Below are 225,929 nucleotides of genomic sequence, written 5' to 3'. Positions count from 1 at the left end.
GGCGGGCATCGGCGTCATCATCGACTGGGTGCCGGCCCACTTCCCCAAGGACGAGTGGGCGCTGGCCCGGTTCGACGGCACCGCCCTGTACGAGCACGACGATCCGACGCGCGGCGAACACCCCGACTGGGGGACGCTCGTGTTCAACTACGGGCGCGCCGAAGTCCGCAACTTCCTGGTGGCGAACGCGTCGTTCTGGCTGGAGGAGTTCCACATCGACGGCCTGCGCGTGGACGCCGTGGCCTCGATGCTGTACCTCGACTACTCGCGCAACGAGGGCGAGTGGTCGCCCAACATCTACGGCGGGCGCGAGAACCTGGAGGCCATCTCCTTCCTCCAGGAGATGAACGCGACGGTCTACAAGCGCAACCCGGGCGTCGTGACGATCGCGGAGGAGTCGACGGCGTGGCCGGGCGTGTCCCGTCCGACCCATCTCGGCGGGCTCGGGTTCGGGTTCAAGTGGAACATGGGCTGGATGCACGACACGCTCGAATACCTGCGCCACGAGCCCGTGTTCCGGCACTACCACCACAACGAGATCACGTTCTCGCTGGTGTACGCGTTCTCGGAGAACTACGTCCTGCCGCTGTCGCACGACGAGGTCGTCCACGGCAAGGGGTCGCTGCTGAGCAAGATGCCGGGCGACGCCTGGCAGCAGTTCGCCGGGCTGCGCGCCCTGCTCGCCTACATGTGGTCGCACCCCGGCAAGCACCTGCTGTTCATGGGGCAGGAGTTCGGGCAGGGCGCCGAATGGGCGGAGGAGCGCCCGCTCGACTGGTGGCTGCTCGACAACGCGGCCGAGGGCGCCAACCACCTCGGGCTCCAGCGGCTCGTCCGCGACCTGAACCTCGCCTACCGGGCCGAGCCCGCGCTGTGGACGCGCGACAGCGACCACGAGGGCTTCCGCTGGATCGACGGCAACGACGCGGGCGGCAACACCCTGTCCTACCTGCGCTACGGGACGTCCCCGGACGGCGGCGAGCCGCCGGTCGCCGCGTGCGTCGTCAACTTCGCCGGGAACCCGCACGAGGACTACCGGCTCGGCCTGCCCCGCGCGGGCGGCTGGCGCGAGGTCGTCAACACCGACTCCTACGACTACGGCGGCAGCGGCGTCGGCAACATGGGGCGCGTCGAGGCGTCCGGCGGGCCGTGCCACGGCCTGCCCGCGTCCGCGGTGCTGCGCGTCCCGCCGCTGGGCGCGGTCTGGCTCGTACCCGAATAGGGCTCGTACACGAATAGGACTGGTACCTGAATGGGGCCGGTACCTGAATAGGGTGGGCGCATGCAGCGCCTGCACATCGTTCCCGGGTCGTTCACGGTCGAGCACCTCCCGCACGCGACGTTCCCCGAGACCGACGAGTGGATCGCGCTGGTGCGGGCCCCCGAGGGCCTCACCGTCGTGCGGGACGCGTCGCCGTTCACCGAGGCCGACCGCTGGGTCGGCTTCTACAGCGAGGCGGGCCACGGCCTCGACGTGCCCGGCATGCTCGCCGCGCTCGTGGGGCCGCTCGCGGAGGCCGGGGTGTCGGTCTTCGTCGCGTCCACGTACCACGCCGACCTCGTCCTCGTCCCCGAGCACCGGCTGGAGGACGCGACGGCCGCACTGCGCGACGCGGGCCACCGCGTCGAGGTGTAGGTAGGCGTCCGCCCGCGGGCGGGGTCTAGAGGCGTTCGAGGAGCCAGCGCGGGCCGGTGACGGCGGCGCCGGCGGCCTCGCAGCGGGCGCGCAGCTCGCGGTCGGCGGTGACCACCAGGTGCTCGGTGTCGGGCCCGGCCCGCTCGACGAGGTCGACGATCCGGTCGTCGCCGCTGCCGGGCGCCGCCACGACCTTCACCCCGTCGGACGGCTCGTCGGCGACCGGCCGCGCCGCGCCCTCCACGACCATGACGACCTCGGGGAAGCAGCGGTCGAACGGGACGACGCCGCCGGGCAGGCCCCGCACGCCGCCGCCCAGGGCCTTCAGGTCGTCGCGGAGCCGCGCGTTCGCCCCGGCGCGGTCCTTCCACCAGCCGTCGGCTCGGGCGCCCACGACGTTCGCCGCGTCCACGACGAGGACGAGCCCCTTCATCGCGTCCCGCAGGCGGGGCCACGACCGGGCGAACGGCTCGAACAGCTTGCGGCCGGTGACCTCCTCCAGCCGCACCCATTCGGCCCTGCGCGTCTCCCTGGACGCGGGGTCGACGGGGACGAGTTCGGACAGCGACCCCATCACCGACGTGAACGACCAGCCGCCGTGGTCCTCGACGCTGGTGCCGTGCACGGTGACCACTCCGGTGTCGAGCGTGCACTCCTCGGAGGTCTCGCGGAGCGCGCCCGTGACGGCGTCCTCGTGGCTGTGCAGCGCGCCGCCGAACATGCCCCACGTCCCGCCGCCGATCCCCCACCAGGCGCGCTGCTGGAGCAGGATCCACGCCTGGCCGGCGGGGTCGCGGTGGTAGGCCAGCAGGCCCGCGGCGCCGAACCGCCCCCAGTGCGTGTGGCCCTGCCCGCAGCCGGCCCAGCCGTCGCCATCTCCCATGCGTCCGACGATAGCGCCGAACGCCCGTGATGAACGGCACAGTGCCGTCACCCCGATCTCCGAATAGCATTCGGAGATCACCATGACCAGGGAGTGCGAGTTGAGCGTCGACGCGAGCGCGGACGCCGTGCGGGAGGCCGTCGACCTGCTGGGCGTCGACGCGGGCACGGACGCCGTACGGGAGGCCGCCGACCTGTGGAACACGCTGTCCGGCGCGGCGTTCATCCAGGCGATGGTCGACAAGCGGATCCCGGAGTTCTCCGACATCAGCGACTACATCGGACAGGCCGTCACGGCCGCCGAGCCCGGCCGGGTGGACATCGCCTGGACGCCCGGGGACAAGCTCTGCAACCCCGGCGGCACCGTCCACGGCGGCTACATCGCGATGATCCTCGACAACGCCGTCTGCATGGCGGCGAGCAGCACGTGCGAGCACTTCATGCCGATGCTCACGCTGAACCTGAACGTCGACTACCTGCGCGGCGTCCGGTCCGGGCACACCTACACGGTGACCGGGACGTGCCTGCACCCCGGCGGCACCCGCATGGTCTCCAACGCGCTGATCACCGACGCGCGCGGCCGCCCGGTGGCCCAGGCGTCCGCGAGCGTCATCCCGAACAAGGCGTTCGCGCGCTGACCGCCGCCCCGCCGCCCGGGTGCCGGAAGGGCCGCGGGGGGAGCGCATAGGCTGGTGCCATGGTGGATCCCGGCACAGTCGTCAATGTGATCAAGCAGGCCCGCGACCGGCGGACGGCTCCGCTGATCCTCGAACTGGACCTCACCGAGGGCATCGTGGAGACCGCGCCGTCCGACCCGATCTCGGCGATCCTGTCCATGCGCCGGACGAACCTGCGGGACGTCCTGGACGGGCTGCGCCGCGCCCGCTCCGACAGCCGGGTGCGCGCCCTCGTCGTGAAGGTCACCGGCGGCGTCGGGCTGGCGCTCGCCCAGGAGCTGCGCGAGGCCGTCCGGGAGCTGCGGGACGCCGGCAAGTTCACCGTCGCGTGGGCCGAGACGTACGGCGAGGGCGGCCGCGGCACCGTGCCGTACTACCTGGCCACCGCCTTCGACAAGGTCTACCTCCAGCCCACGGGCGAGGTGGGGCTGACCGGCGTCGCGATCGAGGAGCCGTTCTTCGCGGGCGCGCTGGAGAAGGCCGGCGTCCAGCCGCGGTTCGCCAAGCGGCACGAGTACAAGACCATGGCGAACACGTTCATGGAGAAGGGCTACACGCCCGAGCACGAGGAGTCGTCCCGGCGCCTCGTCGCCTCGCTCGGCGAGCAGATCACCGCCGGGATCGCCGCCGCCCGCGGCCTGCCCCGCGACAAGGTGCGCGAGCTGGTCGACCGCGGCCCGTTCCTCGCCGACGAGGCCCTGGCGGAGAACCTCGTCGACCGCCTCGCCTACCGCGACGAGGTCTACGCCGACCTCCGCGAGCGGTTCGGGGCGGAGGCGCAGCTCCGCTACGTGTCCCGCTACAACCGCGCGCACGGCATCGCCGGGCGGCTGCCGCAGCCCGGCAGGCAGGACGTCGTCGCGCTCATCAACGGGCACGGCCCGATCCGGCTCGGCCGCAGCGGGCGCGGCGGCCCGCTGCCGAACTCCGGGCCCGCGATGGGCTCCGACACGATCGGCGCCGCGTTCCGCGCCGCGGTGAAGGACGACCGCGTCAAGGCCATCGTGTTCCGGGTGAACAGCCCCGGCGGCTCCGCCGTCGCGTCCGACGCGATCTGGCGCGAGGTCGTCCTCGCCCGCCGCGCCGGCAAGCCCGTGATCGTCACGATGGGCAACGTCGCCGCGTCCGGCGGCTACTACGTGGCGATGGCCGCGGACACGATCGTCGCGCAGCCCGGCACCCTCACCGGCTCGATCGGCGTCGTCGTCGGCAAGGCCGTGGTGAGCGGCCTGCTGGACCGCGTCGGCATCGGCCTCGGCGCCGTCGCCGACGGCGACCACGCCCGCATGCTGAGCGCCACCAAGGACTTCAGCGACTCCGAGTGGGAGCGCGTCAACGCGTCCCTCGACCGGATCTACGACGACTTCACCGCGAAGGTCGCCGAGGGCCGCGACCTGTCCCGCGAACGCGTCCACGAGCTGGCCCGGGGCCGCGTCTGGACGGGCGCGGACGCCCGCGAGCGCGGCCTCGTCGACGAACTGGGCGGCATCGACACGGCGCTCGGCCTGGCGCGCAAGAAGGCCGGCCTCGCGTCGGACGCGCCGGTCCGCGTCTACCCGCACTCCTCGCCGCTGGAGCGGCTCCGCCCGCCGGAGTCCAGCGAGGACCGCACCGCCGCGTCCGCGCGGTTCGACGGCTGGGGCTCCCTCGGCGGCCTCGCCGCCCGCCTGGGCCTGCCCGCCGCGGGCCCGCTCACCCTTCCGGGCGCCTGGGAGATCCGCTGAACCCCGACTTCGCCGAGGCCGTCGCGGGCTTCGCCACGGGCGTGGTCGTGCTGACCGTCCGCGACGGCCGCGACGACCTCGGCACCACGGTGACCTCGTTCATGTCCGTCTCCCTGGACCCGCCCATGGTCCTCGCGAGCGTGTCGACGTCGTCGTACCTGTCGGAGGTCCTGAACCGGCGTCCGCGCTGGGCCGCGACGGTCCTGTCCTCGGCCCAGCGCGCCCTGGCCGGCCGCTTCGCCGCCGAGGGCCGTCCGAGCGCCCGCATCCTCCTGGCCGCCGAGCCCCACCACCGCGGCGAACTCTCGGACGCCCTCATTCCCGATACCGGCGCCTCCGCGCTGGAGTGCGAGACCCGCCAGACCATCGAGGCGGGCGACCACACCCTCTTCGTGGCCGAGGCCCTGTCCGCCGACTACATCGACCGCGACCGGAAGCCGCTGATCAGGGTCAACCGCCGCTACCTGCCGGTCTAGCCTTCGGGGAGGCGTACCTCGGCTACTGCGGGGCGTCCACCCGGCGGCCCGCCTTCCACACGGCGCGGGTCTGGGGGACGCCGGGACGGTAGGCCAGGTGGATGTGGGACGGGGAGTCCAGGACGTGGACGTCGGCGCGGGCCCCTGCGGCGAGGTGGCCCACGTCGGTGCGGCGGAGGGCGCGGGCGCCGCCCGCCGTGGCGGACCAGACGGCCTCGGCCGGGGTCATGCGCATGTCGCGGACGGCCACGGCGATGCAGAACGCCATGCTGGAGCTGTAGCAGGAGCCCGGGTTGCAGTCGGTGGCGAGGGCGACGGTGGCGCCGGCGTCCAGGAGGCGGCGGGCGTCGGGGTACGGCTGGCGGGTGGAGAACTCGACGCCGGGCAGCAGGGTCGCGACCGTCCGGGACGAGGCCAGGGCGTCGATGTCGGCGTCGCTTAGGAACGTGCAGTGGTCGGCTGAGGCGGCGTCCAGTTCGACGGCGAGTCGCACGGCCGGGCCTTGGGTGAGCTGGTTCGCGTGGAGGCGGGGGCTCAGGCCCGCTTTCACGCCCGCTTGCAGGATCTCCCGGGCCTGGTCCGCGTCGAACGCGCCTTCCTCGCAGAAGACGTCCACCCAGCGGGCGTGCGGGGCGCAGGCCGAGAGCATGTCCGTCGCGGCGAGGCGGGCGTAGGCGGCGGGGTCGTCCCTGTACTCGGGGGGGACGACGTGGGCGCCGAGGTAGGTGACCTCGTCCGCGAGTTCGGCGGCGATGCGGACGGCGCGTTCCTCTTGGTCGACCGTGAGTCCGTAGCCGGATTTGCACTCGACGGTCGTCGTCCCTTGGCGCGCCATCTCGTCGATGAGGCGGCGCAGGTTCGCGCGGAGGTCGTCGTCGGACGCGGCGCGGGTGCGTTCGACGGTGGTCCGGATGCCGCCCGCCGCGTACGGCCGGCCGCTCATCCGGGCGGCGAACTCCTCGGCGCGCTCGCCCGCGAAGACCAGGTGGGCGTGGGAGTCCACGAAGCCGGGGAGGACGGCGCGGCCGGCGGCGTCGAAGGACTCGTCGGCGGCGGGCGCGCCGGCGGCCGGGCCCGTCCAGACGACCCGGCCGTCCTCGATCACCAGCGCGGCGTCGCGGACGATGCCGAGCCCGCCGCCCGCGGCGGGGTCGTTGGTGACCAGTTCCCCGATGTTCGTGATGACCGTGCTCAAGCGGGCTCCTCCTGGGTGACGGCGGTGACGGCTGTGACGGCCTCGGTGAGGGCGGCGGCGACGTCGTCGACGAGGAGGTGGCGGCCGTCGTGGACGATCGGGCGGCCGGAGACGACGACGTGCCGGACGTCGGCGGAGGCGGCGGCGAAGACCGCGGCCTCGGCGGCGCAGCCGGGCCCGGCGCCGGCGGTGCGGACGGAGCCGAGGTCGACGGTGACCAGGTCGGCGTACGCGCCGGGCTCCAGGCGCCCCGCCTCGGGCCAGCCGAGCCCGTAGTGGCCGTTGGACGTGGCGGCGGCGAGCAGTTCCCCGGCCGTCCAGTGGCCGCGGACGCGGGTGCGGAGCCGCTCGTCCAGCTCGACGGCGCGGGCCTCCTCGAACATGTCGATGACGGCGTGCTGGTCGGAGCCGAGGCAGATCGGGACGCCCGCGTCGGCCAAAGCGCGCGCGGGCCCGATGCCGTCGGCAAGGTCCCGTTCGGTCGTCGGGCACATGCACACGCCGGTCATCGTCGTCCCGAGGAGGCCGATGTCCTCGTCGGTGAGGTGCGTGGCGTGGACGGCGGTGGTGAGCGCGCCGAGCGCGCCCGACTCGGCGAGCAGGCGGGTCGGGGTCATGCCGTAGGCGTCCAGGCACGCCTCGTTCTCGGCGGGCTGCTCGGACAGGTGGACGTGCAGCGGCGCGCGGTGCTCCTTCGCCCAGGCCGCGACGGCGCGGAGCTGCTCGCGCGGCACCGCGCGGACGGAGTGGACGGCGGCGCCGACGCGGGCGTGCAGCCGGCCCGCCTTGTCCGTCTGCTCGTAGAGGGTGTCGACGCGGCGCGCCCAGTTGCCCGCGCTGCCGTCGCCGAAGCGCAGCTGGGGGCCCGTGAGCGGGCGGCCGATGCCGCCGGCGAGGTAGCAGGTGTCGAGGAGCGTGATCCGGATGCCGGCGTCGGCCGCGGCGGCGATCAGCGCCTCGCCCATCGCGTTCGGGTCGGCGTAGGGGGCGCCGCCCGGCCGGTGGTGCAGGTAGTGGAACTCGCCGACGCAGCTGATCCCGGCGAGGGCCATCTCGGCGAAGACGGCGGTGGCGAGGGCGCGGTAGGACGCCGGGTCGAGCCGGTCGGCGACCTTGTACATCTGCTCCCGCCACGTCCAGAAGGTGCCCGTACGGGCCTGGACGCGGGAGCGGAGCGCGCGGTGGAAGGCGTGGGAGTGGGCGTTGGCGAGGCCCGGGAGGGTGAGTCCGGGCAGCCGCTGGGCGTGGGGGGCGGACGGGACGCCGGCCGCGACGCTGGTGATCCGCTCGCCGTCGGCCTCGATGAGCACGTCGGCCGCCACACCGTCGCCGAGCCAGGCGTACTGGGCATGCCACTGCATACCGGGACCCTTACCCGCGCGCCAGGTCGTCCAGTACCGCGGTGAGGGCCTCCACACCGGCCAGGCAGTCCGCCGGTTCGGCGAACTCGGCGGGCGCGTGCGAGACCCCGGTCGGGTTCCGGACGAACAGCATCGCGGCGGGCACCCGGGCGGACAGCACGCCCGCGTCGTGCCCGGCGCCGGTCGGCAGGACGGGCACGCCGCCCAGCCGCGCGCCGACGCGGTCGCGCAGCGCGAGGTTGAAGTCGACGACCTCCGTGTAGGACTCCTCGGCGACCTCGACGCTCACCCGGTGCGGGCGGGCGGCGGCGCGGGCGGCCTCGCCGACCTCCCGCACGGTGCGGCGGACGGCGTCGTCGGCCGGCCCGCGGGCGTCCAGCCAGGCCGTGACGGACGAGGCGATCGCGTTCACCCCGCCCGGCACGACGCCGACCTTCCCGACCGTCGCGACGGTGCCGTTGCGCTCGGCGGCCTCGCGGGCGGCGATGACCATGCGGGCGAACGGCAGCATGGGGTCGCGGCGGTCGGCGAGGGCGGTCGTCCCGGCGTGGTCGCCCTCGCCCCCGAACCCGAACCGCCACCTGCCGTGCGGGACGATCGAGCCGGCGACGCCGACCGGCCGGTCCAGGGCCCTCCCCTGCTCGACGTGGAGTTCGACGTAGCAGGCGATGCGCCCGAGGAGGCCGTCGTCGGGGCCGATGGCCTCGGGGTCGAGGCCCGCGTTGTGCATGACCTCGGCGAACGTGCGGCCGTCGCCGTCGGCCAGCGCCCGCGCCCGCGCCGGGTCGATCGCTCCGCAGAGCAGGCGCGACCCCAGGCAGGCCACACCGAACCGGGCGCCCTCCTCCTCGGCGAAGGCCGCGACGCCGATGGGCCGGTCCGGCCGGACGCCGCGTTCCCTGAGTCCGTCGATCGCCGCGAACGCGGACACGATGCCGAGCGGCCCGTCGAACGCTCCCCCGCCGGGGACGGAGTCGAGGTGGCTGCCGGTCAGGACGGCGTCGCCGCGCGTCCCGTCCTCGGGGAGCCACCAGGCGAACAGGTTGCCGTTGGCGTCGTGCTCCACGTCGAGGTCGCGGCGGCGCGCCTCGTCCAGGAACCAGGCGCGGCACTCCAGCTCGGGCGGCGTCCACGCGAACCGGTGGTAGCCGCCGGTCGCCTCGTCCCGCCCGACGGGCAGCAGCGCCGCCCACATCTCCTCGAAGCTCACGCCAATCCTCCGTTCACTTGCGGCGTGTCGTTGTTATGAACGCCCGCATAAGAACAACACGCCGCAGCTCAACGCATCGGGATGCGGACGCCGCGCTCCTCGGCGACCTCCTCCGCGCGGTCGTATCCGGCGTCGACGTGCCGCATGACGCCGGTGCCGGGGTCGTTGGTCAGGACGCGCCGGAGCTTCTCGCCGGCGAGGGCCGTCCCGTCCGCGACGCACACCTGGCCCGCGTGGATCGACCGGCCGATCCCGACGCCGCCGCCGTGGTGGATGGACACCCACGTCGCGCCGGACGCGGTGTTGAGCATGGCGTTGAGCAGCGGCCAGTCGGCGATCGCGTCCGAACCGTCCTTCATGCCCTCGGTCTCCCGGTACGGGCTGGCGACGGAGCCGCAGTCGAGGTGGTCGCGGCCGAGCACGATCGGCGCGCTGATCTCGCCGCGCGCGACCAGCTCGTTGAACGCCTCGCCGGCCTTGTCGCGCTCGCCGTAGCCGAGCCAGCAGATGCGGGACGGCAGGCCCTGGAAGCGGACCTTCTCCCGCGCCATCCTGATCCAGCGGGTCAGCGGCTCGTTGTCGGGGAACAGGTCGAGGATCGCCTGGTCGGTGCGGGCGATGTCCTTCGGGTCGCCGGAGAGCGCCGCCCACCGGAACGGCCCCTTGCCCTCGCAGAACAGCGGCCGGATGTAGGCGGGCACGAACCCGGGGAACTCGAACGCGCGGGCGTAGCCCGCGAGCTGCGCCTCGCCGCGGATGGAGTTCCCGTAGTCGAAGACCTCGGCGCCCGCGTCCTGGAACCCGACCATCGCCTCGACGTGCGCGGCCATCGACGCGCGGGCCTTGGCGATGAAGCCGTCCCGGTCCTTGTCGCGTTCGGCGGCCATGTCCGCGAACGCGACGCCGCTCGGCAGGTACATGAGGGGGTCGTGCGCGCTGGTCTGGTCGGTGACGATGTCGATCGGCGCGCCGCGCCGCAGCAGCTCGGGGACGAGGTCGGCGGCGTTGCCGAGCACCGCGACCGACAGCGGGCGCCGCGCCGCCCTCGCCTCCTCGGCGAGGCGCAGCGCCTCGTCCAGCGAGTCGGCCGCCACGTCGCAGTATCGGTGCGCGACGCGCCGCTCGATGCGGGACGGGTCGCACTCGACGCAGATCGCGACGCCGCCGTTCATCGTGACGGCGAGGGGCTGCGCGCCGCCCATCCCGCCGAGCCCGGCGGTCAGCGTGACCGTCCCGGCGAGGGTGCCGCCGAACCGCTTCTCCGCGACCGCCGCGAACGTCTCGTACGTGCCCTGGAGGATGCCCTGCGTGCCGATGTAGATCCACGACCCGGCGGTCATCTGGCCGAACATCGTCAGGCCGAGCGACTCCAGCCGGCGGAACTCCTCCCAGGTCGCCCACTGCGGGACGAGGTTCGAGTTGGCGATCAGCACGCGGGGCGCCCACTCGTGCGTGCGGAAGATCCCGACCGGCTTGCCGGACTGGACGAGCAGCGTCTCGTCCCCCGCCAGGTCCGACAGGGACCGGACGATGCCGTCGAAGGCGTCCCAGTTCCGGGCCGCCTTCCCGGAGCCGCCGTAGACGACCAGCTCGTCGGGGTGCTCGGCGACCTCGGGGTCGAGGTTGTTCTGGATCATGCGCAGGGCGGCCTCCTGGGGCCAGCCCTTGGCGGCGGTCAGCGCGGCGCCGCGCGGCGCGCGGACGGGACGGGGGCCTGGCATGTCGGGCTCCTTACGACAGGGGGCCGGTGACGGCTTCGGCGGCGGCGATGAGGGAGCCGTCCCGCACCATCGCGGTGGCGGCGGCGATCTCGGGGGCGAGGTAGCGGTCCGGTCCGGGCGGCGGGACGGCCTCGCGCAGCCTCGCGACGACGGCGCCGGTCGCCGGTCCGGGACGCAGCGGGGTGCGCAGGTCCAGCGCCCGCGCGGCGGTGAGGATCTCGATGGCGACGACCTGGGCCAGCCCGTCCACCGCCCGGCGCAGTTTCCGGGCCGCGCTCCACCCCATCGAGACGTGGTCCTCCTGCATGGCCGAGCTCGGGATGGAGTCGGCGCTCGCCGGGGCCGCGAGCCGCTTCAGCTCCGACACGATCCCGGCCTGCGTGTACTGGGCGATCATGTGCCCGGAGTCGACGCCGGGGTCGTCGGCGAGGAAGGCGGGCAGGCCGTAGGAGCGTCCCTTGTCGAGCATCCGGTCGGTGCGCCGCTCGGACATGGACGCGACGTCCGCCGCGGGCACCGCCAGGAAGTCGAGCACGTAGGCGACGGGCGCCCCGTGGAAGTTGCCGTTCGACTCGACCCGCCCGTCCGGCAGCACCACGGGGTTGTCGATCGCGGACGCCATCTCCCGGTGCGCGACCAGTTCCGCGTGCTGGAGGGTGTCCCTCGCCGCGCCGTTCACCTGCGGGGCGCACCGCAGCGAGTAGGCGTCCTGGACGCGGGTGCAGTCGGGGCCGCGATGCGACTCCATGATCTCGGACGCGGCGAGCAGCGCCCGCAGGTTGGCGGCGGACGCGGCCTGCCCCGGGTGCGGCCGGAGCGCCTGGAGGTCGGCGGCGAAGACCCGGTCCGTGCCGAGCAGGGCCTCGACGGTCATCGCGGCGGCGACGTCCGCGGCCGTGAGGAGTCTCCGCAGGTCGTCGATGGCGAGGACGAGCATGCCGAGCATCCCGTCCGTCCCGTTCAGCAGGGCCAGGCCCTCCTTGGCGGCAAGCTCGGCCGGCGCGATCCCGGCCTCGCCGAGCGCCTCCGCGGCCGGTCTCAGCGCACCGCCCGCGTCCCGGACCGACCCCTCGCCGATCAGCGCGAGGGCGACGTGGGCGAGCGGCGCGAGGTCCCCGGAGCAGCCGAGGCTGCCGTACTCGAAGACCTGCGGGGTGATGCCGGCGTTGAGCAGCGCGGCCAGCGTCAGCGCCGTCGACGGCTGGACGCCGGTGCGCCCGGTGGCGAGCGTCCGCAGCCTCAGCAGCATCAGGGCCCGGACGACCTCCCGCTCGACCTCGGGCCCCGACCCGGCCGCGTGCGACCGGACGATGTTGAGCTGGAGCCGATCGCGCATCTCCGGGGCGATGTGCCGGGTCGCGAGCGCCCCGAACCCGGTCGACACCCCGTAGACCGGCGTGGGGCGGGCCGACAGCTCCTCGATGTGCGCCCGCGCCTCGCCGATCAGCTTCAGCGCCCCGTCGGTCAGCACGACCCGGGCGCCGTCCCGCGCGACGGCGACGACCTGCGGGAACGTCAGCGCCTCGGGCCCGACCTCAACCATAGGAACACCCATACCCACCATTGGACCCGGCCGGCGGCGCCCGTCCCACCCCCGTCCGGCGCGTTGTGTCTCGGATACGAGACAATGGGCGGGTGCCCCAGGTCCCCGCCGCCCGCCGCGCCCTGGCGGTGCTGCGCCTCCTGGCGGCCGCGCCGGGCCCGCTCCCCGCGTCGTCCATCGCCCGCGCCCTGGAACTGCCCCGCTCCAGCACGTACCACCTGCTCACCGCGATGTCGGACGACGGCTTCGTCGCCTACGTCCCGGAGGAGCGCCGCTGGGGCCTCGGCGTGGCGGCCTTCGAGATCGGCTCCGCCTACCTGCGCCACGAACCCCTGGAGCGCCTCGCCCGCCCCCTCCTCCGCCGCCTCGTCGACCAGGCCGGCGAGACGGCCCAGCTCGGCGTCCTGCACGGCGCCGAGACCCTCTACCTGCTCAAGGAGCAGCCGCCCCGGCACGCCACCCTCGTCACCGACGTGGGCGTCCGCATGCCCGCCCACCTGACCGCCAGCGGCCGCTCCCTCCTCGCGCACCTGCCGCCCGCGCAGGTCCGCGCCCTGTTCCCGGGCCGCTTCGTGGACCGGACGGGCCGGGGGCCCGCGTCCCTGCGCGAGCTGCGCCGCGTCCTCGCCGGCGACGCCCGCCGGGGCTGGGCGGTCGAAGACGGCCACGTCACCGAGGACTTCGCGAGCATCGCCGCCTGCGCCTTCGACCACACCGGCCACCCCACCGCCGCGATCACCGTCACGTTCCGCCGCGCGGACCGCCCGCCCGAGACGTGGCCGCGCCTCGCCGCCCTCGTCCGCAGGACCGCCGAGACGCTGACGACCCGGCTGACCGGCCGCCCGCCGTCGCCCTGACGCGCCCGGCCGGGCGCGCTGCTCTGGGCGGATCCGCCGTGGGCGGATACGGCTCCGCCCGGTCCCCGCGCCGCCGCAGAGTGGAGGGCATGAGCGAGGAACAGAAGATCCCGTTGTTCAACGAACGAGTGCGGCGCGAGCTCTACCACGAGCGCGTGCTCGTCCTCGACGGCACGCTCGACGACGACAACGGCACCCTGCTGGCGACGCAGCTGATCACGCTGGCGCGGGAGGACGCGTCGGCCGACATCGCGCTGTGGATCCACTCCCACGGCGGGTCGGTGCCGTCGATGCTCGCGATCCGCGACGTCATGCGGCTCGTCCCGTGCGACGTGTCCACGATGGTGCTCGGCGTCGCCTACAGCGCCGGCCAGTTCCTGCTGTCGTCGGGGACCCCCGGCAAGCGCCGCGCCATGCCGCACTCCCGCGTGCTGATGCACCAGGGCTCCGCCGGAATCGCCGGCGCCGCCGTCGACATCGAGCTGCAGGCCAACGACCTGCGCCACACCCGCGACACCGTCCTCGGGCTCATCGCCGAGGACACCGGCCAGCCCCTGGAGCGGGTCTTCGAGGACTCCCTGCACGACCGCTGGTACACGGCCCGGGAGGCGCTCGACTACGGGTTCATCGACTCGATCGTCAGCACGATGGACGAGATCATGCCCGCCGCCCGCCGGCCCGCCGGGCTCGGCGTCCCCTCCGAAGGAGCCTCCCGATGAGCAGCTACACGATCCCGAACGTGATCGCGCGGCACCCGCGCGGTGAACGGATCATGGACGTCTACTCGCACCTGCTCACCGAGCGGATCATCTACCTCGGCACCGCCATCGACGCGGGCGTCGCCAACGCCCTCGTCGCGCAGCTGCTGCACCTGGAGGCCGACGCGCCCGACGTCGACGTCCAGCTCTACATCAACTGCGAGGGCGGAGACCCGAGCGCGATGCTCGCCGTGTACGACACGCTGCGCTTCATCCGCCCGCAGGTGGCGACCACGTGCGTGGGGCAGGCGGTCGCCGTCGGCGCCGTGCTCCTGGCCGCCGGCGCGCCCGGCAAACGCGCCGCGCTGCCGCACACCCGCGTGGTCCTGCACCAGCCGACGGGGCAGAGCCGCGGGACGATCCCCGACCTGATCCTCCAGGCCGACGAGGTCGTCCGCGTCCGCGCGGACATCGAGGCCATCCTGTCCCGGCACACCGGGCAGGACACCGCGACGCTGCGCGCCGACACCGACCGCGACCGCGTGTTCACCGCGCACGCGGCGCTGGACTACGGGCTCATCGACCACGTGATCGAGGAGCGCGAGCCGCTTCCCGGCAGCGCCTACGCGGCCAGCGCGTAGGCGGTCGGGCCCGCCGGGCGGGCCGCGGGCCGGGCGGTCAGCAGACGCGTCGCGACCGCGAGCGCCAGGTCGCCGAGCGTCACGTCCAGGGCGCCGGCGACCGCGGCGATCATCTCGCTGGACGGCTCCTTGACGCCGCGTTCCATCTCGGAGAGGTACTGGGGCGAGACCCCCGCGCGGCGGGCGGTCTCGGTCAGGATCTCGCCGCGTTCGTTGCGCAGGCCGCGCAGGCATTCGCCGAGCGCCTCGCGCCACAGCGGCTCCTGGTCGGGCCCGCCCGGGGGGCGCTTCCCGGCCGGTTCGCGCGGCGTCTGCTCGGCGGGCGTGATCGGTCGGACGGTCTCAGCCATACCTCATCGTAAGCCGGTCCGGAGGGCGCGCACCGCCGGGCGCGGGGCCGGGTGTCCGGAATCGGCCCGGCCGCCCCTGTCGAAAGGCAGGGGTGGCCGGTGGCGTTCGGGTGCTGCGGCGCGGGCCCGCGGGTTCCTAGGTTCGGACGCGGCAGGTCGGACGAGCCGGGAGACCCTTTTGATCACATTGCGGGACCTGACGAAACGGTACGGGGACAAGACGGCGGTGGACGGGCTGACGCTCCAGGTGGCGGCCGGCAAGGTCACCGGCTTCCTCGGCCCGAACGGGGCGGGGAAGTCCACGACGATGCGGATGATCGTCGGGCTGGACCGGCCGACCGCCGGCGAGGCGCTGGTCGGCGGGCGGCGGTACGCGGGCCTGCCGCGTCCGCTGCGCGAGGTCGGGGCGCTGCTGGACGCGGCCTTCGTGCATCCCGGGCGGCCCGCGCGGGCGCACCTGCTGGCGATGGCCCGCAGCAACGGCATCGACCGGGCGCGGGTCGACGAGGTCATCGGCCTGGTCGGGCTGGAGGCGGTCGCGGGCAAGCGGGTCGGGTCGTACTCGCTCGGGATGCGGCAGCGGCTCGGCATCGCGGGCGCGCTGCTGGGCGACCCGCCGGTGCTGATGTTCGACGAGCCGGTGAACGGCCTCGACCCGGACGGGGTGCTGTGGGTGCGCGGGCTGATGCGCGGCCTGGCGGCGGAGGGCCGCACGGTGTTCGTGTCGTCGCATCTGATGAGCGAGATGCAGCTGACCGCGGACCGCCTGGTCGTGATCGGCCGGGGACGGCTGCTCGCGGACGCCCCGATGGCCGAGGTCATCGCGGGCGGTTCCGGCAACGCGGTCCGGGTGCGCACGCCGGGCGCGGACGACCTGGCGGCGCGGCTCGCCGCCGTCCGGGCGGAGGTCAGGCGGGTGGGCGAGGACGAACTGGAGGTGCGGGGCGTGCCCGTGGAGCGGGTCGGGCTCATCGCCTACGAGGCGGGGGCGCCGGTGCTGGAGTTGCGCGCCGTCGAGGCGTCGCTGGAAGAGGCGTACATGGAACTGACCGGGGCGAGCGTGGAGTACGGGGTGGGACGGTGACGCGCGGCGGGCTGCCGGGGGCGCTGGCGGCGGAGTGGACGAAGCTGTGGTCGATCCGCTCCACCTGGTGGGGCCTGGCCGGCGCGGTGGTGCTGATGGCCCTGATGTCGATGATCCTGGCGACGGGGACGGTCGCGAACAACGCCCACCCGCCCGCGGGAGAGGAACCTCCCGGCGTGGTGTCGGTGAGCGGGACCGCCACCGGCTCGGTGGACATGGTGCAGTTCGTCGTCCTCGCCCTCGCCATCCTGATGATCACCGGCGAGTACGCGACGGGCAGCATCCGGGCGACCCTCCAGTGGGTGCCGCCGCGCACCCGGATGCTGTCGGCGAAGGCGGCCGTCGCGATGGCGGTCATGTTCCCCGTCGGCGTGCTCCTCGCGCTGACCGGCACGGCGGTCGCCTACCCGATGCTCGGGAAGTGGGGGCGCCTGGACGCCGGCGACGTCGTGCGCGACGCGCTGCTGACGGGCGTGTACCTGGCGGTGATGAGCGCGTTCATCCTGGGCGTCGCGGCGATGCTGCGCAGCACCGCCGCGACGATCACGACGGCGTTCCTGTTCCTCCTGGTGCTGCCGATCACGATGGTGAACTCGCGCTCCGACCTGCTGAAGGACGTCGCCGACGCGCTGCCGAGCACCGCGGGCCGGCACCTGCTCGCCGGGGACGGCCCCTACCCGGCGGCGGCCGCGCTCGCGATCATCGCGGTCTGGACGGCGGCGGCGATGTGGGGCGGCATCACCGTCCTGCGCCGCCGCGACGCCTGACGCGGCCCGCGCGCCGGTCCCGGTGATCGTGCGGTAGCCGGCCCGGCGGGGACGTTCCCCCGCCGGGCCGCACCCCCGAGAACACTCGTCGGCGCCCGCGAAAAGGTGGCCTGAGCGGCCACAACGTGCCATGTGGGGCCCGAATTGCGGACGTCGCCTACCCATTTGACGGTAAATCGCTATGATCTTCCGCAAATCCACGAGTTCGGGGGCTCCCTGTGCATCCACCACCACCGCCGCCGCACGGCGGCCCGCCGCCCGGCTTCATTCCTCCGCCCGGCCCGCCCGGCTCACGGCCGCCGGGCGGCGGCAACGCCATGGTGATCGTCATCATGGCCGTCACGGCCTTCCTCGTGGTGATCGGGGGCGGCGTCTTCCTGCTGTCGGGAGACGACTCCGACGACGACCCGCCGATCAGGCCGCTGGCCGTGACGCCCACGGACCCGGACCTGCCGACCCGGCAGCCCACCTACAGCCCGCCGAGCCTGCCCACTTCGGAGCCGACCACCCGGGAGCCCACGTACTCGCCGCCGCCCAGCAACTACGGCGCCATCGCCGTCGGAAGCAACGGCGCCATCGGCAAGGCTTGGGACTACGACTCGATGGCCACCGCCAGACGGCGGGCGCTGAACGAGTGTTCGGGCAGCTGCAAGGTCCTGACGACGTTCGTCAACGGCTGCGGCGCGGTCGCCTACAACTCCAGCACCAACAAGTACTGGGGCGGCCACGGCGACACGCGGGCCGCGGCCCAGCGGAACGCGCTGTCCAACGCGGGCGGCGGCCGGACGGTCACCTGGGTGTGCACCACGCGCTAGGACGAGTGGCTCTCAGCCGCGATGATCCGGGCTGAGGTCCGTTCGGGGGAACGTCGCGCGGATCGTCCGGCCTCGGGGGCCGCCGGTCCAAGACCAGGTGGCGGCGAGGGCGTCCACGGCCAGCAGGCCGCGCCCGCCTTCCGCAAGCCCGGCCAGGCTCCGCAGCCTGGGCTCCCCCGGACCGCCCCGATCGGTGACGTAGACGATGGCACCGGCCACGTCCAAGCTGATGTCCACGATGAACCGGCCCCCGTCCTCACCTGAACGGGTGTGCCGTATCGCGTTGACCGCCAACTCGTCCAAGACGAGAAGGACGTCGTCCAGAGCCGGAAAACCGGCCAGCAAGTGCGCGGCGAACGCCCGGACGGACCGGACCTCCTCCGGACGGCCCGGAAACTCCCGCCGCCAGTACATCGGAGCCTCGTGCTGAGCGGGGACGGGCACGGCGAGCAACATTGATCACCTCTCGGAACGGTGTGTCATCGGCCGTTCCATCTTCAGTAACGGCGAGGCCCCGGTACGGAAAAGGACCAGGCCGGCGACCCGCCGCGCTCCCCGGCACGCCCCCACCCCGAACGTTCGCCCCCTTTAACGTAAACGAACGGAACGTTCGCGATCCGAGCGTCCACCCCCCGAACGCCACCGAGGCGCACAGCGGTCTCTCCTTCCGGGTGTTCGAACGGCGTGGCAGTGAATGACACGTTCGGGTGTCGACTGGTAACACAGAGTGGAAACGTTGACTCCCCCGGTCAGCGCCCCCGCCGCACCGGCCCGACCCCAGGAGGTTCCCGGTGACCAGCCCGTTCGTCCGCCGACGCCGCCTCGCCACCGAACTGCGAACGCTCCGCGAGCAGAGCGGCATGACCGCCGACGACCTGGCCCGCCGCATCTACCGCTCCCGCATGACGGTGTCCAAACTGGAGAACGCCCGCTGCCGTCCCGACGTGGCGGACATCATCAAGATCCTCCAAGTCCTCGACGTCACCGGAGACAAGTGGCACGAGATCATCAAGATCGCCGGCGAGGCCGCCGAACGTGGATGGTGGGACACCTACGGCGACTCCATGGGCGTCCGCCAGCGCATGTACGCGAACATCGAGTCGGGCGCCGCCGCCATCCGCGGGTACAACCAGTTCACGCTTCCCGGCCTCCTCCAGTGCCCGGCGTTCACCCATGCGTTGATCGAGATCGACAGGTTGGAGGGGGCGCAGATCGAATACGACCCGGACCGCAGCCTGCAGGCTCGTCAGCGCAGGCAAGAGGTGATCTTCAGGTCCGGCGGCCCCTATTTCGAGAACATACTGGACGAGTTCGTCCTGAGACGGCTCGCCGTCCCCGCCAGCGTCCTAGTAGCCCAGCTCCGCCACATGGTCGACGTGCTCACTCGCGAGCCACGCTTCACCGTTCTCGTACTGCCGACGGATGCCCGGCTCTCTCCGGGACGCCTGCCGGAGTCGGGATACATGATCTACACGTTCACCGACCCAGAGGACCCGACGATCGCCGTTGCCGAGAGCGTGAGTTCATGCACTGTCCACGCTTCGCCTGAGGAAGTGGCAAAGTATGAGCGTCTCCACAATCGGCTCCGGGAGGCTACGCTGCCCGCCCTGGAGAGCATGTCGCTCCTGGCGGACACAGCCGACCGGCTAAGCGAACAGGCGGGCCACGGACGGTGAAAACCCAGTACAGCGGCTGGCGTAAGTCCAGTCACAGCACTCCAGACTCCGAATGCGTCGAAGTAGGCCGCTCCCCTCGGGGCACCATCGGCGTGCGCGACACCAAGCAGGACGGCACCGGCCCCATCCTCGACTTCTCGCCTCAAGAGTGGGCCACGTTGATAAAGACCATCCGCTCCGCCGACCACTAGAAGAAGTCGGCGGTCGGCAAGGGGGTGGCACTGCCACCATCGGTCTGCTGACGGATGCGGCCGACAGCCTTGAGAACGGGATCGGATCCTCCACATGACCACGCAGCACCTCAACTGGCGCAAGTCGAGCCACAGCGAGGCCAACGGCGCCTGTCTCGAAGTCGCGCGCTCCGCCGCTGGGACGATCAGCGTCCGGGACAGCAAGCAGGGTCACAGGGGCCCTGTCCTCGGTTTCTCTCCTCGCGAATGGGCAATGTTCACGCAAGCCATCCGCTCCGCCAACCCGTAGAAGGCGCCTCAGCGGAGCCCGTCCAGAACCGTCGCTGCGAGTCTCGGCCTGCTGGCGGATGCAGCCGACGATCTCGAGAAAAGGATCGATCCCTCCCATGACCTCCCAGTACGAGAGCTGGCAAAAGTCCAGCCACAGCGCCCCGAACGGTGACTGCGTCGAGGTCAGCCGCTCCCCTCAGGGCACCATCGGCGTGCGCGATACCAAGCAAGACGGCACCGGCCCCATCCTCGACTTCTCACCTCAAGAGTGGGCCACGTTGATAAAGACCCTCCGCGACGCCGACCACTAGAAGAAGTCGGCGGTCGGCAAGAGGGTGGCGCTGCCCGCGTCCCACAGAGCGTCCCAGGTATCACGCAGCGCGTGTGGAGCCGGTCGCCTTCGGCATGTCAGTCCGTTTGGAGCATGGACTTCAATTGCCTTGCGTGGTCCTCTATCGACGCCTTTAGAGCAGAGAGCTCGTCTGCCTGCTTCCGCATCGCGCCTTCATCGCCGATCAGACGTTTTTCGCTCATCGTCGCCTGCTGGTAGCGGTCCTCGACATTCTCAACCTCGCTCGCAAGCCGGGCGATCTGCTCGCGGACCTGCTCGGCAACGTCCAGCCTTCCGTCCCGGGCCGCCTTCTCCTCGTCCGCGGAAAGAGCCTCGCGTCGCGTCTCCAAATCCTTCATCTGCTCCTCGATCCGACGGCGGGCGGAACCGGCGTCGGCGACCTTCTGCTGCGTCTCTGCCAGCTCCGCGAGCAGATTCTCCTGCACCTTCTGGAGCTCCTGAAACTTCGCGTCCAGCACTCCCCCGGCGTCCGTGGACGGCTCGCCGCGCTTGGGGCGACCTCTACCGAAAATCACGCGACCTCCCATAACTGTGCCGCCGTCTTCGGGAAAAGGGCGGCCCGGTCCAGCACCCAGCCCAATTATCACAATTCACCTCACGGGGGAGCAACCGGACGACCGCGTTCCTGGCCGGTCAAGCCCTGGTGGAGCGCCGGTCATCGCCGCGTCGCTCGATGATCAAGGACGGCGTGTCGCGCGTCAGCCGACCGGCGGTCCGGCGAGGATGGCGCGGCCGCTGGACCGCCGCGAGCGGCGCACGTCCCGCCGCGCCCTTCGCGGGCGGCCTCGAAGCCGGGGGAAGCATGCGCATCTCCAGCACGAGAGCGGCCGCCCTCGGCGTCGCGATCCTGCTCGTCACACTCCCAGCACGGGGGTCCGCCGCGCGGGAGGCGGGGACGCCGCTCGGCAAGTCGAACTTCGCCGTCGCCCTCGGCGGGCTGGACGCGGCGTCCAGGAGCAACTGGGTCCGGCTCGGCCAGTACACCTTCACCGCCGACGGGGACGTCTCGGAGGAGTACTGGTCCTGGAGCCAGTCGGTCCGCGTCCGCCGCGCGTCCACCGGGAACCGCGCCTCGGGCTGCACGGGACGGGACTGCACGGTGCTCACCGCGGCCGGCTGGCAGTCGGCCCGCGCGGCGAGGACACAGACCGGCGGGTACCGCGTCCGCGGCGCGGAGCTGCGCATCACCTGGGACGACGGCCACTGGGAGACCTGGAACCTCGCCTCCCTCGCGGGGGGCGAACTCGCCGGAGTGGAACTCGCCGCCAACGACCTGGGAGCCACGCACGGCTTCGGCAACGGCAGCAACGCCGCCTGGAGCGCCCGCGTTCCGGCGGACGCCGTCGCCGCCGCGGACCACTCCGCCTTCGTCCACCGCTACTCCCTGTGGAAGACGGACTCGGGACAGGCGTACATCGACCACGGCGACGGTTCACCGTTCTGGGTCACCCGCTGGGACGTCTGCGGCGACCGCCGGTGCCTGGGCGCGCGGACGCATCCGCGCGGCGCGCCCGCCCACACCGTGTACTACATCGCTCCGGCCGGCACCGCGTCCGATGACCGGCGGGACACCCTGTGGCACTGGCGCACCACTCTCGCCGACGCGCGCCACGAGACCTGCTACACCGGGAACTCGCACGTCAAACCCATGATCCAGATCGTGGACGACGCCGCTGGATTCCGCGGCTGGGTGGGTGTCGAGGCGTCCCTGAACCAGTCGACCTCCGAGGGACCCGACGCCGACGACATCGGCGTCTTCCGGATCCTGCGAACCGGTTCCCGCTAGCGCGGCGGACGGGAGGCGGCTCGTCCGCGCCGTTTCGATCTATTCTGAAAGCGGCGGGAGGGGAAGAGCATGCTCCGACGACTCCTACGTCGCCGCTGGTTCTGGCCGGCGGTCGCGGGCGGGGCGGCAGTGCTCGTCTCCGGGTTCGTGCTGGGCGCGCCGCGGGCGGACGACGACGGGACGATCCGCGTCATGACCTACAACCTGCGCGGTGTGAACGATCCGCCGCCCAGGGACTGGAAGACCCGGCTGCCGCTCGTCCGGCACCTGCTGGACGAGCACGAGCCCGACCTGCTGGGCGTCCAGGAGGCGCGGTGGTACCAGGTGCGCGACCTGGCGCGGGCCCTGCCGGAGTACGGCTGGATCGGCCTCGGCACGCAGGGCGGCACCCGCGACCAGTTCCTGTCGATCTTCTACCGGAAGCAGCGGTTCGAGGTCCTGGACTTCGACCACTTCTGGCTCTCCGACACCCCGTCCGTCATCGGCTCGGCCAGCTGGGGCAACGGATACGTCCGGATGGTGACGTGGGCCGAGTTCCGCGACCGCCGCACCGGCGCGGTGATGTACCAGGCCAACACGCACCTCGACAACATGTCGGCGGAGTCGCGGGTGAAGAGCGCCCGGCTGATCCTCGACCGCGTCCGCGAATTCCAGGCGGGCGTCCCCGTGGTGCTGACCGGCGACTTCAACGCGGCCGCCGGGGCCTCGCCCGCCTACGCGATCCTCACCGGGGCCGGCGCGTTCCAGGACACCTGGACGACGGCCGCCCGGCACGGCCCGCAGTACCGCACCGAGAACCACTGGCTTCCGCCGCAGCGCGACGGCAGGCGGATCGACTGGATCCTGGCGCGCGGCGCGGTCCGCACGGTCTGGACCGGGATCGACCCGTACCGGGACGGCGACGTCTTCGCCTCCGACCACGATCCCGTCATCGCCCATCTGCGGCTCGCCGGGAGATGAGACCCGCGCACGGCGGCGCCCGGTCGGCCGGGGCCGCCGAGTGCAGGCTGCCGCATCTCGCGAAGAACCGGCATGAAACGGGGAGCGTTCCATGGGTGAGGGGGCGCTGGGACGGGCGACCGTGCGCGAGGCCGCCGGCGATCCGCTCGCGGGGCCGGACGCGCGGGTCGACGCGGCCGAGGGACGGCTGGCGGCGGGCGACCGGGTGCCGGTCGTGCGCGGCGGGCGGCCGGTCGCCGACGGGCCGGCCATCGGCGGCGTCGTCACGCGGGGCCTCATGGAGCAGGCGCTCCGCACCGGCCCCGACTCCAAGATGAGGATCTCCATCGGCTTCCCCGACCTGCGCGAAGGCGACTGGATCGAGCCCTACCAGGTCGTGCCCGCGCCGCAGGGACGGCAGCGGAGAAGCCCGCCGCGAACCGCGCGGCGGGCTTCTCCGGGAGTGCGCGTCAGGCCAGGCCCGACTTCTTCAGCCAGTCCTCGGCGACCTTCTCCTGGTCGTCCTTGTCGATGGCGATGCGCTTCATCATGTCCAGGAGGTCCTGGGTGGTGAGCTTGGCGGAGACGGCGTTCAGCGCCGCCTTCGCCTGGTCGTTCACGGCGGACTTGTTGACCAGCGGAATGACGTTCTGGGCGCTGAAGACGTTCTCCGGGTCTTCGAGGACGACCAGCTTGTTCTGCTGGATGGTCGGGTCGGTCGTGAACAGGTCGGCCGCCTGGATCTTGTTCTCGGTGAGCAGCTTCACCAGCGTGGCCTGGGCGCCCGCGTCGAACGGCTGGAACTTCTTGAACTCCAGCCCGTAGGTCTTCTTCAGGCCGACGAGCCCCTGCTGGCGGGTCTTGAACTCCGACGGCCCCGCGATGGTGAGGTCCTTGGCGACCGGCTTCAGGTCGGCGATGGACTTCAGGTTGTACTTGGCCGCCGTCTGCGGGTTGACGGTGACGGAGTCCTTGTCCTCCGCCTCGGCCGAGTTGAGGATCTCGACGGACGGCGGCAGCTTCGCCTTGAGGGCCGCGTTGATCTCCTCGGTCGTCGCGGCGGTGCTGCTCTCGTCGACCGACGTCGTCAGCAGGGCGCCGTTGTACTCGGGCATCACGCTGATGCCGCCCTTGACGACCTGGTCGTAGTAGATCTCGCGGGCGCCGATGTTGAACTTGCGGGTGACCTTGATGCTCTTGGCCTCAAGGGCCTGCGCGTAGAGCTCGCCGAGCAGGTTGCTCTCGGGGAAGTTGGCGCCGCCCACCGTGACGGTGCCGCTGTCGCCGCCGCCGGAGAGCGGGTTCTTGTCGTCGCCGGAGTCTCCGCCGCCGCAGGCGGACAGCGTCAGGGCGGCCGCGAGGCCCACGGCCGCGCCACGGATGAGTTTCTTCATTGTCCTAGTCCTTCGGTCAGGAGGAACGGGCGGAGCCGAGCAGCCCCGGCGAGATGACGACGCGGCGCAGCGCCGCGAAGACGAGCTGGACGATCAGGGCGAGCAGGACGACCAGCACCGTTCCTCCGACGACGAGCTGGTAGTCGTTGCGGGCCAGGCCGTCGATGATGTACCGGCCGAGGCCGCCGAAGCCGGGGTAGGCGGCGATGGTGGCGGTGGCGACGACCTGGATCGCGGACGTGCGCAGCCCGAGCAGGATCAGCGGCAGCGCCATCGGCAGCTCCGCGTGCCACAGCACGCCCCACCCGGTCATGCCCATGCCGCGCGCGGCGTCCTTCGCGTCGGCGTCGACCCCGCGCACGCCCTCGAACGTGTTCACCAGGATCGGCGGGACGGCCAGCGCCACGAGCGCGATCAGCACCGGCGTGATGCTGTACTCGATCACGACGACGAACAGGATGAGCCCGAAGGTGGGCACGGCGCGCGCGATGTTCGCGACGCTGATCGCGAGGAAGCCGCCGCGGCCGGTGTGCCCGACGAGGAGGCCGAGCGCCAGCCCGATCAGCGCGGCGAACAGCAGCGACACGCCGCTGTAGTAGAGGTGCTGGAGCAGCCGGTGCGGGATGCCGTCGCCGCCGTGCCACTGGGACGAGGCGGTCAGCCACGTCCAGAACAGGTCGAGCTGGTTCCACAGGTCGGTCACGCGGACGCCCCCCTGGCTCGGGCCCACGGGGTGAGCAGGCGCTGGACGGTGACGAGGATCGCGTCCGTGACCAGGGCCAGCAGGACGATCAGCACGGTGGCCGCGACGATCTGCGTCTGGAACTGGAGCTGGTAGCCGCGGATGATGTCGTAGCCGAGCCCGCCCTGCCCGATGAGCTGGCCGACGGCGACGAGGCTGATGGACGACACGGCGGCGACCCGCGTCCCGGCGATGACGATGGGCACCGCGATCGGCAGCTCGACCCGCATGAGGCGGCGCAGCGGCCCGAAGCCCATCGCGGTGGCCGCCTGCCGGACGGGCTCGGACACCGACGCCAGCCCGTCCACCACGTTCGGGACGAGCACCGACAGGCTGTACAGCGTCAGCGGGATCATGACCGTGGCCGGCGTCAGCCCGGTGTACTGGATGAAGATCATGAACAGCGCGAGCGACGGGATCGCGTACAGCACGTTCGAGATCGTCAGCGTGGGCGGGTAGAGCCAGCCCCAGCGGCGGCACAGCACGCCGAGCGGCAGCGAGATGACCAGCCCGAACAGCACCGGCAGCAGCGCGAGCCGCAGGTGCAGGAGGGCGTGCTCGCCGAGGGAGTCGGTGTGGTCGCCGATCCAGCCCCAGTCGATGTCCATCAGCCGCCCTCCTTGGCGAGGGAGGCCGCCCCGGGTTCGGCGCCGGAGCGGGCGATGGCGGCGCTCAGGTCGGCCTGGTCGGCGACGCCCACGAGCCGCCCGCCCGCGTCGACGCTCACGGCGCGGCCGGACGGCGACAGGATCGCGGCGTCGAGCGCGGCCCGGACGGAGTCGGTCTCGGTGTCGAACGTGTGCCCGATCGGCGCGAGCCGCGCGTCGCCCAGCGCCCCGGAGGACGGCAGGGCGCCGGCCGAGGCCCACCCCAGCGGGCGCCGGTCGCCGTCCACGACCAGGAGCCACCCCTCGGACGGCGCCTCCGCCACCGGCGTGCCGGCGGGGAGCACGTCCCGCTCGTTCAGCGGCACCGACGACGACGGGACGAACGACAGCCGCCGGATGCCGCGGTCGTGCCCGATGAACCCGGCGACGAAGTCGTCGGCGGGACGGGCGAGCAGGTCTTCGGGGCTGTCGAGCTGGACGAGCCTGCCGCCGGTCTGGAACACCGCGATCCGGTCGCCGAGCTTGATGGCCTCGTCGATGTCGTGGGTGACGAACACGATCGTCTTGTGCAGCTCGTCCTGGAGGCGGAGGAACTCGTCCTGCAGCTCGGCGCGGACGACGGGGTCGACGGCGCTGAACGGCTCGTCCATCAGCATGATCGGCGGGTCTGCGGCGAGGGCCCGCGCGACGCCGACGCGCTGCTGCTGGCCGCCGGACAGCTGGAAGGGGTAGCGCCTGGCCATCGACGGTTCGAGCCCGACGCGCTCCATCAGTTCGAGCGCCCGCTCCCGCGCCTTCTTCTTGTTCCAGCCGACCAGGTACGGGACGGTGGCGATGTTGTCCTGGACGGTGCGGTGCGGGAACAGCCCCGCGTGCTGGATGACGTAGCCGATGCCGCGCCGCAGCTCGGCCGGCTTGCGCTCGCGGACGTCCTGCCCGTCGATGAGGACCCGGCCGGACGTCGGGTCGACCATCCGGTTGATGGTCCGCAGCGCCGTGGTCTTGCCGCCGCCGGACGTGCCGACGAACACGGTGATGCGGCCCGTGGGGCATTCGAGGCTGACATCGTCCAGGGCGACGGTGCCGTCCGGGTAGCGCTTGGTGACGCCCTCAAAGGTGATCAACGATTCACGTCCTCGTTGGGCGCCCGCGACGCCGATGATCGATTTCGGCCTACCTGCCAACCGTAGCCAATGGGTACGGTCACCTCGATGTCCCGGCTTGTCCGGAACGTCGGTTGTCGAGCATAACTACCGGTAAACCGGGGAAAGTAGCGTTGCCCCTTGGAGAACAGCCGAATCGTTATCGACGGAACCTCGCTCACCTGCGCCCAGGTGGTCGGCGCGGCCCGCGAAGATGTGATGGTCGCCATAGCCCCCGGCGGGGTCGAGCGGGCGCGCGCCGCCTGGCTGGTCGCCCGCGAGGTCGCCGCGACCCAGCCGGTGTACGGTCGCACGACCGGCGTCGGCGCCAACCGCGTGGTGGACGTGGAGTGGGAGGACGCCGACGCGCACGGCCTTCGCCTCCTGCGCAGCCACGCGGCCGGGGCCGGGCCGCTGGTGGCGCCGGAGATCGTCCGGGCGATGCTGACGGTCCGGCTGAACCAGATCGCGGCGGGCGGGTCGGGCGTGGAGCCGGGCGCGCTGCAGGCCCTCGCGGACGCCCTCAACCTGGGCCTCCTTCCTCCGGTGCCGGTGTACGGGGCGATCGGCACGGGCGACCTGACGGCGCTCGCCTCGACGGCGCTGTGCCTGCTGGGCGAGCGGCCCTGGCTCCCCGGACCGGACGGCGGCCAGGAGCGCGGCCCCGGCTACCGGCTCCGCTCCGCCGACGCGCTCGCGTTCATCAGCTCCAACGCCGCCACGCTCGGCGAGGCGGCGCTCGCGACCGCGGACCTGCGCGAGATGCTCCGCGCGTCGACGGTCGTCGCGGCGCTGTCGCACTTCGCCGTCCGGGGCTCGGGCGAGCCGTACGCGCAGGCGGTGCAGGACGCGTGCCCGCACCCCGGCCAGCGGGACGCCGCGGCGGCGATGCGGGCGCTGCTCGCGTTCGACCAGCCCGCCCCCATGCGCATCCAGGACCCGTACGGGTACCGGGCGTTCCCGCAGGTCCACGGCCCGGCGCTGGAGGCGGCCGGCTACGCCGCGGACGTCGTCACCCGGGAGATCAACGCCGCCGCCGAGAACCCGCTGGTCGACGCGCCGGGCCGGACGGTGTGGCACAACGGCAACTTCCACACCGCCTACGTCGGCCTCGCCCTGGACTCGGCGCGCGCCGCGCTGTTCCAGACGATGGCGCTCGCCGCCGCCCGCCTCGGGACGCTCGCCGAGCCGTCGTTCACCGGCCTGTACCCGTTCCAGGGCGCCACGGAGGCGTCGTCGGGGATCATGATCCTGGAGTACGTGGCGCACTCGTGCCTCGCGGACGTCCGGCGCCTGGCGACCCCGGCGGCGCTCGGCAGCGCGGTGCTGTCGCGCGGCGTCGAGGAGCACGCGGGCTTCTCGACCCAGTCGGCGCGCGCGACGACCGACGCCGTCGCGGCCTACCGGCTCGGGCTCGGCTGCGAGCTGGTCGCGGCCGTCCGGGCGCTGCGGATGCAGGGGCGCGCGCCGTCCGGCGGGCCGCTCCGGGCGGCGACCGACCTGGCCGGCGCCGTCCTCGACCCGCGCGTCGAGGACCGCCCGCTCGACACCGACATCGCCGCCGCGGCGGACCTCCTCCCCCGGCTGGCCCGGCTGCATCCCTAGCGCCCCTTACCCGGCCGGGCCGCCGGTGGAGGCGCGGACGCGCAGCGACGGCTCGCGGACGACGCGGCGCTTGCGCGGCTTGCCGTCGATGACGTCCACGACGAGCCGGACGGCGGAGTGGACGATGCCGTCGATGTCCCAGTCGACGCTGGTGAGCGGCGGGGTGAGCAGCGCCGACATCGGATGGTTGTCGTACCCGCAGACCGCCACGTCGCCGGGGACGGCGAGCCCCAGCTCGCGGGTGGCGGCGTACACCCCGTAGGCGATCGAGTCGGCGAAGCAGAACACCGCGGACGGGCGGTCGGGCCCGCCGAGCACCCGCGTCGCGATCTCGGTGGCCTCGGCGAGGGCCTGCGGCACGACGACGACGTCGACCCGCAGGCCGAGCCGCTCGGCCTCGGCGTTGACGTGCACGTCGGCGGGACGGTCGGGGGTGCTGGCGCCGGTCGGGGTGAACACGGTGACGCGCTGGTGCCCGAGGCCGCGCAGGTGCTCCAGCGCGAGCGTGACGCCGCGCCGGTTGTCGAACACGACCTCGCCCTGCGCCTGCCCGCCGTGCAGCGCGTCGCCGATGGACACGACCGGGATCGTGCCCGCGAGCTCCGACCACAGCGCGGCGGACGGGTCGAGCGGCTGGACGATCAGGCCGTCCACCCGCTGGTCGCGGAGCCGGCGGGCGAGGGCCAGCTCGCGCTCGGGGTCGCCGCCCGCGTCCACGATGAGGGCGTAGCGGTCGCGGGCGAGCAGCGCCCGGCCGATGCCGACCGCGAGGGACTGCTGCCAGTAGTCCTCCAGGGAGCCGCACAGCAGGCCGACCTGGTCGGTGCGGCCGCTGGCCAGGGCGCGCGCGATCGGGTGCGCCTCGTAGCCGAGCTCGTCGGCCGCCGCGCGGACCCGCTCCTGCGTCTCCTCCGAGGTCTGTATGCCGCGCAGCGCGTACGACACGGCCGCAGGCGACAAACCGGTCGCCTGCGCCACTTCACGGATGGTCGCGCGCTTGCGCTTCTCCGACATCCCTCCAACCCTAGAGGCCGCCACCGACAGGGCAATGGACCCGCTCTTGACGGCATGGCTGCTGAAGCGGTTCACTGAAACGGTTAACTGATGCGGTTCAGTGATGCGGTTCAGTACGCCTGCGCAGCGGTTTCACCGCGCCCCGCGCGACCGCGCCCCCCGCGGCCGCACCCGACGAAAGAACCGCACCCGACGAAGGAACGGAAGGAGCGAACCCGTGTCCGCTGAGGTCCTGCCCCGCGCCGCCGGTTTCGAGAGCCTGCCCGGCCGCCCCCTCGACAAGCGCGAACTGCGGGAGCTGGTGGACGACCTGGCGAAGCGGCCCGCCCTCTGGCGGCAGCACGTCGCGTTCCCCGAGGGGCGGCGCCACTACGCGTCCCTCCACCGGGACGAGCACGTCGACGTCTGGCTCCTCTGCTGGACCCCCGAGAACGACACCGGGTGGCACGACCACGACGTCTCGTCGGGGGCCGTCCGCGTCGTCGCGGGCGCCATCGAGGAGAACAACCCGCGCATGGGCGGCGACCCGATGCGGACGGTGGTCGGCGAGGGCGAGTCGTTCTGCTTCGGCCCGGACCACATCCACCGGCTCACCGGCGTCCAGGACGCGAGCGTCTCGATCCACGCCTACTCGCCGCCCCTGTGGCGGCTCGGCCAGTACTCCGTCGACGAGTCCGGAGTGATGCGCCGCCTGTCGGTCGCCTACACCGACGAGCTGCGGCCGCCGGACGCCCCGGCCTGACGGACCGTTCCACGACCTGAAGCCTCCGGCGGGCCCGACCGGGGGACGCGGGCCCGCCGGAGGAGGGGCGTCCGGCCGAAGCCCGCTCACTCCGGCCGGACGCTCACACCTCCCTCAGCGCCCGCCGCCCCGGAAGCGTCACACCCGCGCATGGCCGGACCGTCCGCGAGGGCGAACCAGCCCTCCGGGAGGTGCCTCGCGACGAACGACGCGTCTCCACCGTGGACGCGCAACACGTACACGGCGAAGAGCACCTGGTTCAGGTGGACGAGGGCCACCACCAGGGCCGGGAACGTCTCGGGACGGGCCCAGCGGCGCGCTCCCGGTTCAGTTGCGCGACGCGTCGACCGGGGCGCGGCCGCGAGGCTCACCGCCGTCGAGAGCAGGACCGCCCCGTCCACCCCGACCGTCATGGCCGACAAACCTAGACGTCCCGGCCCGCGGCCGCATGGGCGCCAGAGACGCGCGCAGGCGGGCCCGCATCCAGGCCGCGCCGGGACGTTCGACCAGGCGGTGCACGGCGTACGCGCTCAGCAGGGACGCGGCGAGGACGACGCCCAGGGCCGTCCACCTGCCGAGGTCCGGGTACAGCGCGTCCAGCAGGGGGAGCGCCAGCTGCGCATGGACGAGGTACAGCGGATATGTGAGCGCCCCGAGGACGCTCAGCCGCGACCACCGCAGGGCGCGCAGCCGGCCGGTCGCGACGAGGATCATCACCGCGAAGATCCCGGTGACGACGGCGCCGACCGCGATCTCGTCCGCGCCCCGGAAGACGTGCTCCGCGCGCCAGGCGCCCCAGTGCAGCGCCATCAGGTAGCACACGGCCACGTACCCCCAGAGCAGCAGCGTGGGCCCGAACCGGTGGATCATGTAGAGCGCCATGCCGGCGATGAAGTAGCAGCTCCAGGTCGGGATCAGCATCACCTGGAGCAGGCCGTCGTCCGCCTCGTCGGCGAAGACGCCGGCGAGCAGCCACACCGCCATGAACACCAGGCAGGAGCGGTAGGTGATCCCGATGCCGGCGAGGACGGCGACGAGCACGTAGAAGTGGAGCTCGACCCAGAGCGTCCAGTAGACGGCGTCCACGTTCTTCAGGCCGAGCCCGCCCTGCAGCATCGTCAGGTTCGGCAGGACGAGGCCGGGGACGCCGTGCCCCTGCCGGAACACCGCGTACACGACGCCGCCCAGCAGCACGCTCACCCAGTACGCCGGCATCAGCCTGACCAGCCGCGACACCCCGAACTCGCCCGGTCCGCGTCCCCACGCGCTCATCAGGATCACGAACCCGCTGATCACGAAGAACAGGTCGACGCCGAGGTACCCGAACCGCGTGACCGCCGCGACCCCGGGGAACACGTCCCGCGCGGGCTCGGGCCAGGGCCCGGCGCCGCCGAAGCCCGTGAAGTGGTAGAGCACCACCGCCAGCGCCGCCGCGAAGCGCAGCAGGTCGAGTTCGCTCAGCCGTTCCCGTCCGGTCACCGCGGAACCGTCCCGCCCCGCGGTGGCCCCCCGCGATCCCCGGGGTGAGCCGGGGATGAACGCACGATGTCGAAACACGATGGAGAAACACGACGCCCGGAAACGAGGCGCCCGGTTGGCCGCGAGGCGCACCCGGCACGGGCGGCGGATCAGTAAGATGCCGGGTGCATCCCCTGGAACGTATGGGTGGTCCTCCATGACATCTCGCCGCGCCCGACGCGGCGCGGCGACGTTGATGCTGTGCCTCAGCCTGGTTGCGGTCCTGGCGGCCGCCGGCTGCTCCGTGCTCGCGGGCTCGGTGCACAAGCCGGCCGCCGCGGACGGGCCGCCGGAGGGCGAGCCGCGCAAGGCGCCGTCCGTCGTGATGTTCCTCGGCGACAGCTACACGGTCGGCGACCGGGGCGTCCGGCCGGAGTCGACGTACGCGTCCGCCACGGCGCGGCTGCTCGGCTGGCAGGTGATCGTCGGCGGGCGGGCCGGCACCGGGTTCGTCCGGGCGGGCCGGAGCGGGGAGCCGTTCCTCGGCCTGTTCGAGAGCCAGCTCGGCTGGCGCCCCGCGCCCGACCTGCTCATCGTGTCCGGCGGCCACAACGACTGGCGGTACCCGCCGGCGCAGGTCGCGGCGGCGGCGCACGTCCTGCTCGAACGCGTCCGGCAGCGCTGGCCCGGCACGCACATCGTGCTGATGGGGCCCCTGTGGGGGACGGATTCGCCGGTGCCGGGCGCGCTCCTCGTCCGGGACGCGCTGAAGAACCTCGCCCGGCAGCTCGGCGTCCCGTTCGTCGACCCGATCGGCGAGCAGTGGGTCACCGGCGACCGGCTGACCGGCGCGGGCAACGCGGCGCGGCTCATCAAGGCCGACCGCACCCATCCGAACCCGGCGGGCCACCGGTACGTGGCGACCCGCCTGGCCGCGGACGTCGAGCGGATGGGCCTGGCCCACCCCGTCCGGAAGGGCTGACCGTCAGGACGCCGGTCCGGCGAGGGTGAGGGAGAAGTCGCCGTCCCGGTCCGTCCAGAACTCGGCGATCTCCAGGCCGGCCGCGCCCAGCTCGGCCGCCAGCCGCTCCCGCCGGAACTTGGCGGAGACCTCCGTGCGCATCTCCTCCCCGGCCGCGAACGACACCTCCAGGTCGAGGCCGCCGACGCGGACGTCCTGGTCCCGGACGGACCGCAGCCGCATCTCGATCCACTCCTCCGCCCGGTTCCAGCGCGCGACGTGCTCGAACGCGTCCGGGTCGAAGTCGGCGTCCAGGTCCCGGTTGATGACGCGCAGGACGTTGCGGTTGAACTCGGCGGTGATCCCGGACGCGTCGTCGTAGGCGCGGACGAGGCGCCCCTCGTCCTTGACGAGGTCGGCGCCGAGCAGCAGGAAGTCGCCGTCGGCCATGGTGGCGCGGACGCCGCCGAGGAACCCGATCCGCTCGGCGGGCGGCATGTTGCCGATCGTCCCGCCGAGGAAGGCGATGAGCCGCCGCTCGCCGCCGGGCAGCAGCGCCAGGTGCTGCTCGTAGTCGGCGACGACGGCCCGGACGGTCAGGCCCGGATGGTCGGCGGCGATCCCGGCGGCGGCCTCGTCGAGGAAGTCGCCGCTCACGTCGACCGGCACGTAGGAGCGGAGCGTGCCGGACAGGGCGTCGAGCAGCAGCCGGGTCTTCTCCCCCGACCCGGCGCCGAGTTCGAGCAGCGTCCGGGCGCCGGTGGCGGCGGCTACGGCGGGCGCCCGCGCGGCGAGGATCTCCCGCTCGCGGCGGGTCGGGTAGTACTCCTCCAGCTTGGTGATCTCCTCGAAGAGCGCGCTGCCGCGCTCGTCGTAGAACCACTTGGGCGGCAGGGTCTTGGGCGTGCCGGTGAGCCCCTCCCGGACGTCCCGGCGGAGCGTCTTGGCGAGGTCGTCGGCGGTCAGGAACCGGTCCATGTGGTTCTCCTTCACAGGGTGGTCCTCCCTCACAGGGAGTCGATGCGGACGCCCGCGCCGGGGGCGGCGGTGACGAGCGAGCGGTCGGGGACGTGCCGCCAGCCGGGGGCGTCGTCGAGCGGCTCGGACGCGACCTGGACCGCGTCCCCCTCCTCCCGGACGAACAGGGAGTCGCCCCAGGTCGTGGCGGCGAGGGACGTCCCGTCGGAGGCGAGCAGGTTGTAGCGGCCGGGGGCGAGCGCGGTGACGGCGGCGACGGCGGCGGCGAGGCCGTCGCCGAGCGGGAGGCCGTCCCGCCAGTGCCGGACGGCGAGCGCGAACAGCGGCGCGGAGTCGACCGGCGCGCGGGCGTCGGGGATCTCGGCGATGTCCCCCGCCAGTTCGCGGAGCTTGGCCTCGACGCCGCCGTAGTCCTCGATCCTGCCGTTGTGGCTGAACAGCCACGTCCCGGCGCGGAACGGCTGGGCGCACGACTCGTCCACGGGGAACCCGGCCGTAGCCGACCGGATCGCCGCGACCGCGCAGGACGCCCGGACGGACCCGGCGACCTCGCGGAACGACTGGTCGGTCCAGAGCGGCTGCGCGCGGCGGAACCGGACGGGCGCCCGCGATCCGGCGCCGCCCTGGTACCAGCCGACGCCGAACCCGTCGGCGTTCAGCAGGTTCCCCTGCGTCATGCGCGGCGCGTACGCCTGGGTCTCCAGGGAGTGCTCGCCGTCGTAGACGAGCGAGTGCAGGGTCCGCTCAGGCCCGAGGTATCCGAGATGGCGGCACATTCAGCGTCCCTCCCGCGCCGACCGGGCGCAGCGGAATCCGGAGAAGATCTGCCTGCGGACGGGGTAGTCCCAGTTGCGGAACGATCCGCGTACGGCGAGCGGGTGCGTCGCCCAGGAACCGCCCCTCAGCACCTTGTACTCGGGGCCGAAGAAGACCTCCGAGTACTCCTTGTAGGGGAACGACCGGAAACCGGGGTAGCCGTGGAAGTCGGACGACGTCCACTCCCACACGTCCCCTAGGAGGCGCCTCACCCCGTAGGCGGACCCGCCCGACGCGTAGGAGCCGGTCTCGGCTGGACGCAGCGAGCGCTGCCCGAGGTTGGCGCGCCCCTCCTCGTACGCCTCGCCCCACGGGTAGCGCCGCGAGCGCTGCGCGGCGGGGTCCCAGCGGGCGGCCTTCTCCCATTCGGCCTCGGTCGGCAGCCGCTTGCCGGCCCACCGCGCGTAGGCGTCGGCCTCGTACCAGCACACGTGCTGGACGGGTTCGCCGGGCGGGACGGGTTCCGTCCGTCCGAACCGGCGCCGCATCCACTGTCCTGCTTCGCGGTGCCAGAAGGCGGGGGCGCGCTTGCCGCCGGCGTTCCGCCACTCCCATCCGGCGGGCTCCCACCAGCGCGGGTCGTCGTAGCCGCCTGCCTCGATGAAGGCGAGGTAGGCGGCGTTGGTGACCGGCTCCACGTCGATGTAGTAGGCGGGCAGGTCGACGAGGTGGACAGGACGTTCGTTGTCGTACGCCCACGGGTCGTCCGAGGTGCCCATCTGGAAGGGCCCCGCCTCGATGAGGACCTCGTCCGCCGCCGAGCCCTCGGCGGGCTTCTGCAGCGGCTCGGCCGGCGGGTCGAGCAGCGCGGGAGCGCCCTTCCGCAACTGGTGGGTGGCGAGCATGGTCTCGTCGTGCATGTGCTCGTGCTGCACGACCATTCCGTAGACGAACCCGCCCGAAGTCAGCGGATCCGCCGTGTCGAACCGCGCCGCCGGGAGCGAGTCGAGCACCTTGGCGCGGACCGTGCCGATGTAGGCGCGGGCCTCGTCCGGGGACAGGAGCGGCAGCGTCGGCCGTTCGGCGCGCGGATGCTCGAACGCGTCGTACAGGTCGTCGATCTCCGGACGCATCGCCTCCCGGCCGGCCGCCTGGCGGAGCAGCCACAGTTCCTCGTAGTTGCCGACGTGGGCGAGGTCCCACACGAGCGGCGACATCAGCGGCGACACCTGGCCGGTGAGGTCGTCCTCCGCGAGGACCTCGGTGGTGAGGCCGAGACTGCGGTCCCGGACCGCGCCGAGCTCGCCGGCTATCAGTTCCTTGAGCGCCCCCTCGTCGAGCGTGTCGATCGGGCCCTGGGGGTTCATCGGGGCCATGTCGGTTCCTCCTCGGACGGAGCGGTGAACGGGGCCGCGGACGCGGGGTCGTCGGCGGGGCTGCGCCCCCGCCGGACGTACCGGCGGTCGTACTCCTCGACCAGCGGGACGAGCCGGGACGCGCCGAGCCGCGGCAGCGCGTCGAGGGCCGCCGTGAAGCACGCCCGCGCGGCGGCGGCGAGCGGCGCGTCCGACAGCCCGCGGCGGGCCGCCTCCGCCCACCGGTCCGCGACCGGTTCGGCGGCGGCCTCGGCGGCCCGGGACGCGGCGGGGTCGTCCAGCAGCGCGGTCGCGACGGCGACGGGGACGGGCCAGTACCGGCCCGGCGGCGCGTCGATCATGCGCAGCTCCAGCCAGCCGCGCGGCCGGACCGGCGGGAACAGCGTGGACAGGTGGTAGGCGAGGTCCTCCTCGCCGGGCTCGCCCTTGTCGAGCCACTCCAGGAACGACATGCCGGGGTCGGACACCCACTCGCCGTCGGCAGTGTGGACGAGCATGACCTGGGCGTCGAGCGCGTACCGCGTCCACGCCTCGGCGGGGTCGCCGTCCTCGCCGTCCCGCAGGACGGGCAGGGTGCGGCACGGGTCGAGCTCGGTCCAGATGCCCTGCCGGGACGAGTGCATCCCGGTGCGGCGGCCGGCCCGCAGCGGCGAGTTGGCGAACGCGGCGACGAGCACCGGCCCGAGCGCGTGCGCGAGCCGCCAGCGGCGGGACGCGTCCGGCTCGTCGGCGCCGATGTCCAGGTTCACCTGGACGGACGCGGTCGAGCACATCATCGCCAGGCCCGCGTCGGGGAAGCCGCCGGCGCGGAAGTAGTCGCGCATGCACGCGTAGCGGGGGTGGTCGGCCTGGAACCGGGGGCGCCGGACGGGGTCGACGCCGTGGCCGGCGAGCGACAGCCCGTCCCGGGCGAGCGCGTCCCGGATGCGCGCGATGTCCGCGCCGAGCGCGGCGTGCAGCACGCCCAGCCCGCGGAACGGCGCGGAGCTGAGCTCCAGCTGGCCGCCCGGCTCATAGGTGATCTTGCTTCCGCCGGCCGGCGGCCCGGCGTCCGCGACGAGCGCGCGCACCCGCTCGGCGGGGACGTGGGCGGCGGGTTCGGCGGTGTCGACCACGAACCACTCGGTCTCCGCGCCGACCGTCCCGGGCGGGCCGGTCTTGAAGCAGACACCGCGAATGTGCTGGTAGACACCATCAACCGTCAGGCGGGTCACCGTTGACTCCTCGCGTAAATCGATAACGAGTTCGAATCCTTCCCTGCTGAACCGCATCAGGAATCCGCCGATTTCCGGGAAGTTGCCTAAATCTCCATGAACATCACCGTCCGCAGGCGGCGCGACTACCTTCCGTGCTATTCGACGTGCCGTCCGATCTCGGACTTCTCAGCCGCGGACACGAGGCGCTAGAGTCCCGTTGATCAGCTATGCACCATTTGTCGGACAGTTGGACCAGCCGGACGGGAACGGGAGGGCACATGCGCGGGGACCTGGGCTCGCTCTACGACGCGCACGCCGACCGCCTGTACGCGTACTGCTGGTCGCTCGTCGGCGACCAGCTCGCGGCGGCGGCCGTCGGCGACACGTTCAACGCGGCCGTGCACCAGCCGCCGCGCGGCGACAGCGTGCTCTGGCTGTACTCGCTCTCCCGGACGGCCTGCGCCGAGCGGGGCGCCTTCACCGGCGACCTCGCCGTCCAGGGCGGCATGCTGTTCGCCGACCCCGACCCGCTGCTGCGCGCCGCCGCCGGGCTGCGCGCCGACCACCGCGAGGTCCTGCTGCTGTGGGCGGGCGAATGGCTCGAACCCCATGACATCGCCCGCGTCCTCGGCCTCGCCCCCGACACCGTCCTGCAGCTGCTCGCCGCCGCGCGCACGCGGCTGGAGCGGAGCGTCCTCGACATCCTGATGCGCGGTACGGCCGGGCCGCGGCTCGACCTGATCTCCGCGTTCGAGAAGGGCCGGCTGCCGCGGCTGCTCGCCGGCCGCGCGCCCGCGGGCGCGCCCGGCTGGCTGCGCGACCGGGTCCTCGCCGCCTGCGAGCAGGAGGCCGCGCGGCCGCTGCCGAGCGTCATCTCGCCGAGCCCGCTCGTCGTGATCGGGGCGGAGCGCAAGGACCGGCGCAAGCGCGGGCTCTCCGGCGGCGTCTCCCGGGGCCTCGGCGCCGCCGCGGGCGTCGCCGCGTCGGCGGCCGCCGTCATCGGCCTGCTCATCTCCTGGCCGGCGGCCAAGGGCGGCGGCGGTGAGGCCGCCTCGATGGTCCCGTCGTCGAGCGAGGGCCAGACGAGCCCGGCGTCGGCGAAGACCAGCGGCGTGCCGCAGAACCCGCTGCCCGGCCTCACCGGTTCGGAGCGGGCCACGGGCGGCGCACCGTCCGGGAACCCGGTCACCAGCGCCTTCGACGGCCCGCCGCAGCAGGCGGGCGGGGCTCCGGCGCCGCCCGCGACGTCCCCCGCGGACACGCCGTCCCCGGAGAAGAAGCCGGTGACGGACACGCCGTCGAGGCCGGACGAGCCGTCCACCCCGCCGGAGGAGCCGCCGACCACTCCCCCGGCGACCCCGCCGGCCGACCCGACGACCCCGCCCGACGACGGGTCGACGCCGCCGACCACGCCGCCGACGGACACGCCGACCGACCCGCCCACGGACGGTTCCGGGACGCCGAGCCCGAACCCCACCGCCAACCCGACCCCGGAGCCGGGGCAGGGCTGACCACGGGTCAGGCCCCGGCGGCCGCCCCGGGCACCGGAGTCCCCGGGACGGCGGAGCGGCGGCGTTCCAGCAGCAGGAGCAGCCCGCCGATCAGCCCGCCCGCGAGCATCGCCACCAGGTGCCCGACGGCGGCGATCTCCAGCGCGGGCAGGCCGTCCAGCAGGACGGGCGCGAGCGCGCACCAGCCCGCGAGCGCGAGCAGCCGCCGCACCCGCCCGTGCCCGTACAGGAACGCCGCGACGAGCGCCGCGCACAGCACGTAGGACGGCCCGACGTCGGGGATCGTGCGGATGGAGTCCGACAGGAGGCCGGCCTCCAGCCGCACGAGCGCGATGCCCTGGCTGACGAGGGTGCCGAGGACGTGCGAGGCGGCGACGAGCACCACGGCCCGCAGGTTGCCGAACCGCCGGGTGAGCGGGAACAGGCCGATCGCGGCGGCGACCAGCAGCACGCCCTGCGCGCCTTCGGCGACGAACGCCGACGCGATCATCGTCCCGACCGGGTTCACCGCGAGGTTCGCCAGGTTGGTGCTGGCCCAGGCGATCACCGCGTGCCGCGCGTCCGGCGGCAGGACGAGCGCCTGCACCATCCAGACGGCCGCGAACAGCCCGAGGAACGTCAGCGGCATCGCGTACCGCTTCACGAACGCGCCCATCACACCGGCAGCCTAACGCCGTCCGCTCAGACGGCCGCGGCGCCGTCGACCGGGCTGTTCCCGCGCCGCACGAGCAGGGCCGCGAGGACGGCGGCGAGCGCGACCGCCGCCGCGACGCTCAGCGACTCCTGGAAGCCGTCCATGAACGCGAGGTGGCTCCCGGTGGTGATGGCGTCCGCGGCCCCGTCCGGCGTGCCGGGCGGGACGGGCGCGACGCCCTGCGACACGAGCCCTCCCGCGCCCTCCAGCTGCTGGGCCGCCGGCGCGGGGACGCCCGCGTCGGTCAGCCGCCCGAACAGCACGTCGCCGACCCTGGTGGACAGCAGCACGCCCAGCACGGACGTGCCGAGGACGCCGCCGACCTGCGAGGCGGTCTGCTGGAGGCCGCCCGCGACGCCCGCGAGGTGGGCGGGCGCGTTGCCGACGACGGCCTCGGTCCCGGCGACGAGGACCATCCCGAACGCCAGGCCGATGAGGACGAACCACGGCCAGAGCTGCACGTAGGCGGCGTCCACTCCGATGCGGGACAGGCCGAACATCGCGGCCGCGGTGAACGCCATCCCGAGGGCGAGCGGCAGCCGCGGCCCGAACCTGCTGGTCAGCGCGCCCGCGATCGGGGACGCGACGATGAACACGGCGGTCATCGGCAGCAGCCGGACGCCGGCGTCCACCGGGCTCATGCCGTGCACCTGCTGCAGGTAGAGGGTGAGGAAGAAGATCGTCCCGAACATCGCGAAGAAGCCGAGGACGATGAGCCCGGTCGCCGCCGACAGCGACACCGAGCGGAACAGGCCGAGCGGCAGCAGCGGGCTCTCCACCCGCTGCTCGTTCCAGGCGAACACGGCGAACAGCACGGCGGACGCGGCGAAGGAGACCAGCGGGACGGCGTCGCCGAACCCGTTCTCACCGGCCTTGATCAGGCCCCAGACCAGGGCGAACAGGGCACCGCTGAGCAGCGCGACGCCGCGCAGGTCGAACGAGCCGGCGGCCTGCTCGTCCCGCGACTCGCGGATCACCCAGAAGCCGACCAGCAGCGCGACCAGCCCGAGCGGGGCGTTGAGGAAGAACACCGACTCCCAGTTGACGTTCTCGACCAGCAGGCCGGCGACGATCGGGCCGCCCGCGATGGAGAAGCCGAGCGTGCCGCCCCAGACGCCGATCGCGGTGTTGAGCCGCTCGGCGGGGAAGGTGTTGCGCAGGATGGCGAGGCTGGCGGGCTGCAGGAGCGCCCCCGCGAAGCCCTGCACGACCCGCCAGAAGATCACCATCCCGAGCCCGCCGGACAGCCCGATCAGCACCGAGGAGACGGCGAACCCGAGGACGCCGGCGAGGAACGTCCGCTTGCGCCCGAACCGGTCGGCGATCTTCCCGGCGGGGATCAGCGTGACGGCGAGCGCCAGCAGGTAGGCGTTGGTCACCCACTGCAGGCCGGACAGGCTCGCGTCCAGGTCCTTGGCGATCGCGGGGTTGGCGATGGACACGACGGTCGCGTCCAGGCCGACCATCATCACGCCGAGCGCGACGGCGGCGAGGGTGAGCCATGGATGCCCGTGCCCGCGCCGCGCCGGCCGGGCGCGGGACCGTTCTCGCGGCGGGACGTCGGCGGCGCCGCTCTCGAGGATGTCGGCGCCTTGCGAATGAGTCATCTGCGACCTCCGGCTTGGGTAGGGGTTCAAAGTGTCACGGCATGACACTTGTCGTCAAATGCCGAAGGTCACATGAGGACAGGATTCAGCTTACGACAGAATTCGCCGTCCGCCACTTGGCGCGCGTTCACCCGCTGGCTACACTTCGCCCATGACCGCGACCGCCCGCGAGACCGTCCCCGAGACCGGTCCGTCCTGTCTCGGATCCGAGCCCCCGGGCAGGCGCGAGCGCAAGAAGCAGCGCACCCGCGAGGCGCTCATCAACGCCGCGTTCACCCTCTTCGCCGAGAAGGGGTTCGACGCCACCACCGTCGAGGAGATCGCCGACGCCGTCGACGTCTCGTCCCGCACGTTCTTCCGCTACTTCGCCTCGAAGGAGGACGTCGCGCTCACCTTCCAGGAGGAGCAGGTCCGCGCCGTGGCGTCGGTGCTGGCCGCGCGCCCCGCGGACGAGCCGATCATGACCGCGCTGCGGCGCACCGTGGTGGAGATCGCCCGCGCCTGCGAAGGGGGCGAGCTGGGCTTCGACCCGGGCCGCTTCGAGTGCATGCTGTCGATGATGAACGACAGCCCCGCCCTGATGGCGGGCAGCCTTGAGCACGCGCAGCGCAAGCAGGCGCTGCTGACCGAGATCGTCGCGCGGCGGATGGGCCTCGACCCCGGCGCCGACCTGCGCCCGCACGTCGTCGCCGCCGCCGCCCACTGCGGCTTCCAGGCCGCCGCCGACGCCATCCGCCGCAAGGGCGGGACGTTCGCCACGCTCTCCGAGGTGGTCGACCAGACGTTCGCCATCCTGGAGAGCGGCCTCAACGAACCGCCGCCCCCGGGCGAGTAGCCCCCGGGCGTCCGCCGCCCCGGTGTGGAGCCGGGCGGCCGGGGTAGTGCGGCGACATGGCCCTGAAGCATCCCCGCGCCGCCGGCGGCGGCCGCGACCTGCGGATCAATCCGGTCTTCAGCCGCGAGCCGCTGACCGTCCCCCGGTACGCGCTGCCCGCCGGCGAGATGGAGCCCGGCACCGCGTACCAGATCGTCCACGACGAGCTGATGCTGGACGGCAACGCGCGGCTGAACCTGGCGACGTTCGTGTCGACGTGGGCGGAGCCGGAGGCGCTGCGGCTGATGGCCGAGTGCGCCGAGAAGAACATGATCGACAAGGACGAGTACCCGCGCACCGCCGAGCTGGAGATGCGCTGCGTCCACATGCTCGCGCGGCTGTGGCACGCCGAGGACCCGCACCGCGCCGTGGGCTGCTCGACGACCGGGTCCAGCGAGGCGGCGATGCTCGGCGGCCTCGCGCTCAAGCGGCGCTGGGCGGCGCGGCGCCGGGCGGCCGGCAAGCCGGCCGACCGGCCCAACCTCGTCATGGGCGTGAACGTGCAGATCTGCTGGGAGAAGTTCGCGAACTACTTCGAGGTCGAACCCCGGTACGTGCCGATGGAGGGCGACCGCCACCACCTCGGCGCGCGGGAGGCGGTCGAGCTGTGCGACGAGAACACCATCGGCGTCGTCGCCGTGCTCGGCTCCACGTTCGACGGCGGCTACGAGCCCGTCGCCGACATCGCGGCGGCGCTCGACGACCTGGAGCGGCGGACGGGCCTCGACGTGCCGGTGCACGTGGACGGCGCGTCCGGCGCCATGATCGCGCCGTTCCTCGACCCGGACCTGCGGTGGGACTTCCGGCTGCCGCGCGTCGCGTCGATCAACACGTCCGGGCACAAGTACGGCCTGGTCATGCCGGGCCTCGGCTGGGCGCTGTGGCGGGACGAGGAGGCGCTGCCGGACGACCTCGTCTTCCACGTCAACTACCTCGGCGGCGACATGCCGACGTTCGCGCTGAACTTCTCCCGCCCCGGGGCGCAGGTCGTCGCGCAGTACTACACCTTCCTGCGGCTGGGCTTCGACGGGTACCGCCGCGTCCAGCGGACCTGCCGGGACGTCGCGACCCGGCTGTCCGCCGAGATCGGGCGGCTCGGCCCGTTCGAGACGCTCACCGACGGCGGCGAACTGCCGGTGTTCGCGTTCCGGGTGCGCGACGACGTCCGCGACTTCACGGTGTTCGACGTGTCGGCGGCGCTGCGCGAGTCGGGATGGCTCGTGCCCGCCTACACCTTCCCGGAGAACCGCACGGACCTCGCCGTGCTGCGGATCGTGGTCCGCAACGGGTTCGGCCACGACCTCGCCGACCTGTTCCTGGACGACCTGCGCCGCGTCCTCCCGCGGCTGTCGGCCCAGCCGGCCCCGCGGCGCACCGCCGAGGACGCCGGCGGCTTCGCGCACGGCGCCGAGCCCAAGCACCTGAGGTCCCCCGGCCGCGGCTGACCAGGCCCCCGGGGTCACCAGGCGACGGGGAGCTCCCGCGGGCGGTTCACGAACCGGGCGGTGTGCCAGGGCACCTGGTCGGCCGGCACGGCGAGGCGCAGCCCGGGGAGCCGCACGGCCAGCGCGGACAGCGCGACCTGGAGCTCCATCCTCGCCAGGGACGCGCCCAGGCAGCGGTGCAGGCCGTGCCCGAAGGCGATGTGCGGGTTGCTGCGGCGGGCGATGTCGAGGGTCTCGGGCTCGGGGAAGGCGTCCCCGTCGCGGTTGGCCGCGGACAGCTCGACCAGGACCTGCTCCCCGGGCCGCAGCAGGACCCCGCCGACCTCGATCTCCGTCAGCACGAAGCGCGTCAACGACCCCTGGGCGATCAGCGGCACGAAGCGCAGGAGCTCCTCCACGGCCGCGGGGACCAGCCCCGGATCCGCGGCCAGCCGCGCGTAGTCGCCGCCGCGCAGCAGCAGGAACACGAAATTGGGGATCTGCGACGCGGTCGTCTCGAATCCCGCGGCGAGGACCGCGCGCACCAGGTTGTTCAGCTCGTCGCCGCTGAGGCGGTCGCCTTCGATCCGCTCGCGCACGAGCGCGCCGATGAGGTCGTCGGTCGGATGCTCCACCCGCATGGCGGCCAGTTCCGCCAGATAGCCGTTCATCTCGTCGATGGAGGACCGGATCTCGTCCCCGGTCAGGTCGCTGGTGCTGAGGAGGGCGTCGGTCCAGGCGGTGAAACGGCGCCGCTCGGCGACCGGGACGCCGAGCAGGTCGCAGATGACCTGGATGGGCAGCGGCAGCCCGAACGCCTCGACGAGATCGGCCGGTCCGCCCGCCTCGGTCATCGCGTCGAGGAGCCGCCCGGCGATCCGCTCGGTGCCGGGCCGCAGCGCCTCGACGCGGCGCGGCGTGAACGTCCGGTACACGAAGCGGCGCAGCCGGGTGTGGTCGGGCGGATCCTCGGTGAGGAGCGTGTCGCTGGTCGGGTCGATCGGCGTCATGCCGGCGACGCGGTCGGCCGGGATCCCGGCGCGTTCGCGGTCGCGCCCGAACGCCGGGTCGCTGAGCACGGTGCGGGCGTCCTCGTACCGGGTGACGAGCCAGGCGGGCGCCCCGTAGCCGAGCTGGACGCGCACGGGCGCCGACCCGGCGCGCGCCTCGGCGAGCAGCGGCGACACCTGGAGGGCGTGGTCGGCCGGGAACGGAAAAGTCGGAATATCCACCACAGATCCGATAATTGCCTTATATCACGCTTTGCGATATCGCCGGGCCTGCCACTCCACCCTGGCCGCGACCGCAGCCTCTCCTATCTCCACCACGAATTACGCCATCGAGAAGCCCATATCGGGAACGCCGCTTAATGCCCTTCCCGCCAATTACCGGGCCGCCGGCCGCGCCGACTCACGATACGGCGGGCGGACCCGGGAACGCTCTCCGATCGGAGGTCAGCGGGGCGCGCGGGGCAGGCCGAGGCCGATCATGGCGATCAGCTCGCGCTGGATCTCGTTGACGCCGCCGCCGAAGGTCAGCACGAGCGCGCCCTTGGCCAGCCGGTCGACCGACGCCGTGAAGTCCGCCGTCTCCGGGTCGCCGGGGTCGCCGTAGCGGGCGAGGACGTCGCCGACGATCCGGCCGACGTCCTGCATCCGCTCCGAGGAGTAGATCTTCGTGGCGGACGCGTCGGCGGCGCCGAGCCAGCCGAGGTCCTGGTTCGCGGCGACCTGCCAGTTGAGGATCTCGTTGACGCGCAGGTAGGCGTGCACCTGGGCGAGCGCGCGGCGGACGGCGGGCTCCTCGATGAGCGGGCGCCCGTCCCGTCCCGCGGTGGCGCGGGCCCAGCGCTCGAACCGGATGCGGGTGTGCCCGATGTTGCCCGCCGGGCCGAGCGTGACCCGCTCGTGGTTGAGCTGGTTGACGATGAGGTCCCAGCCCTTGTTCTCCTCGCCGATCAGCATGTCCGCCGGGACGCGGATGTCCTGGAAGTACGTCGAGTTGGTGTGGTGGGCGCCGTCCATCGTGATGATCGGCGTCCAGGAGAAGCCCGGGTCCTTGCAGTCGACGATGAGCATCGAGATGCCCTTGTGCTTCTTCGCGGACGGGTCGGTGCGCGCCGCGAGCCACACGTAGTCGGAATGGTGCGCGCCGGACGTGAAGATCTTCTGGCCGTTCACGACGTAGTGGTCGCCGTCCCGGACGGCGGTGGTGCGCAGGGCGGCGAGGTCGGTCCCGGCGCCCGGCTCGCTGTAGCCGATCGCGAAATGGCACTCCCCCGCGAGGATCCGCGGGATGAAGAACTCCTTGTGCGCGTCCGACCCGTACTGCAGGATCGTCGGCGCGACCGAGTTCAGCGTGATCAGCGGGTAGGTGACCTCGGCGCGGGCGATCTCGTTGGCGAAGATCGTCTGCTCGACCGGGCCGAAGCCGCGGCCGCCGTACTCCGTCGGCAGCGCGACGCCGAGCATGCCGTCGCGGCCGAGCCGCTTGCAGTGCTCCATGTAGGCGGCGCCGAACGGGTCGGCCGAGATCGCGGCGCGCTGCTCGGCGGTCAGGCAGTTCTCGAAGTACTCGCGCAGCTCGGCGCGGAGCTTCTTCTGCTCGCCGGTCAGGTCGATGAACATTCAGGCCTCCTGGGCGATGAGCGCGCCGAGCGCGTCGAGCCGGTCTTCCGCGCCGCCGAGCAGGTGCCCGCAGTGCTTGCCCCAGGCGAAGTAGCGGTGCAGCGGGTAGGTGACGTCCAGGCCGATGCCGCCGTGCAGGTGCTGGCAGGTGTAGAGGGCCTTGATGACGGGATCGCACGCGTTGTAGGACGCGATCGTCAGCAGCTCCTCGGCGTCGTCGGCGCCCTCGGCCAGCCGCCAGACGCCCGACCAGACGGCCACGTCCAGCGCCCGCTTCGCGATGTAGACGTCGCTGACCTGCATCGTGACGGCCTGGAACTGCGCGAGGGCGCGGTCGAACTGCTCGCGGGTCTTGGTGTACTCCTTGGTCAGCTCCAGCGCGCCCTCGATGACGCCGGACGAGATCGCGACGGCGCCGGCGACGGCGGACCGGCGGAGGGTGTCCCAGGCGGCGCCGTCGGCCGTCCCGCCGAGCAGGGCGCCGGGGCCGACGCGGACGCCGTTCAGCGCGACCCGCGACAGCGGCTCGCTCGTCGCCGACGGCTGCGGGGTGATCGTCGCGGCGGCCGGCTCGACCAGGAAGACGCCGACGCCCTCCCCCTCGACGCGGGCGGGCACGAGGATCCGCGCGGCCTCCCGCGCGTACGGGACGAACGTCTTCACGCCGTCGAGGACGTAGCCGTCGCCGTCCTTCCGGGCCGTCGCGGCGATCTCGCCGGCCGGGCCGACCTCGCGGTAGGCGCCCGTCAGGACCGTGGCGGCGTCGGTCAGCGGGGCCAGCAGGGCGCGCTGGTCCGCCGTGCCGTGCGCGGCGATCGGGACGGCCGCGAGCGCGAGCGACGCGTACGCCGGGACGGGCGCCACATGGAGGCCGACCTCGCGCAGGACCACCGCCAGCTCGACCGGGCCGAGCCCGGCGCCGCCGGCGTCCTCGGGCAGGACGAGGCCGAGCAGGCCCGCCCGGCCGAGCGCCGTCCAGGCCGCCTCGTCGTAGGGGGCGCCGCTCTTCTCGAACGCCTCCAGCCGCTCCGGCGCGGCCTCGCGCGCGAGCACTCCGGCGGCGAGACCCTTGATCTCTTGCTGGGTCTCATCGAGGTTGAAGTCCACTCATCCGCTCCCTTCCAGGAGGTGCAGCCGGCCGCGCCGCTCGAACTCGGCCCGCGGGCCGGCCGCGCCCGCCGCGGTCATCCGGCGGTAGGCGAGGTCGCGTCCGGGACGCCACCACACCGGGTCGTCGGTCCGCCGGCCGTCCTTCACGAGCCGGCGCTTGAGGATCTTGTCGGACGCGGTCGCGGGCGGCTCCCGCATCACCCGCACGTAGCACGGCGGCCACTTCGGGCCCAGGTCGGCGCGCCCGCGCAGGTAGCCGGCCAACGCGTCCGGGAGCGCAGCCCCGGGCGGTCGTCGTCCGCCCTCGCCTCCAGCAGTGCGGCGACGTTCGTCATGCCCACCTCCCGGACGCGCCCACGGCGAAAAAGTAGAACAGATTCTAGTCTGTGTCCAGAGGTCCGATCGTTCCCGTTCACGGGGCGGTTAGCCTGGCGCGGCAAGGCCGCAGGGCGGAACCGGGGAGCACGTCCGAGCGGCCGCCATCGGACGATCAGATAACACGTTCTCGTGATGGCTGTACGCTGGAGGGGAAACGTCGGGCGGCCGAGCCCGCGCAGAAGGGATGACGACCGTGACCGCAGAGCCGACAGTGACCGGGGACGAGACCCGGGGTCAGCCGGCGGGACAGGCGGCAGGCCCCGCGGCCGGACAGGGCGTGCGCTCCCGCAGCCAGCACCAGCGGCGCAAGCGTATCGTGCAGGCCGCGGCGGCGCTCGCGTCGCGCGGCGGCATCGAGGCGATGCAGATGCGCACCGTCTCCGAGCGGGCCGGGGTCGCGCTCGGCACCCTCTACCGCTACTTCCCGTCCAAGATGGATCTGGTCGTCGCCGTCGTCAGCGAGGAGATCCTGCTCCTCGAAGGCAGCATCGAGCGCCGCCCGCCCCGCGCCGGCGGGGCGCCCGAGCGCGCGGTCGAGGTGCTCATGCGCGCCACCCGCGGCCTGATGCGCGAGCCCGAGCTGGCCGAGGCGCTGATCCGCTCGCTGCTGCTGTCCGACGTCAAGACCGACTTCGGCGAGCGGATGAGCGAGCTGCTGCTGCGCGCCGCGTCCGGCCCGCCGGAGGACATCTCCGCCGAGGACCCGCGCCGCCTCGTGGCCCGCGCGCTGTCCGGCATCTGGACCATGGAGATGATCGAGATGCTGCGCGGGAACGCCACCGCCGAGGAGATCCAGTCCCGGCTGGAGATCACCGCTTCGCGCCTGCTCATCGACCCCTGACCGCGAGGGCGTTCCGGCGTCTCCCGGCCCGCTTCCCCACTAGCCTGGGGGCTCCCACAGGAGCCAGGAGAAGAAGGTGTGCCAGTGACCGAGCAGGAACCGATCCTCAGCGACGGGGTCATCATCGAGTTCGTCGATGGCAAGGACGTCCCCGTCCAGCACAAGGACTTCGGTGAGCGGGCCGTCGTCATGCGCGACGCCAAGAACCCCGAGGGTCCGATCCTCTACTTCACCGAGGCCGAGTGGGACGCGTTCATCGCGGGCGTCAAGGACGGCGAGTTCGACGACCTCCTCGAAGAGGACCCCACCGAGGCGACCTGACCGTGAACGACGTACGCCCCCGGCGCTCCGCCGGGGGCGTACTCATGCGGACGTCCGTCCACTACGGATGTGATGGCTGCGCGGCGGTTCGGGCGGCAGGCGAGGAATGCCGAGGAGTCCAGGGAGAGGGCTTCCGCGGCCCTGTTGAGGGAGCCGGCGCTGGTACCTGGCCAGTGGCCGGTCGAAAATGGCGCGGAAGGCCAGGTTCGTTGTCGATGGTGGCCAGGGCGGCGTGGGTGATCTCAACGGACTCCTCGGTAGGGGCCGTGACGTTGGCCAGGGCGCTCAAGATGGTCAGTTCGGGCATCCGCGCTGCCTGGTCGGTGGTGGTGATGAGCGGCTGGGCGCCCGGACCCGTGCCAGGCCCACCACCAGCGGCCTGAGGTCGAAGTCGGGATGCCCGAGCGTGATCGGCAGGGTGGTCTGCCTAATGTCTTGTGAGGGCGTCCCAGCGGGCGGCGAGTTCCCGCGTCCCGTCCGGGGTGATGTCGCCGAGCAGGCGGAGCCGGGCGATGCCGCCGTCCGGGTGGATGTCGAGCCGGACGTGCGTCACCTCGGGCGACGTGAGGCGGAACCGGTGCCGGGTGTCCGGCAGGAGGCCGGTGCGCGGCAGGAGGGGGCGCCAGGCGTCCGGCGCGGCGGTGCGGGCGTCGAGGCCCTGCAGCGCGGCGGCGCCGGGCGCGTTGAACTTCAGGTTCGCGGTGTCGATCTCGGCGAGCCTGACGACGCCGGGCGCGGCGAGCCGGATCACCGCCCAGTCGTGGCCGCCGTCGCGGCGGCGGGCCGTCTCCCAGCCCTCCGCCTGGTTGCGGGCCAGGCCGGGGAACAGCATGTTGTCCGGCGCGGAGTAGAACATGTCCGAGCAGTCGATGACGCGGGCGCCGTTCTCCAGCGCCGCGAGGTCGACGGTCAGCCCCCTCAGCAGCCGCGGATCGGGGACCACCTCGCCGTGGACGCGGAGCCGGGCGATGCCGCCGTCCGGGAGCATGTTCAGCCGGACGTGCGTGAACAGGCGCTCCGCCCGCACCGGGAAGGGGTGCGCCGCGTCGCCCCGCAGCGGGCTCTCCGGGACGATCTCCACCCACTCGGCGCCGGAGAGGTCGGGCGGGTAGCCGTCCACGGCGCACGCCTCGACGGACGCGCGCGGCGGGTAGTTGCCCTCGAACCAGGCGGTGTCGATCACGACGCCGCGGACGACGCCGGGCAGCCCCAGCCGGACCACCGCCCAGTCGTGGCCGCCGGCGCGGCGGCGCGCGGTCTCCCAGCCGTCGTAGAGCTGCCCCTTCGGGCCGAAGGTCTCCGGGGCGAACGCCGGCGCCCACGGGTTGACCAGGTTCTCCTTCTCGGCGAAGGACTCGTCGCTCGCCGCGATGACCGACCCGCCGAGGGTGCGGACGGCCAGGTCCGGCAGCGACGCGAAGGCGGCCGTCTCCGGATCGTTCATCGTGCCTCCCGGGCGAGCAGGCGCCCCGCCGGCCGCTCGCCGGCGGGGACGCCCCGCAGCCACGTCCGCCGGACGGCGCCGGTCAGCGTCCTGCCCTCGTACGGCGTGACGGGATGCCGGTGGTGAAGCGCCGCCGGGTCGACGGTGAGCGTCTCGCCGGGGGCGAAGGCGACGAGGTCGGCGTCGTTGCCGACGGCGATGCCGCCCTTCCGGGGGACGCCGGCCAGGGCGGCGGGCGCCTCGGACATCCAGCGGACGACCTCGTCCAGGCGGTGCCCGCGCTCGCGTGCGGCCGTCCACACCACGGGCAGCCCCAGTTGGAGGGACGAGACGCCGCCCCACGCGGTCGCGAAGTCGCCGCGCTTCAACTCGGGCGTGCAGGGCGAGTGGTCGCTGACGACGCACGAGATCAGGCCGTCCGCGAGCCCCTGCCAGAGCCGTTCGCGGTTGGCGGCGCCGCGGATGGGCGGGCAGCATTTGAAGGCGGTCCCGGCGGCCTCTTGGGCGGTGAGCGCCAGGTAGTGGGGGCAGGTCTCGGCCGTGACGGGGACGCCCTGGGCGCGGGCCTCGGCGAGGACGTCCAGGCAGTCGGCGGCGGACAGGTGCAGGATGTGGGCGCGCACGCCCGTCTCCGCCGCCAGCCGGACGACCCGCTCGACGGCCCGGCGTTCGGCGGACGCGGGCCGCGACGCGAGGAACTCGGCGTACCCGCCGCCGGACGGCGCGCTGAGCGCGGCCGGGTCCTCCGCGTGGACGATGACCAGCCCGCCGAACGAGGCGATCTCCCGGAACGCCGCACGCGTCTGCTCGTGGGAGAGCGGCGGAAACTCCGGCACCCCCGAGTCGGACGTGAAGCACTTGAACCCGAAGACGCCGAGTCGGTGGAGCGGGCGCAGCGACGCGAGGTTGCCGGGGACCGCTCCGCCCCAGAATCCGACGTCCACGGCGCACGCGCCCTCGGCGGCCGCGCGCTTGGCTTCGAGCGCCTCCGGGTCGACGGTCGGCGGAAGCGAGTTGAGCGGCATGTCGATGAGCGTGGTGACACCGCCCGCGGCGGCGGCGCGGGTCGCGGTGGCGAACCCCTCCCACTCCGTCCGGCCGGGCTCGTTGATGTGGACGTGCGTGTCGACGAGGCCGGGCAGCAGCGCGACGTCGCCGAGGTCGACCGCGGCCTTGGCCGGCGCGCCACCCGCATGGTCCGAGATCGCGGCGATGCGGCCGTCCCGGACGGAGACGTCGGCAGGGCGCTCGCCGTCCGGGAGCACGGCCCGGCGCGATCGGATCAGGAGGTCGTCCACGCGGTTCACCACGAACCGCCGGTCACGGTCGCCCTTGGACGATGTGCTCGGGGCGGACCGGGACGCGGGTGAGGGGGCGGCCCGTCGCGTCGCGGATGGCGGCGACGATGGCCGGGGTCGAGGACAGGGTCGGCGGTTCGCCCGCGCCGCGCAGGCCGTACGGCGCCTCCGGGTCGGGGTTCTCCAGGATGTCCAGGCGCATGGGCGGCATGTCGAGGATGGTGGGGATCAGGTAGTCGGTGAACGAGGGGTTCCGGACGAGGCCGTCCGACACGACGATCTCCTCCATCAGGGCGAGGCCGAGTCCCTGCGCGGAGCCGCCGTGGATCTGGCCCTCCAGCGACAGCCGGTTGATGATCTTGCCGACGTCCTGGACGGCGGCCATCTCGACGACCTTGACGAGGCCGAGCTCCACGTCCACGTCGACCACCGCCCGGTGCACGCACAGCGCGAGCTGGGTGTGGCTGCGGCCCTGCCCGGTGAGCGGGTCCATCCGGGCGGTGGGCCGGTGGTGGTACTCGCGGGTCTCCTCGATCGCGTCGCCGCCGAGGACGTCCTCGATGGCGCCGAGCACGCCGTCCGCCCGCGAGACGATCTTGCCGCCGGCGACGTTCAGGTCGGCGCGCCCGAACCGGCGCTCTGCGAGCGCGAGCAGTCCGGCCCGCACCGCCTCGCACGCCGCCTTCACCGCGCCGCCCGACATGTACGACTGGCGGGACGCGCTGGACGAGCCCGCGTCGCCGACGCCGTCGTCCGTCGGGGCGATCGTGACCCTCTGGACGCCCAGCTCCGTCCGCGCGATCTGCGCCTGGATCGTGACGAGCCCCTGCCCGACCTCGGCCGCCGCCGTGTGCACGAGCGCGGTCGCCTCGCCGCCGATGACCTCCAGCCGGACGCGGGCCGTGGACAGGTCGTCGAAGCCCTCGGAGAAGCAGATGTTCTTGATGCCGACGCCGTAGCCGACCCCGCGCACGACGCCCTCGCCGTGCGTCGTCTGCGACACCCCGCCCGGCAGGTTCCGGACGTCGGACGCGTCCGCGCCCGCGGGCATCGGCATCGCCTCCAGCCGCGTCAGCATCTCGGCGAGCGGCGCCGGAGAGTCGATGACCTGGCCCGTCGCCAGCCTCGACCCCTGTGAGACCGCGTTGCGCCGGCGGATCTCGACGGGCCCCAAGCCGCAGGCGTCGCCGAGCTTGTCCATCATCGACTCGTAGGCGAAGCACGCCTGCACTGCGCCGAACCCGCGCATCGCCCCGCAGGGCGGATTGTTCGTGTAGACGCCGTATCCGTCGATCCTGATGTTGGGGATCTCGTAGGGGCCGACGCCGAGGGAGGCCGCGTTGCCGACGACGTTCATGGTGGACGACGTGTACGCGCCGCCGTCCAGGACGATCTCGACGTCCGCGTAGAGGAGCCTGCCGTCCGATGCGGCGCCGTACTCGTACCTCATGTGGGCGGGATGCCGGTGGACGTGCCCGAAGAACGACTCGTACCGGTTGTAGGACATCTTCACCGGTCTGCCGGTGTGCAGGGCGAGCATTCCGGCGTGGATCTGCATCGACAGGTCCTCGCGCCCGCCGAACGCGCCGCCGACGCCCGCGAGCGTCATGTGCACCTGATCTTCGGCGAGGCCCAGGCACGGCGCGATCTGCTTGAGGTCGTTGTGGATCCACTGCGTCGAGACGTACAGGTCGACGCCGCCGTCCTCGGACGGGATCGCCAGGCCCGACTCGGGGCCGAGGAACGCCTGGTCCTGGATGCCGACCTCGTACTCGCCCGCCACGACCACCTCGGCGGCCGCCCGCGCGGCGTCCACGTCCCCGACCCGGACGGGCTGGTACCGGGTGATGCCGCCCCGGTCCTGGACCTTCAGCCGCTCCGGGTCGGCGATCACGGCGCGCGGGTCGGTGATCGGCTCCAGCACCTCGTACCCGACGGCGATCTCGGCCATGGCCCGGCGGGCCGTCTCCGGATGGTCGGCGGCGACCAGCGCGACCGGCTCGCCCTCGTGCCGGACCCGGTCGATCGCGAGGACGGGCTGGTCCTCGGTGCCGTCGATGCCGAACATCGTGCGGCCCGGCACGTCCTCGTGGGTGAGGACGGCCCGCACGCCGGGCAGCGCGAGCGCCCGCCCGACGTCGATCGACCTGATCAGGGCCCGCGGGTGCGGGCTGCGGAGCGTCGCGCCCCACAGCATGCCCTCCATCCACAGGTCGGACGCGAAGGCGAACTCGCCCGCGACCTTCAGCGTGCCGTCCGGGCGGAGCGGGCTCTCCCCGACCCCGCCGATGCCCGGCGCGGCCACATGGCCGGGGCTCTTCACCGGGGACGCCATCAGAGCACCTCCTCCGCGAGCCGCATGAGCCGGCGGTGGGCGTCGGCGCCGCGCCGTCCGGCCTCGTCCTGCGGGACGGTCACGAGCGTGTCGCCGTCCACGACGGTGCGCCCGCCGACGAGCAGGCGCTGGAGCGGCGGCACCGGGCCGAACGCGAACGCGGCGACCGGGTCGTCGATCGCGGCCCGGAACCCGTCCACCCGCCACAGCGCGATGTCGGCGAGCTTGCCGGGTTCGAGGGAGCCGATCTCGTCCTCGCGGCCGAGGCAGCGGGCGCCGCCGAGCGTCGCCATCTCCAGGGCCTGCCGGGCGGTCAGCGCGGCCGGGCCGTAGCGGGCGCGCTGCATGTAGAGGGCCTGCCGCAGCTCCCCGGCGAGGGGGACGAGCTCCGCCGACGCCGAGCCGTCCACGCCGAGCCCGACCGCCGCGCCCGCCTCCAGCAGGTGCGACACGCGGGCGATCCCGGCGCCGAGCCGCGCGTTCGAGCTCGGGCAGTGCGCCGTGCCGGTGCGGGTCTCGGCGAGCCGCTTCACGTCGGTGTCGTGCAGGTGGACGCAGTGCGCGAGCCACACGTCGGGGCCGAGCCAGCCGATCGAGTCCATGTACTCGGCCGGCGTCATGCCGAACTGCTCCCGGGTGTGCTCCTCCTCGTCCACCGTCTCGGCGAGGTGGGTGTGCAGCCGGACGCCCTTGCCGCGCGCCAGCCGCGCCGACTCGGCCAGCAGCTCGCGGGTGACGGAGAACGGCGAGCAGGGCGCGACGGCGACGCGCAGCATCGAGCCGGGCGACGGGTCGTGGTACCGGTCGATCGCCGCCTCGGTCTCGGCGAGGATCGTGTCGAGGTCCTCGACGACCTCGTCCGGCGGCAGCCCGCCCTGCGACGCGCCGCGGTCCATCGACCCCCGGCACGGGTGGAAGCGGACGCCGATCTCGCGCGCCGCCTCGATCCCGGCCGCGAACAGGTCGCCGCGCCCGGCCGGGAACAGGTAGTGGTGGTCGGTGGACGTCGTGCAGCCCGACTTGGCGAGCCACGCCAGGCCCGCGGTCGCCGCGCCCGCCACGACCTCGGCGTCCATCTTCGACCAGGGCTTGTAGAGGGTGCTCAGCCACTCGAAGAGCGTGCCGTCGGTGACCATGCCCTGGCTCGCCCACTGGTAGAGGTGGTGGTGGGTGTTGACCAGGCCGGGGGTGGCGAGGCAGCCCGCGGCGTCGACGCGCTCGGGGTCGCCGCCCGGCGCCCTGCCGGGGCCGACCGCCGTGATGCGGTCGCCGTCGACGACGATGTGGCCGTCCGGGTACTCGTCCCCGGAGACGGTGACGACGTGCGCGTTCTCGATGATCATGTGTCGGCCCTCCGGCGGGCGGCCAGCCGCACCGCGTCCAGGATCTTCTCGTAGCCGGTGCAGCGGCACAGGTTCCCGGCGAGCGCCTCGCGGATCTCGGCGTCGGTCGGCGCCGGGTTCCGCGCGATCAGGTCGTGCGTCTGGACGATCAGGCCGGGCGTGCAGAACCCGCACTGGACCGCGCCCGCCTCCACGAACGCCTCCTGGACGGGATCGAGCCGCCCGCCGCCCGGCGGCCCCTCGGCCAGGCCCTCGACGGTGCCGACCTCCCGGCCCTCCGCCTGACCGGCGGCGACCAGGCACGCGCACACCGGCACGCCGTCCAGGTAGACGGTGCAGGAGCCGCATTCGCCCTGCTCGCAGGCGTTCTTCGAACCGGGGAGGCCCATCCGCTCGCGCAGCATGTAGAGGAGGCTCTCGCCCTCCCACACGTCGTCCACGGCCTCCGCGGACCCGTTGACCGTCAGGTTCACGCGCATCAGGAGACCTCCCTTCCCGCGCTCGCGGCGCGGTAGTCGTCCCAGGCCCAGGTGAGTGTGCGGCGCGCCATCACCGAGAGCGCGTGCCTGCGGTAGTCGCCCGTCCCCCGGACGTCGTCGATCGGGGACGCGGCGGCGCGCACCAGCTCGCCGAAGCGCCGGCCCGCGGATTCGGCGAGCGGGCCGCGGCCCTCCCAGTCCAGTTCGGCGGAGATGAACGCCTCCGCCTCGGCGGCGCGGCGCGGCGTCGGCGCCGCCGACCCGAGGCCCGTGCCGACGCGGTGCTCCCCGGGGTGGAGGGCGAGCGCGAACGAGCAGACCGCGATCACCATCGCGTTCCTGGTGCCGATCTTGGAGAAGTACTGCGGGCCGGACGCGGGCGCCGTCCAGAACGCGCGGATCAGCTCGTCCGGTGCGAGCGCGTTCTGCTTCACGCCGGTGAAGAAGCGGGGCGCCGGGATCATCCGGACGCCGCGCGCCGCCGACTCGGCCTCGATCACCGCGTCCCCGGCCAGCAGCGGCGGATGCGCGTCCCCGGCGGGCGACGCGGCGCCGAGGTTGCCGCCGACCGTGCCCCGGTTGCGGATCTGCGGCGACCCGACCGTCCGGGACGCCTGCGCCAGACCGGGCAGGCTCCCGCCCAGCTCGGTGATCAGCCGGGCGTAGGGGACGCCGGCGCCGACGCGGAGCCGCCCGTCCGCCCGGTCCCATTCGGCGAGCGCGCGGATCCGGGTCAGGTCGAGCAGCGCCTCCGGCCGGTCCGCGTCGAAGTTGATCTCCACCATGACGTCGGTGCCGCCCTGGACGGGCCGCGCGCCCGGCCGCGCCGCCTTGGCGGCGAGGGCGTCCTCCCAGGTCGGCGGTCGCAGGAAGTCCATATCTCCAGGGTTCCTCAGTTCCAGGCGGATGGGGCGCCGGGGACGTCGTCATCGAGGACCGTGCCCTCGATCAGCCCGTACGGGCGGTCCGCGGCGAAGTAGACCTCGTTGTCGTTCTCCATGCCGAACGGGGCCAGATCGACCAGGAAGTGGTGCTTGTTGGGCATCGACAGCCGGACCTCGCAGATCTCGTCCCGCTCGGCCAGGACGCGGCGCCCCATCTGGAAGAGCGTCTGCTGGAGGGACAGGCTGCGCGTCCCGGCGAAGGCGGCGAGCAGGGCGCCGCGGGCGGCCGCGTACGACTCGTCCCATCCGGCGGCGGTGCCGCGATGCCGCCACCGCGCGGTCACGGCCGTCGCGAGGACGCGGTCGCGGGCCGGTTCGAGCGTCGTGTACTCGTCCCGCGCGAACCCGTGGAACTCGCTGCCGGTCGAGTTGAGGACGACCAGGTCGGTCAGGCCGGACACGACCGTCTCCGACTCCGCGCCGCTGTGGACCAGCGCCGTCCTGACCTCGCCGCCGTCCCGGACGAACGAGTGCCCGCCCGTGATCCGGCTCCAGCCGTACTCGTGGATCTCGACGCGGGCGTGGGCGATCGCGGGCTGGGACGCGGTGAAGTGGCGGGCGAGCAGCAGCCCGAAGTCCTCGATGGCGCCGATGCCGTGCTTCTTGGCGAACGCGAACACGGTGTTCTTCTGGCTGTCGGTCGGCAGGACGGCCGCGTTGTCGCCGGTCAGATGCACGTCGTCCATCGCGCCGGAGAGGGAGACGCTGACGTTGACGTCCTTGAGCCGGTGCGTGCCGCCGTCCCGGGTCACGCGGACGACGCGGGTCTCCGCCTTCCCGTAGCGGTTGGGTCCGAGCACGATGGCCATCGCCGCTAGCTCCCCCGGTAGGTCGAGTACGCGAACGGGCTGATCAGCAGCGGGACGTGGTAGTGCCGCCCGGGGTCGTCGATAGTGAACGCCACCGTGACCTCCGGGTAGAACTCCGACAGGCCCGCGGTGTCGAACGTGAGCCGGTGCACGCCCTTCCCGGCCTCCGCGCCCCACTCTTTGACGCGGCCGTCGGCGTCGGTGCGCGCCTGCGCGAGGGGCGTCCAGCCGTCCCGGTCGCGGCGGTCGAGCCGGACGGCCACGCCCGCCGCCGGCCGTCCCTTCGCCGCGTCCAGCACGTGCGTCGACAGGCTCATGCGCTCTCCCCCGCCTCCTCCGCCAGCTTGACCAGCCGCAGATCGACGATCGCGGCCAGCTCCCTCCGGACGGTCTTCCGCTCGGTCTCGGCGTCGTTCCCCAGCCGCTCCCGGAGATCCGCGAGCATCTCCAGGGCCGTCCTGCCCGACGCGCAGATCAGGAACACATGCCCGAAACGCTCCTCATAAGCCCGGTTCCCCTCGACCAGCGCGTCCCTCAGCTCCTTCGCCGCGCCGTCCATCCCGGACTGCTCGCCCCGCGACCAGCCCGCCTCCCGCGCCCCGCCGCCCACCCGGTCCCCGATGCGGGGGTGCGCCGCGAGCGCCTCCTCGACGTCGGCCCACGCCAGTTCGTCCAGCACCCGCTTCGAGATCTCGCGCAGCGCACCGAGGTCCTGCTGCCCGGCGACCGCCGCGACCCACCGGCGGGACGCGCAGCACGCCGTCAGGTCCGCGTCGCTCAACTCCACGTCTGCCAGTACACACAGCCGCCCGCGAACGGGTCGAGGCACAGGACGTCCGAACTGCGGCGCGCGTCACGCGCCGGCTTTTGTAGGTTTCTCCATATGAAGCTGCGCTCCCTGCTCGCGATGCCGGAGCTGCGGTTGGAGGTCGTCACCGGGGCGGACGAGCTGGACCGCGCGATCAGGTGGGTCGTCACCACCGACCTCCTGGACCCCGGCCGCTACCTGCGCGGCCGCGAACTCGTGCTGACGGGCCTCGTCTGGCGGGCCTCCCCCGCCGACTCCGAGACGTTCGTGCGGGCCCTCGCCGGGGCGGGCGTCTCCGGGCTCGCCGCGTGGGACCTCACGCTCGGCGCCATCCCGGACGACCTCGTCGACGCCTGCCGGCGGCACCGCCTGCCGCTGTTCAAGGTTCCGGAGGACGTGGCGTTCGCGACCGTCACCGAGGAGGTCGTCCGGAACCTGTCCGGGGCCCGCGCCGCCGACCTCGCCGCCGTCCTGGACCGGCACCGCCGCCTGGTCGAAGGCACCGGCCTCGGCGCCGTCCTCGACCTGGTCGGCCACTGCCACGTCCTCACTCCGGCGGGCCGCGTCATCGCCGGCCCTCCGCCGCCCGACCCGGCCGCGCTGGCCCGCGCCTTCCTCACCGCGCCGGCCCTGCCGCTGCACGTCCCCGGCCTCGGCGCGTCCCTGTTCCCGGTCGCCGCCGGCACCCCCCGCGTCGCCGACTGGTTCATCGCCTTCGAGGGCGACTTCACCGACTGGCCCGCCGAACGCCGCGCCCTCACCGCCGAACTGGCCGCGATCGTCGCCCTCGAACGGGCCCGGCTGGACGTCCCCGCCGACCGGGAACTCGTCGCCTCCGCCGCGGCCGGGGACGTCTCCCGCCTGCCGGACGTCCCGCATGTCGCGGTCGTCGCCTCCGGCCGGGGCGGACTGGGCCCGGCCGAGCTGCGCGCCGTCCTTGCCGACCTCCTCGGCACCGAGCGCCCGGCGGCCGGCGTGCTGGACGACGCGGCCGTCGCACTCGTCCCCGCGCCGGACCGGAACGTCGCCGCCGCGCTCCAGGACGCGCTGGACCTCCTGGCCCCCGGGCTCGCCGGCGCCGCCGTCGCGGTCGGCGTCAGCGACGCCGCCCCGCCGTCCGGCCTGCGCGCCGCGATCGAGGAGGCCCGGCACGCGTGCCGGCTCGCCGCCGCCCGCGCGTCGCCGGTCTCGGTCGTCCGGCACGACGAACTGGCCACCCACGTGCTCTTGCTGGCGAGCGTCCCGGAGGACGTCCGCCGGATCTTCCAGGTGCGGCTCCTGGACCCGCTGCACGACTACGACAAGACCCACGGCGCCGACCTCGTCCGGACCCTGGAAACGTTCCTGCGGAACTCCGGCTCCTGGACGCGCTGCGCCGAGCAGCTCCACCTGCACGTCAACTCGGTCCGGTACAGGATCCAGCGCATAGAGGACCTGACCGGCCGCGACCTCTCCCGCCTGGAGGACCGGGTCGACTTCTTCCTGGCCCTGCGCCTGATGTGAGGGCGCCCTCCCCTCAGGTCGCGCGGGTCAGGACGTGTGGCGGATCAGGGCCGGGACGACCGTGGGCCAGGTGCGGCACGGGAGTTCGCTGCCCGTGCCGGGGAGGACCAGCAACTCGGCCTTGGGGATCTCGGCGGCCAGGGCCTCGGCGTTGCCGAGAGGGAAGAACGGGTCGTCCTCGCCGTGGACGACGAGGGTCGGGGCCGTCATGCCGGGGAGTCGCTCGCGCCAGCGGGGGGCGCAGTCCAGGGCGGCGAACTGGGTGCCCATCTGGTCGGCGCGGTGGGCGGCGCCGTGGTCGCCGCCGGGGCGGGTGCGGTCGTAGACGCGTTCGATGTTCGTGCGCGCCTCGTCCTCGTCGAAGTCGCCGCCGCCCGTGTGCCGGGCGTTCTCCAGCTGGAACTCGACGATGGAGGCGCGGTCCGTCCAGTCGACGCGGGGCGCGCTCATGAAGTGCTGCATGAGTTCGGGCGCGTGCTCGGGCAGGTCGGGGTCGGCGGGGCCGGGGGCGGTCGGTCTCGTGCCGATCAGCGTGAGGGTGGCGACCCGGGCGGGGTGGTCGAGGGCGAGGAGCTGGGCGATCCAGCCGCCGGGGCCCGCGCCGACGACGTGCGCCCGGGGGAGGCCGAGCGCGTCGAGCAGGGCGGCGGCGTCCGCCACCAGGTCGCGGAGGGTGTGGGACGGGGCCTCCGGGTCGTCGGTCGTCGAGTGGCCGGTGCCGCGCAGGTCGTAGCGGACGACGAAGCGGCGCAGCGCGGCGAGGCGTTCACAGAGGGCGTCGGGCCACGTGAGCATCGTGTTCCCGATCAGCAGGATCGGGACGTCGGCGGGGTCGCCGAAGGTCTCGGTGCAGAGGTCGACGCCGTTGGCGGTGATGAGCTTCTCCATACCCATTCGGACTCCGGCGGCGCCCGAAACTCATCGGGCGCCGCCGGTCGCCGTTCAGGAACTCTGCTCTTCGGTCAGCGCCGCCAGGGCCGCGGTGATGCTCGCTTCGGCGGCCGCCTTGTCGATGCCGGATTCGGAGAGGACGCCGGAGCCGTTCTCGTGTTCGAGGAGGGCGAGCAGGATGTGCTCGGTGCCGATGTAGTTGTGGCCGAGGCGGAGGGCCTCGCGGAAGGTCAGTTCGAGGGCCTTCTTCGTGTCCTGGTCGAAGGGGATGAGCGCCGGGACGTCGGCGGCCTCCGGGGGCAGCGCGGCGGTGGCGGCCTGGCGGACGGTGTCCAGCAGGACGTCCTGCCCGGTGATGGCCTTGGCGGCGAGCGCCTCGGGTTCCGAGAGCAGGCCGAGGACGAGGTGGGCGAGGGTGATCTGGTCGCTGCCGGCGGCGCGGGCCTCGTTCTGCGACGCGATGACGACGTTGCGGGCGCGGGCGGTGTACCGGGAGAAGCCCTGGGACGGGTCGAGGCCGGGCGTCGCGCCCTTGGGGACGAAGCGCTTCTGCGCGGCCTGCTTGCTGACGCCCATGCTCGTGCCGATGTCCGTCCAGGACGCGCCGGAGCGGCGGGCCTGGTCGACGAAGTGGCCGATGAGGTGGTCGGCGACCTCGCCGAGGTGCTCCGCGGCGATCATCGCGCTGCTGAGCTGCTCGAGGGCGTCGGTGTGGACCTTCTTGATGGCGTTGATCAGCTCGTCCAATCGGACCTGGCTGGTCACCTGGGTGGGTTCCGTCATGCGTCAACCATAGGTTGACGATCGCGAGGCGTCAACCTGTGGTTGACGATTACCAGTCGGCGGCTCCCGCGAAGGTCGTCTCGTGCGGGTCGAAGCCGAGGACCTTCCGGGCCGCCTCGATGTCGAGGGTGCGTTCCACGGCCAGATGGCTGATCGCATAGCGGGTGATGCGCGGGGGCTCGGGGCGGCGGGCCAGAAGGAACGCGCCCTCGGCCGCGGCCGCGAGCGGGCGGGCGACGGCGACCGGGACGTAGACGGGCCTCGCCCGGATGCGGCGCTCGCGGAGGATCTCCCGGAAGGCGCCGTCGATCGTGACCGGGGCCGCGTCGGCGATGTTGAAGACGCCCGAGGCCACCGGGCCGGCGGCGGCCAGCAGGCAGGCTTGCACGAGGTTGCCGATCGAGGTCAGGCTGACGCGCTGGCGGCCCGTCCCGACGGCGGGCAGGAGCGGGCCCCGGACGGCCGACAGGACGCGCGGCAGCAGGGTCGTGTCGCCCGGCCCGTAGACCGCGTGGGGGCGGAGGACGATCGCGCCGCCGTCCAGGGCCAGGCGCTCGGCGGCGGCCTTCGAGGCGCCGTAGGCGTTCATGTAGCGGGACACCGGGGCCTCGTCCTCGCGGGCCATGACGCTCGGCCGGAACGGGTCGTACACGCTGGCCGTGCTGACGTGGACGAACCGGGCGTCCGGGAACGCCGCCAGGGCGTTGCGGGTGCCGGTGAGGTTGGCGGCGAAGAGGGCGCGGGCCGGTCCCCAGTCGGTGACGCTCCCCGCGCAGTGGATGACCGCGTCAACGCGGGGGCCATCGGGGAGCGGGCCGCGGGTCAGATCCCATGAACGGTAGGGCGCGCCGCCTACCTGGGCCTCGGACGTGGTCGGACGGCGGCCGAACGCGTACGTCGTGATGCCTCGGGCCGTCAGTGCCCGGCACACCGCGCCGCCCACGAAGCCCGACGCCCCGGTTACGGCGATCCTCACGGTGTCACCATGGCGCGGAGCCGGTCGCGGTCGAGTTTGCGGGTCCGGCCGGCGCGCGGCAGTGCGTCCAGGACGACGATGCGGTCGGGGAGGGCGTCGTGGTCGATGACGTCGGGGAGGGTGCGGTGCAGCCGGGCGTCGAGTCCGGGTGGGCCGACCACCGCGAGGACGACCTCTTCGTCCCCGGTCTGCGGGTCGGGGACGCCCACGATGGCCGCTTCGGCGACGTCGGGGAGCGCGGCGACCGATGGTTCGTACAGGCCGGGGTACAGGTTGAACTTGCCCCGGATCAGCATGTCCTTCTTGCGGCCCATGAGGACGAGGCGTCCGTCGTCCAGGCGGGCCAGGTCGCCGGTCGGGAGTTCGGTGAGGGGGTCGGCGCCCAGGTAGCCGCGGCACAGGTTGGGGCCCGACAGCAGGAGTTCGCCGTCCCCCTCCAGACGCGCGCCCACCCCTGGCAGCGGCGCGCCCAGAAGGTCCCCTGCCCCTGAGTGGGCGTGAGCGAGTTTCTCCTGCGCCGAGGCGATCGCCACCGGCAGGATCTCCGTCATCGCGTACACCGACAGGACCTCGGCGGACGGCGCCGCCGCGATCGCCCGCCGCAGGATCGGCGCGGGCGCGGGGGCCGCCCCCAGCAGGACATAGCGGACGGACGGCGGCAGGTCCGGGGCGGCGTCCAGGATCTCCGCCAGGTGGACGGGGACGCAGAACGTGTGCGTTGCGCCCCGTTCGCGCATCAGCCGGGCGAAGTCGGCCGGTGCGCAGAACAGCGGCGGCATCGACCAGCGGGCGCCCGCGATCAGCGTCGGCAGGCCGAGCATGAGCTGGTCGGTGTGCACGACGTCGCCGGGGCCGAGGGGCAGCCGGGTTCTGAACAGGTCGAGCGCGGCGGCCAGCGACGCCTGGGTGTGGACCACCGCGCGGGGGTTCGCCGTCGTCCCGGACGTGAAGATCACGGCGGCGGGCGCGTCCGGGTCGGTGTCCCGGTCCGGTTCGGGCGCCTCGCCCCGGATCAGGCGCGCGAACGACAGCGCGCCGCGCGGCACGCCCGGCAGCCGGCGTCCGACGTGGACGTGCCGCATCGGCCCCTCGCCCGGGATCTGGAGGTCGGCGAGGTTCGGCAGGAGCAGCCCGCGGCGCCGTGCGTAGGCCCGGACGGGCCGCAGCCTGCTGCCCGCGTACAGCATCGACTCCGCCGCCGACCAGCGCGGGCGCGCCAGCCGCAGCCGCGCGGTGAACATCTCGGGACCGGCCCCCGGGTCGGCGAAGACGACCACTCCCCCGGCCGCGACCACCCCCAGCGCCAGGACGAGCGACTCCGGCGACGGCCGCACCGAGAACAGCACCCCGTCGCCGTCCGCGAGGCCCCCGGAGAGGAGGCCGTGCCGGACGGCCAGCACCTGCCGCCGCAGCTCGCCGTACGTCAGTTCCGCGCCCGCTCCGGAGACGAGCGCGACGGCGCCGGGCGTCCGGGCCGCCTGATCGAGCAGCCGCCTGACCAGCGTCATGCCGAACCCTCCTCGGTGCGAACGGCCAGGTACCGGTACGTCGGGATCAGCACGCCCCGCGCCGCCGCGCGGCGGGTGATCACGAGGGGCCCGGCGGCCAGCAGCGTCCGGGCCACCAGGCGGATCTGCGCCATGGCGAGCGGGTAGCCGATGCAGAAGTGCGGCCCGGCGCCGAACCACAGCCGGCGCAGCTCCGGCGGGTGCGGGCGGTCCAGGTCGAACGGGCCGTGCGCGCGGCAGCAGTTGTGCGTGGCGATCAGCACCCGCTCGCCGGGGCGGATCGCCACGCCGCCGACCGCGGCGGGACGGTGCACGCTGCGCAGCATCACCGGCGTCGGCGTCGCCACCCGCATCGCCTCCTCGACGGCCCGGTCGAGCAGCGCCGGATCGTCCGCGACGCGGCGCGACTGCCCGTGGTCGGCGAGCAGGGCGATCAGCCGGGGCAGCAGCGTCGCGACCGTCTCGGTGCCGGTGAGGAAGAACGCGCCGGCCGCGCCGCGCGCCTCGTCCTCGGACAGGCCGAGCGCCCGCATCCGCCCCATGACCGTCGACTCGTCCCCGGCCAGGTACGCCTTCGCGGCGATGTCGCCGAGCGGGCCGAGCACCCCGCGGGCGCGCCGCACCTGGGCCGGGGACAGGCGGCGGGTCCGCAGCGACACCATCGAGACGATCCGCTCGCCCTGCTCGAACAGCTCCCGGTAGGCCGCCTCGCTCCCGCCCTCCAGGCCGATGACCTCGCCGATCACCGTGCCGGCCATGACGCGGGCGGCGTCCACCAGGTCGAGGGTCGCGCCGCGCCCGAGGCGGCCGGCGAGCCGGTCCAGGGGCTCGGCCAGCACCCGCGCGCACAGCGCCTCGGTGTAGGACGGGACGAACAGGTCGGTGAGCCGGCGGCGGAGCGCCCGGTGCGCCTCGCCCTCCATGTTGAGCAGGACGGACGGGCCCAGCACCGGCGTCCACAGCTCGCCGGGCGAGCCGGGGCCGTCCTTGCGGAACGTCTCCCCGTCCATCAGGATCTCGCGGGCCGCCGCCGCGTCGTTCACGACGACGCCGACGCCGGGCACCCGGACGACCGGGCCGCGCCGCGCCACCCCGCGCAGCAGCGGGTACGCGAACGGGTGCGCGGCCAGGTAGAGCCGCTCCTCCCAGTTCACCGGATGTCCACGACGGGCGGGCGGTAGCGGTGGTCGGCGTACCAGCCGAGCGTCCTGACCAGGCCGAACGCGCGCAGCCTGCGCACCGACCCGTAGACGGTCACGTCCTTGCGCAGACCGTAGGCGCCGGTGACGTAGCGGACGCGGTTGACGAGCGCGCGGTCCTCGTGGACGTCCTCGATGCGGGTGCGCGGGAAGCCGCCCGACCGCTCGTACAGGTCGGCGGTGATGGCGAGGTTGCAGCCCGGCATCATCACGTAGGGGCCCAGGTAGAGCGGGTCCTGGTTGCCGGGGCGGAACCGTCCGAAGAGGGCGGCGACGTCGATGACGGCGGGCAGCAGGCGCCGCTCCCAGAACTTCAGCGCGAACTCGTCGGTGCGGGGCAGCAGCGGGCCGGACACCATCTCCAGCCCGTCGCCGAACGCGCGCTTCACCGCCGCGACCCAGCCGCGGTGCGGCAGGCAGTCGGCGTCGGTGCGGGCGACGTGCGTGGCGCCCGCGCCGATCGCGTGCCGGACGCCCGTGTCGGCGGCGGCCCCCGTCCCCTTCTCCGGTTCGCGGACGAGCCGGACGTCCAGCGCCGGGTGCCCGGCGGCGAACTCCTTGACGACCTGCGCCGTCCCGTCCGTGCTGGCGTTGTCGACGACGACCAGCGAGAACGCGGTGTCGGTCTGCTCGGCGAGGCGGCGCAGCGTCGCGCCGATCGACCGCTCCTCGTCGTAGGCGGGCACGACCACCCACAGCCGCATCTCGGAAGGATCCGGCACGGTCACAGCTCCGCGAACATGACGCCGAGGCTGACGCCGCCGGCGAGGCCGATGAGCGCGATGCGGTCGCCGGGGCCGCAGCGTCCGGCCGCGCGCGCGGTGGCGATCTGCAGCGGGAGGCTCGCGGAGGCGACGTTGCCGTGCTCGGGCAGCGTGACGACGAGCCGGCCGGCCGGGACGCCGAGGATCGAGCGCAGCACCTCCAGATACGGCAGCGTCACTTGGTGGACGGCGACGACCGCGAAGTCGTCCCAGGTCAGCCCGGTCTTCTCCAGGGCGGTGGTGAAGATCTCCGGGCCGCTGGCGAGGAACGCGTCCTTGAGTCGCCGCCCGTCCCCGCTGAAGTAGCCGAACTCGGGGTCGCGGGGGTGCATGGAGCCGCCGCCCGGCAGCGTCCCGACGCGCCAGGCGCTGGAGACGGCCGCGAAGTCGCGGTAGAAGATCCCGCCGTCCGGGGCGGCCTCGACGAGCATCGCGGCGCCGCCGTCGGAGAGGGTGTAGCCGGCGAACGCGTCCACGAACTGGGCCCGGTCGCGGACGTTCCAGCGGATCGCGCGGGACGGGCTCTCGCCGGTGCAGACCAGCACGCGCTCGTGCTGCCCGGTGCGGATCAGCGCGTCCGCCATCTGCAGTCCGTTGAGGAAGCTGTTGCAGGCGTTCTTCACGTCGAACACCGGGCAGGTCGCGCCGAGCTTGGCGGCGACGATGTGCGCGGTGGCGGGCTCGACGAGGTCCTGCGACGCCGAGCCGAAGATCAGCAGGTCGACGCCCGCCGGGTCGGCGCCGCGCTCGGCGAGGACGCGGCGGGCGGCGGCGACGGCCAGGTCGGACGCCTGCTCGCCGTCGCCCATGACGTGCCGGGCGCGGATGCCGGTCATCCGCTCGACGATCGTGGGGTGCGGCCGGTACCCCGCGCTCTCGGCCGCGACGCGGGCCTCGACCTCGGCGCTGGTGACGGTCCGCTCGGGCAGGTGCGCCGCGACGGCGGCGATGCGGGCTCTCATGGGCTGGGGTTCCCCCGGTTCCTCGTGCTCGGTGTCCGGCCAGACTCGCCGACCCGGGCGCCTGCGGTGAGGGAGACCCTACGGACCACGACCGGATCTTGTACCCGGTTCGCCGTGAGTATCGCCGCTCATCCGGATTGAGTAGTACCGCCTTTTCGTCCGGATTCTCAACCCGACACAATCGGCTGATGACCAGCACAAAGACACCCAGGCCGGTCCGCGAGGCGGCACGGCACGAGGCCCGGCTGCTGTGGGCGGCCAACCCCGGCCTGTTCGCGCTCCTGGAGGCCGCGCGGCACACGGGGCCGATCGCGCGCGTCCCCCGGCTCGGGTGGGTGGTCACCGATCCCGTGCTGGCCCGGCACGTCCTCAACGACCACGCCGCCTTCGGCATGAACGGCGAGGGCGGCGTCGGCCACCTGTGGACGCAGCTGTTCGGGGACGAGATGGCGCAGTTCTTCGGCGGCGCGCGGCACGCGGAGATCCGCACCCGGGCCCGCGACCTGTTCACCGAGGACGCCGCGCGCACCCTGATCGAGCGGTCCCAGGGCCCGTCGCACGCCGCGCTGGCCGGCCGGCTCGCCGCGGGCGGGACCGTGGACGTCGCGGACGCGGCCCGCGTCCTCGCCGGGCGGATGGTCGCCGACCTGCTCGGCCTGCCCGCCGGACGGACGGACGGCGCCTTCCGGGAGCTGTACGCGGCCGGGGAGAGGCTCGCCCGGCTGGCGCTCGGCACCACCGCGTCCACCGACCTCGATCCGGCGGTCGTCGCGCGGGCCCGGGACATCGTGGACGACATCACCTCCGGCGTGCCGCACGCCTACCGGACGGCCGGGCCGGACACCCTCCTCGGCCGCTGCCGCGAGCTGGACCTCGGCCTGCCGCTCGCCCGCGGCCTCGCGACCCTGCTGGTCATCGCCGGGACGGAGACGGGGGCGTCCGGGACCGTCCGCACGGTGGCGCTGCTGCACGACACCGGCCGGCAGCGGGCGCTGCTGGACGACCCGTCCCTCCTGGACAACGCGGTGCGGGAGGGGCTGCGCGTCGCCACCCCGGCCCCGGTGATCGGACGGCACGTGAACCGGGACGCGACGGTCGGCGGGCGGCGGCTCCGCGCGGGCGAGCGGGTCCTGCTGCTGACGTACCGGGCGACGAACGGCGCCGGGCCGTTCGACCTGCACCGCGAGTACGTGCCGGAGACGCGGCAGCTGTGGTTCGGCGGGGGCCGCCACCTGTGCCTGGGCGCGGCCGTCGCGCGCACGCAGGTGGCGCGGATGCTGGCGGCGCTGCTCGCGGACGGCGCGCCGTACCGGATCGTCGCGCGGCGCGCGGCACGCGGCGTCCTCGTCCCGGCGTACGCCGAACTGCGCGTGCGGCGGGCCGGCGGGCGGGGCTAGATCTCGGGGATCCCGGTGGGCGGCGCCTCCGGCGCGGGGGCCGTGGGGGTGGGGGCGGGCTCCGGGGAGTGCGTGATCGTCGGGCTGACCGGGCGCTGCGGCTCGGCGTCGCGGGGCGCGGAGTTCCACCACCAGAGCGCGAACGAGATCGCGAACAGCACCAGCACGCCGCCGAGGAGCTGGAACACCGCGCGCCGGTGGCTCGGCTCGCGCCGGCGGCGGCGCGCGAACCGGCCCCCGCCGGCGCGCCGCGCGGACCGGCGGGCACGGCGCCGCTCCCGGCGGCTCGGCGGCCGGGCGCGCTCGCGTGCGGACGGTTCGCGGAACACCGCGCTCCGGACGAATTCCTCGTCGAACGCGGGCTCGTCGAAATCTGCGGCCATGGGGGCTCTCCGGCGCGGGGGAGGTCGAGTTCCCCAGGCTAGTCGACCGCTCCGACGGTCCACGCAAGGCGATTTCTAGAACCTGTTCTACCTAAACCTTCAGGTCCGGGTGAGGAAGCTCACCGGGCGTCCCCTTGAGCTCGTTCCCGGCCTGTGTCATGAGCGGCCGCCCCATCGGTCACCCCCTGTTGGACACGAACATGACTACCCAGTCATCCATCAATCGAGTGATGGAGACGCAAGATTAGACTTGAGTCTCATTTGCTCTTGAACTTGCCGTGGAACGGGTTCTACGGTTGCCGGGAGAGCGCCGCCTTATCGGGAGGAACCGCGCATGACCACCACGACTTCCGGGACCGCCGCCGTCCCCGCCGGCTTCGACTTCTCCAACCCGGACCTGATGGCCGAGCGCATCCCGCTCGCCGAGTTCGCGCGGCTGCGCCGCACCGGCGCGCCCTGGTGGAACGAGCAGCCGCCCGGCCGCACCGGGTTCGACGACGGCGGCTTCTGGGTGATCAGCAAGCACGCCGACATCAAGGAGATCTCCCGGGACCACGAGCAGTGGTCGTCCAGCGCCAAGGGCGCCGTGATCCGGTTCAACGAGATGTTCACTCCCGAGGAGCTGGACGTCCAGTGGGAGCACCTGCTGCTGCACATGGACGCGCCGAAGCACTCCAAGCTGCGCCGGATCGTGTCCCGCGGCTTCACCCCGCGCGTCATCAACGGCCTGCACGACGCGCTGCAGGACCGCGCCGAGCGGATCGTCGCCGAGGCGCGCCGCCGCGGCGGCGCGGGCGACTTCGTCACCGAGGTCGCGGCCGAACTGCCGCTGCAGGCCATCGCCGAGCTGATGGGCGTCCCGCAGGAGGACCGGCGCCGGCTGTTCGACTGGTCCAACAAGATGCTCGGCTACGACGACCCCGAGTACAACGCGGACCCGACCGGCGCCGCCGCGGAGATCATCGGCTACTCGATGGGCCTGGCGGAGCAGCGCCGCGGCTGCCCCGCGCACGACATCGTCACCAAGCTCGTCTCGGCCGACGTGGACGGACACGGCCTGACCGACGACGAGTTCGGCTACCTCATGATCGTGATCGCCGTCGCCGGAAACGAGACGACCCGCAACGCGATCACCCACGGCATGATGGCGTTCCTGGACGACCCGGAGCAGTGGGAGCTGTTCAAGGCGGAGCGTCCCGAGACCATGGCGGACGAGGTGGTCCGGTGGTCGACGCCGGTCACCGCGTTCCAGCGCACGGCCGTCCGGGACGCCGAGCTCGGCGGCGTGGAGATCAGGGCCGGCGACCGCGTGGCGATGTACTACAGCTCCGCCAACTTCGACGAGGACGTCTTCGCCGACCCGATGACGTTCGACATCACCCGCTCCCCCAACCCGCACCTCGGGTTCGGCGGCACCGGCGCGCACTACTGCATCGGCGCGAACCTGGCGCGGCTGGAGATCGGGCTCATGTTCGACGCGATCGCCGACCAGATGCCGCACATCACCCGGGCGGGCGAGCCCCGCAGGCTGCGCTCCGCGTGGCTGAACGGCATCAAGGAGCTCCCCGTCCGGTACTGACGGCCGGGCCGCCGGGTCCCTCTCACCGGGACCCGGCCTCGCCCGGGAAACCTAGAACACGTTACATTCAAAGGCGAATCGTGTTCTAGAAGGAGACCGCATGGGTACCCCGGTGATCGTCGAGGCGGTGCGCACGCCGCTCGGTAAGCGCAACGGATGGCTCGCTGGCATGAAGCCGATGGCCGTCCTCGCGCACGCGCTGAACGCGCTGGTCGAGCGGTCCGGCATCGACGCCGCCGAGGTGGAGCAGGTCTTCGCCGGCTGCGTCACGCAGGCGGGCGAGCAGGGCGGGCACATCGGCCGCTACTCCTGGCTGTACGCGGGGCTGCCGTGGCAGACCGGCGTGACCACGCTGGACGCGCAGTGCGGCTCGTCGCAGCAGGGCGTCCACCTCGCCGCGTCGCAGATCGCCGCGGGCGTGGTGGACGTCGCGATCGGCTGCGGCGTCGAGGTGATGAGCCGCGCGCCGCTCGGCACCAACGTCATGCCCGCGAACCCGCGCCCCGACGACTGGTCGATCGACATGCCGAACCAGTTCGAGGCCGCGGAGCGGATCGCCGCCCGGCGCGGCATCACCCGCGCCGACCTGGACGCGTTCGGCGCCCGCTCGCAGCAGCTCGCCGCCAAGGCGTGGGCGGACGGCCGCTTCGACCGCGAGGTCGCGCCCGTCACCGCGCCCGTCCTGGACGCCGACGGCAACCCGACCGGCGAGACCCGCGAGGTCACCCGCGACCAGGGCCTGCGCGAGACGACCGCCGACGGCCTCGCGAACCTCCGGCCCGTCATGCCGGACGCCCTGCACACCGCGGGCACCTCGTCCCAGATCTCCGACGGCGCCGCCGCGGTGCTGCTGATGTCGGAGGAGAAGGCCAAGGCCCTCGGCCTGCGGCCCCGCGCCCGCATCAGGACGCAGGCGCTCGTCGGCGGCGAGCCGTACTACCACCTCGACGGCCCGGTGCAGGCGACCGAGCGCGTCCTCCAGCGGTCCGGCATGACGATGAACGACATCGACATCACCGAGATCAACGAGGCGTTCGCGTCGGTCGTCCTGTCGTGGGCGTCCGTCCACAAGCCGGACATGGACAAGGTCAACGTCAACGGCGGCGCCATCGCCATCGGCCACCCGGTCGGCGCCACCGGCGCCCGCCTGATCACCACCGCCCTGCACGAGCTGGAGCGCCGGGACGACCGGACGGCGCTCATCACCATGTGCGCGGGCGGCGCCCTCTCCACCGCCACCGTCCTAGAGCGAATCTGACCCGATCCACCGCCCCGGCTACCGTGGCCGGGGCATTCCCATGCTTCGACAGGCGCGAAAGGCGGTCTCGGTGCAGCCGGAACCTGAGGACCTCGGCGGCGGGTTGTGGAGCGTTCCCGTCCCCATCCCGGACAACCCGCTCGCGTACACCCTCGTGTACGCCGTGGAGAGCCCCGAGGGGCCCGTCCTGATCGACGCGGGCTGGCAGCACGAGGACGCGTGGGCCGCCCTCCGCGACGGCCTCGGCACGTTCGGGATCGACATGTCGGACGTCCGCGGCGTGGTCGTCACGCACTTCCACCCCGACCACTCGGGGCTCGCCGGGCGCGTCCGGGAGACGTCCGGCGCCTGGATCGCCATGCACCACGCGGACGCCGAGATCGTCCGCCGCTTCCACGCCGTCGGCCAGGGCGGCCGCCGCGAGTTCGAGCTGACCGCCCTGCGCCGCGCCGGCGCCGGAGAGTCCGAGCTGGCCGGGCCGAGCCGGCAGACGCAGGTGTCCCCGCCGGCGGTGCCCGACCGCGAGGTGTCCGACGGCGACCTGCTCGACGTCCCGGGCCGGCGGCTGCGCGCCATCTGGACGCCCGGCCACTCCCCCGGCCACATCTGCCTCCACCTGGAGGACGGCGACCGCATCTTCACCGGCGACCACGTCCTGCCGCGCATCACCCCGCACATCGGGCTCTACCCGTACGACACCCCCGACATCGACCCGCTGAGCGACTTCCTCGGCTCGCTCGACAAGGTGTCGGCCATGACGGTGGACGAGGTCCTCCCCGCGCACCAGTACCGCTTCAACGGCCTCTCCGGCCGCGCCCAGGAGATCATCGCGCACCACGAGGAGCGCCTCGCCGAGGTGACGGCCCTCCTGTCGGCCGCGCCCGTCACCCTCTGGGACCTCACGGCCGGCCTCCACTGGCGGCACGCGTGGGCCGACATGCCCCAGCAGGCGCGCCGGATGGCCGCCGCGGAGGCCGCCGCCCACCTCCGCACCCTCGAGACCCGCGGCGTCGCCCGCCGCGACGGCGCCGACGACCCCCTGCGCTACGTCCTCCGCTAGGCGTCCGGCCGGTGCGCCGCCGCCTGCACGTGGCGGCGGCGCACCAGCCGCGCCTGGCGGCGGCGCACCGGGGGCTCAGCTCAGGAGGCGGCCCCCTCGACGGGGAGGACCGGCCAGCCCTCGGCGTCCCGCAGCAGCTGCCGGTCGTGGCTCGCCGCGACGACCGCGGCCGCGGTGGCCTGGAGTGCCTCCGTCAGCTCGTCCACCAGGGCGATCGACAGGTGGTTCGTCGGCTCGTCCAGCAGGAGGACGTGCGGGCGCGCCGCCAGCGCCATCGCCAGGTCGAGCCTGCGCCGCCGCCCCATCGACAGCTCCCGCACCGGCCTGCCCGCGTCCGCGGACGAGAGCAGTCCGAGCGCGGAGAGCGAGACCGCCTCGTCCTCGGCGAGCGCCCCCGTGGTGATCAGGCGCCCGACGTGGGCGGCGAACACCTCGTGGGCGCGCCCGGCCGCCGCGTCCGGCGACTCCTGGGCGAGCAGGCGCACGCGCACCCCCGGGGCCCGCCGGACCGTGCCCCGGGTCGGCTCCAGCCGTCCCGCCAGCACGGCCAGGAGCGTCGACTTGCCCGCGCCGTTGGGGCCGGTGACGACGAGACGCGCCCCCGACTCCAGGGAGAGCGACACCGGGTGCGCCATGCGCGGCGCCACGCGCACGCCTTCGGCCGCCAGCAGCACCGCGCCCGGACGGGCGGGCAGGTCCGGCATCCGGAACCGCAGCGGCGGCGCGGGCGCGGTCACCGCGTGCCGCTCCAGGTCGTCCCGGCGCCGGTGGACGGACCGGACGAGCGCCGGCGCGCGGGTGGCGCGCTGGTGCTTGCCGGTGCCCTTGTCCGGCCGCCACCCGGTGACCAGGCGGTTGCGCGCCTCCGCGAGGTCCCGGGTCAGCCGGGCGTGCTCGCTCCGCTGGAGCTCGTACTCCTCCTCCCAGCGGCGGCGGTCCGCCTCGCGGCCCTCCAGGTAGCCGGCGAACCCGTCCCCGTAGACGGAGGGGCTCCCGTCCCGGCTCGGGTCGAGGTCGAGGATCGTCGTCGCGACGTCGGACAGCAGCGCGCGGTCATGGCTGACGACGACGACCCCGCCGGGGTGCCCGCGCAGCCGCGCGGTGAGGAAGTCGAGGCCGGCCGCGTCCAGGTGGTTCGTCGGCTCGTCCAGGAGCAGGAAGTCGTGCTCGGCGCCGAGCAGGCACGCGAGCCGGACCCGGTAGCGCTGCCCGACGGACAGCTCCGCCAGCCGCCGGCCCCGGTCGGCGACCGCGCCGAGGCTTTCCAGCGCCAGCTCGACGCGCCGGTCGGCGTCCCAGGCGTCGAGCGCTTCCGCCGCGTCCAGCGCGGCCGCGTAGGACTCGTCCGCGCCGGGGCGTCCCTCGCCCATGGCCAGGGCCGCCTCGTCGAACGCCTCCAGGGCCGCGCGGACGCCCGCGAGCTCCCGGTCGACGGCGTCGCCGACCGTGGCATCGCCGCCGAGGGCCATGGCCTGCTCGGCGATCCCGAACGTGCCGACGCGCTGGACGATCCCCTCGTCGGGGGCGAGGGCCCCGCTCAGCACATGCAGCAGGGTGGTCTTCCCGCGCCCGTTCTCGCCGACGACGCCCCAGCGGGCGCCCGGCGAGACCGACAGGCGCACGTCCCGCAGGACGGCCCGCCCGCCGCGGACGACGCGGATCCCCTCGGCGACGAGCTGGGCCCGCGCACGCGCGGGCAGGGTGATGGAGATGGTCATGCTTCCTCCGGACGGAGGCACACCTGTCCCACGGAAGGGAGAAACGGAGTGCCTTCGGCTGATGGCCCCCTGTCGCGGGGGCCGATGACAGCGTCAGACCGCCTGCGGCTCGCTCAGCGGCGAGCGGCGGGCCGTCCGGAGACCTCTCAGAGGTAGAGGAGCTGCTGAAGCATGAACCGAGGCTATCAGCCCGTCCGGCGCGGGAGAGGAGGGTGCGACCCAGGTCACTGTTGTCCGCCGGGCTCTTGATGAGACTCCAGTCTCATGTTAGAACGTGTTCTAGGTCTGTGGCCAAGCAAGCGCTCAGTCGAGCGCCTGACTCCGTCCCGGCACGAAGGATCCTCCATGGCACTTGCGACGTCCATCGCCTCCGCATCCCGGGCCTTCCGCGCCCCAGAGATCGACATCATCGATCCGGGGGTGTACGAGCGCGGGGGCATCCCGCACCGGCAGTTCCAGTGGCTGCGCGACAACGATCCCGTGCACTGGCACCAGGACCCGAACGAGGGCGTCCCCGGGTTCTGGGCCGTGACGCGCCACGAGGACGTGGTCTCGGTGTCGCGGCGCGCCAACCCCTACTCCTCGCACGAGCGGACGGCGATGTTCGAGGAGTTCACCGACGACGACATCGCCATGTACGGGCAGATGATGCTGTTCCAGGACCCGCCGGACCACACCCGGCTGCGGTCCATGGTGAACAAGGGCTTCACGCCGCGGATGATCGGCCGGCTGGAAGAGCACATCCGCAAGATCTGCAACGAGCTGATCGACGAGGCCGCGCCGCTCGGCGAGTGCGACTTCGTGGAGCGGTTCGCCGCGCCGCTGCCGCTGTACACGATCTGCGAGCTGCTCGGCGCCCCCATGGAGGACCGGGAGAAGATCTTCCACTGGTCGAACAAGCTGGTCGCCTTCAACGACCCCGAGTTCATCGGCGGGCGCGAGGAGTCGGCGCTGTGCGCCGCCGAGTTCGCCGAGTGGGGCGGGCAGCTCGCCGCCGCGCGCGAGTCCACGCCGCGCGACGACATCGTGACCAAGCTGCTCACGCCGGACGCGGACGGCTCCCGGGTCAGCCTGGAGGAGTTCCAGCTGTTCGTGATCATGCTGTCGATCGCCGGCAACGAGACCACCCGGACGGCGACCGCGGGCGGCATGCTGGCCTTCTTCGAGCGGCCCGACCAGTGGGAGCGGCTGCGCGCCGACCGGAGCCTGCTGCCGACGGCCGTCGAGGAGATCGTCCGCTGGGTGAGCCCGCTCAACCAGTTCCGCCGGACCGCCCTCGTCGACACCGAGCTGGGCGGCAAGGAGATCAAGGCCGGGGACAAGCTCGTGCTGTTCTACGGGTCGGCCAACCGCGACGAGCGGGTGTTCGAGAACCCGTTCGCGTTCGACGTCGGCCGCGACCCGAACCCGCACATCGGCTTCGGCGGCGGCGGCCCGCACTACTGCCTCGGAACCCACCTCGCGCGGATGAACCTGCGGATCATCTTTGAGACGATCCTGGAGCGGATGCCCGACATCCGGCTCGCCGGCGAGCCGCGCCGGCTCCGGTCCAACTTCGTCAACGGCTACAAGGACATCCCGGTGAGCTTCACACCGTCGGCCCCCCTGGGAGGCTGACGGCGCCCATCACTCCGGACGAGGAGGTTCGAGGCGATGACCCCCGAGACAGCGAGCCCCGACATCGAGCTGGTCGACCCCGGCGCGTACGAGCGCGGCGGCATCCCGCACGAGCAGCTGGCGTGGCTGCGCGAGCACGATCCCGTCCACCGCCACCGCGGCGACCCCGAGCGGGACTACCCGCCGTTCTGGGCCGTGACCAGGCACGAGGACGTCGTGCACGTGTCGCGCCACCCGGAGGTGTTCTCGTCGTGGCAGCGGCTCGCGCTGTTCGACGAGCCGCCGGAGGAGCACCTCGTCCTGCAGCGGATGATGATGCTCAACCAGGACCCGCCCGAGCACACGCGCAAGCGGAGCATCGTCAACCGGGGCTTCACGCCGCGGGCGATCGGCGCCCTGGAGGAGCACATCCGGGACATCTGCCGGAAGCTCGTGGCGGAGACCGTCGAGCGGGGGGACGAGGCCGACTTCGTCCGCGACCTGGCGGCGCCGCTGCCGCTGTACGTGATCTGCGAGCTGCTGGGCGCCCCGCCGGAGGACCGGGAGAAGATCTTCACCTGGTCGAACACGCTCATCGGCGGGGACGACCCCGAGTTCCAGCGGACGCCGGAGGAGGGCCAGGCCGCGGCGGCGGAGCTGTACGCGTACGCCAACGTCCTGGCCGCCGACCGGCGGGAGAACCCGCGCGAGGACATCGTCACCAGGCTGCTCCAGCCCGGCGCGGACGGCGAGGTCCTGTCCGGGGACGAGTTCGAGCTGTTCGTGATGCTGCTGTCGGTCGCCGGCAACGAGACGACCCGGAACGCGGCGACCGGCGGCATGCTCGCGCTGCTGGAGCACCCCGGGCAGTGGGCGCGGCTGCGCGCCGACCGGTCCCTCGTCCGGACGGCGGTGGACGAGATCGTCCGCTGGGTCACCCCGGTCAACCTGTTCCGGCGGACCGCCGTCCGGGACGCCGAGCTCCGCGGCAAGAAGATCGCCGAGGGCGACAAGGTCGTGGTGTTCTACTCCTCCGCGAACCGCGACGAGGCCGTGTTCGCCGACCCGCACGCGTTCGACGTGGGCCGCGACCCGAACCCCCACCTGGGCTACGGCGGGGGCGGGCCCCACTTCTGCCTGGGGTCCCATCTGGCCCGACTCGAGCTGAGTGTGCTTTTCGAAACACTTTTGGACACCGTGCCCAATATTGAACTCAGCGGTAACGTTCGCAGGCTAAGGTCTAGTTTCATCAACGGCATAAAGGAGATGCCGGTGCGCGTGCGTCCGGCGTCCCTCGACTGACGGGAGTGGTGCGTGGTCAGGGGCTGGCGTGGGTGAGGCAGGTGAGGTGGGCGGTTCACCGTCCTCGGGGCCATTGCGTGTGGCCCTGCTCTCGTACCGGAGCAAGCCGCACTGCGGCGGCCAGGGGGTCTACCTCCGGCATCTGAGCCGGGAGCTGGTCGATCTCGGGCACACGGTCGAGGTGATCTCCGGCCAGCCCTACCCCGAGCTGGACCGGGCGGAGATCGTCCTCACCAAGCTCCCGAGCCTGGACCTGTACCGGGACGAGGACCCGTTCCGCACCCCGGCCCTCCGCGAGTTCCGCGACTGGGTCGACGTCCTGGAGTTCGCGCACATGAAGACGGGCGGCTTCCCCGAGCCGCTGACGTTCTCCCTGCGCGCCCTGCGGCTGCTCAAGCGGCGCCGCGGCGACTTCGACGTCGTGCACGACAACCAGGTCCTCGGGCTCGGCAACCTCGGCATCTCCCGGATCGGGGCGCCGCTGGTGACGAGCATCCACCACCCGATCAGCGTCGACCGGCGGATCGAGATCGAGGCCGCGCGCGGCATCAAGCAGAAGCTCGGCAAGCTCCGCTGGTACGGGTTCGTCGGGATGCAGGCGCAGGTGTCGCGGCGCATCGGCCCGGTGCTGACGGTGTCGGAGTCGTCCAAGGTCGACATCGTCAAGGACTTCAAGGTCGACCCGCGCGACATCGACATCCTGCCGCTCGGCGTCGACACCCGCATCTTCCATCCGCGCGGCGAGCGCGTCCCCGGCCGGATCGTGGCGATGGCCAGCGCCGACGCGCCGATCAAGGGCGTGGACGTGCTGCTGCGCGCGGTCGCCAAGCTCGCCACCGAGCGGGACGTCCACGTCATCGTCGTCAGCAAGCCGCAGAAGGACGGCCCCACCGACAAGCTCGTCCGGGAGCTGGCGCTCGGCGAGCGCGTGCGGTTCGTCAGCGGGATCAGCGACGACGAGCTGGGCGAGCTGCTGTCGTCCGCGGAGATCGCCGTCGTCCCGTCCCGCTACGAGGGGTTCTCGCTGCCCGCCGTGGAGCACATGGCGTCCGGGACGCCGCTGGTCGCGAGCCGCGCCGGCGCGCTGCCCGAGGTCGTCGGCGACGCCGGCGTCCTCGTCCAGCCCGGGGACGTCGAGGAACTCGCCGCCACCCTGCGCCGCCTGCACGACTCCGCCGAGGAGCGGGCAAGGACGGGCGCCGCGGGGCTCGCGCGCGTCCAGGCGCGGTTCGCCTGGCCGGCCGTGGCGAAGGCCACCGTCGAGCATTACCGGGCGGCCATCGCCCAGCAGCACTACCTGCGGCTGGCCGCCCGCGCCGATCAGGCGCGGGGCAAGTAGGGGCACGCCCGCCGGGCGCCCCAGTACGGAAGGAGCACCACCCTGCTGACCGTGGATTTCCAGCGGTTCCGCGTCACCCCCGGAGACCGCGTCCTCGACATGGGATGCGGCGCCGGACGGCACGCTTTCGAGCTGTACCGACGGGGTGCGCACGTCGTGGCCTTCGACATGGACGCCGAGGAGCTGGCCGGCGTCGAGACCATGTTCGGGGCGATGCGCCTCGAAGGCGAGGTGCCCGCGGACGCGACCGCCGAGACCGTGCAGGGTGACGCGCTCGAGATGCCGTTCCCCGACGACCACTTCGACGCGGTCATCGCGTCGGAGGTGCTGGAGCACATCCCCGACGACATGCGGGCGATGCGCGAGCTGCTGCGCGTCCTGAAGCCGGGCGGCAGGCTCGCGGTGACGGTGCCGAGCTGGCTGCCCGAGCGGGTGTGCTGGGCGCTGTCGGAGGACTACCACACCGCGCCCGGCGGGCACGTCCGCATCTACACGCGCGCCGAGCTCGAGGCCAAGCTGAAGTCGGTCGGCTTCAAGGTGGGCGGCCACCACCACGCGCACGGCCTGCACGCCCCCTACTGGTGGATCAAGTGCGCGGTGGGGGTGAACAACGACGGCAACCCGCTCGCAAGGGCCTACCACCAGATCCTCGTCTGGGACATCATGAAGCGGCCCCTGGCGACCCGGGCGGCCGAGCGGGTGATGAACCCGCTGATCGGCAAGAGCGTCGTCGTGTACTTCGGCAAGCCCGCGAAGCCGGGCACGCCCGCGACCCCGGCCAAGGAGACGGCGGATGCGGTCTGAGACCGCGCCTCCCGAAGTGCCCGGGGTCCTGGCGCCGGACGATGTCGTCGCGACGGCGCGCAGCATCGTGGCGCAGCAGGAGGAGTCGGGCGCGATCCCGTGGTTCTCGCCGACGGGCGGCGTGCCCGGACACGTGGACGCCTGGAACCACGTCGAGGCGGCGATGGCGCTGACCGTCGCCGGGTTCGGCGCGGAGGCGAGGCGCGCCTACGAGTGGCTGCGGAGCGTGCAGCGGCCGGACGGGTCGTGGCCCGCGAAGTGGGTGCTCGGCGAGGTCACCGAGCCGGGCGGCGAGTCCAACCACGCCGCCTACGCCGCGGTCGGCGTCTGGCACGAGCTGCTGATGACCGGGGACACCGGCTTCGCCCGGCACATGTGGCCGGCGGTGCGGCGGGCGATCGACTTCACGCTCGGGCTGCAGACCCGGCGCGGGGAGATCATCTGGATCCGGCACGAGAACGGCGAGCCGTCCGACCACGCGCTGCTCACCGGCTGCTCGTCGATCTACCAGTCGCTGCGCTGCGCGGTCGCGCTGGCCGAGCACCTCGGCGAGCCGCAGCCCGAGTGGGAGCTCGCCGCCGACCAGCTCGGCCACGTCGTGGCCGCGCATCCGGAGGCGTTCGCCGACAAGGGCCGCTGGTCGATGGACTGGTACTACCCGGTGCTCGGCGGCCCGGTGCGCGGCGCGGCCGCGCGGCGGCGGTTCGACGAGCAGTGGGACACGTTCGTGGTGCCCGGGCTCGGCTGCCGCTGCGTGTCGGACCAGCCGTGGGTGACGGCGGCGGAGAGCTGCGAGCTGGTGCTGGCCCTGGACGCGGCCGGCGAGCGCGACCGCGCGCTGGAGCTGTTCACGACCATCCAGCACCTCCGGCACGAGGACGGCTCGTACTGGACGGGCTGGCAGTTCGAGAACGAGCGGCACTTCCCCGGGGACCGGTCCACCTACACGGCGGCGGCGGTGGTCCTCGCGGCGGACGCGCTGTCGGACGCCTCCCCCGGCTCCCGGCTCTTCAAGGAGATCGCGGGACGGCCCCTCGGGCCCTCGGAGGCGTCCGATCCGCTGGCATGCGGCTGCGCGCTGGTCGCGGCCTCCCGTTGACCTGCGGCGTGTTGTTCTTAAGAGACCGCTCTTAAGAACAACACGCCGCAACTCAACGGTTATGTGGGGGTGTCGTTCACGCGTTCCAGGACGCGCAGCGACCCCTCCACCCGCCGCTCTTCGAAGGCGCCGCTCTCCAGGGCCCGCAGGTAGACGTGGTAGGGCGGCTGCCCGCCGTCCTGGGGGTCGGGGAAGACGTCGTGGATGACGAGGGCTCCGCCGACGGCGACGTGCGGGGCCCAGCCCTCGTAGTCGCCTTGCGCGTGCTCCTCGGCGTGCCCGCCGTCGACGAACAGCAGCGCCAGCGGCGTCCGCCAGAAGGCCGACACGGTGCGGGACTGCCCGACGATCGCGACGACCTCGTCCTCAAGGCCGGCGGCGCCGATCGTCTTGCGGAACGTGGGCAGCGTGTCCATCCGGCCCGTGCTCGGGTCGACCAGGGACGGGTCGTGGTACTCCCAGCCCGACTGGTTCTCCTCCGAGCCGTGGTGGTGGTCGACGGTGACGAGGATCGTCCCCGCCGCCCTGGCCGCGGCCCCCAGGTAGACGGCGGACTTGCCGCAGTAGGTGCCGACCTCCAGCATGGGGCCGGTCTCCGCCAGGAGCCCTCCGTAGTGCAGGGCCGTCTCGTACAGGGCGCGGCCCTCGTCGTCCGGCATGAAGCCCTTGGCCGTGCGCGCGGTGCGCAGCAGGTCCGCGGGCATGGGCGGGACGGGTGAGGCGGGGGCGGTCTGAGCGGTCGTCCCCGGCTCGGTGGACGCCTTGGTGTGGGTCATCGATCTCCTCCGTGCGGGCACCCTACTATCCGCGCTCCGGGGGGTGAGACGCGAGTCTTGCCGAGGCAGAATGGAACGTGTTCTACTTTCGGGGGCGAGCGCCCCGCGCCGAACCCTGTTCGGTAGGTTGGCGGCCACGGTGCATCCTTGAACGGAGAAGCGATGAGAGTACGAGTCGACCCGCTGGTGTGCGAGGCGAACGCCGTGTGCGTCGGGCTCGCACCCGAGGTCTTCGACCTCGATGACGACGACGAGCTCCGGATCCTCCAGCCGGACGTCCCCGCCGAGGAGCAGGACCGCGTCCGCCACGCGGTGCGGTCGTGCCCCAAGGCCGCGCTGTCGCTGGAGGAGTAGCCGGCCCCGGTCGCCCGCCGGTTGGCGCGGCCGGGGCCCCGCCGCCCGTATCATCCTTCGGGTGATCCACGGTTTGGGGACGGTCCTGGCCGCGGCGGCGCTCGCCGCGCCCCTCGCCGTCGCGCCTCCCGCCCATGCCGCGCCCCGGGCCGTCCGCATCCACGACGTCCAGGGCGCCGCGCACATCTCGCCGATGAACGGGGCCGAGGTCGCCCGGGTCCCGGGCGTCGTCACCGCGGCGGCCGTCAACGGCTTCTGGATGCAGGACCCCCGCCCCGACCACAACGCGGCGACGTCCGAGGGCGTCTTCGTCTTCACCCGGAACCGGCCGGGCACGGCCGCCGGCGACGCGGTCCGGGTGGCCGGCACCGTCCGCGAGTTCCGCCCGGACGGGCCGTCGTCCGGCGGGCTGACCCGCACGGAGATCGACGCCGCCGACGTGGCCGTCACCGCGCGCGGGACGGCCCTGCCGCCGCCGGTCGTCCTCGGCGGGCGGCACGGACTCAGGGCGCCCGCCGGCGTCGTCGACAGCGGGCACGGGAACGTCGAGCGCGGCGGCGCCTTCGACCCCCGCCGCGACGGCCTCGACTTCTACGAGGCCCTCGAAGGCATGCGGGTCGAGGTCCGCGACGCCGTCGCGGCCGGGCCGACCCGCTACGGCGAGCTGCCCGTGCTGCCCGCGAACGGCGCCGGCGCCGGGCCGCGCACCGGCCGCGGCGGCATCCTGCTCCGCGACGGCGACGCCAACCCCGAGCGCGTCGTCCTCGACGACGCGCTCGCCCCGCTGCCCGGCGCGGACGTCGGCGACAAGCTGCCCGGCGCGAACCGCGGCGTCCTCGACTACTCCTACGGCGACTACAAGCTGCTGCTCACCGCGTCCCCGCGGCGCGCCGCCGGCGGGCTGGCCCGGGAGTCGACCCGCCCGCAGCGGCCCGGCGAGATGGCCGTCGCCACCGCCGGGCTGGACGGGCTGAACCCCGACGCGCCGCCCGCCCGCTTCACCGCGCTCGCCGACGACATCGTGCACGGCCTCAGCTCCCCCGACCTCATCGCGGTCACCGGCGTCGGCGACAACAGCGGCCCGGACGACGACGGCACCGTCGCCACCGACCAGACCGTCGCACAGCTGATCACCGCGGTCAGCGCCGCGGGCGGGCCCGCCTACGACTGGCGCTCGGTCGACCCGCGCGACAACGCCGACGGCGGCGGGGACGGCGCCAACGAGCGGTCCGGGTTCCTGTTCCGCACCGACCGGGGGCTCGCGTTCGTCGACCGCCCCACCGCGGGCGAGCCGATCCCGGAGGAGCCGCCCGAGGGGCCCGACCCCGCCGTCACCGCCGTGCGGGCCGTCCGGCGGGGCGGCACCGCCGGGCTGTCGCTGAGCCCCGGCCGGATCGCGCCCCGGGGCGCCGCCTGGGCGGGCGCCCGCAAGCCGCTCGCCGGGGAGCTGACCTGGCGGGGCCGCCGCCTCATCGTCGTCGCGAACCAGTGGTACCCGCGCACCGGCGACGACCAGCCGCTGTTCGGCCGGTACCAGCCGCCGTCCCGGCCCACCGAGTGGCGCCGCGACGCGCAGGCCCGGGTGGTGGCGGGCTTCGTGAACTCGGTCCGGAAGGTGGACGCGAACGCCCGCGTGATCGTCGCGGGCGACCTCAACGGCGGCGGGACGTCCGTGCCCGTCCAGACCCTCGCCGCCGGAGCCGGGCTCACCGACCTGCCCGCGTCGCTGCCCCCGGCCGACCGCTACACCGCGGTGTCGGCGGGCAACGCCGAGGACCTCGACCACATCCTGCTCAGCCAGTCCCTCCGCAAGCGCAGGCACCAGTTCGACATCGTGCACCGCAACGCGGAGTTCGCCGCGCGCGCCGGCGAGCGCGACCCGACCGTCGTCCGCATCGACATGTCGGGGAAGTAGGCGGGCTCCCCGAATTTGGGCGCCACCGAAAAGATCGTCACGGCATGTCCCAGAACACCGCCGGTGTTTTCTCCCGATACGGCCGGGCAGCGACGGATCGTCACACCCCCCGACCCGGAGGAGACGCCTTCCATGGCGAGACGATATCGGCCGCACATCAGCCTGCTCGGCCTCATCTACATCATCATCGGCGTCTTCATCGCCTGGGACCGCGGCTACATCGACGAGAGCCTGGTCCAGCGCGTGGTCAGCGCGCTGCTGGCCGTCTTCCTGTGGGTCCTCGTCCTGCTCGGCGTCGACTTCCACATCGACTTCTGACCCCATGACCAGGCACGGGCCGTCCCACATCCCCGCCACGGGACGGCCCGTGTCTCCAACGACAGATGCACATCGCGCCCCGGTCATAGACCGCACAGTGCCGCAAACGTTACGTTCCGCTCATGACGAAAAAAGACTGTAGTTGCGGACACGGCGGCGGATGCTCCTGCCCGAAGGGCTGCTCCTGCGGCTGCAACGGCTGACCCGCCTCCCCGCCTCGGTCGCTCCCTCGCGAGTCGGCGGGCCCGGCCTCGCTACCTCGGGGCGGGGGCGCGCCAGAGTATCGGGGCCCCGTTCTCGGTCCCGGTCGCCAGGATGTCGGCGCCCAGGGCGGTCAGCGCGGTGAGCCGCTGCTCGCCGCGGCCGCTGAGACCGCCGACGTCGAGGCCGCGCCACGTGGTCCCGTCCGCGGACGTCAGGACGGCCGCGTCGTCGCCCGAGGCCGCCGTCACGACGAAGCCGTACGGGGTGGGCGCGACGGCCGCGGCGGTCAGACCGGGGCCCAGGTTGCGCTGCGTCCACGTCGCGCCCGCGTCGGTGGAGACGAGGGCGGTCGCGGTCGCGGAGAGGGCCACCAGCGTGCCGCCGCGGGCGGCGACCCGGGTGAGCGGTGCGGTGAAGCCGGACGGCAGCCGGGCCGCCGTCCACGTCGCGGCGTCGCGGGACGTCCAGACGGCGGGCGCCGCGCCGCGCGCGCCGACCGCCACGTACCCGCCGGCCGTCGCGGTCACGTCCGAGGGCGCGCCGTCGAGCGCGGCGTGCCGCCAGGTCCGCAGGTCGGCGGAGCGCCACGCCGCGCGCGGGCCGACGGCGGCGTAGCCGGACGGCCCCGCGGCGACGGCGACCGGCGGCGGTCCGGCCGGGAACGCGGTCTTCTGCCAGGCCAGGCCGTCCTGCGAGGTCATCGCCAGCGGTGCGGCCGGCGCGCCGCCCGCACCGGCCGCGCGGCCCACGGCCAGCCAGCCGCGGCTTCCGTGCGCGGCGTCCGACAGCCACCCGCGGGTGGCGCCGGGCAGCTGGGCCCGCGTCCACTGCAGGCCGTCGGGGGCCGTCCAGATCGCGGCGCCGCCGTTCGTGCCGCCCACCGCGACCGACAGGCCGGGGGCGGTGGCCAGGGACCTGACCGAGCGTTCCGCGTTGACGGCGCCCGGCACGGCGCGCAGGTCGACCCCGTGCAGGTAGGCGTCGTCGCCCCGCTGGCCGGAGAGGGAGAGCCGGCCGGCGCCGGCGACCGTCAGGCCGCTGCCCCGCACGCCCGCCGGGACGCTCCCGCCGGGCTGCCAGGTGCGGCCGTCGGCGCTCCGCAAAACAGTGCGGGCGCCCTTCGCGCCCGCCACGACGACGGCGAGGCCGGACGCGGTCCCGTCGAAGAGCTCGACGCCGGACCCGGCGAACCGGCTCGCCGCCCGCCACGTCCGGCCGTCCGGCGAGGTGAACAGCACGCCGAACCGCTTGGTCCGGCGGTGCTTCTTCGGCCCGGTCGTCTGCCTGCCCTCGCGGACGGTCGCGAAGCCGGTGGGACCGACCGCCAGGCCCTTCATGGGCCCGTAGGAGCCCTGCGCCTGGGGCACCTTCACGCCGGTCCACGTCCGACCGCCGTCGGGGGACAGCCAGAGGCCCTCGCTGCGCACCGTCCGCGTGACCTTCTTGCGGCCCTTCTTCGCCGTGACCTTCCTGGAGTACGTGCCGTGGGCGACGAGACCGCTCCCGGACGCCGCCACACGGTCGAGGCCGGTGATCCCCGCGATGCCGTCGATGCGCTGCCACACCCGGCCGTCCGCCGAGCTCCAGGCGACCGCGCGGCCCTTCGAGGCGCCCACGGCGACGAAGCCCCGGCCGGTGGGGGCCAGGTCGCTCACCCGGTCGGCCGGCGTGAAGGCGGCGCCGAGGGGACGGCGCGTCCAGGTCCTGGCGTTCTCGCTCGTCCACGCCACCGTCCCGCCTCCGGGCGCCCGGCCGAGGGCGACCCACTGCCCGGGCCGGCCGGAGACGAGCCGCGGCGTCTCGCCCAGCGGGGCCGAGCCGTCTTCGGCGCGGACCTCCGCGGTCTTCCAGGTGCTCCCCGCGTCGGTGGAGACGAGGAAGCGGGCCCGCTCCCGGCCGGGCGCGCCGTCGCCCTCGGCGCCCGCCGCGACGACCGTCGCGCCGGCGGAGCCGATCGCGGTGAGGTTCTGGACGAGGCCGTCGGACGCGGCGGCCGGGTCGAGGGCGAACAGCTCGCCCGCCGCGATCGGGCCGCGCACGCCCGGCTCGTCCGGCGCGTCCGCGCGCTGCGCCACGGCGAAGACCGTCCCGGCGGCGACCAGGACCAGCCCGGCCCCGACCGCCGCACGCGCGCGGAGCCGCCGGGCGAGCGGCGGCCTGCCGGACGCCTCCGGCGCCGGCTTCGGGGGCCCGGCGACGAGCACGTCGCCCGGTTCGGCCTTCGCCTTCGCCTGCTTCGGTCCGGCGGCCTTCGGCTTCGGTCCGGCGGCCTTCGGCTTGGTGCGTGCGGCCTTCGCGGCCTTCGGGGCCCTCGGCTCGGCGGGCGCGGGCGCGGGCTCCGGCTCGGCGGACGGGCCCCCCGCGCGGATCGCGTTGCGGCTGGCCGGGCGCGTCGCGCGCTCGCGGGGCGGGGCGCCGTGCCCCCAGCTCAGCCCGGCCGCGCGCCACGCCTCGTAGGCGCGCTGCCAGGGCGACAGGGCGGCGCGCAGGTCGGCGATATCGCCCGCGACGCCGAACGTCAGCCGCCGCCGGACCTGGCGGGAGCCCGCCGGCTCGTCCTCGGCCGTCCGCGGGGCCTCGTCCTGCTCCGGGGTCCTCGCCGTCACACGCGCTCCTTCACGGTCCTGTCGGACCACCATCAAATCGCGCCATGGGACGTCCTGTACCGACATCCGCATGAACGGCGGCCAATGGGGCCGCTGGAGCGTTCTATCACTTCAGGGGCGACGTATCAGACCTTTCACCCGGATACCCCCCTTGTACGCATAACCCCGGACATGGACGACCGGCGCCCCGGCGGGCGGGTCGCCGTGCACCTCCGCGGACACGCCCACACCGTCCGCTTCGACGCGTACGCCGGGCGGCACGATGATCTCCACCGCGGACTTGTAGGCGAGCACCCGGAGGGTCGCGACCGGGCCATCCAGCTCGGCGGAGCGGAGGTCGAGCGTGCCCGACCCCTTGTAGACGACGGCCGTGAAACGCTCGGGCAGCCGCCACCGCCCGGCGCGCGTCACCGAGCTCTTGTAGGCGACCTGGAACCGGCCCACCGGCCCGCCCCGGGGAGCCGGAGCCGCCGGGACGGCCCGGCCGGACGGCAGGTCGGCGGCGACGGCGCCGAGTTCGCCATGGGTGCGCGCGGCGAGGACGAGGTCGATGCGCTCGTCCAGCTCGGGTTCGTCCAGCCGCCCCTCGGCGAAGGCGGTGTGCAGCCGGACGAGCATCTCGTCGCGGTCGCGGTCCGAGGCGCGCCATGCGGGCGCGGGGTGCTGCTCGACGCTCATCGCATCTCTCCTTCGCGGCGGCCGGCCTCCCCAGCCTGAGCCCTCCGGTCACTGGAGGGTCAAGACGCGATACATCGTAACCTGCCGCCGTTCGGCTTTCGAGACATTCGGCCGCATCCCGACGCGCGATCATGCTTACCGCCCATCCGGACGTCCGTCCGCTAGGTTCGAAGCAGCCCGTAGATCGAGGTGAGGGGGGACGGTCCATGGGCGGGACGCTCGGCCGCGCGCATGGCCCGTACACGCTGTACGACCTGGACGCGCTTCCCGAGGAGGGCCGCCGCTACGAGCTCGCCGACGGCTGGCTGAACGAGCTGCCCGGCGACCTCTGGCACGACCACGCGGCCGAGCAGCTCAAGACGGTCCTGAAGGACGCCGCCCGCCAGGCCGACGCCGACGTCCACATCGCCGGCGCGCCGCAGGACGTGACCACCCCGGCCGGCATCCGCAAGCCCGACGTCTTCGCCGTGGCCCGCGACGTGGCCCGCGCGGCGCTGGAGCGCCAGACCCGCACCTACTACGGCCCCGACCTGATCCTGGTCGCCGAGGTCGTCACGCCGCGCACGGTCAACGAGCAGATCGACCGCGTCCGCAAGGTCGACGAGTACGCCGCGACCGGCATCCCGCACTACTGGCTCATCGACCTGGAACCCCGGCCCACGATCACCCTGCTGGAGCTCGGCGGCGACCACTACGAGGTCGCGGGCCGGGCCCGCTCCGGCGAGACGCTCACCGTCGACCGCCCCTACCCCATCGCCTTCGACCCGGCCCGCCTCTCCGAAATGGATTGACCGTCCGGCCGGTTGCCCATGGCGGACGCCGAAAAGGAGGAACGCGGTGGCGGAGAAGATGCGGGCCGTCCGGCAGGACGTGCTCGGCGGGCCGGACGTGCTCGAGATCGTCGAGGTCGACCGGCCGGAGCCGGGCCCCACGGAGGTGCTCGTGCGGGTGCGAGCGGCCGGGCTGAACCCGACCGACTGGAAGCACCGGGCCGGCGGCGGGCTCCTGGGCGAACCGCCGTTCGTCCTGGGCTGGGACGTGTCCGGCGTGGTGGAGCGCACCGGCGCCGGGGTGACGATCCACAAGCCCGGCGACGAGGTGTTCGGGATGCTGCGCTACCCGTTCGAGGGAGGCTCGCACGCCGAGTACGTGACGGCGCCGTCCCGGACGTTCGCGGCGAAGCCGTCCGCCGTCGACCACGTCCAGGCGGGGGCGCTGCCGCTGGCCGCGCTGACCGCGTGGCAGGCGCTCGTCGACACGGCGGAGGTGCGCGAGGGGCAGCGCGTGCTCGTCCACGCGGCCGCGGGCGGCGTGGGGCATCTGGCCGTGCAGATCGCCAAGGCGCGCGGCGCGTACGTGCTCGGGACGGCCAGCGCGCCCAAGCACGGGTTCCTGCGCCGCCTCGGCGTGGACGAGCCCATCGACTACCGCGCCGTCGACTTCACCGAAGTGGCCGAGAACGTCGACGTCGTACTCGACACCATCGGCGGCGACTACGGGCCGCGCTCGCTGCGCGTCCTGCGGCCCGGCGGCGTGCTGGTGTCGCTGGTGCTGAGCAGGCTCGCCGACATAGCCGCGGACGGGGTGCGCGCGGAGACCCTGCTCGTCGAGCCGGACCACCACGCGCTGACGCAGATCGCCGCACTCGCCGAGGCCGGGACACTGCGCGCCGAGATCGACTCCGTGTTCCCCTTGGAGGACGCCGCGAAGGCCCATGAGCGCGGCGACACCGGACGGGTCACAGGGAAGATCGTCCTGACCGTCTAGGCTCGGTGCGTGCTGCTGCTCACGACGCTCGACGCCTGGAAGGCCGGGCCCGGCCCGCGCTTCGTCCTGCCCGAGACCGGCGCCGCCTGGGCGCCCGAGGAGGCGGCGCTCGCCGTCGCGGACGACGTGTTCGAGGACGGGCAGGTCGTCGCGGTCACGCTGGACCCCTCGCCCGGCGCGGCGCCGGCCCGCGGGGTGATCGACAAGACGGCGGCGTCCCGCGTCCGCTACCTGCGGCGCGGCCCGGACGGCCGGCACGCCGCGCTCCTCGACCGGCCCGCGACCGCGGCGGCCCTCGGCCTGCTCCCGCACCCCGAGGGCGGCTGGTACCGGGAGACGTGGCGGTCGGACATGGCGTTCACGCCGGACGGCTATCCGGGCGAGCGGGCGAGCGCGACCGGCATCTACTTCCTGCTGCCGCCGGGCGAAGAGTCGATGTGGCACGCCGTCCGGTCCGCCGAGGTGTGGCTGTGGCACAAGGGCGGGCCACTGGCACTGCTGCTCGACGGCGACGGCGAACGTCCGTCCGGGAACCCGGAGACGGTCATGCTCGGCGACGACCTGGCGGACGGGCAGGTCCCCCAGGCCGTCGTGCCTCCTGGCGTCTGGCAGGCGGCACGTCCGGCCGGGAACGAAGAGGTCCTGGTCAGCTGCGTGGTCTCCCCCGGCTTCGACTTCACCGACTTCCGCGCCCTCCCCTAGCGTCTGCGGCGCGGCCGAACACTCTGCCCAGTAGGCCCCGTTCCGCGTCTGGGACGCGGCCAAGGAGCCGTGGATCGGCATCCGGCGACTCGGTGACCGCCTCCCCCGCGCCTTCGGATCACGCAACAAGCCGGGCCTCATCCGACCACCACGCCAACGCACACGAGACCCCACCACTACGACACGCCAACCGCCCCGGCCCCCCTTCGTTGACCTGCGGCGTGTTGTTGTTATAGGTGCCCTCAAAACAACAACACGCCGCAGATCAACAGATCGTCGGTGGCGTCTAGGTGGGTTAGGGAACGGTGCGCCGCCCGTGTGCGTGGCCTCACGGCGGGCGGCGCACCGCTGGCTCAGTCGGACGAGAAGGCGGCGTCGAAGGCGCCCTCGGGCGGTGTCATGGCGTTGAGGGCGCGGACGAACTCCAGGGCCTCGGGGGCGCCTTGCAGGCGGTCCATGCCCGCGTCCTCCCATTCGACGGAGATGGGGCCGTCGTAGCCGATCGAGTTCAGGGAGCGGAAGACGTCCTCCCAGGGGACGTCGCCGCGGCCGGTGGAGATGAAGTCCCAGCCGCGCCGCATGTCGGCCCACGGCAGGTGGGACGAGAGGCGCCCGCGGCGGCCGTCGCCCGTCCGGACCTTGGTGTCCTTGCAGTCGACGTGGTAGATCCGGTCGCGGAAGTCGAACAGGAAGCCGACCGGGTCGAGGTCCTGCCAGACGAAGTGGGACGGGTCGAAGTTCAGCCCGAACGCGGGACGGTGGCCGATCGCCTCCAGGGTCCGGACGGTCGTCCAGTAGTCGTAGGCGATCTCGCTCGGGTGGACCTCGTGCGCGAAGCGGACGCCGACCTCGTCGAACACGTCCAGGATCGGGTTCCAGCGCTCGGCGAAGTCGGCGTAGCCGCGCTCGACCATCGCCTCGGGGGTGGGCGGGAACATCGCGACCGTGTGCCAGATCGAGGAGCCGGTGAAGCCGACGACCGTGTCGACGCCCAATGCGGCGGCGGCGCGGGCGGTGTCCTCGATCTCGGCGGCGGCGCGCCGCCGGACGCCCTCGGCCTCCCCGTCGCCCCAGATCCGCTCGGGCAGGATCGCCTGGTGCCGCTCGTCCGGGATGTCGCAGACGGCCTGGCCGACGAGGTGGTTGGAGATCGCCCAGACCTTCAGGCCGTGCTCGGCGAGGATCTCCAGCCTGCGCGGGACGTAGGAGTCGTCGGCGAGGGCCTTGTCGACCTCGAAGTGGTCGCCCCAGCAGGCGATCTCCAGGCCCTCGTAGCCCCAGCCGGACGAGAGCCGGCAGACCTCCTCGAACGGCAGGTCCGCCCACTGGCCGGTGAACAGGGTGATCGGTCGTGCCATGTCAGTTGCCTCCCTCGACGTCGACCCAGCCGCGGGACGCCGCGCTGTCCGCGACCGCGGCGAGGACGCGCTGCACTTGCAGGCCGTCGTCGAACGACGGGCGCGGGTCGGCGCCGTCCGCGATGGCGGTGAGCAGATCGGCCATCTGGTGGGTGAAGGTGTGCTCGTATCCGAGGATGTGGCCGGGCGGCCACCAGTGCCCCGCGTACGGGTGGACGGGCTCGGTCACGACGATCCGGCGGAACCCGGCGGTCGCCGCGTCCTCGGTCCCGTCGTAGAACCACAGCTCGTTCAGCGACTCCAGGTCGAACGACAGGGCGCCGGACGAGCCGCTGACCTCGATGCGCAGCGAGTTCTTGCGGCCGGTGGCGAACCGCGTGGCCTCGAACGTGGCGAGCGCGCCGGCGTCGGTGCGCCCGATGAACAGGGCCGCGTCGTCCACGGTGACCTGGGCGGTGCCGCCGCCCGGCGCCGGGCGTTCCGGGACGAACGTGTCCAGCAGCGCCGACACCCCGACGAGCGACTGCCCGGTGATGAACTGCGCGGTGTCGATGATGTGCGCGCCGATGTCGCCGAGCGCCCCCGTCCCGGCCCGGTCCCGGTCCATCCGCCACGTGAACGGGGCCTCGGGGTCGGTGAGCCAGTCCTGGAGGTACTGCGCGCGGACGTGCCGGACGGTCCCGATGCGGCCCTCGTCCACCATCCGCCGGGCGAGGGTGACCGCCGGGACGCGCCGGTAGTTGAACCCGACCATCGACCGGACGCCGCGCTCGCGCGCCCGTCCGGCGGCGGCGGCCATCGCCTCCGCCTCCGCGACGGAGTTGGCGAGCGGCTTCTCGCACAGCACGTGCTTGCCCGCGTCCAGCGCGGCGACCGCGATCTCGGCGTGGCTGTCGCCCGGCGTGCAGATGTCGACGAGCTGGACGTCGTCGCGGCGGAGCAGCTCCTTCCAGTCGGTCTCCACCGACGCCCAGCCGAGCGACTCGGCGGCGGCGCGGGCGCGGCCCGCGGAGCGTCCGGCCAGGGCGGTCATGACGGGCGTCAGCGGCGGCCCGAAGAACGGCCCCACGCTGCGCCACGCCTGGGAGTGGGCACGCCCCATGAACGCGTACCCGACCATCCCGACTCCGACGGTCGTCATGTTCAGCTCACCTCTCTGTCGCAGGCCGGCGCGCCCGTCTCCGGGAGGGGAACGGACGCGCCGGCGCCCCCGTCGCTCAGGACTCGAAGCCGAGCGGCATGTACGTGTCGACGTTGTCCTTGGTGACCGTCTCGGACGCCAGCGTGATCGACTGCGGCACCTGCAGCTCCACCAGGTCGGTCATGCCCTTGCCCTGCGCGATCAGCCGGCCGAGCTTGATCGCGGACGCGGCCATCGTCGGCGGGTAGGTGACGGTGGCCTCCAGCACGCCGCCGCCCGCCTTGATCTCCCGCATGGCGTTGGCGGATCCGGCGCCGCCGACCATGAAGAACTCCTTGCGGCCGGACTGCTTGATCGCGGCGAGCACGCCGACGCCCTGGTCGTCGTCGTGGTTCCACAGCGCGTCGATCTTCTTGTGCGCCTGCAGCAGGTTGGACGCGACCTGGTTGCCGGACTCGACGGTGAACTTGGCGTCCTGCTTCGCGGTGACGGAGAAGCCGTAGGACTTCAGCGCGTCCGCGAAGCCCTTGCTGCGGTCCTGCGTCAGCGGCAGCGTCGCGATGCCCTGGATCTCCAGGATCACCGGCTTCGAGACGCCCTTGTCCTTCAGCTTCTTGCCGATGTAGTGGCCGGCGGAGACGCCCATGCCGTAGTTGTCGCCGCCGACCCACGTCCGGTACGACAGCTTGTCGGGGAACACGCGGTCGAGGTTGACGACGGGGATGCCGGCGTCCATCGCCTTGCGGGCGACCTGGTTCAGCTGCTCTCCGTCGTTCGGCAGGATCACCAGGACGTCCACCTTCGCCCGGATCAGCGACTCGACGGCGGAGATCTGCTGGTTGATGTCGTTGGTCGGCTCGACCGGCTTGAACGTCACGTCCTTGTACTTCTTGGCCTGCGCCTCGGCGTTCTTGGCGATCGCCGCGATCCAGCCGTGGTCGGCGGCGGGCGCGGAGAACCCGACGGTGACCTGCTTGCCCGGCTTGTCGTTGTCGCCGGCGAGCGAACCCGCCTGCGCGGCCGGCGCGGGGTCGTCCTTCTCGCTGTTGCCCGTGCAGGCGGCGGCGAGGCCGCCCGCCGCGACGACGGCGCCGCCGAACAGGACGCCTCTGCGGGTGGGACGGGTGTTCGCCTGACGGGGGCTCTGATCACGCATGACGTGCTCCTGATGAAGGGATGGGCCGTCCCCGCCGCGCGCCTCCCCGGGGGACGCGCGGCGCTGGACGTGGGGGGGTGGGGTTGTCAGGTGGGCGAGCGGAGCCCGCGCCGCTGCAGCAGCACCGCGATCCCGATGATCGCGCCCTTGGCGATGAGCTGGTCGCTGGTCTGCAGGCCGTTCAGGATGAACAGGTTGGTGATGACGGTGAAGATCAGCACGCCGAGGATCGACCCGACGACGGTCCCGCGCCCGCCGGTGAGCAGCGTCCCGCCGATGATCACGGCGGCGATCGCGTCGAGCTCGTACAGGTCCCCGTGGGTGCTGGAACCGGTGGTGGTGCGGGCCATGATGATGAGCGCCGCGATGCCGCAGCAGAACCCGGACAGCGCGTACAGCAGCAGGGTGTGCCGGCGGACGTCGATGCCGGCGAGCCGCGCCGCCTCCGGGTTGCCGCCGACCGCGAACGTCCGGCGGCCGAACACGGTGCGGTTGAGCAGCAGCCACCCGGCGACCGCGACGGCCGCGAAGATGTAGACGACGAGCGGCAGCCCGAGCAGCTTCGTCGTGGACAGCGCCTCGATGGCGTCGTTCTCGGGGCGGACGAGCTGGGTCCTGCGGTCCGACATCCGCTGCGCGAGGCCCCGCGCGGCGACGAGCATCGCGAGGGTCGCGATGAACGGGACCATCCGGCCGTAGGAGATCAGCAGCCCGGTCACGACGCCCGAGCCCGTCCCGACGAGGATCGCGCACAGCGCCATCACCCCCGGGCCGTAGGACTGCGTCGCGACCGTGGTCGCCCACACCGAGGCGAGCGCCATCACCGACCCGACGGACAGGTCGATCCCGCCGCCGATGATCACGAAGGTCTGGCCGACCGTGATCACGCCGATGGTGGCGGCGAGCGCCAGGATGCCGACGACGTTCCCGGACGTCGCGAAGTTGTCCGGCTCCGTCACCAGGCCGACGACCGCGAGCAGCACCAGCGCGGCGACCAGCCCGAGGTGGTGGACCTCCCGGGTCCCCGCACCCCCGTTCCGCGCGAACGGCCGCCACGGCCCGCCGCCGCCCGGTCTCTTGGCCAGCGGGCCGAGCACCCCCGCAGAAGGACGCGTGTCGGTCACAGGGCACTCCCTTCCATGATCATGTTGAGCACGGCGGTCTCGTCGAGGGCGCGGGCGTCGCCGGTGTGCACGACGCGCCCCTCCCGGACGACGAGGACGCGGTCGGCGAGCCCGAGCACCTCGGGCACCTCGCTGGACACCAGCAGCACCCCGATCCCGCGTCCGGCCAGCTCGCGGATCACCGCGTACAGCTCGGCGCGGGCGCCGACGTCGACGCCGCGGGTCGGCTCGTCCAGGATCAGCAGCCGCAGCCCGGCCGAGTCGAGCAGCCACCGGGCGAGGACGACCTTCTGCTGGTTGCCGCCCGACAGCGTCACGACGGGACGCCGCGGATCGGGCGGCCGGATGTCGAGCGCCGCGATCTGGCGGCGCACGTCGGCCAGCTCGCGGCGGCGGTTGAGCCAGCCGAACGACGCGTACCGGGACAGCCCGGCGACGGTGACGTTCCCGGCGACGGTCTCGTTCAGCAGCAGCGCCTGGCTCTTGCGCTCCTCCGGCGCCATGCCCATGCCGCGCCGCACCGCCGCGCCCGTGTCGCCGGGCCGGACGGGGCGCCCGTCGACGAGCACCCGCCCCCGCGACGGCCGCCGGGCGCCGTAGACGCTCTCCAGGATCTCCGAGCGCCCGGACCCGACGAGCCCGGCCAGCCCGACGATCTCGCCGGCGCGGACGGTGAGCGACACGTCCTCGAACGCGCCGGGCAGCGTGAGCCCCTCGACGCGGAGCACCTCGGCGGCGTCGCCGCCGGGCTCCGGCCGCTCGGGGAAGACGTACTCCACGTCGCGCCCGGTCATCAGCGACACGATCCGGTCGGTCGAGGTGGTCTTCGCCGGGAGCCCGACCGCGACGGCCCGGCCGTCCTTGAGGACGGTCACCCGGTCGCCGATCTCGCGGATCTCCTCCAGCCGGTGCGAGATGTAGACGACCGCGACGCCGGCGGCGGTCAGCTCCCGGATGATGCGGAACAGGTTGCCGACCTCGTCGTGGGCGAGCGCGGCGGACGGCTCGTCCATCACGATCAGCCGGGCGTCGTGCGACAGGGCGCGGGCCATGCTGACGACCTGCTTGCCCGCCGCGGGCAGCCGCCCGACCTCGCGGCGCGGCGGGATCTCGCCGTGCCCGAGCCGCCCGAGCAGCTCGCGGGCCGCCCGCTCGGCGTCCCCGCGCCGGGTGAACCCGAACCGGGCCCGCTCGTGCCCGAGGAAGACGTTCTCGGCGACCGACAGGCCGTCGACGAGGTCGAGCTCCTGGTAGATGGTCGCGATCCCGGCGCGCATCGCGGCGGTCGGCCCGGCGAGCCGCACCGGCTCCCCGGCGAAGACGATCTCGCCCTCATCCGGCTGGTGCGCGCCGGCGAGCACCTTGATGAGCGTGGACTTGCCGGCGCCGTTCTGCCCGAGCAGGCAGTGCACCTCGCCGGGCCGGACGTCGAGGTCGACGCCGTCGAGGGCGCGGACGCCGGGAAACTGCTTGACGATGCCGCGCATCAGCAGCAGCGGTTCCATGGTGGGCCTCCTCAGGACGCGGAGAAGACGTGGTCGCTGATGAGCCGGGCGCCGCCGACCACGCCGGCGGCGCCGGCGAGTTCGGACAGCACGATCGGGAGGTTGCCGGTCGCGAGCGGCGCCGACCGGCGGTAGACGACGCTGCGGATCTCGGCGAGCAGCGTGTGCCCGAGCCCCGCGACGCCGCCCGCGATGATCACGAGGCCGGGGTTGAAGAAGCTGACGAGGCCGGCGAGCACCTGCCCGACGTGCCGGCCGCCCTCCCGGATGATCCGCACGGCGGCCGGGTCGCCCGCGGCCGCGGCCTCGCCGACGTGCTCGGCGGACAGCTCCCCGTGCGTCTCCAGCAGCGCCGCGAGCACGGGCGACTCGCCCGCCCGCGCCGCCGCCTCGGCGTCCCGCGCGAGCGCCGCCCCGCCGAAGAACGCCTCCAGGCAGCCGGCGTTCCCGCAGGCGCAGATCGGCCCGTCGTCGTCGACGCGGATGTGGCCGATGTCGCCCGCGCTGCCGGACACGCCCCGGTAGATCGCCCCGTCGACCACGATGCCGCAGCCGATGCCCGTGCCGATCTTCACCAGCAGGAAGTCGCGGACCGACCGGGCGAGCCCCGCGTGCAGCTCGCCGAGCGCCATCAGGTTCACGTCGTTGTCGACCAGCACCGGGCAGCCCAGCTCCTGGCCGATGGCGTCCCGCACCGGGAACCGGTCCCAGCCGGGCATGATCGGCGGGACGACCGGCATGCCGTCGCGGAAGCTGACCGGCCCCGGGACCCCGATCCCCGTGCCGTGCACCTGCGGGATGAGGCCCTCGTCGCGCAGCTTGCCGAGCAGGTCCAGCGCCCGCTCCAGGACCACGGTCGCGCCCTGCCGCACGTCGCACTGCTCGCTGACGTGGCCGAGCACCTCCAGCGCGCCGTCGGTCACCGCGACGTCGATGGAGGTGGCGCCGATGTCGAACGCGACGAAGCGCAGGCTCGGCGACAGCCGCACGATCCCGGACCGCCGCCCGCCGCGCGACGCCGCGAGCCCCGCGCCCTCGACGAGCCCGAGCTCCACCAGCCGGTCGAGCTCCACGGCCAGCTTCGAGCGCGACAGCCGGACGACGTCCCCGAGCTCGGCGCGCGACCGCGGCCCCTCGTCACGCAGCAGCCGCAGCAGTCGTGCCTGATGCACGTTCTGCGGGCGAGCCGACATGCGCATCACGCCGTCCTCTCGGGATCGGTCCGGCCGGCCGGAGCCGTGTGACTCCGGTCTCATGGCCGAGACCGTAACCCGCTTTCGCCGCCTTGAGAAGACCTTTTCCCTAGATCATTCAAACTTTCTCCACTTAGAGGACAAAGTCACGGATGCGCAACGGCCGGCGCCCGCCGCGCGGTTCGCGGGGCGGGCGCCGGCCTGCGGTGCCGCTAGTAGCTGACGGCCTGGCGGCCGCTCATGGTGCGCATGATGTGCTCGACCAGGGTGATGAGGACCCGCTTGGCGTCCTCGCGGTCGCGCACGTCGCAGGAGATGACGGGCACGTCCGCGGGGAGGTCGAGGGCGTTGCGGACCTGGTCGTGGGAGTGCTGGCCGGCGCCGTCGAACTGGTTGACGCCGATGATGAACGGGACGCCGCGCCGCTCGAAGTAGTCGACCGAGGCGAAGCAGTCGGCGAGGCGCCGGGTGTCGACCAGGACGACGGCGCCGAGGGCGCCCTTGGCCAGCTCGTCCCACATGAACCAGAAGCGGTCCTGGCCGGGGGTGCCGAAGACGAACAGGACGAGGCCGTTCGGCAGCGTGATGCGGCCGAAGTCCATCGCCACGGTCGTCGTCGTCTTGTTCATGACGGCGCTCGTGTCGTCGACCCCGATGCTCTTCTCGGTCAGCGCCTCCTCGGTGCGCAGCGGACGGATCTCGCTGACCGCGCTCACCAGGGTGGTCTTGCCGACGCCGAAACCGCCGGCCACGAGGATCTTCACCGTCAGCGCGGACTCGCCCTGGTGGGCGCCCGCGTCAGAGCGCACGGATTCCATCGATCACTTCCTTGAGTACGCGCTCGCTGGGGAACTGCGCCACCGGCGCGGGACGCCGGACCTGTATCAGCGAGTGGTCGAGCAGATCACCGAGCAGGACACGGACCACCCCGAGGGGGAGTTCCAGATCCGACGCTATCTCGGCGACCGACAACGGGGTGCGGCAAAGCTCCAGGATCATGTCATGTTCGGGCTCGGGGGCCCAGGGCGCGGCGGGAAGGGCGCCGTCCGCGGCCTCCGGCGGGTCCGCGACGGCGATCAGCGCGACGAGGTCGAACTCGTCGCCGTCGTAGTGCGTGCGGCCTCCGGTGAGCGCGTACGGGCGGACCACGGGCCCCGCCGCGTCGTCGTACCAGGCCGTGCCGCCCATCTCACCGCCCGCCGGGTTCGGCCGCGGCCACCCGCGGATCGGCGGACAGGTGCTGGCCGACCCGGGTCACCAGCATCGCCATCTCGTAGGCGATGATCCCGAGGTCGGCGTCGGCGTCGGCGAGCACGGCCAGGCACGCGCCGCGCCCGGCGGCCGTGACGAACAGGAACGACGACTCCATCTCCACGATCGTCTGCCGGACGGGGCCGCCGCCGAACGACTCCCCCGCCCCGCGCGCGAGGCTCTGGAAGCTCGCGGCGACCGCGGCCAGGTGGTCGGACTCCTCCCGGGCGAGGCCGGCGGACGAGGCCATCTTCAGCCCGTCGCTCGACAGCACCACCGCGTTCCGCACCGGGGCGACCCGCTGGACGAGGCTGTCCAGCAGCCAGTTCAGGTCACCGCCGGCTCCGCCCGGGACCTCCGTGCCGGAGTGCTGGGCATGTGTCATGGGGTGTCGTCCTCCTGGTCGCCTGGGTTCCGCGCGGGCTGCGCCGAGCCTGGTGCCTCCGCGCCGGCCGCGTCCTGCCTGCCGCGCTGCCAGCCGGCCTGCATGGCGGACAGCATCGATCGCATCGCCTCGGCCGAGCGGGTCTCATCGTCGTCCTGTGCCGCGTCCGCGGGGGCGGTCCCGGCCGGCTCGCCGGGCGGCGGCGCCTCGTCCATGGGGACGGGCGCGGCCAGCGGCATCGCGGCCGGCTCGGGCTCGCGTGCGGCCGGCTCGGGCGCCGCGGGCTCGCGTGCGGCGGGCCCGGGTGCGGCGGGTTCGCGTGCGGGCGGCGGGTCCGGCGGCGCGGGCGGTCCGGGCGGCGTCTGGCCCTGGGCGGCGAGGTGCGCGTCCACGCGCTCCTTGAGCTGCGGCGCCAGGTGGGTCTGCCGCCTGCGCTTCGGCAGCTCGCCCTCCCTCGGCGGCGCCTCGGGCTCCGGCGGAGCCCCGGCGGGCTCGGGCCGCGCGGCGGGCGGCGCGGCGTGCCGGCGGGGCGGCTCCACCGCGGCGGGCTCGGCGACCAGCCGGACGACTCCGCCGGCTTCGGCCCGGCCGGACCCGACCGCCGGGCGCGCGGACGCCGCCAGCGCCGCGGGCTGGCCCGGCAGCACCTGCATCGGCCCGGTGGGACGGCGCATCGCCGGGTCCGGGTCGGCGCTCTCCACGATGAGCGAGCCGGGGATCAGCGCGATCGCGGTCGTCCCGCCGTAGGGGGACGGGCGGAGCGTGACCGTGATGTCGTGCCGCTGCGCGAGCCGCGCCACGACGAACAGGCCGAGCTGGGCGCTGTCGGACGGGTCGAACTCGGGCGGGTTCGCGAGCCGCTCGTTCGCGGCGCGCAGCGCCTCCTCGGTCATCCCGAGGCCGCGGTCCTCGATCTCCAGGGCGAAACCGCTGGCGACGGGGTGCCCGCTGACCCGCACCGGCGACTGCGGGGGCGAGAACGTGGTGGCGTTCTCCACCACCTCGGCGAGCAGGTGGATGACGTCGGCGACGGCGGAGCCGAGCAGCGCGATGCGCGGCAGCGGCTGCACCCGGACGCGCGGGTAGTCCTCGACCTCGGCGACCGCGCCGCGCACCACGTCCACCAGCGGGACGGGACGGCGCCAGCCGCGCCCCGCGGTCTTGCCCGCGAGGATGACCAGGCCCTCGGCGTGCCGGCGCATGCGGGTCGCGAGGTGGTCGAGGCGGAACAGGTCCGACAGCTCGGACGGGTCCTCGGTGCGGCGCTCCATGGTGTCGAGCAGGCTGAGCTGGCGGTGCAGCAGCGCCTGGTTGCGGCGCGCGAGGTTCACGAACACCTCGCTGATGCCGCGCCGCGCCGCGACCTCGCCCTCGGCGGCCACCAGCACGGCCTCGCGGGCCCGGTCGAACGACTCGGCGATCTGCCGGATCTCGGTGATGCGGTAGTCCAGTTCCGGGGCCGGCTCGGGCTCGGCGGGACGTCCGGCGATGATCTGCTCGGCGAGCTTCGGCAGCCGCTTCCGGGTGAAGTCCACGACGCCGCCGGCGAGCGTGCGGCATTCGCGCACCAGCCGCCGGGAGACGCGGACCGCGATGACCGACGACAGCACGATCGCGGCGAGCCCGAGGCCGCCGGCGAGCCCGAGCCGGGTGAACGCGCTGATCGCGATGTGCCGGCCGCGGCCGACGACCTCGTCGAGGATCCGGTTCTCCAGCTCGTACAGCTGCCCGTTCGCGGTGTCGGCGACCGACCGCCACACGGTCGGCTCGATGACGGGGGCGGCCTGCCCGGAGCGCGTCCCCTGCTGTCCGTTCGGCTGCCCGTGGCCGTGCGTTGTGGTCGCGGCCGTCCCGCCCGTGCCGGCCGCCGGCGTTCCCGTGCCGGACGTGCCGGTCGTGCCGCCGCCGGACGTGCGGGTGCGGCGCGCCGCGGCCTTCGGCGGCTCGGCGCCGGCGATGACCTGGTCTTCCAGCCGCATCATCTGCATGACGGCCGGGGAGGACATGAGCCGCTCGTAGCGGGCGTGGTCCGCCGCGGAGAGGTCGCGGGCGCTGACCTCGTGCAGCGTGTGGTGCGCCCCGACCAGCTTGGCGAACTCGGCGCGCTCGGCGGCGGTGATTCGGCCCGCGGCGAGCGCCCCGGTCAGCAGCGCGTCCTCGCGGGCCAGGTACTCGCGGGCCAGGCCGAACGAGGTGAGCGTGCGGACCCGCCCGGTGAGCTCCCCGTCCGCCGGCGTGGTCGCGCTGTAGATCGCGTAGCCGCCGTCGATGAGCTCGCCGTACTCGCGCATCACGTGGGCGCGCGTGCCCGTCCGCTCGTCCACGCCGCGGCGGAGGGACTTCAGCGTGGCGAGCCTGTCGACGAGGTCGTCCATCCGCCGCACGACCACGGGCTGGATCGCGTCCCGCAGCCCGCCGTCGCGGGCGCCCTCGCGCACGTCCTCGGCCGCCTGGTCGGTCGCCTGCCGCTGGGTGCGCATCGCGCCGGCCTCGCCGCGGGCCCCGCCGAGCTCGGCGACCGACAGCCGCCGCTCCTTCTGCAGCGCGTCGATGAGCCGCTGCGTGGGCAGCACCGTCTTCTGCTGGAACTCGCGGCTCTGCAGCAGCTGGTGCGCGTCGCCGTAGGTGATGCCGGTGAGGAACGCCCACAGCGCGGCGAGCGCCAGCAGCGGCACGAGGACCAGCAGGGTGATCCTCGCCCGGATGGAGGAGAAACCGCGGGCCATCACGGCTGGCGGACCCTCACTGGCTGGTTCTCGTGCACTGGGCCGTGCGGCATTGGGGGGTGGAACATGCGGGGGAAACCTCCCGATGCGTGGAGTACGGGGGTGTGCGGGAGCCTACTACGTCGCGGGTTCGCGATGATCGCGCATCCGGTCACCGTCCCCCGCGTCCCCCGCGTCCGGCCAGGTCAGGACGTGCTCCATCAGCGCGACGAGCACCTCCTTGGACGACTCCCTGCGGCGGACGTCGCAGAGCACCACCGGAACGCCCGGATCGAGGTCGAGCGCGATCGCGATGTCGCCCGGCCGGTGCGTCCGCGCGCCGTCGAAGCAGTTCACCGCGACGACGAACGGGACGCCGCGGCGCTCGAAGTAGTCGATCGCGGGGAAGCTGCCCGTCAGCCGGCGCGTGTCGGCGATCACGACGGCGCCGATCGCGCCGGCCGCCAGCTCGTCCCACATGAACCAGAACCGCTCCTGGCCGGGCGTGCCGAACAGGTAGAGGAGCAGCTGGTCCGACAGCGTGATGCGGCCGAAGTCCATGGCGACGGTCGTGGTCGTCTTGGCGCCGACGCCGGACACGTCGTCCACCCCGGCGCCGCGGTCGGTCAGCGGCTCCTCGGTGTGCAGCGGCCTGATCTCGCTGATCGAGCCGACCATGGTGGTCTTGCCGGCCCCGAACCCGCCGGCGATGAGGATCTTGGTGGTGACGAGCGGCGCGGGCGCCCCGCCGAACCGGTCCGGACGCGTCCCGTCGGAGTGCGTCCCGTCAGAGTGCGCGGAGGCCATTGAGCACCTCCCTCAGCACGCCGCTGGGCGGCCGGCGGCCGGCCGGGGCGCGCTCCTCGGCGACGACCGCGACGAGGCCCTCGTCCCGCAGGTCGCCGAGCAGCACCCGGACGACGCCGATGGGCAGCGCGAGGTCGGCCGCCAGGTCGACGACCGGGACGGGCGAGGCGCAGCGGCGCAGCACCCGCGCGTGGTCGGGGCTGTAGCGCAGCCGGTCACCGGGCGGGACGCCGGTGGCGGCGACGACCGCGATGAGCTCGAAGCCGGCGCCCTCGGGACGGGTCCGGCCCCGGGTCATCGCGTACGGGCGCACGACCGGACCGGCGTCCCGGTCCAGCCACCGCTCTGCCGACGGGGACATCGGTCAAAAGCCCCGCGGCGCGGTCCCCCCGGCGCCTCCGAAGTCCTGGCCGGACCCCTGCGCGCCGAACCTCGGGCTCGCCTGCAAGTGCTGGCCGACCCGCTTGACCAGCACCGCCATCTCGTAGGCGACGAGGCCGGCGTCGGCCTCGGCCTCGGCGAGGACGGCGAGGCAGGTGCCGTCGCCCGCGGCCGTCACGAACAGCAGCAGCGCGTCCATCTCGATGATGGTCTGCCGGACGTTCCCGCCGGCGAAGTGCCGGCCGGCGCCGCGCGCGAGGCTCTGCACGCCGGAGGCCAGCGCGGACAGGTGCTCGGCGTCCTCGCGGGCCAGCTCGTTGGAGGCGGCCACGGCCAGGCCGTCCCGGGACAGGATCACCGCCTGCCGCACCGTCGTCACTCGTTCGGCGAAGTCGTTGAGCAGCCAGTTCAGTTCGCCTGTCACGGTGTTGTGCGTCATCGGGCTCCCTCATCCCCCATGTCGGTCGCGTCCGTCGCGCGGCCGCGCCGCCATCCCTGCTGTATCGATGCCATCAGTGAGCGTGCCTCCTCGGGCGAGCGTGCCACGCCCCCGGAGGCCCCCGCACCGGCCGGCGCCCGCGGCGGTGGCCGCTTGCGCAGCTGCGGTGCCAGGTTCTTCTGCCGGACCCGGCGGGGCAGGCCCGCATGGGTCCCCGCCGGCTGCCAGTCGTCTTCCCCGTCGGCGTCCTCGCCGCGGGCGTCCGCCACGGTCGGCGCCGGCTGCGGGACGGCGTCGTCCGACCACGGGTTCGGGACGGGTCGCGGCGGGGCGGCGGGCTCCGGTTCCCCGGGCGCGCCCCACGGGCCGGTGAGCCGGGGCAGCGCGGGCGGCGCCTCCCCGGGGCCGGTCTCGATGCTGCGCACCGCCGCGTCCCACAGCGGGACGACGGCCTCCGGGCGCGGCGCGGGCACCAGCGCCGCGGGCTCCGCGACGCCGTCGGTCGCGGTGTCGAGCGGGGACGCCTCGTCCTCGCCGGGTTCCGGCGCGGGGGGCAGCACGCCGGCGGCCATCTGCTCCTCCGGGACGACCAGGTCGTGCGGCAGCAGGACGATCGCGGTCACGCCGCCGTACGGGGACCGCTGCAGCGTCACGGAGATGTCGTGCCGGGCGGCCAGCCGCGCGACGACGAACAGGCCCAGCTGGTCGGTGTCGACGAGGTCGTACTCGGGCGGCTCGGCGAGCCGCCGGTTGGCCTCGGCGAGCAGCTCCGGCTTGACGCCGAGGCCGCGGTCCTCGATCTCGACGGCGAAGCCGGTGCCGACCCGCTCGGCCATGACCCGCACCTCGGTGTTCGGCGGGGAGAACGTCGCCGCGTTCTCGATCAGCTCGGCCAGCAGGTGGACGACGTCGGTGACGGCCGCGCCGACGAGGCCGTCCGCGGAGTCGGTGAGGACGGTCGCGCGCGTGTAGTCCTCGATCTCCGAGACGGCGGCGCGCAGCACGTCGGCGAACCGCACCGGCCGCCGCCAGCCGCGTCCGGGCGTGGCGCCGGACAGGATGATCAGGCTCTCCGCGTGCCGCCGCATGCGGGTGGTGAGGTGGTCGATGCGGAACAGGTCGTCCAGGTCGTCGGCCTCGGCGCGGCTCTCCAGCCCGTCCAGCATCGTGAGCTGGCGGTGCAGCAGCGACTGGTTGCGGCGGGCGATGTTGAGGAAGATGCGGCTGACGCCGGCGCGCAGCTCGGCCTGGCCGACGGCGGCGTCGACGGCGGTCCGCTGCACCTTGGCGAACGAGTCGGCGAGGCGGGCGATCTCGGTGGTGCGGCCCGCGCGCGGCGGCGGCGCCTCCGCGGCGACGTCCACGCTCTCGTTGCGGCCGAGCCGCGCGACGACGCCGGGCAGCCGCCGGTCGGCCAGCTCCTCGGCGGAGCCGCGCAGCCCGACCAGCTCGCGGACGAACCCGCGCGCGAACCGCAGCGACAGCAGCACCGAGGCGAGGAGCGCCAGCAGGCCGAGTCCGCCGACGACGCCGAGCCGGACGTAGGCGTCGCGGCCGAGCCGGTCGGCGTGCTCACCGGCGCGCTTGGAGTTGCCCAGCACCATCTCGTTGACCGCGAGCACCAGCGGCTCGGCGGTCCGCCGCCACTCCTGGCCGCCGACGGGCAGCGGCGCGCGCGGGTCGGCGTCGGCGATCCGGTCCTCGATGCCCTTGAAGCTCTGGTACCCGGGGGACGCGAAGACCTGCGCGGTCCCGGTCCGGTAGACGGCCGGGTCGAGCAGCGAGCGCTGCTTGACCCACTGCCAGCGCTGCTCGCCGACCATCTCGACGAACAGCCGGTGCTCGGCCGGCGTCATCCGGCCCTTGGTGACGAGGGCGGAGGAGACCAGCGCGTTCTCCCGCTGGAGCAGCTCCATGGCGCGTCCGGCGTGCCGGGTGGACAGCGTCCAGTTGTAGAGGCCGGAGTCGTCGATGACGACGAGGCCGTCGTACAGCCAGTGCATGTCGTCGACCATCGTGCTGTAGTTGTTGATCGCGGTGAGCCGGTCGACGAGCCGCCCGTCGACCGCCGAGCGGAGCCCGCCGAGCCCGCCGAGCGCCCGCAGGACGTCGGTGACGCGGCTCTTCATCTCCTCGGTCGTGGCGCCGCGTGCGGCGTCCGAGGTCGCCTCGCGGCGGAAGTGCTCGACGGCCCGGTCGACGCGGACGCGCTGGGCGACGAGGTCGGCGGGCGTCCCGCCGGCGCTGGCGCGCGGGGTGCCGAGGAACACCGCGGAGGCCAGGCGCTCCCTGCCGAGCTCCACCAGGACGCCCTGGCCGCTCGGCGCGAACTCGCGGTCGAGCGTGTGGTACCTGCGCTGGGCGAGCGCCTCCCGCCCGGTGACGCTCGCGGCGTATCCCCACAGCGCGACGAGCGAGAGCATCGGCACGAGCAGCAGCGCGGTCACCTTCGAGCGGATCGAGCGCGTACGGGGGGATTTCATGTGACCTCGAACGTTCCGGCGCGGAGGGTCCCTGGATCATAAAGGCGGCCCGCGACGGGACCGCAACCCCTTTGGCGCCTTTCGGACGTATTGGCACCATTCCGTGTCACCTGCGGCGATGCCCGCGCGCCGAGTGATCTTGCCAGACTCGCGCAAGTGGATAGCGGCAAATCCGGACAATTTACTTCATTTCCCCCTGTTGCTCGGGGGCATTGCGCCATACTCTGCTTCTTCACACCGCTCGCGTCGCGCCGCCACGGGAAGGAGACCGCGATCCATACAGGCAACGACGGAGGCCGGAACGAGGCCGCGCCCGCCGGGCCGCGGAACGCGGCCGGCCGGGCCGGGAGGACGGCTCCCGGGCCGGAGGGCGTTACGATTCCCGCCGTGAGTCCCGAAAGCCAGGCATCCGACGCACTGCCGTCGCGAAGGCGCCGCACCCCCCGCGGGGGCCGGCACCGCGGCGACGAGTCCTTCCTGCTGCCCCCCGGATCCCCCGCCCTGATCCTCGCCGTGCCCGGGCACGCCCGGCAGGCCGGCACCGAGATCGCCGCCGAGCTCTCCCGGCTCGTCGAGATCGAGCACACCGGCCAGCCCGCCTACGTCGGGCACCTGGACGGCGACGAGGCGAGCCTGCGCGGCCTCCTCGCCGCCGTACGGCAGGAGCACGACGAACTCGCCGCCATCGTCGTACCGCTGTCCACCGGCCCCGACCCGGCACTGGACCGGGCCGTCCACGCCGCCGTGGCCACCGCCCCCGTACGCGCCGTCGCCGCCGAACCGCTCGGCCCGCACCCCCTCATCGCCGAGGCGCTGCACGACCGGCTCGCCGACGCCGGCCTCGCCCGCGCCGACCGGATCAGGCTGATGACGATGGTGACCGCCGCGTCCGGCGTCATCGTCGCCACACCCGGAGACGCGACCGCCGTCCGGCAGGCCGAAGTCACCGGCGTGCTCCTCGCCTCCCGGCTCGCCGCCCCGGTCTTCACCGCCTCACTGAACGACGAGGCGTCCGTCAAGGCCGCCGCCGAACAACTGCGCATGGCCGGCGCCACGTCCATCGCCCTCGCCCCGCACCTGATCGGCCCCGAACCCGAAGCCGCACTGGCCGCACCCGCCGCCGCCTCCGTCGGCGCCGCCCACTCCGCGCCGCTCAGCGCCCACCCGGCCCTGGCCCGCCTGGTCGCCCTCCGCTACGTCGAAGCGTTGTCGACGGCACTCGCTGATTGACCCAGGGGGGGCGATCCCCTGGAACCCCCCGTCACGAGCCGGTCGATCCTCACGCCGCCGTTGCGGTCCTCGTGACCGTGCGGGTTCTTGGGCGTCGCCGCGGTCGCCCGGCTCGGCGGGCCGGGCGGCCTCCGGGCGCAGAGCGCCCTCCGGCCGCCCGACCCGTGCCCGGTGGTCGAGCTCCAATCTCCGGGCTAGCGGTTCTTGAAATCGGGGTCGCGTTTTTGGAGTGTCGCCGTCATTCCCTCGGCCAGGTCCTCGGTGAAGAAGGCGAGCGTCTGGACGGCCGTCTCCGCCATGAGCTGGCGGCGGAGGCCGGGGGCGTCCAGGGACGCGTTGAGCAGCTCCTTCGTGCGGCGCAGGCCGTACGGGGACTTGGTGAGCAGTTCGTCGGCCAGGGCCTGCGCCCCCGCCAGGTCGGCGCCCTCCGCGGTGATCTCGGTGATCAGGCCGAGCTCGTCGGCGCGGGTCACGTCCAGCCGCTGCGCGCGGTAGGACAGCTCCGCGGCCTTCGCGGGGCCGATCAGCCGGGGCAGCAGCCAGGAGAGGCCGCAGTCGCCGGCCGACAGGCCGAGGTTCGTGAACGGGACGACGAACCGGGTCGTCGGGTCGGCGACCCGCAGGTCGCAGGCCAGCGCCCAGGACACGCCCATGCCCGCGACCGGGCCGTGCAGCGCCGCGATCACCGGCTGCGGGATCTCCCGCAGCCGCGCGGTGACCTCGGCGCCGCGCGCGATGCCCCCGTAGAGCCGCTGGACGCGGCCCTCGGCGCTCTCCCCGCCGGGGTCGCCGCCCTGGATGTCCATGCCCGAGCAGAACCCGCGCCCCTCGCCGGTGAGCACGACCACGTGCGTGGACGGGTCGCGCGCCAGCTCGTTCAGGACGTCGAGCATCTCCTCGGTCAGGGCGCCGTCGACGGCGTTCAGTCGCTCCGGGCGGGACAGGGCGATCGTGAGCACCCCGTCCCGCCGGTCGAGCTTGATCCCGGCCAACGGCTCAGGAGGTGAGCTGCTGGATCAGGGGGCCCATCTGCTCGCCCACGTTCTTGAACACGGTCAGCGGCTCGCTCGCGTTGACGGCCGCCCAGTTGTCCCGGACGTCCTCCACCGAGAGCGTGCTGTTCTGCCCGTAGCCGGGGCCCTCCGCCACGAAGATCTTCGCGATCCGGCCGCCGCCGACGGTGTAGACCTCGCCCGAGTCCTCGTTGGACTCGTGCACGAGCCAGGCGACGAGCGGCGTCACCTGGTCGACGCCGAGCTTGCCGGCGAAGTCGGCGGGCAGGAGGTCCTCGGTCATCCGGGTCCAGGCGACCGGCGCGATCGCGTTGGCCTTGATGTTGTACTTGGCGCCCTCCTGGGCGAGGGTCTTGGTGAACCCGACCAGGCCCATCTTCGCCGTGGCGTAGTTGGCCTGGCCGAAGTTGCCGAACAGGCCCGCCGGGGACGAGGTGTTCACGATCCGGCCGTAGCCCTGCTCGCGCAGGTGCGACCAGGCGGCGCTGGACACCAGGAACGAGCCGCGCAGGTGGACGGCGATGACCGCGTCGAACTCCGCCACGGACATGTTCTTGAACGACTTGTCGCGCAGGATGCCCGCGTTGTTGACCACGATGTCGACCTTGCCGAACTCGTCCAGCGCGGTCTTGATCACGGCCTGCGCGCCCTCGGGCGTCGCGACGTTGTCGGGGTTCGCGACGGCCGCGCCGCCGTTCTTCTTGATCTCGTCCACGACCTCCTGGGCGGGGCCGGCGGAGGCGCCGACACCGGACCGGTCGCCGCCGAGGTCGTTGACCACGACCTTGGCGCCGCGCGCGGCGAGCTCCAGGGCGTGCTGGCGGCCGAGGCCGTGGCCGGCCCCGGTCACGACCGCGACCCGGTCGTCGTAGCGCAGTTCCGACATTCGCTTCTCCTCACATCGTGGGGCCCGCCCCCAGGAAATCATCCGGGGGTTACCAAGTGGTACTACTAAACCGAATCTCGCTCGGCCGCGCTCCACCGGGGTCCCCTCCCCGCGCGTACGATGGGACACGAGGGAAGTTGCGTCGAATGCCGCAATTCACCGGAGCCGCCGCGTAGTCTCCGACGAAGCCGCGAGGAGCAACGGAGGTCCCGTCTCGATGATCGCCGCCGCCGCGCCGTCCACCGGCCGCCGCCCGTACCGCATCGTCCAGTGGGCGACGGGAGCGCTCGGACGCAGCGCGATCAGGGGCGTCCTCGACCGCGACGACATGGAGCTCGCCGGGGTCTGGGTGCACACCCCCGCCAAGGAGGGCGCCGACGCCGGGGCCCTCGCCGGACGCGACCCGATCGGCATCGCGGCGACCCGCGACCTCGACGACATCCTCGCCCTCGACGCCGACTGCGTCGTCTACGCCCCGACCCCCGCCCAGGACCGGTTCGCCGACCTCGACACGATCTGCGCACTGCTGGCGTCCGGCAAGAACCTGATCTCCCTCTGCGGGCTGGTCTACCCGTACGCGCACGGCCCGCGGTACGTCGGCGACCTGGAGCAGGCGTGCAAGCGGGGCGGGACGTCCGTGCACGGCAGCGGCGTCAGCGGCGGCTTCATGGCCGACGTCATGCCGCTCGTGCTCTCCCGGCTGTCGCGGCGGATCACCCACGTCTACACGCGCGAGTGCTCCGACTTCGCCCGGCACCCGTCCTGGCGGATGGTCCACGGGATGCTCGGCTTCGGCAAGACCGAGGAGGCGTACCAGCGCGCCCTGCGGCCGAACCGCGCCGCGATGCGCGCGATGTTCGCCGAGAGCCTGCACCTCGTCGCGGCGGGGCTCGGCGTCGACCTCGACGAGATCGACGTCGACGTCGACTACCGGCTCGCGGGCACCGACCTCGTCACCGCCGCAGGCCCGATCCCGCGCGGCACCGTCGCGGCCGCCCGCTGGACGTTCAGCGGCCTCGCCGGCGGGCGCCCCGTCATCACCGTCGAGGTGGTCCACAAGGCCGACGCCGCCCGGATGCCGGACGAGTGGGGCAGCCCCGGGTACTCGCTCCGGGTGAACGGCCGCCCGTCGCTGATGCTCTCGGTCGACGAGGACTGGCTCACCGACGTCATCTCCGCCGCGTCCGGGCACGCGCTGAACTCCGTCCCGGCCGTGTGCGCCGCCGAGCCCGGCATCCGCACCTACCTTGACCTGCCGATGATCAGCGGCCGCATGCACGTCTGAGCGCTACGGGAGCGTCCGCGCGGCGGCGGGCTCGCTCTCGGCCTCTGCCTCGGCCTCCGCATCGGCCTCCTCAAGGGCCTCCTTGCGGCGCTTCCGGACGGTCCACACCACCAGCCCGGCGACGGCCGCGACCGCGAGGCCGATCGCGAGGCCCCGCCCCGCCAGCTTCGCCGCGTGCTCGAACGCCGTGCCCGCGAAGTAGCCGCCGAGCGTGAACGTCACGACCCAGGTCACGCCGCCGATGACGTTGAACACCAGGAACTTCGGATACGGCAGCCGCGAGCTGCCCGCGAGCGCCGGCATGAGCGCCCGCAGCAGCGCGGTGAACCGGCCGATGAACACCGCGAACGCGCCCCGGCGGCGGATCAGCTCCTGCGCGCCGGCGACCTTCGCGCGGTGTTTGCGCATCACCCCGACGTCCAGCAGCCGCGGCCCGTACTTGCGGCCGATCTCGTAGCCGACGGAGTCGCCGGCGACCGCGGCGACCACCGCGATGACGAGCAGCAGCGGCAGCGACAGGACGTCCTGGCTGGCGAGGACGCCGCCGACGACGATCGCGGTCTCGCCGGGGAACACGAACCCGACGAACAGCGCCGCCTCGGCGAACACCAGCGCCGCGATGACGAGGTAGATCATCGCGGGCGGCATCCCGTCCACCAGGGCGTTGAAGTGCTCGAGCATGGACCCCCGCCATCTCGTCCCGCCGGGCCGCGCGCGGCCGTTTGGCATCTGCTGACGACGGTTATGGTATCCGCGGGGTCCCGGGCTCGGATCGGTCTTTCGGGCGACATCCCCGGATGGCCCCACAGACTTCAGGAGGAGGCGCGCGTGAGCGTTCAAGAGGTCGAGGGCGGCCGGTTCGTGCGGCAGTCCAACCGGTTCACCGGCCGGATCACCGCGGACGGCTCGTCCGGCCTCCCCGCCGAGCCCGGCCGCTACCGGCTGTTCGTCTCCTACGCGTGCCCGTGGGCGCACCGCAGCCTGATCGTCCGGCGCCTCCTCGGCCTGGAGGACGCGATCGGCGTCGCGGTCGTCGACCCGATCCGGGACGAGCGGGGCTGGCGGTTCCCCGAGCCCGACCCCGTCACCGGCGCGGCGTTCCTCTCCGAGCTGTACCTCGCCACCGACCCGTCGTTCCAGGGCCGCTACACCGTCCCGTCCATCTGGGACACCGAGACCGAGCGCCTGGTCACCAACGACTTCCCGAACATCACCACGATGTTCGAGACGGAGTTCGCCGCCCACCACCGGCCGGGCGCGCCCGACCTGTACCCGGAGGCGCTCCGCCCCGAGATCGACGAGCTGAACGACCTCGTCTACACGACCGTGAACAACGGCGTCTACAAGTGCGGGTTCGCCACGTCCCAGGGCGCCTACGACGAGGCGTTCGACGCCCTCTTCGACACCCTCGGCCGGCTCGAAGAGCGCCTCTCCACGCGCCGCTACCTGTTCGGCGACGACGTCACCGAGGCCGACGTCCGCCTGTACCCCACCCTGGCCCGCTTCGACGCCGTCTACCACGGGCACTTCAAGTGCAACCTGCGGCGACTGGTCGACTACGACAACCTCTGGGGCTACGCCCGCGACCTGTACTCGATCCCGGCGTTCGGCGAGACGACGAACTTCGACCACATCAAGCGGCACTACTACGTGACCCAGCGCAACATCAACCCGTCCGGCGTGGTCCCCAAGGGCCCTCTCACGGATTGGACCGCTCCGCACGGGCGCGGACGCTGAACCCCGTCCCGTCGTTATGCTGGCGGACCTCCAGTAATCCGCACGAAAGGCATGACCCGACCATGCGCAGCCAGTTCTTCGGCAACCTCGACCAGGGCCAGCAGCTTCCCGGCCACTTCGCCCTCCAGAACTCCAAGATGCTCCGCGTCCACCTGAACGGGGACGTCCTGGCCCGCCAGGGCTCCATGGTCGCCTTCCAGGGCCAGATGGAGTTCGACTACGAGGGCGCGGGCGGCATCGGCAAGTTCATGAAGAAGGCCCTGACCGGCGAGGGCGTCCCCCTGATGCGCGTCAAGGGCCAGGGCCTGCTGTTCGCCGCCAACGACGCCGACGACATCCACCTCTTCTACCTGGAGAACGAGGGCATCACCGTCAACGGCAAGAACATCCTCGCCTACGACTCGCACCTGCAGTCCGACATCCAGCGCGTCCAGGGCGCGGGCATCGCCGCGGGCGGCCTGTTCAACACGACCCTGCAGGGCACCGGATGGGTGGCGCTCACCACGCACGGCACGCCCGTCATGCTCGACTGCGGCCGCGCCCCCACGTTCGCGGACGGCCAGTCCGCCGTGGCGTGGAGCACCAGCCTCCAGGTCGGCGTCAACCGCACCTTCAAGGCGTCCGCCCTCATCGGCCGCGGCAGCGGCGAGGCGATGCAGCTGGCCTACCAGGGCCAGGGCTTCGTCCTCATCCAGGCCAGCGAGGGCCCGACGGTCGCGCCTCACACCCACTGAGGCACGCGGCCGCGCCCTCACTACAGTAGCCTGGGGTGCGTCTCAGAACTCACCTGCGAGCTGCGGAAGAGGGCGATCTCCGCCGTGTCGACAGAGTCGTCGCAAACTAGTGCCGACCCAAAGATCACAGATTTCGGCGCCAACGAGTGGCTGGTCGACGAGCTGTACCAGAAGTACCTCGAAGACCCGAACTCCGTTGACGAAGCCTGGTGGAACTTCTTCGCGGACTACCGGCCGGACAGCCGGCCGTCGTCGGCGACCCCCGCGTCCCCCCAGGCGTCCACCGGGAGCGCGGCCCCGGCGGCCGCGAACGGCACCGCGGCCGCTCCGCCGACAGCGCGGCGCCCGGTGGCGCCGCCGCAGGCGCCCCCGAAGACCGCGGCGAAGCCGGCCCCGAAGGCGGCGGAGAAGCCGGCTCCGCCGCCGGTGCCCGCGGGCGCCGAGGAGGTCCGGCTGCGCGGCGTCGCCGCCCGGACGGCCACCAACATGGAGGCCAGCCTCGCCGTGCCGACGGCGACGAGCGTGCGCGCCGTCCCGGCGAAGCTGCTGGTCGACAACCGCATCGTCATCAACAACCACCTGAAGCGCGGGCGCGGCGGCAAGGTCTCGTTCACGCACCTGATCGGGTACGCGATCGTCCGGGCGCTCGCCGCGATGCCGGAGATGAACGCCGCCTACACCGAGGTGGACGGCAAGCCGGTGCTGGTCCGGCCCGAGCACGTCAACTTCGGGCTGGCGATCGACCTGCAGAAGAGCGACGGCTCGCGGCAGCTCGTCGTGCCGAGCATCAAGGCCGCCGAGACGCTGGACTTCCGCCAGTACTGGGCCGCGTACGAGGAGATCGTCCGCAAGGCCCGCGGCGGCAAGCTCACCCTTGAGGACTTCCAGGGCACCACGATCAGCCTGACGAACCCGGGCACGATCGGCACGGTCCACTCGGTGCCGCGGCTGATGCCCGGCCAGGGGACGATCATCGGCGTGGGCGCGATGGAGTACCCGGCCGAGTTCGCGGGCGCGTCCAGCGACACGCTGTCGCGCATGGGGATCAGCAAGGTCATGACGCTGACCTCCACCTACGACCACCGGATCATCCAGGGCGCGCAGTCCGGCGACTTCCTGCGCCGCATCAACCAGCTGCTGCTCGGCGAGGACGGCTTCTACGACGAGATCTTCGAGGCGCTGCGCATCCCGTACGAGCCGGTGCGCTGGGTCAAGGACATCTCCGCCACCCACGACGACGACGTCGCCAAGGTGGCCCGCGTCCACGAGCTGATCCACGCCTACCGGGTCCGCGGCCACCTGATGGCCGACACCGACCCGCTGGAGTACAAGCAGCGCCGCCACCCCGACCTCGACATCCTCAAGCACGGCCTCACCCTGTGGGACCTGGAGCGCGAGTTCGCGACCGGCGGGTTCGGCGGCAAGCCGACGATGAAGCTGCGCGACATCCTCGGCGTGCTGCGGATGGCGTACTGCCGGACGGTCGGCATCGAGTACATGCACATCCAGGACCCGGAGGAGCGCGCCTGGATCCAGGAGCGCGTGGAGGTCCCGCACGACAAGCCGTCGCGCGAGGAGCAGCTGCACGTGCTGCGCCGCCTCAACAGCGCCGAGGCGTTCGAGACGTTCCTGCAGACGAAGTTCGTCGGGCAGAAGCGGTTCTCGCTGGAGGGCGGCGAGTCGGTCATCCCGCTGCTCGACTCGGTGATCTCGGCGGCGGCGAAGGACAGCCTGGACGAGGTCGTCATCGGGATGGCGCACCGCGGCCGGCTGAACGTCCTCGCCAACATCGTCGGCAAGTCCTACGGGCAGATCTTCGGCGAGTTCGAGGGCAACCTCGACCCGCGCAGCGCGCAGGGCTCCGGCGACGTGAAGTACCACCTCGGCGCGTCCGGCGACTTCGTCGCGAGCGACGGCTCCAAGATCCACACCGAGCTGGTCGCGAACCCGTCCCACCTGGAGACGGTCGACCCGGTGCTGGAGGGCGTCGTCCGCGCCAAGCAGGACGTCCTGGACGTCGGCGAGGCCGGCTTCACCGTGCTGCCCATCCTGATCCACGGCGACGCCGCGTTCGCCGGCCAGGGCGTCGTGGCGGAGACGCTGAACCTGTCGCAGCTGCGCGGCTACCGCACCGGCGGCACCGTCCACGTCATCATCAACAACCAGGTCGGCTTCACCACCGCGCCGGAGTACTCGCGGTCCAGCGTGTACGCGACCGACGTGGCCCGGATGATCCAGGCGCCGATCTTCCACGTCAACGGCGACGACCCGGAGGCGTGCGCGCGGGTGGCGCTGCTGGCGTTCGAGTACCGGCAGACGTTCAAGAAGGACGTCGTCGTCGACATGGTCTGCTACCGGCGCCGGGGCCACAACGAGGGCGAGAACCCCTCGTTCACCCAGCCGCTGATGTACGACCTGATCGACGCCAAGCGCTCGGTGCGCAAGCTGTACACCGAGGCGCTGATCGGCCGCGGCGACATCACGGTCGAGGAGGCCGAGCAGGCGCTCCGCGACTACCAGGAGCAGCTGGAGCGGGCCTTCACCGAGACCCGCGAGGCGGTGAAGAAGCCACTCGAACCGGGCTCGGTGGTCAAGCCGGACGTCGAGGAGCGCATCCCGATCGACCACGGCAAGGCCGGGTCGGCGATCCCGCAGGAGACTGTCAAGCGGATCATCGAGACCCAGGTCAGCCTGCCGGCGGGCTTCACCCCGCACCCGCGGCTCCAGCCGATCCTGCAGCGCCGCGCCCAGATGATCGAGGACGACGCGATCGACTGGGCGACCGGCGAGCTGCTGGCGATGGGCTCGCTGCTGATCGACGGCCGCCCGGTGCGGCTCGTCGGGCAGGACACCCGGCGCGGCACGTTCGGGCAGCGGCACGCGGTGCTCGTCGACCGCAGGTCGGGCGAGGAGTACACGCCGCTGAAGCAGTTCGGGCAGGGCGTGTCGAAGTTCTACGTGCACGACTCGCTGCTCAGCGAGTACGCGGCGATGGGCTTCGAGTACGGCTACTCGATGACCCGCCCGGACGCGCTCGTCGTCTGGGAGGCCCAGTTCGGCGACTTCGCCAACGGCGCCCAGTCGGTGGTGGACGAGTACATCTCGTCCGGCGAGCAGAAGTGGGGCCAGCACTCCGGCGTCGTGCTGCTGCTGCCGCACGGCTACGAGGGCCAGGGGCCCGACCACTCGTCCGCGCGGATCGAGCGGTACCTGCAGATGTGCGCGCAGGACAACATGACCGTGGTGTACCCGACCACGCCGGCGAACTACTTCCACGTGCTGCGCTGGCAGGTGCTGTCGGGCCGGCACAAGCCGCTGGTCGTGTTCACGCCGAAGTCGCTGCTGCGGCTGAAGGCGGCGACGTCCCCGGTCGCGGAGATCACCGACGGCGCGTTCCAGCCGGTGATCCCGGAGAGCGACCCGGCGGTCGATCCGGCGGGCGTGCGGCGGGTGCTGCTCACCACCGGGAAGATCTACTACGACGTGGTGAAGGCCCGGCAGTCGGCGGGCGCGAACGACACCGCGGTCGTCCGGGTCGAGCGGCTGTACCCGCCGCCGGTGGACGAGATCAAGGCGGAGCTGGCCAAGTACCCGGGCCACACCGAGGTCGTGTGGGTGCAGGACGAGCCCGCCAACATGGGCGCCTGGCCGTTCATGGCGCTGAAGCTGCCGCACCACATCGAGGGCCTGAAGATGTCGCGGGTGTCGCGCCCGGCGTCGTCGTCGCCCGCGGTGGGGTCGGCGAAGCTGCACCAGGCGGAGCAGGAGGCCCTGCTCGCGCGGCTGTTCGGCGAGCCGAAGCAGAAGTAGCACAGGGCAGGCGTAGACGCGAGGGCTCCGGCGCGGCGCGCCGGGGCCCTCGGCGTCCCGAGGGCGAGAGCGCAGAAAGAAGACACCAGTCCATGTACTTCACGGATCGGGGCATAGAGGAGCTGACGGACCGGCGCGGCGCGGAGGAGGTCAGCCTGACGTGGCTGGCCGAGCGGCTCCGCGAGTTCGTCGACCTGAACCCGGAGTTCGAGACTCCCGTCGAGCGCCTCGCCACCTGGCTCGCCCGGCTGGACGACGAGGACGACGAGTAGTCCGCCCGGCTTACGCGATATGTCTTGACTTTCCAGGAACGCGACATATCGTGTTTACTGGTAGAGGAGCCGGACGAAGGGCATCGCGATGTCGCGCTGGACGATCGAGGAACCGACCACCCTGGACTTCGACGGCGTGGTCGCGCTGCGGGTCACGCTGATCGCGGGCAGTGTCTCGGTGCTCGCCTCCGACGAGCGCCCCTCCATCATGGTCGGCGAGGTCGAGGGCCCGCCGCTGGTCGTCACGCACGAGGCCGGCATGCTGACCGTCACGCACGAGAAGCTGTGGGAGGGCGTGCTGAGCTGGCTGCGCACCCACAAGGTGCACGCCGCGATCACGGTGACCGTCCCGCACGACTGCCCGGTCTCGCTGAACCTCGTGTCGGCGGACGCGGTGGTCACCGGCATGACGACCCGCACGTCCATCAAGAGCGCGTCCGGCGACGTGACGCTGGACGGGGTGGCGGGCGCGATCGACGCCAACACCGTGTCCGGCGCGATCGAGGCGCAGGGCCTGGACGGGACGGTCTCGTTCACGTCCGTCTCCGGCGACCTGTCCCTCGCCGGCGCGTCCATCGACCGGCTGGGGGCCCGCACGGTCAGCGGCCGCATCGCCGCCGACCTCGACCTCGGCACCGACAGCGGGGTCGACGTGAACACGGTGTCCGGGGAGGTGGCGCTGCGCGTCCCCGAGTCCGCGAACGCCCGGGTCTCGCTGAGCTCGGCCGCCGGGCGGATCGAGACGTCGTTCCCCGAGCTCGGCCGGCAGGAGCGCACCCTCGCGCAGAGCGTCGGCGGCAAGCTCGGCGACGGCGGCGGCCGGCTGACGGTCAACACCGTGTCCGGCGCGATCACCCTGCTCGGCCGCGACGACGACGCCTCGGAGATCACCACCGGCCCCCGAATGGAGAAGTGAGACGTGAGCCCCGTTTTCGGTCACGGTCGGCTGCGGCTGTACCTGCTGAAGCTGCTGGAGGAGAGCCCGCGGCACGGCTACGAGGTGATCCGGCTGCTGCAGGACCGGTTCCTCGGGGTCTACTCCCCCTCCCCCGGCACGATCTACCCGCGGCTCGCCCGGCTGGAGGCCGAGGGCCTGGTCACCCATGAGGTGATCAAGGGCAAGAAGGTGTACTCGCTGACCGACAAGGGCCGCGAGGAGCTGGAGCGCCGGATGGACGAGCTGGCCGACCTGGAGGAGGAGATCTCCGCCTCGGCGCAGGAGTTCGCGCGGGGCGTGCAGGAGGACGTCCGGCAGACCGTCCGGACGCTGCGCGAGGAGCTGACGCAGGCCGCCCGGACCATGCGCGACCAGGGCAAGACCACGTCCAAGGAGGCGTGGAAGGAGACCACCGAGCGGCAGAAGGACGAGTGGAAGCGCCAGAAGGAGTACTGGCGCGAGCAGAAGCAGGCGTGGAAGGAGGAGTGGCGGCAGAACTGGGACGACGCCTGGAAGACGGCGACCGGCACCCGCGACGACATCGCCCGCCTCAAGCTGGAGCGCCTGCTCCGCAACTTCGTCGAGGACGTCCGCAAGGCCGCGAAGAGGGCCCGGCTGGACGACGACGACCTCGCCGCCGCCGAGGCCCTCCTGGACGAGGCCCGCGAACGCCTGAAGAACGAGGTCTTCCAGAAGAAGCGGCCGTGACCCCTCCCGGGCGGGGCGGGGCCGCGGCCGCCCCGCTCACGGCGTGAAGATGATCTTCCCGAAGAGGTCGCCCTCGGCCATCGCGGCGAACCCCTCGCGGGCCCGGCTCAGCGGGAGCGTCCGGTCGATCAGCGGCTTGGCGCCCGTCTTGACCAGGAACCGCGCGAGCTGCTCCAGCTGTGCCCGCGTCCCCATGGTGGAGCCGACCACCGACAGCTGGAGGAAGAACACCCGGTTCAGCTCCGCCGGCGGCACCTGGCCGCTGGTGGCGCCGGACACCACGATCCGGCCGCCCGGCCGCAGCGACTTCAGCGAGTGCGACCAGGTCGCCTGCCCGACGGTCTCGATGACGGCGTCGACCCGCTCGGGCAGCCGCGCGCCCGGCTCGAACACCGCGTCCGCCCCCAGCTCCTGGGCGCGCTTGCGCTTGGCCTCGCTCCGGCTGGTCGCGTACACCCGGTACCCGGCGGCGGACGCCAGCGCGATCGCCGCGGTCGCGACGCCGCCGCCGGCGCCCTGCACCAGCACCGACGACCCGGGCCGCACCTCCGCCTTGTCGAACAGCATGCGGTAGGCGGTGAGCCACGCCGTCGGCAGGCAGGCCGCCTCCTCGAACGACAGCTCGGCGGGCTTCGGCACGAGGTTGCGGCGCGGCACCGCGACCTTCTCCGCGAACGTCCCCGGATGGGCCTCCGACAGCAGCGACCGCTTCGGGTCGAGGGTCTCGTCGCCGCCGCCCCGGTCCGGGTCGCCGATCACCGCGTGGACGATGACCTCGTTGCCGTCCTCGTCGATCCCGGCCGCGTCGCAGCCGAGGATCATCGGGAGCTTGTCCGCGGGCAGGCCGACGCCCTTCAGCGACCACAGGTCGTGGTGGTTGAGCGCGGCGGCCTTCACCGTGACGGTCGTCCAGCCGTCCGGTACGTCGGGATCGGGCCGCTCCCCCAGCGTGAGCCCGTTCAGTGGATTGTCTGCGTCGATCTGCGTTGCCGTGACAGCGAACATGAACGCACACTAACTAACGCGCCGGGGCGGCGGACGGCCACCCCTGACCAACGTCGCGGACACTCCGCGACAATGCCCCCATGCGGAAGCGAGCGTTCCTCCTCGCCGGGCTGATGCTCGCGGCGGCGGCCTGCACGGAGAAGGCGGACGGCGGGACGGAACGTCCCGCCGCAGCCGCGCCGCCCGCCACGGTGGCGCCGCCCGCCACGGCGGCGCCGCGCGACCCCGCCGATCCGCGGATCATGAACTGCGCGAACCGGAACGCCTCGTTCCCCGGGGAGCGTTCCGGCCCCTACCGGGCCGAGCCGGACGATCTCATCGTGGAACCCATGGTCATCAGCGGGGTGCGCGGCTGGGCGGACGCCGATCCGGCCCGCCACGGAGTGAACGGCCGGTACAAGACGGGCGTCCTGGTGCGCGCGGGGAGGACGGCCACGCTGTCGGTTCCCGCCGAGTACCGCAAGGCCGCCGGCCTGCTCTACGGCGAGGCGTCGAGCGACGCCCGCACCCCCGCGGAGGCCGATCACGCGATCACCTTCACGGCGTGCCCCGACCACGACACGGCGTTCCCGGGGTACCTGTTCGTGCCGCGGCGGCAGCGCGTCCCGCTGCTGATCCGGCCCGAGCACGGGCGCGCGACCCGCGAAGTGATCTCCTTCTTCGCGGGCCGCTGAGCCCTCGCGCGCGGGGCGCCTAGAGGACCTTGGAGAGGAAGTCCCGGGTGCGCTGGTGCTGCGGGTCGGCGAGGACGTCCCGCGGGGTGCCCTCCTCGACCACGACGCCGCCGTCCATGAAGACCAGCGAGTCGCCGACCTCGCGGGCGAAGCCCATCTCGTGGGTGACCACGATCATGGTCATGCCGTCGAGCGCGAGCCCCTTCATCGTCTCCAGGACCTCGCCGACCAGCTCGGGGTCGAGCGCGGAGGTCGGCTCGTCGAACAGCATCAGCGCCGGCTCCATGGCGAGCGCCCGCGCGATCGCCACCCGCTGCTGCTGCCCGCCGGACAGCTGCGACGGGTAGCTCTGCGCCTTCTCGGCGAGTCCGACGCGCTCCAGCAGCGCGAGGGCATGCTGCCTGGCCTGTTCCCTCGGGACGCCCTTGACCCACATCGGCGCCCCCATGACGTTCTCCAGCGCCGTCTTGTGGGGGAAGAGGTTGAACCGCTGGAAGACCATGCCGATCTCGCGGCGCTGCGCGGCGACCTCCCGGTCGCGCAGCTCGTACAGCTTGCCGCCCGACTCCCGGTAGCCGACCAGGTGGCCGTTCACCCACAGGCGTCCGGCGTTGATCTTCTCCAGGTGGTTCATGCAGCGCAGGAACGTGGACTTGCCCGACCCGGACGGTCCGACGACGCACATCACCTCGCCCTGCCGGACCTCCAGGTCGATGCCCTTCAGCACCTCCAGCCGGCCGAACGACTTGTGCACCTTCTCGGCCTTGACCATGGGGCCGCCGTTCGCGGGACCGCCGCCGCTCCACTTGCCCGCGGACACCTCGGCGGCGAACTTCTCGACGTTCGCGGAGGGGTCGCCCTGCGCTTGCTTCCGGCGTCTCACCATGCCGTTCCTCCGCTCACTGGCCGCCGCCCCCGCCCCGGAAGCGCAGCCGCTGCCTGGCCTCGGCGGGCCTGCCCATCCCCTTGCTGAAGTAGCGCTCCAGGTAGTGCTGGCCCACCATCATGAGCGAGGAGAGCAGCAGGTACCACAGGCACGCCATCACCAGCATCGGGATGATCTTGTATGTGCTGGCGTAGATCGTCTGCGCCGTGAACGTCAGCTCGGAGAACGGGATGGCCGCGACGAGCGAGGTGTTCTTCATCATGGAGAGCGCCTCGTTGCCGGTCGGCGGGATGATGACCCGCATCGCCTGCGGCAGCACGATGCGGCCCATGGTCTGCATCCGGGACATGCCGAGCGCGCTCGCCGCCTCCTGCTGCCCCTCGTCCACCGACAGGATCCCGGCCCGGATGATCTCCGCCATGTAGGCGGCCTCGTTGAGGATGAGCCCGAGCCCCGCGGCGATCATGGCGGTGACGAGCGCCTGCGTCTGCCAGGTGTGGAACTCCGGCCCGAACGGGATGCCGATGCCGACGGTCGGGAACAGGGAGCCGATCGCGCCCCAGACGAGCAGCTGCGTGTACAGCGGCGTCCCGCGGAAGAACCACAGGTAGAACCAGGACGCACCGCGCAGCAGCGGGTTGGGCGACAGCCGCATCAGCGCGAGGACGGTGCCGAACAGCACGCCCCCGATCATCGCGGCGAAGGTGAGCAGGATCGTGTTGCGGACGCCCTTGAGCACCGCGACGGAGAAGATGTACTTCCGCTGTTCCGCCCAGTCCAGCGCGTCGCTGGTGAACAGGAAGTGGACGAACATCGCGACCAGCACGAGCACGACCACCGCGGCGGCCCAGCGGCCGGGATGACGGACGGGGACGGCCCGGATCGCTTCGGGCCGTCCCTTCTCGACGTCGGTGTCGACCGTCATCCGATCAGCTCTGCGCCGCGTTGATCGCCGGCTCGGAGACGGCGCCGCTCTCCACGCCGTTCTCGGTGAGGATCTTCTTGTAGGTGCCGTCGGCGATGAGCGCCTTCAGCGCACCCTGCACGGCCTCCTTGAACTGGCCGGAGTTCTTGCCGAAGGTGTAGCCGTAAGGCGCGGTGTCGTAGACCTGGCCGATGATCTCCAGCTTCCCGGTCTTCTTGACCGCGCCGCCGACGATCGGCGAGTCGGCGGCCATCGCGTCGACCTTGCCGGCGACCAGGTCGTTGTTGACCTCGGTCTGCTGCTTGCGGACGACCTGCTTGATCGCCGGCTTGCCCGCGTCGGTGCACTTCTTGCTGCGGGCCGTGAGGTCGTCGACCTGCACGGTGCCCTGCTGGACGCCGATGCTCTTGCCGCAGGCGTCGTCGGGGTTGACGCCCTTGGCGTTGCCCTTGAGCGCGGCCCAGGCCGTCCCCGCCGAGTAGTAGGTGACGAAGTCGACGGCCTGCTCGCGCTCCTTGGTGTCGGTGAAGGAGGAGACGCCGGCCTCGTACTTGCCCGACTGGACGCCCGGGATGATCGTGTCGAAGCCGGCGTTGTGGTACTCGGTCTTCAGGCCGAGCTTGGCCGCGACGGCGTTGAACAGGTCGACGTCCCAGCCGACGATCTTCTGCGACGCCGGGTCGACGGACTCGTTGGGCGGGTAGGACGCGTCCGTGCCGATCGAGATCTTGCCGTCGCTCTTGATCGCGTCCGGGACCATGGCCGCGAGCTTGCTGTCCGCGCTCGTGTTCGAGGCGGCGCCGCCCGAGTCGCCAGAGTCGTCGCTGTCGCCACATGCGGACAGGGCGAGGGCGCCGGTCAGCACGAGAGCGCTCGCCGCGACAAGGCGGCGGCGCAGAGAACCGGTGGTCATGGTCCCCCTCCAGGTGGTTGCGTCGGATCCGCGTAGATCCGAAGGTCAGGTGCACAGTTTGGCGCACAACCTCCCTGATCTGGATAAAGGGTCCGAAACAATCACGCAACGAGGTAGCGCCGGACGGGCGCGCCGACCTGCCGCTCACCCACCGTGTGCTACCGGACGGCTACATGTGGCGACCGTCACGTGACGGTCGACACCCACCCCGGCCTCAAGGGAGCTTCGAGCCCGTGTGGCACAATCGGACAACGGGTGACCCCCGTACGTCGCGAGATGACCTCCAGGTGACCGGCCACCACACCACCACCACCGCGGCGGCATCGCAAGAAAGCCAACTTTCACTGACAGGGGTCGCTGTGACTGCTGAACCCATTCCCACCGAACCGCCCTCATTCGAGGACGATCCCGCCTTTCCGCTGCACCGCGGCGGAAAGCTGGAGATGCGGTCGACCATTCCGGTCCGCAACAAGGAAGACCTTTCGCTGGCCTACACCCCGGGCGTCGCCCGCGTGTGCACCGCCATCGCCGACAACCCCGAGCTCGCCTACGACTACACCTGGACGTCCAAGGTCGTCGCCGTCGTCACCGACGGCACCGCCGTGCTCGGCCTCGGCGACATCGGGCCCGCCGCGTCCATGCCCGTCATGGAGGGCAAGTCCCTGCTGTTCAAGGAGTTCGCCGACGTCGACTCCGTGCCGATCGCGCTGAGCTGCACGGGCGTGGACGAGATCGTCGACACCGTCATCCGGATCGCGCCGAGCTTCGGCGGCATCAACCTGGAGGACATCAGCGCCCCCCGCTGCTTCGAGATCGAGGACCGGCTGCGCGCCGCGCTCGACATCCCCGTCTTCCACGACGACCAGCACGGCACCGCGATCGTCGCGCTCGCCGCGCTGAAGAACGCGGCCCGCTTCGTCGGCAAGCCGCTGTCGGAGCTGCGCGCGGTCGTCGCCGGCGCGGGCGCGTCCGGCATCGCCGTCTCCAAGATGCTCATCGAGGGCGGCATCGGCGACATCGCGCTGTCCGACAGCAAGGGCCTCATCCACGAGGGACGGGACGGTCTGAACCCGGTCAAGGAGAGCATCGCCGCGATCACCAACCGGTCGCACCTGAAGGGCTCCACCGAGGAGGCGCTGCGCGGCGCCGACGTGTTCATCGGCCTGTCCGGCAGCACCGTGCACGAATCGTGCGTCGCCACGATGTCGGCGGACGCGATCGTGTTCGCGCTGTCCAACCCGACCCCCGAGGTGCACCCCGAGGTCGCGCGGCGGCACGCCAAGGTCGTCGCGACCGGCCGCAGCGACTTCCCGAACCAGATCAACAACGTGCTGGCGTTCCCGGGCATCTTCCGCGGCGCGCTGAACGTCCGGGCGCACTCGATCACCGAGGGCATGAAGCTGGCGGCGGCGAACGCGCTGGCCGACATCGTCGGCGGCGACCTGACCGCCGACTACATCATCCCGAACCCGTTCGACGACCGGGTCGCCCCGGCCGTCACCGCCGCGGTCGCCGAGCAGGCGCGCAAGGAAGGCGTCAACCGGATCTGATCCGCTCGCCCCGGCGGCCCGTGCTCCCCTCGCGGAGCACGGGCCGTTCGATTGGTCCATAAACTCGCCCGCCGGCGGGCCGAATTCAGGTAATTTTGCCGGAGATCCTTCCCCGAAGCCGGTGTAATTCTCGTCAAGTGGGCATAGATTCTGGCGAAATTCGTCCGTTCAGGTCGAGTCCGTCTGGAGCGACAGTGAATCTCGCCTCGTACGCAGACCTGGCGATCGACCTCGTGAACACGCGCCGTTCCGACGGGGACGACCTGCGTGATCTCGAAGGGCTGCGGGCCCTGCTGGTGCACCGGCCGCATTTCGGGGGGCGGATCGCGCACCGCGATCTCGACGCCATGCGCGAACTGCGCGCGCAACTCCGCGCGATCTTCACCGCCGCCGCGCGCGGCGACGAGGACGGCGCCGCCGACCGCCTCAACACGCTGCTCATCCACCATCCGGTGCATCCGAAGATCGCCCGGCACGACGGCCAGGACTGGCATCTGCATTGCAACGAGGCCGGTTCCGTCCCGGACCGCTACGCGGCCCGCGCCGCGATGGGCCTCGCCGCGAAGATCGCCGCCGAGGGCCTCGGCGGGCTCGGCGCCTGCCGCGCGGAGGGCTGCGAGCGCGTGTTCTTCGACACGACCGCGAACGGCTCGCGCCGCTACTGCTCCGACCGCTGCGCGGGCCGCCCGAGCGCCACCGCCGCCGCCTGCCACCCCGGCGCGCCCCACGTGACCGTCCCCGCACACGAGATCGGCCGGTAGAGCGCGGCGGCCCGTCCGGAACGGCGCCGAGCAGCCGGTCAGCGCTCTTCGCGGGCCTTCATGGAGACCGGGGCTCTCTCCCCCGGACGAACATGACCAGAACGACCCGGCTCGCCGTCGCGACGTTTCGGCAGCCCTACCTGATGGGGAGTCCACGGATCACTGCGTCATCCGCCTTGGCCCAGGGGAATTGCGCCTCGACCGACTGCACTTCGGCGGGGACCCGGTACATGCTCCAGAGGGTGACGCTTTCGCCCGGCCCGACGCTCTTCACCGTGGCGTCGGCAGACAGCGCGCTGCAGATACAGGCTCCGTTAGAGGTGTACATCGGCTGGTAACGGACCTTCGCCGCAGGGTCGTAGAGCATCACGCCGCCGACCGTGGACCCGCGCCGCGGAGAGTGGTCGCCGTGCACGATAAGGGTTTTCTCCAGCTTCGACTGGAAGTTCACCGACGTACTCCCAGAGTTGCGCAGAGTCCACACCATGGTCGTGAATCCCGCCGAATCACGGTGCAGATTGTGCACCTGGACCTTGAGGTCCTTGGCGTCCGCCGCGCTGAACGCGGCGCCGCCGATGACATCGGGCTTCCCCTCGTAGGGCGTTCCCGCCGACGGACCGGACGGCGGCACCGGTTTGGCGAACGTCACCGTCACCCGCCGGTTCTTGCGTCGGCCGTTCTCGCTGTCGTTGGGGGCCACGGGGTCCTTCGCGCCGTGACCCGCCGGCAGGAAGGTGATTCCCTGCCGGGTGACCATGCTCTTGAGCCGGTCCGCCACCGCCTGCGCCCGCCGCTCGGACAGCGGCTGGTTGATCGCGTCGTTCCCGGAGCTGTCGGTGTAGCCGCCGACCGTGACCTCACTCCCCTTGGAAGCGTCGATCTGCTCGGCCGTCTGCCTGAGCAGAGTGTCGGCCTTCGGCGTGAGATCGGCCTTGTTGAGTGCGAACAACACGTCCGCGGACAGCCGCACGGCCCGCTTGTCGGCGTCCTCACTCACCGTTTGCCCGTCGCCATCCGCGATGCTGACCAGGCTCAGGGCCCGCGGTGGCAGGAGCTGCGCCTTGGCCGGATCAATGGTCTGGTCCGGCGCGGGCCGCACCGGCCCCTCGGTGACCGGGACATCCACGAACGGGGCGGCGGTCGGCATCACCACCGTGAGCTGCTCGGCGCCTTCCACCTGGGGGAAAACGGCGTAAATGTCCACTGCACCGCCCGCCGGGATCCGCCGTCCCCACGGTTTCGAGCAGAGGCACTGTTTTCCGCTGGTGTGTCTTGGCAGGTAGACCTTGCCGGTCCGCACGTCGAGGAGGCCGATGCCGCTGGCCGACAGCACGTCTCCGGCGTCGGGGTCGCCCGGGAAACCGCCCTCTCCGAGCATCGCTCCGGGCTCGACCGGGGCTTTCCCCTTGTTGACGATCTTGAATCTTCCCGTGATGGCCTCCTGGGAGGTGCGACTCAGCGCGACCAACTCGATGTACGCCGGCCCTCCCCGGACCGCCAAAGGCGACATCCGTCCACTCGCGGGTAACGTCGCGGGAGGCGCGCCGTTCTTGGTAGGCCCACCGCCGGGGTCCTTTTCAGACCCTCCGCACCCGGCGAGAACAAGCGCGAACGCCACCGAACCGACCCCTGCCCGAAACGTTCGTTCACGCAGGTCGTTGACGAATTTCATTGGTAATTCCCACCTCGTTCAGCCGGTACGGTCGTTCATGGGAGTCTGCGGTGTCACGCAGCGGGATGATCGCCCTCATCTTCGACCTGTCGAGGGTGATTCCCGTTCCACATCGCTGAAGAAAACGGGCCCATCTGCAGTTCCGTCGATGTCCGGCCGGTTGCCGCGGCCCGCTGTCGACGGTCGCGCGTTCTCACGGATCGGCCGGCGCAGCGGTGCGGCTCACGAGCGGCGCGGGGGCCAGTAGCGGGTCAGGACGGGGCCGATCACCAGGGCGTCCGGGACGGGGCCGAAGTCCCAGCTGTCGCTGCGGCCGGGGGCGCGCTGGTTGTCGCTCTCCAGCCACCAGCCGTCCGGGGTGCGGTGCGTGGCGCGTTTGACGATGAGGAGCCCGGGACGTCGCGGATGCTGCGCGACGACCACGGCGCCCGGCGTCGGACGGGCGCCGGCGCGGACGACGAGCCAGTCGCCCGGCCGCAGCCCCGGCAGCATCGACTCGCCGGTGACCTCCACGGTCCGCAGCCGGCGCGCCCCGGCCGCCGCGAGCACCGCCGTGAGCACCGCCGCGCACGCGAGCGCCCGGCGCGCCGCGCGGCGCGGCCTGCGGATGGGCATGATCCTCCTCGTCCGCTCGCATACTCCGGCGGGCGGCGGTCACAAACACTGCTGGGAAGGTTCCGGGCCGTGTGCGGTCCGGGTCTTAGGCCGAATTACCGAGCGCCCTGGCCGGACGCGTCCGGGGACACAAGGGTAATGTCGGTGCCCTGAGCATGATCCGCAACGAGGGAAGGGATGAGCAGGTGTTGCTCAAGATTCTGCGCCCGAAGACCACGGTGTCCGCGCACTGCGACCTGCCGTGCGGCGTCTACGACCCGGCGCAGGCCCGGATCGAAGCCGAGTCGGTCAAGGCGATCTGTGAGAAGTACGCCGCCAACGAGGACCCGGAGTTCCGCGCCCGGGCGATCCTGATCAAGGAGCAGCGCTCCCAGCTGGTCAAGGAGCACCTGTGGGTGCTCTGGACCGACTACTTCAAGCCGCCGCACTTCGAGAAGTACCCGCAGCTGCACCAGCTGTTCAACGAGGCGACCAAGCTCGCCGGCGGTGGCGGCGGCACCAAGGCCACGATGGACGTGAAGGTCGCCGAGGACCTGCTCGGCAAGATCGCGGAGATCGACAAGATCTTCTGGGAGACCAAGCAGTCCTGACCTGTACGGAGGGGCCCGGCCAGCGGCTGGCCGGGCCTCTGCCATGTCCGGACCGGCCCCCCGCGGGGAGCGGCCGGGCTCAGGAGCGGGCGGCCTTGGTGAGGGCGTCGCCGGTGAGGCGGTAGACCGTCCACTCGTCCTGGGGGCGGGCGCCGAGGCTCTCGTAGAAGCCGATCGCCGGTTCGTTCCAGTTGAGGACGGCCCACTCGACGCGTCCGTAGCCCCGCTCGTCGGCGATGCGGGCCAGTTCGGTGAGCAGGGCCTTGCCGTAGCCGTGGCCCCGGACGTCCGGCTCGACGAACAGGTCCTCCAGGTAGATGCCGTGGGTGCCGTTCCACGTGGAGAACGTGAGGAACCACAAGGCGAACCCGACGACGTTCCCGTTGTGCTCCGCGACGTGGGCGAAGACCTTGGGCTCGTCGCCGAAGAGCCTCTCGCGCAGTTGCTCCTCGGTGGCCTTGACCTCGTGAAGGGCGCGCTCGTAGTCGGCCAGTTCGCGGATCAGCCGCAGGATCGCCGGGACGTCGTCGGGGGTCGCGTAACGAATCACAGGTGGCAGGTTATTCGAGCGGCGCCAGTGGGACGGCGGGGTCGGCCCACCGGTCGTTGGGGACGATCGGGTACCAGCCCGGACGGCCCGGGTCGCGGTCGTAGGGGTAGCCGCCCAGCTCCCGGTACAGCTCGGCGTACTCGGCGACCTTGGCACGGTCCAGGCGGACGCCGAGGCCGGGGCCGGTGGGGACGGGGATCCGCCCGTCCGCGTACCGCATCGGGCCGCCCTCGATGACGTCGTCGGCGAGGTGGTGGTAGTGCGCGTCGGCGGAGTAGGTGAGGTTGGGCAGGACGGCGCCGAGGTGCAGCATGGTGGCGAGCTGGATGCCCAGTTCGCCGGACGAGTGCACGGCCACGCCGATCTGGAATGTCTCGCAGACCCCCGCCGCCTTCACGCACGCCCGGATGCCGCCCCAGAACGTCGTGTCGAGCAGGACGACGTCCGCGCTGCGGCGCAGCACGTTGGCGGCGAGCTGCTCGAAGTTGACGACGACCGTGTTGGTGGCGAGCGGCACGTTCACGCGTTCGCGGACGAGCCGGAGCCCCTCCAGGCCGAGGACGGGGTCTTCGAGGTAGTCGTTGGGGAGGTCCTCGATCGCCTTGCCGAAGCGGAGGCCCTCCTCCAGGCTGAGGACGGAGTTCGGGTCGTACCGGAGCCGGTCGCCGGGGAACGCCTCGGCGAGCGCCTTGTAGCACTCCAGTTCGTGGGCCGGCGGGAACACGCCGCCCTTCAGCTTGTGGACGGTGAAGCCGTGCGCGTCCTTGAGGGCGCGGGCGTGCTCCACGAGCTGCTCGGGCGTGCGGACCTCCGGCGAGCCGCCGGCGCCCGGGTACCGGTAGAAGAGGTAGGACGCGAACGGGACGGAGTCGCGGATCCGGCCGCCGAGCAGGTCGTGCACCGGGACGCCGAGGTACTGCCCGACGAGGTCCAGGCAGGCGAACTCGATGGCGGCGAGCATCTGGGTGCGGTTGTTGTAGAGGCTCGCCGTCGGGTTGGCGATCTTGAAGCGGAGCGCCTCCAGCTCGAACGGGTCGTGCCCCTCCAGATGCGGTACGAGGGCGTCGAAGGCGGCCTCGGCGCTCTGCCCGCCGCCGCCCATCTCGCCGAGCCCGACGAGGCCGTTGTCGGCCTCGACCTCGATGATCGTCCGGACGAAGCGGCCCCAGTGGGCGCCGTTGCTGTGCAGGAGCGGCGCCTCCAGCGGCACGGTGACCGTGGTCGCGCGGATGCCTGTGATCTTCATGTGTCCCCGATCCGTTCTCTAGCGCCGAACGGTGACGGTGGCGACGCCGCAGGCGGGCAGCCGGACCGTCATCGTGCCGTCCCGGACGGGGAGCTCCGCCGGGTCACGCTCCAGTCCGCCGCTCAGCGAGGCGCTCACCGCGCCCGGCACGTGCAGGTCCGTCTCCACCGCGTCGGCGGCGAGCGACTGGAGCCGGACGGCCAGGCCGCCGCCGTCGCGCGCGCGTCCGACGGAGGTGACGAGCACGTCCGGGTCGTCCACGTCCAGGAACGTCCCCGATTCGGGGCAGGTCACCGGGCCGGTCGCGAGGGTCGCGACGAACGGGTCGGTGAGGCCGGCGGCGGTGCGGGCGCCGAGCCTGCGCCCCGAGCCGGACGCGCCGGACGCGAACGCGTACCGGAAGGTGGTCTCGCCCTGCTGCTGGGACGGGAAGTTGGTGTCCCAGATGTTGTTGAGCGCCCACGAGTAGACGGTGCCGTCCTCGTTGTCGAGCGTGGGCGGGAACGGCGCGTAGGGCATGTGGATGGAGCCGAACTGGACGAGCGGCGCCTCCAGCGTCGCCCACGCGACGGTCAGCTCCGGGTCCTCGAACGCGACCCAGTGCCGGATCGGGCGCATGTGCTCCGCCGATCCGGGGACGCTGGGCACGCGGGCGCCGCCGACGCCGCCGGTCAGCTCCCAGGCTGCGGGCGGGCCGTCCACGGCGAACGGGAACGCGAAGAACACCGCCTCCTTGGCCGCGGTCGGCTGCTTGCCGAGCTGGTAGCGGACGTCCACGCGCGGCACGCCCGCGTAGAGGTCGATCGTGGTGCGGAGCCAGTCGACGCCCTTGCCGTGCAGCTCGACGACGAGGCGTTCTCCGGCCGGAGTGCGCTCGCATCTGGTGACGGTCGCGTGGGTGGCGACGGCGCGGTCGCCGAGCATCGTCTTGTCGTGCACGAGCATGTGCCCGGACATGTGGTTGAAGTGCGGCGCGGTCGCGTACCGGTCGTAGACGTACTGCCCGAACCCGGCGACGGCGCCGGTGTTCACCAGCTCGCGGCCGGCGGCCTTGTCGAACACCGAGCCGATGTGGCCGTCCTTGAGGTCGTAGGCGACGCGGTAGAACTCGTTCTCGATCGTCCCGCCGGCGCCGAGGTCGACCGGCCGCGGGGCCTCGGCGGCGGCCCGGCGGACGTCGACGCGGACGTGCCCGTGCCCGGGGACGTCCGGCACCACCGCCTCCAGGTGGCGGCCGATGGGACGGGTGGGCCACTCGTCCGGGTCGACCTCCTCCTCCCGGTGCGGGACGGGCTCGCCGGTGCGGGCGTCCACGAGCGTGATCGGGACGTCGACGGCGACGACGTCGCGGGGCAGGAACGCGCGGGCCGCGTCGGTGCGGGCGGCCGTGCCGGGGTTGACGACGAGGAACGAGGCGAGCGCGTCCGGTGCGGGACCGAAGGTCGCGCCGAGCCGCCCCGCGCCGGCCTGGAGCAGGTCGAGCGCGTCGTCGTGGGCCTGGTAGCCGACCTGCGACTTGCGGGTCCACTGGAGGCCGCCGGAGTCGCCGCCCTCCTCCGCGTCCTCCCACGGGTTGGCGGCGCCCCAGGTGTGCTCGTCGAACAGCGCGGCGCGGTCGTAGGCCTCGTCGATCGCCCCGGCCGCCCCCGACCGGTCGCCGCTGCGCTCGTCGGCGAGGGCGTGCAGCGTCTCCGCCGACCTCAGGACGTTCTGCGCCCGCCGGACGTACCCGAGCGGGCGGGCGCCGGAGCCGAGCCCGTCGGCCCACCAGTCCGTCCAGTCGCCCTCGTGGGTCTGGAGGCGGTCGCCGTGGTGCTCCTCGACGTACTCGAAGAACTCGGCGTTGGTCGCCATCCGCAGCCGCGGGTACGCCCACGTCTCGTTCCAGCGGTGCGCGATGTCGGCGGGGACGATCGACGGCCCGGCGTTGTCGGCGTGCGCGCCCTGCACGCGCAGGTGGACGGCGTCCAGGAAGTCGGGGTCCTTGGCGGCGCCGACCTGGCCGGGCGCGGCGTACCAGCCGAACGTCCCGGGCCCGTACGGGTAGGGGCGGTCGGCGAGGGAGCCGAGGTAGCGGGGCAGCAGGTCCTCGGCGAGGTCGTAGCCGTCGACGAGCCCGACCGTGTTGCCCTCCATGTAGGCCATGCCGTGCGGGGTGTCGGTGAACCAGACGATCAGCTCGCCGCCGCCCGGCGACCGCCAGCGGAACGGCCGGGCCAGCCTGTCGCCGCCCGTGATGTACGGGACGGACCGTCCGGCCCAGTTGTGCGCGGCGGCGAGGTAGCGGACGCCGGCCGCGTTCAGGGCGTCCACCGTCCCGACGACCGCGCCCGGGATGTCGGTGTGCATCGCCGAGCGGACCTCGATGCCGTACCGCCGCCGCAGGTCCTCGACGAAGCGGAGCTGCCGGTACAGCTCCTCCGTGGAGCACGCCTCCGTGTGCAGCTGCATCGGGAACGCGGTGACCTCGATGCCGCCCGTGCGGACACGCTCGGCGAACTCGGCCACCTGGTCGTCCGGACGGGTCGCGAGCCAGCGCAGCGCGGGCATCGACGACTCCACCGACCAGCGGAACCGGGCGTCGTCCGGGCGTCCGTCGGTCTCCCGCGCGAGCCGCAGCGCGGCGTCGAGGTAGTCGAGGTGGTGCCGCAGGACGGTGCCCTGCGTGTCGGTGTAGCCGATGTCGAGGTGCGAGTGGTGGACGACGAAGACGTTCCACTTGCGCTGCGGCGCGATGTCGAGGGGGGCCGCGCCGACGAGGCCGCCCGCGTCCCGCACCTCCAGGGTGACGCGGCGCGGGCCGTCCACTTCGGGGACGAGCAGCGTCACGGTCCCCGCGGCGCCCGCCGCGGACGCCAGCTCGGCGTCCCCGTCCTTGAGGGCGACGTCCACGGGCCCGCCGCCGGACAGCGTCAGCCGGACGGCCTGCCGCAGCCCGCCGTCCGCGCCCCGCTTGAACAGCGGCAGCACGGCGGCGCGGACGGACAGCCCGCGCACCGCGAGCACCTCGGCGGACGTGTCCTCGCGCAGCGCGTCGCGGATCCCGTCATAGTCGGGCGAGCCAAGGCTCGCCTGAAGCAGACGACTCGTCATCGTTATGCGTCAATCCTTCTCTGGGGAGCGGTCTTTCAGAACTGGGCGAGGGTGAGGCCGCGCGTGAACAGGCGCTGCGTCGCGAGGAACAGGACGACGGTCGGCAGCGAGACCACGAGGCCGGCGGCCAGCGCGATCGGCACGGGCGTCCCGGCGTACACGTCGGTGGTCAGCGCGGACAGCTCCGCCCACACCGGCCGGACGGTCTCCGACTGCGAGAGCGTCAGGCCGAACAGCAGGTCGTTCCAGACGAAGGTGAACTCCAGGATGAAGACGGCGGCGAGGGCGGCCGCCGACAGCGGCAGGTAGATCCGCCAGAAGATGCGGAAGGTGGACGCGCCGTCCAGCCGCGCCGCCTCGAAGATCGACACGGCGACGTTGCCGAAGAAGTTGCGCATCACGAGCGCGGCCAGCGGCACGTTGACCGCCGAGTAGATGATGATCAGGCCGAGCCGGCCGTCGTACAGCGACACCTCGCTGTAGCCGACGAACAGCGGCACGAGCAGCATCTGGAACGGCACGACCGTCCCGGCGAAGATCACCACGAACCAGGCGAAGCCGTGCCTGAGCCGCAGGACGACGATCGCGTACCCGGCGAGCGCGCCCATCAGCACGGCCAGCGCGGGCGAGACGACGCTGTACAGCAGGGTGCTGAGCAGCGTGTCGCCGACGGCGGTCCGGTCCCACGCCTGGGCGACGTTGTCGAACAGGCCCATCGAGGACGGCGGCTTCACCGCGTCCGCCGGGTCGTAGTCGCCGGCCGGCCGGACCGCGTTGGCGATGATCAGGTACGTGGGGAACAGCCACGCCGCCCCCAGCACCGCGAGGACGGCCCGGCGCAGGTGCCGCGTCATCGCGTCTCCTCCCTGCCGACCTGCCGGCGCAGATAGATGTACGAGGCCAGGCCGGTGATGGTGGTGAGCAGGACCGCGACGGCCGACCCGTAGCCGTACTCGTTGGCGACGAACACGTCCCGGTACATGGTCACGGCGAGGGTCTCCGACGACCGTCCGGGCCCGCCCTGGGTCATCACCCACACGATGTCGAAGTTCTTCAGCCCGGCGACGAGCGCGAGGCCGAACACGACGGTGGTGATCGGGCGCATCAGCGGCCAGGTGACGTGCCGGAACATCGACCAGCCGGACGCGCCGTCGATGCGGGCCGCCTCGATCGGCCCCCGCGGGATCGACTGGAGGCCGACGACGAACAGCAGCATGTTGACGCCGAGCTGCTGCCACGTCCAGACGACGATCATCGCGATGGTGTTGCCGGGGCCGTCCTGGAGGAAGGCGGTGCCGCCGCCCGGCAGCCCGAACAGGGACAGGACCTGGTTCGCCATCCCGTCCGGCTGCAGGATGAAGCCCCAGATCACGCCGAGGCCGGCGCCCGACATCGCGTACGGCAGCAGGAACGGCAGCCGGAACCATCCGCCGCCCTTGAGGTCGTAGGACAGGACGGCGACGAGCAGCCCGAGCCCCACCGGCAGGGCGACGGTGCCGACGACCCACAGCAGCGTGTTGCGGACGGAGATGAGGAGCGCGTCGTCCTCGATGAGGCGCCGGTAGTTGTCCAGGCCGGTGAACTCGGGCGAGGCCAGCCCGTCGTAGGTGGTGAAGCTCAGGTACGCCGTCCACAGGAACGGCAGGTAGAGCAGGACGGCGACGAACAGCAGGGCCGGCGATACGTACACGTGCCGGAACCGGCCGTGCAGTGCGAAACCCTTCCCGGGCCGGCCGCCGCGTCCCGCGCGGCGGCCGGCGCCCGGCGCCTTCGCCACCGTCCTCGGACGGTCGGCGGTGGCCTTGTGCGTGCTCATTGGATCAGTGCGACTTCCAGTAGTCCCCGTTGACCTTCTGGATGCTCTTGAGGACGTCCAGGTAGGTCTCCGGCTTGTTGAGGAACTTGTCGAACCCGCTGAGCGCCTCGGTGAGGACGGGCGACGGCGCGGCCTCGAAGTAGCGCAGCACGAGCCGGTTCCCGTCCGACGCGGCCTCCTTGGTGACCTTGGTCAGCTCGGGGTCGGCGACCTTCACCTTCGGGTTGCCGGACACGTCGCCGCGCGCGTTCGCCCACTTCTCCTGCGCGGCGGGCGTGATCCACCACTTGAGGTACTTGCTGCTGGCGGCCGCGTCGGGGGCCTTGCGCAGCGAGCAGAGCGGGCCGCTCTCGAAGATCAGCGACCGCTTGGGCAGCGCCGGGTCCGTGTTCGGGACGAAGAAGAAGCCGTAGTCCTCGCCCTGCTTCAGGCCGCGCTGGGTCATGCTCGTGTTGAACCACGTCCCGTTGATGACCATCGCCGCGTCGCCCGACTTGAAGTGGTCGGCGGGGTCGGCCTTGTCGCCGGGCTTGCTGAACCAGCCCTTGTCGATCATCGACTTCCAGCGCTCCATCACCTGGACCACGCCGGGGTCGGTGTAGGACGCCTGGCCGGTCGACAGCCGCTCGTACAGGTCGGGGTCGGTGCCGGCGAGGATCTGCTCGAACCAGGCGAACGAGAACAGCGAGGTCGGGGTGGTCTGGTTGAAGGGCACCTGGCCCTTCGCCTTCAGCGTCTCCGCGGTCTTCTCCAGCTCGGCCCACGTCGAGGGCGGCGTCAGGTCGTACTTCGCGAAGATCTTCTTGTTGTAGAACATGCCCCAGTAGGCGGTGTTCAGCGGGACGCAGTACTGCTTGCCGCCGACCGTGTAGTACTTCTTCAGGTCCTCGGTGAGGTCGCCGCTCCCGATGGCGTCCCGCCAGATGTCCGTGGTCTCCGCGACCTGGTTCTGCTCGACGATCTCGGTGAGCCGTCCGCCGGTCGACCAGGTGAACAGGTCGGGCTTGACCTTCGTGCGGAACGAGGTCTTGATGAACGCGGTGTAGGTCGGCTCGTCGGTGTAGCCGACCGGGGTCATGCCGAGCCCGGTCTGCTGCTCGCCGAGCGCGCCCATCTGCTCGAAGAAGGGCTTCCAGGCGCCCTTGTCGTTGTACAGCTTCAGCTCGGACTTGCTCCCGCCGGAATCGCCGGACCCGCAGCCGGCGGCGAGCAGCACCGCGGCGGCGGTGAGCGCGGTCGCCCGCAGTCGCTTGGACGGCACCATGGTGGCCTCCTTCATCGGGCGCCCGTGCCCGATCGGGGTGGTCGAAGGGAGTCGAAGGGGATGGGTGAACCGGCCGCGCGGCGCTCGGACCGCGCGGCCGAGAAAACGGGGGGTACGGGGGACGGGGTACGGGGGGACGGCCCGCTCAGGCGAGCCGCTGCTCGATCACGTGTCTGATGTCTGTGAGGTGGGACCGCATGAGGGACTCGGCCTCCTGCTGCGCGCCCGCCTCGATCGCGTCGAGGATCGCCGTGTGCTCCTCGAAGTCGCGGACGCGGTCGTCGAAGATCCGCTGTATGGCGCGCTGCTCGGCCGTGTGCACCGACAGCAGCGAGTCGATGACCTCGCAGAGCACGGAGTTGCCCGCGACTCCGGCGACCTCGCTGTGGAAGGACATGTTGGCCTTGTTCAGCCGGACCTCCGCGTCCTGGGCGTCTCCGCCGAGGTCCGCGCCCGCCCGGTCGAGGATGGCGCGGAGCAGTTCGACGTCGGCGGGCTCGGACAGCAGCGCCGCCCGGCCGGCCAGCGGCGGCTCGATCAGCAGCCGGGCGTCGAGCAGCTGGAGCAGCCGGTCGGCCTCCAGCTCCCGGACGTTGGGGTTGGGGATGACGACGCGTTCGAGGTCGGCGCCCACGTAGATCCCCGAGCCGTGCCGGAGCTGGATCGCCCCGGTCGCCTCCAGCCGGCGGAGCGCCTCGCGCAGCGTCGGGGTGGTCACCGCGAAGCGCTGCGACAGCTCCCGCGCCGACGGCAGCCGGTCGCCGGCGCGCAGGCCGCCCGACCTGATCAGCTCCAGCATCCGCTCCGTGAGGGCGTCCGCCAGGCTCGGCCGGGCCACGTTCTGTGACATCGCCACCTCGTTCCCAAGAAGTAAAGTCATCTAATCACTTAGCGACTGCACTGTCCAGCCTCCCGGCGGGCCCCGGAAAGAGGCTCCGCCGCAGGACGGCGCGCTCCTCCTCGAACGCGAGCCGGCCCAGCCGCGCCGACATGATGCCGTCGAAACCGTGGCAGGCGCCCGGCACATGGTGAAGCTCGGCGGGGACTCCCGCGACGATCAGCCGGCGCGCGTAGTCCAGGCCCTCGTCCCGCAGCGGGTCGTACTCGGCGACCAGCACGTACGCGGGCGGCAGCCCGCGCAGGTCCGCGGCCCGCGCGGGCGCGGCGTAGGCGGGCGCCGGGGAGGCGGAGGCGGCGCGCCCGCCCAGGTAGTGCCGCCACATGTGCCGGACGTCGGCGCGGTTGAACAGCGGCGGACCGGTGAACGTCCGCATCGACGGGGTGTCCATCCGGTCGTCCAGGACGGGGTAGAGCAGCATCTGGAACACCAGCGGCGGACCGCCCTCGTCCCGCGCGCAGGGCCACCGCCGCGGCCAGCGCGCCGCCCGCGCTCCCGCCGCCCACCGCGACCCGCTCCGGATCGCCGCCGAACCCGGCCGCGTGCGCGTGCGCCCACTCCGTCGCCGCGTAGCAGTCCTCGAAGCCCGCCGGGAACGGGTGCTCGGGCGCGAGGCGGTAGCCGACCGACACGACCGCGATCCCGTCCTCGCCGGCGAACCGCAGGCACCGCCCGTGCTCGTTCTCCAGGCCGCCGGTCACGAACCCGCCGCCGTGGAAGTAGACGAGCACCGGCGCCGGACGCGCCCGTCCGCGCGGCCGGTAGATCCGCACCGGGACGTCCGGCGCGCCGGGCGGGCCGGGGATCGTCCGGTCCTCGACGCCTGCGGGCGCGCCGGCCGCGGGCGCCTCCAGCGCGGCGACGAGGTCGCGCATCGAGGCGCGGGCCCTGATCGGGTCGGCCAGGCCGACGTACGGCATGCCGGCGAGCGCGGCGGCGAGTTCGGCGTCCAGGGCCATGGTCCGGACCTCCTGGTCGGTGTCGTGGGACGGGGACGCGCCCCCGGGCGGGAGGTTGCCCGGGGGCGCGTGGGGAGCGGTACCGCCGTGGACGGGACGGTGGTGCCGCGGCTTTCGGGTCCTCCGGCTAGCCGGAGACCGGGAGGTCGATGTAGCGCGCGCGGTAGATGCTCGCGTCGCGGTAGTTGTCGTTCGCCGGGCCCTTGGTGGCGTCGACGCTGTTGACGTTGTAGGAGACGACCAGGTTGCCGCCGGACGACAGCGACGCGTGCTGGTGGGCGTTGTAGGTGTAGACGTCCCCGTCGCCGTAGGAGCCCCAGATCCCCGTCTCGGGCGTCGTGTAGACGGTCCGCTCCCCGGTGAACGGGCCCGCCGCCGAGCACGACAGCAGCACGTCGATCTCCGCGCCGAAGGCGATCTTCGTGTCCTGGTTGACCATCACGTAGTGCGAGCCGCGCCTGCTCACGCTGAACTCGTTGGACACGCCGCTCATCAGCCGCGCCGACGCCGTCTCCGCGCGCGACCAGCCGCTCGCCGTCCGGTACTGCCAGGCGCCGCGCAGGTCGGCGCCCTTCACCCGGGCGATGTGCAGGTACTTGGTGTTCACCTTGGTGCCGGGGTCGGTGTAGTCCTCGCTGCCGTAGACGTAGGTGTAGCCGCCGTCCTTGAGCAGGGCCGAGCCCCACTGGACGCCGGACGCCGAGGGCATCGCCTCGACCCGCGTCGGCGCCGCCAGGTTCCCGGTGGAGAAGCGCGCGAGGACGTTGTCCTTGAACGTCATGTCCCAGCCGGTCCCGTTGTCCGGGTCGGGGTCGTAGTACTCGCGGTAGAGCTGCTGGACCTCCGCGCCGCTCTGCGTCAGGTCGCCCGCCCAGTACCAGTGGTGCGGCTGCGCGGGAGGCATCACGGCCTTCGGGGCGGCGGCCGTCCCGCCGTGCACGGTGGTGAGCCCGCCGCCCGGCCTCTGGACGACGAACGAGTTGTTGATGAACGGGGTCGTCCCGCCCTCCTCGACGACGAGCGGCCGGGACCCGTCCGCGTTCACCTTGCCGAGGAAGGTGTCGGAGTAGGCGTAGACGGTGCGGCCGTCCGACAGCTTCAGCGAGTACGTCGTGTCGGCGCCGGTCCAGTCGTCCAGCAGGGCGTTGCTGTTGCCGTAGGACGTGAACTTCCCGTTCAGCGCGGTGTTCTGCGCGGCCGTGCCGAACACCGGCGGCGCGTGCCCGGAGCAGGTGGGCCCGGCCGCCGCGGCCTGGGCCGGGACGGCGGGCGCGGCGGCCAGCCCGGCGCCGGCCAGGAGGGCGGACGCGACGGCGGCGGCGCGTGTCCGCCGCCGTCGCCGCCTCGCCGGAACGGACGAGTGTCGATCGGGCGAGTGCCGATGGGGAGGGTGGGGACGGGAGGGGCCGGGTTCCTGCATGGAAGCCTCCGCGAGGTCGCTGTCACACGCCGCTCGTGCGCTCCACATCATGAGTCATCAAATGACTTGGTGTCTAGATCTTTTGCGGACCGGGTTCGGGCTCCGGGAGCGCGGCCGGGTTGCGGGCCAGGAGCCCGCCGTCCACGCGGTGCTCGGCGCCGGTCACGAACGACGAGCGGGGACCGGCGAGGAACGCGACGACCTCGGCGACCTCCGCGGCGGCCGCCACCCGCCCGAGCGGATGGGCCCTCCCCCACTCGGCGACCTGCGCGTCCTGGCTCGTCCCGCCGCGGAACAGGTCCGCGGCCCAGCGCAGCATCGGCGTGTCCACCGAGCCGGGGCAGACGACGTTCGCGCGGATGCCGTCGGCGGCGTGGTCGAGCGCCATCGACCTGGTCAGCGCGTTGATCGCGGCCTTGCTCGCGCTGTAGGCGGCGACCCGGTCCTGGGAGACGAACGCCTGCACGGACGACATCGTCACGATCGTCCCGCCGCCCCGGCGGCGCAGCTCGGGCACGGCGGCGCGGCAGGCGAGGAAGACGCCCTTGACGTTCACGCCGAGGACCTCGTCCCACAGCTCCTCGGACGTCTCCTCGACCGTCCCGTACCGCTGGACGCCCGCGCACGTCACCACCACGTCCAGCCCGCCGTGGCGGGACACGGCCGTCGCGACCAGGTCGTCCATCTGCGCGGCGTCGGTCACGTCGGCCTCCGCGCCGGTGACGTCCAGGCCGTCCGCGCGCAGTTCGGCCTCCGCCTGCCGGACGCCGCCGACGCCGCCGACGCCGCAGAACACCACCGCCGCGCCGTCGCGCGCGAGCCGCTCCACCACGGCGCGGCCGATCCCGAGCGAACCGCCGGTCACGACCGCGACCTTGCCTTCGAACTCCCTCATCCGTCCCCTCCGATGACGCCCGCGCGCAGCCACAGGCTCCGCTTCGCGTGCGGTTCGAGCGTGAGCGCGGTGCCGTTCGCCGCCGCGGCGGCCAGGCCGTCCGTCGGGTGTCCGGCGAACGGCTCCAGGCCCATCACGTAGGCGCGCCCCCACCACGGATGCCCGGTGGTCGCCCCGAGCTCCTGCCACAGCCACAGGTGCGGCAGGACGGCCGCGTCCCAGCGCACCCGCATGCCGAGGCCGCCGTCCGGATCGACGACCTCGTAGCGGCCCTCGTCCAGGCCGGTGAGGTAGACGATCTCACTCGGCGCACCGTACCCGGGGACGACGCCGAGATCGACGACCCCGCCGCCGTCCGCCGGGACGCGCGGCCACGCGTGCGGCCCGCCCGCGCGGACCCGCCGGCCGCCGGGGCCGATCGCGGTCTCGTGCGGGACGACGCGGGCTCCGTCCGGCAGCCTGATCCGGTGCCCGGGGCGCAGGAAGGGCGCCCCGAACACGATGTGGTGGCCCCACATCGCGTCCAGCGCCACCCCCGATTCGTTGACGAGCTCCTCCTCGACGGCGAGCTCGGCCTCGCCCGACCGGAGCCGCAGCGTCTTGGTCACCCGCAGCGGCATCCGCCTGGCCCGGACGGTCAGCCGGACGGCGGCCTCCCCGGCGTCGTCGGCGACGATGTCCGCGTCCCACGGCAGCCCCGCCACCTCGCCGTGCTGCGCGAAAGCGGCGCCCCTGTACGTGCTGGGCGCGCCGCCGTTCGGCAGGACCTCCTGCCAGCCGCCCTGATAGGAGTCGAGGAACGCGGCGGTGTCGTCGGCCGCGCCGCCCGCCACGTCGCGCGGGTCCCGCGGGCCGTCCGGCGACAGCCACACGAAGTCCATGTCGCGCGGCTTGTAGCAGAACTCGGCGATGTCGCCGCCCTTGCCCGCGAGGACGGTCACCCGCAGCAGCTCGTTCTCCAGGACCAGGGCGTCCAGCCCCGCCCAGGTGGTCTCGTGGACGCGGGCGCCCCAGTTGCGGGACGGCCGGTGCCGCCGGCGTGCCATCAGCCCTCCGCGCCGCTGAACGCGAAGTGCTCCCCGGGAACGTAGCGCGGGCGCGGCTGGTACTCGTTCGCGCCCGGCTCGCCGCGCAGCAGCAGCGCGGACGGGAACGGCAGCGGCTCCCCCGTGATCCGGGTCGACGTCGGGATGTAGCGGATGGTCAGCCCGCAGCGCCGGTGGGGCGACCCGTTGGCGTTGCTGCCGTGCATGATGTTCGGGTGGTGGACCTCGACGTCGCCGGGTTCGAGGACGAGATCCGCGGCGCGGGACTCGTCCACGCCCACCGCGCTCTCCACACCGAACACGGCCCCGGCGTCATCGCGTTCCCGGACGTCGTGCAGGTCCTCCTTGTGGCTGCCGGGGATGACGCGCAGGCAGCCGTTCTCGGGCGTGGAGCGGTCGATCGCGAGCCAGAGCGTCACGACGCGCATCGGGTCGAGCGGCCAGAACGCGCCGTCCTGGTGCCAGAGCACGGCCTTGCCCGTGTACGGCGGCTTGGAGATGTAGGCGGAGGCGAACAGGGCGATGTCCGGGCCGATGAACCGCTCGGCGACGTCCAGCAGGCGGTCGTCGGAGACCAGCCGCACCCAGAACGGGTCCTTGGCGACCAGCTCGGTGGACAGGTCCTCGCCGGTCCGGCCGGGATGGCGCTCCTGGAGCCAGCGGACGTGCCCGTCCGCCTCGGCGATCAGCGCGGGGTCGAGGACGTTCCGGAAGATCGCGTAGCCGTCGTCGGCGTAGCCTCGCATCGGGTCGTCGGCCATGGTCGTCCCTTCTGTTCTGTGGTCGGGCGCGGCACCCCGAAGTCTTAGTCATCAGATCACTTGCTGTCTAGATGTATTGTCGCCCGTATCGTGGACGCGCCCGGAGAGAGGACCCCGCCCATGAGCGCGCTGGACACCCTGGCCGACCGCGCCCGGCCCGCCCGGATCGCCCTGATCGGCGAGTGCATGATCGAACTGAGCCACACCGGCCCGGACCGGCTGGCGCTCGGCTACGCCGGCGACGCCTTCAACGTCGCCGCCTACCTCGCCCGCAGCGCGGCCCCGGGGACGGCCGACGTCCAGTTCGCCACCCTCGTCGGCGACGACCCCTACAGCGCCCTGATGCGGGAGTCGTGGGCCGCGCACGGCGTCGGCTCGGCGCTCGCCCGCAGCGTCCCCGGCGGGCAGGCCGGCCTCTACCTGATCCGCACCGACGAGCACGGGGAGCGGACGTTCCACTACTACCGCTCGCAGTCGGCGGCCCGCGGCCTGTTCGGCCCCGCCCAGCCCGCCGCGACCGACGACGCCATCGCGGGGCACGACCTGGTCTACCTCTCCGGGATCACGCTGTCGATCATCTCCCCGGCCGCCCGCGAACGGCTCCTGGACGTCCTGGACGAGACGCGGCGGCGCGGCGGCCTGGTCGCCTTCGACGGCAACTACCGCCCGGCCGGGTGGCCCTCCCCCGCCGCCGCCGCGTCCGCCATGTCGGCCGTCCTGGCGCGCACCGACATCGCGCTGCCCACGCTCGCCGACGAACGGGCCGTGTTCGGGGACGCCTCCCCCGCCGACGCGGTCCGCCGCCTGCGCGCCGCCGGAGTGTCCGAGACGGCCGTCAAGCTCGGCGAGCGCGGCTGCGTGATCGCCGACGCCCGCGCCGAGGAGGCCGTCCCCGCCGTCCAGGGGGTCGATGTGGTCGACACCACCGCCGCGGGCGACGCCTTCAACGGCGGCTACCTCGCCGCCCGCCTCGCCGGCGCGGGCCGCCGCGCGGCGGCCGGGGCGGCGAGCGCCCTCGCCGCCCGCGTCATCGCCCACCGCGGCGCCCTCCTGCCGCCCGGCGGAGTGACTCACGCCTCCCGCGCGGCGGGTTTCGAACGCGTCCGCTGAGGTCGCTCCGGCGTTCGTAGGAAAGCCACGCGCGCCGAAGTCTCCGAGTGGGCCCCGCAGGCGGTAGTTTCGAAGCAGCGGGACCATCCTGCGAGGGAGTGACGTGACCGAGGAAACCGCTGCAATGCCGGCCAGTACGAAGTTGTCCGTCCGCGACGTGGTGACGGTGAAGCTGCCGGCCGCGAGCGCCTACCTGTCCGTGCTGCGGACGGCGACCGCGGGACTCGCGGCCAGGCTCGACTTCACGCTGGACGAAATAGAGGACCTGCGCATCGCCGTGGACGAGGCGTGCGCGATGCTGCTCGCCCAGGCCCTGCCCGGGACCGACCTGACATGCGAGTTCGAGCTGACCGGGGACGCCATGCGCATCTCCGTGTCGGTGCTCACCGTGGACGGCGAGGAGCCCAGCCGCGACACCTTCGCCTGGACGGTCCTGTCGTCCCTGGCGGGCGAGGTCGACGCCGCGGTGGGCTCCGACGACCGGGTCACCGTGACGCTGCAGAAGCGTCGCGGTGCGGCGGGGGCCCCGTGACGGAGAAGACGACGACGGAGGAGACGACGACGACGGTCGCCGCGACGAGCGAGCGGTCGGAGTCGGGCGTGCCCGACCGGGCGCGTGCGCGTGCGCTGTTCGAGCGCCTCGCCGAGCTTCCCGAGGGCGATCCGGAGCGCCAGCGCATCCGCGACCAGCTCGTGGAGCTGCACCTGCCGCTGGTGGAGTACCTCGCCCGCCGCTTCCGCAACCGCGGCGAGTGGCTGGACGACCTGATCCAGGTCGCCACCATCGGCCTGATCAAGTCGATCGACCGGTTCGACCTGGAACGCGGCGTCGAGTTCTCCACCTACGCGACGCCCACGATCGTCGGCGAGATCAAGCGCCATTTCCGCGACAAGGGCTGGGCCGTCCGCGTCCCGCGCCGGCTGCAGGAGCTGAAGCTGTCGCTGACCAAGGCGATCAGCGACCTCGCCCAGCGCGAGGGCCGCGCGCCGACGGTCAGCGAGCTGGCCGCGCACCTGCAGATGACCGAGGAGGAGGTGCTGGAGGGCCTGGAGTCGGCGAACGCCTACTCCACCGTGTCCCTCGACGCCCCCGACTCCGGTGACGAGGACGCCCCCGCGGTGGCCGACTCCCTCGGCATGGTCGACGAGTCGCTGGAGGGCGTGGAGTACCGCGAGTCCCTCAAGCCGCTGCTGGAGAAGCTGCCCGCGCGCGAGAAGAAGATCCTGCTGCTGCGGTTCTTCGGCAACATGACGCAGTCGCAGATCGCCGCCGAGCTGGGCATCTCCCAGATGCACGTGTCCCGGCTGCTCGCCCGCACCCTGGCGCAGCTCCGCGAGGGCCTCACCGCGGACGAATAGCGGACGGGCAGAGTTCGCGCGAAGGGCCCCGGGATCTCCGTCTCCGCGGCCCTTCGGCGTCCGGTCAGTTCTTGGTGGGCTGCTCTTTGAGGCGGTCCATGAGGCGCTGCCCCAGGGAGCGCGGTTCGGCCGCCGCCCGCACGGGCTCGGCGTCCTTCTCCGGCCGCCCGCGCGGTTCCTTCCGGGGCTGCGCGGGGGTCTCGCCGTCATCGTCGTGGTCCTCGATGAGCCAGGCGGTGCTCGGCGGGCTGAGCACGGTGACCAGCGCGAGGAGCGCGACCGCGCCCAGCGGGATCGCGATGGCGGGCCGGTCGCCCTGCCACAGCGACCAGGCGACCGGCAGCGCGAACAGCTGGGTGAGCACGGCGGGGGCGCGGCTCCACTGGTCGGCGCGCAGCAGGCCGCGCGCGCAGGCGAGCATGCCGGCGCCGCCGGCGAGCGCGAGGACCGTGACCCCGATCGCGCTGGCGGGGTCGACGGCGGCGCCGGCGGCCGTCTCCACGCCGGTGTAGACGCCGAAGCCGACGGCGGCGAGGCCCTCCGCCGCCTCCAGGGCGGCGGCGGCCCGCACGGTGCTGGGACGCTTGGTCACACCTCGAACCCTACTCGTCCTCTTCCCCCGCGCGTCCCATACCCTGACGCACGTGCGCGCCATGCTCATCGCCAACCCCAAGGCGACCTCCACCTCCCGGCGGGCCCGCGACATCCTCGTGCGGGCCTTCACCGGAGACCTCGACCTCGTCCTCGCCGAGACCGGCCACCGCGGCCACGCGACCGAACTGGCTCGGCAGGCCGCCGAGGACGGCTACGACGTCGTGATCGCGCTCGGCGGCGACGGCACGGTGAACGAGGCGGTCAACGGCCTGCTCGCCGGCGGCCCGTCCCCCGGCCTGCCGGCGCTGGCGGTGCTGCCGGCCGGCAGCGCGAACGTCTTCGCCCGCGCGCTCGGCCTGCCGGACGATCCGATCGGCGCGACGACGGCGGTGCTGGAGGCGCTGCGGGCCGGCCGGCACCGGACGGTCGGCCTCGGGACGGCCTCCCTGCCGGACGGCGCGGAGCGGTACTTCACGTTCTGCGCGGGCGTCGGGCTGGACGCCGAGGTCATCCAGGAGGTGGAGCGGCGCCGCGCCGCCGGGGTCCGCGCGGACCCGTCCCTCTACGTGCGGACGGCCGCCCGGCATTTCTTCTCCGGCACCGATCGGCGGCGTGCCGCGCTCACTTTGGAACAGCCGGGGCGCCCGCCGAAATCGGGGCTGTTCCTCGCGTTCATCTCCAATACGTCGCCGTGGACTTTCATGGGCCGGATGCCGGTGAATCCGAGTCCGAAGGCGAACTTCGGGCGCGGACTGGACGTGTTCGGGATGCGTTCGCTGGAGGTCGGCCCGACGGTGGCGGCGCTTGCCCAGATGCTGACCACCCGAGCGCGTCCGCTGCAGGGACGGCATGTGGTGAACGTCCACGATGCGGCCGAGGTCACGCTGCGCGCGGACCGCCCGGTGGCCTTTCAACTGGACGGCGACTACCTCGGCGAACAGCGGAGCGTGACCTTCCGGTCGGTTCCGAAGGCGATACGCATCGTCATTTGAGCGCCCCCGGTCGAGCCGCGCGGTCATTCCGTGCGCATGGACGACCAGGTGAGAGCCAAGTAACACGCCCGTCCCACGGATGTGACACATGCGACACCCATACTTTGAGAATCCTTTCTCAAAGGTCTTGCGTCGCCCCGCGCGGCCCTGACACGCTCAAAGTGCGCCCGCTGGTCGGAGACCCCAACGCCGCCGGTCCCCTGCTCGCGGCGCCGCCGAACATTCACCCCTGGACCCGGTCTCGGCCTCCCGGGCGTTCGCGACATGTGAAACCGTTCACATAAGTGGAGTTTCTCCGCCACCTGACGAAGGAGTGGACCGCATGGACTGGCGCCACCGCGCAGCCTGCCGTGACGTGGACCCCGAGCTGTTCTTCCCGATCGGCAACACCGGACCCGCGATCCTGCAGATCGAAGAGGCCAAGCAGGTCTGCCGGCGCTGCGACGTGAGCGACGCCTGCCTGCGCTGGGCGCTGGAGTCCGGCCAGGAGTCGGGCGTCTGGGGCGCCATGGGCGAGGACGAGCGCCGCGCGCTCAAGCGCCGCGCCTCCCGCGCGCGGGCCCGCGCGAACGCGGCCTTCTAAGCCCCTCCCTCTCCGACCCTCGCGGCGCCACCGCCTCCCAGCCCCGGCAGGAGAGCATGTGGCGCCGCGGTCGTCAGAACCTCCGCTGGCCGTGGTCCAGCGGGACGTCCACCACCACCTCGGTGCCCCCGCCCGGACGGGCGCGGAATTCGAGCCGGCCGCCCAGTTCGCCCACGATCAGCGTGCGGACGATCTGGAGGCCGAGGCTGGTGGTGCTCTCCACGTCGAAGTCCGCGGGAAGGCCGACGCCGTCGTCCGCGACGGTCGTGACCAGCCGCGGCCCGGACGGGGCCTCCCCCGACTCCTCCTCGTGCGGGGCGCGGGGCTCGTCGGCGCCCGGCGCCGACCACTCGCCCCAGACCGCCACGCCGCCCGGCTCGCCGCGCTCCTCCCCCTCGCCGTAGCGGCGCGCGACGACCTCCAGCGTGCCGAAGCGGTTGGCGAGGCCGTGCTCCAGGGCGTTCTGCAGCAGCTCGGTGAGCGCCATCGCCAGCGGCGTCGCGACCTCGGCGGGCAGCACGCCGAAGCTGCCGCTCCGCTTCGGGGCGATCTTGGTCTCCGGCGTCGACACCTCCCCCGCCATCGTGATCACGCGGTCCGCGATGTCGTCGAAGTCGATCAGCTCGTCCGGGGTGTGCGACAGCGTCTCGTGCACGATCGCGATCGACCCGACGCGGCGGACCGCCTCGTCCAGCGCCGCCCGGCCCTCCGGGATCCGCAGCCGCCGGGCCTGCAGCCGCAGCAGCGCCGCGACCGTCTGCAGGTTGTTCTTCACCCGGTGGTGGATCTCCCGGATGGTGGCGTCCTTGGTCATCAGCTCGCGGTCCCGCCAGCGCAGCTCGGTGACGTCCCGGCACAGCACGATCGCGCCGATCCGCGTCCCGCCGACGACCAGCGGGATCGTCCGCAGCTGCATGATCGACCCGCGCGACTCGACCTCGACCTCGCGCGGCGCCCGGCCGGACAGGACGACGCTGAGCGCCTCCTCCATCGGCTCGCCGGTGTCGCACAGGTCCGCGGTGATCTGGCCGAGCGCCTCGCCGACCAGGTCCGCCGGGAACCCGAGCCGCCGGTAGGCCGACTGCGCGTTCGGGCTGGCGTAGGTGACCTTGCCGGAGCGGTCCAGGCGCATCAGCCCGTCGCCGACGCGCGGCGACCGGACCATGTTCGGCTCCTCGCCCGGCACCGGGAACCGGCCCTCGGCGATCATCGTGGCGAGGTCGCTGGCGCTCTGCAGGTAGGTCAGCTCCAGCCGGGACGGGGTGCGCGCCGAGCTGAGGTTCGTGCTGCGCTGGATCACCCCGAGGATCTTCGCGCCGCGCCGCACCGGGATGGACTCCTCCCGGACGGGGATGCCGCTGCCCCACTCGGGGTCGCCCTCCCGGACGATCCGGCGCTCCCGCCACGCCACGTCGATCAGCCCGCGCCGCCCCGTCCGGACGACCTTGCCGACGAGGTCCGCGGAGTAGGCGGTGGGACCGGTCGTCGGCCGCATCTGCGCGATCGCCACCCAGCCGGGGACGGTGGCGCCGGTGTCCATCCCGCCCCGCCGGCCGCGGGCCCCGCCCGGCGCCGCCTCGGCGGGCAGCACGTCCGCCGACCGCAGCGGCACCCAGAGCAGCAGGTCCGCGAACGACAGGTCGGCGAGCAGCTGCCAGTCCGACACGAGCGCGTGCAGCCATTCCAGGTCGGTCTCGGTGAGATCGGTGTGATCGCGGACCAGATCGGTCAAGGTAGGCACGCGACCATCATCGCCCATGCCTCCCGGTGCACGGGCGGGTGCCCCGGCCCGCACCCGGGCTGGCAGGATGCCCGGCATGACCGCAGTACGAGACCCCCTGGCCCGGCTCCGGGACGCGACCGCGCGGCGCGCCGGGGCCGGGCTCCGCCGGACGCTGCGCCCCCGCCCGGACGGCCGCGCCGGCGCGCTCACCGACCTGGCGTCCAACGACTACCTCGGGCTCGCCGGGGACCCCCGGCTGATCGAGGCGGCGTGCGCGGCGGCGCGCGCGTGGGGCACCGGCTCCACCGGTTCGCGGCTCGTCACCGGGACGACCGCGCTGCACGCCGAGCTGGACCGGCGGCTCGCCGCGTTCACCGGCAGCGCCGCCGGGCTCGTCTTCTCCTCCGGTTTCCTCGCCAACCTGGGCGCCGTCACGGCGCTCGCCGGGCCGGGCACGCTCGTCGTGTCCGACCAGGTCAACCACGCGTCGATCGTGGACGCGTGCCGGCTGTCGCGGTCCCGCGTCGTGATCGTCCCGCACCGGGACGCCGCCGCCGTGGAGCGGGCCCTCGCCGGCCGCGAGGAGGACCACGCCCTCGTGGTGACCGACGCGGTGTTCTCCGTGGACGGCGACCTCGCGCCGCTGGCCGCGCTGCACGCCGCCGTCCGGGCGCACGGCGCGCTCCTCGTGGTGGACGAGGCGCACGCGCTCGGCGTCGTCGGCGACCGGGGCCGCGGCGCCGCGCACGCGGCCGGGCTCGCGGGCGAGCCCGACGTGGTCCTCACGCTCACCCTGTCGAAGTCGCTCGCGTCCCAGGGCGGCGCGGTCCTCGGCGCCCCCGAGGTGATCGAGACGCTGGTCGACACCGGCCGGTCGTTCATCTTCGACACCGGCCTGAACCCGCCCGCCGCCGGCGCCGCGCTCGCCGCCCTCGACGTGCTGGAAGCCGACCCGGGGCTGCCGTCCCGCGCCCGTGACCGGGCGCTCCGGATCGCAAACCTCGCGGCCGGTTCCGGCCTGGAGACCGCCGTCCCGGCAGCCGCCGTCGTGCCCGTCTTCCTCGGCGAGCCGCACGCCGCGGTGCGGGCCGCGGAGATCTGCGCTGAGCACGGGCTCCGCGCCGGGTGCTTCCGCCCGCCGTCCGTGCCCAAGGGCCGCGCCTGCCTGCGCCTCACCGCCCGCGCCACCCTGGACGAGGCGGACCTCACACGCCTCGGGGAGGCCCTGGCGGAGGTCGCTTCCTCTACCGCCCGTAGTCTGCACGCATAACATCGGGGGAAACCGATGATGAACGTGAGGAGTTGCCGTGACGGAGGTCAGGGGCGGGCCCCGGCACGGGGGCGGTTACGAGCACGGCTTCGACCGCGCCTCCCTCGCCGGCATCGGTAAGCGCCACCCGAACCAGGCTCCCCGGATCCCCAAGTACTACAAGCTCAAAGAGCTGCTGGTCGAGCTGATCCAGTCGCTGCCCGCCGGCAGCCCGCTGCCGCCCGAGCGCACCTTGGCCGAGAAGTACGAGACGTCCCGCACCACCGTCCGGCAGGCCCTCGCCGAACTCGTCGTCGAGGGGCGCCTCCAGCGCATCCAGGGCAAGGGCACCTTCGTCGCCAAGCCGAAGGTCGCGCAGGAGCTCCAGCTCGTCAGCTACACCGAGGACATGCGGCACCACGGGCTGCGTCCCGAGACCCGCATCCTGGAGGCCGGGTACGTCAGCGCCGACGAGAGCCTCGCGTCGCTCCTCTGCATCCGGCCCGGCGGCCGGGTCCTGCGCGTCCACCGGCTCCGCCTGGCCGACGGCGAGCCGATGTCGATCGACACCTCGCACCTCCCGGCCCGCCGGTTCCCCGGCCTGCGCCGCGAGCTGTCCCGCCACCACTCCCTCTACGAGACGCTCGCCACCGCCTACGACGTCCACCTGACCGAGGCGGAGGAGACGATCGAGACCGTCCTCGCGACCCCGCACGACGCGCAGCTCCTGGGCGTGGACGTGGGGCTCCCAATGCTCCTTCTCTCCCGCCACGCCTTCGACACGACGGGGCAGCCGGTCGAGTGGGCCCAGTCCCTCTACCGGGGCGACCGCTACAAGTTCATCACCCGCCTCAGCCGCTGACCCGTCCGGCCCGGCCCGCGTCACCCCGGGGCCGGGCCGACGCCGTTGTCAGAGGGTCTTGCTGAGGGCCTTGATGGGCATCTGCAGGTCGGTCAGGAGGTCCAGGTCCTTCTGGGCGGGGCGGCCCAGGGTGGTCAGGTAGTTCCCGACGATGATGGCGTTGACGCCGCCGAGCATGCCCTCGCGGGTGCCGAGGTCGCCGAGGGTGAGCTCGCGTCCGCCCGCGTAGCGCAGGATGGTGCGGGGCAGGGCGAGGCGGAACGCGGCAATCGTCTTCAGCGCCTCGGCGCCCTCGACCAGCGGGAGGTCCGAGAACGGGGTGCCGGGGCGGGGCGCGAGGAAGTTCAGCGGGACCTCGTCCGGTCCGAGGTCGGCGAGCTGGGCGGCGAACTCGGCGCGCTGCTCGACGCTCTCGCCCATGCCGACGATGCCGCCGCAGCACACCTCCATGCCGGCGTCCCGCACCATGCGGAGGGTGTCCCAGCGCTCCTCCCACGAATGGGTGGTGACCACGTTCGGGAAGTGGGAGCGCGCCGTCTCCAGGTTGTGGTTGTAGCGGTGGACGCCCATCGCGGCCAGCTCGTCCACCTGCTCCTGCGTGAGCATGCCGAGCGAGCAGGCGATGTTGATCTCGACGGCGTCGTTGATGGCCTTGACGCCCTCGCGGACCTGCGACATCAGCCGCTCGTCCGGGCCGCGGACGGCGGCGACGATGCAGAACTCGGTCGCGCCGGTCCGCGCGGTCTCCTTCGCAGCCTCGACCAGCTCGGGGATGTTCAGCCACACCGAGCGGACGGGCGACTCGAACGTGCCGGACTGCGAGCAGAAGTGGCAGTCCTCGGGGCAGCCGCCGGTCTTCAGCGACACGATCCCCTCGACCTCGACCTCCGGCCCGCACCAGCGCATCCGGACGTCGTGGGCGAGGGCGAGCAGGTCCTCCAGGCGGTCGTCGGGCAGGGTCAGCACCTGGAGCACCTGGTCCTGCGACAGGCCCTCGCCCGCGTCCAGAACCTGGCGGCGTGCCGTGCCGAGAATGTCCGTGCCGAGGATGTCCGTCACGTGCTCTCCTTGTCGAGGCCGAAGCTGTCGCGGAAGGCGGCGGCGTCGAAGCCGCCGCCGAACGAGGGGGCCAGGCCGCGGTGCGCGGCCACCAGGAACTCCGCCGGGTCCAGGGCGCCGGCCCCCGCGGGCAGCACACCCGACAGCGGTCGAGCCGCGATGGTCTCCAGGTCGCGGATGTTGCTGCGCATGGCGAGGTCCGGGTCGTCCGGCCAGGCGCCGATCACGACGCCGGCGAGCTGCACGCCGCGGTGCGCCATCGCCTCCAGCGTGAGCGCGGTGTGGTTGAGCGTGCCGAGGCCGGGGCGGGCCACGACGACGACGGCGGCGCCGAGCCAGCGCGCCAGGTCAGCGATCGTGGTGCCCTCGTCGTCGTAGCGGACGAGGAGGCCGCCCGCGCCCTCGACGAGCACGAGCCGGCGGCCGCCCGCCAGGTCGCGGACGCGTTCGGCCACGTCCGGCAGCCGGACGGGCGGCAGCCCGGCCGCACGGGCGGCGGCGGCCGGGGACAGCGGGTCGGGGAAGCGCGCGAACTCGTGCACGTCGTCGAGGCCGGCGAGGCGGCGGACCTCGTCGAGGTCGCCGGGCTCACCGGCGGCGGCCCCGGTCTGGCCGGGCTTGACGGCGGCGACGGACGCGCCGCGGGCCGCGGCGACCGCCGCCAGCGCCGCGGTGACGACCGTCTTGCCCACGCCCGTACAGGTCCCGGTAATCACGAGCACACTCACAAAGCGGCACCCTAGCGCGGGCCCTCGGAGCGGACGCCCGCCGGATCCCACAGTCTTCGGCGGCCGTTTTTGTAACGGGGCGGAACCCGGCGGCGGCGCGGGGCGTCCAAGCCCCATGGCCGGACCGTACACACGTTCCCGCCGGCTCCCGGCTCTCGCCTGCGCGGCGCTGACCGCCTGCGCGCTGACCGCCTGCGGAGACGGCTCCGGTGAGACCGGGCCCCCGGCGCACCCCGCACCGTCCACGTCCCCGTCAACGTCCACGGCGTCCCCGTCCACGACGTCCCCCGCCAAGGACGACCCCGCCCAGGAGGAACTCGTGCTCCGGTGGCGGAACACCGGAGGCATCGCCGGCATCGGCGGCCCCGGAAGCGTTCCCGAGTTCTCCCTCTACTCCACGGGACGCGCGGTGGCCGCGTCCCAGGGCCGGCTGACCGAGTACCGCCTGAAACCGGACGCGCTGCGGCGCCTCCTCGCCGAGGCGCGCGCGGCCGGTCTCGGCCGTTCGCACACGGTCGGGTCCGACCGGATCGCCGACGCGATCACCACCGTGGTCACGATGGGCGGCGCGACGACCCGGATCGTCCAGGCGGAGTCGCAGGCCGGCCCGGAGGCCCGCTTCCTGAAGAAGCTGGACCCCGCCGCCTGGCCCGCGTCCCGCCTGTCGGCGAAGCCCGGCCCGTACACGCCGGCGCGGACGGCCGTCCTCGCGGGCGAGACGGCCGGGAGCGGCACCGTCGAGACGTGGCCGCTGGAGCCGCTCGGCGACGGCGAACGGGTGGCCGGAGGCATCTGCACCCTGGCGCCGTCCAAGAAGACGCCCGCCGCGAAGCCCGGCACCGCGTGGCGCAGCGCGGGGAAGACCTACTCCGTCCGCCTCCGTCCCCTGCTCCCCGGCGAGACGTCCTGCCGGGACCTGCGCTAGCGGGCGTCGAGGTCGTCGGCGACCTCCCGGGCGGTGGCGGCCAGCTCCGGGTCCAGCTGGTCGAGGCGGGCGTCGAGGTCGTCGGCGAAGCGGAGGCGCTCCACGTCGGGGGCGGGGACCGCCTCGGGCATCCACGCCGAGTGGATCAGGAACGGCACCGTCGTGCCGTCCGGCGGGGCCAGGACGGCGACCGGGCCCCGTCCGACGTCGGCGGCGTCGAACAGTTCGACGCGGAACCGGTCGTCGTTGTGCACGGCCACGACCAGGTAGCCCTCGTGGCCGCCGGGCTCCGCGCCCGCGTACCGGCTGCCGCCCCGCCCGCGCGGGACGAAGGACGGGGAGGTCGGGTAGTCGTCCAGGGCGAACGTCCACTCCGACAGGGCCTTCAGGTCCCCGCGGTCGTGGCTCACCAGGACGGACGGCGTCTCCTCCGCGGGGAACAGGGACGGGTCGACGCGGCCCGCGTAGTTGCGCAGGGCGCGCTGGTTGATCGCCTCCGGGTGGAACCCGAGGTAGACGAGGTGGTGCCGGGTCGGGGCGGTCTGCCCTTCGATGCTCCAGTCGATGGCGGACAGCTCCGCCTGCCACCACCGTTCGGTGTCGCGGGCGCGGGCGCGTTCCAGGACGCGGCCGGTCTCCGGGTCGAACTGCATGACGGTCGTGAGCGCGGGCGTCATGCCGTGGCAGTACATGCCGCGCAGGGCCGGGTCGACGGGACGGCCATGGGCGTCGATGTCGTCCTCCCGGAGGTACATCCCGATGTCCACGCCCTCGCTGTGCTCCATGACGACCTGGATGCCGTCGGAGTCGTCGTAGCCGGCGTAGAAGTGGTTGACCTCGGGTGCGAGGCGGAACTCGGTGCAGGTGACGGTGTCCCGCCCGGGGACCAGGTCGTCCTTGCGGATCAGCAGGACGGGCCCGTCCGGGTTGTTCGGGGCGGTCCGGTCCCCGCCGAAGATCTCGTCGACCTCGATCTTGAAGGCGGTGTCGGCGAGGACGAGCCAGTCGCGGGTCTGCGTGATGGTGTGCGTCGCCTGCGGCAGCGCCGCGCCCTCGACGGCCCAGCGCTGCACGCGGGTGCCGGTCCCGTCGTAGCGGATCACCGACACGGCGCCGGTCAGCACGTCGCGGCTGACGCTCCACAGGCAGCCGCGCTCGGGGTCGACCACGGGGTGCGCCGTGGTGGAGACCAGCGGCAGGACGGCGTGGTCCAGGGCGGGCTTCCAGTCGTCGCGGCGCCCGACCTCGGCGACGAACTCCAGCGTGACCGGGTCGACCTCGACGGGGCGCCCGGCGTCCCAGGTGGCGAAGAGGCGGTCGCCCCACGGGAGCGGCGCGGTGTTGGCGGCGTTGACGAACCCCCAGGGCGAGTCGGTGCCGACCGCTCCGGCGGTGAACAGGCCGGGGCGCTTGCCGCGCAGCCGGACGGACGGGGTGTCGATCACGCGGGCGCGCCAGGGGAACCGCCCGTCCGGGCCGGGCCGGAGCGGCATCCGCGCCATGATCCCGTCGCCGAAGAACGCGTGCCGGGGGCGGGTCCGCTGGTCGGAGGTGCTGACGACGTAGTGGCCGCGCACGTCGTCCGGCCAGGCGCCGGCGATGACCTCCAGGTCCATGTCGGAGATGTCCTGCGTGCCGAGGATGGAGCGGGGAACCGGCATCAGCCCTCCAGAGGCTATTGACTTCACGTCAATAAACAGCCCTCCGCCCGGCACCGTCAAGGCCGCCCGGTCGTCGTCGGGTACCGTGGTCCGGCGCGGCCCGCCGGTCGCGCGTCCAAGGGCTGGAGAAAGCACCCATGCGCATCGTGGACGGACCCCCGGTGTCCGCTGAGGTGGTCGTGCGGGCGGCGCGTCCCGAGGAGTACGCGCTGGTCGGAGACCTGACCGTCGAGGTGTACGTGCACGGCGGGCTGGTGTCGCCCGAGTCGTCGTACGTGCGGACGCTGCGCGACGCCCCCGACCGGGCCGCCAAGGCCGAACTGCTCGTGGCCGAGGTCGCGGGCGAGGTCGCCGGGGCCGTCGCGTACTGCCCGCCCGGCAGCCCGTACGCGGAACTGGCCGGGCCCGGCGAGGCCGAGTTCCGGATGCTCGCCGTCCGGGAGACGGCGCGCGGGAAGGGCGCGGGACGCGCCATGGTGCGGGCGTGCGCCGAGCGCGCGCGTGCGGCCGGGCTCCGCGGGCTGCGGCTGTCGACGCAGCCCAACATGGACTCCGCGCATCGGATGTACGAGCGGATGGGGTTCGTCCGCACCCCCGAGCGGGACTGGGCGCCCGTGCCGGGCGTCGACCTGCTGACCTACGCGCTCGCCCTGTAGGAGGCCCGGCCCCGGCCAAGAGGCCCCGGCGCCCCGGCTACGAGGTGCTCTCCAGGGCGCCGTGCTCGGCGCAGCGGGCCGTCCAGCCGAGCGGGGTCACCTGGACGATCATCCGGCGGCGGCAGCGCGCGCAGTAGCGGGGCGGTTCCATCTCGCGGGCGGCGCGGCAGGCGGCGTGGTCGCCGTCGGCGGCGGGCTCACCGCAGCGGTCGCAGTACACGGGCCTACCCTACGACGCCGCGCATGCGGGCGACCATGCCGGTGTCGTAGGTTCCCGCCGCGAACTCGGGGCGGCCGAGCAGCTCGCGCAGGAAGGGCAGGTTCGTCGGCGGCCCCTCGATGCGGAACGCGTCCACGGCGGCGCGCGCCCTGGCCAGCGCGTGCTCGCGGTCGTCGCCGCGGACGGACAGCTTCGCGATCAGCGGGTGGTAGTGCGGGGTGACGGTGTTGCCCTCGGCGTAGCCGGCGTCGATGCGGATGCCGTCGCCCACGGGCTCCTCCCACACCTTGATCTCGCCGGACCCGGGGAGGAACCGCTGCGGGTCCTCGGCGTGGACGCGGAACGCGATGGCGTGGCCGTGCGGCGCGGCGCCGGTGAACGAGACGGGCTCGCCGGCGGCGATGCGGAACTGCTGCTCGACGAGGTCGATGCCGGTGACCATCTCGGTGACGACGTGCCCGGACGGCAGGCGGGTGCTCATCTCCAGGAAGTAGAACTCCCGCGCGGCGGGATCGACGAGGAACTCGACGCTGCCCGCGCCCCGCAGCCCGACGGTCTCGCCCGCGCGGACCGCGGCGGCCGCCATGCCGTCGCGGAGGCCGGGGTCAAGGCCCGGCGACGGGGTCTCCTCGACGATCTTCTGGTACCGGCGCTGGACGGAGCAGTCGCGCTCGCCGAACGCGACGACCGTGCCGTCCGCGAGGCCGAGGATCGGCACCTCGATGTGCCGGGCGCCCGGCACGTACCGCTCGATGAGCACCTCGCCGTGCCCGAAGACGCGTTCGGCGGCGGCGCGGGCCGCCGCGTAGGCCGCGCGGAGGGACGGCTCGTCGTGCGCGGCGGCGAGGCCGAGGCCGCCGTCGCCCGCGGCGGGCTTCACCATGACGGGGTAGCCGATGCGCGCGGCCTCCTCGACCGCCGTAGCGGCGTCCGGGACGGGCTCCCAGACACCGGGCGCGACGGGGACGCCCGCCTCCTTCATCAGGTTCCGGGCGTTGATCTTGTCGCCCATCCGGGCGACGGCGAGCGGCGGCGGGCCGACCCAGACCAGGTCGCGGGCCGCGGCCTGGCGGGCGAACGAGGCGCTCTCGGCGAGGACCCCGTCGCCGGGATGGACGGCCCGCGCGTTGGTGCGGTGCGCGGCCTCCAGGATCGCGGCGGTGTTGAGGTAGCTGCGGGCCGGGTCGGCGGGGCCGATGAGGACGGCCTCGTCCGCCTCGGCGACGAACGGCAGGTCGGCGTCGGCCTCGGAGTACACGGCGATGGCCTTGAGGCCCATCGCGCGGGCGGTGTGCAGGATCCGGCCGGCTATCTCCCCGCGGTTAGCCACGAGGACGGACTCGAACACGGCGGACGCTCCCCTCGCGAACGGGCGGGACCGGGCGTCCCGACCGTGCCGAGACTAGTGCGGATCGACGCCGGGCGCGGGCTGGGCGAGGTTGAAGAGGCCGCCGTCCACGACGGCCCTGCCGAAGGGGCGGGCGAGTTCGGCGAGGCGCTCGCAGCCGTCCTCCCCCAGGGCGGTGTAGGCGGGAAGGGCCAGCTCGTCGGTGCGGTCCTCGATGGCCTGGCGGAACGCCTCGCCCTCGGGCGTGAGGGATTCGCCGTCCAGCAGGCCGCGGCCGCGGAGGCGCTCGGCGGTCGCGTCCCACTGCTCGGCGGGCCAGGCCCGGGTCGCCGTGAGGAACGCCTTGGGCAGGGTGCCGGTGGCCGCGTGCAGCACGAGGGCCTCGATCGGGGTGACGCCTTCGGCGGTGAGGACGGCGATGTGGCCGTCGCCGCGGAATTCGCGGAGGAGGGTCTGCGCCCACCAGAGCTGGAGGACCGGCTCGTCCGGCCAGGGCTGGGCCGCGTGCGCCGCGAAGAGGGCCCTCCCCTGGGCGTGGTCGCCGGCGGCCTCGGCGGCGCGGCGGGCCAGCGAGACGGTCTCCGCCAGGCCCGGGAGCCGGTCGATGCCGCCGCGGCGGAGCGCGGCGGCGGCCGCTTCCGCCCGTCCGGCGAGCACCCGCTCCGGGGACGTCTTCTCCCAGGCCCCCGGGAGGGCGCCGCGGACGACGTCGGGGTTGAAGTTGTAGAACGTCGCGATGACGACCTCGGCGGAGGCGCGCCCGAACGCGGCCGCGCGGGAGGCGAAGTAGGCGGTCTGCGCGTCCAGGCCGAGTGCCGCGTACCGCTCCGTCGCCTCCGGCACGAAGTAGATCATCGCGTGCACCGGTTCCAGCCGCCGCCATGCCCGCCGTGCCGCTCGCATCCGCCGCCTCCGTGTCGTCGCCGTGTCTTCGCCGTGTCGTCAGGCCGCCGCGTCGCCGTGCCGCGATCGTCCCGACCGTACCCGCCGGCCGGGAGATCCGAATCTAATTCGGTCGTGATGGCGGGTCAATACGCGCGCCCGCCATCTCGGGGGGCGCGCGGGAGCGAGGGGTTCTCCGCGTCAGGGGGCGCGGCGGCGGTCGATCTCCGGGAGGGTCTCGATGACGCTGCGCAGGTGCGCGCGGGCGGCGCGTTCGGCGGCGTCCGGGTCGCCGGCGGCGATCGCGTCGATGATGGCGAGGTGCTGCGGCAGGGACGCCTGCGGCCGGCCCGGGTGCATGGCGAGGCGGAACTGGTGCCGGACGTTCTGCGCGCGGAGCCGTTCGAGGACGTCGGACGCCGTCCGCTGCCCGCTGATCTCGCGGACGCGGCGGTGCAGGCGCTCGTTCAGCCGGGAGTAGCCGAGCACGTCGCCGGACGCGACGGCGGCGCGCATCTGCGCGCCGATCTCCCGCAGCTCGGCGGCGTCGGACTCGGTGGCGCGGGCGGCGGCCTTGGCGGCGCACAGCCCCTCGATCACCATCCGGACCTCGGAGATCTCGACGGCCTCGGTGAGCGAGACGGCGCGGACGCGGGCGCCGCGGTTCTGCACGCGCTCGATGAGCCCCTCGTTGGCCAGCTCGGCGAGCGCGGCGCGGACGCCGGCGCGGCTCGCGGCGAACTGCTCGGACAGGTCCGCCTCGATCAGCCGCTGGTTCGGGACGAACTCGCCGCTGAGGATCGCCTCGCGGATCCCGTCCACCACGTCGGCCACCGGCACTCCTGGATTGTCGCCATTTTTGTCGCTGATCTACTGTAGCCGATGCGGGACGTCACGTCAGGGAGGGGAACGGCAATGCCGACCATCGCGGTGCTGGGGCTGGGCGAGGCGGGCGGCGCGATCGCGGGCGATCTCGTCGCGGCGGGCGCGGTCGTGCGGGGCTACGACCCCGCCGTTCCCGCGCCGGACGGGGCGGTCGGCTGCGGCGGCGAGGCCGAGGCCGCGGCCGGCGCCGATCTCGTGCTGAGCGTCAACAGCGCGCACGACGCCGCCGCGGCGCTCAGGGCCGGCGCCGGGGCGGTCGGCGGCGGCGCCGTCTGGGCCGATCTGAACACCGGGTCCCCCGGGCTGAAGCGCGAACTCGACGCGATCGCGCGGGAGCGCGGCGTCCGGTTCGCCGACGTGGCGATCATGGCCCCGGTGCCGGGCCGCGGGCTCCGCACGCCGCTGCTGGCCAGCGGAGGCGGCGCGCGCGGGGTCGCGGACGTCCTGCGGCCGCTCGGGGCCGGCGTCGAGGTGATGGACGGCGCCGCCGGGCTGGCCGCGGAGCGCAAGCTGCTGCGCAGCGTGTTCTTCAAGGGCCTCGCCGGGGCGGTGGTCGAGGCCCTCGACGCCGCGCGGGCGGCCGGGTGCGAGGACTGGCTCCGCGCGAACATCGCCGAGGAGCTCGCCGCGGCCGGCGGGCACACGGTGGACCGGCTCGTCGGCGGCACCCGCAGGCACGCCGTCCGCCGCGCCGCCGAGATGGAGGCGGCGGCGACCATGCTGGACGAGCTGGGCGTGCCCAACCCGATGGCCGCCGCCAGCCGCGACCTGCTGCGGCGTCTCGCCGGCTGACCCCGCCCCCCTCTGTCCGGGCGCGCCCGGGTCAGCCGACCGGCGGGGTGCCGTGGGTGTGGAACGACTCGATCGTCTTCAGGCCCCACGCCTGGCCCTTCGCGCGCTCCGCCTCCGTCCAGGTGATCGTCTTCCAGTCCGGCGCCAGGATGAGGCGGGCGACCGGGTTGCACAGCTCGATCCGGTTGCCGCCCGGCTCGTAGACGTAGAGGAAGAACGTCTGCTGGATGGCGTGCTTGTGCGGCCCGGTCTCGATGAACACGCCGTTGTCGAGGAAGATGTCCGCGGCGCGGAGGATGTCCTCGCGGGTGTCGGTGGCGAACGCGATGTGGTGCAGGCGGCCGCGCGTGCCCGTCCAGTCCCGCGTGTAGACGAGGTCGTAGGACTTGTTGGTGAAGGTCAGCCACCGCGCGCCGATCCCGCCGTCGTCCAGCCGGATCTGCTCGGTGGCGTGCGCGCCCAGCACGTCCCGGACGAAGTCGGTGCTCGGCTCGACGTCCGCGGCGAGGAAGTTGACGTGGTCGAGGCGGCGGACGCACACGCCCAGCGCCGGGTACGCCTGCGCCTGGTTCTTCAGCGCCGGCGCGAGCTCCGGCGGCGCCTCGAACCACTCCGACTCCCAGTAGACCTCCAGCTCGTGGCCGTCGGGGTCGCGGAACACGTAGGTCGGGCCGATGCCGGGGTCGCCGTCCCGCCAGCCGACGCCGAGCCCCGCGTCCTCGATCGCCCGGACGCGCCGGTCCAGCGCCTCCTGCGAGGACGCGCGCAGCCCCGTCCGCCGGATGCCGGACGTGCCGTGCGCGGTCAGCTTGAGGGTGTGGTGCTCGTAGTCGTCCCACGTGCGCAGGTACACCGAGTCGCCCTCGGTCCCGACCTCGGTGAGGCCCATGACGCGGGTGAAGAACCACAGGCTCTTCTCGGGTTCGGGCGTCAGCAGCTCGACGTGGCCGACGTGCGCGATCTCGTGCTTGATGGTCATGGCCAGCTCCGGGGGAAGACGGTTCCGTCGAAGAGTTTGCGCGCCGTCCGGACGATGCTGGACCGCCGGACGGCCGTGCCGTCGAGCTCCACCACCACGTCCAGGCGGCCGGTCGGATGCTCGACGCTCATCGGCGCGCCCGGCGGCGGGAACTCGGCGAGGTCGTGGCCCACGGCGCCGTCGATGAGCAGCGCGGTGGCGACGCTGACCGCGCCGAGGACGCCGATCGAGGTGTGCATGCGCAGCGGGATGAACGTGCGGGTGCAGATCATGCCGCCGTCGCGGGGCGGCGCGACGAGGGTCGTCTTCGGCACCGAGGCGGCCGAGACGTCGCCGAGACCCATCAGCCCGCCGGCCCGCAGCCGCAGCGACTGGACGCGGTCCCGCAGGTGGGACAGGTCGGTCTCGTACCCGGTGGCGCCGAGGTCGGACGCGGCGGCGACCACGACCGGCATCCCGTTGTCGACGCAGGTGACCTCGACGCCGTCGATCACGTCGCGGACGCGGCCGGTCGGCAGCAGCGCCCCGCAGGTGGAGCCCTCCGTCCCGGCGAAGTCGAGGTCGATCCGCGCCGCCGTGCCGGGCACGCCCGAGACGGCGGTCCCGCCGTCGTAGTCGACCGCGCCGCCGGGCGTCGGGAACGCGGCGGTCGCCACGCTGCCCGTGTTCAGCATCCGGATGCGGACGACGGTCCGGTCGCCGCCCGCCGGCACGAGCCCGCGCTCGACGGCGAACGGGCCGACGCCGGCGAGCAGGTTCCCGCAGTTCTGCCGGTCGGAGACGGTCGGCTCCTCCACGCCGAGCTGCAGGAACAGGTAGTCGACGTCGGCGGCCGCGTCGGCGGACGGCGCCACGATCGCGGCCTTGCTGGTCAGCGGGTGCGCGCCGCCGATCCCGTCGATCTGCCGCGGGTCGGGGGAGCCCATGGCCCGCAGCAGCAGGCCGTCGCGCTCGGCCGGGTCGGACGGCAGGTCCGCGGCCAGGAAGTACGCGCCCTTGGACGTCCCGCCCCGCATCAGCATGCAGCGGACACCGGTCACCGTTCGGCGCTCCCCGTCCGCTCGGCGTACCGGGCGTGGTCGACGTACTCGATGCCCATCCCGGCGAGCCGGTCGCGGAGGCCGTACCGGTCGAGGCCGAGTTCGCCCTTCTGGAACGCGGCGCGGGTCGCGGCCTCCTTCTCCTCGCGGGCCCGCGCGGCCCGCACCGCCTCGGCGGCCGACTCGCGCTCGACGCGGACGACGCCGTCGTCGTCGGCGACGATCACGTCGCCGGGCCGGATGAGCCGCCCGCCGATCGTCACCGGCACGTTCACCGAGCCGGGCGTGGCCTTCACCGTGCCCTGCGCGCTGACGGCGGCCGACCACACCGGGAAGCCCATCGCGTGCAACCCGGCGACGTCCCGCACGCCCGCGTCGATGACGAGCCCGCGCACGCCGCGGTACTGGAGCGCGGTCGCGAACAGCTCGCCGAACATGCCGTCGGTGGACGGCGACGTGGTGGCGACCACCAGCACGTCCCCCGGCCGGCACTGCTCGACCGCGACGTGGATCATCAGGTTGTCGCCCGGCCACGACAGGACGGTCACCGCCGTCCCGGCGATGGAGGACCCGAGGTGCACCGGCCGGATGGACGGGCCGAGGTACCCGGTGCGCCCCATGGCCTCGTGGACGGTGGCGACGCCGAAGCCGGCGAGCGCGTCGACCGCGGCGGCGTCCGCGCGCGGCGGGTCGGTGACGACGACCGTCCTCATGCCAGCTCCGCCGTGGTCTGCGGGTACAGCCGGACGAACGCCTCGGCGCGGGTGTCGTGCGGCAGCCCGAGGTTCGGGCCCGCGTTGCGCTTCAGCTGCACGCCCCGGCGCTTGGCCAGGTCGGTGTAGTAGTCCCACATGTGCACCTGGGCGGGCAGGCATTCCATCGCGGCGCGCTTCTTCTCGAACACCGGGGTGATGTCGAGGAGCACGTCCGGCTTGAAGTCGCACTGCTCGGGCTGGTGCGGCTCGAAGAAGAACACCGGCGGCGCTCCCAGCGGTTCACCGGGCGCGTCGTAGCCGATGGCCTGCGCGAGCACGCGCGCCTGCAGCGCCATCCGCGCCGCGGCCGGGTGGTCGCCGTTGTAGGGGTCGCTGAGGGTGTGCGTCAGGACGACGGCCGGCTCGACGTCCCGGTAGATCCGGACGAGCCGGTCGACCAGCTCCTGCGTCTCGGCGAGGGGGTAGTCGCCGGCGTCCAGGAACTCGATCTCGGCGCCGAGCGCGGCGGCGGCCGCCTCGGCCTCGTCCCGCCGCAGCTTCTTGATCTCGTCCAGCCCCTTGCCCTCGCGCCAGGCGCGGGCGGACTCGCCGCGCTCGCCGTAGCTCAGGCACACCACCTTCGCGCGGTCGCCGCGCGCCGCGGCCAGCGCGATCGCGCCCGCGGCGCGCCAGACGAAGTCGCCGGCGTGGGCGCTGACGACGAGCAGGGGGTTGGGGGAGGGAGAATTACTCATGGTCCCGTACTCTCCGCCTTGTAACCCAAATTGTCAACAATTCTGCGGACAACAGCACGGCGGGTCGGGGCCGACGGCGTACGCGAGGCTCTCCCGGACGGATCGGACGGATCGGACGGGTACACGCCGAGCAGCACGGCCAGCGGCGCGAAGTACGGCTGCGGAGTCCTCCGGTCGGCACCGCATCGCCGTTCCCCGGGGCGGGCGCCCGAACCAAGGGGCCACCGCGGGGCGCGCCGGATATGGGTGGCGGCGCCCCCGCGGTGGCCGGTCTCGGGCGGCCGGCCGTGAGCGGCCGGGCGCGGGGTCAGCCCTTGGCCGGGTCCAGGGACGCGACGGCCTCGGGGGTGAGCTTGGCGGCGCGCTCCCGCTGCGGGAAGCGGCCGACGTCGATGCGCGCGACCTCCCTGGCGGTCCGGTAGTCGATCACCGAGACCTGGTCGTCCTCGGCGAGCGAGACGAAGCAGTCGCGGCCGTTCGGGCTCGTCTGCGTCCAGTACGGGAGGGCGCCGGCCGCGTAGGCGACGGTCCCGTCGGTGGTCAGGCCGGGCCGGGACACGATGGAGACGTAGTCGTCGATCGTCCCCGCCACGCACAGCTTGGACTCGTCGGCGTTCATCGCCATGCCGTGGTGCGCGGAGTTCTGCGGGTAGTCGTCCGGCTTCATCGCCGCGGCCCTGTCGCTGAACGGCATCTGCACCGTCCGGACGGTCTTCCCGGCCGCCAGGTCGTACTCGACGAACCCGTTGAGGTAGGAGAGCTGCGCGTACATCGTCCGGTTGTCGCGGGTGAACGCCGCCGGGCGGATCCCGTACTCGAAGGAGTAGGTGCGCAGCGGCTTGAACGTCCGCGCGTCCACCGCCGTGACGGCCCTCGACCCCTTCAGCCCGTTCAGCAGCTTGGGCAGCGACGTGATGCCGATGCTGGAGTTGTAGAGGATCGTCCCGTCGGGCGAGTAGTCGTTGGCGTGCGGATAGGTTCCGGTGGCGAAGCTCGTCCGCAGTTCCCCGGTCGCGGTGTCGATGACCTCGGCCTTGCTCGCGGTGGTGGCCGAGACGATGAACTGCCGCCCGTCCGCCGACAGCGCCGCGTGGTCGGCCTTGAAGCCCTCGGTCTTGCGCCGCCACAGCATCGTCCCGGTGGCGATGTCGAACGCGACGGCGTCCGACAGCGCGCCCCGCGAGACGTAGATCGTCCTGCCGTCCGGGGAGACGGCCATGTCGTCGACGAGCTTGCGGTAGCCCTGCGCGGCGTTGACGGCCTCGTAGCCGATGCGCTCGACCGGGTTCATCGCGTCCAGGCGCTCTTGCAGGTCCGGGACGACGTCGAGGGAGCCGAGGTTCCGGTAGGCGGCGGTGTCGATGAAGCTGACGGTGCCGCCCTGCCCGTTGCCGACGGCCATCACGTCCCGCAGCGCCGCCGCCTCGGCGGGGCCGGCCGCCCGCGCGGGCGGCGCGGTCGCGGCCGTCGCCGCGAGGACGGCGCAGCCGAGCAGCGCGGTCCGTCTTCGGAGACTTCGGGAAGGCATCGCGTCCTCCAGTGGGGGGTAGGTCTCCGGTTTGAAAACGACCCTGTTCGAACTTTGGTTACTGGACAGTAATCGAGGGTGATGTGCGACACAAGGCCCGGATGCGGGAAAATGTCGCCCGAGTACGTGGGAGGAGCCAGGTGACGGGCAGGCGCGCGAGTCCTACCGGCAGGTACGGAGGCAGATCCGCAGCCGAGCGGCGCGCCGAGCGCCGCCGCAGATTCCTGGACGCCGGGCTGGAGACGTTCGGCCGCGGCCCCGGCTACCGGGCCACCACGGTCGCCGCGCTCAGCGAGGCCGCCGGCCTCTCCACCCGCCAGTTCTACGAGGAGTTCCGCACCCTGGAGGACCTCCTCGCCGAACTCCACCTCGAGGTCAACGACGGCGCCGAACACGAGGTCGTCGCCACCCTGCCGTCCGTCGACGGCCTCGACCTCGCCGAACGCACCGCGCGCCTCTTCCACGCCTACGCCGCCAGCATCACCGCCGACCCGGCCCGCATCCGGATCGCCTTCGTCGAGATCATCGGGGTCAGCCCCCGGATGGACCGGCAGCGCCTCACCCGCCGCGCCCGCTGGGTCGACTTCCTCTGCGCCGAGGCGGCCGCCGCCGCCGACCGCGGCGAGATCGCCGACCGCGACTACCGGATCGCCGCGACCGCCTTCATCGGCAGCATCAACGGCCTCCTGCACGACTGGAGCGCCGGCTGGGTGGACGCCACCCTCGACGAGGTCATCGACGAACTCGTCCTGATGCTCCTCGGCCGGCTGCACGCCCCCGACCGGCGGCCCCCTATCCCCTGACAGCGCTACGTGGGTCGGCCGACAGCCTCGGCCCACCCGCACCCGGCGACGCACTGGCACGGCTGTAGCAGCAGGTCAGGGGCGGGTGTGGGCGGCGCCGTCGGGCAGCGCGGGGGCGATGAGGGCCAGGCGGGCGCCGGTCGGGTCGGTGACGATGCAGAAGCGGCCCGGCTCGATGTCGCTCGGCGGAATGTGGATCCGGCCGCCGAGTTCGACGGCCCGGGCGGCGGAGTCGTCGCAGTCGGCGACCCAGAAGTAGGGGATCCAGTGGGGCGGGTAGCCGGGCGGCCAGTGCTCGTCCATCGACACCATGCCCGCCACGGACCAGTCGCCGACCTTCCAGTTGGTGTAGACGGAGGCGTAGTAGTCGCGGTCGACGGCCTTCCAGCCGAAGACGGCGCCGTAGAAGTCGCGGGCCGCGTGGATGTCGCGGCAGGCCAGCTCCACCCAGCACATCGCGGACGGCTCGTCCACGACGCCCGCGCCCTGCAGGTGGTAGGGGTACCAGAGGGCGAAGTCGGCGCCCTCCGGGTCGGAGCACAGCGCCATCTGCCCGAGGTCGGCGACGGCGGTCGGCTCGACCAGGACCAGGCCGCCCGCGGCGCGCACGGCGTCGGCCGAGGCCGGGACGTCGTCGGTGCGGAAGTAGCACGTCCACGAGGAGGGCAGGGAGTCGTCCGCGAGGGTCTGCATGCCGGCGGTCTCCGGCCCCCCGGCGTCGCCGAGGGCGAAGATCTCGTACTCGCCGATGTCGGTGGTCAGCGTGTAGGAGGTCCAGCCGAACAGGTCGCAGTAGTACCGCTTCGACCGCTCCGGGTCGGGGCTCGCCAGTTCCACCCAGGTGGGGAAGCCGGGGGTGTACGAGGTCACCTCGGGCATCGCCGCTCCCCGGCAGGCCGGTTCCGGACAGCTCGCATGCCACCACGGTAGGAAGGCGTGCGCAATCTGCGCTGTCCGGAATCCCCAAGATCGCTCAAATGGTCTCAGGTGCTGACGACCGCCTGGAGGAGCCCCCACACGAAGTGGGCGACGTACGTGCCGCCGTCCGGCGCGGTGATGGTCGCGTGCCAGCGGCTCGGCGCGTCGCCGTCCTGGTGGGCGACCGCACCGAACCGCGCGTCGACGTCGCCCACCGTGCACGACCACGGGACGAGGTCGTCGACGCTCTTCAGCTCCGGCACCGGGACGCCGTCGTCGCGGACGAGCCACTCCTGCACGACCGAGCCGTCCGGCGCCATCATGATCTCGAAGCGGAGGCCGGGCCACAGCGGCAGCGGCGGCCACCACGCGGTCGCGCAGGCGACGTCGCCGATCCGCCGCTCAGCGGCGCCGGCGGGCGGGCCGAGGACGGCCTCGTAGCGGCGGCTCCCGCGCGGGAACGTCCGGGACCGCAGGACGCGCTGCCAGCGCGCGTTCGCCTCCCGCATCTCGGTCCGGGACGCGCCGAGCGCGCGCACGGCGTCCTCGACGAGGCCCGGCTGGTAGTCGGCCATGCGGCGGAGCAGCACGAGCTGGAACTCGCGCCGCGCGAATCCCTTCATCCCCGGGCACGCTACCCGGTTCCACAGGGGAGCCGTGCTCACGGCTCGTGTTCCGGCGATCCCGGCCGGTCAGGACTTGCGGGCGCCGATGGCGGCCGCGATCTTCGGCCAGCTCTTGGCCAGCTCGACCTTCCAGTACTTCCAGTTGTGCATGCCGGGGCCGTAGAGGTTCGCGGTGATCGGCACGCCCGCCTGCTTCGCCGCCGCCACGAAGTTCTCGTTCATGGTCCCGGCGAGCTGCTCGCCGATGCGTCCCGCGTGGGTCGGCGGGGTGCTCGCGGGGTCGTAGGGGCCGGGCTGGCCGTTGCCGCACGAGACGTAGACGCCGACGCCCTTCAGCTTGGACACGTTGACGGTCGCGTCGTGCGCCCGCCAGTTCGCCCGCGCGGTGAGCGGGTCGCCCCAGATGGCGGTGCCCGCGTCGCGGTTCATGGACGTCAGGATGACCGGCATGCCCGGCGCGGTGATGTTGAGGGCGCCGCTGTAGGACGCGGCGTACTTGAACTTGCCGGGGTGCCGCTCGGCGTAGGTGATGGCGCCCTGACCGCCCGACGACAGGCCGATCGCCGCGCGCACGCCGCCGGCGTGGAAGTTGCGCTCCATCAGCGGGATGACCTCGTTGATGTGGAAGGTCTCCCACTCGGGGATGCCGCCCTTGCCGCCGTTCCACCAGTTGGTGTACGAGCCGTTCCAGCCGCCCTCGGGCATCACGACCATCGCGTTGTACGGGCCGACGACCTGCTCGATGTTGGAGTCCTTCGTCCAGGACGTGTACTTGTTGCTGCCGCCGTGGTAGGCGTACACGACCGGCCACGTCTTGGTGGTGTTGGACTTCCAGCCCTTGGGGATCATCACGCGGGTCTTCACCGCCGCGCCGAGCGCGGGCGAGGCGATCGTGACGTCGAACTGCCGCGAGTTGACCTTCTTCACCCCGGTGATGGTCGCGCCGTCCGGGGCCTTGGCGTACTTGCCGGACCCGGTGCCCGCCGGCAGGTGCGGCTGCGAGCCGTGGCTTCCGCGGTTGGTGTCGGGGTCGCCGGTGCCCGGCGAGCCGCCGCCCGTCTTGAACGGGTTGCTGTTCAGCGGGACGCTCGGCAGTTTCGGCGCCGCCTTCGGGGATGCGCTCGCGGGCGCCCCGGGCGCGGACGGCTGCGTCGCCGGCCCGAAGGAGGGGATCGTCTGGGAGTTGCCCGACGCCTCCGACCTGCCGGTCGGGACGCCGATGCCGGCCTGTGCCAGGCCGACCATGACGGTGGGCAGCAGCACGGCGGCCGCCGCGGTGCCCGCGATGGCGATCTTCCTGTCGGTACGCTTCTTCATGTACTCCCCAGCCGCTCGGGCCTTCGGCCCGCCGCTCTGCTCGTCCGAAGAAACTACTGTCCCGGACGTCACACCCGCAAGTATTGGCAAAAAATGCAATAAAGGTGAGACAAGCTGCGCCGCCGTCCGCGGAACGCGCCGGACACGGCCCCTCTTACGTGACCCTCGTCACTCGCCCGCCGCTCCCCCGTTCCCTCCCGTTCCCGGCCGGATCGACTGCGCGTGCCGGAACACGTTGCGGGGATCCCAGTGCCGCTTGACCTCCTGGAGTTTCGCATAGGCGTCCTTGTAGTACAGCGTTTCCCACGACTGGCCCGACTCGTTCCATCGCCGATCACCGAGATCGGCGTCCGGATACCCGATGTAGCAGCCGTCCGTGGTCTCGCCGTCCGCCACGGGCACGCCGCCGGTCTCGGCGAACGTCGCCTTGTAGGCGTCGCGTATCCACGCGATGTGGGCGTCCTCGCAGGCGTCCTGTTCCGTCCAATAGACCTGGTACTGCACTTTCAGAATGGAATCGCGCTGCCTTACCGCGGTCTGGCGCAGCGGCCTGTTGATGGCGCCGCCGTACGAATCGACCTGAATGAGCGCCTGCCCGTTCACGTAGCCGGTGTACTGCTCCTTGCCGAGGAACGCCCACATGGCGTCGATCTGCCGGCCGGTGAACGGCCTGCGCAGATAGGCGGACTTGTACTTGCCGCAGCGGTTCCCGCCGCCCGCGTCCAGCACCTGCGTCGCCGTCAGCCACGGCATCACCCGCGGGACGTCCAGGTGGAGGAAGTGCTCCCCCATCACCGAGCGCATCGCCGTCGCCCGCGGCCCGGTCCGCCCGCCGACGGCCGCGAGGAAGTCGGCCATCGCCGTCGGCCCGTCCGGGTCGTCCGCGTCCACCTGCGCCAGCATCCCGATCTGCCCGTTGCTCACATGGTTGAGCTTGAGCATCGCGAACAGCTTCCCGGCCGCCGCCGACGGATTCTGGTGGTCGCGGAAGTACTCCCCGAACGCCGTCACCAGGGCGGCGAACCCGTCCTTGGTGAAGTCCTCCCAGTCCCATGCCAGGGCCGTCAGCAGCACCTGCCTCGGCGGCTGCGGAAGGCCCCGGAACCAGAACCGGGTGACCAGCCCGAAGTTCCCCCCGCCTCCCCCGGTGTGCGCCCACCACAGCTCGTACGACTTCGGGTCCCGGTCGTCTCGGGTGGCCACGACCAGCCTGACGTTCTTGTCCTCGTCCACCACCGCCACCTCCACCGCGTAGAGGTAGTCGACGGTGAGCCCGTGCTGCCGCGACAGCAACCCGAACCCGCCCGCCGGGACGTGCCCGCCCAGACCCACCGAAAAGCACGACCCGCCCGGCAGCACCTTCCCGCTGACCGGATACAGATGGCGGTAGACGTGCCAATTCGTCGCCCCGGCCTCGACGCAGTACGCCTTCAAGGAACTGTCGTACGACACCCCGCACATCGGGCTCACGTCGAGGATCGCCCGCACGTCGTCCCCGCACACGAAGTCCTCATAGCAGTGCCCGCCGGCCCGCACCGCGATCCGCGCGCGCGCCGGGTCCTCCGGCGTCTCGGCCACCGCCTCGGCGAGCGCGGCCCGCGCCTCCTCGGGCGTCCGCGCCAGCCGCACGTACTCCGGCGCGGCGATCCACCGCTGGTTGAACCCCCGGCTGAGCGCCGGATACCGCCTGTCACCGGACCGGACGACCGTGGCCGGCAGTGCCGGCAGCTCGCTCATGACCCCAACGCCCCCGCGCAGCTCGGAGAAAGGACGCGAGTGACCCTTCCCAGGCACCTCGGTATGCAGTCGTTCAGATACGCATGGTTATCGCCGCGGAGAGGTCGTCGAGCAGCACTTCGGCGACCTGCTCCTCCAGCACGGCCGCACCTCGCTCCCTCATGTGCCGGCCCAGGTCCGGGTCCCATGGGGCCTCGCCGACCCGGCCGGGATCCGGGAGGGCGCCCTGCTCCGCTCCGTCCGCGGCGGCGAGGTAGTCGCCGGACGGCCAGCGCGAGGACGGTCGGGTTCTCGGTCACCCACACGTCCGCCGCGTCCGGGCGGAGGCCGGGTGAGCCGCGCAACTGCTCCAGGGTCACCACTGCGGCCTGGCCCGCGTCCGCCCACATCCGGAGCGTCCGGGCGAGGACGCCGTCGCCGGCCGGCCTCAGCCCCGCGACGAGGACGGTCGTGGACAGCGTGTCGCACTCCACCCCCGAACGCTCCCACAGCGCCCTGCGCTCGGACGCGTCCGCGGGCGGCTCGGTCCCGTGCCGGATCGCCTGGGCGCGCAGGACGAGCCTGGACAGGCGTCCGCCGTCGTCCAGCGCGTGCGAGTCGCCGAGCAGGCCGGTCGCGAGGGATTGCAGGGGCCCGCCGTCCGAGGGCAGGGCGGCGAGCACTTTCAACGCCCGCTCCAGAAGGGCGCGGGTCGACGGCACGGATCCCGTGACGAGCCGGTCGACGGCCTCCGCGCGGGCGGCGAACACCAGCTCGTCGCATTCGCGCTCGTCCTCCACGGCCAGTGCGAGCGCCTCGGCGTCGAGCGCGGCGAGCTGGACGCAGCCGCGCGCCCAGCCGTCGAGCGCCTCCGCCAGCCGGTCCCGTTCGCGCTCGTGCCGCAGGCGGGCCCCGTCGCGCGCCAGCGCCATCTCCGCCAGTCCTCCCCGACCACTTCACGGCAGCGGGTCGAGCCTGCGCAACCACTTGGCGAAATTCTCCGGCGTCCGCGTCTGAACCGCGGTCAGGGGTTCAGGTGGCGGGCGGCCAGGGCGCCGGCCTGGAAGCGGGTGCGGGCGCCGAGGCGGTCGCACAGGTCGCGGACGCGGCGCTGGACGGTGCGGGTGCTGATGGACAGGCGGCGGGCGATGGCCTCGTCGGTGAGGCCCGCGGCGAGGAGGGTGAGGACGGCGTCGTCGGGGGCGTCCGCGCCGGGGAGCGGGAGGCCGGTGCGCCACAGGGCCTCGAAGAGGGAGACGAGCGCGTCCAGCAGGGCCGACGGGTGGACGACGAGGGAGCTGTCGACCGAGCTCGCGTGCGCGGAGGACAGCGGGAGCATCGCGGTGCGGCGGTCGGCGATGGCGAGCTTGAGGGGGACGGCGCCGAGGCGCGCCTCCTCGCCGGACGCGGCGGCGCGGCGGATCTCGCCGAGGGCGTGCGGCTCGGCGACGGCCTCGGGGCCGTAGATGCCGCGCACCCGGATGCCGCGGCGCATCGTGCGCTCCTGCTCGTCGCCGGAGACCGCGGCGTCGGTGGCGAACGGCGGCTGGACGAGGACGAGCAGCTCCTCCCGGGCGCCGCGCAGCAGTTGCAGGTAGCGGCGGGCCACGGCGGTGCGCCCGCTGACGACCTCGACGAGCTCCTCGGGGTGCGGGGCGGCCTCGGCCAGCAGCGGGCCGATGGCGGCGCGGCTGCGGGCGATCTCCTCCTGGCGGCTCGCGACGAGGGCCTCCACCGCGACGTGGGGCGGGGTGGCGAGGAGGCGCAGCGGGCGGCCGGCCAGCCGCGTCACGAGGCCGAGGTCCTCCAGGCGCGGCAGGAGGCGGCGCAGGGCGGCGGCCGACGTGCCGTGGCGCGCGGCGAGGCCGGCGAGGGTGGACGGCCCCTCCCGCAGCAGCGCGCGGTACGCCGACTCCTCGGCGGCGGTGACGCCGAGGCCCTCCAGCAGCGGCGATTCGGACACGTCCTAAATGTAGGGCTTCCCTGGCCGTTTGGCGGGTTCCCGCCATGGCGGAAGCCGCCACCGCCGCCCCTGGCCCGGCGGCGCCCGACCGCCCGACAATCAAGATCCACTTCATGGGGAGGGGATGGCCATGTGGCTGAAGACCGCGGCGGCCCTGGCGCTCGGCGCCCTCGGGCTCGCGGCTCCGGCGGCGGCGGAGACCGGGCCGCCGGCCGCCTTGCGCGCCGCCGCCGGAGCCTACGACGTCACGCTGCCCACCGGCGACACGGTGCGGGTCGCGGGCGGCACCGCGACGACGGCGCCCGCGCCGGGACGCGCCCCCGCGTTCTCGGTCAGGCGCAGCGGAGGCGACCTCTACGTCATTCCGGACGACAGGCTCGCCGACGACCCGGAGCGGTACAACGTGACGGCGCTGCACGAGCGCCGGAGCCCGGCCCGGACGCGGCCGGCGCAGGCCGGGGACCTGGTCACCGTCCGGGTGCGGAGCATCGCGCGGGACGGGCGGCCGGGCCCGGGCACGGTCGGCTTCGTGAACGCCGAGGACGCGTCCGCCGGCGGCGCGCACCGGCCGCTGCCCGGCGCCGCCGGCCGGCCGTGCACCGACGAGGGCTGGAACGACTCGGACTGCGTGCGGCTGCGGCCGGGGACGTACTCCGTCATGGGGCTCGTCAAGACGATGCCGTCGTGGGCGCCGGCCACCGGTCCCGGGAAGCCGCTCAACTACAGCCTCGTCGGCGACCCGGAGATGGAGATCACCGGGGACACCGAGATCGTCCTCGACGCGCGGAAGGCGGTGGAGGTCACGGTCCGGACGCCCGAGCACGCGACCGCGCCGGACCCGGGCGCGATCAGCCACCTGATGTGGACCCGCGGCCCCGCGAAGGGCCCGGCCGTCGACGAGGGCGTCTACCTGAACGACGGCGCCACGCTGGAGCAGCGGGTCTTCCTGCAGCCGACCCGGAAGGTCCGCACCGGCGCGTTCGAGGTCTACACGCGGTGGCGGCTGGAGGCGCCGGCCGTCACGATGCGGACCCGGGGCCGCCCGCTGCACCCGTCGTACTATCCCGCCGCCTATTTCAGCGACACCTCCGACCGGTTCCCGCGCCTGGACGGGACCGCCGCCATGCGGGTCGCGGACGGCGACGACCCGCGCGCCGACCTGCGCGGGCGGCTCGCCGTCGTCGAGCGCGCGGACGGCGTGTCCGTCGCCGAGCAGTCCAACGGGGCGGCGGAGGCGGGCGCGCGCATGGTCGCCGTCTACAACGACGAGCCCGGGGTGAACGACGACCCCGGCGGCTACGGGACCGGGTTGCGGGTCCCGACCGTCCGCCTCTCCCGGGAGGAGGGACGGGCCCTGCTGGGCAGGCGGAACGCCGTGGTGACGGCGAAGGGCGTCACGGACAGCCCCTACCGGTACGACCTGGTGCTCCCGGAGACGGGCCGGATTCCGCGCGACCTCGACCACGTCGTCCGCACCCGGGATCTGGCGCGCGTCGACACCGCTTACCACGGCGACGGAGCCATGACCTTCGCCCGCTACGGCAAGCGCCCCTGGGAGGAGTTCTCGATCGCCTACTCCCGCCCGGTCACCGGCACGCCGCGGACGCGCACGGAGTACCTCTCCGCCGACCCGGAGACGCAGTGGTCCGCGATGGCGGTCACGCCGGAGCAGCCGTACAACAACGCCTTCCCGCGCCCGGAGACGCCGCACCTCGTGCTCGGCGAGACGAAGTGGTCCGCGTACGAGCCGGGAGACCGGGACGCGCACTCCTGGGGCAGGGGCCCGCTCGCCGGCGGCGTCAACGCGCTGTCCCCGATCGCCCGTGCCGGCGACCGGATCCGCCTCCAGGTCGGGATGGTGGACGCCGCGCGCAACTTCTCCGACGCCTATTCCAGTTCATTTCCGAACGGATTCACCACCGACTTCCGCGTGTACCGGAACGGCGAACTCATCACCCGGACGCCGAACCGCGCGAACGGCACGCTGACCACGATTCCGGAGGACGCCGAATACCGCGTCGAATACGACTTCGCCAACAACGCGCCTTGGGCCAGATCGTCCACGCGGACCACCACGTCCTGGACGTTCCGTTCCGCGCACACCGCGGACGTGACCGTTCTCCCACTTCTCCAAGTCACCTATGACGCCGATCTGGATCTGCATAACAGAACACGTTCCAGAACGCTGGGCCTGGCGGTCGCCCACCAGGACGGCTCCGCCGCGAGGCTGCGGCGCCTGTCGCTCCAGACGTCGTTCGACGACGGCGCGACCTGGACGGACGTCCCGCTGCGGGACGGCGCCGCGCGGCTGCGCGGCGAGGGGGCGGTCTCCCTCCGGGTCAGCGCCGAGGACGCCCGGGGCGGCGCGGTCGTCCAGGAGGTCGTCCGCGCCTTCGAGCTGCGCTGACGCCCGGACGCCGCGCCCCCCGGCGCGGGAACGCCGGGGGGCGCGGTGCGGGGTGCGGCCGGTGACGTCGGGCCGGCCGCACCCCGCTGCGTCAGGCTGCGGCGAAGTCGTACTTGGCCGTCACCGTCGCGGAGCCGGGGCAGAGGAGGCCGCTGGTCTTGTTCACGGTCTGGTTGGCGAACGTGGCGGTGACCGGGAGGTCGGAGCCGGTGAACGAACCGGACAGGTTGCCGCCGTAGGTGCAGCCGATCGCGCTCATCGCGAATCCGCTGAGGGTCGCGGTGCCGCCGGCGAGCTTGCCGCTCCACGGCAGGTTCTGGGGCGTGACCGTGACACCGCAGCCGCCGACGGAGGCCGCGGTGATGGTGAGCGTGCCGTCGGAGGCGATCGTGCCGGACAGGGTGGAGCTGGTGCAGGTGGCGGAGACACCCGCGTTGATGGTCATGTTCCCGTTGAGGGTGGCCGTGAAGGGGCCGGCCGTCCAGGCCAGCGCGGGGGTGGCGGTCATGGCGACGGCGACGGCGGCCGCTGCCGTGATCGAGGCGATCGCGGCCGGCTTCTTGATGCGGGACAAGGGAGTCCTCATTTCGAACGGTGGGCGTCGCGCCTGCACCCGGGGGAACGGGGGTGGGAGGTCCGCCGTCTCGCGCGCCCGTACCGCCCTGGCCAAGGGGCGGCGGAGGCGCCGAAGCGGGGACCTGGAGCCGGGAGCCGGAAGCCGTCTCGCATCATCGCGCGGGCACCCGATCGACTCCAAGTAGAACGCGTTCTATCAAGAAGATAAGTAAAGTTCGCGGACCGGTCAACGATCGGCCGGATATCTTCTGTTCTCCTTTTTCTTAGGGTGTCCGCAAAGCGGCGTTCCGCGCGTCCGATAGAACTCTCCGCCCGGATAACGCCGAACGCCGCCGATTCGGACGCCGAATCCCTCGTCTTCGGATGGACGAAACCGCCCGGTCGCGTACGCGGGCCCGGTTCAGCACACCTTGAAGGTTCGGGAGACCTCCTGCCGGGTGGGGCTGAGCAGCACCATCCGGTAGGTGTGGGTCCCGGGGTCCTCCGCGCCGGAGCCGCCGCTGGCGAAGGACGGGTCCGCCGTCCAGGAGATCGGGTGGCCGCGGCCGAGGCGGCCGTCGAAGTAGATGCTGAACTTGATCGACGTCGGGTTCTTGCTGCCGGTGATCCGGTACCGGGTCTCGACGGCCGTGCCGGCCGGCTCGCAGGCCGCCCCCGTGCCGACCCTGAAGTAGTCGATGCGGGCGGTGGGGCCGCCTCCGCCGCCGGAGCCGCCGTCCGACCCGCCCCCGCCGCCGTCGTCCCCGCCGCCCGTGCCGGTCCCGGGGGCGGAGCCGGGCTCGGCGGGAGCGGACGGACCGCCGGACCGGCCGGCGCCCGGCCTGGTCGCGGAGCCGGACGGGGACGGCGCGCCCGACCGCCCGGCCTTCGGCGACGCGCCCGAGGTCTCCGCGCCGCCGGGCGAGATCTGCTCCCGGGGTGCGGTTCCGGTCCGCCCGGTCCGGCCGCCGCCGCCCGCGGCGCTGGACTCGTCCGGCCAGAACGCCCAGACGCCCGCGCCCACGAGGAGGGCGAGCGCCGCCGCGCCGGCGCCGGCCCCGAGCAGCACCACGGGGCGCCGCCGATTGCCGGCCTTCCGGCGGTTCCGGTCGCGCACGGTGGGCGGCGCGGCGGGAGCCGACCCGGGGGTCGGCATCGGCGCGGGCATCGGCGCCGGCGCGGGGCGCGGCGGATCGACCGCCGTCTCCTCGACGGCCGGGCCCATGGCCTCGGCCTGGGCGCCCAGCAGGCGCATCAGGACGTCCCGCATCGCCGGGCGCCGGGCCGGGTCCTTGGCCAGGCAGGCGGCCACCGCGGCGCGCAGCGGCTCCGGCAGGCCGCCGAGTTCCGGCTCGCCCTGCAGGACCCGGTTCATGATCGCCGGGAAGGCGTCCGCGCCGAACGGCGGCCGCCCGGTGGCGGCGTAGGCGATGACGGAGCCCCAGGCGAACACGTCCGCGGGCGGACCGGCCGGGTCCCCGGCGAACTGCTCGGGCGCCATGTACGCGGGCGTCCCGATGATGCTGCTCGTCATGGTGAGCGGCGACTCGACGCTCCGCGCGATGCCGAAGTCGATGACGCGCGGGCCGTCCGGGCCGAGCAGCACGTTGGACGGCTTGAAGTCGCGGTGCACGACGCCGGCCTCGTGGATCGCGGCGAGCGCGGTCGCGGTGGCGACGGCGAGGCGGCGCAGCGCCGCCCCCTCGCGCGGGCCCGCCTGCTGCAGCGACGGGCCCTCCACGTACTCGGTGACGATGTAGGGGCGCCGGTCGTCCAGCGACGCGTCGAGGACCTGGGCGATGCAGAACGGGTCGACGCGGCGGGCCGCGTCGACCTCCTTGGTGAACCGCTCCCGGACCCGCGCGTCGGCGGCGATCTCGGCGCGGAGCACCTTCACCGCGACGGGTCCCCCGCCGGCGCCGTGCCCGAGGTAGACGACTCCCTGGCCGCCCATGCCCAGCCGTCCCGACAGTCGGTAGGGGCCGACGGCGACCGGGTCGTCCGGGGCCAGGGGCTCGATCTCGGGCATCGACCATGACTCCTGGGGCGGGGGGTGGGACGAAACCGCCACCTTATTGGATCAAAACCCCCGCGCCCGGCGATTCACGATCATGGACGGCGCGTCATCCGAAGCGTTCGCGGAGGATGGGGAGGAGGTCGGCCTCGGCCCAGGTGCGGAAGTCCTTCTGGTGCTCCGGGCCGGACTGGCAGAAGGAGATGTGCGTGAAGCCCGCGTCGGCCCACTGCTGGACGGCCCGGACGTAGTCGCCGACGTCGTCGCCGCAGGGGACGGACTCGGCGACGTCCTCCGGGCGGACGGTCTTCGCCGCCGCCTCGAAGTTGACCGGCCCGGGAAGCTCGGCCATCACCTTCCAGGCGGGCGCGGAGAACTTCCAGATGCGGTGCGCCCGCCGCACGCACTCCTCCCGGTCGTGGCCGAAGGCGACCGGGATCTGCCCGTAGACGGGCTTGCCCGCGCCGCCCTCGCCGTGGAAGAGGTCGACGACGCCGGGGACGGGCTGGTCGGAGATCAGCAGGTCGGCGTGCCGCGCGGCCAGCCGCCCGGCCTGCGCGCCGAACGCGGCCATCCCGATGCGGACGGGCCGGTCGGGGACGTCGTAGAGCTTCGCCGAGTCCACCCGGTAGTGCCTGCCCCGGTAGTTGACGCAGTCGCCGCCGAACAGCGCCCGGATGATCTCCACGGCCTCGGCGAACATCTCGTGCCGGACGTCCACCGGGGGCCAGTCCCGCCCGACGACGTGCTCGTTCAGGTTCTCGCCCGAACCGAGGCCGAGCGTGAACCGCCCCTCCGACAGGACGCCCATGGTCGCGGCCTTCTGCGCCACCACGGCCGGGTGGTAGCGCATGGTCGGGCAGGTGACGAACGTCATCAGCGGGATGCGGTGGGTGGCCTGGGCCAGGGCGCCGAGCACCGACCACGCGTAGGCCGAGTGGCCCTGCTCCTCCAGCCACGGGAAGTAGTGGTCGGAGATGCTGGCGTAGTCGAACCCGGCCTCCTCGGCCTCCACGCAGTCGGCGATGAGCTGCCTCGGCGGCGTCTGCTCGCAGAGCAGTGCGTATCCGAATTCCATGCCGGCTCGCATACCCGCCCCGACCCGGTGAATCCTCAGTTCCCCAGCAGGTCCATGAGGTCGTCGGCGTGCTCCTCCTCCTCGGCGAGGATGTGCTCCATGATCCGGCGCGTCGTGACGTCGCCCTCGCCGAGCCACCGGATGATCTCCTGGTAGGACTCGATCACGATCCGCTCGGCGACCAGGTTCTCCTGGAGCATGCCCTTCAGGTCGCCGTCGTCGAACGTCGTGTAGGTGGTGTGGGAGCGCGCGGCGAGCGTCGTCGGGTCGAAGTCGGGGTCGCCGCCGAGCTGGCTGATGCGCTCGGCGGCGCGCATCGCGTGGTCGCGCTCCTCCTCCGCGTGCTCGCTGAACTCCGCGGCGACCTGCGCCCGGTCGATCCCCGTCGCGCTGATCGCGTGCTGCGCGTAGCGCATCCAGCAGACGATCTCGGTGGCGAGGACGTCGTTCAGGACGCCGACGACCTCCTCGGCGCTCCGGCCGTAGCCGGCGGTCACCGGCCCGTCCGCCATCTTCTGCCGGGCGCGCTCCCGGATCGCCGCCACGTCGATGCTGAAGCTGTTGTCGGCCATGCGCCGTCCTCCTCTGATCATGTGCGGGCGTAGGGCCTCCTACCCGGCAGGCGGGCCTCATGCGCCCGGCGCGCGGGCCTCATGCGCCCCGGCACGCGAAACGACGCGCGGAAGCGGCTGGACACGGCATGTTTGGCCACGGACCGTCACACGTGCTATACGTAGAGCTACCTCGCTGCGACCTGCGGCGAGGAAGGGACATCCGGTATCCACCTTGAGATCCGGGCGTGACAAGGAAGAAAAGGAACCACATGAAGTCCTTCAGCTACACCGAGCTGGACAAGCTGGCCGGCGAGGTCCTGCCGGAGCGGGCCGTTCTGTCCACCCTTCTCGTCGGTGGCGGCGACGACGACAACCACAACTTCAACCTCAACGCCAACCACGGCGACAACGGCGGCGGCGACGGGCACACCGTCACCACCAGCTCGTGCTCCGCCAACTCCAACCAGCCGCAGATGGGCCTCCTCACCCTGTGGCAGACGTCGCCGGCGGCGAACTCGCAGATCTGCACGCCGTCCAGCGCCGCGCTCAACGGCTGACCTCAGGTCTGACGTTGCGGGCTCCGGCCCGTACTGGAAGGGCTGGCGTTCACGCGCCAGCCCTTCCCCCATTCCACCGATGCACATGCGCTCAACGGACTGATCCCGAAAGGGAGTCATGCACCCTCAGAAACTGTCGTACGCCGACCTGGACCAGCTCGCGGGCGAGGTCCTGCCGCGGCGGTTCGCACTGTCCTCCGGCGGCGGCGGCGACCAGACCGTCGTCGCCTACGCCTGCCAGGCGACGTACTCCTCGGGCACCACGGGCCTGCTCGGCAGCGGGCTGCTCGCCCAGCCGGCGCACTCCACGCTGACCTGCGTTCCGGCCACCGTGGTCGAAAAGCACTGATGGGCACCCCGGCGACCCCGGCCGTGACCGGCGGCGAACCGCCCGCGGCCCTCGTCCTGCCCGTCCTCGTCGACGGCGCCGAGCTGGTCGGCGAGTTCAAGAACTCCGGCTACCGGGAGCCGCCCCAGCTCGTCCGGCTGCCGGACGGGCAGCTCGTCCGGCTGCCGCCGCTGCTGTTCCTCGTCGCGAAGGCGCTGCACGAGCACCGCGGCCTCGCCGGCACGGACGTCACGCAGGCGCTCGACCGGGTGGCCGCGGCCGTCAGCGAGCAGGCCGGCGCCCAGCTCACCGGTGAGCAGGTCGTCTACCTCGCCGACCGCAAGCTCGCCCCGCTCGGCGTCACCACCTACAGCGACGGCACGCAGCCCGCGCCCGTCAAGGCCGACCCGTGGCTCTCGCTGCGATGGCGGGTCGCGGTCCTGCCCGAGTCGTTCACCTGGCTCGTCGGCGGGCTGTTCGGCTGGCTGTTCCGGCCCGTCTCGATCGCCGTCATGCTCGCCGCGTTCGTGGCGAGCGAGAGCTGGCTGCTCACGACCCGCTCGGTGGCCGACGCCATCTCCACGGCGATCATGACCCCGGTCAGCATCCTGCTGATCCTCGGCCTCGGCATCGCGTCGTGCGCGTTCCACGAGGTCGGGCACGCCACCGCCTGCCGGTACGGGGGCGTCCGGCCGGGGGTCATGGGCTGCGGGATCTACCTGGTGTGGCCCGCGTTCTACACCGACATCACCGAGTCGTACCGGCTCGGCCGGGGCGGCCGGCTGCGCGCCGACCTCGCCGGGGTGTACTTCAACGCCATCTTCGTGGTGGCGCTGACGCTGGCGTACCTGCAGACGGGGTTCGAGCCGCTGGTCGTGGCCGTCCTCTACGTGAACCTGGAGATGATCCAGCAGCTCCTGCCGACGCTCCGGTTCGACGGGTACTACATCATGTCCGACCTGATCGGCATCCCCGACCTGTTCAAGTACATCGGGCCGATCCTGCGCCGGACGCTGCTGCGCCGCCCCGCCGACGCGCGGCTGAACGACCTCAAGCGCTGGCCGCAGATCTTCGTCACGCTGTGGGTGCTGACCGTCGTGCCGGTGCTGGTGTTCCAGCTCGGCCTCATCCTCAGCCAGATCCCGGCGCTCGTCTCCAAGGACTGGCTGATGATGCGGCGGCTCGCGGCCGAGGCGGCGGACGGGGCGGGGGCGCTCCAGCTGGTCACCTCCGGGTTGCAGATCGTCATGCTCGTCCTGCCGCTGGCCGGGGTGGCGCTGATCCTCTACGGGGTCGGCCGCCGGCTGGTGCGGTGGGCCGTGCGCTACGTCCAGGGGCCCGCGCCGCGGCCGATGCCGGACACCTGAGCATGCCGGGACGAGCGCCGGACGCCCGCCGCGGGCCTCCGGCGCTCGCACGTCCGGCGCCCGCGCACCGGCGCGCGGAAATGCATTTTATACACTTTTTAATTTCCGCTTCGGAAGCCAGCCCGCCGGGAACCCACTCCGAGTAAGGAGAGCAGCGAGCCGCATCACGGCGCTCCCCTCTTCCACGGCCGGCGCCATCCCCGCCGGTGTTCCCGAAAGGCCCCGCATTGCTCCGCCGCAGCACCCCCGCCGCATGGCTGGGGGCCTTTGTCCTGCTCATCCCGGCACCGCTCGTGGATCGTTCCACCGCGCTGGCCGGGACGGGCGCGCGGGTCGTCGCCGAGACGTCCGCCGCGTCCCGCACCGTCGACCTGACCATCGACTCGCCGGCCATGGACGGCGAGCAAAAGGTCCGTCTTCTTCTGCCCAGCGGCTGGTCGAGGGACGCGCGCCGCACCTGGCCCACCCTGTGGCTGCTGCACGGCGGCGTCGACGACTACACCGCCTGGACGCGCGACACCGACGTCGCGCGGCTCACCGCCCGCAGCGGCGTCATCGTCGTCATGCCGAACGGCGGCCGCTGCGGCAATTACTCCGACTGGTGGAACTACGGGCGCGGCGGCTCCCCGCGATGGGAGACGTTCCACATGACCGAACTCCGGCGCATTCTCGAACGCGACTACCGCGCCGGAAAGGACCGCGTCGTCGCCGGCAATTCCATGGGCGGTCTCGGCGCCATGCTGTACGCGGCCCGGTTCCCCGGCGTGTTCAAGGCCGCCGCGGCTTTCAGCGGATACCTCGACACGCTCCACGGCCATCGGCCGGGCGACGACTCGACCGGCTGGGGGCCGTCCTTCGCCTGCCCCGGCACCGACTGGCGCCGCGTGTGGGGCGACCCCGACGACCAGGCCGCGATCTGGCACGCGCACAACCCGGCCGACCTCGCGGAGCGGCTGCGCGGCGTCCGGCTGTGGGTCGCGAGCGGCAACGGCAGGGCCGGGTCGCTCGGCGGGCTGCCGTTCACCGACCCGGTGGAGGCCGCCGCCGGCGACAACGCGCACGCGTTCGTGAACCGGCTCCGCGACGCCGGCGTCCCCGTGACCGCCCGGTTCTTCGACGGGCAGCACGACTGGCCGTACTGGCAGCGCGACCTGCACGAGGCGTACCCGATGCTGATGGACGCCCTCGGCGCGCGGGAGGTCAGGCCGGCATCAGCGAATCCATGACGGACGCCTTCCCGGTGGAGCCGTGCCACTCGACGAGGAGGACGGTGGCGTCGTCGTCAAGGCGTCCGGCGTGGTGCTCCAGGATGCTGTGGACGAGGCGCCGCAGCGTCTCGGGCGCGGACAGCCCGTCGGCGTTGCGCTTGATCAGGAAGTCGACGAAGCGGTCCAGGCCGAACTCCCGCTTGTCCGGGTCGCGGGCCTCCACGATGCCGTCGGTGTAGAGCACGATGCGGTCGCCGGGTTCGAGGTGCTCGGAGCACAGCCGGGGGGCGAAGCCGAGGCCGGTGCCGAGCGGGGTGCCCGGACGGCATTCGAGCGAGGTCACCCAGCGGCCCTTGCGGATGACGATCGGCGTGGGATGGCCGTAGGAGGCCCACGACAGGACCCCGGAGCGCAGGTCGAGCTCCGCGAGGACGGCCGTCACGAACCGTCCGCTCCTGTCCTGCTCGGCGAGCACGTCCTCGATCACCTGCCCGGTCTCGAGGAGGCCGGACCCCTGGAGCCGCCCGTTGCGGAAGGCGGCGACGGCCAGGCTGGCCGTCAGCCCGGCCCTGGTGTCGTGCCCCATGGCGTCGAAGACCCCGAAGTGGACGGTGTCGCCGGCCAGCGCGTAGTCGAAGGTGTCGCCGCCCAGCTTGTAGGCGGGCTCCAGCGCCGCGCTGATGACCACTTGGTCGTTGGCGAAGGTCAGCGGCGGCAGCAGCCGCCACTGCATCTCGGCCGACACCGTCATGCCCCGGGTCCGCACCAGCCGGGAGAACGAGTCGCTGTACGGCCCCTTGCTGACGACGATCAGCGCGACCAGCCCGGCCAGGTACTGGGCGTCCTCCCGGTGCCGCGCGTCGTCCCGCCGGATGGTGGCACGCAGGACGCCGATCCGCTCGGTGCCGTCGAGGATCGGCAGCCAGTACTGGCAGGTGCCGTCGTCGAACGCCTGCCCGACCACCGGCGCCATGGTCTGGTACGCGCGGCCCGCGATCGTCCCCTCGATCTTGAGTTCCCGGCTCTCCTCCCCCGGATCGCCGCCGGCGTCGGGGCCCTTGCCGGTCAGCAGCCGCAGCACCGTCTGCTGGAGGTCCACGACGTAGATCACCACGTCGTGGAGGCCCACGTCCGCCGCCTGCCGGGCGGCCGCGCCCGGCAGCTGCTCCATGGACATGAGGTGGCTCGCCGCCACCAGTTCTCTCAGCATCCGCTCGCCGTCCTACGGTCTCGGCCGGTTCCGGCTCTACCGCCGGAGCCCTACCCGCCCGCGCCACCCCCATGTGACCGGCGGTCCGAGGCGGGCCAGACGTACGGGAGATCGTCCGGTACCCCGGGGAACACCGGGCGGTAGAAGCCGGGGTCCTTGCGGACGAGCGCCGAGCGGTGGCTGAGGTGGAACGCCGGATCGCCCAGCCAGGGCGGCAGCTCCCCCGCCGCGGCCAGCCGGTCCTGCCGCCGCGGGCGGCGCGGCCCCTTCGTCGCGGCCAGGTCGGCGGCGAGCGTGCCGGCGCAGGTGTCGGCGTGGCCGAGGCCGCGCCAGCGGTCGCACATCTCCAGGCCGTACCGGACGAGCGCCTCCTCGTACCCCGTCCACATGAGCGCCGCCGGGTGGCGCCGCCACCCGTACCCCGGGACGGTGAGCGCCCGCAGCACCTGGATCGTCTCGACGCGCTGCTTGCCGAGCCGCCGCCGGTCCAGGACGCGGGCCGTCTCGGCGAAGTCCGCGTACGGCAGGAAGGTCTGCATGCCCGATGCCTACCCCGCGATCCGGCGCGGAGGCCGCCCGGTGAGATGGGACACACCGTCCGCCGGACGGCGGAACGCGTCGGAACGTTCGAAGGCACAGGTCACGGGCCGGGCTTATCGGGGGCCGACAAACCGCACCGGAAAGCGCGGACGGGAATTCCCGGAAGGACTGTGCTAAAACCCGTCTGGGGTTCGGCGACGCGGAAGGAACGTCATGGGCGCGGCGGAGGCTCTCGCACAGGTGGCCGACACGGAACGCTATCCGCTGGCCGAGCCCGGCGGCGCCGGGTGGGACGCCGTCGTTTCCCGGACACGGGACGAGCTGGCGAAATCCGGGTGCTGCGTGCTGCCCGACTTCATTCGCCCGGCATTGCAGGACGAGCTGCGCACGGAATGCGCGTCGATCGCGCCGTCCGCGCATTATGACGTCGAAACGGTGAACGCCTACAACATCGACGTCGATACGCCATTGCCGGACGGCCATCCGGGGCGCATCACCGTCGAGCGGGGCAACGCGTTCGTCGCGCGGGACCGCGTCCCGGCGGACTTCATCGTCCACCGGCTCTATTCGAGCGGGCTGTTCCAGCGGTTCGTGGCGAGCTGCTTCGGGCTGCCCCGCGTGCACGAGCTGGGCGACCCGCTGTCGGGGCTGTGCCTCAACGTCGTCAACCCGGGGATGGAGCACCCCTGGCACTTCGACACCAACGAGTTCACCGTCAGCCTGCTCACGCAGGAACCCGCCGAAGGGGGCGTCTTCGAGTACTGCCCGAACATCAGGACGGCGAAGCGGGAGAACTTCGGCGACGTCCGGGACGTGCTGACCGGACGCGGCGGCCGCCTCGTCCAGCGGCTCACGCTGCGCCCCGGCGACCTGCAGCTCTTCAAGGGGCGGTACTCGCTGCACCGGGTGAGCGCGGTCCGCGGCGGCACGGCGCGGCATACCGCGATCTTCGCCTACAGCGAGCGCCCGGGGGTCGTCGGCAGCGTGGCGCGCACGAGGCAGCTCTTCGGCCGCGTCCTGCCCGAGCACCTGGCGGCGGAGGGACGCGCCGTACGGGTCGACCAGTTGCTGGACTAGGAGAGGCCGTTTCTTGCGCGTCGACACGACAGGGAAGATCTCGCTCGACCACATCTACACGCGGCCCGATCCCCGCGCCTACTTCAGCACGCTCCGCGAACTCGACTACAACATCCCGGAACTGGCGAAACCGCACTTCCAGCGGCTCATCGCCGATTACCGGGAGGCGCGCGACGTCCCGGTCCCGACCGTTCTGGACATCGGCTGCTCGTACGGCATCAACGCGGCCCTGGTGAAACACGGCGCGACGATGGCCGAGCTGTACGATCGCTATGGCGGCCGCGACGCCCACCGGTACACGCGCGCCGCGCTGCTGAACCGCGACCGGGAGCTGGTCGATTCCGGTGAACCTGCGAACAGCGTCCGCTTCCTCGGACTGGACGCCTCCGACAGCGCCCTTTCCTACGCGCTCGAGGCGGGATTCCTCGACGGCGCCGTCCACGCCGATCTGGAGAACGGCGAGCCGACCGGCGAGCAGCGCGCGCAGCTCGCGGCGACGGACCTGGTCATCTCGACGGGCTGCCTCGGCTACGTCACCGAGCGCACCATCTCCCGGATCGTCGGCGCCCACGACGGCCGCCTGCCGTGGATGGCGCATTTCATCCTGCGCATGTTCCCGTTCGACCCCATCGCCGACACCCTCGCCGCCGCCGGGTACGAGACCGTCCGCCGGGGCGGCCTGTTCAAGCAGCGGCGGTTCGCGACGGAGGAGGAGCAGGAGTCCGTGCTGGACCGCCTCGCGGACGCGGGCATCGACCCGGCCGGCCTGGAGACGGGCGGCTGGTTCTACGCGCAGCTCTACGTCTCCCGCCCGCGCGACTGAACGACATGCGCCGAAACGACGAGCACCGAAACGACGACACGAGGAACGAAGTGAACGCCAGCGAACAACTCTCGTCCCGCACCTTCGGCAACGAGGCGGCCCTGCCGCGCGTGCCGCTGCCCACGCTCGACGCGACCTGCGAGCGGTTCATGGAATGGTGCGGCCCGCTGCTGACCGCCGACGAGCGGGCCCGGACGGAGTCGGCGCTGGCCGCGTTCGTCCGCCCGGACGGACCCGGCCGGACGCTGCACGCCGCGCTCGAACGCTACGACGCGGCGGAGGGCGTGCACAGCTGGCTCGACACGTTCTGGCCGTACCGCTACCTCGGCCGCCGCGACCGGATCGCGCTGAACGCCAACTTCTTCTTCCTGTTCAAGGAGTCGCCCGAGGGGCAGGTGGAGCGCGCGGCCGGGCTCATCGCCGGGGCGCTCGACTTCAAGCTGCGGCTGGACGAGGAGCGGATCCCGCCGGCCCTGCAGCGCGGCCGCCCCCTGTCGATGACGCAGAACCGGTTCCTGTTCTCCACGACGCGCATCCCCGGCGCCGAGCAGGACACCGTCCGCGCGCCCTACACCGACGCGTGGCCGGGCCCGTCCGATGCCCGGCACATCGTGGTCCTCTTCCGCGGCAACATGGTCCGGATGGACGTGCTGGGCCCGGACGGGCGCCCGCACACCCTCGACGAGCTGCGCGCGGGCCTCGACGCGATCATGAAGGCGGAGGCCGCGGCGGAGCCGTCCCCGGGGCACCTCACCACCAAGGCCCGCGCCGAGTGGGCGGCGAGCCGCGAGGCGCTGCTGGCGCTCGGCAACGGCGCGGCGCTCGACGACGTCGAGACGGCGCTGTTCTGCGTCTGCCTGGAGGACTTCGCGCCCGCGAGCACCCTCGACGCCTGCGACCACCTGCTCCACGGCGACAGCGGGAACCGCTGGTTCGACAAGGCCCTGTCCTTCATCGTGTTCGGCGACGGGACGGCGGGCATCAACGTCGAGCACTGCGGCCTCGACGGCACCACCATCCTCGGCTTCGTGGACGCGCTGCTCGGCACGCCCTCCGAGGAGCTGTCCCGGCGGTCGGGCGCCGCGCCGCAGGGCCTGCCCGCCACCGAGGCGATCGAGTTCGTCCTGGACGACGACCTGCGCAAGGACGTCCAGGACGCGGCGGCGTCCTTCGCCGGCTACGCCGCCGCGACGGCCACGACCACGGTCTCGATCGACGACTTCGGCGCCGACGAGGCCAAGCGCCTGAAGACGTCCCCGGACGCGTTCGTCCAGATGGCCTACCAGCTCGCCCACAAGCGCGCGAAGGGCCTCACCGGCACCACCTACGAGTCGATCGCGACCCGCCAGTACCGGCACGGGCGCACCGAGGCGATGCGCGTCGTCACCCCCGAGGTGCTCCGGTTCACCGAGCTGATGGACGACCCGTCGGCCGGCGCCGAGGCGCGCCGGGACGCGTTCCGCGCCGCCGCCGGGGCCCACGTCCGCCGCGCGAAGGAATGCCAGGCCGGGCAGGCGCCCGAGCAGCACCTCTGGGAGCTCCAGCTGATCGCGAAGCGGCGCGGCGCGGAACTCGGCGTCACCGGGCCGCTCGCCCTGTTCGACTCGCCGGGCTGGGTCAAGATGCGGGACGACTATCTCAGCACCAGTTCGGCGCCGTCGGTCAACATCCGGTACTTCGGGTTCGGGTCCACGAGCGAGCAGTGCATCGGCGTCGCCTACGTCCTGCTCCCGGACCGCTTCAACGCCTACCTGAGCACCCCGCGGCCCGTCGCCGGCGCCATGCACGCGTTCGCGGACCGGCTCCGCGAGGCCGTCCAGGAGCTGCGCGACCTGCTGGCCTGACCACCGGTACGGCCGGGTCGCCCCCTGCGTTGACCTGCGGCGTGTTGTTGTTATCGGCCTTGCCATAACAACAACACGCCGCAGGTCGACGCACCCGGTGAACCTTGATGGACACCGCGCTAGCCGGGCGGGAAGAGGGCGTCCACGAAGGGGTTGCGGAACTTTCCGGCCGGGTCCAGCTCGCGGGCCAGCCGGGCGAAGTCCGGCGCGCGCTCGTACCCGGCGATGATCTCCCGGGCGGGCGCGGCGCCGACCTTGCCCCAGTGCGGGCGGGCGCCCAGCGGGCCGAGCCGGTCCTGCAGCGCGGCGACCACGGGCAGCACCCCGGCGGGGTCGTCGTGCCAGGTGAAGTGGAGGGTCACCGAGTCGCGGCCGTGGGCCGGGCTCAGCCAGAGGTCGTCGCCGCGCACGGTCCGGATCTCGGAGATGTGCAGCACCGGCGCGACCAGGCCGGCGAGCGACCGGACGGCGGCGATCGCCTCCGCCGCCGCCGCACGGGGCAGGAACCACTCGGACTGGAGCTCCCGACCGGCGCTCGGGGTCAGTTCGGGGCGGAAGTGGGGGAGCCGCTCGTGCCACGGACCGGGACGTCCGAGCTGGACGGTGCAGGCCGCCGGGTCCATCCCCGGCACGGGATGCGCCGGGCCGGGCGCCGCGCGGCCGCCGCCCCAGGCGGGCGCCGGCCGGTCGGTGCGGCACTTCAGCCACACGGCCGCCTCGCCGCCGCGCCAGCCGGTGAACGCGCTGACGCTGTAGGCGGCGCCGAAGACCTCGTCGAACCGCGCCGCCACATCGTCGAGCGGGACGCCGGTGCGGACGCTCTGCGCCACCTCGAACGCGGGCTCGACGTCCAGCGTCAGCCGGGTGGCGACGCCCAGCGCGCCGAGCGCGACCACCGCGCCGGGGAAGCCGTCGTCGCCCCGGCGGAGCACGCGCAGATCGCCGTCCGGCCCGACGAGTTCGAGCGCGGCGACGGACGCGGACAGGCAGCGCAGGCCGTCCCCCGACCCGTGCGTGCCGGTGGCGCACGACCCGGCGACCGAGATGTGCGGGAGGGACGCCATGTTCGGCAGCGCGTACCCGTGCCGGTGCAGCTCGGCGGCGACGTCCGCGTACCGCATCCCGGCCGCGACGGTCGCCGTCGACCGCTCGGCGTCGATCTCCACCGCGGGCGGCAGCCCGTCCAGCCGGACGAGATCTCCGGCGGTGTCGGCGACGAGGCTGAACGAGTGCCCGCTGCCCAGCGCCCGCACCCGTCGGCAGCCCGCGACGAGGCGCCGCAGCTCGTCCACCGACTCCGGCCGGTGCGTCCGGACGGCCCCGTAGACGACGTTCCCGGCCCAGTTGGTCGACCCGGCGACCCCGATCTGCTCCACACCGGCACCGTACTTCCATCCGGTGACCGGAGGTCCGACGCGTTATGGCCTGCCGGAGTTCCGAGCCCCCGGCGAACGGAGATCCGTGCCAGGCCGGGGCGGGTCAGCGCGGCGCGGCGTGCCGGCGCAGCTCGCGCGGGCTGACGCCGAACCGCCGCCGGAACGCGTGGCTGAGCGCGCTCGCCGAGGTGAACCCGGACGCGTGGGCGAGGTCGGTGATGGTGACGTACCGGTAGAGCGGGTCGCGCAGCCGGTCCCGGACGAGCCGGAGCCGCTCCTCGCGGATCAGCTCGCGCGGCGTGGTCCCGGCCCGCTGCAGCGCGAGCTGGATCTGCCGGAGCGACCAGCCGAGGTCCTGCGCCATCGCGCTGCCGGTGAGGCCGGGGTCGGCGGCGTGCTCGCGGACGTGCCGGCGCACGACCGCCTCCACCTCGGCGAGGTGGCCGGGCGCGGGCGGGCGGCCCTGCCCGGCGAGGACGAGGCACAGCAGCTCGGTGATCCGGTCGCAGGCGGCGTCGAACTGCGGCTCGGAGAGGGTGCCGCGCTCCTCCTCGACGGCCCGCACCATGTCGGCGACGACGCGGCCGAGGCCGGCGGTCAGGTCGAGGCCGGTCACCGGCAGGGACGGGACGTTCAGCCGGCCGTCCACCTCGTGCGCCGGGATCGTCATGACGAGCGCGCGCGCCGGGCGCCGCTGGACGACCCGCAGCGGCGCGGCCGGCGCGGCGAGGCCGCCCGTCCCCGGGGACAGCCGCGCCTCGCGGCCGTCCTGGAGCAGGAGCAGCTCGCCGTGCAGCGGCAGCAGGAACCGGTAGCCCTCCGTGCACGCGGCGTGCGCCGCGGTCGCCGGCCCGGCGCGGTCCGCCCGGTAGAGGACGAGCCGGTAGGCGGCGGCGCGCGTGGGCGGCCCGCCGAGGAGGTCGTCCACCGCAGGCCCTTCCGCCGGTCCGTGCCGCGCCGGCCCCGCTCCGGTCCGGCTGATCGCTTGCGGCCACGAGCGTAGTACGGCCACCGCCGCTGAATCACCCGAATCCAGCGGAAAGTAACGCGATTCAGACTGTGGGTGATCTTGCGATGCGTCCGGCGGCGCGTTCCTTGCGCGCGGGCGCAAGCACGCCCGCGCGAACCGCCCTACGGTGCCGAACCTGTGGCGTGTTCGCGCCGCACCCCCTCCCCGGCCCCGCGGCCGGTCCCTGCCCGAAACCCCCTCTGCACCGAGGATCTGATGGAGCAATTCCTCTTGGCGGCGGCGTTCGTCATCGTGGCGGGCGCCGGCCTCGCCGCCGGTGTCCTGCTGGTACGCCAGCGGCAGGCGACGGCCGCGCTCCGCGAGCAGAACGCCGCGCTGGCCCGCGGCCTCGACCTGCGCGAGAAGGAGCTGCGGCACCTCGCGGACGTCCGGCTGCCCGAGCTGATGGAGTCCCTGGCCAACCCGGGCGTGCGCGTCGCCGGCCCGCTGCACGACCTGGACCGCGAGGCGCCCGCCTACGGCCAGGCCATGCAGACCGTGGTCGACCTGTTCGCCGGTTCGGCCGCGCGCGTCCGCGAGCGCGCCGACCGGTCGGCGAAGTCGACGCTGCGGGCGATGATGCGCGCCGTGCAGAGCCTCGCGAACGAGCAGCAGCTCGCCATCTCGCACATGCAGGAACGCCACGACGACCCCGCCGTCCTCGAGGGCCTGCTCCGCATCGACCACATGAACGCCCAGCTCGGCCGGCGCGCCCAGGCCACCGCCGTGCTGTGCGGGTCGTGGCCGGGGCAGCAGCGGTCGGCGTCCTCGCTGACCGACGCGGTGCGCGGCGCGACGTCCCGCATCCGCGACTACCTGCGCGTCAACCTGGAGGGGACGCCGAGCGGCGCGGTGACGAGCCGGGCCGTCGAGCCGGTCGTGCTGACCCTCGCCGAACTGCTCGACAACGCCGCGCGGCACTCCCGTCCCGACACCGCCGTCGAGGTCGGCTTCCGCTCCGCGCACAACGGCGTCGCCATCACGATCGACGACGCGGGCGTCGCGATGGACGCCGACGAGCTGAAGCGCGCGGCCGAGCTGCTGTCCGGCGACGCGTCGGTGGACATCCACCGGCTCGGCGACCCGCCCCGCGTCGGCTTCGCGGTCGCCGGGGTCCTCGCCGCCCGGTACGGGTTCCGGGTGTCGGTCGACAGCCAGTCCCCCTACGGCGGCGTGCGCGCCGTCGTGTTCGTGCCGACCGCGCTGCTCACCACCGTCCCGGACGAGGGGCCGCCCGAGCCCGCGGCCGCCACCCGCCCGGCCGTGGAGGAGGGCGCCGCGGCCGCCGACGGCGCGGCGACGCCCGGCGGCCTGCCCAAGCGCAGCCGCGCCGCCGTCGCCGAGGCCGCGCCCGGCGCGCCGGCCGCCGGGGAGCGCCCGGCGGCCCGCCCGCCCCGGGAGACCGCCGCGGGCCTCGGCGCCTGGCAGCGCGGGACGCGGTCCGGCCGCGCCGCCACACCGCCCGGCGGCGGGTCCGATCCGACCGGCCCCGCGATCGAGAGCAAGGATCTGCGGCCATGAACGAGGGGTGGAACGGCGCGATGGACGACGGTAAGAACCGGCTCGGCTGGATGCTCGACGACGCGCTGCGGATGCCGGAGACCCGCTACGCGATCCTGCTGTCGGCCGACGGGCTGCTCATGGCGCACTCCGAGCGGATCGGCCGGGACGAGGCGGAGCGGCAGGCGGCCGGCATGGCGGGCCTCCAGTCGCTCGCCCGCAGCACCGCCGAGTTCTGCGGCGACGCGGCCACCATGTGGCGGCAGACGGTGAACGAGTTCGACGACGGCTACGTGTTCCTCGTCGCCGCCGGGCCCGGCGCCTACCTCGCCGTGTCGGCGACGCAGCACGTGGACATGGAGACCGTGTCGTTCCGGCTCCAGGAACTGGTGCAGCGGCTGGGCAAGGAGCTGACCAGCCCGCCGCGTCCGGGCGCGGGCAGTCCCGCGTGACCCGGCGCAGGAACGAGCGCGCGCTGGTGCGCCCGCACGTCGTCACCGGCGGGCGGGCGCACCCGACCCGCAACGTGTTCGACCTCGTCACCCTCGTGATCGCCACCGGCGACCTGCCGCTTCAGTCCGGCGGGACGACCGGCCAGGCCCCCCGGCGACCGCTGCGGAGCACCGGGCTGTCCCCCGAGAAGCTCCGCATCGTCGCGCTGTGCCGCGGCGGCGCGCTGTCGGTCGTGGAGATCGCCGGGCATCTGGCCCTGCCCGTCGGCGTCGTCAAGGTGCTGCTGTCCGACCTCGTCGACAGCGGGCACCTCACCACCCGGGCCACCGCGCCCGCCGCCCGGCAGTCCAAGGCCCGGCTTCTGCAGGAGGTGCTCGATGGACTCCGCGCCAGCCTCTGAGACGTCCTACGTCCGCGCGAGCGTCCGGACGTCCGTCAAGGTCCTGATCGTGGGGCACTTCGCCGTCGGCAAGACCACCTACGTCGGGACGCTGTCGGAGATCCGCCCGCTGCGCACCGAGGAGCTGATGACGCAGGCGGGCGCGACCGTGGACGACCTCTCCGGCATCCGCGACAAGACGACCACCACCGTCGCGCTGGACTTCGGGCGCCTCACCCTCAGCGACGACCTCGTCCTGTACCTGTTCGGCGCGCCGGGCCAGGAGCGCTTCACCCGGCTGTGGGACGACCTGGCGCGCGGCGCGCTCGGCGCGCTGATCCTGGTGGACACGGCCCGCCTCAAGGAGTCGTTCGCCGTCATGGACATCGTGGAGAAGCAGGGCCTGCCGTACGCCGTGGCGGTGAACCACTTCGACGGCTCGCCCGTCTTCCCGGACGCCGAGGTGCGCGAGGCCCTCGACCTCGCCCCCGGGACGCCGCTGGTCACCTGCGACGCCCGCGACCGCAGGTCGTCCACCGAGGCGCTGATCTCGCTCGTCGACCACCTCCTCACCCTGGACCGGGAACCCGCATGACCGAACCGCAGCGCTTCCCCCTGCACGGCCCCGAGTACGCCCGGGACCCGGCCGCCGCCTACGCGCGGATGCGCGAGCACGGCGACCTCGCGCCCGTCGAGCTGTCCCCCGGCGTCCCGGCGACGCTGGTCCTCGGGTACGAGGCCGCGCTGGAGATCCTCCGCGACCCGGACACGTTCCCGCGGTGCAGCGAGGTGTGGGAGGAGCGGGTCGGGCCCGCCTGCCCGGTGCTGCCGATGATGATGTCGCGGCCGAACGCGCTGTTCACCAACGGCTCCGTGCACGCGCGCCTCCGCTCGGTGATCGTCGACAGCATGGACCGCGTCGACCCGGTCGCGCTGCGCGAGCACGTCGAGAAGGCCGCCGACACCCTCGTCGACCGGTTCGCCGCCGACGGCAAGGCCGACCTGATCGGCCAGTACGCGCGGACGCTGCCGCTGCTGGTGTTCAACGAGATGTTCGGCTGCCCGCACGACATCGGCGACAAGCTCGTGCGCGGGATGAGCGCCATCTTCGACGCGGTGTCCGCCGAGGAGGGCAACGCGCTGCTGGCGGAGGCCACCGGCGAACTCGTCGCGCACAAGCGGCGGCAACCGGGCGCGGACGTGACGTCGTGGATGATGCGGCACCCCGCCGGACTCGACGACCTGGAGATGGCGCACCAGCTCACGCTGCTCGTCGGCGCCGGCACCGAACCGGAGCAGAACCTCATCGCCAACGGCATCCTGCTGCTGCTCTCCGACGACCGGTTCGGCGGCGACCTGTCCGGCGGCAGCATGCCCGTCGAGGACGCGCTGGACGAGATCCTCTGGACCGACCCGCCGATGGCCAACTACGGGACGACCTTCCCCCGCCAGGACATCGACTTCCACGGCCACCGGCTGCCCGCCCACCAGCCCGTCCTGATCAGCTACGCCGCCGCGAACACCGACCCGTCCCGGGGGGCCGCCGACCGGAAGGGCAACCGCGCGCACCTGTCCTTCGCGGGCGGGCCGCACACCTGCCCGGCCAAGAGCCATTCGCGGCTGATCGCGTCCGCCGCCGTCGAGGTGCTCCTCGACCGGCTGCCCGACCTGGACCTGGCCGTGCCGAGGGACGCGCTGGAGTGGCGGCCGGGCCCGTTCCACCGCGCCCTGGTCGCCCTCCCCGTCACGTTCCCGCCGGCCGGGCCCCAGCACCGCTGACCGCGCCGCCCGCGGAACCGTCCGCGGTGGCGGTGCGGAGCGCGCCGATGACGGCCGCCAGCTGCGTGACCAGGCCCGCCACGCTGGTCTGGTCGGCGCCGTTGACGGTGACGGTGCGCAGCTCGTCCGGCTTCGGCATCCGGGCCATGATCTCCGGCAGCGAGGCGATGAGCCGCGCCTGGACGGCCGCGGGCGTCCGGTCGTTCTCGAGCGCGGCGCGGGCGGCCTCCCGCTCCAGGTCCAGCAGGGCCTGCCCGTGCCGCGACCGCGCCCTGGAGTCGGCCAGGGCCAGCTCGCCCTCGGTGCCGAGCCGGGCCAGCTCGTGGTCCCGCTCGATGCGCAGCCGGCCCGTCTCGGCCTCCTCCGCGTGGCGTTCGCGCTCCATCCGCAGCGCGTGCCGCGTCGTCTCCGTCTCCAGCTCGGCGACCTCGCGGGCGTCGTCGTGCTCGCGCCGGACGCGGCGCAGCTTCTCCGCCGCCTCCGCCTCGAACAGCCGCGACTCGTTGGCGGCGCGCAACTCGGCCAGCTCCCGCTCGTGGTCCAGCCGCTGCGACTCCTTGGTCCGCGCGGCCGCCATCTCCCGCTGCCCGACGACCTCCTCGGCCGCCAGCTCGGCCAGCCGCGCGACCTGCCCCTGCTGCGCCCGGTACGGCTTCTGCAGGTTCTCCCAGAGCTGGGCCGAGCTGACCACGGCCTCCTTGATCTGCACCGTGACGATGCGCAGCCCGAGCCCCTGGTCGCTCGTGTCCTCGCCCTCCGCCACCGCGCGCAGCCGGGCCGTCAGCTCCTCGATGATGGGCTGCTTGTCGCTGAGGACGTCCCGCACCCCCATCGTCGAGACCTTGTCCTTGATCGCCGCCTCGGCCTGCTCGCGCAGCTGGAGGTTCACCAGCCGCATCGGGTCGTCGGCGTCGCCGAAGTCGAGCTTGCGGTAGGCCGTCCCGAAGTCCTGGATGATCCACTGCACATAGCCCTGGACGAGCACGCCCTGCAGCTCGCCGCAGATGCAGTACGCGTTGATCAGGATCGTCTGCGTCGCACCCGGCACCACGATGAACGAGTCGGTGGACGGGTTGAACCGGAACGACACCCCGAGCCCGATGTGCAGCGGCTCGGCCCGCCCGCGCCGGGTGTGCACGACGAACGCGTTCGGCGGGACGAGCACGTTCTTCCACCGCCAGAACCCGGTGATCCGCACGTCCACGGGGCCGGGCGCGGTACGGTCGCCGCCCGCGGCCCGGCCGAGGGCGCGCTCCCGCTTGGCCAGCGGGCCCGGCGGCGGCGGGACGGCGCCCGGCGCGGCGGGCGCGGGGGGCAGCGCGCGCCTGCCCTTGAGGTCGTCCTCCAGCACCGCCTGCTGCGCGACGACCTTCTCCAGATACGTGTTGCTCCCCGGCTGCTGCGCGCTCATCTCGCTCCTCGGCAGGATCACAGGGCCGGTGGCGCCGGCCGGAACGGGGGGCCGACTCGGCGGACGATCCCGGCACGAGATGCGGCTTTGCGCACACAGTATTGAACTATCTGCCCGGCTGTATGCGTAATTCCGGCCGTGGCGACACATGAGGCGACACGTGAGGCGGCCCCGGACCGCACCGACCGCGCGCTGCTCGCCATCGGGGCGGGCGCGCTCGCGCTGGTCGTCCTCGCGCTCGTCGTGCGGCTCGGCGGCGCGTTCAGCGAGACCGCGACCCCGGGCCTGTCGCAGGCGGGCGCGCTCACCAAGATCGGCCTGTCGGTCGCGAAGCTGGGCGGCGACGTCGCGGCGGTCCTCACGGTCGGCTGGCTGCTGGTCGCGGCCGTGCTCGTGCCGGGGACGTCCGCGATCGGCCGCCGCTGCCTGCGCGCCGCCTCGCTGACCGCGCTGGCGTGGGCGCTGTGCACGCTGGCGCTGATCGTGTTCACCCTGCTCGACCTGTTCGGCGTCGGGCTCGGCGGCGTCACCGGGAACATGGTGCGGACGCTCGTCATCGAGCTGCCGCAGGGGCGGGCGCTGCTCCTCGTCCTCGCCGCCTCGCTCGCCCTGGCCGTCGCGGCGAGCCTGCCCCGCGCGCCGCGCGCCGCCGGCCGCCTGCTCGCGGCCGCGCTCGCCGGAATGCTGCCGCCGCTGTTCACCGGGCACGCCGCGAACGCCGCCGACCACGCACTCGCCGTCTACAGCCTCGCCGCCCACGTGCTGGGCGTCGCGCTGTGGATCGGCGGGCTCGTCGCCCTGGTCACCGTCGCGCCGGACGTCCGCGGCGGGCTCCCCCGGGTCGTCGGGCGGTACAGCCGGCTCGCGCTCGCGGCGTTCATCGTCGTCGGAGCGAGCGGCGCGGTGAACGCCTGGGTGCGGCTCGGCGGCGTCCACCTCGGGTCGCGGTACGGGCTGCTCGTCGTCGCGAAGGGCGCGGCGCTCGCCGCCCTCGGCGCGCTGGGCTGGTGGCACCGCCGCGCCACGATCCCCGCCCTCCGGGACGGAACGGGCGGGCCCCCGTCCGGGCGGCCGTCCCCGCAGCCGCCCGGGCGGCCCTCCGTGCGGCCCTTCCTGCGGCTGGGCGCCGTCGAGATCCTCGTCATGACGGCGACGATGGCGCTCGCCGTCGGGCTGTCGCGCACGCCACCGCCCGAGAACGCGCCCGGCACCCTGGACGCCGTCGCGCTGCGGCTCGGCTTCCCGCTGCCCGGCCCCGCCGGGATCGGCCCGTACCTGTTGGACTGGCGGATCGACCCGCTGTTCCTCGTGCTGATCGTCACCGGGGCCGTCCTGTACGGGGCGGGCGTCGCGCGCGTGCGGGACTGGCCGCGGCGGCGGAGCGCGGCGTGGGCCGGCGGGCTGCTCGTCCTCCTGCTCGCCACCGCGAGCGGGCTCGCGCGCTACAGCATGGTCCTGTTCAGCGCCCACGCCGTCCAGCACGTCCTCGTCGGAGTGGTCGCGCCGCTCCTGCTGCTGTACGGGGCCCCGGCGGGGCTGGCGCTCAAGGCGACGCGCGGCGAGGGCCGGACGCTGCTCGCCGCCGCCGCGACCGGCCGGGGCGTGCGGCTGCCGACCCACCCCGTCGTGTCGTCCGCGCTGTTCCTGCTCAGCCTGTACGCCTGGTACGCGTCGCCGCTGTTCCCGCCGTCCCTCGCCGACCACGCGCTGCACTCGCTCGCGCTGGCCGCCTTCCTCGCCGTCGGGCTCGCCTACTTCCACGGGACGGCCGGGACGCTCACGCCCCTGGCGGCCCTGCCGCTGCACGCCGCCGCCGGGCTCGCGCTGATGCGGCACGGGACCGTCCTCGGCGACTGGTACGAGCACCTCGGCCGCCGGTGGGGCGCGTCACCGCTGGACGACCAGCACGCCGGCGCGCTGCTGCTCTGGACGGCCACCGCGACGATCACCGCGGCCGTCGCGGCGCACGGGCGCTACTGCCGGAGCCGCCGGTCGACGACGCGGCTCAGCGCCTCCACGACCGTCGGGTCGTACTCGGCGGCCGAGTCGAGCCGGAGCCGCTCCAGCACGGCGGCGCCCCGGTCGCGGTCGGCGGAGTCGCCCACGAGGTCGTCGTAGGCGTTGGCGACCTTGATGATGCGGCCGGCGAGCGGCGGCGGGATCGGCCGGTCCGCCGCGTCGCCGCCGGGCTCGCGGCCCGTCCGGTACGGGTGCGAGGACAGCTCCACGATGTGCGCCACCCGGTCCAGCACCCCGGTCTGCTTGATCACCTCGGCGCCCAGCTCGGCGATGCGGCGCTGCTCCGCCGGGGACGCCAGCACGGTCGCGCCGCCCGGGATCGGGTCGCCGAGCGACAGCTGCCCGATGTCGTGCATCAGCGCCGCGTACTCCAGTTCGAGCAGCTCCTCCTCGGACATGCCGAGCTCGCGGCCGCTCGCCACGGCGAGCCGGGCCACCCGCCGCGAGTGGCCGGCCTCCACGTAGCCGCCGACCTCGGTGACCCGCGACAGCGCGCGGACGGTCTCCAGGTACGTGGCGCGGATGCCCGCGTACCGGCGGAACGCGAACTGCGTCACCAGGATCGGCACCGTGAAGATCAGCAGCGCGGCCTCGCCCATCGCGGTCGTCGCGACCGCGATCAGCATCGCGGTGGCGCTGGTCGCCGCGCACAGCGCCATCTTCGCCTCGATCTCGTCGCGCAGCGCGATGCCGAACCGGGCCCGGACGGCCTCCGCCCGGATCATCGCGGCGATCAGCACGTCGGTGAAGCAGGACGCGACCACGACGACGCCCATCACGGCGAGCAGCAGGTACCAGGCGAGATCGAGGGAGAGCATCGGGCGGAAGCACAGCGCGATGACCGCGACGTTGAACAGCCGGCGCGCCATCGCGTCCGGCCGCGGCGTCCGGCCGACCGCGATGTGCGGCAGCGAGCCGACCAGCATGCCGACCGCGGTGACCGCGACGACCTGCAGCGCGGAGTGCTCCGCCGGGACGACGCCGAGCCACGCGTCCGGCGCGGCGCCCTCGGGGCCGACGCCGACCAGCAGCGCGTACCCCATCGCGCCCGCGCTCGCGATCGGCGCGACCTCCCGGTTGCCCGGCATCACCATGCGGAACAGCTCGCCCAGCGCGATCAGCACGCCGAAGATGATCGCGATGTTCGGCTGCCGCAGCCCGACGGCCGCGACCTGCGTGATCGCGACGATGACGAACAGCCCGGCGGTCGCGATCAGCAGCAGCTGGCCGGAGTCGATGGTCTGCCACGCGGCCCGCTCCCGGGCGGGGGCCTGAGCGCCGGTCACTGGTGCCGCACCTCGTCGCCGCCGGTGACCCGCAGCGGGGCGCTCGGGTCGTCGTGGTCCTGCTGGGTGGTCTCGACGACGTCGTCGTCCGGCAGGACGACGGGCTCGGGCGGCTCCCAGCCGTCCCGGTCGAGCGCCCGCAGGAACGCGTCGACCATCTCCGGGTCGAAGTGGTCGCCCATGCCGCGGCGCAGCTCGGCCACGGCGGCGTCGATGCTGCGGGCCGCCCGGTAGGAGCGCGTCGAGGTCATCGAGTCGAACGCGTCGGCCACGGAGATGACCCGGGCGAACTCGGGGATCTCGTCGCCGGCGAGGCCCATCGGGTAGCCGCGGCCGTTCATCTTCTCGTGGTGGTGCATGATGCCGGCGAGCGCCTCGTCCAGGAACCCGATCTCGCGGACGATCTCCAGCCCGCGCATCGGGTGCAGCTGGATCGCGGCGAACTCCTCCTCGGTCATCGGCCCGTTCTTCTGCAGCACCTTGGTGGGGACGCCGAGCTTGCCGACGTCGTGCAGCATCCCGGCGTAGCGGATCGCCTCCACCCGGTCGGCGCGCATCCCGATCTCCTGCGCGATCATCACCGAGCCGCGGGAGACGCGCTCGGAGTGGCCGCGGGTGTAGAAGTCCTTCGTCTCGACCGCCTGGCAGAGCGCGGCGAGGGTCGCGGCGTGCGCCTGCTGCTGCGCGTACGCCTGGTCCATCGCCCACCGGGCGATGAACAGCGGCAGCAGGACCAGGACGGCGGCGAACGGCCCGACGCGCGGCCACAGCCCGGCGATCAGCAGGCCGACCATGCCGTAGCCGAGGCAGCCGACGGCGAGCTGGCCGCTCTCGTGCAGCAGCTCGCGCGGCGCGGCCTGCCGGCTGAGCAGCAGGACCCCCGCCATCAGCGCCAGGTTGACCAGCACGAACGTGACGAGGGCGCCGAGGAACGGACCGATGACGTTCTCCACCCAGCGGGCCTGCTCGGGGTGGAACCGGGCGCCGCCGAGGAGGTCGAAGACCGTCCCGGCGATGAACCCGCTGAGCGCGAACTGCGCGCCGTTGAAGATCCGCTTGACCGGGGCGAAGAACCGCTGCCCGGTGACGACGGCGACCAGGCCGAGCAGCGCGGCGCCGACCGGGCCGAGCAGCACCACCGAGGCCAGGCTCGCGGCGAAGCTGAGCGAGACCTTGGCGCGCGCGACGTTCAGCCGCGCGGGCGCCGAGTCGCAGACGAGGAACAGCAGGGCCAGCACGGCCAGCTTGCCCCAGTCGATCTCCGCGAAGGACGACGTCGCGATGAGGCCGGCCGCGAGGGCCGCCACACCGCAGACGTACGCCCAGGCAGCGAGAGGTAGTCCACGCATTGCCGCCCCTCGGGGAGTGACGAGATGGCGGGCCGCCGCCGGGGTGCTGTGCGCCTGCCGGCACCTAGACCCAGGACACGCCCTTGGTCAGCATCAACGACGACGCCGAGGCGCTCGGGCGCCGACCGTGTCCTGCCGGCGACACACGCTTGAGCATGGCTCCTTGCCTCCCCCCGCCGAACCGGGCCGCCCGGCCTCGCGGCCGGCCATCCGGAGCCGGGCGCGGGCCCGGCCTTCCCGGGCGAGCACATACCCCGAATTGACTCGGTGCGCACGTGCTCCCATCGCTGATTTCGGCACAAGCCTAACGCGAACTGCCCAGGTCACACACGCGTGAGGGAAAAACTGAGCAAAGCGTGAAGCGGTCGTCACCATAGGTGATCAATTGCCGGGGTGAATGCACTCAACGTAAGCGCACAATACCGCTGCACCGCAGAATGCACGTGCATCCGCGAATGCAGCCGCGACCCGCGCCTTTCGGCCCTCCGCCCGGCCGCGGCGGCGCCTCGCAGCCTACCTCTCGGATGAAAAAGACTCACCTTAGGAAATGGCCGTAATGCGACAACCCCGTGTTTTGGGGTATGCGACCGAATTCTGCCGTGCGGCCGGCCGCGCACCCCGCCGGGGCCGCGATCAGCCGCGCGAGGCGGAGCGCTCGCGCGCCCAGGCGACGGTCGCGGCGATGCCGTCGGGCAGCGCCGTCCCCGGCGCCCAGCCGAGCGCCTCCCGCGTCGCCCGCGGGTCGACGGACATCGCCGGCAGGTCGCCCAGCCGGGGCGCGGCGAACTCCGGGTCGTCGGGCGCGCCCGCCGCCTCCGCCACGAGGGTGTGCAGATCCCGGTCGGACGTCTGGAGCCCGGTGCCCACGTTGAAGCGGCGCCCGCCGCCCGCGTCCCCCGCCGCGCGGGCGAACGCGTCCACCACGTCCAGGACGTAGACGTAGTCGCGGGTCTGCGCGCCGTCGCCGTAGACCTTCGTCGGACGTCCGGCCAGCAGCGCGTCCGTGAAGATGGACACGACGCCGGCCTCGCCCTCGGGCGTCTGCCTGGGGCCGTAGACGTTCGCCAGCGTCAGCGTCGTGAAGTCGATGCCGTGCAGCTGCCGGTACATCCCCGCGTAGACCTCGCCGGAGACCTTCGAGGCCGCGTACGGGGATGCGGGCCGCAACTCGGCGTCCGCCGGGACGGGCAGCGCCTCCGGCACCCCGTACACCGCGCAGCTGGAGGTGAACACCACCTTGCGCCCGCCGGCCGCGCGCGCGGCCTCCAGGACGTTGGCGGTGCCGACCACGTTCGTGCGGGCGTCGCCCAGCGGGTCCGACACGCTGACGCGGACGCTGACCTGCGCGGCGAGGTGGCAGAACACCTCGGGGCGCCGCGCCGCGGCCTTCTCCGCCAGGGCCGGGTCGGCGACGTCCATCTCCCACAGCTCCACGCCGGGTCGAACGTTCGCGCCGGACGACAGGTCGTCCACGCCGATGACCTCGTGGCCGTCCGCGAGGAGCCGGTCGACGAGATGGGAGCCGATGAACCCGGCCGCGCCGGTGACGAGTGCTAGCACCCCCGGCACGATACCGAAGCCGCCCGGAGGGGGCCGCCGGGAACCGGGGCGGTCAGACGCTCTCGGCCTTGTCGGCGCCTCCGGACGCCTTGATCTCGCCGCAGATCTCCTCGATGCGGCCGAGCACCTTGCTGCGCAGGTCCGTCGGGGCCTGCTCGCACCCGCAGGACTTGTTCACCAGTTTCTTGACGGCCTCTTCGAGCCCGTACTCGCGCAGGCAGGGGCCGCACTCGTCCAGGTGCTGGCGGACCTCGCCGCAGCCGCCCTGGTCGAGTTCGCCGTCGAGATAGGTGTAGACCCGCGCCAGGACCTCGTCACACGGCGTCTCGTGATGGTTGCCGCAGCTCATGATGACCCCCTGCCGGCCCGGGTGAGCCCGCGGTCCTCAGCGTAGTCCTCCAGCATGCCGCGGAGCTGGCGCCTGCCGCGGTGCAGGCGGGACATCACCGTGCCGATGGGCGTGCCCATGATCTCGGCGATCTCCTTGTAGGCGAAGCCCTCGACGTCGGCGAGGTAGACGGCGATCCGGAACTCCTCCGGCAGCTCCTGCAGCGCCCGCTTCACATCGCTGTCGGGCAGGTGCTCCAGCGCCTCGGCCTCCGCGGACTTCAGCCCGCTCGAGGTGTGCGACTCGGCGCGCGCGATCTGCCAGTCCTCGATGTCCTCGGTGGCGGCCTGCTGCGGCTGGCGCTGCTTCTTGCGGTAGGAGTTGATGAACGTGTTGGTCAGGATGCGGTAGAGCCACGCCTTGAGGTTCGTGCCTTCCCTGAACTGGTGGAAGGACGCGAACGCCTTGGCGAAGGTCTCCTGGACGAGGTCCTCGGCGTCGGCCGGGTTGCGCGTCATGCGCAGCGCGGCCGAGTACAGCTGGTCCAAGAACGGGAGCACGTCGCGCTGGAACCGCTCCTGGCGCTGCTCCACGGTCTCCGTGGTGCCCGGTACCTGACCCACCCCCTCGGCTGTGGCGCCCTTGGCCCTGACTGGACCGGCGGCGTCGTTCCCCACAGACGATATCGGTCCGCGCGGCCTGCCGACGCGGACGGGTGCCCGCGCGTCGCCGCGGGGCGCCGCCGTCCCGGCCCTCCGCTGCTCATCGGCGACGGCTGTCGTCATCGGCTTGCACCTCCGTTTTCCTCGCTGTGAGACGGTGCAACACCGGAACGGCCCCGCCGATTCCCGGGCCGAATCCCCGCTCCGGGTCACTCAGGGTGATGACCGGCCTCGGACGGGGAAGGAAGTCACATACACGGCGAGAACAGGAGCATTTGGTGCCCTCCGTGCCTGCGGCGCGACCTTCCGAACCCACCATCGCCAGCCTGCGCGACACCTCCGGCGACGCGGCCGGGGACTCCCTCGCGCGCTACTGGACGTTCTACCGGGCGGTGGCCGACGCCCAGCTCGCGCGGTGGCTGCCGCGCAGGCCGGCCCGCGTCCTGGACGTCTCGGGCGGGCAGGGCCGCAGCGCGGGCCGCGCCGCCGGCGCCGGGCACGCGGTGCTGGAGGTGCGCGACGCGGGCCGCCCCGGCCGCGCGCCCCGGGACGATCCGGCCCGTCCCGCGTCCGGCACGATCCCGCTGATCGGCGACTCCGGGACGCTCTCCTACCTCACGGACGCCTCGGTGGACGCCGTGGTCGCCGAGAACCGCGTGCTGTCCCGGCACCTCGCCACCGAGGCCACCGTCGCCGAGATCGCCCGGGTGCTGCGGCCCGGCGGCCGCGTCCTGCTCTGCGTCGACTCCCTCACGCTGGGGCTGGCGCTGCTCGCCGAGCGGAACTACTGGGCGCACCTGTCGGACGTCCCGAGCGCGGAGGTCGTCCTCGTCCCCTGGCCGGACGGGACGATCACCCGCTCGTTCTCGTCCCACCAGCTCCGCGAGCTGCTCGCCGACGCCGGGCTCGACGTCGAGTGGATCAGGCCCCGCACCGTGCTGTCGCCCTCCACCGTCGAGCACGTCCTGGGCGAGTCGCCGCGCGCGCTGCCCCGGCTGGTCCGGACGGAGCTGGGCGCGGGCCAGACCGACGAGTCGCTCGGAATCCACCTGCTGGCCAGCGCCCGCAAGGCCCGCTAGCTAGCGGCCCGCCCGCCGCTCCGGCGCCCGCCGGGGAATTGCCGCGCTCGGGGGCCTCGGCGCGGAGAATGGCGATGGAACGATCCAATCCGCGAGCACGGCCTCAAGGCGGGAACGGGCGGCGGCGGTGCCCACGATCGTGCGCTCTCCTCGCGCGGGGGCGGCCCCTCCCCGCCGAGGCCGCGGCCGTCAGAACAAACTGCCGGAATGATCGCCGGAACTATCCCCAGAATTCGCCGGTTCTATGAGTTCCGGGCCGTTGTTTCGCACGCTGTTGACCGCCTTCGACACCGGGTAGGCGTCCATTGTCCCGGCCATCGCGGGCACCAGGAGGCCGCGGACCTGCTCGGTGTCGGTCAGCGCGGGATCGAGCCAGGCGTCCCAGCGGCCGGGCTCGACGATCATCGGCATCCGGTCGTGGATCCGGCCGAGGTCGTCGGGCGCGTCGGTGGTGATGACGGTGCACGTCCACACCCACTCGCCCTCCTCGATCCGGGAGGACGGCCCCCCGGCGCCGCCCTCGGGGGCCTTCCACAGCTCGTACAGGCCCGCCATCGCCATGACCGCGCCGTCGTTCGGCCGGATGAAGTAGGGCTGCTTCTGCGGCTTCTTCTTGGCCTTCTTCCCGCCCTCCGCCGGGTCCGGCGAGCCGTCCTGGTCCTGGAGGGTGTACCACTCGAAGTAGCCGTCGGCGGGCAGCAGGCAGCGGCGGCGGGCGAAGGCCCGGCGGTAGGACGGCTTCTCGTGCACGGTCTCGAACCGCGCGTTGATCATGCGGGAGCCGATGGACAGGTCCTTCGCCCAGGACGGGACGAGCCCCCAGCGCACCGTCCGCAGCTGGCGGACGGCGGGCTCCTCCTCGGGGGCGTCCTTCGGGCGCCGGTTCAGGACGACCGGGACCTGCTTCGTGGGGGCGACGTTGTAGTCGGGCTGGATGTCCCCGTCGACGGCGTCGAGCTGCACCTGGAACTCGTCCAGCAGCTCCTGACGCGCCCGGGTCGTGGCGTAGCGTCCGCACATGGCCCCATCAGACCACGAGCCTCGGACCACGGACCCGCGTACCGCGACCCGCGCGCCACGGGCCGCCGACTGCGCGGCGGCCCGCGCTTGAGCCGCCATGCGTTGGGCATGTAGCGGTTCATGCGACCCTTCACGACCTTGGCCCGCCCGATGGTGGCGGCGCCGTACATCATGTCCGGCCTGGATGCCATCCGCGATCCGCGCGAGCGCGCCGAGCAGGTCGGCCCGGCCGTCAAGCCGGTCGCCGACCGGATCGACTGGATGCCGAAGGACCCCGAGACCCTCGTCCGCATCGAGGGCGCGCTCAGCCTCGGCACCGGCGCGCTGCTGCTGACCGGCAGGTTCCGGCGGGCGACGACGCTGCTGCTCGCCGCGCAGCTGATCCCCGCGCTGGCGACCGAGCACCGCTACTGGACCGAGGACGACCCCGACCGCCGCGCCAGTGAGCGCTCCCACCTGCTGAAGACCGCCGCGCTGTTCGGCGCGCTGCTCATGTCGGCGACCGAGCCGCGCCGCCCGCCCCGCGCGGCGGAGCTGCGCCGCGCGATGCACGACGCGCAGATCAAGAGCGGCGCCGAGGCCAGGGCCATGCGCCGGGAGGCCGCCGCCACGCTGCGCGGCGCCCGCCGCGAGGCCGCCCGCCAGGTGCGGGTCGCCCGCGCGGAGGGCGGCCGCAAGGCCGCCGAGCAGACCGCGAAGGCCGCCAGGACGAAGAGGGCCGCCATGCCCGGCGGCACGTTCAAGACCGGCGGAGCCGGCATGTTCAAGGCGGGCAAGACCGGCGGCACCGGCATCTTCAAGGCGGGCAAGGCGGGCAAGGGCGGCCTGCTCAAGGGCGGCAAGGCGGGCGGCGCGCTGGCCAAGGCCGGGGCCGCCGGGACGTTCCGGGCGGGCAGGGCGACCGGCGCGCTGAAGAGCCTCCGGTCCCGGGGCGGGTCCGGGGGCGGGCTGTTCTCCAACGGCGGCAATCCGGACATCCGGGCGGCGGCGGCCTACCGGGCCGGGAAGGCCGCGAAGGCCGGCAAGTCCGCGGGCAGGACCGTGAAGGCGGGCACCGCCACGCAGGCCGCGAAGGCGATGAAGGCCGGCAAGACGGTGCGGACGGGGACGGCCGTCCAGGCGGGCAAGGTCCTTGAGGCGGTCAAGCGCTGACCTCGGGTCGAGCGCCGGCTTCCCGAAGAGAACCTTAAAAGAGTCTCAAAACCGTTGAACCGGGGGCGGGGCGGTCCCGTACTGCCAGGTGACCACCGTCCGAGCTCCCCACCTCAACGGAGACGCCCCGGCATGGCCCTTCCCGGATCGACCGGTCGCCAGCCCGGCGGGTTGCGGAGCCTGCTCTGCCGCCCCGGTTCGGCACGGCCGCCATCGGCCGCCGCCGACGAAGAGATCGCCGCCGAGCTGTACCGCGAGTACCATCGGCCCCTCCTCGCGTTCGTGCTCCGGCTGACCGGCGGTGACCGCCAGTGGGCGGAGGACGTGGTGCAGGAGACCATGATCAGGGCGTGGCGCAGCGCGGACCGGCTGGACGACCGGACGTCCTCGCTGATGCCGTGGCTGGCCACGGTCTCCCGGCGTATCGTGATCGACAACCGGCGGCAGCGCGAGGTCCGGCCGCCGGAGGTCGGCGACGGCCCCCTGGAGAACCTCCCGATGGCGGACGAGATGGACGGCCTGCTGCGCAAGGTCGTCGTGACGGAAGCGCTCGACTCCCTCTCCCCCGCGCATCGGCAGGCGCTGACGGAGACGGTGCTGCGCGACCGTACGGTGAACCAGGCGGCGGAGTACCTCGGCATCCCGGTCGGGACGGTCAAGTCCCGCGTCTACTACGCGCTGCGCGCCTTGCGGGTCGCCTTGGAGGAGAGGGGGGTGACCTCATGAGGTCCCAGATCGAGCACACCGACGTCGGCGCCTACGCGCTGGGCCTTCTCGAAGACGGCGACCGGCGGGCGTTCGAGGCGCACCTGCACGGGTGCGGCCGCTGCCAGGCCGAGCTCGGGGAGCTGTCCGGGACGGCGGGGGCCCTCTTCGAACTGGCGCCCGGCGCGGCGGAGGCGGACCCCGGAGCGGACCCCGGAGCCGACGCCGAGGAGGACGAGCCCGCCACACCCCCGGCCCCCGTGATCGACATGATGCGGCGCAGGCGGCGGGCCGACCGCCGGTTCCGCCGCAGCGCGTACGTGGTCGGCACCGCCGCCGCGGCGGTCGCGCTGGGCGCGGGCGTCGCGGTGGGGGCGGCGCTGAACGACGACGACGGGGGCGCGCGGAAGGCGCCGCCGCCCGTCGCGCAGACCGTCACCGGGCAGAGGTTCCAGGCGACCGACGCGGGCACCGGCGCGTCCGGGACGGTCGGCCTCGTCGACAAGGGCTGGGGCACGCAGGTCAGCCTGGAGCTGCGCGGCATCAAGGGGCCGCTGCGGTGCCACCTGGAGGCCGTGTCGCGGGACGGCGAGCGCAGCGTCGTCGCGGGCTGGCGCGTCCCCGACAAGGGGTACGGCGTGCCCGGCCAGCCCAAGCCGCTGATCATGCAGGGCGGCACCGGGCTCGACCGGGGGCAGATCGAGCGCTTCGTGGTGCGCCTGGACGGCGGCGGGACGCTGCTCAGCATCCCGCTCTGAGCACCGCTTCGAGCGCCGCCGCGCCGCCCGTCCCGGCCCGATAACCTTGGGTCATGCCCACTCCGCATTGGTCCGCCCCGGTGGCGCGCGCCCCGGTGGACGCCACGGTGCCGCTGCCCGGTTCGAAGTCGATGACCAACCGGGCGCTGATCCTGGCCGCGCTCGCCGCCGCGCCGGGCCGGATCGTCCGGCCGCTGCGCAGCCGCGACACCGACCTGATGGCCGCGGCGCTCCGCGCGCTCGGCACCGGTGTGGCGGAGGACGGCCCCGCAACCGGGGCGGCGGTCGCGGACTGGCGGATCGTCCCGGGCGAGCTGCGCGGGCCGGCGACCGTCGACACGGGCCTGGCCGGGACCGTGATGCGGTTCCTGCCGCCGGTCGCGGCGCTCGCGTCCGGCGAGGTGTCCGTGGACGGCGATCCGCGCGCCCGGGAGCGGCCGATGGGCCCGATCATCGCCGCGCTGCGCGCGCTCGGCGCCGCCGTCGACGACGGCGGGCGGGGCGCGCTCCCGTTCACCGTCCGCGGGACGGGTTCGGTGAACGGCGGCGAGGTCGTGATCGACGCGTCCGGGTCGTCCCAGCTCGTGTCGGGGCTGCTGCTGGCCGCGCCGCGCTTCGAGAAGGGCGTCGAGGTCAGGCACGAGGGCCCGCCGGTGCCGTCGGCGGCGCACCTGGCGATGACCGTCGGGATGCTCCGCGAGGCGGGCGCGGCGGTCGAGGCGGAGGGGAACGTCTGGCGCGTCGCCCCCGGCCCGCTGGAGGGCCGCGACTGGACGATCGAGCCCGACCTGTCGAACGCCGCGCAGTTCCTCGGCGCCGCGCTCGTCACGGGCGGGCGGGTGACCGTGCCGGACTGGCCGTCCGCGACGACGCAGCCGGGCGACGCGCTGCGCGGCCTGCTCACCGCGATGGGCGCCGAGGTCTCCCGCGGGCCGGACGGCCTGACGGTCCGGGGCCCCGGCGGCGGGTTCGCCGGCCTGGAGGCGGATCTGCACGAGGTCGGCGAGCTGACCCCGGTCCTCGCGGCCCTGTGCGCGCTGGCCGGCTCGCCGTCGCGGCTGACGGGCATCGCGCACCTGCGCGGCCACGAGACCGACCGGCTCGCCGCGCTGGTCGCCGAGATCAACGGGCTGGGCGGCGACGCCGCCGAGCTGCCGGACGGGCTGGAGATCCGCCCGCGCCCGCTGCACGGCGGCGTGTTCCACACCTACGACGACCACCGGATGGTGATGGCGGCGGCGGTCCTCGGGCTGGCCGTTCCCGGCATCGAGGTGGAGAATCCGGGCACCGTGGGCAAGACTCTTCCGGACTTCACTCGGCAGTGGGCGTCGATGCTGGCGCCCGCCTGACGGCAGGGGCGGACACTGGCTCGACGAGCGCACGACTACGACGAGGACGACGTCCGGGTTCGGCCCGGGCGCCGCGGGTCGCGTCCGCGCACCCGCCGCCGTCCCGCGCACGAGGACGCCTCGGCCGGGTTCGTGACCGCGGTGGACCGGGGCCGCTACCGCTGCCTCGTCGATCCGGGCACCGGCGACGAGCGCGCCGTCACCGCGATGCGCGCCCGCGAGCTGGGCCGCAAGGGCGTCGTGGTGGGCGACCGGGTGGCGCTGGTCGGGGACGTGTCCGGCGCGCCCGACACCCTGGCCCGCATCGTCCGGGTGGAGCCGCGCACCTCGTCGCTGCGCCGCACCGCCGACGACACCGACCCGTTCGAGCGGATCATCGTCGCGAACGCGGGGCAGCTCGTCATCGTGACCGCGCTGGCCGATCCGGAGCCGCGCCCCCGCATGATCGACCGGCAGCTCGTCGCGGCCTACGACGCCGGGATGGACCCGCTGCTCTGCCTCACCAAGGCCGACCTCGCCGACGCCGCCGTCCTCGTCGCCGAGTACGCGCCGCTCGGCGTCCCGTACGTGGTGACCCGGCGCGGCGGCGACCTGGACGAGTTGCGCGGGCACCTGACCGGGCGCACCAGCGTCCTCGTCGGCCACTCGGGCGTCGGCAAGTCCACCCTGGTGAACGCGCTCGTCCCGGACGCGGAACGCGCGGTCAGCCACGTGAACGCGGTGACCGGGCGCGGCCGGCACACCTCCTCGTCCGCGATCGCGCTGGAGCTGCCCGGCGCGGACGGCTGGATCATCGACACCCCGGGGGTGCGCAGCTTCGGCCTCGCGCACGTCGACCCGCGGAACGTGATCAACGCGTTCGACGACCTCGCCGAGGGCGCCGCCGAGCGGTGCCCGCCGCACTGCGACCACTTCCAGGCCGACTGCGGCCTGGACGCGTGGGTGGCCGAGGGCCGCGCCTCCCAGGCCCGCCTGGACTCGCTGCGGCGCCTGCTCTCCAGCCGCGAGGCGGACGGCGAACAGCGGACGGCGGACAGCGGCGGCGAATAGCGGCGGGCGAATAGCGGGCGACGTCCGCCCGCGCGCGTGGGTAGGGTCGCCGCATGCCTCAGACGATCGCGGCGCGGTACGAGCTTCTGGAGGTACTCGGCCGCGGAGGGATGGGCGCGGTGTGGCGGGCCCGCGACCGGACGCTCGACCGCGAGGTGGCGGTCAAGGAGGTGTCGCTGCCGCAGGGCCTGGACGCCCCGCAGGTGGAGCGGCTGTACGCGCGGACGTTCCGGGAGGCGAGGTCGGCGGCGCGGCTCGACCATCCGGGCATCGTGACGGTCTACGACGTCGTCGAGGAGGACGGCCGCCCGTGGATCGTGATGCAGCTCGTCCGGGCGGAGAGCCTGGACCGGGTCATCGCGCGGGAAGGGCCGCTGCCGCCGGCCCGGGTCGCCGCGATCGGGATCGACCTGCTGGACGCGCTGGCCGCCGCGCACGCCGCGGGGGTCGTGCACCGCGACGTCAAGCCGGGGAACGTGCTGCTGCCGCCCGGCCGGGCCGTCCTCACCGACTTCGGGATCGCGACCGTGGCGGGCGACGAGACGCTCACCCAGGCGGGCTCGATCGTCGGGTCGCCCGCGTACCTGGCGCCGGAGCAGGCCCGGCACCAGAAGGCGACGCCGGCGTCCGACCTGTGGTCGCTCGGCGGGACGCTGTACGCGGCGGTCGAGGGCCGCCCGCCGTTCGGGCGGCCGGACGTGTGGGGGATGATGGCCGCCCTCCTGTCGGACGACCCGGACCCGTTCCGCCTCGCCGGGCCGCTGGCGCCCGTCCTGCACGGGCTGCTGCGCAAGGATCCCGGGCGGCGGCTGGGCCCCGAGGACGCCGGGCGCCTGCTCCGCCAGGTCGCGCAGGGCGCCCCGGTGCCCGCGTTCGCCCCCGCCGAGCCGCCGCACGACCTGACGCTGCCGCCGGCCGGGGCCGGTCCGGCGGCGCCGGGGCCGCCGCCCGCGCCGCGCGGGCGGACGCCCTGGCAGCTGATCGTGCCCGCCGGGATCTTCGCGGCGGCGCTGGCCGCCGCCGTCGTCGCGGTCGTGCTGTTCACCAACACCGGGGAGAACGGCGGCGGCGGGCGGGCGGGCACCTCGTCGCCCACTCCGGGCGCGTCATCGTCCACGCCGGGCGGGTCGCCCTCCGTGCCCGCGGGGTACCGCCCCTACCGGGGCTCGTCGTTCACCGCCGTCGTCCCCCAGGGCTGGAAGGAGGCCCCCGAGGGCGACGACGTGACGTTCACCTCGCAGGAGCAGGGCGTGACGATGGGCCTGGCGTTCCAGCGCCTCGGCTCCGCCGCCCTGGGCACACCGGCGGACGGCCTCGCGTCCGCGATCGGCGAGATGAAGGACGACACCGGCGCCTATCCCGGCTTCACCCAGGAGAGTTTCGACCGGAGCGTCCCGTACGCGGGCGGGCAGGCGGCCGAACTCCAGTTCACCTTCACCAAGAACGGCACGCCGGGACGCGCGCGGGTGCGGGTGTTCGAGTCCGGCGGCGTCCTCTACCAGGTGCTCCTGGCCGCCGACCAGAACCACTGGGACCAGGGCGTCCCGCACTACGAGACGTTCCTGCGGACGCTGCACGTCACGGCCTGACGGGCCGGCCGGCGGCTAGCCGCGCGCCTCCTCGAACAGGGTGCGCGCCTTGGCCTCGGCCTCGTTCAGCGCCTTGACGTGCCGGGGCGCGAGTTCCTCCACGCACCGGGTCATCTCCTCGGTGACGTGGCTGAACGCGCTCTCCTCCGCGCCCCGCAGCGCCGCCCGCACGCTCGCCGACCGGGCGCCGAGCGCGGACCATTCCAGCTCCAGCCGCGCGACGGCCTCGTCGAACGCCCCGGACGTCTCGGCGCCCGCGCTCTTCAGCTCGGCCGGAATCGGCCCCCGGCCCGTCTTGCGCGCGTGGCCGGACAGCGCCGAGATGCGGCTGGCCAGCGTCAGGCCCTCGCGGGCGAGCGGCAGCACGTCGTGGATCAGGTCGGTGACCGCCTTGGCCAGCTGCTCCACCCGGGTAAGGAGCGTCTGCGTCGCCTCCTCCAGCGCGCCGGACGTCCGCTCGGCGACGCGTTCGGCCACGTCCTGCTGCTGCTTGGACAGCACCGGCACGACGTCGCGGTCCAGGAGGCGGCGCAGCTCGCGCTCCCGTGCGCCGCGGTCGCCGGGCCCGGCCCGTCCGGCGAAGTCCGCCCAGACGCGCTCGATGCGCTCCTCCCCGGACGCGGAGATCTCCGCCGTGATCTCGTCCAGGGCCTCGCCCACCCGGGCCTTCAGCCGTTCCACCCGCCCGTAGAGCGCTTCGCGCTTGAACGGGTCGTTGAGCTCGTTGAGCTGCGCCTGCAATCGACGGGACACGTCGATGGCGTGCTCGGCGAGGGGGACGAGTCGGTCGGCGAGCTCGTCGAGCGTCTCGGCCCTGCGCGGGTCGGTCAGCTCGGCCACCCACGCGGGAAGGTCGTGCGCCATGGCCCCCATGCTGCCACCACCCGTCCCGGGAAACCGGCGACCGCGCCCGGCGCGCCCCGTCCGGACGACCGAAAAGCCGGAACGGCACGGGCAGGAGTGTCTGGCCACGGGGCGATCAGGGTACCGTTGCTCGCCGTGGCGGGCTATTCCGATGACCTTCGTCTCGCGCATGTGCTGGCGGACGGAGCCGACGACATCACGACCAAGCGTTTCCGCGCCCTCGACCTCAGCGTCGAGACCAAGCCGGACTTGACGCCGGTCAGCGACGCCGACCGCAGCGTGGAGGAGCAGATACGCGGCACGCTGAAGCGGGCGCGGCCGCGGGACGCGGTGCTCGGCGAGGAGTACGGCAAGACGGGGTACGGGAACCGCTGCTGGATCATCGACCCGATCGACGCGACGAAGAACTTCGTGCGCGGCGTCCCGGTGTGGGCGACGCTGATCGCGCTGATGGAGAACGACGAGATCGTCGTCGGGGTGGTGTCGGCGCCCGCGCTGAACCGGCGCTGGTGGGCGGCCCGGGGCGGCGGCGCCTGGACGGGCCGCAGCCTCACCCGCGCCACCCGGATGAACGTGTCGGCGGTCGGCGAGATGTCCGACGCGTCCCTGTCGTTCTCCAGCCTGAGCGGCTGGGAGGAGCAGGGCCGCCTCACCCAGTTCCTCGACCTGACCCGCTCGGTGTGGCGGACGCGGGCGTTCGGCGACTTCTGGTCGCACATGATGGTCGCCGAGGGCGCGGTCGACATCTCCGCCGAGCCCGAGGTCTCGCTGTGGGACCTCGCCGCCCTCCAGGTGATCGTGGAGGAGGCCGGCGGCATGTTCACCGACCTGACGGGCGTCCCCGGCCCGGACGGCGGCAGCGTGGTCTGCACGAACGGCAGGCTCCACGCCGACGTCCTGCGCGCGCTGGGCGGCGGGCAGCTCTCCCTGCGCATCTGACCCCTGCGCATCTGACCGGCGGCGCATCCGACCGGCGGCCGCATCTACCGGCGGGCACATCTACCGGCGGTGCATCCGACCTCCGCGTGCTGGGCATACTGACTCCGGGGCCAGATCATCATGGCCATCCGCCAGACTCGCGACATATCGTGGAACAGCGGTCGCGGGACGGCCGTTGTGCTAGGTGAGGGCGGCGTTCCAGATGGGCGGCCCGTAAACGGAGGTACCAGATGTCGACCCAGACCAAGGTAGTCATCGGCGGCGTCGTCGTCGGCTTCCTGACCCTGTTCGTCTTCCCGTGGTGGCTGAGCGCCCTGATCATCCTGGGCGTCCTCGGCGCACCGCTCGTCGGGTACATGATGCTCGACTCGTCGCAGCGCAAGCGGGTGCGCGCGCAGGGGCGCAAGCGCCTCGGGAGCTGACCCCGTCCCCCCGCTAGGGTGCGGGGATGGCGGAGACACGGGTCGGCGTCGTCGGCGCGGGGATTCTCGGGCTGGCGATCGCGCGCCGGCTGGCCGAGACGCGCCCCGGCACGGAGGTGACGGTCCTCGACAAGGAGGACCGCGTCGCGGCCCATCAGACGGGCCACAACAGCGGCGTCGCCCACGCGGGCCTGTACTACGCGCCGGGCTCGCTGAAGGCGACACTGTGCAGGCGCGGGATCGGCCTGCTCAAGGAATATTGCACCGACCGGAACCTGCCCTACGAGGAGTGCGGCAAGGTCGTCGTCGCGCGCGACGCGTCCGAACTGGCGGCGCTGGACGAGATCGAGCGGCGCGCGGCGGCCAACGGGGTCCCGGGGCTGCGGCGCCTGACGGGCGGCGGGCTCCGCGAGATCGAGCCGCACGCCGCCGGGGTGGCCGCGCTGCACTCCCCCACCACCGCGATCGCCGACTTCCCGGCGGTCGCCCGCGCGTTCGCCGACGACGTCGTGCAGAGCGGCGGCGAGGTGCGGCTCGGCTTCGAGGTCGTCCGGCTCGGGCGGGCCGGCGACCGCGTCACGGTCGCGTCCCGGCGGGAGGAACTGGTCTTCGACCGGCTCGTCGTGTGCGCCGGGCTCCAGTCCGACCGGGTGGCGCGGCTGGCCGGCGACGCGCCCGCCCCGGCGATCATCCCGTTCCGCGGCGAGTACTACCGGCTCGTCCCGTCCCGGACGGACCTGGTCCGCGGCCTCATCTACCCGGTGCCCGACCCCCGCTACCCGTTCCTCGGCGTGCACTTCACCCGGCGCGTGGACGGCGGCGTGGACATCGGCCCCAACGCCGTCCTGGCGCTGGCCAGGGAGGGCTACCGGTGGCGCGACGTCCGCCCGGCCGACCTGTGGGAGACGGTCCGCTGGCCCGGCTTCCGGCGGCTGGCGCGGCGGCACTGGCGGACGGGCGCGAAGGAGCTGTACGGGTCGGCGGTGAAGCGCGCGTTCGTCGCCGAGGCGCGCGGCTTCGTCCCGGACCTGGCCGCGGCCGACGTCGTCGCGGCGCCCGCCGGGGTCCGCGCGCAGGCGGTGGACCCCGACGGCTCGCTCGTGGACGACTTCCGCATCGGGCGGGTCGGCCCGGTGGTGACCGTCCGCAACGCCCCGTCCCCGGCGGCGACGTCCTCGCTGGCCATCGCCGAGCACGTGGTGGAGCGGCTCTAGTCCCAGAGCCTGCGGACGTCGCCGCGCGGGTCGTCGACGGTCCGGTCGGCCGGCTCGTCGAACACCCGCACCGCGCGCGTCGACGGATCGAAGCGGCCCCAGCCGGGGTCGCCGGTCGCGGCGAACCCGACCCAGGCGCGGTGCATCCGGTCGGCGAGCGGCTGCGGCGGGTTCGGCCCGGCCAGCCCCTCGGGCTCGGCGGTCAGGTTGTCGAACACGAAGCCCAGCTCCAGGGCGTGGCACGCGCCGAGGCCGTGGTTCGGCGACCGCCACGCGAACTCGTACATCCAGGTGCGCCCGCCGGACGCGGCGTGCCCGGCGGCGGCGCGGTTCGCCGGGATCCGGAACAGGCTGTCGGTGACGATCGTCGCGAGCAGCTCGCCGGCCGTCAGGTCCCGGTGGCGGTCGCGGTAGGCGGCGGCCATCCCGGACGGGACGCCCATGCCGGCGGTGACGACGCCGACGATCTCGTCGGTGAGCTGGCCGGCGAGGCCGGTCGGCATCAGGAACAGCCGGAACTCCTCGGACGTGCAGCCGATGAGGAGGTCGGCGTCGCGGCCGGCGCCGTCCGCGATGGCGTCCTCGGGGCGCCGGGCGAGCAGCTCGCCGTCCAGGACGGGGGTGAGGGACATGGCGCCCGCCGCGGTGGTGGCGCCCCAGCGGCCGGGGTCGGGGACCATCGAGACCTCGGCGGCGACCGACGCCTGCGCGGGGAGGATCGCGGCCGGGTCCAGCGCGGCGAACGCCTCGGCGGTCGGCTCGACGCCGAGCCGCGCGGCCATCTCCTTCGTGACGAGCATGGCGTCGTCCGGGTCCTGCGCGATGCTGCCGGCGCCGCTCTGCGCGATCGCGCGCCCGAACAGCCCGAGGTCGAGGGAGAGCAGGGTGGTGACGCTCATCGCGCCCGCGGACTCGCCGAACACGGTGACGTTGCCCGGGTCCCCGCCGAAGCCCGCGATGTTGTCGCGCACCCACTCCAGGGCGGCGATCTGGTCGCGCAGCCCCCGGTTGAGCGGGGCGCCGGGCAGGTTCGCGAAGCCCTCCACGCCGAGCCGGTAGTTGATCGTCACGCAGACGACGCCGTCGCGGGCGAAACCGCGGCCGCTGTAGACGGGCACGGCGCCGGACCCGTTGCGGAACGCGCCGCCGTGGACCCACACCATGACGGGCAGCCCCGAGCCGCCCGGCTCCGGCGTCCAGACGTTCAGGTTGAGGCAGTCCTCGCCGGGGACGTCGGGGTCGGGCAGGAGCGCGTCGTACGGCTTGGGGTAGCCGGGCTTCGGCGCGGTCGGCCCGTACTCGAAGGCGTCGCGGACGCCGTCCCACGGCTCGGGCGGGCGCGGCTCCCGGAAGCGGTTCGGCCCGAACGGCGGCGCGGCGTAGGGGATGCCGAGGAAGGCGGTGACGCCGTCCCGTGTCCTGCCGCGCACCTTCCCGTGGGACGTCTGGACGACCGCCTCCATGCCGCGCCTCCGGTTCTAGAACGAAATTCGACAACCAGAGACTACGGGAGCGGCGGCCCCGGAGTAAGGCATGGGACGCGCAGGACGGGACGCGAGGCGGGGACCCGCCGACCGTCAGGGCCGGAGCATCCGGGTGAGGTAGTCGCGGGCGAACGCGCGGATGGCGTCCTCGTCCGCCAGCTCCAGGCCGCCGCCGGGCACGAGCAGGAGCGACACCGCGAGCCGCAGCAGCACCTCGGCGACGGTGTTGTGGTCCTCCCCGTCGCCGGGGCGGGCGCGGCGCAGCCGGTCGGCGAGGATGTCGCGCGCGGCGAGCATCACCGCGCCGCCGTTCATGCTGAGCTGCGGGAGGAACGCCTCCGGCTCGCTCTCCAGGACGCGGGTCATCAGCGGGTGCGTGCGGGCGCTGCGGAGCCCGACCACGAAGCCCTCCACCACGGCGTCCTCGGCGGACGCGAGGTCCTGCGTGGCCTCGGCGATCGCGGTGAGGAACCGGCGGCACTCGCGCAGGATGACCGCCTGGAGCAGCTGCTCCTTGTTGGTGAACCGCCGGTAGATGGTGGTGCGCGCGACCCCGGCCCGCTTGGCGACGTCCTCGACGCTGACCCTGCGCAGCCCGTAGGTCTCGAACTCCGCGAGGGCGGCGTCCAGGATGCGGGTGTCGAGATCGTCGGCGTCGCCCTCCGGCACCGCCAGCCGCGCCGCCAGCCCCCCGGCGGTCCGCACGTCCATCGTCATAGCCGCACCCTAGCCGGATCGGGCGCCCGGTCCGCAGCACCGGACGCGACAGAGCTACAATGATCGTCAAATTGTACTTCTGTCTCAGACTCGCGGTGGTGCACATGACGGACCAGGCCGAGACCGAGCCCCCGGCCCCGCTCGGGCCGGGCTCGCTGACCTGGCGCTACTTCGGCGACACCCGGATGCTCCTCGTCGGGCCCCGGGCGGCCGTCCTGCAGAACATGCTCCCGGCGCTCGGCCAGGGCGTCCTCGACCACTCGGTGTTCTTCTCCGAGACGTTCGCGCGGGTGAAGCGGTCCGCCGGGCCGATCCTGGACACCGTGTACGGCGCGGAGCGGTCCGCCGAGACGGGCCGGAAGGTCCGCGATTACCACCGCGGGATCAAGGGGACGATGCCGGACGGCGCCCGCTACCACGCGCTCGACCCCGAGACCTACTACTGGGCGCACGCGACCTTCCTCGACACCATGCTGTACGCGATCGAGACGTTCATCAGGCCCCTCGGCGAGGCGGAGAAGCGCCGCGTCTACGAGGAGTCCAAGACCTGGTTCCGGATGTACGGCGTCAGCGACCGCGCCATGCCGGACGACTGGGAGGCGTTCCAGGCGTACTGGAAGCGGATGCTGGACGAGGAGATCGTCCCGCACAAGACCGCCCGGTACGGCGTCGGCTACGTCAAGAAGGGCCTGCCCGCGCCCCCGAAGGTCCCGGCCCCGCTGTGGCGCGCGGTGTCGCCGCCGCTGAACGCGGTCGCCCGGTTCCTCACGGTCGGCGGCCTGCACCCCCGCATGCGCGAACTGCTCGACCTGCCGTGGAGCGCCGCCGACGAACGCCGCTACCGCCGCTTCGCCGCCGCCGTCCGCGCCGGCAACCGGGCATGGCCCCTCCTCCCCGAAGCAGCCCGCTACCTCCCCCAAGCCCGCCGAGCCCTCCGCAAAGCCCGCCCACGTTGACCTGCGGCGTGTTGTTGTTTTGAGCGGCGCCATAACAACAACACGCCGCAGGTCAACGGAGCAGGGCGGCACGGCGGGGGTTAGGGGGTTGAGCGGATTCTTGCGTCGTAGGACTTTCGGGCGTCTGGGTCGTAGTCCAGGAAGATCTTGTCCAGGCCCAGGCGGCGGGACGTGGCCCGGCGGAGGCGCTCGGGCAGCAGTGCGCCGATCTTGACCTGGGCGCCGAGCTTCTTCGGGACGACGACCTGCGGGCGCGGCCTGCCGATCAGGGCGGCGACGGCGGCGGCGATGTCCTCCGGCTCGCAGTTCTTCTGCCCCTTGGGGCTCGCCGTCCCGGCGACGAGGTCGGTGTTGGTGAACGTCGGCAGGACTGCGCTGACGTGCACCCCCCGGTCCGCCACCTCCAGGCGGGTCGCCTCGGTGAACCCGACGACGGCGGCCTTGCTGGCGTTGTAGAGGGCGAGGCCGGGGGTGAACAGGACGCCGGCGAGCGAGGCGACGTTGATGATGTGGCCGGACCCGCGCGGCAGCATCCGGCCGAGGGCCAGCTTGGTGCCGAGCATCACGCCGTGCACGTTGATGTCGAGGCAGCGGCGGGCGTCGGCGTCGCTCTCGTCGGCGACCGGCCCGATCGGCATGATCCCGGCGTTGTTGATCAGCACGTCGAGCGGTCCGCCGGCGGCCGCCTCGGCCGCGTCGAGGAACGCGGTGAACGACGCGCGGGACGTGACGTCCACGGTGAGGCCCGTGACGCCCAGCGCGGCGGCGGCCTCCTCGACGGCGGCCTCGTCGATGTCGCCGATGACGACGGTCGCGCCCTTGCCCGTCAGCGCGCGGGCGGTGGCGAGGCCGATCCCCCGCGCGGCCCCGGTGATCGCGATGACCTTGCTCATTGCTGCTCCAGGCGGTCGAGCCGGACGGGGAGCCCGTCCTTCGGCGAGGGGAGGGACGTCGTGTCCAGCGGCCATTCGTAGCGCGCCGGGACGCTCCAGCGGTAGCGCTGCAGCACCTGGTGCAGGATCGTCTTGACCTGCATCCCGGCGAAGTACAGCCCGATGCACTTGTGCGCGCCGCCGCCGAACGGCGCCCACGCGTACTTGTGGGCCTTGTCCTCGCGGCGCTCCGGGGAGAAGCGCTCGGGGTCGAACGTGTCCGGGTCCGGCCACCACTGCGGCATGTGGTGGTTGCTGAGCATCGGCACCACGACCAGCGTCCCGGCGGGGACGTGGAAGCCGAGGATGGAGGTGTCCTTGACGACCTTGCGGGGCAGCGCCGGGACGGGCGGCAGCAGCCGCAGGCTCTCCTTCATCACCATGTCGATGCCGGTGAGGGAGTCGAGGTCGCCGTAGGCGGGCTGCGGCTCGCCGAGGGCCAGCGACTCCTCGCGCAGCCGCTCCTGCCATTCGGGGAACTTGGCCAGGTAGTAGGCCATCGTCGTCAGCGTGATGGTGGTGGTGTCGTGCGCCGCCATCAACGCGAAGATCATGTGGTTGACGACGTCCTCGTCGGTGAACCGCTGCCCGTCGTCGGTCTCGGCCTCGCACAGCGCGGCGAAGAGGTCGTCGCCTCCGTCGCGGCGCTTGGCGGGCAGGTGCCGGTAGAAGAACTCCTCCAGCACCTTGCGGGCCTGGAGGCCGCGGTGCCAGCGCAGCCCGGGGACGGGGAACCGCACGTAGGCCGTCCCCGCCCGGACGGCGTCGATGAACGCGCCGTTGACGCGTGCGCGCTCGGCGTCGTCCAGTTCGACGCCCATGAACACGTCCACGGCGAGGTCGAGCGTGAGCTGCTTGATGTGGTCGTAGACCTTGAAGCCGGGGCCGGGCTCCCACGCCTCGATGCCCTTGACGATGCCGGGCGCCATGGCGTCCATGTAGGCGCGCAGCCGGGCCGGGGTGAACGCCTGCTGCATGATGCGGCGGTGGTGCAGGTGCTCCTCGAAGTCGAGCAGCATGATCCCGCGGGTGAAGAACGGGCCGATGAAGTAACTCCAGGCGGGCCCGTTCGCGAACGCCTTGTCCCGGTTGACCAGGACGGCCTCGGCGGCCTCCGGCCCCTGGACGGTGCAGGTGCGCTGCCCGAGCAGCCATCCCCAGGCGACGGGCCCGTACTGGTCGTAGCGCTTGCGGGCCATCCCGATCGGGTCGCGCATCACGGCGAGGGTGCTGCCGATGTACGGGACGCCGGGCACGCCGGGGACCGGTTTGAGGCCGCTGCCCTGCGGCGGCGGCGCGAGGACGCTCGTCATGACCCCTCCGGGAAGCGTGCAACAAAAGACCGGATTCTGTTGCTTTGTTCTAACGTAGCCGACGCCCGTAAGTCCAGGCTTATCGCCCGTGACTTGCGCGTCAGCGCGCCTCGCGGGCCGCCGCCGGGCGCAGCAGCCGCCGCCGCGCCGCGTCCGTCAGCGGCCGGTACCCGCCCGACTTGTCCCGGTAGTAGGTCGGCCCGTCGCCGACCGCCGGGACGCCCTCGTCGCGCAGCGGCGCCGTCCGCAGCCGCCGCCCCGCCGTGACGGGCAGCTCGTCCACGACGCGGACGAGCGCGGGCCGCAGCCCCGGCTCCACCCGCAGCAGCGCCTCGGACAGGTCGATCGCCTTGACCGTCTCCGCCGCGGGGGGACGGCCGCCCGCCCGGCTCGGCCCGGAAGGCGCGGCGGCGCCGCGGAGGCTCACGGCGGCGGCGGCCAGCTCCGTGCCGCCCACCGGGATCCCGTAGACGGCGACGCTGTCGACGTACGGCAGGTCGCCGAGCGCGTCCCGGATCGGGCCGGGCGGCACGATGCCCTCGGCCGTGCGGATCAGCTCGTTCTCCCGCCCGACGAGCCAGTAGTCGCCCGCCGCGTCGCGCCGGAACAGGTCGCCGGTGATCGTCCAGGCGTCCTCGGGCCGGAACACGCCCCGCACCGGGCGGGCCGCGGCGCCGATCGCCGAGAGCCGCACCCGCGCGAGCAGCATGCCGATCTCGCCCGGCTCGCAGCGGACGGCGAACCCGCCGGGCCCCTCGTCCAGGCGCCCGTTCTCCAGGTCGTAGCGGGCGAGCCGCACCCGGGCGCTGCCCGGCAGCGGCCGGCCGAGCGATCCGGGCTTCTTGCCGCTCAGGTTGACCAGCACCGCCTCGCCCTCCGTCGAGGCGTAGAACTCCAGGACGCGGGCGGGCGCGAACCGGTCCTCGACCCGCCGCCACAGGTTGCGCGGCATGCCGGAGCCGATGAACAGCCGGATGGCGTGGTGCCGCTCGGCCGGGTTCGGCGGCGCGTTCACCAGCTCGCCCAGCAGCGTCCACGTGTAGGACGCGACGGTCACGCCGTAGCGGCGTGCCTCGTCCCAGAAGGTGTCCGGGTCGATGACCCGGTGGGAGGACGACCCGTCGCGCCCCCCGGCGACGGCGGCGGGAGCGCCGGCCAGCGCGAGCCGGGCGCCGCCGGCGACCGCGCCGCCGAGGCTCATCAGCAGCGCGGACGGGTGCTGGATCGGCGTGATGCTGTAGACGGTGTCGGACGGGGACAGCGCGGCCGACGACGCGGTCCCGAACGCCGACAGCGCCCACCGCCGGTTCGTGATCCGGCTGGCCCGCAGCTGGTCCCCGTCGCCGCGGAACACCACGAAGGCGAGGTCGCCGGCCCGTCCCGGGTTGGGCCGGTACCACCCGGGCAGCTCCACCCGCGCGGGGTCGATGCCCTCCATGTCGACCAGCGACCCGCGGTCGCCGCGCCCGGCCCCGCCGAGCAGGTACCCCTGGACGTCCTCCAGCCCCGCGGCGAGCGCGGCGTGCTCGGGATCGGCGATCACGCGTGTCACCTGGCCGAGGCGCGCCTCCGCCGCCGGGTCGCCGTCGGGGCGGAGCAGCACGGCGACGGCGCCGAGCCGGCTCAGCGCGGCGACGAGCGCCAGCGCGGTCGGCCGGGTGCCCATCAGCACGCCGACGGCGTCGCCGCGCCGCACCCCGATGTGGATCAGGCCGCGCACCACGGCGTCGACGCGGCGCTTGGCCGCGTCGTGCGTGTGCCCGCGGCCCCGGTAGAGGAAGAAGACCTCGCCGGGCCTGTGCCGGGCCTGCTCGTCCAGCAGCAGCCCCATCGACATGCGGGTGTCGGACTGGATGCGCTCCAGCCGCGCGAGCCGCGGCAGGTTCTGCGCGGCCTCCCCGCTGATCTGCCGCGTCCCGTGCACGACCTGCGAGGCCGTCCGGAGCGCCGACCGCGCGGCGCTCGTCCCGATGCCCACCGCGAGCTGGAGCCCGTATCCGGCGGGCCCGCCGGGCAGGTCGGCGGGCTCGGCCTCCTCGTCCCCCGCCACGGGCGCGACGATCTCCGGAAGGTCGTCCTCGCCCTCCCGCCACAGGGCCCAGGACGCGACGGCCGGCCAGGTCTGCGCGATCGCGAGGCCGCCGACGACGAGCCCGAAGTGCCCGGCGCGCAGCGACGCCTCGTACACCTGGGCGCGCGGCGCGGCCCGCCGGATGCCGCGCACCATCGGCGGCGGCGCGATCTCGTCGACCTCGCCGACGAAGGTGAGGACGGGGCAGGTGATGTCGGCGAGCGTCACGAGCCGGTCGCCGATGAGGAACCCGCCCGTGAGCATCCGGTTGTGCTGGACGAACTGGCGGAGGAACTCGGCGAGCGCGGGGCCGGGCCACGACACCCAGCCCTCCCGCTCCAGGAACCGCCGCTGCCGCTCGCGCGGCGCGAGCCGCTCCCGGTCGTGCAGCTGGAGGATGAAGTCGATCCTCGACCGGACCGACTTCACCGGGCTCAGCGCCTGGAACCCGAGCCGCGTCACCCAGCCGGGCACCGCGAACCCGCCGAGGACCCAGTCCGGTATGCGCTCGACGCCCTCGGACGCGAGCCGGCTGGGCAGGCCGAACGGCAGCCCCTGGCTGGTGTCGGACGGGCTGCCGAACGTGACGATCGACTCGATGCCCTCGCTGCGCCGGTACGCGGCGGCCTGGTAGACGAACATGCCGCCCTGCGAGTACCCGGCGAGGTGGACGTCCCGCCCGGTGGCCCCGCGGACCCGGTCGACGGCGTCGCCGACCGCCAGCACGTGGTCGCTGATGGTCCGCTCCAGCCCGCCGGGCTCCCGCTCGGGGGCGCCGAAGTCGACCACCCAGGGGTCGACGCCGAGGTCGTGCAGGACCCGCACCGCGCTGACCCGCGAGGAGATGTCGTACACCTCCGCGGTGATCATCAGCGGCGGGACGAGCAGCATGACGGGGCCGCCCGCCGCGTCCGGGAAGTAGTGCCGCAGCCGGTACACCCGCTGCTCGGTCACGACCTCGCACGGAGACGCGTCCTCGTCGGTGTCGAACCCTCCGAAGCGGGCGACCTCCAGGGCGTTCTGGGCGGTCGAGCCCAGGCGGGCCCCCAGGCGGTACAGCGTCTTGGCAACAGCCGGCATCGTCGCCCTCTCGCAGCGTCAACGACATGGTGTCCTGTCGCCGGCGGCTTTAGCAATCAGGGGACGATGCGGGCGCCCTCCATCTCGTCCGCCTGCAGCCGCTCCCACATGTACCGGCGGCGGGGCTTGCCGCTGGACGTCCGGTGGATCAGCCCGGCGCCCACCACGACCGTCAGCTCGACGTCGTCGCCGACGCGCCGCCGGAGCATCTCGCGCACCGCCGGGACCCACTCCTCGCCCTGCGTCTCGGCGAACAGCGCGAGCCCCTTCTGCCCGGCGCCCGGGACGCCGACCACGGCGATGCGGCCCTTCCCGAGCCGGCTCACCTCGGCGATCTTCGATTCGAGGTCCTCGACGTACACCGAGCGGCCGCGGACCTTGATGCTGTCGCCCATCCGCCCGAGGACGAAGAGCTGCCCCTCGTGGAAGAACCCGGCGTCCCCGGTGTAGACCTTGCCGTCCATGAACCGCGTCGACTTGGCCTCGGCCCCCGCGTAGTAGCCGGGACAGGCGGAGGGGCCGCCGACGACGATCTCCCCGAGCAGCCCGCCGGCGAGCTCGTTCCCGTCGTCGTCGACGATGCAGACCGGCACGTCGTCCTCGGGCGTCCCGCAGCCGACCACCCACCCGGCCTTGGCGCCGAGCGACCGCTCGCCCAGCGTGTGCTGCTCCAGGATCCGGACGGGCGACCCGAACGACAGCGTCTCGGGGTCGGGCCGGACGGCGAGCGGGTCGCTCCGCCGGTTGTCCATGGTGACCAGCAGGGTCGTCTCGGCCATGCCGTACGCGGGCTTGAACGTCCGCCGCGAGAACCCGAACGGCTCGACGAGCCGGGCGAACACCTCCAGCGCGTGCGGGTCGATGGGCTCGGCGCCGATCAGCGCCATCTTCCAGCCGGACAGGTCGAGCCCCTCCAGCTGCTCCGGCTTCACCCGCCGCGCGCAGTACGCGTACGCGAACGGGGGCGCGGCCGTGTGCGCCGCCTCGCCGAAGCAGCGGAGCCACCGTGCGGGGTCGCGGATGAAGTGGTCCGGCCGCATCAGCCTCAGCATGCCCTGCCGCGCGATCGGGGTGATGAACGCGCCGATGAGCCCCATGTCGTGGTAGAGCGGCAGCCACGACGCGACGACGTCGCCGTCCTCGTACCCGGCCATCCGCGCGATCAGCTCGGTGTTGGCCTCCAGGTTCGCCCAGGTGACCATGACGCCGCGCGGCGCGCCGCTCGATCCGGACGTGAACTGGAGCAGCGCCAGCTCCCCGGCCGGCTGCACCGCGGCCTCCTCGCCGGCCTGCCGGGGCTGCCACGGCTCGCCGCTCAGCCCGGCATCGTCCATGGCGCGTCCGGCGTACTCGGTGAGGTCCTTGGACGCGATCACGAGCGCCGGGGACGCCTGCCGCAGGATGGCCGCCACGTGCGCGACGTAGTCGTCCCCGTCCTGGAACAGCGGCGGCGTGATCAGGCACACGGTCGCGCCGGCGGCCCAGACCCCGAAGTAGGTCTCGATGCAGGTGAAGTCCGTGGGCAGGACGAGGCACACCACGTCGCCGGGCCGGACGCCCTCCTCGATCAGCGCCCCGGCGGTCCGCCGGGCGGCGGCGGCGAGCTCGCCGTAGTCGCGGTACTCCCAGCCGCCGTCGTCGGCCGCCAGGTGGACGCCGCGTCCCGGGTTCGGCTCGTCCAGCCAGTCGCGCAGCGCAGAAGCCATCATGTCCCTTTCGCATGATCGAGGTCACCCACGTGACTCGCGGGTAACTTCACCAGGACGGCGCCCGCCGCGTCAACCGGTTCGATCAGCAAAGAGACCGGGCGGTCATTTGGCGTTCTCCCACAAGAAAACCGCCCGGTGTTCAGTTCTCCCCGGCCGGGCTCCGGCGCCGCGCGAGGGCGACGGCCCCGCGCCAGCCGAGCAGCGCCGCCCCGAGGAACACGAGCGCAACGATCACGAACGCCGCGGCGGTCCCCTGCCCGCTGATGGCCCGCAGCGGCATCCCGACGGCGACGGCCGCGGCCCAGACCGCGACGCCGCCCGGCACCACCGCCTCCGGCCGCCGCCAGACGCGCCCGGCGACCCATCCGGCGCCTGCCCCGACCAGGAACGGCCAAGCCGTGGCGGCGAACCCCGCCACGCTCGCGGCCTCCTCGTGCGTGGCGCGCCCGATCACGACGAACACCAGCACACAGCAGGCGTCCAGCACGCCGGCGACCCAGTTCCGCATGCCCACAGGCTATGCGGGCAGTGCGGCGGATGCGCGCGTCCCCGGGGCTCCTGGAGGCAACGAGTGGTTGACGTCTCACCAAGGGGTATCACCGACCTCAAGTGACCACTGGGATCTGCGTGGAGGTAGCGATGACGGAGGAACGTGCATCCGGGTGGCCGCGGCTGCGGCTGGCGGACTGGGCCGAGACCCGCGCCACTCTCCACATGTGGACGCAGATCGTCGGCAAGGTGCGCTTGGCCCACGCGCCGCTGGTCAACCACTGGTGGCAGGTCACGATGTACGTCAGCCCCCGCGGCCTGACGACCTCGGCGGTCCCCTACCGGGACGGCGCGTTCGACATCGAGTTCGACTTCGTCGAGCACGTCCTGCGCATCAGGAGCAGCGACGGCGGCGCCCGCACGGTCGCCCTGGAGCCGAAGCCGGTCGCCGACTTCTACGCCGAGACCATGTCCGCGCTGGACGACCTCTCGATCGAGGCCGCGATCCAGGCCAGCCCGAACGAGGTGCCTCAGGCGATCCCGTTCGCCGAGGACCGCGAGCACGCCTCGTACGATCCGGACGCGGCGCACCTGTTCTGGCGCCAGCTGCTCCAGGCGGACCGCGTCCTGGGCGAGTTCCGGTCCCATTTCGTCGGCAAGGTGAGCCCGGTGCACTTCTTCTGGGGCGCGATGGACCTGGCCTGCACGCGCTTCTCCGGCCGTCCCGCCCCCGCTCATCCCGGCGGGGCCCCGAACTGCCCCGACTGGGTGATGGTGGAGGGCTATTCCGGCGAACTGTCCAGCGCGGGCTTCTGGCCCGGCGGCGGCGAGGAGGGCGCCTTCTACTCCTACGCCTACCCGGAACCCGCCGGCTTCCCCGACCACCCGGTGACCCCGTCCGAAGCCCGCTACGACAGCGAAATGGGCGAGTTCCTCCTCCCCTACGAGACGGTGGCCACCGCCGCCGACCCGGACGCCACCCTGACCGAGTTCCTCCGCACCACCTACGAAGCAGCCGCGGACCTGGCCGACTGGAACCGCACGTCCCTGGAAGACACCCCCACAAGACTCGACAAGCACAAGCCCGAGTAGAAGAGCAGGAGCAGCCCCCCGCCAGCGGGCGACCACGAACATCGGCCGGGTACGTCCCGTGCGTTGACCTGCGGCGTGTTGTTGTTATGGCAAGGCCGATAACAACAACACGCC

General features: G+C 73.3%; 211 protein-coding genes and 4 pseudogenes (1 of these 215 running past the window's edge). 90 read left to right on the top strand and 125 right to left on the bottom strand.

From position 1 onward, the window contains the following. Positions 1-1,222, top strand: the 3' portion of a protein-coding gene (gene glgB / locus ACA511_RS37015; RefSeq protein WP_375029383.1) for a 1,4-alpha-glucan branching protein GlgB. 1,010 nt of this gene lie to the left of the window's left edge; the window shows 1,222 of its 2,232 coding nt (coding positions 1,011-2,232); its start codon lies off the left edge, out of view; the stop codon is at positions 1,220-1,222. Positions 1,223-1,282: 60 nt separating this feature from the next. Next, positions 1,283-1,636: an ACT domain-containing protein gene (locus tag ACA511_RS37010; protein ID WP_375029382.1), complete on the top strand. Its 354-nt coding sequence runs from the start codon at positions 1,283-1,285 to the stop codon at positions 1,634-1,636. A gap of 25 nt (positions 1,637-1,661) precedes the next feature. Here ACA511_RS37010 and ACA511_RS37005 read toward each other — a convergent pair whose 3' ends face one another. Next, positions 1,662-2,519, bottom strand: a complete 858-nt coding sequence (locus ACA511_RS37005; RefSeq protein WP_375029381.1) for an NUDIX domain-containing protein — start codon at positions 2,517-2,519, stop codon at positions 1,662-1,664. An 82-nt stretch (positions 2,520-2,601) separates the two neighbouring features. Here ACA511_RS37005 and ACA511_RS37000 point away from each other — a divergent pair, with 82 nt between their 5' ends. Genes ACA511_RS37000 through ACA511_RS36990 form a run of 3 tightly spaced genes read left to right on the top strand, consistent with a single transcriptional unit; the run spans position 2,602 to position 5,395 of the window. Beyond that, entirely contained in the window at positions 2,602-3,156 is a 555-nt protein-coding gene (locus ACA511_RS37000; protein WP_375029380.1) for a PaaI family thioesterase, read from the top strand. Between the two features lie 59 nt (positions 3,157-3,215). Further along, positions 3,216-4,919 carry a signal peptide peptidase SppA gene (sppA, locus tag ACA511_RS36995; protein ID WP_375029379.1) on the top strand — a complete coding sequence of 568 codons (1,704 nt, stop codon included), beginning with the start codon at positions 3,216-3,218 and terminating at the stop codon, positions 4,917-4,919. Further along, entirely contained in the window at positions 4,904-5,395 is a 492-nt protein-coding gene (locus tag ACA511_RS36990) for a flavin reductase family protein (RefSeq protein WP_375029396.1), read from the top strand. Before sppA ends, ACA511_RS36990 begins: the two co-directional genes overlap by 16 nt. 22 nt (positions 5,396-5,417) lie before the next feature. Here ACA511_RS36990 and hutI read toward each other — a convergent pair whose 3' ends face one another. The 5 genes from hutI to hutH all read right to left on the bottom strand — a co-directional run bounded on the left by hutI (position 5,418) and on the right by hutH (position 12,437). After that, the gene (hutI, locus tag ACA511_RS36985; RefSeq protein WP_375029378.1) at positions 5,418-6,590 is read right to left on the bottom strand and encodes an imidazolonepropionase; all 1,173 of its coding nucleotides are present in this window, start codon (positions 6,588-6,590) and stop codon (positions 5,418-5,420) included. Then, positions 6,587-7,951 (bottom strand): formimidoylglutamate deiminase, encoded by a 1,365-nt coding sequence (locus ACA511_RS36980; protein WP_375029377.1) that lies wholly within the window; start codon positions 7,949-7,951, stop codon positions 6,587-6,589. Before ACA511_RS36980 ends, hutI begins: the two co-directional genes overlap by 4 nt. Before the next feature lie 10 nt (positions 7,952-7,961). Further along, the gene (locus ACA511_RS36975; RefSeq protein WP_375029376.1) at positions 7,962-9,161 is read right to left on the bottom strand and encodes an allantoate amidohydrolase; all 1,200 of its coding nucleotides are present in this window, start codon (positions 9,159-9,161) and stop codon (positions 7,962-7,964) included. A 68-nt stretch (positions 9,162-9,229) separates the two neighbouring features. Continuing rightward, the gene (gene hutU, locus ACA511_RS36970; RefSeq protein WP_375029375.1) at positions 9,230-10,882 is read right to left on the bottom strand and encodes a urocanate hydratase; all 1,653 of its coding nucleotides are present in this window, start codon (positions 10,880-10,882) and stop codon (positions 9,230-9,232) included. 10 nt (positions 10,883-10,892) lie between these two features. Then, the gene (gene hutH, locus ACA511_RS36965; protein ID WP_375029374.1) at positions 10,893-12,437 is read right to left on the bottom strand and encodes a histidine ammonia-lyase; all 1,545 of its coding nucleotides are present in this window, start codon (positions 12,435-12,437) and stop codon (positions 10,893-10,895) included. An 80-nt stretch (positions 12,438-12,517) separates the two neighbouring features. Here hutH and ACA511_RS36960 point away from each other — a divergent pair, with 80 nt between their 5' ends. The 3 genes from ACA511_RS36960 (at position 12,518) to ACA511_RS36950 (ending at position 14,621) form a co-directional block, all read left to right on the top strand. Continuing rightward, positions 12,518-13,282 (top strand): IclR family transcriptional regulator, encoded by a 765-nt coding sequence (locus tag ACA511_RS36960; protein WP_375029373.1) that lies wholly within the window; start codon positions 12,518-12,520, stop codon positions 13,280-13,282. An 89-nt stretch (positions 13,283-13,371) separates the two neighbouring features. Further along, positions 13,372-14,001 carry a ClpP family protease gene (locus ACA511_RS36955; RefSeq protein WP_375029372.1) on the top strand — a complete coding sequence of 210 codons (630 nt, stop codon included), beginning with the start codon at positions 13,372-13,374 and terminating at the stop codon, positions 13,999-14,001. Next, complete coding sequence (locus ACA511_RS36950) at positions 13,998-14,621, top strand: ClpP family protease (protein ID WP_375029371.1); 624 nt, start codon at positions 13,998-14,000, stop codon at positions 14,619-14,621. The genes ACA511_RS36955 and ACA511_RS36950 overlap by 4 nt, the downstream gene beginning before the upstream one ends. Here the strand turns inward: ACA511_RS36950 and ACA511_RS36945 are convergent. After that, a complete protein-coding gene (locus ACA511_RS36945) occupies positions 14,603-14,971 on the bottom strand; it encodes a helix-turn-helix domain-containing protein (protein ID WP_375029370.1) in 369 nt (122 codons plus the stop codon). The two genes, ACA511_RS36950 and ACA511_RS36945, sit on opposite strands and share 19 nt — an antisense overlap. A gap of 178 nt (positions 14,972-15,149) precedes the next feature. Between ACA511_RS36945 and ACA511_RS36940 the strand changes: the two genes are divergently transcribed. The 3 genes from ACA511_RS36940 (at position 15,150) to ACA511_RS36930 (ending at position 17,637) form a co-directional block, all read left to right on the top strand. Next, positions 15,150-16,055, top strand: coding sequence for an ABC transporter ATP-binding protein (locus ACA511_RS36940; RefSeq protein WP_375029369.1), 906 nt, complete (start codon positions 15,150-15,152; stop codon positions 16,053-16,055). After that, positions 16,052-16,822: an ABC transporter permease subunit gene (locus ACA511_RS36935; protein ID WP_375029368.1), complete on the top strand. Its 771-nt coding sequence runs from the start codon at positions 16,052-16,054 to the stop codon at positions 16,820-16,822. The genes ACA511_RS36940 and ACA511_RS36935 overlap by 4 nt, the downstream gene beginning before the upstream one ends. Before the next feature lie 218 nt (positions 16,823-17,040). After that, positions 17,041-17,637 (top strand): DUF4189 domain-containing protein, encoded by a 597-nt coding sequence (locus ACA511_RS36930; protein WP_375029367.1) that lies wholly within the window; start codon positions 17,041-17,043, stop codon positions 17,635-17,637. Between the two features lie 12 nt (positions 17,638-17,649). On the opposite strand, the gene ACA511_RS36925 is transcribed toward ACA511_RS36930, so the two are convergent. Further along, positions 17,650-18,093, bottom strand: a complete 444-nt coding sequence (locus ACA511_RS36925; protein ID WP_375029366.1) for an ATP-binding protein — start codon at positions 18,091-18,093, stop codon at positions 17,650-17,652. A 335-nt stretch (positions 18,094-18,428) separates the two neighbouring features. On the opposite strand from ACA511_RS36925, the gene ACA511_RS36920 reads away from it, so the two are divergent. From ACA511_RS36920 to ACA511_RS36905, 4 genes are all read left to right on the top strand, one after another. Continuing rightward, the gene (locus tag ACA511_RS36920; protein ID WP_375029365.1) at positions 18,429-19,313 is read left to right on the top strand and encodes a helix-turn-helix domain-containing protein; all 885 of its coding nucleotides are present in this window, start codon (positions 18,429-18,431) and stop codon (positions 19,311-19,313) included. Then, on the top strand, positions 19,310-19,504 hold the full coding sequence (locus ACA511_RS36915; RefSeq protein ID WP_375029364.1) for a DUF397 domain-containing protein: 195 nt from the start codon (positions 19,310-19,312) through the stop codon (positions 19,502-19,504). Before ACA511_RS36920 ends, ACA511_RS36915 begins: the two co-directional genes overlap by 4 nt. 94 nt (positions 19,505-19,598) lie before the next feature. After that, entirely contained in the window at positions 19,599-19,793 is a 195-nt protein-coding gene (locus tag ACA511_RS36910) for a DUF397 domain-containing protein (protein WP_375029363.1), read from the top strand. Positions 19,794-19,890: 97 nt separating this feature from the next. Next, on the top strand, positions 19,891-20,085 hold the full coding sequence (locus ACA511_RS36905; RefSeq protein WP_375029362.1) for a DUF397 domain-containing protein: 195 nt from the start codon (positions 19,891-19,893) through the stop codon (positions 20,083-20,085). Between the two features lie 97 nt (positions 20,086-20,182). Here the strand turns inward: ACA511_RS36905 and ACA511_RS36900 are convergent, their stop codons facing one another. After that, on the bottom strand, positions 20,183-20,641 hold the full coding sequence (locus ACA511_RS36900; protein ID WP_375029361.1) for a hypothetical protein: 459 nt from the start codon (positions 20,639-20,641) through the stop codon (positions 20,183-20,185). A 158-nt stretch (positions 20,642-20,799) separates the two neighbouring features. Here ACA511_RS36900 and ACA511_RS36895 point away from each other — a divergent pair, with 158 nt between their 5' ends. Together ACA511_RS36895 and ACA511_RS36890 are read left to right on the top strand one after the other, a co-directional pair. Continuing rightward, entirely contained in the window at positions 20,800-21,912 is a 1,113-nt protein-coding gene (locus tag ACA511_RS36895; RefSeq protein WP_375029360.1) for a hypothetical protein, read from the top strand. Positions 21,913-21,981: 69 nt separating this feature from the next. Further along, the gene (locus ACA511_RS36890) at positions 21,982-22,872 is read left to right on the top strand and encodes an endonuclease/exonuclease/phosphatase family protein (RefSeq protein WP_375029359.1); all 891 of its coding nucleotides are present in this window, start codon (positions 21,982-21,984) and stop codon (positions 22,870-22,872) included. A gap of 449 nt (positions 22,873-23,321) precedes the next feature. Here ACA511_RS36890 and ACA511_RS36885 read toward each other — a convergent pair whose 3' ends face one another. The 4 genes from ACA511_RS36885 to ACA511_RS36870 are packed head-to-tail and all read right to left on the bottom strand — an operon-like array spanning position 23,322 to position 26,719. Beyond that, positions 23,322-24,245, bottom strand: a complete 924-nt coding sequence (locus ACA511_RS36885) for an ABC transporter substrate-binding protein (RefSeq protein ID WP_375029358.1) — start codon at positions 24,243-24,245, stop codon at positions 23,322-23,324. A 16-nt stretch (positions 24,246-24,261) separates the two neighbouring features. Continuing rightward, positions 24,262-24,948, bottom strand: a complete 687-nt coding sequence (locus ACA511_RS36880; protein ID WP_375029357.1) for an ABC transporter permease — start codon at positions 24,946-24,948, stop codon at positions 24,262-24,264. Beyond that, a complete protein-coding gene (locus ACA511_RS36875; RefSeq protein WP_375029356.1) occupies positions 24,945-25,595 on the bottom strand; it encodes an ABC transporter permease in 651 nt (216 codons plus the stop codon). Before ACA511_RS36875 ends, ACA511_RS36880 begins: the two co-directional genes overlap by 4 nt. After that, positions 25,595-26,719: an ABC transporter ATP-binding protein gene (locus tag ACA511_RS36870; protein ID WP_375029355.1), complete on the bottom strand. Its 1,125-nt coding sequence runs from the start codon at positions 26,717-26,719 to the stop codon at positions 25,595-25,597. The genes ACA511_RS36875 and ACA511_RS36870 overlap by 1 nt, the downstream gene beginning before the upstream one ends. A gap of 159 nt (positions 26,720-26,878) precedes the next feature. Here ACA511_RS36870 and ACA511_RS36865 point away from each other — a divergent pair, with 159 nt between their 5' ends. Beyond that, positions 26,879-28,342, top strand: coding sequence for an aromatic amino acid ammonia-lyase (locus ACA511_RS36865; protein WP_375029354.1), 1,464 nt, complete (start codon positions 26,879-26,881; stop codon positions 28,340-28,342). Between the two features lie 6 nt (positions 28,343-28,348). On the opposite strand, the gene ACA511_RS36860 is transcribed toward ACA511_RS36865, so the two are convergent. Further along, entirely contained in the window at positions 28,349-29,356 is a 1,008-nt protein-coding gene (locus ACA511_RS36860; protein WP_375029353.1) for a LacI family DNA-binding transcriptional regulator, read from the bottom strand. A gap of 217 nt (positions 29,357-29,573) precedes the next feature. Here ACA511_RS36860 and ACA511_RS36855 point away from each other — a divergent pair, with 217 nt between their 5' ends. Continuing rightward, positions 29,574-30,098, top strand: coding sequence for a cysteine dioxygenase family protein (locus ACA511_RS36855; protein WP_375029352.1), 525 nt, complete (start codon positions 29,574-29,576; stop codon positions 30,096-30,098). A 327-nt stretch (positions 30,099-30,425) separates the two neighbouring features. Here ACA511_RS36855 and ACA511_RS36850 read toward each other — a convergent pair whose 3' ends face one another. After that, positions 30,426-31,577 carry an acyltransferase family protein gene (locus ACA511_RS36850; RefSeq protein ID WP_375029351.1) on the bottom strand — a complete coding sequence of 384 codons (1,152 nt, stop codon included), beginning with the start codon at positions 31,575-31,577 and terminating at the stop codon, positions 30,426-30,428. 196 nt (positions 31,578-31,773) lie between these two features. Between ACA511_RS36850 and ACA511_RS36845 the strand changes: the two genes are divergently transcribed. Continuing rightward, a complete protein-coding gene (locus ACA511_RS36845) occupies positions 31,774-32,538 on the top strand; it encodes an SGNH/GDSL hydrolase family protein (protein WP_375029350.1) in 765 nt (254 codons plus the stop codon). A 3-nt stretch (positions 32,539-32,541) separates the two neighbouring features. On the opposite strand, the gene egtD is transcribed toward ACA511_RS36845, so the two are convergent. The 4 genes from egtD to egtA are packed head-to-tail and all read right to left on the bottom strand — an operon-like array spanning position 32,542 to position 36,841. Next, positions 32,542-33,495 carry an L-histidine N(alpha)-methyltransferase gene (gene egtD / locus ACA511_RS36840; protein WP_375029349.1) on the bottom strand — a complete coding sequence of 318 codons (954 nt, stop codon included), beginning with the start codon at positions 33,493-33,495 and terminating at the stop codon, positions 32,542-32,544. Between the two features lie 29 nt (positions 33,496-33,524). Continuing rightward, on the bottom strand, positions 33,525-34,271 hold the full coding sequence (gene egtC, locus ACA511_RS36835; RefSeq protein ID WP_375029348.1) for an ergothioneine biosynthesis protein EgtC: 747 nt from the start codon (positions 34,269-34,271) through the stop codon (positions 33,525-33,527). Then, positions 34,272-35,627 carry an ergothioneine biosynthesis protein EgtB gene (gene egtB, locus ACA511_RS36830; protein ID WP_375029347.1) on the bottom strand — a complete coding sequence of 452 codons (1,356 nt, stop codon included), beginning with the start codon at positions 35,625-35,627 and terminating at the stop codon, positions 34,272-34,274. Continuing rightward, positions 35,615-36,841: an ergothioneine biosynthesis glutamate--cysteine ligase EgtA gene (gene egtA / locus ACA511_RS36825; protein ID WP_375029346.1), complete on the bottom strand. Its 1,227-nt coding sequence runs from the start codon at positions 36,839-36,841 to the stop codon at positions 35,615-35,617. Before egtA ends, egtB begins: the two co-directional genes overlap by 13 nt. A gap of 260 nt (positions 36,842-37,101) precedes the next feature. Between egtA and ACA511_RS36820 the strand changes: the two genes are divergently transcribed. Further along, positions 37,102-38,334 carry an RNA polymerase sigma factor gene (locus tag ACA511_RS36820; protein WP_375029345.1) on the top strand — a complete coding sequence of 411 codons (1,233 nt, stop codon included), beginning with the start codon at positions 37,102-37,104 and terminating at the stop codon, positions 38,332-38,334. A gap of 7 nt (positions 38,335-38,341) precedes the next feature. Here the strand turns inward: ACA511_RS36820 and ACA511_RS36815 are convergent, their stop codons facing one another. Both ACA511_RS36815 and ACA511_RS36810 read right to left on the bottom strand, forming a co-directional pair. Further along, on the bottom strand, positions 38,342-38,989 hold the full coding sequence (locus ACA511_RS36815) for a rhomboid-like protein (protein WP_375029344.1): 648 nt from the start codon (positions 38,987-38,989) through the stop codon (positions 38,342-38,344). Between the two features lie 26 nt (positions 38,990-39,015). Beyond that, positions 39,016-40,635, bottom strand: a complete 1,620-nt coding sequence (locus tag ACA511_RS36810; protein WP_375029343.1) for an MFS transporter — start codon at positions 40,633-40,635, stop codon at positions 39,016-39,018. A 151-nt stretch (positions 40,636-40,786) separates the two neighbouring features. On the opposite strand from ACA511_RS36810, the gene ACA511_RS36805 reads away from it, so the two are divergent. After that, complete coding sequence (locus tag ACA511_RS36805) at positions 40,787-41,470, top strand: TetR family transcriptional regulator (RefSeq protein ID WP_375029342.1); 684 nt, start codon at positions 40,787-40,789, stop codon at positions 41,468-41,470. A gap of 56 nt (positions 41,471-41,526) precedes the next feature. After that, a complete protein-coding gene (locus tag ACA511_RS36800; protein WP_375029341.1) occupies positions 41,527-42,954 on the top strand; it encodes a glutamate decarboxylase in 1,428 nt (475 codons plus the stop codon). 14 nt (positions 42,955-42,968) lie between these two features. Here the strand turns inward: ACA511_RS36800 and ACA511_RS36795 are convergent, their stop codons facing one another. The 4 genes from ACA511_RS36795 to ACA511_RS36780 form a co-directional block, all read right to left on the bottom strand. After that, positions 42,969-44,165, bottom strand: coding sequence for a cytochrome P450 (locus ACA511_RS36795; protein WP_375029340.1), 1,197 nt, complete (start codon positions 44,163-44,165; stop codon positions 42,969-42,971). Positions 44,166-44,387: 222 nt separating this feature from the next. After that, positions 44,388-45,560: an acyl-CoA dehydrogenase family protein gene (locus tag ACA511_RS36790; protein ID WP_375029339.1), complete on the bottom strand. Its 1,173-nt coding sequence runs from the start codon at positions 45,558-45,560 to the stop codon at positions 44,388-44,390. Then, the gene (locus ACA511_RS36785; RefSeq protein WP_375029338.1) at positions 45,561-46,667 is read right to left on the bottom strand and encodes an acyl-CoA dehydrogenase family protein; all 1,107 of its coding nucleotides are present in this window, start codon (positions 46,665-46,667) and stop codon (positions 45,561-45,563) included. Further along, positions 46,668-46,934, bottom strand: coding sequence for a hypothetical protein (locus ACA511_RS36780; protein ID WP_375029337.1), 267 nt, complete (start codon positions 46,932-46,934; stop codon positions 46,668-46,670). A 391-nt stretch (positions 46,935-47,325) separates the two neighbouring features. Here ACA511_RS36780 and ACA511_RS36775 point away from each other — a divergent pair, with 391 nt between their 5' ends. Beyond that, positions 47,326-47,889, top strand: coding sequence for a TetR family transcriptional regulator (locus tag ACA511_RS36775; RefSeq protein ID WP_375029336.1), 564 nt, complete (start codon positions 47,326-47,328; stop codon positions 47,887-47,889). 84 nt (positions 47,890-47,973) lie between these two features. Next, the gene (locus ACA511_RS36770; protein WP_375029335.1) at positions 47,974-48,210 is read left to right on the top strand and encodes a DUF397 domain-containing protein; all 237 of its coding nucleotides are present in this window, start codon (positions 47,974-47,976) and stop codon (positions 48,208-48,210) included. 427 nt (positions 48,211-48,637) lie between these two features. Here the strand turns inward: ACA511_RS36770 and alc are convergent, their stop codons facing one another. The 9 genes from alc to uraD are packed head-to-tail and all read right to left on the bottom strand — an operon-like array spanning position 48,638 to position 57,649. Then, positions 48,638-49,654 carry an allantoicase gene (alc, locus tag ACA511_RS36765; RefSeq protein WP_375029334.1) on the bottom strand — a complete coding sequence of 339 codons (1,017 nt, stop codon included), beginning with the start codon at positions 49,652-49,654 and terminating at the stop codon, positions 48,638-48,640. Then, the gene (gene allB, locus ACA511_RS36760; RefSeq protein ID WP_375029333.1) at positions 49,651-50,961 is read right to left on the bottom strand and encodes an allantoinase AllB; all 1,311 of its coding nucleotides are present in this window, start codon (positions 50,959-50,961) and stop codon (positions 49,651-49,653) included. Before allB ends, alc begins: the two co-directional genes overlap by 4 nt. A gap of 13 nt (positions 50,962-50,974) precedes the next feature. After that, positions 50,975-53,287, bottom strand: coding sequence for a molybdopterin cofactor-binding domain-containing protein (locus ACA511_RS36755; protein ID WP_375029332.1), 2,313 nt, complete (start codon positions 53,285-53,287; stop codon positions 50,975-50,977). Beyond that, a complete protein-coding gene (locus ACA511_RS36750; protein ID WP_375029331.1) occupies positions 53,287-54,630 on the bottom strand; it encodes an 8-oxoguanine deaminase in 1,344 nt (447 codons plus the stop codon). The genes ACA511_RS36755 and ACA511_RS36750 overlap by 1 nt, the downstream gene beginning before the upstream one ends. After that, positions 54,627-55,109, bottom strand: a complete 483-nt coding sequence (locus tag ACA511_RS36745; RefSeq protein WP_375029330.1) for a (2Fe-2S)-binding protein — start codon at positions 55,107-55,109, stop codon at positions 54,627-54,629. Before ACA511_RS36745 ends, ACA511_RS36750 begins: the two co-directional genes overlap by 4 nt. After that, positions 55,109-55,987 carry an FAD binding domain-containing protein gene (locus tag ACA511_RS36740; RefSeq protein ID WP_375029329.1) on the bottom strand — a complete coding sequence of 293 codons (879 nt, stop codon included), beginning with the start codon at positions 55,985-55,987 and terminating at the stop codon, positions 55,109-55,111. The genes ACA511_RS36745 and ACA511_RS36740 overlap by 1 nt, the downstream gene beginning before the upstream one ends. Before the next feature lie 14 nt (positions 55,988-56,001). Further along, a complete protein-coding gene (gene pucL, locus ACA511_RS36735; RefSeq protein ID WP_375029328.1) occupies positions 56,002-56,862 on the bottom strand; it encodes a factor-independent urate hydroxylase in 861 nt (286 codons plus the stop codon). Positions 56,863-56,867: 5 nt separating this feature from the next. After that, entirely contained in the window at positions 56,868-57,179 is a 312-nt protein-coding gene (gene uraH / locus ACA511_RS36730; protein ID WP_375029327.1) for a hydroxyisourate hydrolase, read from the bottom strand. Then, positions 57,176-57,649: a 2-oxo-4-hydroxy-4-carboxy-5-ureidoimidazoline decarboxylase gene (gene uraD / locus ACA511_RS36725; RefSeq protein WP_375029326.1), complete on the bottom strand. Its 474-nt coding sequence runs from the start codon at positions 57,647-57,649 to the stop codon at positions 57,176-57,178. The genes uraH and uraD overlap by 4 nt, the downstream gene beginning before the upstream one ends. 96 nt (positions 57,650-57,745) lie before the next feature. Between uraD and ACA511_RS36720 the strand changes: the two genes are divergently transcribed. Next, on the top strand, positions 57,746-59,173 hold the full coding sequence (locus tag ACA511_RS36720; RefSeq protein ID WP_375029325.1) for a PucR family transcriptional regulator: 1,428 nt from the start codon (positions 57,746-57,748) through the stop codon (positions 59,171-59,173). Between the two features lie 27 nt (positions 59,174-59,200). On the opposite strand, the gene ACA511_RS36715 is transcribed toward ACA511_RS36720, so the two are convergent. Genes ACA511_RS36715 through ACA511_RS36685 form a run of 7 tightly spaced genes read right to left on the bottom strand, consistent with a single transcriptional unit; the run spans position 59,201 to position 66,256 of the window. Beyond that, the gene (locus ACA511_RS36715) at positions 59,201-60,067 is read right to left on the bottom strand and encodes an alpha/beta fold hydrolase (protein WP_375029324.1); all 867 of its coding nucleotides are present in this window, start codon (positions 60,065-60,067) and stop codon (positions 59,201-59,203) included. Positions 60,068-60,115: 48 nt separating this feature from the next. After that, positions 60,116-60,847 carry a Clp protease N-terminal domain-containing protein gene (locus ACA511_RS36710; RefSeq protein WP_375029323.1) on the bottom strand — a complete coding sequence of 244 codons (732 nt, stop codon included), beginning with the start codon at positions 60,845-60,847 and terminating at the stop codon, positions 60,116-60,118. A gap of 49 nt (positions 60,848-60,896) precedes the next feature. Beyond that, positions 60,897-61,823: an NAD-dependent epimerase/dehydratase family protein gene (locus ACA511_RS36705; protein WP_375029322.1), complete on the bottom strand. Its 927-nt coding sequence runs from the start codon at positions 61,821-61,823 to the stop codon at positions 60,897-60,899. Then, positions 61,820-63,331: a class I adenylate-forming enzyme family protein gene (locus ACA511_RS36700; RefSeq protein WP_375029321.1), complete on the bottom strand. Its 1,512-nt coding sequence runs from the start codon at positions 63,329-63,331 to the stop codon at positions 61,820-61,822. Before ACA511_RS36700 ends, ACA511_RS36705 begins: the two co-directional genes overlap by 4 nt. Continuing rightward, positions 63,328-64,485 carry a cytochrome P450 gene (locus ACA511_RS36695; protein WP_375029320.1) on the bottom strand — a complete coding sequence of 386 codons (1,158 nt, stop codon included), beginning with the start codon at positions 64,483-64,485 and terminating at the stop codon, positions 63,328-63,330. The genes ACA511_RS36700 and ACA511_RS36695 overlap by 4 nt, the downstream gene beginning before the upstream one ends. Next, the gene (locus tag ACA511_RS36690; protein WP_375029319.1) at positions 64,482-65,252 is read right to left on the bottom strand and encodes a glycosyltransferase family 2 protein; all 771 of its coding nucleotides are present in this window, start codon (positions 65,250-65,252) and stop codon (positions 64,482-64,484) included. Before ACA511_RS36690 ends, ACA511_RS36695 begins: the two co-directional genes overlap by 4 nt. 2 nt (positions 65,253-65,254) lie before the next feature. After that, positions 65,255-66,256, bottom strand: a complete 1,002-nt coding sequence (locus ACA511_RS36685; protein WP_375029318.1) for a 3-oxoacyl-ACP synthase III family protein — start codon at positions 66,254-66,256, stop codon at positions 65,255-65,257. Positions 66,257-66,444: 188 nt separating this feature from the next. Between ACA511_RS36685 and ACA511_RS36680 the strand changes: the two genes are divergently transcribed. Beyond that, a complete protein-coding gene (locus ACA511_RS36680; protein ID WP_375029317.1) occupies positions 66,445-67,653 on the top strand; it encodes a cytochrome P450 in 1,209 nt (402 codons plus the stop codon). On the opposite strand, the gene ACA511_RS36675 is transcribed toward ACA511_RS36680, so the two are convergent. Then, positions 67,650-68,036 (bottom strand): hypothetical protein, encoded by a 387-nt coding sequence (locus ACA511_RS36675; RefSeq protein ID WP_375029316.1) that lies wholly within the window; start codon positions 68,034-68,036, stop codon positions 67,650-67,652. The two genes, ACA511_RS36680 and ACA511_RS36675, sit on opposite strands and share 4 nt — an antisense overlap. A 334-nt stretch (positions 68,037-68,370) precedes the next feature. Between ACA511_RS36675 and ACA511_RS36670 the strand changes: the two genes are divergently transcribed. From ACA511_RS36670 to ACA511_RS36660, 3 genes are all read left to right on the top strand, one after another. Beyond that, the gene (locus ACA511_RS36670; RefSeq protein WP_375029315.1) at positions 68,371-69,615 is read left to right on the top strand and encodes a cytochrome P450; all 1,245 of its coding nucleotides are present in this window, start codon (positions 68,371-68,373) and stop codon (positions 69,613-69,615) included. Positions 69,616-69,715: 100 nt separating this feature from the next. Continuing rightward, on the top strand, positions 69,716-70,873 hold the full coding sequence (locus ACA511_RS36665) for a steroid 3-ketoacyl-CoA thiolase (protein WP_375029314.1): 1,158 nt from the start codon (positions 69,716-69,718) through the stop codon (positions 70,871-70,873). A 40-nt stretch (positions 70,874-70,913) separates the two neighbouring features. After that, on the top strand, positions 70,914-71,933 hold the full coding sequence (locus ACA511_RS36660; RefSeq protein ID WP_375029313.1) for an MBL fold metallo-hydrolase: 1,020 nt from the start codon (positions 70,914-70,916) through the stop codon (positions 71,931-71,933). Between the two features lie 80 nt (positions 71,934-72,013). On the opposite strand, the gene ACA511_RS36655 is transcribed toward ACA511_RS36660, so the two are convergent. Beyond that, the gene (locus ACA511_RS36655) at positions 72,014-73,651 is read right to left on the bottom strand and encodes an ABC-F family ATP-binding cassette domain-containing protein (protein WP_375029312.1); all 1,638 of its coding nucleotides are present in this window, start codon (positions 73,649-73,651) and stop codon (positions 72,014-72,016) included. Between the two features lie 345 nt (positions 73,652-73,996). Between ACA511_RS36655 and ACA511_RS36650 the strand changes: the two genes are divergently transcribed. The 5 genes from ACA511_RS36650 (at position 73,997) to ACA511_RS36630 (ending at position 79,791) form a co-directional block, all read left to right on the top strand. Next, on the top strand, positions 73,997-75,268 hold the full coding sequence (locus ACA511_RS36650; RefSeq protein WP_375029311.1) for a cytochrome P450: 1,272 nt from the start codon (positions 73,997-73,999) through the stop codon (positions 75,266-75,268). 36 nt (positions 75,269-75,304) lie between these two features. Next, positions 75,305-76,549 (top strand): cytochrome P450, encoded by a 1,245-nt coding sequence (locus tag ACA511_RS36645; protein ID WP_375029310.1) that lies wholly within the window; start codon positions 75,305-75,307, stop codon positions 76,547-76,549. Positions 76,550-76,622: 73 nt separating this feature from the next. Beyond that, positions 76,623-77,888, top strand: coding sequence for a glycosyltransferase family 4 protein (locus tag ACA511_RS36640; RefSeq protein ID WP_375029395.1), 1,266 nt, complete (start codon positions 76,623-76,625; stop codon positions 77,886-77,888). 42 nt (positions 77,889-77,930) lie between these two features. Further along, positions 77,931-78,692 carry a class I SAM-dependent methyltransferase gene (locus tag ACA511_RS36635; RefSeq protein ID WP_375029394.1) on the top strand — a complete coding sequence of 254 codons (762 nt, stop codon included), beginning with the start codon at positions 77,931-77,933 and terminating at the stop codon, positions 78,690-78,692. After that, positions 78,682-79,791, top strand: coding sequence for a prenyltransferase (locus ACA511_RS36630; RefSeq protein WP_375029309.1), 1,110 nt, complete (start codon positions 78,682-78,684; stop codon positions 79,789-79,791). The genes ACA511_RS36635 and ACA511_RS36630 overlap by 11 nt, the downstream gene beginning before the upstream one ends. 59 nt (positions 79,792-79,850) lie before the next feature. Here the strand turns inward: ACA511_RS36630 and ACA511_RS36625 are convergent, their stop codons facing one another. Continuing rightward, positions 79,851-80,495, bottom strand: a complete 645-nt coding sequence (locus ACA511_RS36625; protein WP_375029393.1) for a class I SAM-dependent methyltransferase — start codon at positions 80,493-80,495, stop codon at positions 79,851-79,853. A 234-nt stretch (positions 80,496-80,729) separates the two neighbouring features. Here ACA511_RS36625 and ACA511_RS36620 point away from each other — a divergent pair, with 234 nt between their 5' ends. The 3 genes from ACA511_RS36620 (at position 80,730) to ACA511_RS36610 (ending at position 83,154) form a co-directional block, all read left to right on the top strand. Continuing rightward, positions 80,730-80,921: a ferredoxin gene (locus tag ACA511_RS36620; protein ID WP_375029308.1), complete on the top strand. Its 192-nt coding sequence runs from the start codon at positions 80,730-80,732 to the stop codon at positions 80,919-80,921. A gap of 61 nt (positions 80,922-80,982) precedes the next feature. Then, positions 80,983-82,836, top strand: a complete 1,854-nt coding sequence (locus tag ACA511_RS36615) for an endonuclease/exonuclease/phosphatase (RefSeq protein WP_375029307.1) — start codon at positions 80,983-80,985, stop codon at positions 82,834-82,836. Between the two features lie 132 nt (positions 82,837-82,968). Further along, complete coding sequence (locus tag ACA511_RS36610; protein WP_375029306.1) at positions 82,969-83,154, top strand: hypothetical protein; 186 nt, start codon at positions 82,969-82,971, stop codon at positions 83,152-83,154. 254 nt (positions 83,155-83,408) lie between these two features. On the opposite strand, the gene ACA511_RS36605 is transcribed toward ACA511_RS36610, so the two are convergent. Next, positions 83,409-85,964 (bottom strand): hypothetical protein, encoded by a 2,556-nt coding sequence (locus ACA511_RS36605; protein ID WP_375029305.1) that lies wholly within the window; start codon positions 85,962-85,964, stop codon positions 83,409-83,411. A gap of 111 nt (positions 85,965-86,075) precedes the next feature. Further along, positions 86,076-86,642, bottom strand: coding sequence for a DUF1707 domain-containing protein (locus tag ACA511_RS36600; RefSeq protein WP_375029304.1), 567 nt, complete (start codon positions 86,640-86,642; stop codon positions 86,076-86,078). 206 nt (positions 86,643-86,848) lie between these two features. Here ACA511_RS36600 and ACA511_RS36595 point away from each other — a divergent pair, with 206 nt between their 5' ends. From ACA511_RS36595 to ACA511_RS36585, 3 genes are read left to right on the top strand one after another with little or no spacing between them, the layout of a single operon-like run. Then, the gene (locus tag ACA511_RS36595) at positions 86,849-87,433 is read left to right on the top strand and encodes a Uma2 family endonuclease (RefSeq protein WP_375029303.1); all 585 of its coding nucleotides are present in this window, start codon (positions 86,849-86,851) and stop codon (positions 87,431-87,433) included. 58 nt (positions 87,434-87,491) lie between these two features. Next, positions 87,492-88,409, top strand: coding sequence for an NADP-dependent oxidoreductase (locus ACA511_RS36590; protein ID WP_375029392.1), 918 nt, complete (start codon positions 87,492-87,494; stop codon positions 88,407-88,409). Between the two features lie 9 nt (positions 88,410-88,418). Then, positions 88,419-89,111, top strand: a complete 693-nt coding sequence (locus tag ACA511_RS36585) for a cupin domain-containing protein (protein WP_375029302.1) — start codon at positions 88,419-88,421, stop codon at positions 89,109-89,111. Between the two features lie 353 nt (positions 89,112-89,464). Here the strand turns inward: ACA511_RS36585 and ACA511_RS36580 are convergent, their stop codons facing one another. From ACA511_RS36580 to ACA511_RS36515, 14 genes are all read right to left on the bottom strand, one after another. Next, positions 89,465-90,469, bottom strand: a complete 1,005-nt coding sequence (locus ACA511_RS36580; RefSeq protein ID WP_375029301.1) for a sugar phosphate isomerase/epimerase family protein — start codon at positions 90,467-90,469, stop codon at positions 89,465-89,467. Position 90,470: 1 nt separating this feature from the next. Further along, positions 90,471-91,610, bottom strand: coding sequence for a Gfo/Idh/MocA family protein (locus tag ACA511_RS36575; RefSeq protein WP_375029300.1), 1,140 nt, complete (start codon positions 91,608-91,610; stop codon positions 90,471-90,473). 76 nt (positions 91,611-91,686) lie between these two features. Next, positions 91,687-92,766, bottom strand: a complete 1,080-nt coding sequence (locus ACA511_RS36570) for an ABC transporter substrate-binding protein (protein ID WP_375029299.1) — start codon at positions 92,764-92,766, stop codon at positions 91,687-91,689. 86 nt (positions 92,767-92,852) lie between these two features. Beyond that, complete coding sequence (locus tag ACA511_RS36565; protein WP_375029298.1) at positions 92,853-93,890, bottom strand: ABC transporter permease; 1,038 nt, start codon at positions 93,888-93,890, stop codon at positions 92,853-92,855. Next, the gene (locus ACA511_RS36560) at positions 93,887-95,395 is read right to left on the bottom strand and encodes a sugar ABC transporter ATP-binding protein (protein WP_375029297.1); all 1,509 of its coding nucleotides are present in this window, start codon (positions 95,393-95,395) and stop codon (positions 93,887-93,889) included. The genes ACA511_RS36565 and ACA511_RS36560 overlap by 4 nt, the downstream gene beginning before the upstream one ends. An 11-nt stretch (positions 95,396-95,406) precedes the next feature. Then, positions 95,407-96,594 (bottom strand): ROK family protein, encoded by a 1,188-nt coding sequence (locus ACA511_RS36555; protein WP_375029296.1) that lies wholly within the window; start codon positions 96,592-96,594, stop codon positions 95,407-95,409. Positions 96,595-96,800: 206 nt separating this feature from the next. Next, positions 96,801-97,406 carry an ATP/GTP-binding protein gene (locus ACA511_RS36550; protein ID WP_375029295.1) on the bottom strand — a complete coding sequence of 202 codons (606 nt, stop codon included), beginning with the start codon at positions 97,404-97,406 and terminating at the stop codon, positions 96,801-96,803. Then, a complete protein-coding gene (locus tag ACA511_RS36545) occupies positions 97,387-97,776 on the bottom strand; it encodes a DUF742 domain-containing protein (protein WP_375029294.1) in 390 nt (129 codons plus the stop codon). The genes ACA511_RS36550 and ACA511_RS36545 overlap by 20 nt, the downstream gene beginning before the upstream one ends. Before the next feature lies 1 nt (position 97,777). After that, positions 97,778-98,224, bottom strand: coding sequence for a roadblock/LC7 domain-containing protein (locus ACA511_RS36540; protein ID WP_375029293.1), 447 nt, complete (start codon positions 98,222-98,224; stop codon positions 97,778-97,780). Continuing rightward, positions 98,221-100,950: a nitrate- and nitrite sensing domain-containing protein gene (locus ACA511_RS36535; RefSeq protein WP_375029292.1), complete on the bottom strand. Its 2,730-nt coding sequence runs from the start codon at positions 100,948-100,950 to the stop codon at positions 98,221-98,223. Before ACA511_RS36535 ends, ACA511_RS36540 begins: the two co-directional genes overlap by 4 nt. Positions 100,951-101,067: 117 nt before the next feature. Then, the gene (locus ACA511_RS36530; protein WP_375029291.1) at positions 101,068-101,736 is read right to left on the bottom strand and encodes an ATP/GTP-binding protein; all 669 of its coding nucleotides are present in this window, start codon (positions 101,734-101,736) and stop codon (positions 101,068-101,070) included. Then, positions 101,717-102,097, bottom strand: coding sequence for a DUF742 domain-containing protein (locus ACA511_RS36525; RefSeq protein WP_375029290.1), 381 nt, complete (start codon positions 102,095-102,097; stop codon positions 101,717-101,719). The genes ACA511_RS36530 and ACA511_RS36525 overlap by 20 nt, the downstream gene beginning before the upstream one ends. A gap of 3 nt (positions 102,098-102,100) precedes the next feature. After that, on the bottom strand, positions 102,101-102,556 hold the full coding sequence (locus ACA511_RS36520; RefSeq protein ID WP_375029289.1) for a roadblock/LC7 domain-containing protein: 456 nt from the start codon (positions 102,554-102,556) through the stop codon (positions 102,101-102,103). Continuing rightward, positions 102,553-105,039, bottom strand: a complete 2,487-nt coding sequence (locus ACA511_RS36515; protein ID WP_375029288.1) for a nitrate- and nitrite sensing domain-containing protein — start codon at positions 105,037-105,039, stop codon at positions 102,553-102,555. Before ACA511_RS36515 ends, ACA511_RS36520 begins: the two co-directional genes overlap by 4 nt. A gap of 387 nt (positions 105,040-105,426) precedes the next feature. Here ACA511_RS36515 and ACA511_RS36510 point away from each other — a divergent pair, with 387 nt between their 5' ends. Beyond that, positions 105,427-106,269: a sirohydrochlorin chelatase gene (locus ACA511_RS36510; protein WP_375029287.1), complete on the top strand. Its 843-nt coding sequence runs from the start codon at positions 105,427-105,429 to the stop codon at positions 106,267-106,269. Positions 106,270-106,463: 194 nt separating this feature from the next. On the opposite strand, the gene ACA511_RS36505 is transcribed toward ACA511_RS36510, so the two are convergent. Both ACA511_RS36505 and ACA511_RS36500 read right to left on the bottom strand, forming a co-directional pair. Then, on the bottom strand, positions 106,464-107,261 hold the full coding sequence (locus ACA511_RS36505) for an enoyl-CoA hydratase/isomerase family protein (protein WP_375029286.1): 798 nt from the start codon (positions 107,259-107,261) through the stop codon (positions 106,464-106,466). A 4-nt stretch (positions 107,262-107,265) separates the two neighbouring features. Continuing rightward, a complete protein-coding gene (locus ACA511_RS36500) occupies positions 107,266-108,168 on the bottom strand; it encodes an SDR family oxidoreductase (protein WP_375029285.1) in 903 nt (300 codons plus the stop codon). 217 nt (positions 108,169-108,385) lie between these two features. On the opposite strand from ACA511_RS36500, the gene ACA511_RS36495 reads away from it, so the two are divergent. Then, on the top strand, positions 108,386-109,453 hold the full coding sequence (locus ACA511_RS36495) for a dihydrodipicolinate reductase (RefSeq protein ID WP_375029284.1): 1,068 nt from the start codon (positions 108,386-108,388) through the stop codon (positions 109,451-109,453). A gap of 3 nt (positions 109,454-109,456) precedes the next feature. Here the strand turns inward: ACA511_RS36495 and ACA511_RS36490 are convergent, their stop codons facing one another. Further along, entirely contained in the window at positions 109,457-110,134 is a 678-nt protein-coding gene (locus ACA511_RS36490) for a DedA family protein (protein ID WP_375029283.1), read from the bottom strand. Positions 110,135-110,281: 147 nt separating this feature from the next. Between ACA511_RS36490 and ACA511_RS36485 the strand changes: the two genes are divergently transcribed. From ACA511_RS36485 to ACA511_RS36460, 6 genes are all read left to right on the top strand, one after another. Beyond that, positions 110,282-111,190, top strand: coding sequence for a glutathione S-transferase family protein (locus ACA511_RS36485; protein ID WP_375029282.1), 909 nt, complete (start codon positions 110,282-110,284; stop codon positions 111,188-111,190). Positions 111,191-111,252: 62 nt separating this feature from the next. Continuing rightward, a complete protein-coding gene (locus ACA511_RS36480) occupies positions 111,253-111,924 on the top strand; it encodes an AIM24 family protein (RefSeq protein WP_375029281.1) in 672 nt (223 codons plus the stop codon). 84 nt (positions 111,925-112,008) lie between these two features. Beyond that, positions 112,009-115,734: a multifunctional oxoglutarate decarboxylase/oxoglutarate dehydrogenase thiamine pyrophosphate-binding subunit/dihydrolipoyllysine-residue succinyltransferase subunit gene (locus tag ACA511_RS36475; protein ID WP_375029280.1), complete on the top strand. Its 3,726-nt coding sequence runs from the start codon at positions 112,009-112,011 to the stop codon at positions 115,732-115,734. 92 nt (positions 115,735-115,826) lie between these two features. Beyond that, positions 115,827-116,006, top strand: a complete 180-nt coding sequence (locus ACA511_RS36470) for a DUF6104 family protein (protein ID WP_375029279.1) — start codon at positions 115,827-115,829, stop codon at positions 116,004-116,006. Positions 116,007-116,094: 88 nt separating this feature from the next. After that, positions 116,095-116,922, top strand: a complete 828-nt coding sequence (locus tag ACA511_RS36465; protein WP_375029278.1) for a DUF4097 domain-containing protein — start codon at positions 116,095-116,097, stop codon at positions 116,920-116,922. Positions 116,923-116,925: 3 nt separating this feature from the next. Further along, entirely contained in the window at positions 116,926-117,651 is a 726-nt protein-coding gene (locus ACA511_RS36460) for a PadR family transcriptional regulator (protein ID WP_375029277.1), read from the top strand. A gap of 36 nt (positions 117,652-117,687) precedes the next feature. Here ACA511_RS36460 and ACA511_RS36455 read toward each other — a convergent pair whose 3' ends face one another. Further along, positions 117,688-118,656, bottom strand: a complete 969-nt coding sequence (locus tag ACA511_RS36455; protein WP_375029276.1) for a zinc-binding dehydrogenase — start codon at positions 118,654-118,656, stop codon at positions 117,688-117,690. A gap of 80 nt (positions 118,657-118,736) precedes the next feature. Here ACA511_RS36455 and ACA511_RS36450 point away from each other — a divergent pair, with 80 nt between their 5' ends. Next, positions 118,737-119,330 (top strand): hypothetical protein, encoded by a 594-nt coding sequence (locus ACA511_RS36450; RefSeq protein WP_375029275.1) that lies wholly within the window; start codon positions 118,737-118,739, stop codon positions 119,328-119,330. A 19-nt stretch (positions 119,331-119,349) separates the two neighbouring features. Here the strand turns inward: ACA511_RS36450 and ACA511_RS36445 are convergent, their stop codons facing one another. The 3 genes from ACA511_RS36445 to ACA511_RS36435 all read right to left on the bottom strand — a co-directional run bounded on the left by ACA511_RS36445 (position 119,350) and on the right by ACA511_RS36435 (position 122,054). Further along, positions 119,350-120,102 carry an amino acid ABC transporter ATP-binding protein gene (locus tag ACA511_RS36445; protein ID WP_375029391.1) on the bottom strand — a complete coding sequence of 251 codons (753 nt, stop codon included), beginning with the start codon at positions 120,100-120,102 and terminating at the stop codon, positions 119,350-119,352. Positions 120,103-120,229: 127 nt separating this feature from the next. Next, positions 120,230-121,141 carry an amino acid ABC transporter permease gene (locus tag ACA511_RS36440; RefSeq protein WP_375029274.1) on the bottom strand — a complete coding sequence of 304 codons (912 nt, stop codon included), beginning with the start codon at positions 121,139-121,141 and terminating at the stop codon, positions 120,230-120,232. A 4-nt stretch (positions 121,142-121,145) separates the two neighbouring features. After that, positions 121,146-122,054 carry an ABC transporter substrate-binding protein gene (locus ACA511_RS36435; protein WP_375029273.1) on the bottom strand — a complete coding sequence of 303 codons (909 nt, stop codon included), beginning with the start codon at positions 122,052-122,054 and terminating at the stop codon, positions 121,146-121,148. Between the two features lie 359 nt (positions 122,055-122,413). On the opposite strand from ACA511_RS36435, the gene ACA511_RS36430 reads away from it, so the two are divergent. Both ACA511_RS36430 and ACA511_RS36425 read left to right on the top strand, forming a co-directional pair. Beyond that, positions 122,414-123,604 (top strand): NADP-dependent malic enzyme, encoded by a 1,191-nt coding sequence (locus tag ACA511_RS36430; protein ID WP_375029272.1) that lies wholly within the window; start codon positions 122,414-122,416, stop codon positions 123,602-123,604. A gap of 194 nt (positions 123,605-123,798) precedes the next feature. After that, complete coding sequence (locus tag ACA511_RS36425) at positions 123,799-124,365, top strand: CGNR zinc finger domain-containing protein (protein ID WP_375029271.1); 567 nt, start codon at positions 123,799-123,801, stop codon at positions 124,363-124,365. A gap of 136 nt (positions 124,366-124,501) precedes the next feature. Here the strand turns inward: ACA511_RS36425 and ACA511_RS36420 are convergent, their stop codons facing one another. Further along, positions 124,502-126,037, bottom strand: a complete 1,536-nt coding sequence (locus ACA511_RS36420) for an OmpA family protein (protein ID WP_375029270.1) — start codon at positions 126,035-126,037, stop codon at positions 124,502-124,504. A 222-nt stretch (positions 126,038-126,259) separates the two neighbouring features. Continuing rightward, entirely contained in the window at positions 126,260-126,652 is a 393-nt protein-coding gene (gene sodX / locus ACA511_RS36415) for a nickel-type superoxide dismutase maturation protease (protein ID WP_375029269.1), read from the bottom strand. Positions 126,653-126,837: 185 nt separating this feature from the next. Between sodX and sodN the strand changes: the two genes are divergently transcribed. Next, entirely contained in the window at positions 126,838-127,242 is a 405-nt protein-coding gene (gene sodN, locus ACA511_RS36410; RefSeq protein WP_375029268.1) for a superoxide dismutase, Ni, read from the top strand. Between the two features lie 79 nt (positions 127,243-127,321). On the opposite strand, the gene ACA511_RS36405 is transcribed toward sodN, so the two are convergent. The 12 genes and pseudogenes from ACA511_RS36405 to ACA511_RS36350 all read right to left on the bottom strand — a co-directional run bounded on the left by ACA511_RS36405 (position 127,322) and on the right by ACA511_RS36350 (position 141,190). Next, positions 127,322-127,792, bottom strand: coding sequence for a GNAT family N-acetyltransferase (locus ACA511_RS36405; RefSeq protein WP_375029267.1), 471 nt, complete (start codon positions 127,790-127,792; stop codon positions 127,322-127,324). 10 nt (positions 127,793-127,802) lie between these two features. Beyond that, on the bottom strand, positions 127,803-129,038 hold the full coding sequence (locus tag ACA511_RS36400; RefSeq protein WP_375029266.1) for an enolase C-terminal domain-like protein: 1,236 nt from the start codon (positions 129,036-129,038) through the stop codon (positions 127,803-127,805). Between the two features lie 18 nt (positions 129,039-129,056). Next, positions 129,057-132,131 (bottom strand): glycoside hydrolase family 38 C-terminal domain-containing protein, encoded by a 3,075-nt coding sequence (locus ACA511_RS36395; RefSeq protein WP_375029265.1) that lies wholly within the window; start codon positions 132,129-132,131, stop codon positions 129,057-129,059. A gap of 35 nt (positions 132,132-132,166) precedes the next feature. Continuing rightward, complete coding sequence (locus tag ACA511_RS36390; RefSeq protein WP_375029264.1) at positions 132,167-132,985, bottom strand: carbohydrate ABC transporter permease; 819 nt, start codon at positions 132,983-132,985, stop codon at positions 132,167-132,169. Further along, positions 132,982-133,947, bottom strand: a complete 966-nt coding sequence (locus tag ACA511_RS36385) for a carbohydrate ABC transporter permease (RefSeq protein ID WP_375029263.1) — start codon at positions 133,945-133,947, stop codon at positions 132,982-132,984. Before ACA511_RS36385 ends, ACA511_RS36390 begins: the two co-directional genes overlap by 4 nt. Positions 133,948-133,951: 4 nt before the next feature. Further along, on the bottom strand, positions 133,952-135,211 hold the full coding sequence (locus ACA511_RS36380; protein ID WP_375029262.1) for an ABC transporter substrate-binding protein: 1,260 nt from the start codon (positions 135,209-135,211) through the stop codon (positions 133,952-133,954). Between the two features lie 145 nt (positions 135,212-135,356). Further along, positions 135,357-136,061, bottom strand: coding sequence for a FadR/GntR family transcriptional regulator (locus ACA511_RS36375; RefSeq protein ID WP_375029261.1), 705 nt, complete (start codon positions 136,059-136,061; stop codon positions 135,357-135,359). Positions 136,062-136,095: 34 nt separating this feature from the next. Then, positions 136,096-136,984 (bottom strand): annotated as a pseudogene (locus ACA511_RS36370) (alpha/beta hydrolase). Between the two features lie 211 nt (positions 136,985-137,195). Continuing rightward, complete coding sequence (locus tag ACA511_RS36365; RefSeq protein WP_375029260.1) at positions 137,196-138,488, bottom strand: DUF4185 domain-containing protein; 1,293 nt, start codon at positions 138,486-138,488, stop codon at positions 137,196-137,198. Between the two features lie 73 nt (positions 138,489-138,561). Further along, complete coding sequence (locus ACA511_RS36360) at positions 138,562-139,383, bottom strand: SDR family NAD(P)-dependent oxidoreductase (protein WP_375029259.1); 822 nt, start codon at positions 139,381-139,383, stop codon at positions 138,562-138,564. Beyond that, positions 139,380-140,429, bottom strand: coding sequence for a DUF4432 family protein (locus ACA511_RS36355; protein ID WP_375029258.1), 1,050 nt, complete (start codon positions 140,427-140,429; stop codon positions 139,380-139,382). Before ACA511_RS36355 ends, ACA511_RS36360 begins: the two co-directional genes overlap by 4 nt. After that, positions 140,429-141,190: a phytanoyl-CoA dioxygenase family protein gene (locus ACA511_RS36350; RefSeq protein WP_375029257.1), complete on the bottom strand. Its 762-nt coding sequence runs from the start codon at positions 141,188-141,190 to the stop codon at positions 140,429-140,431. The genes ACA511_RS36355 and ACA511_RS36350 overlap by 1 nt, the downstream gene beginning before the upstream one ends. 120 nt (positions 141,191-141,310) lie before the next feature. Here ACA511_RS36350 and ACA511_RS36345 point away from each other — a divergent pair, with 120 nt between their 5' ends. From ACA511_RS36345 to ACA511_RS36335, 3 genes are all read left to right on the top strand, one after another. Continuing rightward, positions 141,311-142,300, top strand: a complete 990-nt coding sequence (locus ACA511_RS36345; RefSeq protein WP_375029256.1) for a sugar kinase — start codon at positions 141,311-141,313, stop codon at positions 142,298-142,300. Between the two features lie 103 nt (positions 142,301-142,403). Beyond that, positions 142,404-142,832, top strand: coding sequence for an anti-sigma factor (locus ACA511_RS36340; protein ID WP_067794237.1), 429 nt, complete (start codon positions 142,404-142,406; stop codon positions 142,830-142,832). Positions 142,833-142,900: 68 nt separating this feature from the next. Further along, on the top strand, positions 142,901-143,659 hold the full coding sequence (locus tag ACA511_RS36335) for an RNA polymerase sigma factor SigF (RefSeq protein WP_375029390.1): 759 nt from the start codon (positions 142,901-142,903) through the stop codon (positions 143,657-143,659). 64 nt (positions 143,660-143,723) lie between these two features. On the opposite strand, the gene ACA511_RS36330 is transcribed toward ACA511_RS36335, so the two are convergent. Then, positions 143,724-144,251, bottom strand: coding sequence for a hypothetical protein (locus tag ACA511_RS36330; RefSeq protein ID WP_375029255.1), 528 nt, complete (start codon positions 144,249-144,251; stop codon positions 143,724-143,726). Between the two features lie 52 nt (positions 144,252-144,303). Here ACA511_RS36330 and ACA511_RS36325 point away from each other — a divergent pair, with 52 nt between their 5' ends. Next, positions 144,304-145,245 carry a diacylglycerol/lipid kinase family protein gene (locus ACA511_RS36325; RefSeq protein WP_375029254.1) on the top strand — a complete coding sequence of 314 codons (942 nt, stop codon included), beginning with the start codon at positions 144,304-144,306 and terminating at the stop codon, positions 145,243-145,245. Between the two features lie 322 nt (positions 145,246-145,567). After that, complete coding sequence (locus ACA511_RS36320) at positions 145,568-145,828, top strand: WhiB family transcriptional regulator (protein WP_375029253.1); 261 nt, start codon at positions 145,568-145,570, stop codon at positions 145,826-145,828. Positions 145,829-145,901: 73 nt separating this feature from the next. Here the strand turns inward: ACA511_RS36320 and ACA511_RS36315 are convergent, their stop codons facing one another. Then, complete coding sequence (locus ACA511_RS36315) at positions 145,902-147,569, bottom strand: histidine kinase N-terminal domain-containing protein (RefSeq protein WP_375029252.1); 1,668 nt, start codon at positions 147,567-147,569, stop codon at positions 145,902-145,904. A gap of 67 nt (positions 147,570-147,636) precedes the next feature. Between ACA511_RS36315 and ACA511_RS36310 the strand changes: the two genes are divergently transcribed. Together ACA511_RS36310 and ACA511_RS36305 are read left to right on the top strand one after the other, a co-directional pair. After that, positions 147,637-148,821, top strand: a complete 1,185-nt coding sequence (locus ACA511_RS36310) for an 8-amino-7-oxononanoate synthase (RefSeq protein ID WP_375029251.1) — start codon at positions 147,637-147,639, stop codon at positions 148,819-148,821. A gap of 112 nt (positions 148,822-148,933) precedes the next feature. Beyond that, positions 148,934-149,662 carry a GntR family transcriptional regulator gene (locus ACA511_RS36305; RefSeq protein WP_375029389.1) on the top strand — a complete coding sequence of 243 codons (729 nt, stop codon included), beginning with the start codon at positions 148,934-148,936 and terminating at the stop codon, positions 149,660-149,662. Positions 149,663-149,710: 48 nt separating this feature from the next. Here ACA511_RS36305 and bioB read toward each other — a convergent pair whose 3' ends face one another. Next, a complete protein-coding gene (gene bioB / locus ACA511_RS36300) occupies positions 149,711-150,721 on the bottom strand; it encodes a biotin synthase BioB (protein WP_375029250.1) in 1,011 nt (336 codons plus the stop codon). Then, complete coding sequence (bioD, locus tag ACA511_RS36295; protein ID WP_375029249.1) at positions 150,718-151,449, bottom strand: dethiobiotin synthase; 732 nt, start codon at positions 151,447-151,449, stop codon at positions 150,718-150,720. Before bioD ends, bioB begins: the two co-directional genes overlap by 4 nt. A 115-nt stretch (positions 151,450-151,564) precedes the next feature. Between bioD and ACA511_RS36290 the strand changes: the two genes are divergently transcribed. Then, positions 151,565-152,374 carry a hypothetical protein gene (locus ACA511_RS36290; RefSeq protein WP_375029248.1) on the top strand — a complete coding sequence of 270 codons (810 nt, stop codon included), beginning with the start codon at positions 151,565-151,567 and terminating at the stop codon, positions 152,372-152,374. Here ACA511_RS36290 and ACA511_RS36285 read toward each other — a convergent pair. Then, entirely contained in the window at positions 152,371-154,035 is a 1,665-nt protein-coding gene (locus ACA511_RS36285; protein WP_375029247.1) for a carotenoid oxygenase family protein, read from the bottom strand. The two genes, ACA511_RS36290 and ACA511_RS36285, sit on opposite strands and share 4 nt — an antisense overlap. Positions 154,036-154,196: 161 nt before the next feature. Here ACA511_RS36285 and ACA511_RS36280 point away from each other — a divergent pair, with 161 nt between their 5' ends. Continuing rightward, positions 154,197-154,691 (top strand): GNAT family N-acetyltransferase, encoded by a 495-nt coding sequence (locus ACA511_RS36280; RefSeq protein WP_375029246.1) that lies wholly within the window; start codon positions 154,197-154,199, stop codon positions 154,689-154,691. Positions 154,692-154,728: 37 nt separating this feature from the next. Here the strand turns inward: ACA511_RS36280 and ACA511_RS36275 are convergent, their stop codons facing one another. The 4 genes from ACA511_RS36275 to ACA511_RS36260 form a co-directional block, all read right to left on the bottom strand. Next, the gene (locus ACA511_RS36275) at positions 154,729-154,911 is read right to left on the bottom strand and encodes a hypothetical protein (protein WP_375029245.1); all 183 of its coding nucleotides are present in this window, start codon (positions 154,909-154,911) and stop codon (positions 154,729-154,731) included. Positions 154,912-154,915: 4 nt separating this feature from the next. Further along, positions 154,916-156,259, bottom strand: a complete 1,344-nt coding sequence (locus tag ACA511_RS36270; protein WP_375029244.1) for an acetyl/propionyl/methylcrotonyl-CoA carboxylase subunit alpha — start codon at positions 156,257-156,259, stop codon at positions 154,916-154,918. Between the two features lie 54 nt (positions 156,260-156,313). Further along, entirely contained in the window at positions 156,314-157,162 is an 849-nt protein-coding gene (locus ACA511_RS36265; protein WP_375029243.1) for a hypothetical protein, read from the bottom strand. Between the two features lie 180 nt (positions 157,163-157,342). After that, entirely contained in the window at positions 157,343-157,975 is a 633-nt protein-coding gene (locus tag ACA511_RS36260; RefSeq protein WP_375029242.1) for a GntR family transcriptional regulator, read from the bottom strand. An 81-nt stretch (positions 157,976-158,056) separates the two neighbouring features. Between ACA511_RS36260 and ACA511_RS36255 the strand changes: the two genes are divergently transcribed. Further along, positions 158,057-158,818, top strand: a complete 762-nt coding sequence (locus ACA511_RS36255) for a DUF1932 domain-containing protein (protein ID WP_375029241.1) — start codon at positions 158,057-158,059, stop codon at positions 158,816-158,818. 31 nt (positions 158,819-158,849) lie between these two features. Here ACA511_RS36255 and ACA511_RS36250 read toward each other — a convergent pair whose 3' ends face one another. The 5 genes from ACA511_RS36250 to ACA511_RS36230 form a co-directional block, all read right to left on the bottom strand. Continuing rightward, complete coding sequence (locus tag ACA511_RS36250) at positions 158,850-159,797, bottom strand: catechol 2,3-dioxygenase (RefSeq protein ID WP_375029240.1); 948 nt, start codon at positions 159,795-159,797, stop codon at positions 158,850-158,852. Further along, entirely contained in the window at positions 159,794-160,837 is a 1,044-nt protein-coding gene (locus ACA511_RS36245; RefSeq protein WP_375029239.1) for a 4-oxalomesaconate tautomerase, read from the bottom strand. Before ACA511_RS36245 ends, ACA511_RS36250 begins: the two co-directional genes overlap by 4 nt. Continuing rightward, positions 160,834-161,550 (bottom strand): 4-carboxy-4-hydroxy-2-oxoadipate aldolase/oxaloacetate decarboxylase, encoded by a 717-nt coding sequence (locus ACA511_RS36240; RefSeq protein ID WP_375029238.1) that lies wholly within the window; start codon positions 161,548-161,550, stop codon positions 160,834-160,836. Before ACA511_RS36240 ends, ACA511_RS36245 begins: the two co-directional genes overlap by 4 nt. Continuing rightward, positions 161,547-162,287, bottom strand: a complete 741-nt coding sequence (locus ACA511_RS36235) for a PIG-L deacetylase family protein (RefSeq protein WP_375029237.1) — start codon at positions 162,285-162,287, stop codon at positions 161,547-161,549. Before ACA511_RS36235 ends, ACA511_RS36240 begins: the two co-directional genes overlap by 4 nt. A 307-nt stretch (positions 162,288-162,594) precedes the next feature. Beyond that, on the bottom strand, positions 162,595-163,815 hold the full coding sequence (locus tag ACA511_RS36230) for a YncE family protein (RefSeq protein ID WP_375029236.1): 1,221 nt from the start codon (positions 163,813-163,815) through the stop codon (positions 162,595-162,597). A gap of 140 nt (positions 163,816-163,955) precedes the next feature. On the opposite strand from ACA511_RS36230, the gene ACA511_RS36225 reads away from it, so the two are divergent. Beyond that, entirely contained in the window at positions 163,956-164,618 is a 663-nt protein-coding gene (locus ACA511_RS36225; protein ID WP_375029235.1) for a TetR/AcrR family transcriptional regulator, read from the top strand. Positions 164,619-164,693: 75 nt separating this feature from the next. Here the strand turns inward: ACA511_RS36225 and ACA511_RS36220 are convergent, their stop codons facing one another. The 7 genes and pseudogenes from ACA511_RS36220 to ACA511_RS36190 all read right to left on the bottom strand — a co-directional run bounded on the left by ACA511_RS36220 (position 164,694) and on the right by ACA511_RS36190 (position 171,158). Then, a complete protein-coding gene (locus tag ACA511_RS36220; RefSeq protein ID WP_375029234.1) occupies positions 164,694-165,497 on the bottom strand; it encodes a VOC family protein in 804 nt (267 codons plus the stop codon). A gap of 104 nt (positions 165,498-165,601) precedes the next feature. Further along, positions 165,602-166,159 (bottom strand): hypothetical protein, encoded by a 558-nt coding sequence (locus ACA511_RS36215; protein WP_375029233.1) that lies wholly within the window; start codon positions 166,157-166,159, stop codon positions 165,602-165,604. A 69-nt stretch (positions 166,160-166,228) separates the two neighbouring features. Continuing rightward, on the bottom strand, positions 166,229-167,479 hold the full coding sequence (locus ACA511_RS36210) for an alpha/beta hydrolase (RefSeq protein ID WP_375029232.1): 1,251 nt from the start codon (positions 167,477-167,479) through the stop codon (positions 166,229-166,231). 168 nt (positions 167,480-167,647) lie between these two features. Beyond that, positions 167,648-169,216: an FAD-binding oxidoreductase gene (locus ACA511_RS36205; protein WP_375029231.1), complete on the bottom strand. Its 1,569-nt coding sequence runs from the start codon at positions 169,214-169,216 to the stop codon at positions 167,648-167,650. A 73-nt stretch (positions 169,217-169,289) separates the two neighbouring features. Then, positions 169,290-169,433 (bottom strand): annotated as a pseudogene (locus tag ACA511_RS36200) (DUF2399 domain-containing protein); the annotation flags it as partial. A 217-nt stretch (positions 169,434-169,650) separates the two neighbouring features. Next, positions 169,651-170,127, bottom strand: a pseudogene (locus ACA511_RS36195) (TIGR02679 domain-containing protein); the annotation flags it as partial. A 92-nt stretch (positions 170,128-170,219) separates the two neighbouring features. Beyond that, the gene (locus ACA511_RS36190; protein WP_375029230.1) at positions 170,220-171,158 is read right to left on the bottom strand and encodes a helix-turn-helix domain-containing protein; all 939 of its coding nucleotides are present in this window, start codon (positions 171,156-171,158) and stop codon (positions 170,220-170,222) included. A gap of 124 nt (positions 171,159-171,282) precedes the next feature. Here ACA511_RS36190 and ACA511_RS36185 point away from each other — a divergent pair, with 124 nt between their 5' ends. Further along, the gene (locus ACA511_RS36185) at positions 171,283-173,565 is read left to right on the top strand and encodes a PA domain-containing protein (protein WP_375029229.1); all 2,283 of its coding nucleotides are present in this window, start codon (positions 171,283-171,285) and stop codon (positions 173,563-173,565) included. A 91-nt stretch (positions 173,566-173,656) separates the two neighbouring features. Here ACA511_RS36185 and ACA511_RS36180 read toward each other — a convergent pair whose 3' ends face one another. From ACA511_RS36180 to ACA511_RS36165, 4 genes are all read right to left on the bottom strand, one after another. Further along, on the bottom strand, positions 173,657-174,139 hold the full coding sequence (locus tag ACA511_RS36180; protein ID WP_375029228.1) for a hypothetical protein: 483 nt from the start codon (positions 174,137-174,139) through the stop codon (positions 173,657-173,659). Between the two features lie 402 nt (positions 174,140-174,541). Then, the gene (locus tag ACA511_RS36175; protein ID WP_375029227.1) at positions 174,542-176,149 is read right to left on the bottom strand and encodes a serine/threonine-protein kinase; all 1,608 of its coding nucleotides are present in this window, start codon (positions 176,147-176,149) and stop codon (positions 174,542-174,544) included. A 94-nt stretch (positions 176,150-176,243) separates the two neighbouring features. Continuing rightward, positions 176,244-177,212, bottom strand: coding sequence for a TIGR03557 family F420-dependent LLM class oxidoreductase (locus tag ACA511_RS36170; RefSeq protein WP_375029226.1), 969 nt, complete (start codon positions 177,210-177,212; stop codon positions 176,244-176,246). A 35-nt stretch (positions 177,213-177,247) separates the two neighbouring features. Then, on the bottom strand, positions 177,248-177,784 hold the full coding sequence (locus ACA511_RS36165) for a bacterioferritin (protein ID WP_375029225.1): 537 nt from the start codon (positions 177,782-177,784) through the stop codon (positions 177,248-177,250). Positions 177,785-178,035: 251 nt separating this feature from the next. On the opposite strand from ACA511_RS36165, the gene ACA511_RS36160 reads away from it, so the two are divergent. The 4 genes from ACA511_RS36160 to ACA511_RS36145 all read left to right on the top strand — a co-directional run bounded on the left by ACA511_RS36160 (position 178,036) and on the right by ACA511_RS36145 (position 181,244). Beyond that, the gene (locus ACA511_RS36160) at positions 178,036-178,323 is read left to right on the top strand and encodes a hypothetical protein (protein ID WP_375029224.1); all 288 of its coding nucleotides are present in this window, start codon (positions 178,036-178,038) and stop codon (positions 178,321-178,323) included. A 118-nt stretch (positions 178,324-178,441) separates the two neighbouring features. Then, complete coding sequence (locus ACA511_RS36155) at positions 178,442-178,672, top strand: hypothetical protein (RefSeq protein WP_375029223.1); 231 nt, start codon at positions 178,442-178,444, stop codon at positions 178,670-178,672. Beyond that, complete coding sequence (locus ACA511_RS36150; RefSeq protein WP_375029222.1) at positions 178,672-180,018, top strand: hypothetical protein; 1,347 nt, start codon at positions 178,672-178,674, stop codon at positions 180,016-180,018. Before ACA511_RS36155 ends, ACA511_RS36150 begins: the two co-directional genes overlap by 1 nt. A gap of 293 nt (positions 180,019-180,311) precedes the next feature. Continuing rightward, positions 180,312-181,244: an alpha/beta hydrolase gene (locus tag ACA511_RS36145; protein WP_375029221.1), complete on the top strand. Its 933-nt coding sequence runs from the start codon at positions 180,312-180,314 to the stop codon at positions 181,242-181,244. Here ACA511_RS36145 and ACA511_RS36140 read toward each other — a convergent pair. Together ACA511_RS36140 and ACA511_RS36135 are read right to left on the bottom strand one after the other, a co-directional pair. Beyond that, positions 181,219-182,436: a PP2C family protein-serine/threonine phosphatase gene (locus ACA511_RS36140; RefSeq protein WP_375029220.1), complete on the bottom strand. Its 1,218-nt coding sequence runs from the start codon at positions 182,434-182,436 to the stop codon at positions 181,219-181,221. The two genes, ACA511_RS36145 and ACA511_RS36140, sit on opposite strands and share 26 nt — an antisense overlap. Before the next feature lie 50 nt (positions 182,437-182,486). Then, a complete protein-coding gene (locus ACA511_RS36135) occupies positions 182,487-182,975 on the bottom strand; it encodes an MSMEG_6728 family protein (protein WP_375029219.1) in 489 nt (162 codons plus the stop codon). Positions 182,976-183,189: 214 nt separating this feature from the next. Here ACA511_RS36135 and ACA511_RS36130 point away from each other — a divergent pair, with 214 nt between their 5' ends. The 3 genes from ACA511_RS36130 to ACA511_RS36120 are packed head-to-tail and all read left to right on the top strand — an operon-like array spanning position 183,190 to position 186,720. Continuing rightward, positions 183,190-184,053 (top strand): arpA protein, encoded by an 864-nt coding sequence (locus tag ACA511_RS36130; protein ID WP_375029218.1) that lies wholly within the window; start codon positions 183,190-183,192, stop codon positions 184,051-184,053. A 13-nt stretch (positions 184,054-184,066) separates the two neighbouring features. Then, positions 184,067-184,876 carry a class I SAM-dependent methyltransferase gene (locus ACA511_RS36125; RefSeq protein ID WP_375029217.1) on the top strand — a complete coding sequence of 270 codons (810 nt, stop codon included), beginning with the start codon at positions 184,067-184,069 and terminating at the stop codon, positions 184,874-184,876. A gap of 50 nt (positions 184,877-184,926) precedes the next feature. Continuing rightward, positions 184,927-186,720, top strand: a complete 1,794-nt coding sequence (locus tag ACA511_RS36120) for a choline/carnitine O-acyltransferase (RefSeq protein ID WP_375029216.1) — start codon at positions 184,927-184,929, stop codon at positions 186,718-186,720. A gap of 119 nt (positions 186,721-186,839) precedes the next feature. Here ACA511_RS36120 and ACA511_RS36115 read toward each other — a convergent pair whose 3' ends face one another. Continuing rightward, a complete protein-coding gene (locus ACA511_RS36115) occupies positions 186,840-188,096 on the bottom strand; it encodes an FAD-binding protein (RefSeq protein WP_375029215.1) in 1,257 nt (418 codons plus the stop codon). A gap of 103 nt (positions 188,097-188,199) precedes the next feature. After that, positions 188,200-189,024 carry a helix-turn-helix domain-containing protein gene (locus tag ACA511_RS36110; protein ID WP_375029214.1) on the bottom strand — a complete coding sequence of 275 codons (825 nt, stop codon included), beginning with the start codon at positions 189,022-189,024 and terminating at the stop codon, positions 188,200-188,202. Between the two features lie 297 nt (positions 189,025-189,321). Here ACA511_RS36110 and ACA511_RS36105 point away from each other — a divergent pair, with 297 nt between their 5' ends. From ACA511_RS36105 to ACA511_RS36085, 5 genes are read left to right on the top strand one after another with little or no spacing between them, the layout of a single operon-like run. Further along, complete coding sequence (locus ACA511_RS36105) at positions 189,322-190,626, top strand: ATP-binding protein (protein WP_375029213.1); 1,305 nt, start codon at positions 189,322-189,324, stop codon at positions 190,624-190,626. Next, complete coding sequence (locus ACA511_RS36100) at positions 190,623-191,057, top strand: roadblock/LC7 domain-containing protein (protein ID WP_375029212.1); 435 nt, start codon at positions 190,623-190,625, stop codon at positions 191,055-191,057. The genes ACA511_RS36105 and ACA511_RS36100 overlap by 4 nt, the downstream gene beginning before the upstream one ends. After that, positions 191,054-191,458: a DUF742 domain-containing protein gene (locus tag ACA511_RS36095; protein ID WP_375029211.1), complete on the top strand. Its 405-nt coding sequence runs from the start codon at positions 191,054-191,056 to the stop codon at positions 191,456-191,458. The genes ACA511_RS36100 and ACA511_RS36095 overlap by 4 nt, the downstream gene beginning before the upstream one ends. Further along, complete coding sequence (locus ACA511_RS36090; protein WP_375029210.1) at positions 191,436-192,032, top strand: ATP/GTP-binding protein; 597 nt, start codon at positions 191,436-191,438, stop codon at positions 192,030-192,032. Before ACA511_RS36095 ends, ACA511_RS36090 begins: the two co-directional genes overlap by 23 nt. Next, on the top strand, positions 192,029-193,216 hold the full coding sequence (locus tag ACA511_RS36085; protein ID WP_375029209.1) for a cytochrome P450: 1,188 nt from the start codon (positions 192,029-192,031) through the stop codon (positions 193,214-193,216). Before ACA511_RS36090 ends, ACA511_RS36085 begins: the two co-directional genes overlap by 4 nt. Here ACA511_RS36085 and ACA511_RS36080 read toward each other — a convergent pair. After that, positions 193,182-194,627, bottom strand: coding sequence for an SPFH domain-containing protein (locus ACA511_RS36080; RefSeq protein ID WP_375029208.1), 1,446 nt, complete (start codon positions 194,625-194,627; stop codon positions 193,182-193,184). The genes ACA511_RS36085 and ACA511_RS36080 overlap by 35 nt on opposite strands. 537 nt (positions 194,628-195,164) lie before the next feature. Here ACA511_RS36080 and ACA511_RS36075 point away from each other — a divergent pair. Beyond that, positions 195,165-196,580: pseudogene (locus ACA511_RS36075) on the top strand (cytochrome c oxidase assembly protein); the annotation flags it as partial. Between the two features lie 20 nt (positions 196,581-196,600). On the opposite strand, the gene ACA511_RS36070 reads toward ACA511_RS36075, so the two are convergent. The 5 genes from ACA511_RS36070 to ACA511_RS36050 all read right to left on the bottom strand — a co-directional run bounded on the left by ACA511_RS36070 (position 196,601) and on the right by ACA511_RS36050 (position 201,792). Then, the gene (locus ACA511_RS36070) at positions 196,601-197,932 is read right to left on the bottom strand and encodes an HD-GYP domain-containing protein (protein ID WP_375029207.1); all 1,332 of its coding nucleotides are present in this window, start codon (positions 197,930-197,932) and stop codon (positions 196,601-196,603) included. Continuing rightward, positions 197,929-199,281: an HD-GYP domain-containing protein gene (locus ACA511_RS36065; RefSeq protein ID WP_375029206.1), complete on the bottom strand. Its 1,353-nt coding sequence runs from the start codon at positions 199,279-199,281 to the stop codon at positions 197,929-197,931. Before ACA511_RS36065 ends, ACA511_RS36070 begins: the two co-directional genes overlap by 4 nt. Positions 199,282-199,914: 633 nt before the next feature. Next, positions 199,915-200,841: an NAD-dependent epimerase/dehydratase family protein gene (locus ACA511_RS36060; protein ID WP_375029205.1), complete on the bottom strand. Its 927-nt coding sequence runs from the start codon at positions 200,839-200,841 to the stop codon at positions 199,915-199,917. Between the two features lie 52 nt (positions 200,842-200,893). Continuing rightward, positions 200,894-201,190 (bottom strand): mycothiol system anti-sigma-R factor, encoded by a 297-nt coding sequence (rsrA, locus tag ACA511_RS36055; protein WP_375029204.1) that lies wholly within the window; start codon positions 201,188-201,190, stop codon positions 200,894-200,896. Further along, positions 201,187-201,792 (bottom strand): sigma-70 family RNA polymerase sigma factor, encoded by a 606-nt coding sequence (locus ACA511_RS36050; RefSeq protein ID WP_375029203.1) that lies wholly within the window; start codon positions 201,790-201,792, stop codon positions 201,187-201,189. Before ACA511_RS36050 ends, rsrA begins: the two co-directional genes overlap by 4 nt. Before the next feature lie 317 nt (positions 201,793-202,109). On the opposite strand from ACA511_RS36050, the gene ACA511_RS36045 reads away from it, so the two are divergent. Next, complete coding sequence (locus ACA511_RS36045; protein WP_375029202.1) at positions 202,110-202,910, top strand: class I SAM-dependent methyltransferase; 801 nt, start codon at positions 202,110-202,112, stop codon at positions 202,908-202,910. 189 nt (positions 202,911-203,099) lie between these two features. Here ACA511_RS36045 and ACA511_RS36040 read toward each other — a convergent pair whose 3' ends face one another. Beyond that, on the bottom strand, positions 203,100-203,930 hold the full coding sequence (locus ACA511_RS36040; RefSeq protein WP_375029201.1) for an SOS response-associated peptidase: 831 nt from the start codon (positions 203,928-203,930) through the stop codon (positions 203,100-203,102). Between the two features lie 120 nt (positions 203,931-204,050). Between ACA511_RS36040 and ACA511_RS36035 the strand changes: the two genes are divergently transcribed. From ACA511_RS36035 to ACA511_RS36010, 6 genes are all read left to right on the top strand, one after another. Then, positions 204,051-205,082: a DoxX family membrane protein gene (locus ACA511_RS36035; protein ID WP_375029200.1), complete on the top strand. Its 1,032-nt coding sequence runs from the start codon at positions 204,051-204,053 to the stop codon at positions 205,080-205,082. A gap of 132 nt (positions 205,083-205,214) precedes the next feature. Then, on the top strand, positions 205,215-205,808 hold the full coding sequence (locus tag ACA511_RS36030; RefSeq protein WP_375029199.1) for a sigma-70 family RNA polymerase sigma factor: 594 nt from the start codon (positions 205,215-205,217) through the stop codon (positions 205,806-205,808). After that, the gene (locus ACA511_RS36025) at positions 205,805-206,545 is read left to right on the top strand and encodes an anti-sigma factor family protein (protein WP_375029198.1); all 741 of its coding nucleotides are present in this window, start codon (positions 205,805-205,807) and stop codon (positions 206,543-206,545) included. The genes ACA511_RS36030 and ACA511_RS36025 overlap by 4 nt, the downstream gene beginning before the upstream one ends. Positions 206,546-206,598: 53 nt before the next feature. Next, complete coding sequence (gene aroA, locus ACA511_RS36020; RefSeq protein WP_375029197.1) at positions 206,599-207,894, top strand: 3-phosphoshikimate 1-carboxyvinyltransferase; 1,296 nt, start codon at positions 206,599-206,601, stop codon at positions 207,892-207,894. A gap of 15 nt (positions 207,895-207,909) precedes the next feature. Further along, on the top strand, positions 207,910-208,944 hold the full coding sequence (rsgA, locus tag ACA511_RS36015) for a ribosome small subunit-dependent GTPase A (RefSeq protein ID WP_375029388.1): 1,035 nt from the start codon (positions 207,910-207,912) through the stop codon (positions 208,942-208,944). 53 nt (positions 208,945-208,997) lie between these two features. Then, complete coding sequence (locus ACA511_RS36010; RefSeq protein WP_375029196.1) at positions 208,998-210,533, top strand: serine/threonine-protein kinase; 1,536 nt, start codon at positions 208,998-209,000, stop codon at positions 210,531-210,533. Positions 210,534-210,548: 15 nt separating this feature from the next. Here ACA511_RS36010 and ACA511_RS36005 read toward each other — a convergent pair whose 3' ends face one another. Further along, positions 210,549-211,397, bottom strand: a complete 849-nt coding sequence (locus tag ACA511_RS36005; protein ID WP_375029195.1) for a hypothetical protein — start codon at positions 211,395-211,397, stop codon at positions 210,549-210,551. A 135-nt stretch (positions 211,398-211,532) separates the two neighbouring features. Here ACA511_RS36005 and hisN point away from each other — a divergent pair, with 135 nt between their 5' ends. The 3 genes from hisN (at position 211,533) to lhgO (ending at position 213,972) form a co-directional block, all read left to right on the top strand. Then, positions 211,533-212,336 (top strand): histidinol-phosphatase, encoded by an 804-nt coding sequence (gene hisN / locus ACA511_RS36000; RefSeq protein ID WP_375029194.1) that lies wholly within the window; start codon positions 211,533-211,535, stop codon positions 212,334-212,336. Between the two features lie 230 nt (positions 212,337-212,566). After that, entirely contained in the window at positions 212,567-212,758 is a 192-nt protein-coding gene (locus tag ACA511_RS35995; RefSeq protein ID WP_375029193.1) for a hypothetical protein, read from the top strand. Between the two features lie 26 nt (positions 212,759-212,784). Continuing rightward, positions 212,785-213,972: an L-2-hydroxyglutarate oxidase gene (lhgO, locus tag ACA511_RS35990; protein WP_375029192.1), complete on the top strand. Its 1,188-nt coding sequence runs from the start codon at positions 212,785-212,787 to the stop codon at positions 213,970-213,972. Here the strand turns inward: lhgO and ACA511_RS35985 are convergent. Together ACA511_RS35985 and ACA511_RS35980 are read right to left on the bottom strand one after the other, a co-directional pair. Beyond that, a complete protein-coding gene (locus ACA511_RS35985) occupies positions 213,969-215,435 on the bottom strand; it encodes a carboxylesterase/lipase family protein (RefSeq protein ID WP_375029191.1) in 1,467 nt (488 codons plus the stop codon). The genes lhgO and ACA511_RS35985 overlap by 4 nt on opposite strands. 114 nt (positions 215,436-215,549) lie before the next feature. Continuing rightward, positions 215,550-216,173, bottom strand: a complete 624-nt coding sequence (locus ACA511_RS35980) for a TetR/AcrR family transcriptional regulator (RefSeq protein WP_375029190.1) — start codon at positions 216,171-216,173, stop codon at positions 215,550-215,552. A 104-nt stretch (positions 216,174-216,277) separates the two neighbouring features. Between ACA511_RS35980 and ACA511_RS35975 the strand changes: the two genes are divergently transcribed. After that, on the top strand, positions 216,278-217,129 hold the full coding sequence (locus tag ACA511_RS35975; protein ID WP_375029189.1) for an oxygenase MpaB family protein: 852 nt from the start codon (positions 216,278-216,280) through the stop codon (positions 217,127-217,129). 80 nt (positions 217,130-217,209) lie between these two features. Here the strand turns inward: ACA511_RS35975 and ACA511_RS35970 are convergent, their stop codons facing one another. The 5 genes from ACA511_RS35970 to ACA511_RS35950 all read right to left on the bottom strand — a co-directional run bounded on the left by ACA511_RS35970 (position 217,210) and on the right by ACA511_RS35950 (position 224,742). Further along, entirely contained in the window at positions 217,210-218,022 is an 813-nt protein-coding gene (locus ACA511_RS35970) for an SDR family oxidoreductase (RefSeq protein WP_375029188.1), read from the bottom strand. Next, on the bottom strand, positions 218,019-219,374 hold the full coding sequence (locus ACA511_RS35965) for a cytochrome P450 (protein ID WP_375029187.1): 1,356 nt from the start codon (positions 219,372-219,374) through the stop codon (positions 218,019-218,021). The genes ACA511_RS35970 and ACA511_RS35965 overlap by 4 nt, the downstream gene beginning before the upstream one ends. Before the next feature lie 100 nt (positions 219,375-219,474). Then, positions 219,475-222,525, bottom strand: coding sequence for an AMP-binding protein (locus ACA511_RS35960; protein ID WP_375029186.1), 3,051 nt, complete (start codon positions 222,523-222,525; stop codon positions 219,475-219,477). A gap of 56 nt (positions 222,526-222,581) precedes the next feature. After that, complete coding sequence (locus ACA511_RS35955) at positions 222,582-224,234, bottom strand: AMP-binding protein (protein WP_375029185.1); 1,653 nt, start codon at positions 224,232-224,234, stop codon at positions 222,582-222,584. Between the two features lie 139 nt (positions 224,235-224,373). Further along, on the bottom strand, positions 224,374-224,742 hold the full coding sequence (locus tag ACA511_RS35950) for a DUF3054 domain-containing protein (RefSeq protein ID WP_375029184.1): 369 nt from the start codon (positions 224,740-224,742) through the stop codon (positions 224,374-224,376). Between the two features lie 131 nt (positions 224,743-224,873). On the opposite strand from ACA511_RS35950, the gene ACA511_RS35945 reads away from it, so the two are divergent. Then, positions 224,874-225,815, top strand: coding sequence for a DUF5996 family protein (locus ACA511_RS35945; protein ID WP_375029183.1), 942 nt, complete (start codon positions 224,874-224,876; stop codon positions 225,813-225,815). Positions 225,816-225,929: the final 114 nt, after the last annotated feature.

It is taken from the genome of Actinomadura sp. GTD37, assembly GCF_041951365.1.
In the GTDB taxonomy this organism is placed as follows: Bacteria; Actinomycetota; Actinomycetes; order Streptosporangiales; family Streptosporangiaceae; genus Spirillospora.
The sequence above is the reverse complement of the archived record's forward strand: the minus strand, read 5'-3'. Positions and strand labels throughout refer to the sequence as shown.

Excerpts from the sequence above, each read along its gene's own strand:
- ACA511_RS36205 (WP_375029231.1), bottom strand. The coding sequence starts at position 169,216 with ATGAGCGAGCTGCCGGCACTGCCGGCCACGGTCGTCCGGTCCGGTGAC.
- ACA511_RS36645 (WP_375029310.1), top strand. The coding sequence starts at position 75,305 with ATGACCCCCGAGACAGCGAGCCCCGACATCGAGCTGGTCGACCCCGGC.
- ACA511_RS37005 (WP_375029381.1), bottom strand. The coding sequence starts at position 2,519 with ATGGGAGATGGCGACGGCTGGGCCGGCTGCGGGCAGGGCCACACGCAC.
- ACA511_RS36235 (WP_375029237.1), bottom strand. The coding sequence starts at position 162,287 with ATGAGTAATTCTCCCTCCCCCAACCCCCTGCTCGTCGTCAGCGCCCAC.
- ACA511_RS36395 (WP_375029265.1), bottom strand. The coding sequence starts at position 132,131 with ATGACGAGTCGTCTGCTTCAGGCGAGCCTTGGCTCGCCCGACTATGAC.
- ACA511_RS36150 (WP_375029222.1), top strand. The coding sequence starts at position 178,672 with ATGGGCACCCCGGCGACCCCGGCCGTGACCGGCGGCGAACCGCCCGCG.
- ACA511_RS35950 (WP_375029184.1), bottom strand. The coding sequence starts at position 224,742 with ATGCGGAACTGGGTCGCCGGCGTGCTGGACGCCTGCTGTGTGCTGGTG.
- ACA511_RS36535 (WP_375029292.1), bottom strand. The coding sequence starts at position 100,950 with ATGGCCCGCGGTTTCTCCTCCATCCGGGCGAGGATCACCCTGCTGGTC.
- ACA511_RS36360 (WP_375029259.1), bottom strand. The coding sequence starts at position 139,383 with ATGAGGGAGTTCGAAGGCAAGGTCGCGGTCGTGACCGGCGGTTCGCTC.
- ACA511_RS36380 (WP_375029262.1), bottom strand. The coding sequence starts at position 135,211 with ATGGTGCCGTCCAAGCGACTGCGGGCGACCGCGCTCACCGCCGCCGCG.
- ACA511_RS36655 (WP_375029312.1), bottom strand. The coding sequence starts at position 73,651 with ATGACCATCTCCATCACCCTGCCCGCGCGTGCGCGGGCCCAGCTCGTC.
- ACA511_RS35995 (WP_375029193.1), top strand. The coding sequence starts at position 212,567 with ATGTCGACCCAGACCAAGGTAGTCATCGGCGGCGTCGTCGTCGGCTTC.
- ACA511_RS36160 (WP_375029224.1), top strand. The coding sequence starts at position 178,036 with ATGAAGTCCTTCAGCTACACCGAGCTGGACAAGCTGGCCGGCGAGGTC.
- ACA511_RS36905 (WP_375029362.1), top strand. The coding sequence starts at position 19,891 with ATGACCTCCCAGTACGAGAGCTGGCAAAAGTCCAGCCACAGCGCCCCG.
- egtC (WP_375029348.1), bottom strand. The coding sequence starts at position 34,271 with ATGTGCCGCCATCTCGGATACCTCGGGCCTGAGCGGACCCTGCACTCG.
- sppA (WP_375029379.1), top strand. The coding sequence starts at position 3,216 with ATGGTGGATCCCGGCACAGTCGTCAATGTGATCAAGCAGGCCCGCGAC.
- ACA511_RS36490 (WP_375029283.1), bottom strand. The coding sequence starts at position 110,134 with ATGCTCGAGCACTTCAACGCCCTGGTGGACGGGATGCCGCCCGCGATG.
- ACA511_RS36925 (WP_375029366.1), bottom strand. The coding sequence starts at position 18,093 with ATGTTGCTCGCCGTGCCCGTCCCCGCTCAGCACGAGGCTCCGATGTAC.
- ACA511_RS36500 (WP_375029285.1), bottom strand. The coding sequence starts at position 108,168 with ATGTCGGAACTGCGCTACGACGACCGGGTCGCGGTCGTGACCGGGGCC.
- ACA511_RS36525 (WP_375029290.1), bottom strand. The coding sequence starts at position 102,097 with ATGTCCCCGTCGGCAGAGCGGTGGCTGGACCGGGACGCCGGTCCGGTC.
- ACA511_RS36355 (WP_375029258.1), bottom strand. The coding sequence starts at position 140,429 with ATGGCACGCCGGCGGCACCGGCCGTCCCGCAACTGGGGCGCCCGCGTC.
- ACA511_RS36555 (WP_375029296.1), bottom strand. The coding sequence starts at position 96,594 with ATGCGCATGTCGGCTCGCCCGCAGAACGTGCATCAGGCACGACTGCTG.
- ACA511_RS36310 (WP_375029251.1), top strand. The coding sequence starts at position 147,637 with ATGCCCGGCATGACCGCAGTACGAGACCCCCTGGCCCGGCTCCGGGAC.
- ACA511_RS36240 (WP_375029238.1), bottom strand. The coding sequence starts at position 161,550 with ATGAGGACGGTCGTCGTCACCGACCCGCCGCGCGCGGACGCCGCCGCG.
- ACA511_RS36285 (WP_375029247.1), bottom strand. The coding sequence starts at position 154,035 with ATGCCGGTTCCCCGCTCCATCCTCGGCACGCAGGACATCTCCGACATG.
- ACA511_RS36170 (WP_375029226.1), bottom strand. The coding sequence starts at position 177,212 with ATGGAATTCGGATACGCACTGCTCTGCGAGCAGACGCCGCCGAGGCAG.
- ACA511_RS36820 (WP_375029345.1), top strand. The coding sequence starts at position 37,102 with ATGCGCGGGGACCTGGGCTCGCTCTACGACGCGCACGCCGACCGCCTG.
- ACA511_RS36105 (WP_375029213.1), top strand. The coding sequence starts at position 189,322 with ATGGAGCAATTCCTCTTGGCGGCGGCGTTCGTCATCGTGGCGGGCGCC.
- sodX (WP_375029269.1), bottom strand. The coding sequence starts at position 126,652 with ATGCCCATCCGCAGGCCGCGCCGCGCGGCGCGCCGGGCGCTCGCGTGC.
- ACA511_RS36755 (WP_375029332.1), bottom strand. The coding sequence starts at position 53,287 with ATGGCGTCCCCGGTGAAGAGCCCCGGCCATGTGGCCGCGCCGGGCATC.
- ACA511_RS36420 (WP_375029270.1), bottom strand. The coding sequence starts at position 126,037 with ATGAAATTCGTCAACGACCTGCGTGAACGAACGTTTCGGGCAGGGGTC.
- alc (WP_375029334.1), bottom strand. The coding sequence starts at position 49,654 with ATGAACGATCCGGAGACGGCCGCCTTCGCGTCGCTGCCGGACCTGGCC.
- ACA511_RS35960 (WP_375029186.1), bottom strand. The coding sequence starts at position 222,525 with ATGCCGGCTGTTGCCAAGACGCTGTACCGCCTGGGGGCCCGCCTGGGC.
- ACA511_RS35985 (WP_375029191.1), bottom strand. The coding sequence starts at position 215,435 with ATGGAGGCGGTCGTCCAGACGTCCCACGGGAAGGTGCGCGGCAGGACA.
- ACA511_RS36100 (WP_375029212.1), top strand. The coding sequence starts at position 190,623 with ATGAACGAGGGGTGGAACGGCGCGATGGACGACGGTAAGAACCGGCTC.
- ACA511_RS36810 (WP_375029343.1), bottom strand. The coding sequence starts at position 40,635 with ATGACTCATTCGCAAGGCGCCGACATCCTCGAGAGCGGCGCCGCCGAC.
- ACA511_RS36650 (WP_375029311.1), top strand. The coding sequence starts at position 73,997 with ATGGCACTTGCGACGTCCATCGCCTCCGCATCCCGGGCCTTCCGCGCC.
- ACA511_RS36860 (WP_375029353.1), bottom strand. The coding sequence starts at position 29,356 with ATGTCGGAGAAGCGCAAGCGCGCGACCATCCGTGAAGTGGCGCAGGCG.
- ACA511_RS36685 (WP_375029318.1), bottom strand. The coding sequence starts at position 66,256 with ATGAGAGCCCGCATCGCCGCCGTCGCGGCGCACCTGCCCGAGCGGACC.
- ACA511_RS36010 (WP_375029196.1), top strand. The coding sequence starts at position 208,998 with ATGCCTCAGACGATCGCGGCGCGGTACGAGCTTCTGGAGGTACTCGGC.
- ACA511_RS36800 (WP_375029341.1), top strand. The coding sequence starts at position 41,527 with ATGGCCCTGAAGCATCCCCGCGCCGCCGGCGGCGGCCGCGACCTGCGG.
- ACA511_RS36185 (WP_375029229.1), top strand. The coding sequence starts at position 171,283 with ATGGCCATGTGGCTGAAGACCGCGGCGGCCCTGGCGCTCGGCGCCCTC.
- ACA511_RS36320 (WP_375029253.1), top strand. The coding sequence starts at position 145,568 with ATGGACTGGCGCCACCGCGCAGCCTGCCGTGACGTGGACCCCGAGCTG.
- ACA511_RS36890 (WP_375029359.1), top strand. The coding sequence starts at position 21,982 with ATGCTCCGACGACTCCTACGTCGCCGCTGGTTCTGGCCGGCGGTCGCG.
- ACA511_RS35955 (WP_375029185.1), bottom strand. The coding sequence starts at position 224,234 with ATGATGGCTTCTGCGCTGCGCGACTGGCTGGACGAGCCGAACCCGGGA.
- ACA511_RS36135 (WP_375029219.1), bottom strand. The coding sequence starts at position 182,975 with ATGCAGACCTTCCTGCCGTACGCGGACTTCGCCGAGACGGCCCGCGTC.
- ACA511_RS36950 (WP_375029371.1), top strand. The coding sequence starts at position 13,998 with ATGAGCAGCTACACGATCCCGAACGTGATCGCGCGGCACCCGCGCGGT.
- ACA511_RS36790 (WP_375029339.1), bottom strand. The coding sequence starts at position 45,560 with ATGTTCATCGACCTGACCGGCGAGCAGAAGAAGCTCCGCGCCGAGCTG.
- ACA511_RS36720 (WP_375029325.1), top strand. The coding sequence starts at position 57,746 with ATGAAGCTGCGCTCCCTGCTCGCGATGCCGGAGCTGCGGTTGGAGGTC.
- ACA511_RS36955 (WP_375029372.1), top strand. The coding sequence starts at position 13,372 with ATGAGCGAGGAACAGAAGATCCCGTTGTTCAACGAACGAGTGCGGCGC.
- ACA511_RS36575 (WP_375029300.1), bottom strand. The coding sequence starts at position 91,610 with ATGACGACCGTCGGAGTCGGGATGGTCGGGTACGCGTTCATGGGGCGT.
- ACA511_RS36220 (WP_375029234.1), bottom strand. The coding sequence starts at position 165,497 with ATGCCCGAGGTGACCTCGTACACCCCCGGCTTCCCCACCTGGGTGGAA.
- ACA511_RS36210 (WP_375029232.1), bottom strand. The coding sequence starts at position 167,479 with ATGAAGAAGCGTACCGACAGGAAGATCGCCATCGCGGGCACCGCGGCG.
- ACA511_RS36440 (WP_375029274.1), bottom strand. The coding sequence starts at position 121,141 with ATGACGGTCGACACCGACGTCGAGAAGGGACGGCCCGAAGCGATCCGG.
- ACA511_RS36660 (WP_375029313.1), top strand. The coding sequence starts at position 70,914 with ATGCTTCGACAGGCGCGAAAGGCGGTCTCGGTGCAGCCGGAACCTGAG.
- ACA511_RS36715 (WP_375029324.1), bottom strand. The coding sequence starts at position 60,067 with ATGGGTATGGAGAAGCTCATCACCGCCAACGGCGTCGACCTCTGCACC.
- ACA511_RS36980 (WP_375029377.1), bottom strand. The coding sequence starts at position 7,951 with ATGCAGTGGCATGCCCAGTACGCCTGGCTCGGCGACGGTGTGGCGGCC.
- ACA511_RS36560 (WP_375029297.1), bottom strand. The coding sequence starts at position 95,395 with ATGGAACCGCTGCTGCTGATGCGCGGCATCGTCAAGCAGTTTCCCGGC.
- ACA511_RS35980 (WP_375029190.1), bottom strand. The coding sequence starts at position 216,173 with ATGACGATGGACGTGCGGACCGCCGGGGGGCTGGCGGCGCGGCTGGCG.
- ACA511_RS36815 (WP_375029344.1), bottom strand. The coding sequence starts at position 38,989 with ATGGGCGCGTTCGTGAAGCGGTACGCGATGCCGCTGACGTTCCTCGGG.
- ACA511_RS36710 (WP_375029323.1), bottom strand. The coding sequence starts at position 60,847 with ATGACGGAACCCACCCAGGTGACCAGCCAGGTCCGATTGGACGAGCTG.
- ACA511_RS37000 (WP_375029380.1), top strand. The coding sequence starts at position 2,602 with ATGACCAGGGAGTGCGAGTTGAGCGTCGACGCGAGCGCGGACGCCGTG.
- ACA511_RS36065 (WP_375029206.1), bottom strand. The coding sequence starts at position 199,281 with ATGCGTGGACTACCTCTCGCTGCCTGGGCGTACGTCTGCGGTGTGGCG.
- ACA511_RS36255 (WP_375029241.1), top strand. The coding sequence starts at position 158,057 with ATGCCGACCATCGCGGTGCTGGGGCTGGGCGAGGCGGGCGGCGCGATC.
- ACA511_RS36090 (WP_375029210.1), top strand. The coding sequence starts at position 191,436 with ATGGACTCCGCGCCAGCCTCTGAGACGTCCTACGTCCGCGCGAGCGTC.
- hutU (WP_375029375.1), bottom strand. The coding sequence starts at position 10,882 with ATGCCAGGCCCCCGTCCCGTCCGCGCGCCGCGCGGCGCCGCGCTGACC.
- ACA511_RS36885 (WP_375029358.1), bottom strand. The coding sequence starts at position 24,245 with ATGAAGAAACTCATCCGTGGCGCGGCCGTGGGCCTCGCGGCCGCCCTG.
- ACA511_RS36750 (WP_375029331.1), bottom strand. The coding sequence starts at position 54,630 with ATGATCATCGAGAACGCGCACGTCGTCACCGTCTCCGGGGACGAGTAC.
- ACA511_RS36035 (WP_375029200.1), top strand. The coding sequence starts at position 204,051 with ATGCGACCCTTCACGACCTTGGCCCGCCCGATGGTGGCGGCGCCGTAC.
- ACA511_RS36290 (WP_375029248.1), top strand. The coding sequence starts at position 151,565 with ATGGCCGGACCGTACACACGTTCCCGCCGGCTCCCGGCTCTCGCCTGC.
- ACA511_RS36250 (WP_375029240.1), bottom strand. The coding sequence starts at position 159,797 with ATGACCATCAAGCACGAGATCGCGCACGTCGGCCACGTCGAGCTGCTG.
- ACA511_RS36080 (WP_375029208.1), bottom strand. The coding sequence starts at position 194,627 with ATGAGCGCGCAGCAGCCGGGGAGCAACACGTATCTGGAGAAGGTCGTC.
- ACA511_RS36025 (WP_375029198.1), top strand. The coding sequence starts at position 205,805 with ATGAGGTCCCAGATCGAGCACACCGACGTCGGCGCCTACGCGCTGGGC.
- ACA511_RS36740 (WP_375029329.1), bottom strand. The coding sequence starts at position 55,987 with ATGGACTTCCTGCGACCGCCGACCTGGGAGGACGCCCTCGCCGCCAAG.
- ACA511_RS36610 (WP_375029306.1), top strand. The coding sequence starts at position 82,969 with ATGGCGAGACGATATCGGCCGCACATCAGCCTGCTCGGCCTCATCTAC.
- lhgO (WP_375029192.1), top strand. The coding sequence starts at position 212,785 with ATGGCGGAGACACGGGTCGGCGTCGTCGGCGCGGGGATTCTCGGGCTG.
- uraH (WP_375029327.1), bottom strand. The coding sequence starts at position 57,179 with ATGAGCCTGTCGACGCACGTGCTGGACGCGGCGAAGGGACGGCCGGCG.
- ACA511_RS36530 (WP_375029291.1), bottom strand. The coding sequence starts at position 101,736 with ATGGCCTCCGCGCACTCTGACGGGACGCACTCCGACGGGACGCGTCCG.
- ACA511_RS36130 (WP_375029218.1), top strand. The coding sequence starts at position 183,190 with ATGGGCGCGGCGGAGGCTCTCGCACAGGTGGCCGACACGGAACGCTAT.
- ACA511_RS36435 (WP_375029273.1), bottom strand. The coding sequence starts at position 122,054 with ATGACCACCGGTTCTCTGCGCCGCCGCCTTGTCGCGGCGAGCGCTCTC.
- ACA511_RS36215 (WP_375029233.1), bottom strand. The coding sequence starts at position 166,159 with ATGAAGGGATTCGCGCGGCGCGAGTTCCAGCTCGTGCTGCTCCGCCGC.
- ACA511_RS36465 (WP_375029278.1), top strand. The coding sequence starts at position 116,095 with ATGTCGCGCTGGACGATCGAGGAACCGACCACCCTGGACTTCGACGGC.
- ACA511_RS36675 (WP_375029316.1), bottom strand. The coding sequence starts at position 68,036 with ATGGCCGCAGATTTCGACGAGCCCGCGTTCGACGAGGAATTCGTCCGG.
- ACA511_RS36445 (WP_375029391.1), bottom strand. The coding sequence starts at position 120,102 with ATGGTCAAGGCCGAGAAGGTGCACAAGTCGTTCGGCCGGCTGGAGGTG.
- ACA511_RS36040 (WP_375029201.1), bottom strand. The coding sequence starts at position 203,930 with ATGTGCGGACGCTACGCCACGACCCGGGCGCGTCAGGAGCTGCTGGAC.
- ACA511_RS36480 (WP_375029281.1), top strand. The coding sequence starts at position 111,253 with ATGCGCAGCCAGTTCTTCGGCAACCTCGACCAGGGCCAGCAGCTTCCC.
- ACA511_RS35965 (WP_375029187.1), bottom strand. The coding sequence starts at position 219,374 with ATGACGAGCGTCCTCGCGCCGCCGCCGCAGGGCAGCGGCCTCAAACCG.
- ACA511_RS36665 (WP_375029314.1), top strand. The coding sequence starts at position 69,716 with ATGGGTACCCCGGTGATCGTCGAGGCGGTGCGCACGCCGCTCGGTAAG.
- ACA511_RS36620 (WP_375029308.1), top strand. The coding sequence starts at position 80,730 with ATGAGAGTACGAGTCGACCCGCTGGTGTGCGAGGCGAACGCCGTGTGC.
- ACA511_RS36375 (WP_375029261.1), bottom strand. The coding sequence starts at position 136,061 with ATGTCACAGAACGTGGCCCGGCCGAGCCTGGCGGACGCCCTCACGGAG.
- ACA511_RS36030 (WP_375029199.1), top strand. The coding sequence starts at position 205,215 with ATGGCCCTTCCCGGATCGACCGGTCGCCAGCCCGGCGGGTTGCGGAGC.
- ACA511_RS36515 (WP_375029288.1), bottom strand. The coding sequence starts at position 105,039 with ATGAAATCCCCCCGTACGCGCTCGATCCGCTCGAAGGTGACCGCGCTG.
- ACA511_RS36175 (WP_375029227.1), bottom strand. The coding sequence starts at position 176,149 with ATGCCCGAGATCGAGCCCCTGGCCCCGGACGACCCGGTCGCCGTCGGC.
- ACA511_RS36230 (WP_375029236.1), bottom strand. The coding sequence starts at position 163,815 with ATGCCTTCCCGAAGTCTCCGAAGACGGACCGCGCTGCTCGGCTGCGCC.
- rsrA (WP_375029204.1), bottom strand. The coding sequence starts at position 201,190 with ATGAGCTGCGGCAACCATCACGAGACGCCGTGTGACGAGGTCCTGGCG.
- egtB (WP_375029347.1), bottom strand. The coding sequence starts at position 35,627 with ATGGCCCCGATGAACCCCCAGGGCCCGATCGACACGCTCGACGAGGGG.
- ACA511_RS35975 (WP_375029189.1), top strand. The coding sequence starts at position 216,278 with ATGACGGACCAGGCCGAGACCGAGCCCCCGGCCCCGCTCGGGCCGGGC.
- ACA511_RS36155 (WP_375029223.1), top strand. The coding sequence starts at position 178,442 with ATGCACCCTCAGAAACTGTCGTACGCCGACCTGGACCAGCTCGCGGGC.
- ACA511_RS36600 (WP_375029304.1), bottom strand. The coding sequence starts at position 86,642 with ATGAGCGTCGAGCAGCACCCCGCGCCCGCATGGCGCGCCTCGGACCGC.
- ACA511_RS36265 (WP_375029243.1), bottom strand. The coding sequence starts at position 157,162 with ATGCGAGCGGCACGGCGGGCATGGCGGCGGCTGGAACCGGTGCACGCG.
- ACA511_RS36845 (WP_375029350.1), top strand. The coding sequence starts at position 31,774 with ATGACATCTCGCCGCGCCCGACGCGGCGCGGCGACGTTGATGCTGTGC.
- ACA511_RS36365 (WP_375029260.1), bottom strand. The coding sequence starts at position 138,488 with ATGCAGGAACCCGGCCCCTCCCGTCCCCACCCTCCCCATCGGCACTCG.
- ACA511_RS36700 (WP_375029321.1), bottom strand. The coding sequence starts at position 63,331 with ATGACGCTGGTCAGGCGGCTGCTCGATCAGGCGGCCCGGACGCCCGGC.
- ACA511_RS36350 (WP_375029257.1), bottom strand. The coding sequence starts at position 141,190 with ATGGCCGACGACCCGATGCGAGGCTACGCCGACGACGGCTACGCGATC.
- ACA511_RS37010 (WP_375029382.1), top strand. The coding sequence starts at position 1,283 with ATGCAGCGCCTGCACATCGTTCCCGGGTCGTTCACGGTCGAGCACCTC.
- ACA511_RS36625 (WP_375029393.1), bottom strand. The coding sequence starts at position 80,495 with ATGCCCGCGGACCTGCTGCGCACCGCGCGCACGGCCAAGGGCTTCATG.
- ACA511_RS36630 (WP_375029309.1), top strand. The coding sequence starts at position 78,682 with ATGCGGTCTGAGACCGCGCCTCCCGAAGTGCCCGGGGTCCTGGCGCCG.
- ACA511_RS36590 (WP_375029392.1), top strand. The coding sequence starts at position 87,492 with ATGCGGGCCGTCCGGCAGGACGTGCTCGGCGGGCCGGACGTGCTCGAG.
- ACA511_RS36085 (WP_375029209.1), top strand. The coding sequence starts at position 192,029 with ATGACCGAACCGCAGCGCTTCCCCCTGCACGGCCCCGAGTACGCCCGG.
- ACA511_RS36540 (WP_375029293.1), bottom strand. The coding sequence starts at position 98,224 with ATGACACATGCCCAGCACTCCGGCACGGAGGTCCCGGGCGGAGCCGGC.
- ACA511_RS36400 (WP_375029266.1), bottom strand. The coding sequence starts at position 129,038 with ATGAAGATCACAGGCATCCGCGCGACCACGGTCACCGTGCCGCTGGAG.
- ACA511_RS36140 (WP_375029220.1), bottom strand. The coding sequence starts at position 182,436 with ATGCTGAGAGAACTGGTGGCGGCGAGCCACCTCATGTCCATGGAGCAG.
- ACA511_RS36680 (WP_375029317.1), top strand. The coding sequence starts at position 66,445 with ATGACCAGCACAAAGACACCCAGGCCGGTCCGCGAGGCGGCACGGCAC.
- ACA511_RS36895 (WP_375029360.1), top strand. The coding sequence starts at position 20,800 with ATGATCAAGGACGGCGTGTCGCGCGTCAGCCGACCGGCGGTCCGGCGA.
- ACA511_RS36910 (WP_375029363.1), top strand. The coding sequence starts at position 19,599 with ATGACCACGCAGCACCTCAACTGGCGCAAGTCGAGCCACAGCGAGGCC.
- aroA (WP_375029197.1), top strand. The coding sequence starts at position 206,599 with ATGCCCACTCCGCATTGGTCCGCCCCGGTGGCGCGCGCCCCGGTGGAC.
- ACA511_RS36385 (WP_375029263.1), bottom strand. The coding sequence starts at position 133,947 with ATGAGCACGCACAAGGCCACCGCCGACCGTCCGAGGACGGTGGCGAAG.
- ACA511_RS36520 (WP_375029289.1), bottom strand. The coding sequence starts at position 102,556 with ATGACGCACAACACCGTGACAGGCGAACTGAACTGGCTGCTCAACGAC.
- ACA511_RS36745 (WP_375029330.1), bottom strand. The coding sequence starts at position 55,109 with ATGCGCGTGAACCTGACGGTCAACGGGTCCGCGGAGGCCGTGGACGAC.
- ACA511_RS36945 (WP_375029370.1), bottom strand. The coding sequence starts at position 14,971 with ATGGCTGAGACCGTCCGACCGATCACGCCCGCCGAGCAGACGCCGCGC.
- ACA511_RS36455 (WP_375029276.1), bottom strand. The coding sequence starts at position 118,656 with ATGTTCGCTGTCACGGCAACGCAGATCGACGCAGACAATCCACTGAAC.
- ACA511_RS36550 (WP_375029295.1), bottom strand. The coding sequence starts at position 97,406 with ATGGAATCCGTGCGCTCTGACGCGGGCGCCCACCAGGGCGAGTCCGCG.
- ACA511_RS36390 (WP_375029264.1), bottom strand. The coding sequence starts at position 132,985 with ATGACGCGGCACCTGCGCCGGGCCGTCCTCGCGGTGCTGGGGGCGGCG.
- ACA511_RS36470 (WP_375029279.1), top strand. The coding sequence starts at position 115,827 with ATGTACTTCACGGATCGGGGCATAGAGGAGCTGACGGACCGGCGCGGC.
- ACA511_RS36595 (WP_375029303.1), top strand. The coding sequence starts at position 86,849 with ATGGGCGGGACGCTCGGCCGCGCGCATGGCCCGTACACGCTGTACGAC.
- ACA511_RS36165 (WP_375029225.1), bottom strand. The coding sequence starts at position 177,784 with ATGGCCGACAACAGCTTCAGCATCGACGTGGCGGCGATCCGGGAGCGC.
- egtD (WP_375029349.1), bottom strand. The coding sequence starts at position 33,495 with ATGGACCGGTTCCTGACCGCCGACGACCTCGCCAAGACGCTCCGCCGG.
- ACA511_RS36670 (WP_375029315.1), top strand. The coding sequence starts at position 68,371 with ATGACCACCACGACTTCCGGGACCGCCGCCGTCCCCGCCGGCTTCGAC.
- ACA511_RS36570 (WP_375029299.1), bottom strand. The coding sequence starts at position 92,766 with ATGCGTGATCAGAGCCCCCGTCAGGCGAACACCCGTCCCACCCGCAGA.
- ACA511_RS36805 (WP_375029342.1), top strand. The coding sequence starts at position 40,787 with ATGACCGCGACCGCCCGCGAGACCGTCCCCGAGACCGGTCCGTCCTGT.
- pucL (WP_375029328.1), bottom strand. The coding sequence starts at position 56,862 with ATGGCCATCGTGCTCGGACCCAACCGCTACGGGAAGGCGGAGACCCGC.
- ACA511_RS35945 (WP_375029183.1), top strand. The coding sequence starts at position 224,874 with ATGACGGAGGAACGTGCATCCGGGTGGCCGCGGCTGCGGCTGGCGGAC.
- ACA511_RS36345 (WP_375029256.1), top strand. The coding sequence starts at position 141,311 with ATGAGCGCGCTGGACACCCTGGCCGACCGCGCCCGGCCCGCCCGGATC.
- hutH (WP_375029374.1), bottom strand. The coding sequence starts at position 12,437 with ATGGGTGTTCCTATGGTTGAGGTCGGGCCCGAGGCGCTGACGTTCCCG.
- ACA511_RS36450 (WP_375029275.1), top strand. The coding sequence starts at position 118,737 with ATGCGGAAGCGAGCGTTCCTCCTCGCCGGGCTGATGCTCGCGGCGGCG.
- ACA511_RS36580 (WP_375029301.1), bottom strand. The coding sequence starts at position 90,469 with ATGGCACGACCGATCACCCTGTTCACCGGCCAGTGGGCGGACCTGCCG.
- ACA511_RS36545 (WP_375029294.1), bottom strand. The coding sequence starts at position 97,776 with ATGGGCGGCACGGCCTGGTACGACGACGCGGCGGGGCCCGTGGTCCGC.
- ACA511_RS36495 (WP_375029284.1), top strand. The coding sequence starts at position 108,386 with ATGATCGCCGCCGCCGCGCCGTCCACCGGCCGCCGCCCGTACCGCATC.
- ACA511_RS36875 (WP_375029356.1), bottom strand. The coding sequence starts at position 25,595 with ATGGACATCGACTGGGGCTGGATCGGCGACCACACCGACTCCCTCGGC.
- ACA511_RS36005 (WP_375029195.1), bottom strand. The coding sequence starts at position 211,397 with ATGGCGCACGACCTTCCCGCGTGGGTGGCCGAGCTGACCGACCCGCGC.
- ACA511_RS35970 (WP_375029188.1), bottom strand. The coding sequence starts at position 218,022 with ATGAGCAAGGTCATCGCGATCACCGGGGCCGCGCGGGGGATCGGCCTC.